We start from the raw sequence: 228,341 nt of genomic DNA on the forward strand, positions 1-228,341 counted from the left end.
GCAACAGAGCAAGGACTCTCAAAGATTGCAGAACTTGACCTAGGTGCTGTTGAAATTGTTGAGGTCTCCGAGCCTGTTCTTAAGGCGATGTCAGATACCGTCTCACCGCAAGGTCTCATCTCACTTTGTTACACCCCTGAGAACAGTATTTCCGAACTCGCACTTACAGGTAGCTCTACTGTTATCTACCTCCATGAGATCCAAGATCCTGGAAATGCGGGAACGATTCTTCGCACCGCAGATGCAATGGGAATCACTGCTGTAGTTACCTCTCCTGATTCTGTCGATATGTATTCGCCAAAGGTGGTTCGTTCAACCGCGGGTTCACTGTGGAATATCCCGGTCTATGAGGGCGTGAATTTTCAAGCGCTAGCTTCCATCTTCCCTGACACCCAGAAGATTCTCCTTTCATCTCATGCATCGACATCGATTCTCGATCTGAAGATTGCGGGGGATTGCATTGCAGTCTTCGGCAATGAAGCCAGGGGAGTAGATGCAGCAGCCCTTGGCGCGGCTGTGACGGAAGTGACTATTCCAATGGCTGGCAATGCCGAAAGCCTTAATTTATCTGCAGCGGCATCAATCGTTATGTTCACCCTTTCGGCAAAGGTCGCAGGATAGAATCACGCCCATGAATCCGGCAGATGTAGCATCGTGGATAAGCGATGCGCAGAGCGCCTTTACCGCCGCCACGGATTTAGAACAACTTAAATCAGCTCGCCTGGCACACGCTGGTGATAAATCTCCGATAGCACTTGCCAGCAGAGCACTCGGCACGCTCTCAGCCGATCAGAAAGCCTCCGTTGGAAAGCTTATTGGCGAAGCTAAGGCAGAAATTGCAAAAGCGTTAGCGCAGCAGACCGCAAAGCTTGAGCAAGAGCGTGACTCCAAAGTATTACTCGAAGAGATTGTCGATATCACCTTGCCGGTCCGTCGTGCGCACCGCGGGGGGCTACATCCCATCTCAATCATTAAGAATGAGATTTCAGATTTCTTCATTGAGCAAGGTTTCTCAGTTGAAGAAGGACCAGAACTTGAATCGGGTTGGCTTAACTTTGATGCACTTAATATTCCGGCCGATCATCCTGCGCGCACAATGCAAGACACTTTCTTTATCGAACCAATCGAGTCAGGGTTGGTTCTTCGCACCCACACTTCACCAGTACAGATTCGTACGATGTTGGCTCAAGAACCGCCTATCTATGTGATCTGCCCAGGCCGCACATTTCGTGCTGATGAACTCGATGCTACTCACAGCCCAGTTTTCCACCAGGTTGAAGGCCTCGTAGTTGATAAGGGAATCACGATGGCCCACCTGAAGGGAACCCTTGATAACTTCGCCCGACACATGTTTGGTCCCGATGTCACGACACGTTTGCGTCCGTCATTCTTCCCATTTACTGAGCCAAGTGCGGAAGTCGACATCTTCTTTAACAATCGATGGATCGAATGGGGCGGATGCGGAATGGTCAACCCTAAAGTTCTGGCAACGTGCGGCATCGATACAGATGTCTACACTGGATTCGCATTTGGAATGGGCCTCGAGCGCACGCTGATGGTTCGCCATGGAATTACTGACATGCACGACATTGTGGAAGGCGACTTGAGATTCACCCGCCAGTTTGGAGTCGGACTCTAAATGCGCGCACCACTATCTTGGATCAAGGAATTTGTTGAGATCCCTGCCTCCATTACCGCAGAACAAATCTCTGATGCCCTGATCCGCGTTGGTTTTGAAGTAGAAGAGATTATTCATCAGGGCGCAGACCTGACAGGCCCCTTGGTATTTGCCAAGGTATTAAGCATTGAAGAGATTACCGAGTTTAAGAAAGCCATTCGATATGTGGGTCTTGATTGTGGTGAGAAAGTAACCCGTTATGTCATTTGTGGGGCAACAAATTTTGCGGTTGGAGATTTGGTAGTCGCAGCTCTGCCCGGGGCGGTACTGCCGGGCGACTTCAAAATCGGTGCTCGTGAAACATACGGCAAGGTCTCAAACGGAATGATCTGTTCTGCTCGCGAGTTAGGTATAGGAGATGATCACGCCGGAATCATGACATTTACAGAGGGATCAGTTGCAATCGGAGCCGATGCAATTGAAGCACTCTTAATCAATGATGTCATCTTCGATGTTGCAGTCAATCCGGATCGTGGCTATGCCTTGAGTATTCGCGGTATTGCACGTGAGGTTGCGGGCGCGCTAGGTCTTTCATATACCGACCCAGTTGATGCACTTCGCACACTGAAATTTACTGACACAGGCAAAGGTGTGAGTGCAAAGATTGCCGACCCAGCAACTGCTTCCGTGTTTTACTTACGAACCCTTTCACACTTTGATCCCAAAGCCACAACACCAATCTGGATGCGCAGAAGGATTGAAAAGATGGGGATGCGCTCTATCTCATTGGTTGTAGATGTCACTAACTATGTGATGCTGGAATTGGGTCAGCCACTTCACGCCTTCGATAAATCAAAGATAAAGGGTGGCCTCACTATTAAACGTGCTGGTAAGGCGCAACCATTTACCACTCTCGATGGTCAGGTGCGCCAATTAGATCCTGATGACCTGATGGTCTGCGATGACGAGCAACCACTTGCACTAGCCGGAACAATGGGTGGAGCGTTCTCAGAAATTTCAGAGACAACGACCGAGATAGCACTGGAAGCTGTTCGATTTGATCCAACCTGCGTTGCTAAGAATTCACGGCGCCACAAGCTTTCTTCGGAGGCCTCCCGTCGTTTGGAACGAAGTGTGGATCCCTGCCTTGCTCAATATGCATCGGCTCGATTTGTTCAGTTATTGACTGAAAATAGTCCAGCTCAACATGTAGCAACTGTGATTGCTGGCGAACCTCAATTTAGCCCCATGGTCAAGGTGGATCCGGCATATATCTCACGCATTATGGGCGTTGATGTGGCCCCGACTGAGATTGTAAAGATTTTGCGCACCATTGGATGTGAAGTCAACGAGAAGACTTTCGAAGTGATTCCACCATCGTGGCGCGCTGATTTACTCGGCCAAGCAGATTTCACGGAAGAAGTTGCTCGCATGGTTGGCTTTGACAAGATTCCGTCGATTCTTCCGCCACGACCAAAGCATGCATCGCTCACTCATTCCCAGAAGCGTCGTCGCGCAGTTTCGATGATGCTAGCTAGTCGGGGCTTGGCTGAAGTTCAAACTTTTCCCTTCACCAACCAAGAAACAATTGAGGCGTTGGGCTTTCTGGGTGAGCGCGCATCCACATATCGCATTGCAAATCCGATGTCGGAAGAGTTTCCGTTGCTGCGAGTACACATGGTCCCAGGATTGTTAGAAGTCGCGCAGCGTAATATCAGCAGAGGTGCAAAGGACTTTGCAATCTTTGAGATGGGATCTATTTTCCGAGGGGTCCAAAAACTGGTGCCGATGATTTCACCAGTGCTAGGTCAAAAACCGAGTTCTGAAGAGATTGCATCTATTTACGCCAGTTTGCCACCACAGGCTTTCCACGTTGCGGGGCTACTGGTTGGAAAAGTGGAGAACGAGGACTGGCAAGGTAAGCCGCGTTCTTACACCTGGCAGGATGCAATCGCATTTGCGCAAGAAGTCCTGCAGCTGTGCAATCATTCTTGGACAATAAAGCGTTCGGATATCGCGCCATGGCATCCTGGCCGTTGCGCTGAATTACTCATTGACGGCAAACCTGTTGCCCATGCGGGCGAACTTCATCCAAGGATCGTAGAGATGTATGGTCTTCCAGAACGCTCCTCAGCTTTTGCAGTTGCACTCAATGCGTTGCCAGATTCACCTTTGGTCCGTCCCTCTACTGTTGGAACTATGCCGGCGGCGCTCCAAGATGTGGCGCTCATTATCGATGCATCGGTCTCAGCGCTAGAGGTCGAGCAGGCGCTGCGGGCAGGTGCGGGCGAGCTCCTAGAATCAATCTCGCTCTTTGACCGCTACGACAAAATAGGTGACGGCAAAATTTCTTTGGCCTTCTCCTTAGTTTTCCGAGCCGCAGACCGCACCCTCACGGGGGCCGAAGTCAGCGCGCTGCGTGATTCAGCGGTGAAATCAGCGGAGAAAGCAACTGGCGCAGTTCTGCGCACTGCATAAATATGCATATCAATGCATAAATATGCTATAGTGAGATTATGAAAACCGGGATTATCGGCGGCAGTGGATATGCAGGAGGAGAACTTCTGCGGCTGCTTGCTGGGCATCCACATTTTCAGGTAGCCGCTGTTGCGGCTCATTCCAATGCGGGGGAGTCGATCACTTCGATTCATCCACAACTTAGAAGTTATGAAAATCAGAAGTTCATCGCCTTCTCAGCCGAAGCATTTACCGATTGCCAGCTGATCTTTCTTGCACTGCCACATGGAGAATCTGCCAAGATAATTTCGCAACTTCCTAAGGGAGCAAAGATTGTTGATTTAGGTGCGGATTACAGATTGAGCGATGCCCAGCAGTGGGAGAAGTATTACGGTGGCACACACGCCGGGACCTGGAGTTATGGGCTAGCAGACATCGCGCAGTACAAGAGCGAAATTGCACAGGCGCAATATGTTGCAAACCCGGGATGTTATGCCACAGCAATCGCACTGGGAGCCGCGCCGGCTTCTAGTATCGCTGACCTCTCGGATTGTGTGATCATGGCTGCATCAGGAACAACCGGTGCAGGCAGAAATGCAAAAGTAAATCTACTTGCCAGCGAAGTTTCAGGATCTCTGAGTTCCTATAAATTCGGAGGAACACATCAACACACCCCTGAAATCGAAGAGACGTTGAGCAAGATTAGTGGGCAAGATGTGAAGATATCTTTTACTCCAGTCTTGGCTCCGATGCCGAGAGGAATCCTGGCAACAGTTACCGCCAAGCTGACCAAGAAGATTACTTCTGAAGAGGCACATCAGCTTTATAGTGACTATTTTGCAGATTCAGCATTTGTTTCAGTGCTTGAATTTGGAGTCATGCCAAAGACATCAGCTGTTTTGGGATCTAACAATGTGCAGATGCAGGTTGCAGTTGATGCTCACACCTCAAGACTTGTTGTTTCAGTAGCGATAGATAATTTGGGCAAGGGCGCCGCGGGGCAAGCTATTCAAAACGCCAACATCATGTGTGGTTTTGCTGAAACTGCCGGACTCGATTTTGATGGGATTGGCGCGTGATTGTCGTGAAGTTCGGTGGCCATGCGATGTCTGACTCGCATGGTGAATTTGCGCAAGCTATTGCAGATGCCATCTCTCAGGGGGTCGAGATCGTGATTGTTCATGGTGGTGGGCCACAAATTGGGTCGGCACTTGAATCAGCTGGGATTACAACAGAATTTATCGGCGGATTTCGCGTCACCACCCCTGAGGTTTTTGAGATCGTTGAGAGAGTGTTAGCAAAAGAGATTGGTCCTGCCGTTGCACAATCCCTATGCAGCCACGGAGTCAAAGCGGTTGCTATCTCTGGTCGAGATTCTAAAACGCTGGTTGCAGAGAAGTTGACCACCTTAGTAGACGGATCAAGAGCTGATTTAGGTCTAGTCGGAACTGTTATTGAAGTGAACCCCGAAAAGATTCAAACACTAGTGGCACAAGGAAGCGTGCCAGTAGTTTCACCGGTAGCAAAGGATGCACTTGGCACACATGGATTTAACGTCAATGCTGATATCGCAGCGGCGGCAATCGCAGGTGCGTTAGAAGCCCAATGGCTGATCATCATGACTGATGTCGAGGGAATCTATCGGAATTGGCCGGAAAAGGATTCATTAATCTCAGAGATTTCTGTGGAAGAGTTGCAAGGGATTAAATCTACATTTGCAGATGGGATGGCTCCCAAGGTGCAATCTTGCTTAGATGCCATTGGCGCAGGTGCTCATGCGGTGAGAATAATTGACGGCAGAAACCCCCAGGCCCTGAAGAGCGCCCTCCTTGGCGTTGGTGGAACTTTGGTCTTCGCATGAAACGTTGGATTAATTCACTTCAAGATAATTACGGAACTCCGTCCATCGAGTTGGTCTCTGGAAAAGATTCATATGTTAAAGATGCCCAAGGCAAGCTCTACCTAGATTTCTTGGCCGGTATCGCCACTAACGTATTGGGCCATGGCCATCCTGCAATTGTTAAAGCAGTAACAAAACAGGTATCTACATTGGGTCATGTGAGTAACTTCTATGCCCACCCTAATGTGTTGCAATTGGCAGAGAAACTACAGAAGCTCAGCGGTGATAAGTCAGCACGTGTCTTCTTCTGCAATTCTGGCGCGGAAGCAAATGAGGCGGCCCTGAAGTTAAGTCGTCGCACGGGTAGAACTGGCGTTGTTGCAACGAAGGAATCTTTCCACGGTAGAACCATGGGCGCGCTATCACTCACCGGTCAGCCATCAAAACGAGATCCCTTTAAGCCGTTACTTCGCGGTATTTCCCACGTCACCTTCGGTGATTCACGCGCGATGAAGCGGAAGATTAATAAGAGAACGGCCATGGTAATTATCGAACCAATCATGGGCGAAGCCGGGGTCATTGTCCCACCTCCCAATTACTTACAAGATGTTCGTAGATATTGCGATGAGAACGGAGCGCTACTTGTCTTTGACTGCGTGCAGACAGGGATGGGTCGCACCGGTGACTGGTTTGGCTATGAGTATTCAGGTGTTAAGCCCGATGTGATTACCTTGGCTAAAGGCTTAGGAGGAGGACTCCCGCTTGGTGCCATGATCGCACTTGGTCCTGCCTCTCATCTTTTTAAAGCCGGCGATCACGGTTCAACTTTTGGTGGAAATCCGATTGCAACGGCGGCAGCCCTTGCCGTAATTGGCGCAATCGAGAAAGAGAAGATTCTCATCCATGTTAATGAAGTGAGTTCCTATCTTTTTGCCGAACTCGCTCTTGTTCCTGGAGTTACTGAAGTCCGAGGAGCAGGGCTACTGATTGGACTTACCCTGGATCAGGGATGTGCGAAGGATCTTGTGAAGAAGTGCCAAGAACTGGGGCTACTGATTAATGCACCGAGTGAATCAATTGTTCGTATTGCACCAGCACTGAATATTTCATTACGTGATGCAAAGAAGTTTGTCACAATGTTTAGCGCAGCCCTAGCGCAGGTGCGTCATGGCTAGTGTGAGCGCACGGAGAGCAAAGGCGATTTCGCTGATTAAGGGCGGGCTCATTCATTCCCAATCTGATCTAGTGAAAGAGCTAAAAAAGGCTGGCTTTGCAGTTACCCAAGCCACCGCTAGCCGTGACCTGGAAGAGATCGGCGCTGTACGGGGCAGATCGGCCACGGGCGATTCGGTCTACACGATCTCGGCTTCAGGTGAGGCATCACTTTCACGTTCTATGCCGCTGCCTTCTGAACTAATTCTCTCTGTCGAATCGAGTGGAAATTTGGCTGTCATTCACACGCCACCCGGGGGCGCGCAGTTGCTTGCAAGTTCACTCGATCACTCTGGCATTTCTTCAATTATCGGAACTATCGCAGGTGACGACACGGTCTTAGTTGTCGCTAGAAAAGCAAGCGGTGGGGCGCAACTAGCGAAAGAATTACTCTCATACGGGCAAGTCAAGAAGGTTAGAGGGAGAAAATAATGGCGCTCTGGGGCGGAAGGTTTTCGCAGTCTCCGGCGGAGGCTGTCTTTGCGCTCTCACAAAGTGTGCAATTTGATTGGCGTTTGGCTCCTTATGATCTTCGTTCATCACTTGCCCATCTTTCGGTACTAGAAAGCAGTGGGCTTCTTGATAAGAAGGTGGTTGCAGCAATTCGAAAGGCTTTAGAAGAGCTCGTTTCGGAAGTGGCTTCCGGACAATTCACCTATCTTGAAACTGATGAAGATGTTCATAGCGCCTTAGAACGCGGTCTTACTGAAAAACTCGGTGAAATCGGTGGGGCGCTGCGCGCCGGTAGATCCCGCAATGATCAGGTAGCTACAGATCTGCGACTTTATGCCATGGATGCGATGATTTCGATTGCTTTATCAATAGTCGAACTGCAAGAAGCGCTGATAGCAAAAGCAACCGAATACTCGGATGCTCCGGCACCTGGATTTACGCACCTACAACATGCGCAACCCGTGCTCTTTGGACACGAGTTGGCAAAGCATGTGCACGCATTTGCGCGAGATCTAGATCGTATTCAAGATTGGCTCACTCGCACATCTGTCAGCCCGCTTGGCTCAGGTGCACTAGCTGGGTCATCTTTGCCGTTAGCACCGGAGGTCACTGCGAAAGCACTTGGTTTTACATCCAGTGCCGCTAATTCAATTGACGCCGTATCTGATCGTGATTTTGTTGCCGAAGCGCTATTCATTCTCTCCATGGTGGGAGTTCATCTCTCACGAATCGGTGAAGAATGGTGTATCTGGTCGACCACTGAATTTGGTTGGGCACGAGTATCAGATGCTTACTCCACTGGCTCTTCCATCATGCCGCAGAAGAAAAACCCGGATATGGCAGAACTTGCCCGAGGTAAGTCTGGTCGACTGATTGGAAATCTCACTGGCGTTCTTGCCATGCTTAAAGGCTTGCCCTTTGCATATAACCGCGATCTGCAAGAAGATAAAGAGCCACTCTTCGACTCCATCGATACCGTCTTGCTCGTTCTTCCAGCAGTGACCGGAATGGTGGCAACTACCGAATTCGATCACGAGAAGATGGCACTTGCCGCACCTCTTGGTTTTTCACTTGCAACTGAAATTGCTGATTACTTGGTCAGGGCACACATTCCATTTGCGCAGGCACATGAAGCTGCTGGCAAATGTGTTGCACTCTGCGAAGCATCTGGTCGCCAACTTCATCAGCTCACCGATGATGAGTTTGCAAAGATTCATCCGGCACTCAAATGCGATGTTCGAGATGTGCTCACTGTGCAGGGCGCACTGGCATCACGCACGACACGTGGTGGCACCGCACCCTCTGCGCTAGCGCAACAATTGAGCGAGGCAAAAAGCTCACTAGAAAAGATTCGCAGTGAATTCACCGCTGCAGCCAAAGACTTTTCGACCATGATGGGTGCGTGAGAGCCGTGACTTACGATTTACTAGATGACCTTAAATGGCGCGGATTGATTGCTCAGACAACAGATGAAGTAGAGCTACGTAAGGCGTTAGCCAAGCCAATCACGCTCTATGTGGGCTTTGATCCAACGGCGCCGAGCATCCATGTGGGAAACCTCGTTGTTCTCTTCGTGCTACGCCGCTTTCAATTAGCTGGCCACAACCCGCTTCCGCTGGTTGGGGGAGCCACTGGTTTAGTGGGCGATCCCAGCGGTAAAAATGAAGAGCGTACGCTGAATACAACTGTAGTTGTTGGGCAGTGGGTCGATCGTATAAAGGGGCAGCTTTCGAAGTTCATGGACTTTGAGTCCAGTAAGAATCCTGCGGTGATGGTCAATAACCTTGATTGGACTGCGCCCATGTCGGCCATTGAGTTCCTGCGCGACATTGGAAAGCACTTTAGCGTTAATCAAATGCTGAATAAGGATGCAGTTTCATCTCGACTTGAAAAAGATGGCATTTCTTACACTGAGTTTTCATATCAAGTTCTCCAGTCGATGGACTACTTAGAACTTTACAAACGCTATAACTGCACACTGCAAATAGGTGGCTCTGATCAATGGGGAAATATCACCGCTGGTCTAGATCTGATTCGTCGTGTTGAAAGTGCAAGTGCCCATGCACTGACCGTGCCACTACTGACAAAAGCTGATGGAACTAAATTTGGCAAGACAGCCGGCGGAAGTGTGTGGCTCGATCCAGAGATGACATCGCCATATGCCTTCTTCCAGTATTGGCTGAACTCTGATGATAAAGATGTCATCAATTTCCTTAAGGTGTTTTCATTTAAATCACGCACCGAGATAGAAGCACTCGAATCAGCACACAGTGCCAACCCTGGTGCACGTGAAGCTCACCGTGAACTAGCGAGAGAACTCACCTCACTTGTGCATAGCCCAGAGATTGCAGAACGTGTTGAAGAAGCTGCCCGCGCACTCTTTGGTCAAGGTGATCTTGAAACACTGGATGAAGCAACGCTTGCATCAGCACTTGCTGAATTGCCACGTACTCGCATTGCAAGTGGGGATGAAATTCCTACATGGGTGGATTTGTTGGTGGCCACCGGCGTGGTTGATTCAAAATCTGCTGCTCGTCGGATCGTTAAAGAAGGTGGCGCATATCTCAATAACGAGAAGGTGGTTGGCGAAGATTTCCGTCTTCAAAAAACTGACTTTTTATGCGGAAAATATGCAGTTTTGCGGAAAGGCAAGCGAGACCTGGCGGCGGTAGAGCTCGGATAGTCATTTGGGCGAATTCTCAAAAACGCCACTTTTTACGCATAAATACTGCAATTATTCACTTTTTTTAACTAAGCGATTATGTGTATTTTCGGCCAATTAGACGGATTTGACCCCTGGGGGAGCGCCCCCTATAGTTACGCTCCTTGCTGTGGAACGGACTCAAACGAGGTCGTACAGCATTTCCCCAAATCTAGGCCATTTTGCCCGTTTTGACGCGTGCGAAGCTATGGACTAGATTTGGCGGTCTGCCCTGAAAAGCCGGAGAAATCCAGCGATGCAGTGCGCATCCGTACCTTGAGAACTCAACAGCGTGCCATAAGTCAATGCCAGAGAATGGTGTATCTAGTCATGCAAATTTCTAGCGCCATTCTCTAAATAAATACTTCAATGAAGTATGTACCAGATGCTATTTATAGCCTCTGGAATACTCGTTGAATTCCTTTGGTAAAGACAAAATAAACGACAGTTTGTTTGTCTCGTAAGCCATGAAAAAAACTTTCTATGGAGAGTTTGATCCTGGCTCAGGACGAACGCTGGCGGCGTGCTTAACACATGCAAGTCGAGCGATGAAACACCTTCGGGTGTGAATTAGCGGCGAACGGGTGAGGAACACGTGAAGAATCTGCCTTCAACTCTGGGATAACTCCGGGAAACCGGGGCTAATACCGGATATGAGCCTTGATCGCATGATCGGGGCTGGAAAGTTTTTCGGTTGAAGATGACTTCGCGGCCTATCAGCTTGTTGGTGAGGTAATGGCTCACCAAGGCGACGACGGGTAGCCGGCCTGAGAGGGCGACCGGCCACACTGGGACTGAGACACGGCCCAGACTCCTACGGGAGGCAGCAGTGGGGAATATTGGGCAATGGAGGAAACTCTGACCCAGCGACGCCGCGTGAGGGATGAAGGCCTTCGGGTTGTAAACCTCTTTCAGTAGGGAAGAAGCGAAAGTGACGGTACCTACAGAAGAAGCACCGGCTAACTATGTGCCAGCAGCCGCGGTAATACATAGGGTGCAAGCGTTGTCCGGAATTATTGGGCGTAAAGAGCTCGTAGGTGGTTCGATACGTCGGATGTGAAAATCAGGGGCTCAACCCCTGACCTGCATCCGATACGGTCGAGCTGGAGTTTGGTAGGGGAGACTGGAATTCCTGGTGTAGCGGTGGAATGCGCAGATATCAGGAGGAACACCGATGGCGAAGGCAGGTCTCTGGGCCAATACTGACACTGAGGAGCGAAAGCGTGGGGAGCGAACAGGATTAGATACCCTGGTAGTCCACGCCGTAAACGGTGGGCGCTAGTTGTGCGAACCTTCCACGGTTTGTGCGACGCAGCTAACGCATTAAGCGCCCCGCCTGGGGAGTACGATCGCAAGATTAAAACTCAAAGGAATTGACGGGGCCCCGCACAAGCAGCGGAGCATGCGGCTTAATTCGACGCAACGCGAAGAACCTTACCAAGGCTTGACATATACAGGAATACGGCAGAGATGTCGTAGCCGCAAGGTCTGTATACAGGTGGTGCATGGTTGTCGTCAGCTCGTGTCGTGAGATGTTGGGTTAAGTCCCGCAACGAGCGCAACCCTCGTTCTGTGTTGCCAGCATTTAGTTGGGGACTCACAGGAGACTGCCGGGGTTAACTCGGAGGAAGGTGGGGATGACGTCAAATCATCATGCCCCTTATGTCTTGGGCTGCACGCATGCTACAATGGCTGGTACAAACGGCTGCGATACCGCAAGGTGGAGCGAATCCGATAAAGCCAGTCTCAGTTCGGATTGGGGTCTGCAACTCGACCCCATGAAGTCGGAGTTGCTAGTAATCGTAGATCAGCAACGCTACGGTGAATACGTTCCCGGGGCTTGTACACACCGCCCGTCACATCACGAAAGTCGGTAACACCCAAAGTCAGTGGCCCAACCGTAAGGAGGGAGCTGCCAAAGGTGGGATCGGTGATTGGGATGAAGTCGTAACAAGGTAGCCGTACCGGAAGGTGCGGCTGGATCACCTCCTTTCTAAGGAGCATCGAGTAGCGAAGTTAATAGTTAACTTCATTCAACTACTCGGCTCATTGTGGAGCATTGACTTAGGTTTATTTAAGATTTCGCAATTAGTACAGCCCCAAGTTTTCGAACTTAGGCGGAGTGGAAAATTAGCGTTAATCAAATTTCAACTAGGCACGTTGTTGGGTCCTGAGGGGACGGCTAGCGCCAAACCTCTGGACTTAATAAGAAGAGATACTGCTTAACACTTCTGTTTAATTACAGATGTTAAGGAAGTCTCAACTCTTATTGAGTACCGCCCGTATTTTGAGAACTACACAGTGGACGCGAGCATCTTTGTGGAAAAATTATTAAGCGCACATGGCGGATGCCTTGGCATCAGAAGCCGATGAAGGACGTAGTAGGCTGCGATAAGCCTCGGGGAGTTGTCAAACGAACTTTGATCCGAGGATTTCCGAATGGGGAAACCCAGCTGGAGTAATGTCCAGTTATTTCTATCTGAATATATAGGGTAGATAAAGGGAACGTGGGGAAGTGAAACATCTCAGTACCCACAGGAAGAGAAAACAACCGTGATTCCGTTAGTAGTGGCGAGCGAAAACGGAAGAGGCCAAACCAATACTGTGCCAAGCCGGCAGGCGTTGCAGTATCGGTGTTGTGGGACCAGTTAGATTGGACTGCCGTTCAATCAAAGAGTCAGAAATTAATTAAGTAGATGAATGGCGTGGGAAAGCCAGTCATAGAGGGTGAGAACCCCGTAGTCGAAACTTAGTTAACTCTTTATTGGTATCCCAAGTAATACCGAACTCGAGGAATTCGGTATGAATCTGGCGGGACCACCCGCTAAGCCTAAATACTCTCTGATGACCGATAGCGGACTAGTACCGTGAGGGAAAGGTGAAAAGAACCCCGTAAGGGGAGTGAAATAGAATCTGAAACCGTGTGCGTACAAGCCGTTGGAGCGACGTAAGTTGTGACAGCGTGCCTTTTGAAGAATGAGTCTACGAGTTAGTGTCGTGTTGCAAGGTTAACCCGTCGAGGGGAAGCCGTAGCGAAAGCGAGTCTGAATAGGGCGTTTGAGTAGCACGATCTAGACCCGAAGCGAGGTGATCTACGCATGGCCAGGTTGAAGCGCGGGTAAGACCGCGTGGAGGACCGAACCCACTAATGTTGAAAAATTAGGGGATGAGCTGTGTGTAGGGGTGAAAGGCCAATCAAACTTCGTGATAGCTGGTTCTCTCCGAAATGCATTTAGGTGCAGCGTTGCGTGTTTCTTACCGGAGGTAGAGCTACTGGATGGTCGAGGGGTCCTACAAGATTACCAACATCAGCCAAACTCCGAATGCCGGTAAGTGAGAGCGCAGCAGTGAGACTGTGGGGGATAAGCTTCATGGTCGAGAGGGAAACAACCCAGAATAGCAACTAAGGTCCCAAAGCCTGTGCTAAGTGGAAAAGGATGTGAAGTCGCATAGACAACCAGGAGGTTGGCTTAGAAGCAGCCACCCTTAAAAGAGTGCGTAATAGCTCACTGGTCAAGTGATTTCGCGCCGACAATGTAACGGGGCTCAAGCACAGCACCGAAGTTCTATCATTCAAGCACTATCCCGGTCGCAAGATCCAGGAGCTTGGATGGGTAGGAGAGCGTTGTGTGACTGGTGAAGCGGCAGAGGAATCTAGCCGTGGAAGTCACACAAGTGAGAATGTAGACATGAGTAGCGAGAGAGGGGTGAGAAACCCCTCCGCCGAAAGACCAAGGGTTCCTGGGCCAGGCTAATCCGCCCAGGGTAAGTCGGGACCTAAGGCGAGGCCGTCAGGCGTAGTCGATGGACAACTGGTTGATATTCCAGTACTCGCTTATTTTCGCCCAGGACGAGCCAACTAATGCTAAGGCCGTGAAGTTGATCTGGCTTTTGTCAGATTGATGGAACCGCTGACCCGGTGTTGTAGTAGTTCAGCAATGGTGTGACACAGGAAGGTAGTCCAGCCCGGGCGATGGTTGTCCCGGGGTAAGGTCGTAGGGCGTTACGTAGGCAAATCCGCGTAACACATGCCTGAGAGCTGATGCCGAGCCGTAAGGTGAAGTGGATGATCCTATGCTGTCAAGAAAAGCATCTAGCGAGAAGATAAGTGACCCGTACCCGAAACCGACACAGGTGGTCAGGTAGAGAATACCAAGGCGATCGAGATAATTATGGATAAGGAACTCGGCAAAATGCCCCCGTAACTTCGGGAGAAGGGGGGCCCTTTGACGTGTAGGAGTTTTCCTCCGAAGCGTTGGAAGGCCGCAGAGACCAGGCTCAAGCGACTGTTTACCAAAAACACAGGTCCGTGCGAAGTAGCAATACGATGTATACGGACTGACGCCTGCCCGGTGCTGGAAGGTTAAGGGGACTGGTTAGCCGCAAGGCGAAGCTGAGAACTTAAGCCCCAGTAAACGGCGGTGGTAACTATAACCATCCTAAGGTAGCGAAATTCCTTGTCGGGTAAGTTCCGACCTGCACGAATGGCGTAACGACTTGAGCGCTGTCTCATCCGTAAACTCGGCGAAATTGCATTACGAGTAAAGATGCTCGTTACGCGCAGAAAGACGGAAAGACCCCGGGACCTTTACTATATCTTGATATTGGTGTTCGGAACGGTTTGTGTAGCATAGGTGGGAGACTTTGAAGCGGGCACGCCAGTGTTTGTGGAGTCATCGTTGAAATACCACTCTGATCGTTTTGAACTTCTAACCTCGGTCCGTAATCCGGATCAGGGACAGTGTCTGGTGGGTAGTTTGACTGGGGCGGTCGCCTCCTAAAAAGTAACGGAGGCGCTCAAAGGTTCCCTCAACCTGGTTGGTAATCAGGTGTCGAGTGTAAGTGCACAAGGGAGCTTAACTGTGAGACAGACATGTCGAGCAGGTGCGAAAGCAGGAACTAGTGATCCGGCGGTGGCTTGTGGAAGCGCCGTCGCTCAACGGATAAAAGGTACCCCGGGGATAACAGGCTGATCTTGCCCAAGAGTCCATATCGACGGCAAGGTTTGGCACCTCGATGTCGGCTCGTCTCATCCTGGGGCTGGAGTAGGTCCCAAGGGTTGGGCTGTTCGCCCATTAAAGAGGCACGCGAGCTGGGTTCAGAACGTCGTGAGACAGTTCGGTCCCTATCTTCTGTGCGCGTAAGAAACTTGAGAAGGGCTGACCCTAGTACGAGAGGACCGGGTCGGACGAACCTCTGGTGTGTCGGTTGTTCCGCCAGGAGCACCGCCGATTAGCTACGTTCGGAAGGGATAACCGCTGAAAGCATCTAAGCGGGAAGCTCGCTTCAAGATTAGGTTTCTCATTGGTTTACCAAGTAAGGCCCCCAGGAGACTACTGGGTTGATAGGGTGGAAGTGGAAGAGTCGTAAGACTTGGAGCTGACCACTACTAATAGGCCGAGGATTTAACTACAAAGTTGCTACGCGTCCACTGTGTGGTTCTCGAGATACGGTCGAGAACCACAAATAAGGAGATCTTCTTCCATGAAGATCAGACTTCTTAGTTGTGAGTTCATGTCCAAAACTCAATAGCGTTTCGGCAACCATAGCGTGAGGGAAACACCCGGTCCCATTCCGAACCCGGAAGTTAAGCCTTACAGCGTCGATGGTACTGCACGGGTGACCTTGTGGGAGAGTAGAACGTTGCCGGACTTCTTTTATAAAAAGGGGCGCTTATTCGTAAGCGCCCCTTTTTTATTTCTCAAGAAGTTAGAATGATTCAGATAATTAAGGAGATATAGCTATGGAAGAGCGTCCACGTAATAACAGCGGTCGTCGGTCTTCCGGTCGTCCATCTTCTGACCGCCCAGCACGTGGTGGTCGCACAGAGCGTCCAGGGGCTCCCCGGAAGGTCTCTGAAGGTCGTGAAGTCAGCGATCCACGCGGGTTTCGGGCCCCTCCCCAAGAACGCGATCAATCGCGTATTCGTCCAAGAATTTTTGAACCAGATATTCCAGAAGATGTCACTGGTGAAGAGTTAGAAAAAAGTGTTCGCGCCGAGTTATTAAGTTTGTCAGCAGAAAATGCCAAGGTTGTTGCGCGCCATATGGTTTGTGTCAATCTTTATATGGATGTTGATCCGGAATTAGCACATAAGCACGCTGTTGCCGCGGCCCATCACGCTGGGCGATTAGCTGTTGTTCGTGAGACCGCTGGTTATGCCGCCTATCGCGCGGGCCATTATGAAATTGCACTCAAAGAATTACGCGCTGCCAACAGAATTTCTGGTGATGTTTCGATGTGGCCGGTGATGGCCGATTGCGAACGAGGCCTTGGTAACCCACTGAAAGCCTTGAGTTTGGCTGGTTCGCCAGAGGTGAAGCGACTTGATAAGGCGGAAGAGATTGAGATGCGCATTGTGGCATCCGGTGCTCGACGTGATTTGGGTGAAGTAGATGCCGCGGTTGTGACTTTGCAATGTAAGGAACTCAAGAATGAAAGTGATGAGTGGGCGGTGCGCTTGCGTTATGCCTATGCCGACGCGCTGGAAGCTGCCGGAAGGTTAGCGGAAGCTTCCGAGTGGTTTAGCAAGTGCGCAGCTATCGATCATGAGGAATCTACTGATGCACAAGAGCGGGAAGCGAAGTAATTATCCACATCAGCAAATAATCGGCAAGAAAGTGACATAGCCATCAATCATCATCGCGTCTAAACAATTCGCATGAAAGGCTCACGATGTCACCAGTTGCTAAAGCTGCCACCAAAAAGAAGTCACCTAAAAAAGTAGTTTCAGATGATGTTGAGATTGATTACTCGCTCAACGATCTCTTGCTTCGAGGTCGCGTATCGGCGCAAGCCACAAGTAAAGAATTGCCCAGTGGCGATAAAGTCGTTGAATTTAGGCTCATTATTACTCGATCTGAACGCGAGGGTGTCGATACTCTCGATATAGCCGCATGGAGTGCCAAGAGTCGCAAGATTGCCCTGACACTGCAAGGCGATGAGTGGATTGAAGTCTCGGGTTCGATTCACAGACGATTTTGGCAGAGTCCTACCGGCGTTGCTAGCCGTTGGCAGATTGAGGCCGATGAAATCCTGCGCCTTTAGCTTGAGCGCGCTGGACAGGTAAAATCGCTACGCTAAGGCTATGGCTAAGACCCAACCGTCGGAATTCTTTTCCACCTTAAAGAGTTACGCCCAGAAGCTTTCCGATGGAGAGCGCACGCCAGCCGAAGTAGCCGCAGCGCTCAATGACTGGGCCAAGGAGAGCGCCGATTCAGTCAAGGGGCGAATCCATGATGAGGTTGAGGCCGCGGTTTTGAAGATGGGCTTTGTTAAGCGCGAAGAGTTCGATGAACTTGCGAAAGAGGTAAAACGTTTGAAGAAGGCGCAATCAATGAAATCTGATGGCAAGAAATCGGCGACAAAGAAGAAGGACAGTAAAAAATGAGCGAAGAAGAGTTAGATTTAGTGCAAAAGGTTCGGGAGGAACTTGAAGAGATTGAAGTAAGTGATATCTCAGAACACTCTGCTCGTTTTGAAGCACTCCATGAAAAATTGCAAGAGTCACTTAAGTCAATCGATAATCTCTAGAGAGCTGCTATGAAAACCCGTTTGGATGCCGAACTCGTTCGTCGCGAACTAGCACGCTCGCGTGAGCATGCGGCAGATCTGATTGAGTCTCGTTCTGTTCTAGTCGGTGGAATTCCAGCAACAAAACCAGCTTCGCAAGTCGATGCCGAAACCTCAATAGTTCTACAAGGTGATCGAGATGATTTTGTCTCGCGCGGTGGCCACAAGTTAGCCGGTGCCCTAGATGTCTTTACCGGGGTAGAGATCGATGGGCGCACATGTCTTGATGCGGGGGCTTCAACTGGTGGATTCACAGATGTCTTATTGCGACGCGGGGCAAAACTCGTTGTTGCCGTTGATGTCGGATATGGCCAGCTGGCATGGGGGCTACGACAAGATCCGCGAGTGAAAATCCTTGATCGCACAAATATTCGCCACCTTACTGGTGATCAAATCGCTGAAGATATCGATCTCGTGGTTGCAGACCTTTCCTTCATTTCACTTTCTTTGGTCTTGCCAGCGCTGGCTGCAGTCTCAAAGCCCGATGCCGATTTTGTATTAATGGTGAAACCTCAGTTTGAGGTGGGTCGGGAAAAGTTGGGTGCCGGCGGTGTTGTGCGAGATCCTGCTTTGCGCAGAGCTGCAGTTCTAGATGTCGCAGAGTCTGCCTACGATGTTGGACTCGGCACACTCGGAATCGCTGCGAGTCCACTTCCAGGACCTGCTGGTAACGTCGAATACTTCTTATGGTTACGACGTGGTGCACCTGAAATTAATAAAACAGCACTTGATGAAGCGATTGCGGCAGGGCCGGAATAATGAGTATTCGTAGCGTCGCATTTCTTGTTAATCCATCTCGCCCAGAAGCGATTAGCGCTGCCGGTGAACTAGCTCCGCTTCTTTTCTCAGCTGGATTTTCACTCTACACAATTTCCGATATTGATATCGAAGGAATTAAGAAGGTTGCCGCGGTAGATCTACCCGAGATTGAATTAGCAGTAGTACTGGGTGGCGATGGAACAATTCTTCGCGCGGCTGAGGTAACCCTTACCCGCAAGATTCCGCTGCTTGGTATTAACTTGGGAAATGTTGGATTCCTGGCTGAAGTAGATCGGCCAACAATTAAAGCGATAGCACAGAGCATTATTGATAAGAGTTACGTGAGTGAGAACCGGATGGTTCTTCAATTCGAGATTGAACGTGGCGGCAAAGTTGTCTCAGATGGTTGGGCGCTTAATGAAGTAACTGTTGAGCGAGATGCCACCACAATGGTTGAACTCTTCGTTGAAATTGATCGGCGCCCCTTATCGCACTGGGGCTGCGATGGAGTCATTTGCTCAACCCCAACTGGTTCAACTGCCTACGCATTTAGCGCCGGTGGTCCAGTTTTATGGCCCGAGATTGAAGCTTTGGTGCTATTACCAATCTCAGCTCACGCACTCTTTGCCAGACCGATGGTTGTTTCTCCGAAGTCAGAGATCATCATCACCGTGGAATCATCAGCGGCCTTGTTATCGGCAGATGCTCTTCGTAAGACACCATTGCAGTTAGGTGATCGAGTAATTATCACGCGTGATGAGCGCACTATTAAGTTATCGCACGTGTCATCGACGCTCTTTACCGATCGTCTGGTTGCAAAGTTCAAGCTTCCCGTTGAAGGTTGGCGCGGTGAGTGAACGCTCCTTCCTAGAAGAGATATCAATTCGAAATCTCGGAGTTATCGAACAATCAGAGCTTGAATTAGGTCCAGGGCTGAATGTCCTCACCGGTGAAACTGGCGCCGGCAAGACAATGATTCTGACCGCACTGTCATTAGTCCTTGGTGGAAAAAGTGACAGCGCACTAGTAAGACACGGTGCGGATCGACTCAGTGCCTCAGCAACTTTTTCGATAGCGTCATCACAGGTTGCAGGATTAGAAGAGTTAGGCGCCCAACTCGATGACAACTCACTCATTATTTCTCGAACCGTAAATGCTGATGGGAAAAGCAAAGCAGTCTGTGGGGGAGTCACGGTTCCGGCTGGAACGTTGGCCACTATCTCCCAGAACCTCATTGAGATTCATGGCCAGTCAGCCAATGCCCAAATCACTAAGACTTCAACCCAGCGAGAGTTACTAGATCGCTTCGGGGGCGCAGCGATAGCATCCGTCCTAATTGCCTACCAACTGAGTTACGCGAACTATTTAGAGACAAAGGCCCGCTTAGCGGATTTGAAGAGTTCTTCCAGCAAACGAGATTCTGACATCGCACAACTTCGAGAATTCATCACCGCCTGGGCAACTCTGAAGGCTGTTCGTAATGAGTGCAGCGCAACTGAGGATGAAATCAATCGGCTATCCAGTGTTGAAGACCTTCGGATAGCAAGTCAAAGTGCCAAAGAGGCTTTGGAGACAGAAGAATCGGGTGCTCTCACACTTTTGCATTCAGCAAGACGAGCACTCGATTCCGTTAAAGCAAAGGATTCCCGGCTTGAATCTATCGCCGAGCGGGTGAGTGAAGCGGTATATATTTTAGATGATGCCGCAACAGACCTTGCTTCCTATGCCACCGGACTTGAGGCAGATCCAAGACGACTCGACGCTCTCAATGAACGCAAATCGCAATTAAATGCATTTATTAAGAAGTGGGGTGGGTCGGGCAGTGGTGATGAAGAACTTGTATTACTGGCTGCGAAAGCTAAGAGCGGTAAGGAAGTCATAGCCGACTTAGAGGGAGGAGATGATCGAATCGCCGAGCTTGAAGGCTCACTAACAGTTGCTAAGAAAGATCTCCTGAAGAATGCGAAGTTGTTGACAGAAGCCCGAGGCAAGCAAGCGGAGAAGCTCTCTGATTTGGTGACGACTGAAATACATGCACTTGCCATGCCGCATACCCAATTTTTTGTTGAGGTGTCATCACCTGATTATTCTGCCAACTTGAAAGAGTCTGATTTCACCCAGCTTGGTTGTGATGAAATTTCAATGCTAATTCGTGCTCACACTGATGGTCCGAAGGTAGCTCTGGGTAAAGGTGCCAGCGGTGGCGAAATGTCTCGCATCATGTTGGGGCTAGAGGTAGTTATTGCCCAAACGCATCCGGTGGGAACATATATTTTTGATGAGGTAGATGCCGGTGTGGGCGGCAAGGCCGCTATCGAAGTGGGAAAGCGGCTGCATCAACTTTCGAAGCAAGCCCAAGTAATTGTGGTTACACATTTGCCGCAGGTGGCTGCGTGGGCAGATACCCATTTTGTGGTGAAGAAGAGCAGCGATGGTTCTGTAGTCGCATCAGGTGTGGCCAAGGTTCAGGATGCTGATCGCGTGGAAGAGATAGCCAGAATGCTTGCTGGGCTTGAAGAATCGACTAGTGCGCGCGAACACGCGAGCGAACTTTTGGCGCTGCGCGGATAGGGCTCACTTTGATGATAGGTTGGTCTTCCATGAGCCAGCCGCATGTGACTAAACATATTTTCGTAACTGGCGGAGTCGTCTCAAGTCTTGGTAAAGGCCTCACAGCGTCATCTTTAGGTCGCCTTCTCGTTGCCCGTGGCATCCGTGTGACCATGCAAAAGCTCGATCCATACCTGAATGTTGATCCAGGGACCATGAATCCTTTCCAACACGGTGAAGTCTTTGTTACAGATGATGGCGCCGAGACAGATTTAGATATTGGTCATTATGAGCGTTTCCTCGATCGCAACCTCGAAGGTTCGGCAAATGTCACCACAGGTCAGATTTATTCGCGGGTAATTGCGCGCGAGCGACGTGGTGAGTATCTAGGTGAGACCGTACAAGTGATTCCACATATCACCAACGAGATTAAAGAACGTATGTTGGCTAATGATTCAAATGAAGTAGATGTTGTCATCACCGAAATCGGTGGAACTGTCGGAGATATTGAGTCTCAGCCATTTCTAGAAGCTGCGCGTCAGCTTCGCCAAGATGTGGGTCGCGACAATGTCTTTTACCTTCACATTTCACTGGTTCCATATATTGGTCCTGCAGGTGAACTCAAGACCAAACCAACACAGCACAGCATCGCGGCCCTTCGTAGTATCGGTATCGCACCTGACGCCGTTGTTCTGCGTTGTGATCGTCCGATTCCGGCAGGGATTAAGAAGAAGATTTCCTTGATGTGTGACGTTGATGTTGAGGCCGTTGTTGCCGCCGTGGATGCTCCCTCAATTTATGACATCCCAAAAGTACTCAATAGTGAAGGTCTTGATTCTTACATCGTTCGCAGATTGTCCTTAGGTGGTCATGAAGTTCAGTGGGGCGAGTGGGATGCGCTCTTACAGAAAGTCCATCATCCTGTGCACACGGTAAAGGTTGCCCTCGTTGGAAAATATATTGATTTGCCAGATGCGTATTTATCGGTTTCGGAAGCACTACGTGCCGGTGGATTTGCAAATAGCGCAAAAGTTGAACTTGTCTGGATTCCTAGTGATGATTGTGAGAGCGAAGCGGGTGCAAAGAAGGCACTTGGTGGAGTCGATGCAATCTGTGTTCCCGGTGGCTTCGGTATCCGTGGAATTGAAGGAAAGCTCGGCGCCCTAAAGTTTGCCCGGGAAAGCAAGATTCCAACACTGGGACTTTGTTTAGGTCTGCAGTGCATGGTCATTGAAGCGGCTAGAAATTTAGCTGGAATAGCCGATGCCAATTCAGCAGAGTTCACGCCAGAGAGTGGCACCCATGTGATTGCAACGATGGATGATCAAAAGAATATTGTTGCGGGCCAGGCCGATATGGGCGGCTCCATGAGGCTAGGTCTCTATCAGGCAGCGCTAGTACCAGGTTCCATCGTTGCTGGGGTTTATGGAAGTACTGAGATCTCTGAACGTCATCGCCACAGATATGAAGTCAATAATAAGTATCGCGATCAAATTGCAGCCGCTGGCTTGGTTTTCTCCGGGATGTTTAAAGAGCGTGATTTAGTGGAGTTCGTTGAACTCCCTCGCGAAGTTCATCCATACTATGTGGGAACGCAAGCTCATCCTGAATTACGATCACGACCAACAAGACCACATCCATTATTTGTCGGTCTCATTGCTGCAGCACTTGCGCAGAAGAAGTAGGTATAGCGCGGGGGATTGATGAACTTTCACACCGCCAGTACCAACTATCTCAACCATTTACGCATTGAGCGAGCATTAGCCACAAACACTATTGAGTCATATCAACGAGACTTAGGTAAGTTTGCACTTTTTCTCAACGCTGGCAACGAGGATTTTTCACATATATCACCAACACACATTGAAGCTTTTGAAGTTTTCCTGAAAGATACCAAAATGAGTACATCAAGCATCAACAGATGTGTTTCTGCACTCAAAGGTTTCTATCGGTACTGCGCCCTTGAGTATGAGATTTCAAATCCTATGACTGAATCAACGACGCTCAAGACCCCACGACGTTTGCCTAAAGCATTATCAATCAGCGAAATAACTTCGCTCATTGAATCAGCTAAGCGAGAGGGAGATCCAATCTCGCTCCGAGATAGTGCAATCTTGGAAATTTTATACTCCACCGGCGCCCGTGTAAGTGAAGTCATCGGAATTAACTTTGCCGATATTGCAACACAAGATTTGGAAGGCGAACGAATTTCAGTGGTGAAATTGCGAGGCAAAGGTTCCAAGGAGCGAATAGTCCCGCTGGGTAAATTCGCCTTCACCGCACTTGATGAGTATTTGGTTCGAACCAGACCACTTCTTGCGGCTAAGAATGCAAAGAGTGAGAGTGCGCTCTTTCTTAACTCCCGCGGGAAGAGACTCTCACGTCAGAGTGCTTGGCAGATAGTTCTAGATGCCGCTGTTGCTACCGGCCTTGAGGGCAAGGTGTCACCGCACGTATTTAGGCACTCATATGCAACACATTTACTCGATGGTGGGGCAGATATTCGAGTGGTGCAAGAACTACTTGGTCATTCATCGGTGACTACAACCCAGATTTACACCCTGATTACTATCGATAAAGTGCGTGAGAGCTATAGCTCTGCCCACCCAAGGGCTAAGTGATTACAGTCCGCGAAGACGTCGAGCAAGAATGCTTTGATCACCCTTAGCTTCTAGATCAGCAATTATGACAGCTATTGATTCGCGAACAATGCGACCCCGATCAACAGCTAAACCTAAGTCACCACGCAACATCAAGCGTGCTTGATCTAGATCGAAGAGCTCATCAGTTGATAAGTAGACGGTAATTTTCTCTTCATGAAGTTCGCGACCTGATGGAGATTTCTCGGCCGCGGTAACTCGTCTGCGAGAAATTGTGCGAACACCCTTCTTGGTCTTTGTTTGTGATGTGCCAACCGGTTGTGGGGAAGTGGGTGCAGCAGGTGCGGCTTCAACTACTTGTCGAACGGCGCTCAGTGCTGGGGTATTAGCACGGAATAATTCATCTGCTCCGGGCAAGCTTGCTCTGCGTGTCATCGGGCGCCTCCTCTGGCGATTAGTTCTCGGGCTAGGCGGCGATAAGACTGTGCGCCACCTGAAGATGATGCGTATGCGGTGATGGGTTCACCCGCAACGGTTGTTTCTGAGAATCGAATAGTTTTTGCGATGATTGTTTCAAAGACATCCTCTGGATATTTCTCAAGGATTGCAGTGAGAACTTCGCGATTATGAAGAGTTTTACGGTCATACATTGTTGCCAAGATTCCGATGAGTTTAAGATCAGGATTAAGGAAACTTCTCACCTTATCGATATTTCCTTTAAGCTCGATGAAACCGTGGAGCGCGAAATACTCACATTGCAACGGAACAATTACTTCGTCTGAAGCAACGAGTGCGTTAATAGTGAGCTGACCCATCGTTGGCTGGCAATCAATGAGAACGACATCGTATTCAGAACTCAGTCTTGCTAGCGCGCGCTTGAGATATTGCTGGCCACCGATTTCAGCGCCAAGTGTTGTTTCAGCGGTACCAAGATCGCGGTTTGCCGGCAAAAAATCTAAATTTGCAACTGATGACTTAAGTACGATCTCATCGATATTGGCATCAGGTGTCATCAGTGCGTAATAAACAGTGTTTTCAAGTGGAAGGCTATGAGCGTTGACACCGAGACCAAGGGAGAGACCACCTTGTGGGTCAAAGTCGACCAACAGAACTCGACGACCTAGTTCTGCAAGGGCAGCACCTAGGTTGATTGTGGAGGTAGTTTTACCCACACCGCCTTTTTGGTTGAAGATTGAAATGATTTTTGCATGCCCGTGCTCTGTTAAGGGTGCGGGGATCTTAAAATTCTTCGGTTCACGTCCAAGTAGGTTGGCTGTAGTTGCCACATCATCGTCAAATGTCGATTTAGCGTTCAAGCGAGAAACCTCTTTTCATTTGTCGCGACTCTACGCGTATTGCGCTGCTATATGCAAGTAACGAAGTACTGTTCGCACGTGGAAAATACCCTGATTCCGGTTCCATCACCGGAGGCAATCCCGGCAGAAACCGGTTTTAACGTCCACCTGTCCAACTTCGATGGCCCCTTTGATCTTCTGCTCCAGCTGATTTCTCGCCACAAGCTAGATATCACCGAGGTCTCCTTAAGCCTTGTCACCGATGAATTCATCTCATTTATTCGCAAATTGGAAGAATCGGGCGAGGGCTGGCGCCTTGACCAGGCGACCGAATTTCTAGTTATCGCTGCCACCCTTCTAGATCTCAAAGCGGCTCGGCTGCTTCCCAGCGGTGAGATTGAGGATGAGGAAGACCTTGCCATCCTTGAGGCCAGAGACATTCTCTTTGCCCGATTGCTTCAATACCGAGCCTTTAAGGAGATTGCCGCCTCCTTCCAGGAAGCGATTTTGGCTGCCGATAAGTCCTTCCCGCGCGTCGTAGCCCTCGATCCGGCCCTTGCATCATTACTTCCTGAAGTCCTGATTGGGGTGGGAGCCCAACGCTTTGCTGCGATAGCTGAGCGTGTACTCACGCCTAAGGCGCCACCAGTCGTGGCTGTGGAGCACCTCCACAGCGCCCTCGTGAGCGTGGCGGAGGAGTCTCGCTCAGTTGTCGAGGCGCTTCGAAAGTCGCGAACGCTATCCTTTAGAAATCTCATTCAAGGCGCGGATTCCACCCTCGTTGTCGTGGCCAGATTCCTTGCCCTGCTAGACCTCTACCGACAGGGGGCCTTACGTTTTGAGCAGGTAATGGCCCTGGGCGAGCTTCAGGTTACCTGGGTTGGCTCCGATGAAGGAGAAGTTCTAGCGACCAATGAGTTTGATATCCAGCCAGAGATGCAAAACGAGACAGAAGAGGGCGAAAATGTCTAATCCCGAGCTTCATAGTCCTGAGCTTGCCCGTTCCATCGAAGCGATTTTGATGGTCGTTGATGAGCCGGTCACTGAATTGACCCTAGCCACTGTCCTTGAAGTCCCGGTTGAGCAGATCATCTCAGCGTTAGAGGCCCTTGTGCCGAGCTACTCCGATCGCGGATTCGCCTTGAAGGCCATCAATGGTGGCTGGCGCTTCTATAGCCACCCGGACTTTAGCCCAGCGGTCGAAAAATTCGTTCTAGATGGCCAGCAGAACCGCCTTACCCAAGCCGCTCTGGAAACCCTGGCCGTGATTGCCTATCGACAGCCGGTTTCGCGCGCTCGAGTCTCTGCTATCCGTGGAGTCAACGTTGAGGCAGTGATGAAGACCCTGATTACTCGTGGTCTGGTGGAGGAGTACGGGGTCGAGAATGAAACAGGAGCTATTCTCTATAAGACTACGAGCTACTTCCTAGAGCGGCTGGGCCTTAATGCCTTGACTGACTTGCCTCCCCTTGCCCCTCATCTGCCAGATATCGATAGCCTGGATGAGATCCTCGATTCGCTTACTGACTAGCTAACGCTCTACACTTCTTACTTCCACCCCTTAGCCAAAGCCTCGATTATCGAGGGTTGAGCGGGGAGTTGACTGTCGAGAATGGATAGCCACATGGCCGAAATGCGCCTTAATAAGATTATTGCCGACGCTGGAATCGCTAGCCGACGCGGTGCCGATGAACTCATCATGGATGGTCGAGTAACCGTTGACGGTCACCAGATTAGAGAGCTCGGAGCTAAATTTGACCCCGAAAAGGTCAAAGTATCAGTCGATGGTGAGACAATTAACCGTTCTTTGTCTAAGACTTATTTAGCACTTCATAAACCTAGAGGTGTTTTGTCTACCATGTTTGACCCGGAAGGTCGCCCTTCACTATCTGACTTTATTAACCTTCGAACCGAGCGCCTTTTTCACGTGGGACGCCTGGACAAGGACTCTGAAGGGCTAATTCTGCTCACAAACGATGGAGATTTGACCTTTAGAGCGACCCATCCCTCCTTTGGCCTTGAGAAGACCTACATCATTGAATTCGATGGAAAACTCCCGGTCGGGGTCGAAAAGACCCTTTTGAAGGGGGTCGAGCTCGAAGATGGAATGGGACGAGTCCTGAGCTTTAACCACCTATCGCCACAGTGGATCGAAGTCGTCATTCACGAAGGTCGCTACCACATCATCCGTCGTCTGATGGAGGCGGTCGGAGTGGAGGTTCTTCGATTGATAAGAACCAAGTTCGGACCTATCTCTTTAGGGGAGACCCTCGAGGGACGATGGCGAGATCTCAATAGCGGTGAATTGGTAAGCCTACAAACAGCTTTAAATATAAAACCTTAAATCTATTCAGTATCGCTTAATAGGCAAATAAATAAATAGATAATTTTTGCCATGAAGGTACAAGTGTAGATATATCGATAATTTTGTGCTCCAATAGACCCTTCAAATATCGATAAATAGGTAGTTTCTGGGCTTATAGATCTTCTTGCTTGCAGGTGCCAAGAATTCGCTATCCTGCGTTGGCGTTTAGTCGATAAAAAGTTTAAAGTGCAAAACCATTTGCAATCAATCTCTTAGAAAATGAGTTACGGCTACACTTGCCTAATGTCAGTGCGTGCAATCAGGGGAGCAACCCAAGTAGAGGCCAATACGGCTGAAAGTATTTACGCAGGTGTAGTTGAGCTGCTCTCTGAAATTCTCAGCGCCAACGCGCTCACCCCTCAAGATGTGATTTCCGTGCTCTTCACTTCGAGCCCTGATCTAAATGCCGCTTTCCCGGCTGCTGGAGCGCGGGAGGTCGGTTTTGCATCAGTTCCGTTGATCTGCGCCGTAGAGATCGACGTTCCAGGGGCCCTTGAGCGCACGATTCGCGTGATGGCGCACGTAGAAACCGCTGCGAGCGCTGACTCAATCTCACATATCTATCTGCATGGGGCTAAATCCCTGCGCCGAGATATTGCCCAGTAGCTCATGAGCGCGAAACTGCCCTTTTCGAGCGTCTGCATTATCGGCTCTGGCCTGATCGGCACCTCTATAGGCCTAGCCCTCTCCAAAAAGGGCGTCTCGGTGACCATGCTCGATCAAGATTCGCGCACCCAGGGCATAGCCCAGGCACTTATGGGAAATCAGGGCGTGGAGATCTCCGGCGCCGAACTCGTTATCGCGGCCGTTCCTGTTTCAGCTTTCCCAATGGTCATTACTACTCTTGAAAGAGCAACCTTCAAGGGTGTATTGATAGATGTGACCTCTATCAAGATTAAACCTGTACTTGAAGTAACGAGATCGTCTTTGAATTGCGCGCAATTCCTGCCGACACATCCCATGGCAGGGCGTGAGTTCTCAGGAGTTGAGTCAGCTCGAGCAGATCTCTTCGAAGGTCGGCCTTGGATGATTGATTCCACAGGCGTTGAGCAAAAGGCAGTTCTCTGGGGCAAGACTCTTATTGAGTCACTAGGTGCTCAGGTTATTGATATGCCGGCGGCCGATCACGATCAAGCGGTTGCGCTGGTCTCGCATCTTCCGCAACTCATCGCTTCACTGCTGGCCAAGCAGTTGGCTGGAAAACCTGCCGGATGGCTAGAGCTATCTGGGGGAGGGTTGCGCGATACCACGCGCATAGCAGCCTCTGATCCTTCTCTGTGGAAGGAGATTATCGCTGCCAATAGTTCGGCTATAGCACCTCTTCTTAAATCCTTGGCCTCAGATGTCAACTCTCTGATATCTAACATTGAAAGTGAAAACTTCATTGCAGCTGTGATCAAAGATGGGCAAGCGGGTAGAGCGCTCATCCCTGGCAAACATGGTGGCAAAGCTCGTGAATACACCCATCTGCCGATAGTCATTGAAGATAAACCAGGTCAGTTGGCTGCGATATTTGATGAGTGCGCCAAGGTTTCGGTGAATATCGAAGATCTCTCTATCGAACACTCTCCAGGTCAAGAGACAGGTTTGATTACTTTGGCCGTTTCGCATTCAGATGCTATCACTTTGAAAGCGCATTTAGAGAGTGAAGGCTGGGACGTGCACGCTCCACGTTCGTAATTCACTGTATTAGGCACCTGCGCCTTAGAATGTAATCACTTATAGATGGGCTGTGAAGATGATTGTTGTTGCACTAGATGGCCCTAGCGGCTCTGGTAAATCCAGCACATCGAAGAACATTGCCATTCGAGCTGGGTGGAGTTATTTAGATACCGGTGCTTTATATCGCGCAATCACATTCATTGCTTTATCGATAAAGAGTGATAACGCGAATGACATTATCGCTGCCGTCATTGATACACCTATCACTTTCAATTCAAATCCTCGTGATCCACAAGTCTTTGTTGGATCAACGAATGTCAGTGAAGAGATTCGCAGTCAGGAAGTAACAGAGAAAGTTTCAATTATTAGCGCTCTGCCACAGGTACGCGCAGAGCTACTCACTTTGCAGAGATCCATCATTGCTAAAGCAGACCGTGGGATTGTGGTTGAAGGTCGGGACATAGGAACAGTCGTGTGTCCTGATGCTGCACTGAAGATTTATCTCACCGCTGAGATTTCAGCACGAGCAGCAAGACGAGATGCTGAACAAGACGGTGCGGCAGGGGGTGTTGACGCTGTTGCGCAATCACTTTCAACCCGCGATGAGATTGATACAAATCGCACGATATCACCGTTATCAATGGCAACGGATGCGGTACATATAGATTCAACTGAACTTACGCTCGATGAAACTGTGGAACGAATTTGGGAACTACTATCGCAACGTTCGCTCTTAGGACTTCCGATTGTTGCCATTCTTGGACGTCCGAACGTTGGAAAATCAACTCTGATCAACCGATTTATTGGTCGTCGAGAAGCAATCGTTGAGGACACTCCGGGTGTGACGCGCGATCGCGTGCAATACGAATGCGAATGGGGCGGTCGTCGATTCATCATTATGGATACTGGTGGCTGGGAATCTAAGCCAGATGGAATTTCAGTTCAGGTCAGTGCAAGTGCTGAACTAGCGATGGGCGAGGCAGATGTTCTCTGCTTTGTCGTCGATGCCCAAGTGGGCGCACTCGATGAAGATGATGTATTGGTTCAAGAGTTACGCAAGGCGAAGAAGCCAACAATTCTGGTTGCTAACAAAGTTGACGGTGATAACGATGAATCTGATGCGCATGCGCTGTGGAACATTGGTTTAGGTGAACCGCACTTTGTATCGGCTTTGCATGGTCGCGGTAGCGGAGATTTGCTGGATTCAATTACCAAGCTCCTGCCTGAAGTAGGTGCGGCACAAGTACAAGATGGCTATCGCCGGATAGCCCTCATTGGTCGTCCAAATGTGGGCAAATCAAGTTTGCTCAACGCTCTCGCTGGCGAGAATCGTTCTATCGTTGATGATGTTGCGGGCACAACTCGCGATCCAGTTGATGAGCTCATTGAATTCGGTGGAAGTATCTGGAGATTTGTAGATACCGCTGGGCTTAAAAAGCGGGCCAACCAAGCTAGCGGAACAGATTATTACGCGACCTTGCGAACGCAAACTGCTTTGGAACGCTGTGAATGTGCAGTAGTCATCCTTGATGCATCGGTTCCTATCTCCGAGCAAGACCTAAGGGTCATCACGATGGTCGAAGAGGCGGGCAAGGCGATGGTAATCGTCATGAATAAATGGGATTTGGTAGACGATGACCGCCGCACTCAGCTTGATAAAGAAATTGAACGACATCTAGATCAGGTCGAATGGGCGCAGATTGTGAACGTTGCAGCCAAGACCGGATGGCACCGTGATCGACTAGCGCCGGCACTTCGCACAGCAATAGATTCCTGGGAACGTCGTGTTCCAACTTCCAAACTCAACTCTTTCTTGGGCGCCCTCATTGGAGCGACGCCGCCGCCCGTGCGTGGTGGAAAGCAGCCAAAGGTGTACTACGCAACACAGGCCGGCATTGCACCACCTAAGTTCGTGGTCTTCTCATCTGGCTGGATTGAGGCTTCTTATCGTAGATTTATCGAACGCCGCTTACGCGAAGAGTTCAAATTCCCTGGGACGCCGGTTCAGGTGGCTATCCGCGTGAAGGAACGAGATAAGGAGGCGTAGCAATGTTGACGATTCCTAACGCGCTCACATTCCTGCGATTCCTAGGGATTCCGCTCTTCATCTGGCTCGCCCTAGATCAACGCGCAGATGGTTGGGCCATCCTGGTGTTGATGATCGGTGGCGCTACTGATTACTTTGATGGAAAGTTAGCTCGCGCACTTAATCAGGAATCACGTTTTGGAGAGATCGCAGATCCCACGATTGATCGACTCTATATTGCAGCCACCATCATCGTCTTATACATCAGAGATGCGATTCCACTCTGGGTCATACTTGTCTTGGTAGCCCGCGATGTTGCGATGGCGATACTGGCCCTGGTGATTCAGATGCGAGGACTTCCGACTCTGCAAGTGACATATCTGGGTAAAGCGGCAACATTTAATCTGCTCTATGCCTTCCCATTTCTCCTTCTGGCGCTTAACCCGAATTGGTATGGCACCGTTGCCTTCATTTTCGGCTGGGCCTTTACCGGCTGGGGAGTGGCTCTCTATGTAGCCACGGCCATCGGGTATTTCCGGACCGGGATAAATAGCATTAGAGTGCGCCCAGAAGTTATCTAGCGGATAGTAGAGGCGCACGATGTCGGTAATTCCAGCAGAGTTGCAGTACACAAAAGAACATGAGTGGGTAGCACCTACCGAAACTGCACTTCGCTATCGGATGGGCATTACTGACTTCGCCCAGGGCGCCCTCGGTGACATTGTCTATGTGCAAATACCGAAAATTGGTGAAAAGGTCATTGCTGATGCGGTGTGTGGCGAAGTTGAATCAACAAAGAGCGTTTCCGAAATCTTCGCACCCCTTACTGGAACCATTGTTGCAATTAATGAAACCCTTAGCGCCACACCAGAGCTGATCAACTCCGATCCCTACGGTTTGGGATGGTTGGTTGAAATTGAAGTAGGAGCAGAGCCAGCAGGACTGCTTTCGGCAGTGCAATATGGTGCAATTACGGCATAAATCTCCGCTTGATTTCTCTGCCGCAACTCTCTAGTGTCACCCTTAAGTTGACATCGAAGGGGGTGAGTTCATGGCAGAGGCAGATTCAAAGCCTGAGCTAACCAGCACTCTCCACCTGGGACTTCGCCCCGTGGTTGGTGACTCTTTTTCAGAGCTCATTAAGGATTATCTAGCAACATCGTCGGCGGAAGAGCGTTCTGTTCTTGAATCCACCTTGGCTGGTGATGGTAAATCTGCAATGGTTCTTATTCATCGCGGTCCCGGACGAGGTGCCAGATTTCTGGTGACAGACCAGGGAGCAACTATTGGCAGATCAGCGGAAAGTGCAATATTTCTTGATGATGTGACAGTCTCTAGAAAGCACGCAGCAATTGAAAAATCAGATTCCGGGTTCATCTTTAAAGATACTGGAAGTCTCAATGGCTCATATATCAATAATGAGCCAACCACCGAGAAGCAATTATCTGTGGGGGATGAGATTCAGGTCGGCAAGTTCCATCTTTTGTTTATTACAGCTCAAAAGTAAATAGTTTCACAAGACAATTCAAGATCTACTAGGGGAGAAGTCAGTTGAGCGTTCCAGCACGGGCCTACTTAAGTATCGGTGAAGTACTCACTAAGTTGCGCGGAGATTTTGCCGACATCACAATCTCAAAGATTCGTTTTTTAGAGTCGGAAGGTCTGATTGAGCCCCAGCGAACACCCTCTGGATACCGTAAATTCACGACAACTGACCTAGAGCGACTTCGCTACGTCCTGCTAGCCCAACGAGATCAGTACTTGCCACTTAAAGTTATTAAGGAAAATCTAGACGCACTAGACCGTGGTCTGCAGCCAGCACCAGCCGGAGGAATCCCCGCTCCGCGCCCCACACTTGGCCTTGCCACAGTCGATGGTGAATTCGCACCCGCAGCATTTGGCGAACAATCCGAGATGCGTTTATCTCGCGAGGAGCTGCTTGCAGCATCGGCGTTAGATGATGCCCAGTTGGTCGAACTCGAGTCTTATGGACTTATTCAAATTCGCGGTCGTCACTATGACGGAGATGCCCTCTCTGTTGCCCGCGCTGTTGCTGAGATGGCTGGCTTTGGAATTGAACCGCGCCACCTTCGCTCATTTAAATCAGCAGCTGATCGCGAGATCGGATTGATTGAACAAGTGATCACTCCCTTTACTAGACAAAAGAGCACGGAGGCGAAAGCTCGCGCCGAGGAGGTTCAGAAAGAGATTGCATCCTTATCTGTTCGACTCCATGCTGCCTTGGTACGTGGCGGCTTAAATCGTCCTCGTTAATCGCATAAGAATTTTCTTTGATGTTTATTCCGGTTGAAGTCGTGGGAGTGCGAATTGAGATGCCCTCGAATCAGCCCATCGTTTTGCTTAAAGAGATTGAAGGCTCAAGATTTCTTCCCATCTGGGTGGGCGCGGTGGAAGCAACTTCCATAGCCTTTGCCCAACAAGGGTTGGCAGCGCCTCGTCCGCTCACACATGATTTGATTCGAGATGTATTAGAGCGAGTAGACATCTCACTTAAATCTGTCCACATTACCGCCATCGTTGATGGGGTCTTCTACGCGGAGTTAAACCTGAGAAATGAGCAAGGCGCGCTGCCGGCGCTCTCTTCCCGACCATCAGATGCGATCGCAATTGCGCTGCGTACTAAGTCCAACATTTTAGTTGATAATGATTTGCTCGATCAGGTGGGTATAGATATTCCAGAGCAGGTGGCATCAGAGGTTTCGGCGGCGGGGGACCAGGAGCTTGAAGCATTCCGGGAATTCCTAGATCAGATCAATCCGGAGGACTTTGCTGGCTAGCTCAGAAGTCTCAACCTCAAGTAGAGGTTTGTTTCGTGTCGGTACTGACTTTCTAGGATTCTCAAGCGTACCCTTGAGGCAACCCCCTAGACGAAAGCGAGCCCCCTCTCGTGACTGAGCAAGAATTTGAAATTGGTTATCGCGGTGCGACAGCTTGTTCCGCTGCTGGAATTTCATATCGCCAATTAGATTATTGGGCGCGCACTGGTCTGGTTGAGCCTTCAATTCGCACAGCAACGGGTTCAGGTAGTGCGCGTCTCTACGGTTTCCGCGACATCTTGGTACTGAAAATTGTTAAGCGTTTACTTGATGCCGGTGTTTCACTACAGAATATTCGCACCGCAGTAACTCACTTGCGCGAACGCGGTGTGACAGATTTAGAGCGAATCACTCTGATGAGCGATGGAGCATCTATCTATGAGTGTGCCAGCCCTGATGAAATTATCGACTTACTCGCAGGTGGCCAGGGTGTTTTCGGAATCGCTGTGGGCAAGGTTTGGTCTGAGGTTGAGGGATCTCTAGCCACTCTTGCGGGTGAGGTAAACGGTGAGACTGTCGTTTCTCAAAATAGTGATGAACTCTCACTGCGTCGAAAGGCGAAAGGCGCCTAATACTCATATATTTCGCTCATCTAATTTAAGGCGATAGGGCCATAGCTGAGTTGAATGGGTGGTCACGTGGGCGGCAGTAAAGGTTTTCAAGATCGACATATCGGCCCCTCTGGTGCACAAGAAGAGGAGATGCTCTCTGTTCTTGGATACTCAAATCTCAAAGATTTTATCGCCGATGTAGTTCCAGAAAATATCGTCATTGAAAAGAAACTCGCGCAAGTCCTGGACAACGCAAAGAGTGAAGTTGAAGTCATTGATGAACTTCGCGCTTTAGCTTCAGAGAACGAAATCTTTACCTCACTTATTGGTACTGGTTATTACGGCACCATCACACCACCGGTTATCAAACGAAATGTTTTAGAAAATCCGGCTTGGTATACCGCATACACACCATATCAACCAGAGATTTCGCAAGGTCGCCTGGAAGCACTCTTCGCATTTCAAACCGTAATTACCGATATGACTGGTCTTGCAATCTCTAACGCTTCCATGCTTGATGAATCAACAGCGGCAGCTGAAGCAATGACCTTGGCAAGACGCACCTCTAAAGCCAGTGATAACGCGGTATTTCTGATTGATAACAATGTGCACCCTCAAACCAAAGCGGTAGTAATTACTCGAGCGAAGCCACTTGGAATCAAGGTGCTTGAGGTGGATGCTCTCGCTGTAGATCCTTCTCTAAATTTCTTTGGAGTTTTGGTTCAGTACCCGGATACAACTGGTGCGATTAATGATTTCAGTGAATTGGCAACGCAGGCACATTCCAAAGATGCGCTAGTAATCGCAGCTACAGATCTGCTTGCACTTACCTTGATTACAGCGCCAGGGGAGTGGGGGGCAGATATCGCAGTGGGTTCAGCCCAACGCTTCGGAGTTCCGATGGGATTCGGCGGACCACACGCAGGATTTATGGCGGTACGTGCTGGACTGGAGCGAGCTCTACCTGGTCGCCTGATTGGTCAAAGTGTTGATGCGCACGGCAATCCAGCATTTCGTTTAGCGCTACAAACGCGTGAGCAGCACATCAGGCGAGATAAGGCGACAAGTAATATCTGTACTGCTCAGGTATTACTTGCCAATATGAGTGCGTTCTATTCAATGTGGCACGGACCAAAAGGTTTGATTGAAATTGCCGAGCGTGTTCATGGATACACCGCAGCTCTGGCAACTGTCGTGGAGAGTATTAATAAAAGTTACTTTGACACTCTAACTATCAAGGTGGCTGATGCAGCCGCGATTCATAAAATGGCAGCTTCCTTACGAATCAATCTTGGGATAGTTGATGCAAAGCATGTTCGTATTTCTTTAGATGAAACTATCACTTCAAGTAAGTTTGCCGAGATTGTTAGTATCTTTGGCGCAAAGGTCGTCTCAGCTCAGGGCAGTGGCATCTCACCAGCGATTAAGAGAATCTCCACTTTCTTGCAACACCCAGTTTTCAATACCTACCATTCAGAAACGTCGATGATGCGTTACTTGCGCACACTTGCAGATCGCGATCTAGCACTCGATAGAACGATGATTCCGTTGGGTTCTTGCACCATGAAGCTCAACTCAGTAACTGAGATGGAAGCCGTCACCTGGCCGGAGTTTGCATCCCTGCATCCGTTTGCACCAGCAGATCAGAGCAAGGGATCGCGCAAACTGATCGCTCAACTTTCCAAGTGGCTCGTTGAAATCACCGGCTATGACGCAGTTTCGCTGCAGCCTAATGCTGGCAGCCAAGGGGAGTTCGCGGGCCTGCTCGCTATTCGAAATTATCACGATTCTCGCTCTGAACAAGAGCGCGATATTTGCCTGATTCCTTCCAGCGCTCATGGCACGAATGCAGCCAGTGCGGTGATGGCGGGAATGAAAGTTGTAGTAATTAGTTGTGATGAAGCGGGCAATGTGAGCCTTGATGACTTGAAGTTAAAAATCAGCGAACACGCAGGAAAGTTGGCGGCGCTTATGGTTACCTATCCATCAACTCATGGAGTATTTGAATCTGCCATCTCTGAAATCTGCGCATTGGTTCACGAGGCAGGCGGGCAGGTATATGTTGACGGCGCAAATCTCAATGCACTCGTTGGTTTAGCTCAACCTGGAAAATTTGGTGCCGATGTTTCGCATCTAAATTTACATAAGACTTTCTGTATTCCTCATGGTGGCGGGGGACCGGGTGTTGGTCCAGTAATTGCTCGTGCGCATTTAGCACCGTTTCTGCCTAACCATCCACTTGATGCAACTGCGGGCCCTACAACAGGTCCAGGGCCTATCTCTGGTGCACCATTTGGTTCGGCCAGTATCTTGCCGATTTCATGGGCCTATATCCGCCTTATGGGGGGAGCAGGACTTACTCACGCAACAGAAGTAGCAATTCTTAGCGCCAACTACATGGCAGCGCGTTTAAAGAGCTCCTATCCCATCTTGTATACCGGTGATAGAGGTTTGATCGCCCACGAATGTATTCTCGATGTCAGGGAGATAACCAAGGTCAGTGGTGTCACCGTCGATGACATCGCAAAGCGCCTGATGGACTTTGGTTTCCACGCACCGACAATGTCATTTCCGGTTCCAGGAACACTGATGATTGAACCAACTGAATCAGAAGATATCTTGGAGATGAATCGTTTTATTGATGCGATGATTGCTATCAAGTATGAAATCGATGAGATTATCGAAGGCAAAGTCGCGGTAGAGGATTCTGCTCTGCGCCATGCACCTCATACAGTGGGGGCAGTGGCATCAAATGACTGGGATCGCAGCTATAGCCGCGAACGCGGAGCTTTTCCAGCAACATTTACCGGACTTATTCCTGGTGAACTTATCGGCATGAAGGGCAAGTACTGGCCGACCACAGGGCGCATAGATGGGGCATACGGGGATAGGAACCTGGTCTGTTCCTGCCCGCCGATTGAGTCCTTCGCGTAGTCGAATCTTTCTTACTTTACATAATGTAACTTATCGGCGTTAGGTCTAAGCCTGCGAGATAGACCCCAGAGCGTGGTCTGCCAGAGTGCTTCCACAACAATCGCCTTACTCATCTTAGAAACCCCATTAATTCGCTCCACAAAGGTGATCGGAATTTCAATCTTGATTGCTCCAGCTAAGTCACTGGCCATCGCCATTTCGATCTGAAAACAATATCCAGTTGCTGTCATGTCGCTGAGATTTAAGGAACGAAGTAGCGATGTACTGTAAATGCGAAAACCACCGGTGAGATCGCGCAGCGGAATACGAAGTATTGCCTGTGCGTAGGCAGTACCTGCGCGAGAGAGTAATTGTCGACTCCGGGGCCAGTTCACAACTGAACCTCCGGGCATCCAACGCGTTCCAAGGACAATAGATTTAATCCCATTTGCAACTGATTCTGCAGCCGTAAACATTGCAGCTAGGTCCTGAACTCGATGTGAACCATCTGCATCCATAGTAACTACATGGGTGTATTTCTCGTCCTTTAGTACCGCCTGAAATCCTGCACGATAAGCAGCCCCAAGACCGGCTTTGCCGGGCCTACGGATAACACTCACCCATGAATATCCAAGATTCTGGGCAATATCTGCAGTTCTATCCGGAGAATTGTCATCTAAGACAACCACGTCAAATTGATAACGATTTTGAATAGTGGCAAGAGAATTGAGCAATTCGACTATTGAAATGGATTCATTGTAGGTGGGTATCAAAATTACAAAACGACTCATGAAAGAATCCGATTAATCAGAGTTCGATAATTATTGAGCATCAAAGAACCTGCCAAAGACTCCTGCGAATTCTCCCCTGTTTGGCTTAACACTCGCCCATTATTATCTATAAAGGCTGAGATTCCGACCGTGGAAACACTTAAAATAGCTCTGGAATGTTCAACTGCTCGTATGCGAGTGATGGCTAATTGTTGCGCACTTTCTGCAGTACCAGCAAAGGTGGCACTATTTGTCTGCACAATCAACGCCTTGGAATTTTTAGCCATATCCCGTACCAGATCATCGAGGATGATTTCATAACAAATGATTGGACCAAGTTCAACGCCCGCTACCGTATGAATTACTCGCTTATTTCCCGGTATGAAGTCATTGACTTTTTTGGCCAACGGACTGACTAGTTCAGCTAATCCTCGCAGCGGTAAATATTCTCCAAAAGGCGTCAGGCCTCGCTTGATATAGACACTTTCTCGAATTCCATCCTCGCCAAAGAGAATCGAGGCGTTCTGCGGACCATTAGCAGCTCGTTGAACAACTCCAGCGATAATAGGCGTACTTAAATCACCCGTGAGGGTAGCGATATCAGCTTGAACTTCCGGAAATAGCCGCGGATCTATGTCAATAGCATTTTCTGGCCAAATGATTGCATCATATTGGTCTGCAGTTACTCGTCTTGTTACATCTCGATGTAGATCAAAGACCGCCTTTGCTCTGGAGTTAAATCCAAGGCCTACTTCAGGTGTGTTTCCTTGGATAGCGATGAGGTTTACTTCACCACTCCCCTGTGGATTTGCAGGAAGTAGAAACGCAATAACGAATAAGGAGAGAATCGCTGCGAGATTTTTGCCGCGCAAGTGCACCAGAAGAAGAGCTATTGCAAGTGTGAATGCCGAAAGTGCAATGACTCCCCCGAGGGCGACTATGGGTAGCGCCGGTGAGTCAACCTGACTAAATGCGATCCGAGTCCAACCAAAGCCACCGAAGGGAAAGCGGGAACGAATTTCCTCCATTGCGATTAAGGCAAGGGCGCTCCACAGCAGGCGATGAGCGCGCCGATAGACCCAACCAACAGGGAGATAAAAAAGCGCCTGCAAAGCTGAGAGGAGTAACCATGGAATCGGGCCCACGTACTTTCCACTCCAGTAAAGAACTATTGCATTGAGAATGAAACCGAAAGCAAGACTATGAAGCATTGGTCTGGAACTACTTCGCAACTTTTGCAGATATAGCGTTAGGCCAATAACTGCTAGATACCAGATCCCGATTGGCTCGAAAGCGGCACTAACAAGAAATGCGGCGAAGGCTATCTTTACCATTGCAGTGCCGATATCAATCTATCGACGCTAGCCCCTAACCCGTACTCCTCTTTGATGGAATAGATTGCAGATAAGTCATCTGGCTTAGCGGGAGTATCTATTTTCATGGAAGGAATGGCCACATCTCGCGCACAGTTGACCAGCGTTGGTGCAATCTTCAAATAGTCTGCTCCATCAATAATTTTTTTGGCAAGTGACGCACTCAGTACTTCATGTCCAGCCTTAGCACCAGCCAGTGCATCTTCTACCGAAGCGAAATTGTTCGCAATCAGGGCTGCGCCTTTCTCACCTATCCCCTTTACTCCGGGAAGACCATCGGAAGGATCTCCTCTAAACATGGCAAAGAGGGCATACCTATCCCCTGGTATTCCATACTTGTTAGCAACCCAAGAGATATCAACTAAGTCATGTTGCGAGATTCCTTTAGCTAGATAAACAACTTTTACATCTCGTTTGTCATCAACAAGCTGAAAGAGATCCCTATCTCCCGTCACAATACGAATAGGACCCTTTTCTCTCACGGCAAAGGTGGCCATAACATCATCGGCCTCATAGTCATCAACGCCGACCATCGGAATGCAAAAAGCATCTAGTAGGTCAAGCAGAACCGGAATCTGCGGAGTGAGAGTCTCTGGCTCTTCTTCCACTTCACTTTCATCCTCAAGTCGATTGGCTTTATATGCTGGAAATAGATCGACTCTCCAGGATGGGCGCCAGTCTCCCTCTATGCAGGCAACTATTCGGTTGGGTGAATAAATACCGATTAAGCGAGCGGTCATATCAAGATATCCGCGAATAGCATTGACCGGCATTCCGCTTGGAGACAAAAGCGTGTCCGGCATTCCATAGTAGGCGCGATACCAAAGTGAGGCGCTATCTAGAAGCATGAGAGTCATAGCTCACCCAACATATAGGAAACAACACCGCGATCTAAACGTTTGACACCCTCTTTACATACCGGACGAAGATTCTCTGCGGCGCCACCAATTTGAGTAAGTAAGTCAATTAATTGCTTGATGCATCGCACGAAATCACCAACTGTCATATCGGTGCCTTTGATAACACTGCTCAGTGAGTGGCCATTGGCCCAGCGATATGCGGCATAACAGAATCCAAAATCGGGCTCACGTTGGGTCTTCACATCAAACTCATTTTCAATATCCTCAAGTTCCACCCAAATCTTGGCAACAACGGCAAGGGCGTTGGCTACATTTTGGTGCGGCATCTTTGGTGCATAGTTTTCAACACTTCGACTCTCATAGATCATCGCGGAGGCAACCGATAAGAGTTCGACCGGAGTCAGATTTTCAAAGACTCCCCTACGAATTGACTCGGTAAGAAGTAAATCTGATTCGGCATAAATCTTTGCCAGAATCTTGCCTTGCGCTAGCGGCTTTTCACCCTCGATATAACCAAGATGGGTCAGCACATTACAGATTCGGTCGAATGTCTTTGCAATCACGTGAGTGCGATTTTCCACACGAGAACGCAAACCTTCAGATTCCCTGTTCAATCTATCGGCGCGTTCGGCAAATCGGGCGTGTGTTTCGCGATCATTACACGAGTGGCAGGGATGGGCACGAAGTGCACGCCGCATGGAATCAAGTTCGTTCTCCATCTTTACTCTCTGACGTTGATCAAAGGTGCGCCGACCATCTCGCTTGCTGAGCAGCCGTTCAAGCTCTTTAATGTCGATTCGAGTGCGGGCATACTCTGAAAAGTTCCCGAGATGGCATTTCGCCGACTCATCTTGTTCTGCTGCAGCGGAATCATTCTTTCGTATCTGTCTAACTAGGCCAATAACTGCTCGGTCTGCTTGGAACTGGGCAAAGGATGACTCGAGACTTCCTCGCGCACGTTCTCTTCCAAAACGGGCGATGAGATTTATTGACATGTTGTATGTGGGAGTAAAGGAAGAACGAAGTGGATATGTTCGAGTTGAAGCTAGCCCCGCTGCGGTAGCCGAATCTACAGTTGGAGACCACTGCACAACGGCGTTACCTTCAATATCAATTCCGCGACGACCTGCTCGACCAGTGAGCTGGGTGTACTCCCCGGGTGTAATCGAAACGTGTGCCTCACCATTCCACTTCGTGAGCTTTTCCAAGACAACTGTGCGCGCTGGCATATTAATTCCAAGTGCCAAGGTTTCAGTAGCAAAGACCGCCTTGACCAGACCACGCTTAAAAAGATCTTCTACCGCGCCCTTAAAGCTAGGCAACATACCTGCATGGTGGGCAGCGATTCCACGTTCGAGTGCGGTGAGCCAATCGCGATAACCTAAAACTTCTAAATCCTCTTCGGCTAGGTTCTGCGTGTAACGCTGGGCGGTTGCAACAATTTCTATCCGCTCTTCAGTAGTTGTTAGCTTCACTCCCTCATTCAGGCACTGCTTGACGGCAGCATCACAGCCAACCCGCGAGAAGATGAAGGTAATTGCAGGCAATAAGTTCTCTCGCTGAAGCTTCTCGATAATTTCAGCACGTGATAATCGACTTTCACTATCGTTAAATCTATCGCGCCGTCCTCTGGGTGCTTTGGTCCGTCGTAGCGCTTCTCGCTCAAGACCTAAAATCTCAGGATTGATTCTTCCTGGTTCGTTGAAAAGATCAATCATCCGATCGCCAATAAGTACATGTTGATAGAGCGGGATGGGTCTGATTTCACTGACTATCACTTCGGTGGCGCCACGTATCTCACCGAGCCATTCACCGAATTCTTCAGCATTGGAGACAGTTGCTGAAAGTGAGATGACCTGCACGCTCTCCATGAGGTGAATGAGAACTTCTTCCCACACCGCTCCGCGAAACTTATCGGCTAAATAATGCACCTCATCCATCACTACCGATCCAAGATTGGTGAGCGTAGATGAGTTCGCATAGAGCATGTTTCGAAGGACTTCAGTGGTCATCACCAAGATGTCAGCTTCTGAGTTGATGTTTGTATCACCGGTAAGAAGACCCACGCGGTGTTCACCGAAACGTTCTTGAAACTCAGCAAACTTCTGGTTTGAAAGAGCTTTTATGGGTGTTGTATAAAAACATTTCTTACCGCGAGCCAGTGAACTAAAAGCTGCAAACTCTCCCACCACCGTCTTGCCAGCACCGGTTGGCGCCGCCACGAGTACACCCTTGCCATCTTCAACGGCCTGACAAGCGGTAATCTGAAATTCATCAAAACCGAAATCAAACTGCTCAATGAATTGGGTTGTGAGGGGGTGAGTTCCTCGCTTCTTGGCGGCTGCGTATTGCTCCGCCGGCGTGGTCATAGGGGCCATGTTAGTCCAGCACCTGCGATACATTGCGCCGAAACTGGAGCTGGACCTATTCGCTCACCATCGGCATATGCAATGGCATCAGCGTTGAGTTCGATCTTCTTTGTGCGAAATATCTCCACGGCTGGATGTGTGATATGAGAACCGGAAAACACTTTTGGGAAAACCTTAAGGAACTCCAACTTACTCACAGGTTTCAGAATCATCACATCAAAGTGGCCATCATCGAGTTTTGCATGCGGGCAAACAAGCATCCCTCCCCCATAGGATCGCCCATTGCCAATCGCAATCAACATCGCTTTGGTAGTGAAGGTGCGAGTGTCGGTAGTAATCTCATATTCGATTGGGGCAAATCTTGGGAGTTCAAGGGCTATCGCAACGTTATACCGCTGCGGCCCACGAGGCCAAGTCATTGCATTTGCTTTCTCATTAACTACAGAATCAAAACCAGTCGAAAGAATTGCAGCAAACCATTCAGAATCAACATTACCTAAGTCAATCGGCGTTGCTGGATTACTAGTGACATGATCAAGATATTTGGTGGAATCCTCTAGTGACCAACCCAAAGAACGAACGATGTCATTGCCAGTGCCGGCAGGAATCACTGCAAAGGCAATAGATCGAGGAACTACTAACTGCAAAACAAGATGCGCAAGTCCATCACCACCGATAGAAATCACACCTTCGCATGGGTGCATATCCAAGAAAAGTTCGAGCTCTTCCTTGATCTCCTTTGCTGAGCGCGATGAGAAGACTCGATAATCAAACTTCCGCTGGGCGAAGTAAGCCGTAACTTTCTCACCAGCTAACGCGCCCTTGCCATGTCCAGATGTTGGATTGATGGCTAACGCCCACATAGGACGACCCTATCGGCTATTCGGTAATTGGGGTTGGTGCAGCAATCTTGGTACTGCCAGTTTCTACGTCTGCAACTTTACTATCTCGCTTCTTATCTACAAGCAGTGCAATTCCAGCTGCCATAAAGTAGAAGAGAATTAAAGGAGCAGACAGTAGAGCCATACTCAATGGGTCCCCTGTTGGTGATAGGGCTGCAACCGCAAGACAGATAGAGAATATCCATGCGCGCCAGGGTTTGAGGATGGTGCGTCCTCTTAAGAATCCAATCAGGTTAAAGGTGAGTAAGAATACTGGTAGCTCAAAGGCGAGACCTACGAACAGAATTATTCGGAGAACGAAATCTAAGTAATCATCTAAGCGCACCAAGTTGCTCACCGCATCCGGAGTGAAGCCAAAAAGCGCTTGTATAGCTATGGGCAGAATCAAGTAACCAAGAGTCGCTCCCATGATAAAGAAAGGGGCGGCGGCTGTGACAAAAAGAACGCTATTGCGCTTCTCTTTTCTATGAAGTGCAGGGGCAATAAATGCCCAAAGTTGGTAGAGCCAGAATGGAGCGGAGACTATACCTGCAGTCATGAGAGCCACCTTGATCTGCAAATCTAGCGGACCCAAGACACCACTGATATATAAAGGCCCACAACTTGCTGCCTCTGAAGCTTGAGCTGCTCGCAAATCGCATACAGGTTTCGCTAAGGCAACGAGGATTGAATTGTAAAAATACCATCCCCCACCAAACGCTATGACAATTGCGATAGCTGAACTCAGAACTCGTTTCCTGAGTTCTCGTAGGTGATCGATGAGCGGCATCTGCCCTTGTGGTGTGGATGCCATCAGATTACTTCTCTTTTTTGCCGTCTTCTTCAATAACAGTATCGTCGGCCTTCATCTCTTTCATCTCACTCTTGAAGATTCGCATCGAACGGCCAAGAGAACGGGCAGAATCAGGAAGACGCTTTGCGCCGAAGAGGACCAGAACAACAATAAGGAGAATGACGATTTCTTTTGGACCTAAATTCATATTGTGAACTCCTTATCGTGAGATTTGAGCATAGATTACACCAGGTATCTTTGAATGGGTAGGCGAGGAAATCACCCCTCATAACGGTTGAGTATCACTTTGGCTCTTTTGGCGAGTTCACTCCGGATCTCTGCTGGAGCGAGAAGTTCGATAGCGCCGCCAGATGCCAACACAGACCTTGCAATCCAATGTTGTGAAAACGACGAACTTTCGAAGATGGTTCCAGCCTCCAGGTTAGATTCTTGAAAGCGTTCGGCAACATCTCTAGTTGGCCTCAGCACCTTTACCGAAAAACCAATTTTCTCGGGATTGACAGGTGGCGCTGTCGAAGGTTTTTTTACCTCCGCTGAATTAGCTGATTGAATTCTATCCATCCGAAAATGTCTGAAATCAAGTGCTGTAAAGCAGTACGCATGCAGGTACAAATACCCCTGACTCTCAAGTATCTCTAGCGGAAGTACGACCCTCGAGGAGACTTCATCCTTATAGAGCGAGTGATATGAGATCTGCAGTCCACTGCGATGAGCTATCGCTTCCTTTACTGAAGTTGTTACTTCAGTGCTGATATCACTTGATGCGGAGAGCGCTAATGGGAGATTAACAAGGCGGGCGATACGTTGTGAAAGTGAGCTAATTGCTTCAATAAGATCTGTTCTTTCGGTCGAAATTGCAGATCGCAGGACATCTAAACCAAGAACGAGCGCGACACCCTCTTCGTGTGTGATGGATCGAGGCTTTGCAAGGGTTGGTGCATTTCTTATCGTGACATAACCAGATTCAAAATCTAAATCCATCAGTTCTAGTGGCGTGTAGCCGGGAAGACCGCACATCCAAAGTGTCGTCAGATCGCTGATCATTTGGTTAGCGGACACCTCGAATACTTTGGCCAAATCAACAAGAGAAATACCCTGATGCGTATTGATATACGGAACAAGATTTAGCAATCGAGAAGTGCGCTCTAATGGGCTAACAACATTCTTTGGCGCGTTCTTAGCCATGTGCCTCCAATATATCTTTAAGACTTGAAATGATGATCTCGCGCAGCTCCGTTGGTGAATGAACATAGACATCATCTCCGTGCCAGAGGATCAAGGCAGCCAGAGTTTTCATATCTAGGATTGGAATCTGAATCTGATCCCACTCACCTATCGACTTCGTCGATGATGCGAGAGCGCGCAGTGAGGTGCCCTTGCCGCGACGGACATCAATTACTGCGTCGATGTTCTTCACTCTTTCGAAGAGACTTTGAGAATCAAAGTTTTTGGGAGTTTCGAACTTCTTAGGTCCTTTCTTCACGGTAAAGGTTCCGATTACTCGATCAAAACGGAAGGTCCGAACCTCCTCGATGCTCTGATCTACTCCAGCTAAATACCAGTGGCCTGAGCGGGTTGATAGAGCTATCGGAACAATGCGTCTATTTTCCACCGTCAAGTCAAAGTTTTGGTAAGTAAATTCAAGAATCTGGTGCTCTGCAATAGCGCGCGTGATCTTCGGAAGATCTAACCCATCATCAGAGAAGAATGGAATAGAGTCCGGCAAATTTGCTTCATCAACTGCTATTCCAAGTGAATTCAACTTAACCAGTGCCCGCTGCGCAGCATCATCTAGTGAAGCCCCTTGCCATGCCTGAGCGGCTAACGACAAAAGAGAAATTTCCAGGGCAGTTACATCACCAAGATCCAATTGGTATCTCTCCTGCTTGATGCGATAACCGGCCTCATCATTAAAGAGCGGGTCGAAGGAACCGACTTCTATCTCTATGCCAAGAGAGCGTAGATCATCTTTATCTCGCTCGAACATTCTCTCTTTAGACTCAGAACTTCCTTCATAGCCCTCAATAGTCCTAAAGATTTCAGATTTGGTAATGAATCTCTTCGTTGCCAAGAGCGCAATCGTGAGATTAATGAGTCGTTCACTCTTCCGTGACACCGTAAGCACCTTTTGCCGGACGTCTGCGGCGAGCCAGTACTTCAACACCTGGTGCCATTCGCCTGCTTTGGATAAGGAAACCTGTGTGACCAATCATTCTTTGTTGTGGGCGAACGGCAAGGCCTTCATGATGCCAACCTCGAACAATTGTTTCCGAACTCTCTGGTTCAGTGAAGTGTCCATCTGCTTTGAGTGCTTCAGCCGTTGCCGAAAGCTGGGTGGTAGTTGCCACGTAGGCTAGAAATACTCCCCCTGGACGTAATACCTCGGCCGCCATCGAAACGCATTCCCAAGGAGCGAGCATGTCTAGGATCACGCGATCATATTTCTGGGTAAAGCCTTGTTCCTGAACCGAGCCAACATCTAGCTTCCAATTTTTAGGTGGCGCTCCAAAGTAATTTTCAATATTTGCTTGCGCGTTATCGGCAAAATCTTGACGGCGCTCAACTGAATGAACAGAACCATTCTCACCTACGGCGCGTAGAAGCGAGAGAGTCAGTGCCCCGCTACCTACACCTGCCTCAAGAACTCGCGCCCCAGGGTAAACATCTGCAACTCCGACAATCATTGCTGCATCTTTTGGATACACAATTGTTGCCCCGCGCGGCATAGATAACACATAATCTGCAAGCAATGGAATGAATGCTGTGAACTTAAGTCCAGCGGTAGTGCTGACAACTGAGCCTTCGGGTAATCCGATGAGATCATCGTGAGTAATCCAGCCCTTATGTGTGTGCCACTCTTTACCAGGGGTTATCGTGAAGCTATATAACTTTCCCTTGGGATCGGTAAGTTGAATACGATCGCCGGCTTTGAAGAACCCATGTTCAGACACAGAGGCATCTTAGGCGAGGAATGACTCCCCGCGCTGGCGCGGGCGGTATCGTCGGCGCCCATGGAGCAGTTACGTCTTTCCCCCAGCAGAATGAATGATTTCACCAACTGCCCACAACTCTATAAATACCGAGCTATCGACCTCTTGCCTGAACCGCCCAGTATTGATGCAGAACGCGGGAAGTTAATTCACTCAGTGCTAGAAGACATCTTTGAACTTCCTGCTTCGGATCGAACTTTTGAGAGCGCGGTTGATTTACTGCCCGCATCGTGGAGTGCGCAATTGGAGAGAACCCCAGAACTTGGTGCGCTAGTTCTGGATGAGAAAGAGTGGATGGACCGTGCACAGGCGCTATTGACTAACTACTTCTCCCTCGAAAACCCAACAACATTTGAATCAACCTATCGGGAACTGCATTTAGAGCGAAACATTTCGGATGAGGTTTACCTCCACGGTTATGTTGATCGACTTGATATCGCACCCACTGGTGAAGTGCGGATTGTCGATTACAAGACAGGCAAATCTCCCAAGCCAGGATGGGAGGAGAAAGCGCTATTCCAACTACGGGTATACGCACTTCTCTACTGGCAGAACCACGGAGTTCTCCCCCGCATGCTTAGATTAATTTACTTAGGTGATGTGAAAACTATTGAAAGTCAACCGACCGAAGCGCAGCTGACTTCTACTGAAAAGAAATTGAACAATATTGGCTCCGAGATTCTCACCGCTATTGAAACTGGACACTTCCCCACACGGAAGTCGAGATTATGCGACTGGTGTTTCTTTAAAGCAATCTGCCCAGCACACGTGAAGTAGACAAGCTCACTCAATTAGCGTTGAAGTATTTCGCCTCTGGGTGATGAACAATAATTGCCGAGGTACTCTGTTCGGGATGGAGCTGGAATTCCTCCGAGAGTTCAACTCCAATACGACCTGGTTCAAGTAATTCGCAGAGTTGAGTCTGCTGTTCAATATCAGGGCAAGCTGGATAACCAAATGAGTATCGCGATCCTCGGTAACCCTGATCCAAGATGCCCTGTAGATCTGGTGAGTCAAGATTTCGCATAGCCATCTCTTCGCGAATACGTGCGTGCCAATGTTCGGCAAGTGCTTCAGTGAGTTGGACCGAGAGACCGTGTAACTCAAGGTATTCACGATACTTATCGGCTGCAAATAACTCATTTGCGGCCTTACTTACTGTGTTTCCCATCGTCACAACGTGGAAGGCAACAACATCGGTTTTCCCTGAATCTTTACTTGCAAAGAAGTCCGCTAAACAAAGTCTGCGATCGCGTGATTGACGCGGGAATGAGAATCTCGTTCTCTCCTGACCGGCCAGAGGACCTTCATGATGCAAAATAATAAGGTCATTTCCATCTGAGACGCATGGGAAATATCCGTATACAACTGCAGCTTCTAGCCAACCATTTGACTGGACTTCGTTAAGCAACTGACGTAGCCGTGGCCGACCTTCAGATTCAGCCATTACATCAAATTCACCACGTGCACCCTTAAGCCCCCACTGCCCAACAAATAGTGCGCGTTCATCGAGCATGCCAACATAGTCAGCGAGTGCAATACCTTTAACGATACGTGAACCAAAGAATGGCGCCTTTGGTATATCAATATCTATCGCAACATCACTTCGTTGCGTGTCAATAACTTTCGGTTCACTCGACTTAGCTACGGCCTTAACTTTTCGCTCGCGAAGTGCCGGCAGCGCCGCTCCTTCATCGCCCCGCTTAACGGCCATGATTGCATCCATCAAGCGCAAACCTTCGAAAGCATCTCGCGCATATCTGACCTCTCCAGGGAAAATTGCGGCTAGGTCTTGTTCGACATAGGCACGCGTGAGAGCAGCACCCCCCAGAACAATCGGCCATTTCTGATCGAGCCCGCGACTGGTAATCTCTTCCAGATTCTCACGCATGATGACAGTGGATTTCACCAAGAGACCAGACATACCTACAGCGTCGACATTATGTTCAATTGCCGCGTCGATGATCTGATTGGCAGTCTGCTTAATTCCAATGTTGACAACTTGATATCCGTTATTCGAAAGAATGATATCTACCAGGTTCTTTCCAATATCGTGCACATCACCCTTTACGGTTGCGAGTAACATGCGCCCACGCCCACCATCACTGGTCTTCTCCATATGAGGTTCTAGGTATGCCACGGCAGACTTCATAACTTCCGCACTTTGCAGTACGAATGGAAGCTGCATCTCACCCTTACCAAAGAGCTCCCCAACTACCTTCATGCCTTCTAGAAGATGATCATTAATGATTGCAAGTGGGGCAACTCCCTCACTCATAGCAGCATCTAGATCGTCAGTGAGCCCAACTTTTTCACCATCAATAATGCGGCGCTCTAAGCGTTGGCGAAGTGGAAGTGCGGCTAATTCTGAAGCTCTGATGTTACGAGAGGCAGCTAACTCCACGCCTTCAAAAAGTTGGAGGAACTCTTGCAGTGGGTCATATGTGCAATTCTCACCATCAAAAACTCGGCGGTCATAAATAAGATCGAGTGCCACTTCCTTTTGGCGCGGTTCGATTCTGGCCATCGGCATGATCTTGGAAGGGTGGACGATGGCCGAATCAAGGCCTGCTTCGACGCACTCAGAGAGAAAGACGGAGTTGAGTACTACTCGGGCAGCGGGATTGAGGCCGAAGGAAACATTGCTCACACCTAAAGTTGTTTGTACATCTGGATATTCACTCTTTAAGGTGCGAATCGCACTAATTGTTTCAAGTCCATCACGTCTGGTCTCTTCTTGACCTGTCGCGATAGGAAAGGTGAGTGTGTCAATCAAAATATCGCCGACATTCATCGACCAGTTCTCGGTTAAGTCAGCTATCAAGCGACGTGAAACACGCATCTTCCACTCAGCAGTACGCGCCTGGCCTTCCTCATCAATAGTAAGTGCTACTACCGAGGCACCATGTTCTTTCACAAGTGGCATAATTTTTGCAAAGCGTGAAGTGGGACCGTCGCCATCTTCATAGTTAACCGAGTTAATTACGCTACGTCCGCCGAGTGATTCCAGGCCAGCTTTGAGTACTGCCGGCTCTGTTGAATCAAGAACAATCGGAAGAGTGGAAGATGTGGCAAATCGAGAAGCAAGCTCCTTCATATCTCTAGCACCATCGCGACCAACATAATCAACGGAGAGATCAAGCATATGGGCGCCATCTCGAATCTGATCTCGGGCTATCTCAACACAGGTCGCCCAATCCTCAGCAACCAAGGCATCTCTAAAAGCTCGTGAACCATTGGCGTTGGTACGCTCGCCTATCGCTAGGTATGTTTTCTCTTGTCTAAAAGGCACGTATTGATAGATAGAAGAAGCACCTGGTTCAATAGTGATTTTCCGTGCATCAACTTTCTTGGCAGACAATTTCTTCACAACGGCCTGCATGTGGGCCGGAGTTGTGCCACAGCAACCACCAATCAAAGTGATTCCATAGTCATTGACGAAGGTTTCAAGCGCAACCGCTAGCTCTTCTGGCCCTAGCGGATACTCAGCACCTTTCTTGCCCAGAATCGGTAGACCGGCATTTGGCATCACTGAGATTGCCACCCGCGAATTCTTCGAGAGATACCGCAAGTGCTCTGACATCTCGGTTGGTCCGGTTGCACAATTTAATCCGATGAGATCAATATCGAGTGGCTCAAGTGCGTTTAACGCTGCTCCGATTTCAGAACCCAAGAGCATCGTCCCTGTTGTCTCAACCGTGACCTGCGCAATCAGCATGATATCCCGCTTAGCTTCTGTGATTGCTTGCCTGGCGCCATTGACCGCTGCTTTAGCCTGCAATAAATCCTGTGTGGTTTCAATCAGCAACGCATCAGAACCGGAATCAACTAAACCTTTAGAGGCGGTGTAATAAGCCTCTTTCAACTTTTCATATGTTGTATGACCAAGGCTAGGTAGTTTGGTACCGGGACCGAGTGAACCAAGAACAAAGCGCGGTTTATCAGAAGTTGAGTAAGCATCAGCGGCTTGTCGAGCAATGACACCGCCGGCATAGGCCAGTTCATAGATTCGGTCTTCAATTCCATACTCGGCCAAGTTCGCCCAGTTTGCGCCAAAGGTATTGGTCTCAATGGCATCAACGCCGACCTCTAGATAGGCATCGTGCACAGAGCGAACGAGATCTGAGCGTGTCACGTTCAGAATTTCATTGCAACCTTCATGGCCCTGGAAATCTTCTAATGAAGGATCTGCAGCTTGGAGCATCGTTCCCATCGCGCCGTCGGCGATGACGGTGCCGTGAGCGAGGGCGCGCCGCATGAGGCCATCCATCAGTTTTTGAGGGTTTTTCTCGCTCGTCACATGGCAGAGATTACCTTAAGGTGTCGCTGTGGAGATTCATCAAATTCCTTCTTTGCGTTCACCAGTGATGGTTATCGCTTTTTCTGGTTGGAATGATGCTGCCGAAGCTGCAACCGGCGCTCTATCTCACCTATTAGGTTCGTGGACTGATCCTTCATTTGATGTGGTTCCTGAGTTAATCGCAGATGTTGACCCAGAAGAGTTCTATGACTTTCAAGTAAATAGGCCAATGATCTATGTAGATGAATCAAGTGTTCGTAATCTGACCTGGCCAGGAACGCAGATCTACGCACTTCGCACTCCCACACTTGATCATGATTTTATTGTCGTGCGCGGCGTGGAACCATCTATGAAATGGAAGACCTTTACCTCTGACCTGCTAGATCTGGCAGAAGATCTTGAGATTGATTTAGTCATCACTCTTGGTTCGATGCTCGCCGATACTCCTCACACACGTCCAATTACTGTCAGTGGAAGTGGCGCACATCCAGATATTGCACAGCGTCTAGGTGTTGAGATAAGTAAATATGAAGGCCCAACTGGAATCCTAGGTGTCATTCAGGTCGCGTGTGTGCAGCGCGACATTGACGCAGTCTCCTTATGGGCTGCCGTTCCCCACTACGCCTCAAACTCGCCATCGCCAAAAGCATCACTTGCACTTGTGAATGCCCTCGAAGATTTTCTGCGAATCTCAATCCCGCAAGGCGCACTTCCCGAAGAATCAACTGCCTGGGAGGTTGAGGTAACAGAGATGGCGAAAGAGGACTCCGATGTTGCTGAGTATGTGAAAGCTTTGGAAGAGAGCAAGGATGCCTCGGAACTCCCTGATGTCACCGGTGAATCAATTGCGCGCGAATTGGAAAGATTTCTACGTCGGCAAAGCGGAAATTAGAGCGCTAGTCCAAGCAAGGTATCTAACGCTCGCGAAAGTTCCCCTGCATGCCCGCCGCTCTTTCCATCACTTGTATCTCGCATCCAACTGCGAATAATCGTTTGAACTTTCACAGTATCGAGATTATCGCCCAGTGCTGAAATTATCGATGCGATAACCTCATCCGTTGCCGCAACATCTACTCGACTCAATTGCAGTCGAAGATCATCAATTTCAGTCGCTGCTTGAACCAAAATTTCCCTATTCCACATCAGGTCCTGTGAGAATTGATGACCCATCAGCGCCCATCTAATCGCCATCGGTTCGACACCTTCTGCAATGAGTTGCGAGACAAAGAGCAAATTTCCCTTTGACTTACTCATCTTCTCGCCATCAAGACCAATCATTCCTGCATGTACATAAGTGCGAGCAAATCGTTGGCGCCCAATGATTCGACTTTGAGCCGCGGACATTTCATGATGAGGAAAAATTAGATCACTACCCCCACCTTGAATATCTATTGCAAAGTCATCATGCGTATCAGGCTGCAGATAATGAAGTGCGATGGCACAACATTCGATATGCCAGCCAGGCCGGCCCATACCAAACGGACTGGCCCAGCCAGGTTCACCTTCACGTTGGGCTAACCAGAGAAGTGCATCAAAAGGATTCTCTTTGCCAGCACGTTGTGGGTCTCCCCCGCGTTCGGCGAAGATGGAGAGCATTTGCTCATCTGTGTAATGAGAACGGGTGCCGAATTCCTCATCAGAATGAGTTCTAAAGTAGAGGTCATTTTCGAGGCTATAGGTCGTCCCTGACTCCTGCAATTTCATTATTGAGTCCACTACCAATGGCATTGCCTCGACAACTCCGACATAGTGTTGTGGAGGCAGAACGTGAAGGTCGGCCATATCACCACGAAAGAGATCTATTTGAGAGTTAGCCAGATCCTGCCAATCGATACCGTCGCGTGCGGCGCGCTCTAACAGTGGATCATCGATATCAGTAATGTTCTGAACAAAACGAACCTCAGCACCGGTTGCTTTGAGATAGCGATGAATTAAATCGAAAGTGAGATAGGTGGCTGCGTGTCCTAGATGCGTTGCATCGTATGGAGTAATGCCGCATACATACATCCGGTAGACAGGCTTCTGCGGAATGGTTTCAACCTGTTGAGTAGCGGTGTTCAGTAGTGAAAGAGGCTCGAGTGAGAATCTACTGGAGAGCTTGGGAATGTAAATCTCTGGCCAGGCACGCATATCGCAACTTTACTTTAAAAAGGGGGCCATGGCACAGCAGGCCAATCTTCACTTGGAGATGGAAATTTCCCAGATTCCATGAGGCCTTCGATTCTTGCAATCAGGGCGCTAAATTCAATCTCAGTGATTAATCCACGCAAAACCTCGGATTCAGTGTGCAACCGAGTGACTAACTCATCGAGGGCGTGTATCTCTTCGGCGGTGAGTTCGCGCTCAGCAAACTGCCAAATAACGGTTCGCAGTTTGTTCTCTTCGTGAAATGTGACGCCATGATCACAACCAAGAAGACTGCCATCAACGACAGGCAACAAGTGACCTATTTTTCGATCGGTGTTGTTAATGACGGCATCAAATAGAGCCATCCGACGAAGGTTCTCGTTATCCTCCCGGTAGTACAAGGCCAAATCAATTGACTCATCGATATCAATCCACTGCTGCACCATTCCTAAACCGAATGGTCCTTCTCGTAATACGGTGGGTGGAACAACTTTCCAACCGGAATATTCACTAATTAAGTAGGAGGCGTATTCGCGGTGAGCTAAATTTCCGTCCGGAAAATCCCAGAGCGGTCGCTCTCCTGCGATGGGTTTATATATGACAGCCATCTTCTCATCGCTAAAAGTGCATTCGCCATAGAGAGTGGCATTAGATGCATCAACTAATCGACCGGTTACCTCAAGAGTTCCGGAAAGCAGGTGTTCAATGACCTTACTCATCTGCGATAGCCATTTGAGCGCGGACATAGATGACCTTTGACATCTATCGGTCCACCACAAAATGGACACGGCTGGCGTCCTGCGCCCACCACGATGAAGGCTCGCTTGGAGAATCGATCAGCTTCACTTGGAGTAATGAGAACACGCAAAATATCCTGGTCACCTGTTAGATCATCGACATCTATGAACTCTGGATCCTGATCGCTACCTTCATTAATAGCCTGGAAATCTACTTGAATCAAACCTTGCTCTGCATCGAAAGCTAAGCCGATAACGCCGACGCGAAACTCTTCTTCAATGGGAGTACTCAGCGGTGCATCATCTTTCACAAGACGGGAAAAGCTAACGTTTGGATTGTTCTGCTTGATATCTCGGATTGTGTAGAGCAAGCGATCTGCCAGAGCTTGGACCTGCGTCTTTTCGAGCGAAACTGAGATTAAACGTGAACCACTTTGAGCTTGAATAAAGAAGGTTCGTTCCCCTGGCTGACCTACCGTGCCAACTGTAAATCTCTCCGGTTGTTCAAAGAGAATTATCTGCGAACTCATTTCTTGTTTCGCCTGACAGCTCCGGCTCCACCACCCAAGAGCATTTTCTTGGGACGCGCACCCGAGAGCGAGCCTTCTAGGTGCGTAAGATTGTCATTGAAAAGTATTAGGCGTGCACTTTCGCCATCATATTCAAGCATCGTAATCGAGGCGGGATCGATTACTAAAGACTGGAAATTATCAAGTTTTATCTTCAATAGACTCGCAACCATTGCCTTAATGACATCACCGTGACTCACAAACAAGTGAGTCCCTTTAGATTTCTCTAGCACTGCCTCTTCAATGGAAGCCACAGCACGCTTTTGCATAGCGGTCATGCGTTCACCTTGCGGAAATTCAACCTTGCTCGGAGTTTTCTGAATAATCTTCCAGAGGGGTTGCTTAGCTAGTGAGTTGAGTTTCTTGCCACTCCAACTGCCATAATTCATTTCAATCAGTTTCTCATCTAAAATGAATTTCTTTAGTCCATTGGAGTTCGAGGATTCCAGCCACGGCGCGAGCGTCTCCTGACAACGTTGCATCGGACTCATGCGGATCGAATCAAATGAGACTTTTCCAATGCGATCTACCAAGTCAATAGCCTGTTGGCTCCCCTTTTTACTCAAAGAGATGCCAGGCAATTGCCCTGCCAAAATTCCAGATTCATTGGCGATTGAATGTGCATGTCTTAGAAGGATTATTCGCGCCACAACACGAAGGTTATCGCTAAATTTCTAATCACCACTTTTTCGCTATCCCCTTGCTAGGGTCTGCGTCATGGAGATGAGACGGGCTGGAAATAGTGGCCTCACACTCTCTCGGCTGGGTCTGGGAACAATGACATGGGGTCGAGATACCGATACGCACGAGGCCGCAGATCAATGCCGTGCCTATATCGAAGCTGGTGGCAACTTCCTGGATACCTCTCCTACCTTTGGCGATGGAGATAGCGAGCGAGTTATTGGTGGACTGATTGGAACGCTCTTTAATCGCGCCGATGTAGTGATTGCTACGAAGGCAGGTGTCTCACATCCAGGCGGTGTTCGCACCGTAAATAACTCTCGCACCGCACTCATTGCAGAATTGGATAAGTCACTATCGCGACTCGAAACTGATTATGTCGATATCTGGCAGATTCAGATGTGGGATGAACATACCCCGCTAGAAGACACTCTTTCAGCACTTGATTACGCATACACATCGGGGAAAGCTCGCCATGTTGGAGTTTCTAATTTCTCTGGCTGGCAAAGTGCGCGAGCAATCACCATTCAAGAGAGTAATTCCGCAAAAGCACCGATAGTCTCAAATCAGATTGAGTACTCGCTGCTCAATCGAAGCGCGGAAGAAGAAATACTTCCCTGTGCTCGTGCAACTGGAATTGGGGCTTTAGCCTGGGCGCCCTTGGGTCGTGGAGTCTTAACAGGAAAATATCGAACTGGGATTCCCAGTGATTCGCGCGCTGCAGCCCCGCACTTTGTGAAACATGTTGAGCCTTATTTGAATGAGAAGTCGACCCGAATAGTTGAAGCAGTATCTGTAGCAGCTAGCGGTCTTGGTTACTCCCCATTGGAAGTTGCACTTGCGTGGGTGCGAGACACCCCTGGAGTAACGAGTGCGATAGTGGGAGCTAGAACTGGTGGCCAACTTCGTGGAATTTTGAAATCCGAAGAAATATCCTTGCCAGATATCGTGCGCAGCGTGCTCGATGAAATCTCTGCTTAAGCCTGCTCTAGAAATTCCTTCAGTACCTGAACCCCAAAGTGAAGGCCAGAGATTGGCACGCGCTCATCTACCCCGTGGAATAAAGACATGAAATCCAAATCTTGCGGAAGGCGCAGTGGGCTAAATCCATAACCAATGATCCCAAGTTCTGATAGCGCTTTGTTATCAGTTCCACCGCTCATGACATATGGAACGGGAATACCTTCAGGATCATGGACCAAGATTGCAGCACACATCGCCTCCACCAGGTCTCCTTCAAAATCAACCTCGAGTGCAATATCGCGAGTAATAGTTTCTATTTCAATATCTGGACCAATGATTGATTTAATTGTTGAATCAAGTTCATCTTCATATCCAGGTAAGAATCTTCCGTCAATGACAGCCGAAGCAGATGCCGGAATTACGTTCTCCTTATATCCAGCTTCCAACATCGTTGGGTTAGCTGTGTTCTGCAACGTTGCTCCCACCATTCGAGCCGTCGGACCAATCTCTGCCAATAAAGGTGTGAGATCTACCGGGTTGAATGGTTTGCCCGTAGCTTGCGCAATTTTTTCAAAGAGAATCTTGACTGTCTTCGTATATCTCTGAGGCCATTGGTATCGACCAATCTTGGCTACCGCCTCCGTTATCAAAGTTATAGCATTCTCATCATTTAACATCGAACCGTGACCAGCGCGACCATGTGCGGTGATCTTCATCCAGTGGATGCCTTTTTGCGCAGCCTCGATAAAGTACAAACGTTTTCCGCCAGTAACGGTGACTGAAAAACCGCCTACCTCAGATATGGCCTCGGTGCACCCAGCAAAAACTTCCGGGTGCTTGGCAGTCATAAACCTGGAACCGTAAGAACTTCCCGCCTCTTCGTCGGCAAAAAAAGCTAAGACAATATCTCGCTGTGGTTGAAATCCGGTGCGCGACCACTCGCGAACGACGGTCAAAATCATCGCGTCCATATTCTTCATATCCACTGCCCCGCGACCCCAGATCATGCCGTCGCGAATTTCGGCAGCGAAGGGATCTACTGACCACTCACTAGCGTTCGCCGGAACAACATCGAGATGCCCATGGACTACTAAACCGCCGAGTGAACTATCTTTTCCAGGTATACGCGCGATCACATTGCAGCGATTGGGAGCAGACTCGTATATATCTGCTTTGATTCCAACTTCAGCGAGTGAGGCAACGACATATTCTGCACATGCCTTTTCATCTCCCTTGCCTTCTCCATAATTTATTGAAGGGATTCGAATAAGGTCTTGGCAGATAGCGACAACTTCATTCTCAATGGTGTTCGACTTCTCTGCGCTACTCATGGTCGTATTCTGCCCTTTCATAGCTCTCTTTTGCGCCCATGGCGCCAGGTTGATATCGTTACCCAGTTATTTCGACTCGAGCGCATAAGATTTATCTTCTAGCGAGCGGGTACTCGTCCGGGTGGCGGAATTGGCAGACGCGCTAGCTTGAGGTGCTAGTTCTCGCAAGGGATTCGGGGTTCAAGTCCCCGTTCGGACACAGTTACGGTGGTGCAACTATGGATATCAGTCAAGCACTTGCATTGATTAGACCTATCCCGGATTTCCCTAAACCGGGGATTCTCTTTCAGGACATCTCCCCCTTATTGGCCAATCCAGAGGCATTTGCCACCGTCATTTCAGCCCTCGCCGCTATTGGCGATGAAATTGACTATGTGGCCGCACTGGATGCGCGTGGGTTCATCTTGGGTAGCGCGATCGCCTTGGAAAAGAAAGTCGGATTCATCCCAATTCGTAAATCTGGAAAATTGCCTTACACAACTTTTTCGCGCAGTTACAGCTTGGAGTATGGCCAGGACGAATTAGAGATTCATACTGATGCGATGGAGCCTGGTTCGCGAGTACTCCTGATTGATGATGTTCTAGCAACTGGTGGAACTCTTAAGGCAGCAATACTGTTAATTCAAGATCTCGGTGCATCTGTTGTCCAAGCAGTAGTTCTTTTGGAGATTCCAGAATTGGCAGGACGCGCCAAGATCGCGAGCTTAGATTCTGCTCCCCCCGTTTTCTCACTATCACAGGCATAAATGCGTCTACCTCAGATTCAAGGACTCAGGGCGCTTGCGGTAGTCCTGGTTCTGCTTTATCACGCCAAGTTTTTACCCGGTGGATATATCGGCGTCGATATCTTCTACGTCATCTCTGGTTATCTCATCACATCTCTCCTTCTTCGGGAATGTGAAAAAGCCGATGGTACTTCCTTTGCTAGGTTCTATCTCCGCCGAATAAAGCGATTACTTCCGGCTAGCTCTCTCGTTCTGATAATTACAGCGCTAGTTTCATGGTGGGTATATCCATCAATTCTTCGAGCTGACTTAGGCCGAGATATTGCAGCGGCTTCGCTCTATATCTCCAACTATTTCTTTGCCCTCTGGCAAATGGATTATCAGAATTTAGATGCGCTTCCTCCAGTGGTAATTCATTATTGGTCATTAGCCGTGGAAGAGCAGTTCTATCTTCTGTGGCCACTGATTATCTACATGCTCTATAGGTTCGGTAACCGGCGAACTGTAGGCATTGGTATCGCAGTAATCACCCTGATCTCATTTCTGTTAAGTCTCTATCTGACATCTGCATCTCCCTTGTGGGCTTTCTATTCCTTACCCACGAGAGCTTGGGAGTTAGGTATTGGAGCGCTCGTCCTTTTCTTTCCGGCAAAGTGGAGAGATTTCCAAGGCTTTGCCTGGCTTGCAGTCATTGCCATCGGTTATTCCGCCGCTCGCTTTACCGATGCAACGGCATTTCCTGGAACTGCAGCGCTTTTTCCCGTACTAGCAACTGCACTCACACTTGCTTCAGTGAAAAACTGGCCGAAAGTCATCGATACTTCTTCACGGTTACCTGTCATCCAATGGTTAGGAAATATCTCCTATCCCCTCTATTTGTGGCACTGGCCAGTATTGGTAATTCCTAACCTCTACCTCGGGCGTGAGCTTTCCATCATCGAGCGCCTGATAGCGATAGTTCTGACTCTGATTCTTTCTGACCTTACTCATCGCTTCGTTGAACAGCCACTTCGTGTACGGGAGTTTTCTCAAACAAGAATCTTGGCCGGCGCCACACTGATAACAATTCTCACTCTAATACTCTCCATAATTATCATCAATTCACATAATAATCAGGTCACCCTTAAATCTGGAGAGCAATTCTCGCTTGAATCGGTACTTGCCCAGCCGAAGATCTATCAGGATGGATGTCACCTTGAAAACGGCCAAACCATTCCAGCGCAATGTACATACGGTGAATCGGATGCAAAGAGAAGGATTGTCCTATTCGGAGATTCTCATGCTGCGCAGTGGTTTCCCGCGCTGGAGAAAATGGCCTATGAAAATGGTTTTGCCCTTACTTCATTTACAAAATCCGCGTGTCCAGGACCTGCAATACGCAAGGTAGACAGAGGTGGGTACAGAAACTCTGAATGTTCTAAATGGAGAGATAACGTATACAAGAGAATCGCAGAGTTGAAACCAGATGCAGTACTGGTATCCGGAATGCAATACTTTCAAAGACCCGAGGGTTATCAATCTCGCGCCCAGTGGTGGCAAGAGGGACAGCAAAAGACTCTCATGGCACTCCGGGGATTAACACCGAAGATTATTTATATCGCGGATACTCCACACCCGAAGCAAGACATTCCTAGTTGTCTCTCTCTCAAGAAGGCCAGGGATTGCGATAACACGGAAAAGACCCCTTCAATAACAGTTGATGGGTACCTACTTGTAGATCCTACGCCGTGGTTATGTGCAAGAACATGTCCCGCAGTTCTGGATGGAATCGTCACCTACCGAGACGCATCTCATATCAGTGTGGAAATGAGCACCTCGCTATCGGTACAGATGGCGAGAGCGCTACGCGCACTTGGTCTGGATTTGGGATAGAGAATATTGCGGCGATTCATGGCAGGATTCCCACGTGGCTGAGCTGATTTATTACTGCGGAACTATGGATTCGGGTAAGTCAACCCTTGCGCTGCAAACCGCGCACAACCATAAGTCACGTGGACGCACCGGACTCATCTTTACCAGTAAGGATCGTGCTGGAGCAGGTCTTATTAGTTCGCGTTTAGGCTTGCAATCTGAAGCAATTGAAGTTGAAACCTCATTGGATATTCATAAATTTGTGGTTGATCACCTATCTGCTGGTGACCGTATCGATTACATCATCTGTGACGAAGCTCAGTTCTATCAGCCTGAACAGATAGATGGTTTGGCAAAGATTGTTGACGGACTAGGAATTGATGTCTATGCATTTGGAATTCTTGCTGATTTTAGAACCAAACTCTTCCCAGGTTCTGCCCGTCTTGTGGAACTTGCCGATCGTGTGAACACTCTGCAAGTAGAAGCTCTCTGCTGGTGCGGTTCACGTGCGACACATAACGCTCGCACGATTAATGGCGTTATGGTGACCGAGGGCGAACAAGTGGTGGTCGGAGATGTTGGCAAAAGCGATGAGGTCGCCTATGAGGTTCTATGCCGTAGACACCACATGCGCCAAGTCACAGCTCGCGCATCACGAGCCGGTCATATAAGTTCTGACCCATTGCCATTTACTGAAATCTAAATCGGAGAAAATAGAGACAAGATGACTACATATGTGATTGCAACATCCGCGCTTTAGATCGAATGTAGGACTGTTGCCAGTACTGGCGCAATAACCAGAGCTGGCAACAGATTTGCAACTGATATTTTCTTGATATTGAGCAGTCGCAGTCCGATGCCAACCAGCATCAGCCCTCCGGAGATAGTCATCGCATCAATTTGATACTGCTCGAGAACAGATCCAGCAAAGAAACCGATAATCGTCCAGAAGCCCTGGTAGATGCCAACTGGAATAATCGATGCCATCACTCCTATTCCCAGGGTCGATGCGAATGCCATGGCGGCAAAGAAGTCGAGGGAAGACTTGAGAATTAATTGATCTAAGCCTTGAGACATGCCGTCGCTGACGCTGCCAAGGATTGCAAGTGGACCGATCACAAACAACAGTGATGCACTGACGAAGCCTTCGACGAAAGGACTGTCACTAGATGCCTTAAACTTCTTTCTTAGATTTTCGCCAAAGTTCTCAACTCGTTTCTCAATCTTGAGAGCGGTTCCGAGTAGACCTCCGATGAGCATGGATGCTAGAACCAAGAGAAGCGGTGATCCATCTGGAAGTGAATCCTTGAATTCATTTGACCATAGCGGCAAAAGTGCCGAAGTCGCACCCAATAGGGTGATGAGCCCCAGAACATCAGTAATCATCTTCTGCGATCTCTTAGGCAGTCGACCACCTAAGGCGATTCCGATAGCCGCACCTACGATGATGGTGAGTAAATTGATTACTGTTCCGAGGCCTACAAACATTCATCCACTATAGACTCAGCAAGTGAATTTCGCATCCATCATCCAAAGTCTGCGCCCCCATAAGACTGTCCCCATAACGCCATGGACCGCGCAAGGAGTTTGGGACCTTACTCCCCTTCGAACTGCGATTCTTTTCTTTGGTTTAGCTATTTTCGGTCTCGGTGATTCATTACTTATCCAGGCTGGAATTGGAAATGCGCCGTGGACAGTATTTGCCGAAGGTCTCACACTAAAAACTGGATTGAGTATCGGATGGGCAACTTTCATTATTAGCGTCTCCGTGATGCTGCTCTGGATTCCACTTAATGAACGAGTTGGTTTTGGAACAATCTCGAATATCGTCATCATTGCAGCGTTTATTCAAATCGGAACGATTATCTTCCCCAAGCAGAACAACTTTGCTATCGGCGTGATCTTTGATTTCATAGGAATCGCACTGGTCGGATTAGGGTCCGCCCTCTACATCACCTGTGGCCTAGGACGTGGTCCCCGAGATGGGGCCATGACCGGGATCCACTACAAAACTGGGGTTCGTGTGGGACGCGTACGAATGGGCATTGAGGTCACGGTCTTAATTATCGGCTGGTTCCTTGGAGGCACTGTTGGGCTCGGAACCGCCCTATTTGCCCTGTTTATCGGGCAATCTGTCGCCATTTTTCTTGGTCTTGTTGCGCGTTTAACCCACAAGTACGTCTAAGTACCTACTAGCGTTTAGTCATCCCCCTCGGTCTGTGAGCCGTCATTTCACACGAGGTCGCAAACACCCTCGATAAAAAAATTAGAAAGGTCCATTTATGTTGGATTCCTATTTCAAGATTAAAGAGCGAGGGTCATCGATAGCCCAAGAGGTTAGAGGTGGGCTAGTTACCTTCTTTACAATGGCATATATCGTTGCGCTCAACCCGCTGATCCTTGCCACAACTGATGGCGCTGGAGAATTCATCGGTGGCGGAGATAGAACCAACGCAATCATTATCGTTGCTGCTGGAACTGCACTTATCGCCGGAATTTTAACCATCCTCATGGGAGCTGTCGCGAATTTTCCATTGGCACTTGCTACCGGCCTGGGCTTAAACACCTTTGTCGCTGTTTCAATCGCAAAGAACGCTACCTGGGCGCAAGCCATGGGCTTAGTTCTTATTGAAGGTATTCTCATTCTTATTCTGGTTCTGACCGGATTTAGAATCGCGGTCTTCAAGGCAATTCCAACGGCGCTTAAGGTTGCTATCTCGGTGGGTATCGGATTGTTTATCGCCCTCATTGGCCTAGTCGATGCCGGATTCGTGCGACGTACTCCAAATGTGGTGTGGGGAAGCACGAACTCGAAACCTTCAGCGGTCCCATTAGAACTTGGTGACGGCGGAACACTTGTGGGTTGGCCGATTGTCGTCTTTGCTTTTGGTCTCTTCCTGACCATCATCTTGATGATCAAAAAGATCAAGGGTTCCATTCTCATCGGAATCATCTCTTCAACGGTCCTAGCAATCATCGTAGAATCCCAATTTAAGGTTGGAAATAGCTTCATCAGTCCTACTGAGTCAAACTCACGAGGATGGGGTTTGAATACTCCGACGCTACCGAAGGACGCATCAGGATCTTTAAACCTTACAGATGCTCCACGTTTTGATTCTCTAGGTTTGGGATTCGATGACATCTTTGGAGCGTTCACCAATCCAAAGACCGGTGCTTTGGCAGCATGCCTGCTCGTCTTCACGCTATTGCTCGCAGACTTCTTCGACACAATGGGAACCATGACTGCTATTGGAAACCAAGCAGGATTAGTCGATAAGAGCGGCAACGTTGAAGGTGCTAATCGCATCCTTGTTGTTGACTCAATAGCTGCCGCCGCTGGTGGAGCTGCTGGTATTTCATCGAACACCAGTTACATTGAATCCGCATCTGGTGTGGGTGAGGGTGCCAGAACTGGCCTTTCTTCGATCGTGACTGGAATTGCGTTCTTGTTGACGACATTCCTAGCGCCTCTTGTAGCAATCATTCCTTACGAGGCTGCAACACCTGCGCTAATCATTGTTGGATTCCTCATGATGGGACAAGTAAAGAACATCGAGTGGGATGACTTGGGAATTGGCATTCCAGCCTTTCTGACCATCATCTTGATGCCATTTAGCTATAACATCTCGGTCGGTATCGGAGCTGGTTTCGTTACCCACGTTGTTATTCGCATAGTTCAGGGACGTCGTAAGGAAGTTCATCCTTTGCTTCTCCTTGTCTCTGGTCTCTTCATGATCTACTTCTTATCATCTCCAATTAACGCCTGGATTTAATAAGTAGATTTCCTTAATAGGGCTCGCATCTAAGGATGCGGGCCCTATTTCTTTACAGGGACCAATTGATGGGAGAAACTCCCCGAAGTTCTAGTTCTCTATTTACTTGCGAAAAAGGCTTACTACCAAAGAATCCGCGATACGCACTGAGCGGACTTGGATGAACACTTTTGATGCTGTGAGTGAAAAGATGTGAAAACTCCTGTGCGCTCTTCCCCCAGAGAACTCCAATGGCACCTTGTGCTGCTGCAGCTTGAGCAATCTGAGTGGTTATTTCTTGCCAGCCAATATTTGCGTGTGCGTTACTTTCGCCTACCTTTGTTGTCAGAACCCGATTGAGAAGTAGAACACCTTGGTCACGCCATCGAGAAAGATCTCCATTCTTCGGACGCCCGATCTCAAGATCACTGACTAATTCGGTGAAGATATTTCTGAGCGATGCTGGCAGCGGCTGCACATCAGGGTTTACCGAAAAAGCCAACCCATGGGCATTACCCCTGGTGGGATAAGGATCTTGTCCGACAATCACACATTTGACCGAACTCAAATCCATTTCTAAGGCAGCAAATATTCGATCGTTTCGTGGTGCGATGTCATCGCTGGAGATCATCTGAAGAATCTTCTCAATCTGAGGAGTTAATGGGTCGAGAAGGCCATTCCAACTACAGTGCACGGGCAAAAAAACGCGACCCATCGTGACTTACTTCCATCGGCAAATCAAAGACATGAGACATATGTTCAGATGTAATCACTTCGTGAATTGGACCTGAGACGGCCGCTAATCCATCTTTGAGAATGAGAGCATGTGTGGTGCCGGCTGGAATCTCTTCTATGTGATGAGTGACAAGAATTGAAGCTGGAGCTAATGGGTCGGATGCGAAGACAGAGAACCTCTTTAAGAGATCCTCGCGCCCGCCAAGATCTAACCCAGAGGCTGGCTCATCTAGCAGTAGTAACTCTGGGTCAGCCATGAGAGCTCGAGAGATTTGAACGCGCTTGCGTTCACCCTCACTCAAAGTTCCATATTCTCTATCTGCTAATTCCCGCACCCCAAATGTTGTGAGAAGAGCTACGGCTCTGGATTCATCCCATAGGTCATAGGCCTCATTCCAACGACCAAGAATTGCGTACGCTGCAGTGAGTACTACATCGCGTACTTTCTCATCGGACGGAATATCTTCTGAGATAAGCGCTCCACAAATGCCGATTCGGGTACGAAGTTCCCAGACATCGACCTTGCCGAGCTGCTTATCAAGTAAGAAGACGGTTCCTGATGTAGGAAACATCCTTGTTGCCAATATTTGCAAAAGAGTGGATTTTCCGGCGCCGTTTGGTCCAAGGACCACCCATCGCTCGCCCGGGGCTATCGCAAAATTCAGCGGGCCCAGAATGTTCTTCTGGCCTCTTCGGACAGAGACATCACGTAGCTCTAGAACGCGATTATTACTCATAGGTGACAAAAGATATATCGTCAATCAATGAATCACTCGCAAATTGCGAACGAAGTGAACGTGATTCGCGATAACCTCACCCATATGAGCGCCGAGAAGAGTCACTACACAGGTCTTATTCTCGTATCCGGCGTCGACTCCCCCGGAATCACTCGAGCTCTCTTTGAGACCCTGGCACCCTTTGCCGTCACCATTTTGGATATCGAGCAGGTAGTAATCCGTGAGCGACTTATTCTCACCGCTCTGATCTCACTTAATCCCGATCATGCGCAAGCGATTGAGGCAGACCTCAATGAATGTGCCGAGAAATTATCCGTTGACATAGCAACCTCTTTTGGCGCCCAAGAAGGGGCAACAATTGCTGCTAAGACAGGGCTCGTTCACGTTGTGCTTCTCACAACTGAACTACATCCTCGTTCCATTGCCGCGGTAGCAGAAGCAATAACTGCACAAAGTGGAAATATCGAGCGTATTCACCGCACCGCTAGTTATCCGATTACTGCAATCGAACTAACGGTATCTGGTGCCAACCCAGCCAAACTTCGTCAATCACTAGCTGCGGTATCAAATGAGTACGCAATTGATATCGCAGTCTCACCAGGCGGCTTGATGCGCTGGGCCAAGAAGTTAGTTGTTTTAGATGTGGACTCAACTCTTATTCAGCAAGAAGTGATTGAACTACTCGCAGCCCATGCTGGCGTCGAGCCACAAGTGCGAGAGATAACCGAACGCGCCATGCGCGGGGAACTTGATTTTAGGCAGAGCCTGGAAGCCAGAGTTGCACTGCTTGCGGGACTTCCGGAGAAGGTAATTTCTGATGTGCGCGAGCAGATAGTTCTTACCCCTGGAGCACGCACTCTGATCGATACCTTACATAAGCTTGGACATAACGTAGCCGTTGTCTCAGGTGGCTTTACTGCGGTCATTGAACCAATACTTAAAGATTTGGGTATCTCCCATTACCGAGCGAATACGCTAGAAGTTATCGATGGAAAGCTCACAGGTAAAATCATCGGAGATGTCATCGATCGCGCCGCAAAAGCCGTTGCGCTTCGTGATTTTGCCAAGATTGTTGGAGTTGAACTCGAGCAAACGATTGCAATCGGTGATGGCGCCAATGACCTAGATATGATTGCAATCGCAGGCATGGGTATCGCATTTAATGCAAAGCCAGCTGTCAAAGCCGCCGCAGATAGCTCTGTCAGCGCACCATACCTAGATTCAGTTCTCTATCTTCTAGGAATTTCACGAGAAGATATCGAAGAGGCGGGCGCGAGCCGGAAGTAATTACAGTCTGCAGGCGTGAATATCAGTAACCAGAATTCCGCGTGCACCCAGTGCCCAAAGTTCATCCATTAAGCGATTGGTATCTTTACGTAGCACCATAGCGCGCACTGCAACCCAATCAGGTTTTTGAAGCGGTGAAATCGTCGGCGACTCCAGACCAGGTGTGATGGCGCAAGCCTGATCCACGCTTTTCTTAGGGATGTCATAATCAAGAAGCACGTATTGTCTTGCGGTCACAACGCCTTGCAAACGACGAATCAGAATCTCTAATTCGGCAGCTGCGGCTGACGCTTTGCCTTTAATCAAGATGGCTTCGGAAACCAAGATTGGATCACCGAAGATAGCTAACCCAGCCTGGCGGAGAGTATTTCCAGTACTGACAACATCGGCTATCAGATCGGCAACTCCTAATCTGATGCTGCTTTCTACCGCACCATCCAGGCGAACGACATCTGCCTCAATCTTCAAATCTGCAAGATGTTTCTGCACCAGTCCTGGATAGGCCGTTGCTACGCGCTTGCCGCTGATAGAGGATAGCGAAAGCTTCTCATGTGCCGGTCCAGCGAATCTGAATGTTGATCCCCCGAAATCAAGCGGGAGAATTTCTTGCGCATCTGCACCAGAGTCAATGAGCAAATCGCGTCCCGTGATTCCTGCTTCTAACTCACCAGAGCCAACATAGATCGCAATGTCACGTGGGCGAAGATAATAAAACTCAACGCCATTAGCAGGGTCTATCAGAACCAGATCGCGAGAGTCGGTACGTTGTCGATATCCAGCCTCTTTTAGGATCTCAATCGAGGCATCAGCAAGTGAACCCTTGTTTGGGACAGCTATTCGTAACATGAGACTCCTTGTTTTCCCTTAGAGGTACTTATAAATATCAGTAGGTGTGAGACCGCGGGCGAGCATCATTGTTTGTAGATGGTAAATCAATTGGCTAATTTCCTCGGCTAAAGCCTCATCTGACTCATGTTCAGCTGCTAACCAGACTTCACCAGCCTCTTCCAGGATCTTTTTTCCGATCGTGTGAACTCCGGCATCTACGGCAGCGACAGTTGCCGAACCCTCGGCACGCTCAGCCAGCTTTTGCGCTAACTCAGTCCAGAGTGAGTCAAATGATTTCATAGCGCTAGTTTACTAGAGAGATTACGCACAAGAGGCCGTATTAGTGAAGTGCGGCTTGTGTGCGCAATTGCTCAACCATCATCGCCGGATCTTGCGCGTTAAAGACTGCGCTGCCGGCTACAAATGTGTCCGCTCCCGCTTCTCGAGCAATCTCGATGGTGGAAAGTGAAATTCCGCCATCAACTTGCAGCCAGATAGGTCTGCTACCTATCAATTTTCTCGCTTCTTTGACCTTGCTCATCATATTTTCCATGAATTTTTGTCCACCGAAGCCGGGTTCGACAGTCATGATAAGAACCATATCGATCAGATCGAAGTACTCTGAATAATCGTTAATGGAGGTATTGGGTTTGAGAGCGATAGAGGCCCGAGCTCCGTGGCTCTTAATCTCCTTCAAAGTATTGCGAATGGCAGAAGTGGCCTCGACATGAATAGTAACGCTGGCAGATCCAGCTTCGGCATACTGAACTGCTATCAAATCCACATCTGCAACCATTAAATGCGAATCAACTGGAATTGGGCAGTTCCCAATGATCTCGGTTGCGGCCTGAAAATCAAAGGTCATATTTGGAACAAAAACGTTGTCCATGATATCCAGGTGAATCAAATCACTTGCCTGCGCAATCTTGGCAATCTCTGCATCAAGATGTGCGAAATCCGCATTGAGAATACTTGGGGTGATTCGAACTTCATTCGACATGGAAGAAGTTTATCTCCTCTTGCGAAAGAGCGCTAAGAACATCGCATCCGTGCCGTGCTTGCTGGTCCACAGCGAAAGTGACTTATCACGCGTTGCACCATCAAGGTTAGAAGGAATAAATGGTGCGATATCCATTTGCTCTAACTCCGGATGATCTTTAAGTATCCGAAGGACCTCACCTGAGGTCTCAGAAAAATGTGGACTACATGTTGCATAGCCAAATACTCCCCCAGGATTAAGAACTGAGATTGCCGCATCAGATAACTCTCTTTGTAGGACCAGTAAACCTCGCAGGTCTTGCACGGTTCTTCGCCAGCGAACCTCTGGTCTGCGTCGTAAGGCGCCAAGGCCCGTGCAAGGAACATCCGCCAGAATCGCATCGTATGTATGTCCGAGTGATGCAATCTCTCTGCCATCACCAACCAGCACTAGAAACTTGCCAATCACGTTTTTTACTAACTTTGCACGCGCCTCAGAAATTTCGTTGGCGGTAAATTCCTGGCCATTCGCACTTGCTAGATGAGCAAGAAGGGCCGCCTTTCCCCCCGGGCCGGCACATAAATCTAGAAGCGAGGCAGAATCCTTAGTTGCAAGTGAAAAGATGTGTGCAACTAACTGCGATCCTTCATCTTGCACTCCTGCCTTGCGATGTCTAATGACCTCTAGCGTCCCGGGTGCGCCATCGAATCGGGCACCGTAAGGTGAATACTCTGTTGCAACCCCACCTAAATCAACTAATTCTGCTTGAGTCGAATCCCCCGGCCAGGCGACCAGTGTGGGCATCGCTGGAATATTATTTACTGCAAGTTCTTCTTCGACCCGATCTAGATCTTTGAGTAGATCAAAGTAGGCCGAAACAATCCATTCCGGGTGCGAATACCGAATAGCAAGACGCGCAATCGGGTCCGCAATAAATGAAGTGGGTTCAAGCCATTGTTCTAAGGTTTGTGAGCTGACTTTGCGCAGTATTGCATTGACAAAGGAAGCCTTCGATTCACCAATAACTTTTCGGGCGAGTTCAACAGTTGCCGAAACGGCAGCATGGGTTGCTACGCGCATCTCAAATAACTGATGAACTCCCATCCGGCAGATATCTACGATGCCAGTGTCCACCTCTGATAATGGACGATCCGATACCTGCTGCAAGATGTAGTCATGTCGTCCTTGCATTCGCAGAGTCCCGTAGAGAAGTTCGGTGACGAAACCCTTGTCTCGCATCTCGAAATTCGAGGCTGACAGGGCTTGTGGCAAGAGCAGATTCGAGTATCCCCCATTGCGATTAACTTCTGTCAGTAAATCAAAGACCAACACTCTGGGAGCATCGGGTTTGGGTGATTTAAAGGTATCTCTGCGTGGCTTAACCAAAGAGATCACCGGGGATTAAACGTGCCCCATTTGCCCATTGCGAGGAAGGCATTCTGGATTTACCAGACGGTGTGATGTGACCAATTTCTAAAGCAGCAGAGGCGGTTCCCACATATAACTTCTTGTTCTCAAGAAGAAGAGCACCGGGTTCTAATGTAATCTCACTCGCAACGGGAGTATCGATTTTCAACGTCGTATCTCGAAAATTAGTCCAAGCGCCAGGTTGGGAAGTGAAGGCGCGGATTTTATTGGATATGGCAGTTGCCGGTTGAGTCCAATCTATGCGTCCTTCTTCCTTGCTCAACTTAAGAGCTCGGGTAGCGCTGTGATTCTCTTGTGGCGTGGGCTTAACTCCAGACTTCATAAGTTCTAACGTGTGAAGAAGTGCCTCCGCTCCTAATTCTGCCAATTCAACGAAGAGTTCATCACTGGTGATATCGGCATCTAGCGCGAATCGATTCTGGGTATAGATCGGTCCGGTATCCATACCATCATCTAATTTAAAGACGGTAACTCCCGAGACTTTATCTCCGGCTTCAATCGCTCGTTGCACAGGTGCTGCCCCACGCCATCTAGGCAAGAGTGAGAAATGCAGATTAAGTGAACCGTAACGAGGTAGATCAAATACTCGTTTTGGCAATATGACACCGTATCCGATTGTGATCAGGACATCAGTATTCGCTAGATAGGAATCAAAGCTGGCATCTCGCTCTGGTTTGTAAACTTCGATGCCATTCTCGTTACCCCATCCTGAGACAGCTGATTCATTGAGGCTCTGACCTCGACCGGATGGTCGGTCAGGTGGCGTGATGACACAGAGCAATTCATGATCAGAGGCCAAAAGTGCATCCAGAGACGGAATCGCTACTTCAGGCGTTGCTGCTACCGCGATCCGCAACTAAAGACTCAATCCGGGCTTGTCTTGCCTAAAAAGACTATGCGGAGATACCTTGATTGTCGGCGATGCTCCCGATTGCCCAGCAAGTCCGAACCAATCGGATTCTCGAATCTCCTTCATCGCTATTTTTCGATCTTCATCTGAGAGTCGATCAATGAAGAGAATTCCATTCAAATGATCTGTTTCATGCTGGAGCGCTCGAGCTAGAAGTTCTGTGCCTTCGATAGTGACAGGATCACCATGCATCGTAAATCCTCTTGCTACCGCTCTAAATGCACGAGGGGTTGGATAGATCAGTTCCGGAAAACTTAAGCATCCCTCATCTCCCTCCTGCATCTCCTCACTCAAATCAAGAGTTGGATTGATTAGATGCCCAATAGTTTCATCGACATCCCAGACAAAGACTCGAAGTGGGACACCAATCTGTGGCGCGGCTAGCCCTGCACCAGGTGCATCGAGCATTGTTTCGGTGAGGTCCTTCACAAGCGTTCGCAGCTCTTTATCAAAGTCGATAACTTCCGAAGCCGGTGTGACAAGAACCGGGTCTCCGAAGTGACGAATTTGCTTGATAGACATGGCTCAATCTTACCTATCGCGAGAGCGAATATGGATCAATCCGTAGCGTTGCCAACTTCTTCCTTGTTGAACTTCGTCTTCGTTGGAACTCATGCATCAGTAGAACTAGCGCCTCACCGTCCTCAAGTGGAGCAAGTAAGAGAATCCGATGTGTAGAGGTGTTCAGAGTTGATGGTCCAAGAATCCTTGTTGACCTCGGAAGTCTTCCTTCATCGCGAGACTTATTCAGAGCCCTCACCAGTGTGGCTGACTCAGTACTATCAATATCAAGTGAGATAGACCTGACGAACGGAGGCAATGAGGCTTCGACGCGCTCTTGCAACTCTCGCCGGGAAATTAGAGATGGTTTCCAGGAAGCAAGGGCGCCCACTATGGGATTTGAGTGATTGATAACTAGCAATGCAGATCCCGAAGAGTTCAATAGCGCAGCGTGGGTAAAGAATATTTCTCGGGCACGCTCCTTGGCTCTGAGATCTGATTGATTAAGCAATTTCTCACCGTCGAGAATCACAACAGCGGCATACCCATCGGCCGACATTGGAGCTGCGCCGGGAGTGGCAATGACAATTCCAGAATTAAGTTGAAAATCATCAACCATCTTCTCGGCCTCACACAGTGTGATTGGAATACCTGGTAGGCCTACTCCGATTTCTTGGGCGAATCGCTCACTCCCACGATTGAGAAGAAACGGCTTGAGCCCGGCGCAATACTGACAGACCCACTCGGAATAGACATTTGCACACAGCGAACAAGAGATAGCCGTCGTGGCACTCTTCTTCTCTAGCCGACCACCACATGAACACGTAGAGATATTTCGACAACTACTACAACTAATTGATTGCGAATATCCCCTTCTGGGTGCGATGAAGAGAATCGGTCCCTGTTTGACCAAGCGGCGGAGCTCGCCAATGATCTTGCCCGGAAGTAGCTCGGAAAATTCCTGCTGAAAAGTATCAACTCGAATCTTTTGCTTAGCGCCTTTGAATTCAAACCAGCCGATATCGATAAGCCGAGCGACTTCGGCACTGGGGCTATAACCCACACAGTAGATAGCAACATTTTCATTTCGCGCGCGAAGAATTGCTATATCTCTCGCGTTCCATCCCGGGGATCGAACTTCGAAGAATTGCTCCGATGATTCATTAAAGACGACGATTGATGCTAGATCTGGACTATCGACAAAAATGGCGCTTCTGGTTCCGATAATGATCTGAGCCGGAGTTGTTCTGGCACGCAGAAAATTCTCATATCTCTCACTTCGCGGCAGATCTGAATCCAGAATGAGCGCCTCTGGAAAATGGTTGCTCAATCGAAGCACTGATTTATTATCTGGAACTATTACCAGGATTGAACCACTGCTTCGGACGCTTGTGACGTGCCTGGCTAGGGTCTGGAAAGGATCTTGGTATGCGGGTAGTTGAAGGTACTGACGTACCGATGATTGACCCGGTCTATCAGTAGTCTTATCAATCCAGTGCATCTTCTCGACACTTGCGACACGAGGAGGGATTGCAGAACGAATTACGTCATAAGGATGACATGCCCATCTGTGCGCAACGAGTGCAATCAAATCTAAGGAGCGTTTTGAAGCAACCGGAACGCGGGAAATCACCTTGGTTATACTTTTAAGCCTTCGACCCGAAGATATGGCTATGCGTTCTAGAACGAGTGCTTCACACTCTCTGCCATTGAATGGAACCTGAACCCGAACACCCACAGCAACCTGCTCGGAAAGATTATCGGGAACTAGATAGTCATAGCTTTGATCTAGATGAAAAACCCCGCTGTCTACCCATAAACGCGCAACAGGGTTATCAGTTGTGCTGATCTCTGGCGCACGGCGAATTACTTCGCGCTTTAGACGTAGTGGCCTCGTAAGTGCCACGGTGTGCAGGTAACCTATTTAACAGCTGCCTGCAGTTCGGATACACGATTAGTTACTTCCCATGTGAAATTAGGAAGCTCGCGACCGAAGTGACCGTAAGCAGCAGTCTGAGAATAGATTGGACGCTTGAGATTTAAATCGCGAATGATTGCAGCGGGACGTAAATCAAAAACAGTTGTCACAGCAGCTTGAATCTTCTGAACAGGAACGGTTTCAGTCCCAAATGTCTCCACGAAAACTCCGACCGGCTGAGCTTTTCCGATTGCATAGGCAACTTGAACTTCACAACGGCGAGCTAAACCAGCTGCCACTACGTTCTTAGCGACCCAGCGCATCGCATAGGCGGCAGACCGATCCACCTTTGACGGATCTTTTCCTGAAAATGCGCCACCACCATGGCGAGCCATTCCGCCATAGGTATCGACAATGATTTTGCGACCTGTGAGACCCGCATCGCCCATCGGTCCACCAATAACGAAGCGACCCGTTGGGTTTATCAGGATTCTCATATCCTTACGAGGAAGATCAATCTTTGCCAAAACTGGATCAATTACTTGGGCTATTACCTCGGATGTGAGTTGCCCGGCAACATCAACTTCTTCTGCGTGCTGGCTTGAGATGACAACGGTATCGAGTGCCACAGCCTTATCTCCATCATATTCAATGGTGACCTGTGTTTTCCCGTCAGGGCGCAAGTATGGAAGCACGCCGGACTTTCTCACCTTTGAAAGCTGCTGTGCTAACTCATGAGCGAGCCAGATTGGCAGCGGCATAAGTTCTTTGGTGTCATCACATGCGTAACCAAACATGAGACCCTGATCGCCGGCACCCTGAAGGTCAAGTGGGTCGAGCGCAGATGCAACACGATGTTCAAATGCGTCGTCCACACCTTGGGCAATATCTGGTGATTGCTGACCAATGGAGATCGAAACGCCACAGCTATTTCCATCAAAGCCTTTTACGGAGGAGTCATAGCCGATACCGATCACAGTATCGCGAACAATTCCCATGACATCGGCATAACCGTTAGTCGTTACTTCACCAGCAACATGAACTTGGCCAGTTGTGATCAACGTTTCAACAGCTACCCGGCTTGATGGATCCTGCGCTATCAGCGAATCAAGAATGGCATCAGAGATCTGATCTGCAATCTTATCTGGATGGCCTTCGGTCACTGATTCTGAGGTAAATAGGCGTTTAGACATTGGATTAACCTAACTGATGGAGGGCATGGTCGAGTAGTTCTTGGGCAAGCGTGTCTTTGGTGGTCTTGGCCACTTTATAACTGGCACCAGCGCTGGTAAAAATCTCGCCAAAAGTTGTCTCGCTATTGAAGATATCTCCCCCAGAAACATCATTGAGATAGAGGATATCCGCACCCTTAGCCAACATCTTGCTTTGGGCTGCAGTTGCGTCATGGGAAGTCTCTGCCGCAAAAGCCACGACTACTTGCTTGACCTTAACGTCATGAAGACTCTTGAGAATATCCACATTTTCCGTCAGATTGATCGTAGCAAGTGAAGCTTTCTTAATCTTTGAATCCTGCATCTGTTCAGGACGCGCATCCGCAACTGCTGCCGCCATCACCAGAACATCACACTGCGAAAATTCTCGATGTAAAGCATCGTGCATCTCAGATGCCGTTTTCACATGAATAGTTTGAACACCTTCAATATCTGGCAGTGAAGCATTTGCTGATACGAGTACAACATCTGCCCCTCGTCGAAGTGCCTGCAAGGCAACGGCGTAACCTTGTTTCCCAGAAGATTGGTTTCCGATAAAGCGAATGGGATCTATTGGTTCCCGAGTACCGCCTGCGCTCACCAGGACTCTCCTGCCTAAGTAATCTGATTTCACCTGAGTTACTTCCGAGAAAGCTTGCAGAATTTTGGCCGTCTCTGGAAATCTTCCTTGGCCCACATCACCGCTGGTGAGTGCTCCGACGTCGGGATCTAAGACGTGAAACCCACGCTCTCGCAATACTCGAACATTTGCAGTGGTCGCTTGATCACTCCACATATTTGGATGCATTGCCGGAACTATCAAAACTGGAACGTTAGCTGCCAGGATGACATTAGTCAGAAGATCATCGGCTCGACCTGCCGCAATTCTTGCAATCAAGTCGGCAGTTGCCGGAGCGATGATGATGAAATCAGCCTTCTTTGCTAACGAGACATGGCGAACTTCTTCTACGCTCTCAAAAACTTCGGTAGTGACAGCGCGCCCGGAAAGAGCTTCCCATGTTGCCGCGCCCACGAAATTCAAACTCGAAGGTGTGGGCACGACTGTTACGAGGAAACCAATATCTTGCAGGCGACGCAGTAAATCGCAAGATTTATAGGCAGCTATACCGCCGCCAACACCGAGAATTACTTCGCGGCCATGTCCTTGCATAACTATTGTGGAGCTAATTAAGCAGTTGGCTCAAGATTTTCGATTGTCAGCAAACCTTCGTTAATCTCACGAAGTGCAATCGATAGTGGCTTCTCGTGAACGTGTGTGTCCACAAGTGGTCCCACGTACTCAAGAAGGCCTTCACCTAATTGTGAATAGTAAGCATTAATCTGACGTGCACGCTTTGCAGCATAGAGAACCAGTGAATACTTTGATCCAGCCTTATCGAGAAGCTCATCGATAGGTGGGTTAGTGATTCCGTCCATGTGTGCACTCATGCATGTACTCCTAAAAAGTAGTATTCGCCGAACTAGGCAGATGCCAATTCTATCAGGCTGGCAACCACCTTCTCGACCTCGTCATTTACCAGGACTTTATCGAAGAAAGAGGCTGCAGCGAGCTCTTCCTGCGCCAAGGCCAGACGTGAGGCCCTGCGTTCTGCGCTATCTGTGCCGCGGCCTTCTAAGCGCGAAACCAACTCCTCCCAACTAGGTGGTTCGAGAAAGACCAGTACTGACTCCGGAATCTTTTCCTTCACCTGTTTGGCTCCCTCGATCTCGATCTCCAGAAGAACACTTTGTCCAGCACTCAGAGCGATTTCCACTGGTAGTCGTGGTGTTCCATAACGAGCTCCGGCAAATTCGGCCCATTCTAGAAACTCATTGTTCTTAACTGCAGCATCAAATTCCGTTGCAGTTAAATAGTGGTAGTCAACACCCGCAACTTCATTAAATCTTGCCGGACGAGTTGTCGCAGAGACAATGACTACAAAATCAGAGGCTTCCCGTAACTTCTTGGCAACAGTGCTCTTGCCTACTCCCCCGGGACCAGAGAGAACAATCAGCTTTCCTCTGCGCAGTGATGTCGGCAATTCAAATTCCTTTAGTAGCGCTGCTCGTTGGTAGCGTCCTAGCCCTTGAATCCGCCTCGTGCTGGAGATCTCAAGCTTTTCAAGTAACGCTTTACCGCGAATTTTACCCACACCACTCTTTGATTCCACCATCTCAAGAACTCGCATCTTGGCAATAACTTCATTGCTCTGAGCTAAAGCGATAACCTCAGCAATACTCAATTCACCACTTTTAATTCGAGACTTAACTTCTGAGCGCTCCTGTCTGGCAGCTTTCGCTTTCGCCAGGGCGCTAGCACGCTCGGCGGGGGTCAGTTGCGGCGGGGTACCCATGTTTTTAACTTACTGCAGAATATCTTCAGCGATTGTGCGCGCAGCGGTAGTCATAGCATTCGCGCCTTGCGCCCACGCCTGCGTGATTGGACGTCCGATAACTACGTAGCTTGCGCCGGCGGCAATCGCTGCTCGAGGAGTCATTGTTCGCTTCTGATCATCTGCTCCAGAACTGCCTTCGGGGCGAACTCCAGGTGTGATGATGTGTGGTTCATCTCCAACAGCAGATCGGATTGCTGCAATCTCTAGCGGTGAACAAACGATGGCGCGAGCACCAGCTGCGACAGACATCTTGGCAAGTGCAACCGCGCTCTCAAGTGCGTTATTTGCGAACCCGATTTCAAAGAGATCCTCTTCCGAGAGTGAGGTAAGAATCGTTACTGCCGTGACATCGGTAGTCGGAAGCGCTTGTACTGCAGCTGAAATCATCGCTCGTCCACCAGATGCATGAACGGTGAGGAACCTTGGTTTCAATGACTCAACCGCGGTTGCAGCAGCTCCCACTGTGTGTGGGATGTCATGCAGCTTCAAATCCAGAAAAATATCAGAATCGGTCAAACCTTTAATTCGCCTAACCCCTTCATGGCCGAAGGTAAGGAAAAATTCAAGACCCAACTTATAGACACTGACATGATCCTGGGTTGCCTCTATCCAACGTTGCGCTATTCCTAAATCCTGTGTATCAACCGCAAGAACTATCGGCGCTTTCATTGCGTCTCTTCTCTATGCGCATATCCAACGGCTTGTTGCATAGTTGCAAAACCACGTGCTACCAACAGTTCGCGTAGCTCGTTCTGAATAGTTATTAGCGCGGTCGGGTTACCGAAACTGGCAGTTCCTACCGAGATCGCTGATGCTCCGGCAAGAATAAGTTCGAGTGCATCGCGACCAGAGGAGACACCACCCATTCCTAATATTGGAACGTGAGGCAGCGCAGCATGTACCTGATAGATCGCTCGTACTGCAATCGGCTTAATCGCAGGTCCAGATAATCCGCCAGTTTTCCCACCTAAATGCGGTTTCATTGTCTCCAGATTTATTACCATGCCAAGCACGGTGTTTATCAGAGCCAGTGCATCAGCGCCAGCATCAACTACACCTTTGGCAATCTCTGGCAGATTAGTTACATCAGGCGAAAGCTTTGCAATGATGGGAAGCTCCCCCCCTATAGTCTTTCGCACTCCATCAATCACGCGCCTGGAAGCATCGGGGTCGCAGGCAAAGACCAAACCTCGGTTTTCCACATTCGGACAAGAAATATTGACTTCTAGCGCACTAATTCCAGACGCCGATCTAATTTTACGAGCTAACGTTGAATACTCCTCAATCGTCTCCCCTGCAATCGAAACTACCACTCGAGCTTTTTGTTCAAGCAGCCACGGTAAATCGTTTGCAAGGAAGGCATCTATGCCTGGACCTTGCAGCCCGATGGAGTTAAGCATTCCCGATGGTGTTTCCGCCATACGAGGGGTCGGGCGACCATGACGCGGCTTTGTCATCACTGATTTAGTAACGATTGCTCCCACATCTTTGAGTGCAAAGAATTGTGATAACTCCTTGCCACTGCTGGCACAACCACTTGCGGTAAAAATTGGGGTGGGAAACCAAGCATTTGCCAGCGTTGTGGACATATCTACCGGAAGGGTCACTGGTGAGCCTCCGGAATACGGCCTACAAGATCCCATTGCACGTGAGAGCCATCCATCACCGGACCATCAATACAAGAGCGCAGCATCGAAGTTGAACCGTCTTCATTTCGAACCGGTAGAACACAGGTCATACAAATTCCGATACCACACGCCATCGATTCTTCAACAGCACATTGGTGAATCACTTCAGTATTTGCAACTAACTCAGTTATCGCTCGAAGCATTCCCATCGGGCCGCATGAGTAAATCACATCAATACTTCGATTGGAGATGATTTCCAGGAGTGATTCTGTCACTCGCCCTTTCTCTCCCATTGAACCGTCTTCGGTGTAAATCTTCAGCGAATTAACAGAACGCTTACCCTCCATGGGTGCATAAATCTTGGTACCGATACTGGCACCTAGCAACATATCAACCTTGCATCCGCGATTCTTCAGAACATCTGCGAGTCCAAATAGCGGCGCCGAACCATAGCCACCACCAACAAGCAGGGCATTGATTGGCTCTGTTGGTATTCCAAATGACGTTCCCAGCGGGGCAACGATGTCGAGCTCTGAACCTTCAGGTTGCGCACATAACCACTTTGAGCCTGCGCCATGAGGGGCAACGATCAGTTCCATCGTTCCGCCATACTGACTGCTATCGGATACTCGAGAGATTGCAAAGGCACGACGCAAAATCATTCGTGAGCTATCGCCACCAACGCTGATCGCAACAAAGTTTCCCGGTCGACAACTCTTAACCATCTCTCCCACGTTGATCAGAATCTGGTGATAGGCACCGACTCGTTTATTGGAGTGAATAGTCGCAATTTGTTGAACCGCGCTCTTATTGATCGTGTTCACTACTTGCCCAGCCACTCTTGAATAGGCTTCACCGGCATAGCCCCAGCTTGAATCGCTTTAATACCTTCTACTGCGGCACTAAAGCCAGCTGTCGTGGTGATAATCGGTATCGATCGTTGCACTGATGCGGTTCTAATTGCCCATCCATCTGCGCGCGTTCCTCGACCCACTGGAGTATTGATTACCAAATCGATATCACCAGCGTTGAGCATCTCAACGATTGTCTTCTCACCCATCGGTCCAGTTCCCTCAGAGTTCTTGCGCACACGCACCACACTCACGCCAGATTGTTCCAATAACTTCGCAGTTCCATCTGTTGCCAGCAACCTAAAGCCTAGTCCGGAGAGTTTACGTGCTGGTTCAACACCAGAGCTCTTGTCTTTATCAGCCAATGAGATAAAGACGGTTCCAGATTTAGGCAGTGGACCAAATGAACTTATCTGCGATTTTGCATAGGCTTCACCGAAGTTATCTGCAATACCCATGACTTCTCCGGTAGAACGCATCTCTGGTCCAAGAACTGCATCCACTCCTCGTCCATCGACTCTCCTGAATCGATTCCAAGGCAAGACCGCCTCTTTCACGCTAATGCCCTTTGCGATTGCATCACCCTCGGCTGGCAACATGGATTCAAGACGCAACTCGGCAATCGTTGATCCAAGTGAAATCCGGGCCGCAGCCTTTGCCAGCGGCACACCCGTTGCTTTGCTCACGAATGGAACCGTGCGTGAAGCGCGTGGATTCGCCTCAAGAACATATAAAACCTTTTCGGCCATAGCGAATTGAATATTAATTAACCCTCGAACGCCAACACCCTGGGCAATCTTAAGAGTCGCCTCCCGGATAGCTTTGCGCTGATCTTCACTAATAGTCATTGCCGGAAGAACACAGGCGCTATCTCCTGAATGTATTCCCGCCTCTTCGATGTGTTCCATGATTCCACCCAAGAAGAGTTCCTGACCATCGTAGAGTGCGTCAACATCCAATTCGATGGCAGAATCCAAGAATCGATCCACTAGAACCGGATGATCCGGAGTGATATCGGTAGCCCGGGCGATGAAGGATGAGAGAGATTCATCATCATAGACAATTTCCATACCTCGTCCGCCGAGAACAAAGCTCGGGCGAACGAGAACTGGGTAACCAATACGTTGGGCGATCGAGAGCGCTTCTAATTGTGTTGCCGCCATTCCAAACTCTGGCGCAGTAAGTCCCTGATCTGCCAAGACTTGGCCAAATGCACCGCGTTCTTCCGCCAAATTAATTGCTTCTGGACTAGTTCCGAGAATCGTAACTCCGGCTGCTTTCAGACCTGCTGCAAGTCCAAGTGGGGTTTGTCCACCTAACTGGGTGATGACTCCCAACACTGGACCGGCGAGCGACTCCGCATGCACAACTTCAAGTACATCCTCTAAGGTCAATGGTTCAAAATAAAGACGATCACTGGTGTCGTAGTCGGTAGAAACAGTCTCCGGATTACAGTTGATCATAATCGTTTCAAAATCGGCTTCCCTCAAGGTGAATGAGGCATGGACACAGGAGTAATCAAATTCAATGCCTTGACCAATTCGGTTCGGTCCGCTGCCTAAAATAATCACAGCCGGCCTTGTGCGCGGACGCACCTCTGTCTCTTCTTCATAACTTGAATAATGATATGGAGTGAACGCTTCAAACTCTGCTGCGCATGTATCTACTGTTTTATAGACGGGACGAATATTGGAGTGATGACGCGCTTTACGGACATCTTCCTCTGTTGCTTCCCGCAAGCGAGAAATTTGTATGTCGGAAAACCCCATACTTTTAGCTGCGCGCAAAACATCTGCAGTTAACTCCCCTGGTTCAGCAATTCGCGCTGCTTCTTGATTAATCAATTCAATTTGGCGCAAGTACCAGCGATCAATCTTCGTCGATGCATAAACTTCTTCGACGGTCGCACCACACCACATAGCTAGCTGAACCTGCTGAATTCGATACTCGGTGGGAATCTTCATAGATTCTAGAAGTGATCCTTTTTGGGAGTCCGGGAAGTTCTTGGGGAATGTGAAGGTTGCCTCTTTACGCTCTAATGAACGAAGCGCTTTCATCAACGCTTCTGGGAAAGAACGTCCAATGGCCATTGCTTCTCCCACGCTCTTCATTGTGGTGGTCAAACGAGGATCCGCATCTTGGAACTTTTCAAAAGCGAATCTAGGAGCTTTCACAACAATGTAATCCAGGGTTGGTTCGAAGGAAGCTGGAGTGACCTGTGTGATATCGTTCTTGATCTCATCCAGGGTGTAGCCGATTGCTAGTTTTGTTGCAATCTTTGCAATTGGAAAACCAGTTGCTTTGGAGGCCAGGGCGCTAGAGCGTGATACTCGTGGATTCATCTCAATTACGATGATGCGCCCGGTATCAGGATTTACCGCAAACTGAATATTACATCCGCCCGTATCAACGCCAACTTCGCGAATAATATCGATGGAGAGATTGCGAAGTTTTTGGAATTCAACATCAGTCAAAGTAAGCGCTGGTGCCACGGTAATAGAGTCACCCGTATGAACACCCATTGGGTCAATATTTTCAATGCTGCAGACAATAACCACGTTATCCGCTCTATCGCGCATAACCTCTAATTCATACTCTTTCCAACCAATAATCGACTCTTCGATCAGAACCTCTGACGTTGGGCTATGTCTTAATCCAGCCCCTGCGATCTGTCGAAGTGTTGTCTCATCAAAGGCGATTCCGGAACCTAGCCCACCCATAGTAAAAGATGGTCGAATCACTACTGGGTAATTTAGTACGGCCACGGCGCCCATAACATCTTCAATGGTGTGACAGATTATTGATTTGGCTGACTCGCCACCAATCTTCTCAACAATAGTTCTAAAGATTTCGCGGTTCTCGCCACGTTCAATCGCCGCGACATCTGCGCCAATGAGCTTCACATTGTATTTAGCAAGTGTTCCTGCCTGGAATAATCCAATTGCTGCATTGAGCGCAGTCTGTCCTCCAAGGGTCGCAAGGACAGCATCTGGTCGCTCTTTTGCGATGATCCGCTCAATAAACTCCGGCGTAATGGGCTCTATATAAGTTGCATCCGCAAATTCAGGGTCAGTCATAATTGTTGCGGGATTCGAGTTCACTAAGATGACTCGAATACCCTCAGCCCGCAGGACTCGGCAAGCTTGCGTTCCGGAATAATCAAATTCACAAGCCTGACCGATAACAATCGGGCCGGAACCAATGACTAAAACACTCTTGATTGACTCATCACGTGCCATTACTCGGAAGCCGCCAATCTTGGATATTTAGCCATCATCTCTACAAACTGATCAAAGAGATAAGCAGCATCGTGAGGCCCAGCTGCTGCTTCCGGGTGGTACTGAACACTAAAGGCCCCACGTTCAAGTAGTTCGATACCTTCCACAACACCATCATTAAGACAGATGTGGGTCACTTGACCGAGGCCGTATACAGTGGAGAAACCTGAATCGGTAGGTGCTTTTAGTGCAAAGCCATGGTTGTGCGCTGTGATTTCAACCTTACCGCTTCGCTTATCAAGCACCGGTTGGTTAATCCCTCGATGGCCGAACTGTAGTTTGTAGGTTTCGAAACCGAGTGCGCGACCAAGAATTTGATGTCCGAAGCAAATTCCGAAGATAGGAATCTCCTCCAAAAGTAGACTACGAACCAACTCAATAGTTTGCGTCATAGTTGCTGGATCTCCAGGACCGTTGGAGAGAAATACTCCGTCTGGATTGATAGCCAAGATCTCATCGAGGGTGACGTTATAGGGCATGACATGTACTTCAATCCCGCGTTGTGCCATCGCTCGTGGCGTTGCTCCCTTTATCCCTAGATCAATTGCGGCAACGGTGTACTTCTTCACACCTTGTGCTGGAACAACATAGGTCTTTGGAGTTGAGACATCGGCGCACAGATAGGAACCAGCCATATCGGCTTGTTTGCGAACTTCCACAACCATCTCTTCACGAGTGAGGTCAAGACCAGAGAATATGCCGACCTTCATTGCTCCTCGATCACGTAGGTGACGAGTGATGGCGCGTGTATCCACCCCTTGAATACCCACAATTCCCTGGCTAATCAATTCCGATTCAAGGTCTTTTTCACTTCGCCAATTACTGGTAACAGTCGATGGATTTCGGACCACAAAACCTGCCACCCAGTATTTGCTTGACTCGTTATCAAAAGTATTAACACCAGTATTGCCAATGTGAGGTGCTGTCATCACGACAACCTGCTTGTGATACGACGGATCTGTCAACGTTTCTTGATAGCCAGTCATACCGGTCTGAAAAACTGCTTCTCCAAATGTCTTACCGGTGGCAGCCCACGACTGACCCTGGAAGATTCGGCCGTCATCGAGAACGAAGAATGCTTGCGACACTATTTACTCCCTTCGTATGTCAATTTCCCACCAAAGACTGTAGCCATGATTACGCCCGGCAGCTCTAAGCCATGGAAGGGAGTATTGCGACTTCTCGATAAAACCAGATCTCGATCCACCCGGTGAGTTGCCGTCGGGTTAATCACAGTGATGTGTGCCTTAGCTCCAACGGCAATCTCCTGACCATGATTCTCATAGCGAGCAATCTGGGCCGGAGCAGAACTCATGCGCGCAGCAACCTTTTCCCAACTCATCAGACCCGTCTGCACCATTGTCTGATTGACTATCGGGAGAGCGGTTTCAAGACCGAGCATTCCAAATGCTGCTTCCTGCCACTCGCATTCCTTGCTCTCGGTCGCGTGCGGTGCGTGATCGGTTGCCACAATATCGATGATGCCTTGCGCCAATCCCTCGCGCAGTGCCATCACGTCTTTTTCAGTTCTTAGCGGCGGGTTCACTTTATATACCGCGTCATAACTTCTAGCTAGCTCGTCGGTGAGCAGTAAGTGATGAGGTGTCACTTCCGCAGTCACTGCAATACCGCGCGCTTTCGCCCAACGAATTATCTCAACTCCACCAGCTGTAGTGACATGACAGATATGTAAGCGTGCCTGCAGGAAATCAGCCAAGAGAATATCGCGCGCGATGATTGCCTCTTCTGCAATAGCTGGCCAACCCTTTAAGCCAAGTTGCGATGAAACTATTCCTTCATTCATCTGCGCGCCTTGGGTCAGGCGCGGCTCTTGCGCATGCTGGGCGATGACACCATCAAAGCCTTTGACATATTCAAGTGCATGTCGCATCACAAGTGCATCCGAGACGCAATTGCCATCATCACTAAAGACTCGCACTCGCGCCTCTGAATTCGCCATCGCACCAATATCTGCCAAGTTTTCACCAGCGAGACCTTGCGTCACAGCGCCAACCGGAAAAACATCAACGAGTCCCGCTTTTTGTCCTAAGCGATAGACATGTTCAACAACGCTAGCGTTATCTGCAACCGGTGTTGTGTTGGCCATCGCACTGACCGCGACATAACCACCTTTGGCAGCAGCTTTAGATCCAGAGAGAACTGTTTCCGCGCTCTCCTTACCAGGTTCACGCAGATGAGTATGTAAATCAACAAGACCGGGAAGAATGATGCAATCTTTGGCTTCGATTACATGTGCGCCATCTGGCGCGCTCGGCAAAGTAGCTATTGAGGTAATAACACCATCTGTGATGCTGATATCAGCTTTGGTTCCGTTCGCGAGGGTTCCGCCTTTAATGAATAGTTTCTGGCTCATAGTCAGATCTCCAATTCCGCAGTTCCAGCAAGTAACAAGTACAAGATTGCCATTCGGACGCTGACACCATTTTTTACTTGCTCCACAATCACTGATCGGGCGCTGTCGGCGCTCTCAGCCGAAATCTCCACGCCACGATTCATTGGACCTGGGTGCATGACGATAGCGTTCGTTTTCATTTTCGAGAGTCGATCTTTATCGAGTCCGAAGAAGCGCGAGTACTCACGTGCGTTGGGCAGATACATCTCCGTCATTCGCTCGATCTGGATGCGCAGCATGATTACCGCATCAACCTCACCGATGACAGAGTCGAAGTCGTAAGAAACTTCTGCCGGCCAAGACGAAACGCCAATAGGAAGCAGCGTTGGAGGCGCGACTAGAACTACTTTCGCTCCCAACATCGTAAGGAGCGCGACATTGGAGCGAGCAACACGTGAGTGCAAGATGTCCCCCACGATTGCGATCCGAAGGCCAGTTAAATCTTCATTTCCCCGTGCGCAATGCTTGCGAATAGTAAAAGCATCCAGCAGTGCCTGACTTGGGTGCTCATGAGTTCCATCCCCTGCGTTAATCACAGAACCAGACATCCACTCACCCTTAGCTAAAGTGTGGGCAGCACCAGAGGCTTTGTGTCTGATAATGACCGCATCAGCTCCCATCGCTTGCAAGGTTTGAGCGGTATCTTTCAAGGACTCCCCTTTACTCAAACTCGAACCCTTGGCAGAAAAGTTGATGACATCTGCTGATAATCGTTTCGCCGCTGCTTCAAAGGAGATGCGCGTTCTGGTGGAATCCTCAGCGAAGAGATTGACAATCGTTCTCCCGCGCAAGGTCGGCAGCTTCTTCATCGGGCCATCAGATGCTCGAGCCAGCGTCTCTGCTGTATTTAAGATTGAGAGGGCATCTGTTTTTGTCAGATCGTTAATTGATAGTAAGTGGCGCATCATCCAGCCGCCTCTTCCAGTAGTACCTCATCTGCGCCATCAGTTTCAACTAGATGCACTCTAATTATCTGTTGCGCTGATGTCGGAAGATTCTTTCCCACATAATCGGCCCTTATGGGTAGCTGACGGTGGCCCCGATCAACTAAGACGGCAAGTTGCACGGTTTTTGGTCGCCCGACCTCGCCCAGGGCATCCAGGGCGGCGCGGATAGTGCGTCCTGAGAAGAGAACATCATCAATAAGAACTACATTTCGGTTTTCAATCCCCGATGGTGGAATCCGCGTTGGAGCTAGAGCTCGCGGAGCACGCAGACGCAGGTCATCGCGATGCATGGTGATATCCAGAGTTCCGCACTCAACCGGGACTCCTGCGATTGATTCAATTGCGGCAGCGATCCGAAGTGCCAAATGTGCACCGCGAGTTGGAATTCCTAAGAGAGTTACTGTAGCAGAACCTAAGTTTCGTTCGAGAATTTCATGGGCAATGCGAGTTACAGCGCGCGTTATATCTGGCGCAGGCAGGGCAACACTCATCTAAATCTCCTTCCCCGCCTCGCAGGACGGGTCGTTAAAGGATGCGGCGCAATGATACCAGCACCAGCAGAGCTCTGTGGATAGCCGGCGCTGCCGTGTCCGCCCAACCCATACCCTCGCTGGATGTATCAACAACCCACAGTGAACGAGATTAATTCCACACTTCGCGCAATCAGACATTCCAAGTCACTCTCCCTTTCAGATGTGGAAACCCTTAGTCAGGGCCGGATCAAGGCCGTTGTTCTAGGTTCATACGAAAGAGGTGCACGTTCTTTGAGTGTCAAGCGCGCACTGCAGATAGCCGCGCTCTACCAGGTACCGATTTCGGAGATATTCGGCAACTCTGAAAATAGAGAGAGACGTTACGGGTCGAAAATCATTCTAGATCTACGCCTTATCAATAATCGAGTACAGCAAGAAGGTAGAAACGAGATGGAGAAATACGCCAATCTCTCCAGGCTGCTGCAGAAAATAGTGCGTACGAGGCAAGATTGGAATGGTGAAGTTATTTCCTTGCGCATAACTGACATTGCAACGCTGGCCATACTCTTCGACGAGAGCGAAGAGGATGTGACGAAATGGCTTGAGCGGGAAACGCTCCTACTGAGAATTCGTTAATTAACGGGCAATGCTGGCTTTGATTGTCGAAATTCTTCCCAAAACACCATGAATATATCCGGCTGACTCATCGGTGGAAAGATCCCTTGCCAGATTTAGTGCCTCATCGATAGCGACCGCATCTTCCACATCATCTGACCAGATGATCTCGTAGATAGCAAGACGAAGAATGTTGCGATCAACAGCTGGAAGACGATCCATGTCCCAGCCTTGGGCATAGGTTGCAATCAGCTCATCGATTTTTCGCCGGTTTTCGGTGATGCCACCAATGAGCGCTTTTGTGAAATCTCTTATCGGCCTTGAACCTGGCCCCTCATCTGGAATATCACGAAGAATTAATAAATGAGCGGCCGATGAACCACGGATATCTGACTCGTAAAGCAGATCTAACGTCTGTTTACGAGCTTTACTGCGAGCCGACACTAGTTGGCGCGACCCAGATAAGAACCATCGCGTGTGTCAACAAGAACAATTTCATCCTGCTTAATAAACAATGGAACCTGAATCTGGATTCCAGTCTCAACTGTTGCTGGCTTTGTTCCACCGGAAGAGCGATCACCCTGGAGTCCTGGTTCAGTGTAAGTAATTTTCAGTGGGACGGATGCGGCCAATTCCAGGTAGAGCGGGTTTCCTTCGTGAATCGCGACTATCGCTTCGGTGTTTTCTAGCATGTAATTTGAAGCTTCACCAACGGTAGCTGCCGAGATAGTCATCTGATCAAAATTTACGTTATCCATAAATACGAAATCATCGCCTTCCTTATATAGGAAGTTCATCTCACGCTTTTCGAGGATCGCAATCTCAATCTTGACACCTGCGTTAAATGTCTTATCGACAACTTTGCCTGTCATTACTTGCTTAAGCTTTGTGCGAACGAATGCTGGGCCTTTGCCGGGCTTAACGTGCTGAAATTCAACCACAGTCCATAGCTGACCATCGATATCAAGTGTCATGCCATTTTTTAGATCATTTGTAGTTGCCACGATAACCCCAGTTCATGCCTTCGCCCATCGAAGTGCAATAGAGAGCGAACTTTACCTCATCAAATTATGTAAGAAGTGCCTTCAAGGCGATGAGCGCTAGTACATATGAATTTGGCCCAAATCCACCGATAGTTCCATTTGCCACACCTGAAATAACTGAGGTATGACGGAATTCTTCACGAGCAAGCGGGTTCGATAGATGCACTTCGATGAGAGGTGCCTTAACCAGATCTGCGGCATCACGAATTGCATACGAGTAGTGAGTAAAGGCAGCTGGGTTGATAATGACTGGAGTCTTAGTATCGGCAGCTTCATGTAACCAGCCGATAATCTCGGACTCATCATTGCTCTGGCGAACATCGGCCTCAAAGCCATGAGTCTTTGCAGCGTTTTCAATATGACTCACCAATGCCGGATACGTCATATCCCCGTAGATGGAAGAGTCTCGAATGTCGAGCCGCCCGAGATTTGGACCATTAAGTACTAATACCTTCATTGGCTAACCTTCTCATATGCGGCTAGGAGTTGGTCGTCAGTTACCGATTCGACTCTCTCGGTTTTGGCTATCTCGGAGATCACCACAAAACGAATCTGCTTTCCGCGTGATTTCTTATCTACTCTCATCGTAGCTAGGAGGTTTAGCCAATCCCCTTCCATATAGCGAACAGGTAGGCCCAACTGACTGAGTACCTTGACGTGTTGATTGACTAACTCTTGGTTCATCAGACCCAGTGAGTGAGCTAGGTGGGCCACATAGACCATTCCAATTGCCACGCACTCTCCATGACGAAGTGAGTACTTACTCTCTAACTCCACTGCATGACCAAAAGTGTGTCCGTAATTGAGAATCTCGCGCTCAAAACTCTCCTTGAAGTCAGCAGAGACTACATCCGCCTTAACGCTGATCGCTCTATGGATCAGATCCACTGTAAGTTCACGCGATTCACGGATATCCGTGATGCTCTTATCCCCAATCAAAGAAAGAATCTGTGGGTCACGAATAAATCCGCACTTAACAACCTCTGCTAGACCTGCTGCAAAATCACGATCACTGAGCGTCGACAACCATTGTGGGTCGATAATCACTTCTATCGGAGAATGAAAAGCCCCAATCAGGTTCTTTCCAAAATCGCTATTAATGCCGGTCTTACCACCAACTGCTGCATCAACCATTCCTGCCACAGTGGTGGGAACTGCTATCCAATCTAATCCGCGCAACCACGACGCGGCAGCAAAACCAGCAAAATCCGTCACTGCTCCCCCACCGATTGCGACAATCAAATCAGAGCGTGTGAACCCGGCTGATCCCAACCAATCCCAAACCCTCAGAAGAGTCTCTGAGCTCTTACCTTTTTCCGAATCAGGAATTCCGAAGTAGAAAACTTCTGATTCTTGCGCATCAATCTGAGGGATTGAAGCTTTCATCGATTCTGAGAAAATAACAGCAATTCGCTCGCGCCCTTTGAAATGGGGTGCCAGCGCCTGCAAATAAGGCGTGTCGACTAATACCGAGTAGTTATGTTCTGCCCGAACTTCAATGCTTTTCATCCAAGAACCTCAAGTATCTGCGCCACGATTTCACTCTGAGAGCGCTTATTCACGTCAACGACTGTATCGGCTATAGCCTCGTAAATAGGCCGGCGCGCTTCCATCAGCGTCTGCCATTGTCCTCGGGGATTATTGAGAAGCAAAGGACGATCACGATTGAAACCGATACGAGGCGCAACGTTGGCTAAAGAGATATCAAGATATACAACGTGGGATGAAGTCGCTGTTAGTGCAGATTGTGCCTCAGTAGAAATCGGAGCTCCGCCACCAAGTGCTAACACCGTGTCACTCGCTTGAAGTTCTTGCTGCAAAATCTCTCGCTCTATGGCACGAAAGGCAGCTTCTCCATCCTCGATGAAGATTTGTGAGACTGACTTGTTCTCTCGTTGTTCAATGACAGAATCCGTATCGCGAAATTCCAACGAGAGTTTATTCGCAAGTGATTTTCCAATTGTGGACTTTCCTGAACCCATAGGACCAATGAGAATTATTCGCGGGGCCATGGCTTGGCCTACTTGAAACGCAGATTCTTCATATATGACTCGAAATTTCGACGCACTTCCTGAACCGAGTCGCCACCGAACTTTTCAAGAACAGCTTCAGCGAGAACTAGCGCTGCCATCGCCTCTGCTACAACACCTGACGCAGGAACAGCGCAGACATCAGATCGCTGATTAATAGCCTTAGCAGCTTCCCCGGTCTTCACATCAATGGTGTCTAGAGCTTTAGGTACAGTTGAAATTGGTTTCATTGCAATAGAGACTCGTAAAATCTCACCGTTAGACATTCCGCCTTCCGTGCCGCCGGCACGATCAGTACGTCGTGCGATGTGGCCATCCTTCGCACGTTCAATTTCATCGTGCGCAACTGATCCTCGACGAGTAGCGGTTCTAAAACCATCGCCAATCTCAACACCCTTAATCGCTTGAATTCCCATCATCGCAGCGGCTAGGCGGGCATCTAGCCTACGATCCCAATGAACATGTGAACCTAAACCTGGAGGTAGATTGTAAGCAAGTACTTCACAGACGCCACCTAAGGTATCTCCATCAGCGTGTGCTGCTTCAATCTCAGTAATCATCTTGGCACTCGTTGCTGGGTCGGTACAGCGCACGGGATCTTCATCAATTCGAGCCATATCGTTCTCACCTGGCAGTTCATAACCATCAGGAATACGAACGCTTCCAATAGAAACTACGTGGCTAAGAATAGTTATCCCGACTGACTGTTCTAAGAATTTTCTAGCAATAGCACCAAGTGCCACACGCGAAGCTGTTTCACGCGCGCTAGCTCTCTCCAAAATAGGTCTTGCGTCATCGAAGTCGTATTTTTGCATTCCTACTAAATCAGCGTGTCCTGGTCGAGGTCTGGTCAGCGGTGCATTGCGCGCTAAATTCTCAATTTCATCAAGTGGAACGGGATCTGCTGACATAACTTTTTCCCACTTGGGCCACTCACTGTTTCCCACCTGTATTGCAATCGGACCGCCTTGGGTTAATCCCAATCGAATTCCACCAAGAATGGTTACCTTATCAGCTTCAAAATTCTGTCGAGCTCCGCGACCCACACCAAGTCTGCGACGGGCTAAATGAAAATCAATATCGGAAGTGGTCACCTGCACATGAGCTGGGACACCTTCAACAATTGCTGAAAGGGCCTGACCATGAGATTCTCCTGCTGTGATCCAACGCATGCGCCTATTCTTGCAGAAAGTCCTGCAAACTCGCTCATTATTAACTCACTGCGTAAACAAAAAGACGAGATAAGACGCACATATAGCAGGCGCTAGCGCAATATTGCCCCGTAAACTCATTCGGGCCGCAACAGTGAGTGCCGTTAGGATTGAAATCGCCACTACGAGAAAAGTTATATAGGTGGTGATTGAACCAACAGGTATGGCCAGGAGACCTACCGCCATAAGAAGTTTCACATCCCCTCCACCTAAACCCCCGAAGATGCCGAGTAGTAACAGCGGCACTGTGAAAAGAATCCCTGTGAGAAGGTAGATGTGAAAGTCGCCCTCAACAAAGAGTAAGACCGAGATAAGAAGAACGGAGAGGTTTGTGATTCTGTGATGACGAAGGTCAAAGAGGCTGATATATATCGAGAAGAGAAGAATCAGCGCCATAGAACGAGCCTAGGTAGAACACTGTCATCACATAAACTACCTGTGGATGAACTAGGTGCGGAGCGCTGTGCGCAAATGTGTCGCTAGCTTCTCCCGGTCTAGGCTTTCACCCAGCACCAATTCCAATTGATCGATGCCTTGGTAGAGCAAGAGTTCAAGACCACCGATTACCTTGCCGCCAGAATCCCTCCATGCCGCAGCAAGTACTGTCGGCCAAGGCTTATAGATCACATCAAATAGGAGACCACTTGCTCCAACGCGGACAGAATCAGCCAGGAGGTCAGCCGCTCCGGCTGGAGTTGTATTTACAACGAGGTCATAAGAACTTAAATCCGCACCTGAATTCCAAGCAATGTATTCAAAATCAGAAGTAGTTACCGATGACTTGAGTGCAGGAGCTCGCACTGAACTACGACCAAGAACGTGAATCTCTTTCGAGATGCCATCCATCGCACCAGCTAGCGCACGAGCTGTTCCACCCGCTCCCAGAATCAGTACTCGATTGAAAGTTTGTAGGCCAGCATGGGCTAGCGCTGCAACAAATCCAGATCCATCAGTAGAAGTCAGTGACCATCCGTCCTTCTTTTTCCATAAAGTATTTGCAGATTGAATCTTGGTTGTTAATGAATCGCACTCAATGGGGAGTAGCAGTACTTCTTCCTTCAAAGGCATTGTGAGAGAGAAGTAATCGAACTCAGCGCCGCGCCCTTCAATAAATGATGCCAGCGAACCCGCCGGGACTTCGATCGGCTCATAGCTTCCCTCTATTCCTAAATAGGAGAAGGCAGCGCGGTGCAAGCGCGGTGAAAGTGAATGATTTATTGGGGAACCCAGTACAGCTCCTCTAATCACTTTTGACTCCTAAACTTTCCAGCCCGTAAATTCTTTTTGTACTCATACTTCCATGCATTGAACTGGGCGATATCAGCGGTAAATCGGGTATCACCTGGCGCCACTGTGATGAAATATAGCCAGTCACCCTCTTGTGGAGTGACCGCCGCGCGCATTGCTGATGCCCCAGGATTATTAATAGGCCCTGGTGGGAGTCCATATTTTCTATAGGTGTTATAGCTCGATGACAACATGGTCGACCTAGTGCTCAAGAAGATATTGCCTCGAGACTGCATCACATAATGCACGGTCGAATCAAACTGAAGTGGCATCCCTTTCTTCAATCTGTTGCGCACGACTTGCGAAACCTTCGTGAAATCCTTCTCGCCGCCCTCTGCCTGAATCAAAGAGGCAATAACGAGCAACTGCGCTGGGGTATATCCAGCTTTGGAACTATAGAAACCAGCGTTACGCATTTCTTTCTCTGCACGAGAAACCATTGAAGCAAGAGCAACATCTGCTGACGTCGTTGATGCAAAACTGTATTTCGCCGGGAAAAGCAAACCTTCTAGCTGATCAAAGCCCTTGGGTTTAGTAAGAGCTGTTAACGCAGACTTAACTTCTTGGACCTTAAAGCCTGAGCGATACAGCTGAGGCAAAACCTCATTGACCCACATCCCTTCAGAGATGTTGATTAGTCCCACGATTCTCTTTGAGTCAAGCAACTGCTCAAGTGAATCCGCTGCACAAAGGTTCTTCTGTAACCTATGGGTACCTGGTGCAACTTTTGCGGCTCTTGCATCGGCTACCGCTAAACGAAAGTAGGCCTCTGAAGATTTGATTACCCCAGCACTTGCCAAGGATGCACCGATAGAAGAGCCAGCTTCTCCAGATTCAATTCTTATGAGCACTTCCTGCGCTGACGCAGCTCCGCAACTGAAATCAGGTGCAGATGAATCTAGGTTTCGCAGCGAATCCAGGCCGAAGGTGACAACGAATACAGCCACACCTGCAAGTCCCACTCGAACGACCGGAATTCTAAGAAAGTTTTTCAATCGCCAACCCTTGTTCTAGGATGGCTACGGCAGCCATTGCATCGATTACCTTCTTCGAATCGCGAGTATTTACTCCCGCGTCTTTAAGCTTCTTCTGAGCCGACACTGATGAAAGTCTCTCGTCAATATATGTCACGTTTATCGCGAAGGTCTCTGTAATCAATTCCCCGAAAGCTTTAGCTTTAACAACACTATCTCCGCTCGCGCCAGACATATGTTTTGGCTCCCCAATAAAGACAGAAACCGGTTCATACTCCGTAAAGATCGCAGTGAGTTCGGATATTAGGTTCGGACTCTGAGTCTGCAGCACAGTCAGTGGTGTAGCTAGGATGCTATCTGGATCACTGATCGCAACACCAATACGCGCATCACCGTAATCGAAGGCAATTCTTCGACCTCTCATCGATTAATTCCCAGCGATTGATTCTTCGATTGCAGCAAGGGCCATTGCTGATTTTGATGCGTCAACTCCGCCACCTTGAGCAACGTCATCTTTGCCGCCACCCCCACCACCCAAAATAGTGGAGCCAATCTTTACCAGAGCGCCGGCTTTTAGACCCTGCTCGCGCGCCTTCTCACTTACCGCAACGATCAATACTGGTTTTGAATCTACCGAGCTGATAAGTGCAACTGCAGACTGCGCAGTGCGATTACGTAAATCAAGGGCTATCTTTCTTAAATCATCTGCCACGATGGAATCAGGCAAAAGCGCGGTAATAACAGTTGTGCCACCAATTACCTTTGCCCCCTTGAGCAATGAATCGACCTGACCCAGCGCTTGCGCAGATCGGACAACTGCCAATTCTTTCTCAATCTCTTTCATCTTCCCGAGTAGCTCAGAGATTCGTTCAGGTAACTCCTCAGCTCGCGAGCCCTTCATGAGCTCAGTCAAAGAGTTCAATAAAACATGTTCACGAGCCAGGAACTTATAGGCATCGATGCCAACCAGAGCTTCAACTCGGCGCACACCTGCACCAATGGAAGATTCACTCAAGAGTTTAACCACACCTAATTGGCCAGAGCGCTCCACATGTGTTCCACCGCAGAGCTCTCGCGCCCAGTCACCAATGCTGACAACACGTACCTCATCACCATACTTCTCACCAAAGAGGGCCATCGCCCCGCTCTTCTTCGCAGCATCCTGCGACATCACTTCTGCAGTGACGGCAAGATTATCCAATAACAGTGTGTTGACTCGAGACTCAACATCATCTAAAACAGATGTTGGAACAGCCCCAGTTGAAGGGAAATCAAACCGGAATCGACCTGGTGAATTCTCAGAACCAGCTTGCGTTGCAGTTTCACCCAGTAACTCACGGAAGGCCTTATGCACCATGTGAGTTGCTGTGTGAGCACGCGAGATCGCATTACGGCGTTCCACATCAATAACAGCCTGAGCGGCGGAATTAACGTTCGCCTCCCCCGAGAGAATTCGGCCTCTATGTACTGATAGTCCATTGACCGGACTTTGCACATCGTCAATTTCAATAATTGCACCCGTTGAAAGAGTAATGACTCCACCGTCGGCTAACTGGCCTCCACCTTCAGCATAAAACGGTGTGCGATCGAGAATTACTTCAATCTCCTGGCCTGCATGAGCTGATGCCACACTGACGCCATCTACCAGCAGACCAGTGATCTTCGATTCCGTGCTGGTGTGGGTGTAGCCAATAAACTTCGTCGCACCTGATGCATCTGCAATCTTTTTATACTCAGAGACATCTGTGTGTCCGCTTTTCTTCGCCTTCGCATCAGCTTTTGCTCGATCGCGCTGCTCATTCATCAGTCTGCGGAAGCCATCTTCATCAACTTCAAGGCCTTCCTCGCGGGCCATTTCTAAGGTGAGATCAAATGGAAATCCATAGGTATCGTGGAGTTTGAAAACTTCATCCCCAGGAAGAACCCTCTTCATGCTCGCCTTGAGCTGGGTTGATGCTAAATCAAAGATCTGCGTGCCACTTTTGAGCGTTTGCAAAAATGACTCTTCTTCAGATTCTGAGACCGAAAGAATTCGCTTCTGATCTGAAACCAGTTCTGGATACTGCGCACCCATTGCTCCAATTGCTGCAACAGTAAGTTCAGACATGATGGGATCGTTCACACCCAACAGCCGCATATTACGAATTGTTCGGCGCATCATTCGGCGCAGAACATAGCCGCGTCCTTCATTCCCCGGTGTGACACCATCGCCAATAAGCATTGCCGATGTGCGGGCATGGTCTGCCACAACGCGTAACGCCACATCTGATTTTTGAGATGAACCGTATTTAACCCCTGATAACTCAGATGCGCGGGTAAGAATCTTCATCGTCGTATCAATCTCATAGATATTTTCCACACCTTGCAAAAGTGCAGCTGTTCGCTCTAAACCTAAACCAGTATCAATACTTTTTGCTGGTAGTTCGCCAAGGATTGGATATCCATCTTTACCGCCGCCAGCACCTCGTTCATTTTGCATGAAGACAAGATTCCAAATCTCAAGATAGCGATTTTCATCAGCGATAGGACCACCGTCAACACCGTAGGCGGGCCCGCGATCGTAATAGATTTCAGAACAGGGACCGCATGGACCTGGAACACCCATCGACCAGAAATTATCTGCCATATCCCTACGTTGAATGCGTTCACGCGGAACGCCAATCTTCTTGTGCCAAATATCTGCAGCTTCGTCATCATCTAAATAAACAGTTACCCACAACTTATCTTCCGGAAAACCATAACCGCCATCGTTGATTGGTCGTGTGAGAAGTTCCCAAGCGAGAGCAATGGCACCTTCTTTGAAGTAATCACCGAATGAGAAGTTGCCACACATCTGAAAGAAGGAAGCGTGACGAGTGGTCTTTCCTACTTCATCAATATCTAGCGTTCGAACGCATTTCTGAACTGAGGTAGCGCGCTTATAAGGAGGTGTTACTTCGCCGAGGAAGAACGGCTTAAAGGGCACCATTCCAGCGTTAACCAAGAGCAGGTTGGGATCATCTGCGATTAAGGATGCAGAAGGAACTACGGTGTGGGTTAAGCCTTGGCGATTTTCAGATTCAAAGAATCGTAGCCAACGCGAGCGTATCTCGGAAGATTCCACTAGTTACATTCACCCACTCTGACTATTGAGATTTCTGACTAGTCAGATTTCTTCTTCGATTTACGACCCTTACTCATCTGCGCGGCACTAATAAGAGCGCCTGCAACTTTGACAGCTGGGCCGTTCTTATCCATGAAGCCCGTTGTTGCATCAGTTACCTTGGTAGTAACTTCTTCAACATTCTTGGTGATCTTGGCAAAGCTTGCCAGCGGACTATTGATGAGCTCCAGTGTGCGAGTCGACTCAGTTAAAAGCGGTGTTGTGTCCTCAGTAAAAGCCTTCAATGAAACCTTGGCCTCGTCAATGAATCTGCCCACACGGATAACGGCATAGGCAACTGCTACGGCAATCACGAAAAGTGATGCGGCCGCAATTATTGTTGCGATTCCACCTGGACCCATATCTCTAGCCTACCGGAATTACTCCTTCGGAGGTGTCCAATCGATTGCTGCCTCTTTACGTTGCGCAGCGGTAATGGGAGTTGGCGCACCAGTAAGTGGGTCTCCCCCGCTGGCTGTCTTTGGAAAGGCGATGACCTCACGAATTGAATCTGAGTTTGTTAGCAATGCACATACTCGATCCAAACCAAGTGCAATTCCGCCATGTGGAGGTGGTCCATAATTAAAAGCTTCTAACAGAAAGCCAAACTTGCTCTGCGCTTCCTCATCACTGAGTCCAATAACCGAGAACACATCCTTTTGCATCTCTCGATCATGAATACGAATCGAACCGCCACCTAGTTCAGTTCCATTAAGCACTATGTCATAGGCATATGCCAAAGCTGACGCTGGATCGCTTTTGAAACTCTTCGCAAACTCGGGCTTTGGACCGGTAAATGGGTGGTGAACTGCAGTCCAGCCTCCACCATCGGTTGGTTCAAACATTGGAGCATCAACTACCCAGACAAACTCCCAAGAACCTTGCTTAATTAGATCACAGCGTTTACCAATTTCGAGTCGTGCTGCACCCAATAGTTGTTGTGAGGATGACTTATCTCCGGCTGCGAAGAAAATCGCATCTCCGGCCTTAGCTCCTACAGCTGCAACAATGCCCGCTTGTTCTGACTCAGAAATATTCTTTGAAACGGGTCCGCCAAGGGTGCCATCGGCATTGACCAAAATGTATGCAATGCCTTTTGCACCACGTGCCTTTGCCCAGTCTTGCCACGCATCTAACTCACGACGAGGTGAATCAGCGCCGCCTGGCATGATGACTGCTCCAACATAAGGAGCCTGAAATACTCTAAAAGGTGTCTGACTAAAGAACTCAGTGACTTCAACTAATTGCTGTCCAAAACGAAGATCTGGTTTATCAGAACCATACTTGTCCATGGCATCGGCATATGTCATTTGCGGGATTGGAGTGGGAATATCGTAATTAACGGCCTGCTTCCACACCTTCACCAGAATCTTTTCCGCAATAGCCAAAATATCTGCTTGATCAATAAATGACATTTCAATATCCAGCTGAGTAAATTCAGGTTGACGATCTGCACGGAAATCTTCATCACGGAAACAACGGGCTATTTGGTAGTAGCGCTCCATGCCGGCGACCATCAGTAGTTGCTTAAACAACTGCGGTGATTGTGGCAGGGCGTACCAGCTACCTGGCTGCAAGCGAACCGGAACGAGGAAATCGCGTGCACCTTCCGGAGTTGATCGGGTGAGATAGGGAGTTTCAATTTCATAAAAATCTAGATCCTCCATCACACCGCGAATTGCTGATGTGACTCGGGAACGTAGTCGTAGATTCGCCGCCGGTCCTTCGCGACGTAAATCTAAGTACCTATAACGAAGCCTGACTTCCTCAGAGATATCTACTTCACTACCTGAATCAACTGGGAAAGGAAGCGGGGCCGATTCGCTCAGCACCACGATGTCATCGCCCATTACTTCGATTGCACCTGTTGGAATATTTGCATTCTCATTTCCGGAAGGACGCAAGGCAACTTCCCCGGTAATTTGCAGACACCACTCAGCACGTAGTTGACCGGCAAGTTTTTCATCACGAATAACCACCTGCACTGAACCCGTACCATCACGCAAATCAATAAAAGCAACACCGCCATGATCTCTGCGACGAGCAACCCAACCAGCCAAAGTCACGACCTGGCCGACATGCGTAGCCCGTAAAGCGCCAGCATCATGATTTCTCAACATTAGAAAGCCACCTTTAAGAAATGAGTGCGTTAGAGCGAAAGTGCCTGACGTAACTGATCCCGCAATTGCGTAATCTTAACCGAAGTTAGAACTCCATCACTCATGCGCTTAAGGTCAACGTTCCCGCTTGAAATCTCGGAATCCCCCAGCACCACTACATATCGGGCTCCAGATTTATCAGCAGCTTTCATAGCACCTTTGAGCGCACGATCTCCAAAGGCAATTTCAGTTCGAATTCCAGCCGCACGTAACTCTTGTGCTGTTGTAAGGGCCATCTCCATCGCGCTCTCACCTAATGGAATAAGGAACAAATCCGAGGTGAAATCTTCGGCTGGTAGTGAATTCTCAGCAATCGCTGCAAGCAGTGCCCGATCCACACCAAGTCCAAATCCAATTCCTGATAGCGATTGTCCACCCAAAATCTCCATGAGTCCGTCATAGCGACCACCACCACCGATGCCCGATTGCGCACCTAGGTCGGAATGAACAAATTCAAAGGTAGTTCCGGTGTAGTAATCCAATCCGCGAACCATGCGCGGGTTGATGACAAAGTCGATTTTCATCGCACGCAGATAACCTTGTACTAATTCAAAGCTCATGCGGGAAGAATCAGAGAGATAGTCAAGTAATAGCGGCGCCTTCGCCATCAACGTTTGCACCTCTGGCCGCTTATCATCAAAGAGCCGAAGCGGGTTGATCTCAGCGCGCTTTGCCGTTGCCTCATCTAGATCAAGTTTCTTGATAAAGGCCATCAAATCTATGCGATGAGCCGCACGTGATTGCGCATCTCCTAACGAGGTAATTTCCAAACGATAGTTTCGAAGCCCTAAGTTCTTAAAACCCCGATATGCAATTGCAATGACTTCGGCGTCAATAGCTGGATCATCAAGGCCAATCGCTTCGATTCCCACTTGGTAGAACTGTCGATAGCGTCCTGCTTGTGGCCGCTCTGCTCTAAAGAATTGGCCGGAATACCAGACCTTCACAGGGAGTTGACCCCGATCTAAATTTTGTTCAATCACAGCTCGCATCACGCCAGCCGTGCCTTCCGGACGCAGCGTAATTGATCGTCCACCACGATCTTCAAAGGTATACATCTCCTTCGAAACCACATCAGTTGATTCACCCACACCACGAGTAAAAAGATTTGTATCTTCAAATACCGGAAGTTCCATTAATTGATATCCGGCTGCCTTGGCAGGTGCGATTAACTGCTCACGTACCCATTCGAAGGCGGCAGATTCGGGCGGCAAGTATTCACGAACACCTTTAGGTCCTTGAATCTTCTCGTATTTCATGAGGTCAATTCTTTCAGATAAGGGTTACTTTTTCTCTCGAATTTGATTGTGGTCTCCGGGCCATGTCCTGGTAGCACCCGCAAATCATCGTTTAGCGGTAAAACCTTCTTAATGAGCGTCTCTCTCATCTGCGCTGCACTGCCAGTCGGTAAATCTGTTCGCCCAATGGAGCCAGCAAAGAGAACATCTCCGCTAATGAGTATCTCCTCATTGAGGGTGAACATGGTTGAACCACGAGTATGGCCTGGAGCGTGGATTGCGGTGAGCTTGAGATCCAAAATATTTATCACTTCACCATTCTTCAATTCTCGAAGATCTTTCGGTTCCGTAAATGTCATCTCTCCTAGTTGCGCCATCAGATCTGGCCCGTGTATTCCCGACGGATTAGAAACGAAGCGACGATCTTCGCTATGTATATATGTTGGAATCGCATATCCATTGGCAAGCGGAACAATGGAAAATGTATGATCTAAATGTCCATGGGTAAGCAGCGCTGCCACTGGTTTCAATTTGTACTCTTCAACCAGCATGGTTACTTCAGATGAAATATCAGGCATTCCAGGATCGATGATGATGCACTCTTGGCCCACACCCGCAGAAATCACCCAGCAATTGGTGGCAAACATGGGCGCTGGATATGACAGAACAAGCATGGTGGACCCCAAAATCTCGCATGGATTTACTGTTGTACGGGGGTCAGGGTAGCCTTCTCCCCTTACACAATCGCACTAAACAACGAAGGCAACCGCCGACGCGCTGAGGGGGAAATCATGACCGATATCAATCCAGGAACGCTAGCTCACACACAAGTAGCACCTAGTGCAGCATCTGCACTCATTGGAGATCCCTCTCAATTCGGTCGTGTCGGAGAAGATGGAACGGTATTCGTTCGCACCTCTGAAGGCGAAAAGCCAGTTGGTTCCTACCCAGGCAAGAGCGCCGAAGAAGCACTTGCATACTTTGTAAGAAAATTTGAAGCCCTCGCATCCGAAGTTGCCCTAACTGCTGCTCGCATCACAAGTGGCGCCATGGTTCCGCAGGATGCACACGAATCTGTGAAGAAACTGCGCCAGCAAGTTCGCGAACTCAATGGCGTCGGCGATCTCGATTCCCTTGCCCTATCGGTGGAGCAGATTGAGCCACTCATTGAAGGAAACCGCGAGGCTTATGAGGCTAAGAAAGCGGCAGAGAGTGCGGTCAAGGCTGCTCGCCGGGAACAGATTTTGGTCGAGAAAGAGAAGATTGTTGCTGAAGCTGAATCACTTGCTCTGTCAGAGAACTGGAAAGTTACTGGAGATCGACTGAAGACTCTGCTCGATGAGTGGAAAGCGGCGCCTCGTCTAGATAAGAAGGCTGATGGAGATTTCTGGAAGCGCTTCTCAGCATCCCGTAATAAGTTTGATAAGCGACGTCGCACTCACTTTGCTCAACTTGAGGCAACCTCAGCTGTAGTTTCCGCAGCAAAGATGGAGATTATCATCGAGGCTGAAAAGCTTGCGACCTCCACCGATTGGGTGGCAACTGCTCGTCGATTTAAGACACTCATGGATTCATGGAAAACAGCTGGTCGCGGAAAACCAAGTGATGAAGCTAAGTTGTGGGCGCGATTTAAGGCGGCTCAAGATCAATTCTTCACTGCAAAGAGTGCAGACCTGGAAAAGCGCGAAGTTTCGATGACGGCAAATCTTGCTAAGCGCGAAGAACTCATTGTTCAAATCGAAGCTTTGGTGCCATTTACAGATGCCAAGGCAGCGAAGAACTCATTCCGCGACTTGATGCGCACCTGGGAGAAGATCGGCATTACCCATCGCGATAAGCGAGCCGCTTTCGATGCCCGGGTAGCCAAGGTGGAAGAAGTGATTAAAGAGGCTGAGGCTGAGATTTGGCGTAAGACAGATCCTGCCGCAAAGGCACGCGCTGCTGAGGTTGTAAAGCAGCTCAGTGAATCTATTGAAAATTATCGAAAAGTTGCCGCGAAATCACAGGCTGCCGGTAATGACAGGAAGGCGAAAGAAGCACTTGAATCAGCTGAAGCTCGTACGGTGTGGCTAGCAGAGGCTGAAAAGCATCTCGCTGAATTTAACTAAATAAGACTAGTTAAGTTCGATAGACGTCATAGACGCCTTCAATATTTCGCACTGCAGCCAACACGGAATCAAGATGCTTGGCATCAGCCATTTCAAAGGTAAAGCGAGAGATGGCAACGCGATCTTTAGATGTGCTCACCGCTGCGCTTAGAATATTGACGTGTTGCTCCGAAAGAGTTCTGGTGACATCAGCTAACAGGCGCGCACGATCTAAAGCTTCAACCTGAATATTTACCAGGAACAAGCTTGCCGCACCCAATAACCACTTAACTCCCACTACTCGCTCACCTTGATTCTCACGAAGATCAGTAGCGTTGATGCAATCCTCCCGGTGAACCGAAATTCCGGAGCCTTTGGTGATGAAGCCCATAATTGCGTCCCCTGGAACTGGCGTGCAGCAACGAGCGAGTTTTACCAATACGTCATCAACGCCTTCAACCTCCACGGCGCTCGATGTCCGCTTGGTAACTTGCATACCGGTTGGAATATTCTCGATAGTAACTTCTGGATGAGAATCTTCACCTGACATCGAAGCAGTAAGCTTTTCCACGATTGAAGCAGCTGAAACATGTCCATCACCAACTGCGTTATAGAGCGCATCAATATCGGCATAATGCATATCGTGAGCTAGTTCCAGCAGCGCGTGACCAGCGAAAATCTTCTGTAGCGGAAGTCCTGCTTTGCGCATTTGGCGGGCAATAGATTCGCGCCCAGCATCAATAGCTTCCTCTCTCCGCTCCTTGCTAAACCAAGCTTTAATCTTTGAACGAGCACGTGGACTCTTCACAAAATTGAGCCAATCGCGACTCGGCCCCGCATGTTCACCCTTATTGGTAACAATCTCAATCACATCACCATTGACCAGCTTTGATTCAAGTGGAACTAGGCGCCCATTAACCTTAGCTCCCGCACAGCGCAAACCCACATCAGTGTGAACTGAAAAGGCAAAGTCAACCGGTGTTGAGCCACCCGGAAGTGCAACAACTGAGCCTTTGGGAGTAAAGACAAATACTTCTGGACTTCCCAAATCAAAACGCAACGCCTCTAGAAATTCAGATGGATCTTCGGTCTCCTTCTGCCATTCATGTAATTGGCGCAGCCACATCATCTCTGGGGTATTAGTCTCTGGCTCACCGCTTTGCTTGTATTTCCAGTGTGCTGCGATACCAAACTCAGCTCGAGAGTGCATCTCATAGGTGCGAATCTGAATTTCGATCGCTTTACCGTTTGGCCCAATAACAGTGGTGTGAAGTGATTGATAGAGATTAAATTTAGGCATCGCTATGTAATCTTTAAACCGGCCCGGTACCGGACTCCAGCGAGCGTGAATCGAACCTAGCACTGCGTAACAATCCTTCACATCATTTACAAGAACTCTAATTCCCACCAAATCATAGATTTCATTAAACTCACGGCCTCTGACAACCATCTTTTGATAGACGCTAAAGAAATGCTTCTTACGACCTGTCACTGTTGCTGTGATCAAATCTCGCTGCAAGTCTTTTTCAACTGCGTCAACAACTTCTGCTGTGAGTGCGTCGCGTGATGGCGATCTCTCTGCCACAAGTCTTGAAATCTCTTCAAATTTCTTTGGCTCTAACACGGCGAACGAAAGATCTTCTAGCTCCCACTTGATGGCATTCATTCCGAGCCTGTGGGCTAGTGGGGCATAGATATCTAGGGTCTCTTGCGCCTTGCGTTGTGCTGATTCGGCCGAGACAAAACCCCAGGTGCGAGCGTTATGAAGGCGATCAGCTAATTTGATAACCAATACGCGAATGTCGCGAGACATTGCAATGACCATCTTGCGAACGGTCTCCGCCTCGGCAGTTGGACCATAGGTCAATTTATCGAGCTTAGTTACACCATCAACAAGGTTGGCAATCTCATCGCCAAAGTCAGTACGAAGTTGTTGGAGCGAATATGGGGTATCTTCGACAGTATCGTGCAATAAGGAAGCGACAATGGTTATTTCGTTCAAACCTAATTCAGCCAAGATAAGTGAGACAGCTACTGGATGAGTGATGTAATCCTCGCCAGATTTTCTTAGCTGTCCTTCATGTGCCGTGCGGGCAATCTTGAAGGCTCGGGTGATTTCAGTGCCATCACTCTGAGGGTGGTGCTCCTTAAGCGCACCTATAAGAGGTGCGATTAAGGTTTCTGTATCCATATGCGAAAGGGTTATTTGCGACCTTTACGCTTTGGTTGGTTACGTGGACCACGCGCAACTGTTGAATCTGTTGGCTTGCTCTCTGTAGGCACCGGTGCTCCACCTCGCGTCGCAACTCTCTTTGCAAGAGCCTGCATCGCAGGTTCCTTCTCACGAAGGGAGGCCAGGAATGGAGGTGCGATAAATACAGATGAATAGGTTCCTACTGCTAGCCCGATAAAGAGCGCGAGTGAGAGATCCTTCAGTGTGCCAGCGCCCAGTAATCCAGCGCCTACAAAGAGAATTGAACCAACAGGTAGGAGTGCGATGATGGACGTGTTAGCAGAACGCACCAGAGTCTGATTGACAGCCAAGTTTGCAGCCTGTGAATATGTCTGCTTGCTATTGGCTGTGACAGATTTCGTATTCTCTCTCACCTTATCAAAGACCACGACAGTGTCATAGAGCGAATATCCAAGAATTGTAAGGAATCCGATCACCGTTGCTGGGGTGACATCGAAACCTACGACTGCGTAAATTCCGACAGTGATAAGCACGTCGTGCACCACTGCAACAATGGCTGCAAGTGCCATCTTGGGTTCAAATGCCATTGCAAGAAAGAGCATGACCGCCAATAAGAATGCGATGAGACCGTAGATAGCCTTCTTAGTAATTTCCTTACCCCACGACGGTCCAACAATTTGCGTATCGATTGACTCAGCTGGAACATCGAAGGTGAAGGTCAGAACATTTTCTGCCGCGGTTGCTTGTGCCGGAGTGAGCGCACCGGTTTGAATACGAATCTTGTCATCACCGATCTTTTGAACGATCGCCTCGCCCGGAATATCAAATTTTGAAGCCGCTTCTCGACCTTGTTCAAGTGTGATTCCCGGCTTACTCACTGTGTAGGAAGCTCCACCTTTGAACTCAAGACCTAAATGCAAACCTTGAATGGTAAGAGCAGCGATAGAAATGAGAAGAAAGAGCGCTGAAATCGAATACCAACGCTTGCGATTTCCAACGATGTTAAATGAAGTCTCACCAGAGTAGAGACGCCCACCAAGACCTGAAATTTTAGCCATTGTCTTATGCCTCCACAGTAGTAGTTGAAGTATTTGCTCTCGGACCCTTTAGTCCAACGCTCTTAGGAGAGAATCCCGAGAGCGGATGACCGGAGGCAAAGAAATTGATACGCGCAATGAGTGTGACAAGCGGCTTGGTGAAGATGAAGACCACTATCAAGTCAACGAGTGTGGTGAGCCCTAATGTGAATGCAAAACCACGCACACCACCGACGGCAAAGAAATAGAGCAGGACTGCGGCGAGTATTGAAACCATGTCAGCCACGATGATCGTGTGACGGGCGCGAAGCCAACCGCTCTCCACAGCTGATCTCAGAGATCTTCCTTCTCTCGCTTCATCTCGAACACGTTCGAAGAAGACAATAAATGAGTCAGCAGTAATTCCGATTGCAACAATGGCGCCAGCGATACCTGCCAGAGTTAATGTGAATCCGATTGCCTCACCCAGAACCAAGAAGAGTAAATAGACGAGCGCTGATGCAACGGCGAGTGAGCCAACAGTTACTAACCCAAGTGCCCGGTAATACAGAACTGAGAATATGACCACAAGAATCAGACCAAGTGCTCCAGCTAACAGACCAGCATCTAACTGATCAGAACCGAGCGTTGGAGAAACTTGCTGAACTTCACCGCGATCAAAGGCCAGCGGTAGCGCACCATATTTAAGGACGTTGGCAAGATCTTCTGCCTCTGTTTGCGTAAATGATCCAGTGATCTGCGCATTACCGGAAGGAATCGCTTCATTAATCGATGGTGCTGAAACTACTAATCCATCTAGAACAATGGCAACCTGATTTAAAGGTGAGGCAAGTGATGTAACACGACCTGTGAGAGCACCAAATGCGGAAGTTCCTTCACCATTAAAGGAAAGTGCTACAAACCAACCAGCTGAACCTTGCTGATCAATGCCAGCGGATGCCTTAGAAACCTGTTGTCCTAAGACTTCAGCCGGAGCAAGAATGTACTTACTTGCCCCTGTTCTTGAACACGCAACAATTGTTTCAGCAGGGGAATCCGCGCCAGTTCCCTGTTGATTTTCCAACTTGGAACAATCAAGTGCGGCAAACTTTGCATTTAGTTCCGGTGTGACTCCTGCTGTGGGAGTTGCTGTGTCTAATCCACTTCCTGCTAAGCCGGAGGATTCTGCGAGAACTTGTCTAAAACGAAGCTCTGCAGTTTGTCCAACCAAATCAACAACACGACGACCAGAATCTCCAGGAACGGAGATAACAATCTGGCGGTTAGTTCCGCTTCCCTGCGCTGTTACTTCAGATTCGGCAACACCAAGTGAGTTCACACGTTGGCGGATAATCGTGACTGCCTGATCAATTGCCGCCGATGTAATTTTATTTGAATCATTCGATGCGCGAGGTTGCAGCGTGACACTTGTGCCACCGCGCAGATCAAGGCCGAGCTTGACCGAGGATGCGCCCTGAATCAGGGCTGTTCCTACTAGTCCGAGCAGAATGATTGCCAGCAGCGCTAAGGCTCGAGCAGGCCGGCCTGAGGTCTTCACAGTTTTAGTAGGTGTGGACATAAGAGGAGAGTCTAGGCGTCAGGCGCTGGTGTGTCGAAAAGAGAAATCGTCCCAGCAGGGGGCGTGCGCCCCACATGCTGCCAACCCAGAGCCGTTGCAATTCGACCTCGCGGAGTCCTTGCCATGAAGCCGTTTCTGACGAGGAACGGTTCGGCAACAGATTCCACAGTCTCAGTCTCTTCCCCCACAGCAATCGCAAGTGTGGAAAGTCCAACCGGACCACCAGCGAATCTCTCAATGAGTGCAAGGAGAACAGATCGATCTAGTCGATCGAGCCCCTTCTCATCAACTTCATACATTTGCAGTGCGGCAGTTGCATCTGAGTAAATGATTTTTGCAGAACCGCGCACCTGGGCATAATCACGCACTCTTCGCAGCAATCTATTTGCGATTCTCGGCGTGCCTCTAGATCTTCCTGCAATCTCTGAAACTGCCTTCACATCTATCTCTAAACCAAGCAGCGATGCACTTCGCGAAATAACTTGGGCCAACTCAGATTCTTCATAGAAATCTAGGTGGGCGGTGAAGCCGAAACGATCCCGCAATGGTGAAGTCAACAGACCTGCTCTAGTAGTGGCACCGACCAATGTGAAATGAGGGAGTTGCAACGGAATAGCCGTAGCTCCTGGACCTTTACCCACGACGATATCGACTCGGAAATCTTCCATCGCAAGATAGAGCAGCTCTTCAGCCGGGCGCGGAAGACGATGAATCTCATCAAGGAAAAGGATTTCTCCTTCAACCAAAGAAGAAAGAATTGCCGCTAAATCCCCCGCATGAGTAATTGCCGGACCAGAGGTGATTCGAATAGGGGTCTGCATCTCACTCGCCAGAATCATGGCAAGAGTTGTCTTACCAAGTCCAGGCGGACCCGAAAGCAGAATGTGATCCGCCGCAGATCCTCGCTTGCGGGCCGCACTAAGCAAAACATCAATTTGTTCGCGCACTCGGTGCTGACCGATGAAATCCTTAAGCGTCTTCGGACGTAGTGCGTGTTCGATTCCCGAGTCATCAATTGTGAGGTCTGGGTTCACAATCCGCTCACCGCTATTTCCTGGCTCGATACTCATTTAGGACCGTCGCCCTTGCGCCAAAGTAGCCTTCAATAACTCAGATAAATCAAGGGAAGAAGCATCAACACCAGATTCGGCATACGTTGCCAAGACTTCGTTAATTGCCGAATCCGAATCTTTAGCACTAAATCCAAGTGAGACCAGTGCCGAAGTAAGTTGCTCGCGCCAAATAGGTTGATGGCTCTGCACGCGCTCCGCTCCGCCCAAATCAGAAATCTTCCCTTTGAGTTCCAGAATAAGTCGCTGTGCACCTTTGCGCCCAATTCCCGGAACCTTCTCTATCGCCTTGATATCTTCCTGCGCAATTGCGCGAGACAGAGAATCAGGGCTATGTGATCCCATGATTGCTAACGCAACCTTCGGTCCAATCCCAGAGACTGTTTGCACGAGTTCAAAGGTATTTCTACTTTCCTCATCAAGAAAACCAAAGAGAGTAAGTGAATCCTCCCGAACAACTAGGGAAGTAAATAGTTGAGTTGCCGAACCAAGATGAAGCTGGGCGCTAGTCGGCCCAGTGATGGAGACAGCTAGCCCAACACCTCCTACTTCAATCACAGCCCGATCTGAATTAATTGACCGAACGATTCCGTTTACTAGTGAAATCATTTCTTCACCAACTTAGCGAGCCGGGATTTCTCAATCGCTACCGCTTCTGCAATTTTGGTATTTGCCCCACCTCGCCAGATATGACAGATCGCAAGGGCTAAGGCATCGGTGCTATCGACCGGCTTCGGGATTGACTCGAGATTAAGTAGGCGCTTAACCATCTCGGCGACCTGCGCCTTGTTGGCTCGTCCGGATCCGGTAACGGCAGCTTTCACTTCAGATGGTGTATGCATCATCACTGGAATGTTTCTGCGCGCTGCTACTAAGAGCGCGATTCCGGCAGCTTGCGCGGTTCCCATCACGGTACGAACATTGTGTTGTGAAAAGACTCGCTCCACAGCAATCACGGTGGGTTTATGAAGAACGATCCACTCCTCCAATTCACTTTCCAATTGAAGTAGCCGCATCTCAAGGGCCGCATCTGGTGGTGTAAGAATGACGCCGACACCAATTAATGTAAGTGGTGACCCAATTGCGCCTTCGACAACGCCCACGCCACAACGAGTCAGCCCAGGGTCCACCCCGAGTACTCGTTTATGTATCTGGCTCATAACTTCTAAGCCTAGGTCAGCCCTACGACGACTTAAGAAAGGCTCGCCAGGACTTCATCTGAGACATCAAAATTGGAGTAGACATTCTGCACATCATCTAACTCCTCAATCGCATCAATAAGTTCAAAGACCTTGGTAGCACCTTCGGCATCGAGTGGAATCTGCATCGAAGGCAGGAAGGAAGAATCTGCTGATTCATAATCAATTCCGGCACTTTGCAGCGCAGTTCTAGCTGCTACGAGATCACTGGCTTCACAGACAACTTCAAACGATTCACCTAAATCATTCACATCTTCAACCCCGGCATCCAGTGCTGCTTCCAGGATTGAATCCTCGGTGACCCCACCAGCCTTATTCACGATAATGACGCCTTTGCGATTAAAAAGATATGCCACAGATCCCGGATCAGCCATGCTGCCGCCATTGCGAGTGACCGCAACGCGCACTTCAGATGCTGCGCGATTTCGATTATCAGATAAACATTCGATCATGAGCGCAACACCATTAGGCCCATAGCCCTCATACATAATCGTCTGCCAATCAGCACCGCCAGATTCAAGGCCGGCTCCGCGCTTGACCGCACGCTCGATGTTATCTGCCGGCATTGAGTTCTTCTTAGCCTTAGCAATGGCATCAAACAGAGTTGGGTTGCCTTCAACTTCCGGACCACCATTACGGGAAGCCACTTCAATAGCCTTAATTAGCTTGGCAAAATTCTTCGCCCGGCGGCTATCGATGATCGCCTTCTTATGCTTGGTCGTAGCCCATTTGGAATGGCCTGACATTGTCAACACCTCAATCGTTTTTTAAGAGGCGATTACCTACGCCACTAAGGGCAACTTTATCGCGCTTTACACATCTCATCAAAGAAGTAACGATGTATTTCCAGATTACTCGTTAATTCTGGGTGGAAACTTGTCGCAAGAACTTTGCCTTCGCGCACCGCAACCGCGTGCCCGGCTGCTTCTGCCAGAACCTGAACCCCAGCACCAGACTGCTCCACCCACGGTGCTCTGATAAAGACAGCGTTCATCTTCTTGCCATTGAACTCAAGCTCTGATTCAAAGGAATCAACCTGCCTGCCAAAAGCATTTCGGCGCACCGTAATATCTAGACCGCCAAATGTCTCTTGCCCTTTGGCGCCATCAAGAATGCGCTCGGCTAAGAGAATCATTCCGGCACACGATCCATACACTGGAAGTCCATCACCAATGCGCTTTCGGATGGGATTAAACAGCTCGAAAGTCTTGGCCAGATGAACAATGGTGGTGGATTCTCCCCCAGGCAAAATCAGCGCGTCAACGCTTTCTAATTCAGCTAAACGCCTTACTTCAAATGCTTCATGACCGCACTGCGTTGTGGCACGAATGTGCTCGCGGAAATCTCCTTGTAGAGCTAGCACGCCAACTTTCATAAACTTGCGTTAACTACCAACCACGATCTGCTAAACGATGTGGCACCGGAATATCTGCAACATTGATTCCGACCATTGCCTCGCCCAGGCCGCGGGAAACTTCGGCCAAAACCTTTGCATCCTGATAGAAAGTCGTTGCCTTCACACATGCTGCTGCGCGTTGAGCGGGGTTTCCTGATTTAAAGATTCCAGAACCTACGAAGACGCCATCGGCGCCCATCTGCATCATGAGCGCAGCATCGGCCGGTGTTGCAATTCCACCAGCAGTGAAGAGCACAACTGGAAGTTTTCCAGTCTCAGCAACTTCCTTAACTAACGCATATGGTGCTTGCAACTCCTTAGCTGCAACATAGAGTTCATCTTCGCGTAGCGAAGAGAGGCGTCTAATCTCTGCACCAATTGTGCGCATATGCATCATGGCATTGGATACATCACCCGTTCCGGCTTCACCCTTGGAACGAATCATCGCCGCTCCTTCGTTAATACGACGAAGGGCCTCACCTAAGTTTGTGGCGCCACATACGAATGGAATCTTGAAGTTCCACTTATCAATGTGGTTGGTGTAGTCAGCCGGGGTGAGAACTTCAGATTCATCGATGTAATCAACACCGAGGCTTTCAATAATTTGAGCTTCCACGAAATGTCCGATGCGAACCTTGGCCATGACTGGAATAGAGACCGCTGCCTGAATCGCTTCAATCATGTCCGGATCTGACATGCGAGCTACGCCACCTTGGGCGCGAATATCTGCTGGTACGCGTTCTAACGCCATCACTGCACAAGCACCAGCATCTTCGGCAATTCTGGCTTGCTCAACATTGACGACATCCATGATGACGCCACCCTTAAGCATTTCAGCCATGCCGCGCTTGACGCGTGCGGTGCCAGTTGTTTCAGACATTTATCAAAGCTCCTAGTTCAGTGCAGTATGTGCAGGAGAAGAGTCTACTTTGGAGTTAGCGATGCTGCATCCGCGTTTGTGAGAGTGAAAACAGGTTCCCTATCTGTCAGGGCCACCCATATCTGCCCCTTTTCAAAGGTGATCTCTTCCCCACTCATGCTGAGCCAGCGAGTTCCCTCTTCGGCAGTGGGTCTGCTCCAGGTGGCCTTAATGGATTTACCGTTTCGCAGGATGTAACCGCTGCCACTCCCGACAGTCGTTGAAAGTGGAGTCACTTCACCATTCTTGTCCTTATAGATTGAATCCGTAATTGAAACTAGTTGAATGACAAATGTAGAAGCACCAAGACGAGTCCCCGATTCTGTGATGTTCGGCTCTTTTCGAAAATCTAAAAGCCAACGATTCTCTTTCTTAGACCAATGCACATAATAGGAACTAGCTGGCCAAGAAATCTGTGCAGTTGTAATTGCTACTCCTTCATCTGATACTTTTCCAAAATTCCAGCCCATGTTCTTTGATTGCGCAAACTCCAAACCTCTGCTCTTTGCCAGTTCCAGCAATAGGTCTGCGCGCAGCACCATCGCATATGGCTGGGTGCGATTCGGATCTGTTGTGAAAATTGTCGGCGAGTTTCGTTGTGCCCCTAGGTCATGAAGATTTGCCGCCGCGATAATCGGAAGCATTTTGCTTTGCGCCCCACTATAAGCAAATCCCACCCGACCAAACTGAGCAAGCAGTTCAATATCTGAAATGCGCGCCGAGCGAACTGGTCCAATTCGTGTGGGAATCTTTGAAGAGAAGACCGCGGCAAGGCGGGTAGAGCCACCTTCAACTTGTTCGATGTAAACCAGGTCCGCATCCTCTAACCCAATCTGTGGATGAGCCATGGATGTGTCATCAATCTTCACAACAAGTACCGGACCATCAGTGCCCACACGTCCACTAATTGAATTCTCGGCCGGAGCTTCGGAAAATGGGCTTTTGACCTTAAATAGTGAGTCAGGTGAAATGACGGAAGTGAGCACAACCGCACACGATGCGATCACGAATATAACCGCAACTAAGCGCTTAAAAAACATCGCCTTCAAATTCATAAGTAACCGGCTCTGGCGCCGAACCTGCTAGACGAAAGAGCCGGATAAAGAGCTTCTTACGCACCATCTGTGTTCTGGTCACAGATTCAACGTGAATGGCGATAGCAACTTTGATTTTTGCTGTCAGGTCTTTTAGTTCAAGTAAGAGCTCTTGTTCCAAAGGATTTTGAGTATCGGCAGAATTCTCAATCAGAATTCCTAGTGCGCCAGTCAGGCCAGTCTCTGCCTGAGAGCGATCTCGGACCGTTGCCTCGCGTGCTTGGTGTGCGGCGAATGTCAGAAGAAGCGATGCTGCTGGATCAGAGATTTCAGAGCGGGCAATTTCAATGGCAACCGCAGCTCGGCGTTGCAGCAATCCATCAAGGTTGGCCCAACTGGTCTCAACCCGGTGATGTAAGCGATTAAGTCTTGTTGCCAGAAATGATAAGTACCAAGCGAAAATAGAGAGAAAGAAGAAGGCCAGGAGAAAGTTATTCATTGCTGCGACCTAGCAATCTATTCCAGGCACGATTATCGGAAGCAAGCGTTACTCCCCTTCCACCCACCATCGCCATTTCATACACATCATAAATTCTCTCAGCAACCACGTCCCAGTCAAAACTCTGGGCGTAGTCATGGCCTCTCTTTGCTATCGCACTTCGATGCGCCGAATCTTGCAGTAAAGCTATCGCCTTATCGGCCAAGTCGTGTGCGTTTTCGGATTCAAAGAGAGTTCCATACTCCCCGCCGCCCAGCAGGGAATCAAATGCCGGAATATCACTTGCTAGAACAGCGGCGCCTGCCGCAAGTGCTTCGGCCAAGATGATGCCAAAGGATTCTCCGCCAGTATTGGGTGCAACATAAATTCCCACAGATGCCATGAAGTTCGCTTTATCTGACTCGGAAATTGTTCCTAAGAATGTAAACCGGTTTCGCAGATGAGGTTCCAGCTTTTCTAGAAAACTCACTGGATCTCCTGGTCCTGCAATCAGAATTCGAATATCTGGAATTTGAGTCAAAATCTGTGGCAACGCCTCAATCAGAACAGAGAGGCCCTTTCGATACTCTTCAAAGCGTCCAATAAAACCAATGGTATTTCCCGACCATCGCGCATCTACTGTTGCATCTGCAAAGCGAGCGGCATAGATGCCATTGGGAACAACCATGGCATCGGTATCAAGATGTATCCGTAACGTTTCACGTGCAGCCTCACTCACCGCAATACGTGCATTGAGTTTTTCAATCACCGGCTCCACAAAGGGCGTGATTGCAAAGGCAATCTTCTTTCGAGCGGATGCGGCATGAAATGTTCCCACCATCGGTCCTTCTGCTGCCCAACAAGCAAGAAGTGAAATCGATGGAATCGCAGGTTCATGAAGGTGTAAGACATCGAAGTTTCCATCTGCAATCCAGCTCTTCACCCGACTAAATGCAACAGGGCCAAAGAGCAGACGTGCCACTGCTCCGTTATAGGCAATCGAAATGGGACGACCGGCACTTGTGACATAGTTTGGAAGATTCTCATCACTAGATGACGGGGCTAACACCGAAACCGTATGGCCTTGCGCGATGAGATATTCGGCGAGGTCACCGATATGACTCTTGACTCCCCCGGGTGTATCCCACCCATAGGGACAGACGATGCCAATGCGCTTCTTACTTAACGACATTAGCTATTCTCCTTAAAATCTCCATCAGTCCAGATCCGTTGCAGCATATGCCAATCTTGTGGGTGCGCAGCAATTCCTTTTTCAAAGAGGCTCGCCATCCGTTGGGTCATCTGCGCCACACGTTCGGACTCACTTCCATCTTCGGACACATCTACCGATGTAAATTCAATATGGATTCCGTTTTGCATATATGAAACGTGGGCAACCACAAGCGGTATTGCCGTCTTGATTGCAAGAAGTGCCGGACCTGCTGGCATCCGTGCCGGAAAGCCAAAGAAGTTCACGTCAATACCAGAGGCCGAGAGATCTCTATCTGCAACAAGTGCGATCAAGCGCTTCTCACGGGCGCGTTTGATTAAAGTCGCAAAAGAACGCGAATCAATCGAGAGCACTTCGAATCCCATAGCTTGGCGATAGCGCAGAAATCTTTGAAAGAGCGCTTCTGGCTTCAGTCTTTCGGCAACTGTGACAAGCGGAATTCCAAGTGAGCAGAAATAGGCACCAGCATGATCCCAATTACCGGAGTGAGGCAGCGCAATAACAACTCCCCGACCCTCACGCATGGGATCAAGCAGTAACTCACCTCGTGTGAGTGTGACCGACTCTTGTATTTGGGACGCTGACCAATCTTGAATTCGGAATGTGTCACACCAATAGCGCAGATAGGAGCTCATTGCTTGCCCAAGCAACACTTCTAGTTCTGCGTCGCTCAGATGCGGTTTGATGCGGCGCAGATTGCTGCGCAACCGCTGAACGCCCTTGCCATCTTTACCCACTAAATATGTGGCAAGTCTTTCAAATAAGCCATAAGCCCACTTATGAGGAAGAACTCGAGCAATTCTCCAGCCAGCAAAATATGCCAGCGCTGCTAACTTATCTATCACGAATCTGCGAGACCTTTACGGACCACCTGTAGGCGTTGAAACACCGTGACCAATCCCAATACCGCCAGGGCCCAGATTCCGATTGCCAGAATGTATGGAACACCTAACCCATGAAAACCAGCAGCGACCAGAATAATGACGAGTCGTTCGGTGCGCTCTGTGATTCCAACGCTGCAGGCAATGTTAAAACTCTCTGCCTTTGCCCGGATGTAGGGAATAAGGACTCCAGTTACCAAGGCAACAACTGCCGGGTATGCAAGAAGGTCTTCATCACGAATCAGTGGCAGTGCAAGACTGATCACTATTGCGCTATCGGTCACACGATCAATTGTTGAATCTAGGAATCCACCCCAAGATGTTGCACCCTTATCTGAAATTCGAGCCATCGCGCCATCAAAGAGATCACTTAAGGCAAAGACTGTAATCACAAGGGTGCCAACGAAATACTGCTCAGTGCTATAGAAATATGCCGCAGAAATAATGAGACCTAGCGCACCTAAAATTGTTACAGAATTCGGTGTTAGGCCAACACGCAGGGCGGCTCGGGCCAACGGATTGATTAATCTGGTGACCGCAGGTTTCAGTGCGCTACTTATCATCAGGACCATCGTAGGCTTTCCCTCATGCCTTCACCTAGTTCCGAAGCAAGCAAGCGAATCCACGTATACGGCCACGTGTCGGGGGCCCCGCAGGCAATCGCCTCAGAATTTGGCGGCACCGTTTCTTCGGCACCAGAGCACGAATCTGACCTTGCCATATTCGTTGTTAACCCAGCAGCCGGTATCGACGCCCCAACTATTGCGCTGTGGGCAGCCCTAGATGAGATACAGATTCCACGACTTGTTCTTGTCAACGGGTTAGATGGGCAGGAGTTAGATTTTGAAGATGCCGTCATGGTGGCCAACCGAGTCTTTGATCAATTGGTTAACCCTTACCTGGTTCTTCATCACGATGATGGATCACCGGCGGCGCTCATACGCCTGCATGACTTAAGCATCATTGATTACTCAACTACACCAGCGTCAGTGCGCCCTTGTGATCCCGAACATGAGGAGTTAGTAAAAGAATTTAGAGAAGAGTTCTTAGAACAGATGCAAGAGATGGATGATGGCGCATTCGCTGCTGGCATTTTATTTCCAGCCATTCCTATCAATCTCACAAACGGAATCGGCATCGATATCGCGCACGACTACATTAAGTCATTACCAAGCAGCAGCTAACTCATCTCGCGTAATAGTAAGTAGCTGAGGCATTACCTTCGTCTTTCCAATAATTGGCATGAAATTAGCATCCCCCGACCAGCGAGGAACGATGTGTTGATGGATATGCGCTGCCACGCCAGCTCCTGATATCGCACCTTGATTCATTCCTAGGTTAAATCCATCGGCCTTAGAAACTTTGCGCAAGGTATTCATAGCATGAGCGCTGATGTCGGTAATCTCATGGCGCTCTTCTGTAGTGAGTTCAGTGAGATCTGCGACGTGGCGATTGGCGCAGACCAAGAGATGTCCTGGGTTATAGGGATAAAGATTCATCACAACATAGGCACTCACACCTCGATGAACAATGAGACCTTCTTCATCACTTAACGTAGGGATCCTGCAAAATGGGCACTGCACATCATTTCCATCCAGCGGGCGGTTTTCACCACGCAGGTATTCCAGACGATGTGGGGCCCATAAGCGTTGCCAGCCATCGGGCATACCAGCGCCATCAATATGACTCACGGCTATACCTGACGACGTTCGGCAATCGTGGCCAGAATCTCGGCAATTGCATCGGCAATCGGAACGCCGTTTTTCTGATCGCCATTGCGATATCTAAATGAGACCGCATTTGAATTCACATCTTCTTCGCCAGCGATTAGCATGTATGGAATCTTCTGCATCTGCGCATTGCGCACCTTCTTCTGCATGCGATCATCAGAGAGATCAATATCTGCGCGAATTCCGGCACCCTTCATCTCTTTCACAACTTTAACCAAGTGATCATTAAACGCATCGGCAACCGGAATTCCCATCACTTGCACGGGTGCCAACCATGGTGGGAAAGCACCTGAATAGTGTTCGGTGAGAACTCCGAAGAATCTTTCAATGGAGCCAAAGAGGGCACGGTGAATCATCACTGGGCGTTGTTTGCTGCCATCGGCTGCGGCGAATTCAAGATCAAATCTCTGTGGCAATTGGAAATCAACTTGAATAGTGGACATCTGCCAGGTGCGACCTATCGCATCCTTTGCTTGCACCGAAATCTTTGGACCATAGAAGGCCGCACCGCCTTCATCAAGAACTAGCTCAAGTCCCTGCTTCATCGCAGCTTCCCGCAACGCCTCGGTTGCCTCTTTCCAATCGACATCTTCTCCTACTGATTTCTCAGGGTTACGAGTTGAAAGTTCGAGATAGAAATCCGCGAGTCCGTAATCGCGTAGCAGGTTGAGGACGAAGGTCAGAAGTGAATCAAGCTCACCAGCCATCTGCTCTTTAGTGCAGTAGATATGTGCATCGTCTTGGGTGAAACCGCGGGCGCGAGTAATGCCGTGTAATACGCCAGATTTTTCATAGCGATAGACCGTTCCGAACTCAAAGAGTCGAAGCGGTAGTTCGCGATAAGAACGCTGACGAGACTGGAAGATCAGATTGTGGAAAGGGCAGTTCATCGGCTTCATGTAGTACTGCTGCCCAGCACGTTTAATAGTTCCATCGGCATGGAGTTCTTCATCCATGATCATGGGTGGATACATGCCTTCGGAATACCAATCGAGGTGGCCAGATTTTTCAAAGAGCGCTGCCTTAGTTAAGTGCGGTGAGTAAACAAACTCATACTCTTCTTCTTCATGGCGCTTACGAGAGTAATCTTCCATCGCTCGGCGAATGATTCCGCCCTTAGGGTGAAAGACTGCCAGTCCAGAACCAATCTCTTCTGGAAATGAGAAGAGATCTAACTCTTGTCCGAGCCTGCGGTGATCACGTTTTTCCGCCTCTGCAAGTAACTCGAGATAAGCGTTGAGTTCATCTTGGGAAGGCCACGCTGTTCCATAAATGCGTTGCAGCATTGGGTTCTTCTCCGAACCTCGCCAGTAGGCAGCTGCGCTGCGCATTAACTTAAAGGCTGGAATATGTTTGGTTGATGGCAGGTGCGGGCCGCGGCAGAGATCGGACCACACTGGCTGGCCATCACGACCTAAGTTGTCATAAATCGTTAGCTCGGTTCCGCCTACCTCCACACTTGTCTCATCAGTGCCGCCACCTTTGATGCCGATGAGTTCACACTTAAATGGCTCATGAGAAAGTTCTTTCAGGGCATCTGATTCAGTAGTCACTCTGCGCTTAAATCTTTGACCTTCTTTAACAATCTTGCGCATAGCCGTTTCAATCTTTTCCAGGTCATCTGGATTAAACGGGTTCTGCGGGTCAAAGTCATAATAGAAACCATCAGTAATAGGCGGGCCAATCCCTAACTTGGTATCTGCAAAGACCTGCTGCACAGCTTGCGCCATCACGTGCGCGGTGGAATGTCGAAGAACGGCGAGTCCTTCTGGTGAGGAGATTGAGACCGATGTGACTACATCGCCATCGCTTAAATCTGTCCAGAGATCCTTAAGAACCCCGTTAATCGTGCAGACAACAATTTCCTTATTCTCAGCAAATATCTGAGTGGGGCGCTGGTCACTTTCAATCGACCGCGATTGGCCATCGACGGTGACGTTGATCTGTGACATGGGCGCTAGCCTACCGAAACTGGTTGCAAGTGAGCGCGAATGAGGGCCTCGAGTTCACGTGATGATTGACCTATCTCTAATTTCATATCACCGATGTAGGCGATGGGTTGAGCGATACGAAGACTTGAAACCAGGAATCCTGATTGAATCTCGGGCACTTCCGAGATATGAATCGGGCGCACACTCACCCCACACTCTTCAATAGCTACTGCTCGCACAATGCCCGGCAATACCCCCGAGGTAATGGGCGGTGTGACCCACGCACCATCGATACAAAATACCAAGTTAGAGACAGCGGTTTCAGTAATCTCATTCTTAGCGTTGAAAAGGATGGAGTCATCGAATCCCTCATCCCGTGCTGATTTAAGAATGGCAAAGCGGTGATCGTATGGAAACTTCTTGTGGATGAAGCCAGTAACTGTCTCGCTACAAAAATTGAGATTACTCGGTGATGCCAGCTCTTCATATTCATCATGGCTTATGTGAAAGAGGCCATCGGCAAAGCACAACCGCAAGCGGCCTGTTTCAAACTTCTTTGCACTTAACACCTCAGAGAGTTGCACCCGAATGCTCTCTTCATCGGGAAGTGTGATCCCAAGCTCGAGAGCCGAATTAATGGCACGGCGCATATGTCGTGCTAGAGCAATCGGTTTGCCATCAATTGTTTTGATTGTTTCAAAGATGCCAGATGTGCGCGGGAAACCATAGGAATCAAGTTCAATTGTCATTGAATCCTCCCCCTGCGATACTCAATAATCGATCTGCTTTCAACCGAGTTTCATCCCACTCGGCACTTGCATCACTTGACCAGGTAATCCCGGCACCCGTTCCAAAATGCAGCACATCCTTATTCGTTCTCCAGAAAGTTCTGATTCCGACCGCAATCTCTGCCTTATCCCCCTGCACCCATCCGATGGCCCCGCAATATGGGCCACGCATTACCTTCTCATGCGTGGTGATAATCCGTAGCGCCGAACTCTTTGGTGCGCCACTAATTGAGCCAGCAGGTGCTAGCGCCGCAAAGATCTCAGCCCATGTGATGCGGGTATTTACAGTTCCTGTCACATCTGAAACTAAATGACTGAGCCCCGGATGTTTTTCAATGCGAAAGAGTTCACTGACAGTAACACTTCCTGATTCACAGATCTTGCCAAAGTCATTACGCATTAAATCCACAATCATCAAATTTTCTGCCTTGTCTTTATCACCGAAGGACTCTTGCTCCGCCCGAATTGTTCCCTTAATGGGTGAGGTTGTGATCTGTGCTCCCACGCGAGAGACAAGTCTTTCCGGAGATGCGGAGGCGATTTCAACATCAGGTAAGCGCAGGTACTGTGCATAGGGCGCTGGATTCTTGGCAATCAATTCCGAGAAAAGCCCTGCTAAAGATTCAATCGGCTCCGCTAACTGATTGGTAAATTCATAACAAGCATTGACCTGATAGACACCGCCGGCGGCGATCTCTTCTCTAATCTGATTGACATAAGTGATGTATTCATCTCGGTCAACAGATGACCGCCATGGGCTAGGTAGCTCACTCCATTGCGGCTCTGGGAAGTTGGAATCTTGCACCTGCCCAAAGCGCGCAAAGGTCATCTCACCTTCGAATGTAACAAGAACCGCCCAGAAGTTTCCATCTTGAAGTACTGATGGATCGTTGCTGATTTCTTCTAATTGGGTCGCAAGTCGTCCACCCATCCAGAATTGATTTTCAAGGCCATACACCTGGCTAAGGCTACGCACTTAGCGCGTATAAACAGTGCGAAATAATTGACGCTTTGGCACTTACCCCTGCTCTGCGCTAGATTTGCCCCTGCACAAAATGCGGACGTAGCGCAGCTGGTAGCGCGGAACCTTGCCAAGGTTCAGGTCGCGGGTTCGAACCCCGTCGTCCGCTCGGATTAACCGCCGCTTAGAATTAATTTTCAGGTGGCGGTTTCTCTATCGCAGCAACAGTTTGGTCGGATGGCCGAGAGGCGAGGCAAGGGACTGCAAATCCCTCTACACGGGTTCAAATCCCGTTCCGACCTCAAGTAAGAATAGAAACAGCACTACAACGGAGTAGATATGTCAGATTACGATTCAAGGCGACCTTGGGGTCGCTATGAGATCTTGCAGGACACTCCCACCTACAAGGTGAAATCAATCTGGGTAGAACCAGGCCATCGCCTCTCATTACAACGCCATCAAAAGCGACAAGAGCATTGGTTTATCGTTGCTGGAGTAGCAGATGTAGTTCTAGGTGAAGAAAGCTTTAAGAAATACCCCGGCGAGACGGTAGATGTGCAGGTTGGCCAGCTCCACCGCATTGGTAACTCAGGCACAGAAGTGATGATCTTCATTGAAGTTCAGACCGGCACCTACTTCGGTGAAGATGATATTGAGCGCATTCAGGATGATTACGCCCGATAATTCACTCGGCTATACTTTCGCAAACAATTAAATACATACCGAAGATGTAAGACCCGGACGATTGGCTCAGCGGTAGAGCACCACATTGACATTGTGGGGGTCACTGGTTCGATCCCAGTATCGTCCACTGTTTTGAGCGTGAAATTCCAAGAGAGGAATTTTTTCTTCTTGGTTTTTCCATTTTTGCTTACTTTTTGCTAATCTCACGATATGACAATTAGACCAGCCTATTGGCTTGAATGTGGACATGCATGGAACGCGGATTTAACTAAGCCAAATGAAAATTGGATTGGTAAGACAGCGCTCTGCCCAGTTTGTGCGGTAGTGAGCCCGGTAAAGGAAAAGGTTGTTAACTCCCGTTAAAAACGGCTTTCTTAGTCTGCTCTATTCACACGCGTAAGCGAAGGTTTACGTTACGGGGCACACTGGTTTGATTCCAGTCTCGTCTTCCTATCGCGCGTTGTGAACTTCTAGCCAGGTCGCACGAACCTTGCCCATATCTCCTTCGCCCTTAATCAGCTGCAGGAACTCATTGAAACTTTCGCCGCCGTCTTCTAAGTGAACGGTGAGGTGGGTTCGTCCCTGTAGAAAAAACTCGATATTCGATTGCACTGTTTCTACATAGAAAGCAGCGAGATCTCGCTCTTGATCTGCTCGCCAATCCCCCGGCTTCATCAAGATTCCATGGGCGAAGGCATTCATAATTGAGGCGCGATAAGAGCTGTTCTGCAGGCGGTGATGAAAACTATCAACTGTGGCATCGAAATCTCGAATGAGATTGACGTAGAGAACGTCGTCTGGAAAGCGCTTAGCTAACTCTCCTGTAAACCAAATCAGTCGATTATCAGCTTCAATATGGTGTGCTGGATAGTCGAATCGTTTATCACCTAGATGAGCACTCAAAGATTCATGGGCTGCGGAGTAGTTAGTCAGATGCGATGAGGCCTCAATAAAAGTCTTCGAGCCCGATCTTCCCGGACTTAAGACGAAGATATTCTTAAAGCGCATGTGCAATCCTAAAACTAATGGTGTTGGAAAGGATGAGGACTCGCCTAAAGATTTTTGATACCCCTTCTTTCTTCCAAGATACCATCACTCAAAGTAGTGTCTGCTGGTGATTGCATTTCTCCCAGGCTTACTTACTGGCCTCTCTCTCATCATCGCCATCGGTGCCCAGAATGCTTTCGTCATCCGGCAAGGTTTAGCTAAATCCAATGTCCTGCTCGTGGTCGTTATTTGCGCCGCATCTGATGCGCTGCTTATCTTCCTTGGCACGGGCGGACTCGGAGCCGTTATCCAATCGCAACCGCGCGCACTTGAGATCATTCGCTGGTTCGGCGTTGCCTACCTCACCTTCTTTGGACTCAACACACTGCGCAGGGTTTTCCGCCCCGGTGCTTTGAGTATTGAGGGCGAGACTTCAATTTCGCGCAAAGCTGCAATCGCTTCGGTGCTCGGTTTTACTTTTCTCAATCCACATGTGTATCTGGATACCGTTATCTTGCTTGGAAGTATTTCAAACCAATTCCATAGCGATCGCTGGTATTTCGCACTCGGTGCCTCACTCGGCAGCATCCTCTGGTTCTCAGCACTCGGTTTTGGAGCCCGAGCCGCCTCCCGGTTTATGACAAGGCCTATTTTTTGGAAGGTGCTTGATTACATCATTGCCAACGTAATGTTTGCGGTGGCGATCTTTCTGATCTTCTATGACTTTATGGCTTAGCGCGCGAGATATAGAGAATTCCCACAGCAACAATTGCTATACCGATATAACTTTGCGTAACTAGGCTCTCGCCAATAACAACTGCGGCCAAGATGGTGGCAGTTGCTGGCTCTGCTAAGACCACGGTTGCGGCCGTACTTGAATCAATTTTCTTCAGCCCTGATGTGAAAAGAAAATAACCAATAGCTGTGGGCACAAGTCCTAACCAGAGAACTGATAGACCGCCCTTAGTTGTAAGAATCCATTCTGGATTTTGGGCAAAAAGAAAAGGCAGCGTGATGAGTGCTGCCACACCAAATGAGGTGGCAGTCAACCAAATATCTTGCGCCCCTGCCGCTAGAGATTTTCGGCTAACGACATTAAAGACGGCAAAGCCAAAACCAGCGATGGCGGCCAAAAGAATCCCGAGTGGCTTAAATTCGGCTATTCCGTTTGCGGTTCCAACAAGAATGATTCCAAGGATTGTCACTGATGTGCCCAGATACCAACTCTTGGAAGGTTTTTCTCCCATCACTAAATAGGCGACGATGGCAGAGAATGTGGGAACGCTTCCGAGTGCAGTAACGGTGGAGATTGCAATGCCAGTGATGTGAACTGCGCTAAAGAAGGTGAGTTGATAGCCCGCCACGCCAAAGCCGCAGATCAATAAGTCTCGCCTAGACATACGAATGCTTCCGCGCTGTGAGCGCTGGATGTAAGCAAAGGCGAAGAGACAGAGTGAGCCGCAGAGAAGTCTGGCGGCGCCCACTGCCAGGGGTGAAATATCTGGAACGCCTAACTGCTGAGTAGTACCTGTGGTTCCAAAACAGAGTGCGGATCCTAGGACTGCAAGGATTCCCATCCGCCTGGTTGAGGTGTTCACCTAGAAAGAATACTCGACAGTCTCTTGGTTCTAGGCAGAGTGCTTCTTATTGCAATAGGTGCAATACCTCATCGAGTTCTTGATCAGTTGCCGGTGCGATATCCCAAGGTTTATGAAGGTCGTCGTTCTCCCATCGTGGAATAACATGCATATGTAGATGAAAGACAGTTTGCCAGCCGGCTTCCCGATTCATTTGAAAGATGGTCATTCCTTCTGAACCCAACTTCTTCTGCAGTAAATCGGCAACCTCTTTAGTAGCAGCAGCTACTGCGCCATAGCTCTGCGCGTCAATCTCGTGAATATCTGTGAAATGCTTTTTAGGAATCACCAACGTGTGACCTTTGGCTGCAGGGAAGATATCGAGGAAGGCAAAGCAATTATCGTTTTCAAAGACTTTTCGCGATGGCACTACACCTTCAACAATCTTGCAGAAGAGACAATCGCTCATGCAGCTAACTCTATTCTTTTGATTCGCTCACGAGCAATCCTTTGTGAAGGAGATTCATGGCCAAGCATGTAGGAGAGAAAATCAAGTAAAACCCGGCTTACCTTCAACCAGCTCTTGGGTTTTGGCTTCAGCCCCAAGACGGTGAGAAATGGTTCATCGATTGTGGCAATGGCTGCATTGCGCAAGATCGCATAGAAGAAGAGCCCTCCCTTGCTAAATGGAGGCGCGAGAATAAATCGCACGATAGGTGGCGTCATCGCGATAGCTGCAACTTCATCCTTAACAAACCTTGCAATCTCAGCATCTAATTCACGCATGGACTGTGGGGCAGAGTTAAGCCCTAACGGTTTGGCGCTCTGTGACCACTCGCGGATGTATTGATCACCTACGCCATCTGTGTCATAGCCGAGTTCTTGGTAAGTGCGCAAGAAGGAATCAGTGAAAGCACAGTGCACCCACAGTAAATATCTAGGATCACTTGCCGCATAAGGGCGAACTTCGTTATTGCCATCCGGGTAATTGCCCACTACCCGCTTATGAATTTCATTCACTCTCCCGGCTTCGCGTTCTATAGCTTCGGTAGAACCAAAGGAGGTAATAGTGAGCCAACGAGTAGTGCGCTCAAGGCGTCCTAATGGATCAGAGTCATACTGAGAATGTTCTGCCACGCCAGTAAGAGCTGCTGGATGTGCCGCCTGCATCAGTAACGCTCTGATTCCGCCCACAATTGTTGAGATACAGCCGTGTACTTGCCACACCGCACTGCCAGGCCCGAAGTAACCGATGTCATCACCAATTGCCATCTGCGCAGACCACACAGGTGCACCGCTGGCATCTCCGGAAACTGTCTTTCTAAAGGAGTCTGCCGCGCGCTTTCCACCGAGAAGGGCGACAATTTTATGCACGATGAAAGTTTAACAAAGATGAGAATTAATGCGATTCGATAAATATCCGAGAGTTTTCAAAGATGATCTCGGCGTCATAATCAAGCGGGGCAACGTGATAGCTATTAACCAACTCAATTCTGCTCTTCTCACGTGAGGCTATACCTTTAAGAATAATCTCGGTGTTAGATACCGGCAGGGTGTGGTCTTCGGTGCTGTGAAAGAGCTGAACTGGCAAGGTGACATCGGCTAATTGCTTGCGAGTCACGCTACACATCTTCAGTAGTTCATAGACGCCCACAATGGCATTGGCGTCATAGCCGGCTTCGGTAACTCCTGGGCGCTTGAGGTCATCACCGATAGCCGAGCGAAACTTTTGAAAACGACTGAGTAACCAAGCCAATTGCGCGGGCACAAACCTGATGTGGATCATGGGATTAACCAAAATCAAACCCGCAAGTTCCTGTGAGTAGCGAGCGGCGATATTAAGTGTTGTCGTTCCGCCCATAGAAAAACCGATGAGAAAAACTTTCTCACAACTAGCCAGCAATGACTGCAATTCACTTTCAGCTTTAGCTGGCCATTCCTGCCACTTCACCAGGTTCAGATCTTCAACTTTTGTGCCATGACCAGGAAGAAGAGGAACGTTGACGGTGTATCCGTGGGCATTGAGATATTCAGCCCATGGACGCATCGAGGCTGGAGAGCCAGTAAAACCATGAACCAGAAGAACGCCGATCTTTGCATTGGCCCCGTGTCCTACCGCCTGCCAATCACGCAATAACTCAACCGGAACGCCCTCGATACTCATATCGAAAATGGTATGGCGTAAGCAATGTCAGAGCAATCACATACAGTTCGTTGCGTGAACGACAATTCCTGGCAATCAACGTTGCAAGATCTTGGTCGTCCCTTGCTGGAAACAACTTTCGTTGTTGTTGATTTAGAGACCACTGGTGCTGGCCCGCATATCGGCGCTGCTATTACCGAAATAGGTGCGGTCAAAGTTAAGGCAGGTAAAACTCTTGGTGAATTTGAAACTTTCATAAATCCTGGGCATCCCATCCCTGACTACATCCAAGAACTCACTGGCATCAACGACTCCATGGTTCATCAGGCTCCTTCAATATCTACTGTCCTGCCCTCACTCTTTGAGTTTCTCGGTTCGCATCAAGAGACGGTACTCGTAGCGCAGAATGCCCCCTTTGATCTCGCCTTTCTCAAGCACTACTCAAAAGTGCACGGCTACCAGTGGCCAGCATTTGCAGTCCTTGATACTGCGATCATCGCGCGCAAGGTATTAACTCGGGATGAAGTGCCGAACTGTAAGTTGGGAACTCTTGCTGCCTTCTTCGGAACCCAGACCACTCCTAACCATCGCGCACTTGATGATGCCCGGGCGACAGTTGATGTATTACATGGATTAATTGAGCGCCTTGGCTCCTTCGATATCTTTACCCTGGAAGAACTTCAGAACTTTGGTAAGAAAGTTAAGAAGCCGAAATCTGGGAAGTAAGCGTTGCCCATTTCTTGAGTAACGCACTAGCTGCGCCAGAATCAACAGCTTCAGTAGCACGCGAAAGCCCAGCAGTGAGTCGCTGCTTAACATCCGAATCTAAGTCACCTTCAAAGGCAGCAATGGCTGCGGCAGCATTCAGTAGAACCGCATCACGGGGTGCACCCAGTTCACCTGCAAGAATGGCAAGGCTGATGCGGGCATTCTCAGCTGGATCTCCCCCAACAATGGCTGATAGCGGTGCATTGGAGAGACCAAAATCTTTTGCATCAATTCGATCACTTGTGATGACATCTTTTCCGATAGCGAGAATGGTCGTCGTTGTTGCTAACGTAATTTCATCAAGACCATCATCGCCCCGAAAGACAAAACCATCGCAGCCTTTATCAGCCAATACTTGCGCCATCACTAAATGCATCCGTTCATTGGCAACGCCGACAGCAGCTGCCTTTGGCTTGGCCGGGTTGGCTAGCGGTCCCAAAATATTAAAGACAGTTGAAACGCCAAGTTCTTTTCGCGCCGGTGCTGCGAACTTCATCGCTGGGTGAAAAATCGGAGCGAAGCAGAAACCAATGCCTAGCTCTCGCACGGTTCGCTCCACACCTTTGCCATCAAGGCCCGGAACTACACCCAGAGCCTCCAGGAAATCAGAGGCACCAGATTTGGATGAGACAGCGCGATTGCCATGTTTAACTACTCGAGCACCAGCTGCGGCTGCAATGATTGCCGCGGTTGTTGAAATGTTGATCGTGTGTGCGCCATCTCCACCAGTTCCCACGGTGTCAACTGCTCGTTCTGCAATATTGATGGGCGCTGCGTGTGCATACATCTCGGCAACGAGTGCTCCTACTTCATCAGCGGTTTCACCCTTGGCTTTAAGTGCGAGCAGAAAGCTCTTAATAGATTCCACATCAGCGTTTCCACTCAATATTTCACGCATCACAAACCGAATTTGCTCCGGTTCCAAATCTCTTCCCGCGTTGAGAATTTCTATATTCGCAGCAAAACTTCCATCAGCAAGTGATGAGCTCATGGCGAATTCTTTCCCCGTCTTGTCTAAAGCGTGGAAAGTGCAGTTGTGCGAGTACGAAGTAGATCCGCGACCGTGGCCGAAAGTGTGAATGGATCAATCGGGTGAAGCACATTTGCCTCTGCCCGAGACCACGCTGCCAGCCAGGCATCAGCTTTGCGGCCGGTGATGACCAATACTGGTGGGCAATTAAAAACCTCATCTTTAAGTTGGCGCGCCATTCCAAGGCCGCCTTCCGGAACAGATTCTGCGTCGAGAATGAATAAATCAATTGGCTTATCGGTTCCTGGCTTCTTGCCATCGACAAAGAGTCGAAGTGCTGCCCCAGTGGCGAATTCGTGAATCACGTGCTCGGCCATCTCTGGCGCTACTCGGTTTCCCAAGGCGCCAATAATCGCTTGCCTCACAGTTGAATCATCTGAATACAAAACAATGGAGTATTTACGCTCTTTACTACCGTGGGACTCGGACATGAGCGAAGTCTATTCTGGATAATCCGGATGTCGACTCTCATTTTTTGGTGACCCTTTTCACCTATTTCCAAGGGCAAATCGGGCCTCCGGGCGGGGGCTTAAATAGGTCAGTTCGCACCTTTTCGGGAATAATGGCGCCCATGACTAGCACTAGCGTGAGCTCGCACCACAAGATAACCCGCCCTAACTTGGTGGCGGTCGGAACGATTGTGTGGCTGTCCAGTGAGCTGATGTTTTTTGCCGCACTCTTTGCAATGTATTTCACAACGCGCGCTGTGCAAGGTCCAACTATCTGGCTTGAATCTACTGAAGTTCTCAATATTCCATTCGCTGCATTTAACACCACGGTACTTGTTCTCTCTTCTGTCACCTGTCAGTTCGGTGTCTTCGCCGCAGAGCGCTACCAAGCAAGACGCACCGGATCACTTTTCAAATTCACCGAATGGGGAATGCGCGAATGGTTCTCACTCACATTTCTTATGGGTGGCTTCTTCGTCGCTGGGCAGATTTATGAGTACGCACATCTTGTTCTCGAAGGACTCACTCTTTCATCCAATGCCTACGGTTCAGTTTTCTATCTCGCAACTGGGTTCCACGGCCTGCACGTAACAGGTGGTCTCATCGCATTCCTGATCGTCATGGTTCGCGTTGCTAAAGCTCGACGATTTACCCAAGGTCAAGCAACAACTGCGATTGTAGTTTCCTACTACTGGCACTTCGTAGACGTTGTTTGGATTGCTCTCTTCTCTGCTATCTACCTCATCAAATGATTAAGAACGAATTGAAAGGAACACTGTGAAGCGTCTTTCTCGGCTACGTAGACATCGAGCGACAGGTCCAATCCTGCTGATCTTTGCTCTCTTCACCATCGGCACCACCTTCCAAGTTGCCAGCGCCGTCGATGCCGAACAAACGACAACAATCGCAGCCCGCTCTGCTGCTATCGATGAAGGTCGTGAGATTTTCCTTAAGGGCTGTTCTTCTTGCCACGGACTTAACGCAGAAGGCGGCGAGATCGCTCCTTCGCTGATTGGAGTTGGCGCAGCATCAGTGGATTTCCAGGTAGCGACAGGGCGCATGCCGATGGGAGATATGAGCGTGCAAGCGATGCGAAAGGCTCCGGTATATAACGCCGAAGAGGTCTATGCACTCGCCATGTATGTCGCATCCCTTGCCCCCGGACCAGAAATTCCAACCGAGGAGATGTTGAACTACGAACGCGATGGTTCTACTGCTGAAGGTGGCGAACTATTTAGAACTAACTGCGCGATGTGTCACAACTTCGCAGCCCAAGGTGGCGCACTTACCCAAGGTAAATATGCACCCACTGTCATGGGAGTAGAACCTGTTCATATCTATGAAGCAATGATCACCGGTCCGCAATCAATGCCAGTATTTAGCGATAAGACAATTACACCTGAAGAAAAACTCTCCATGATTAAGTGGATCAAGGCCGCCGAAGCTGAACCTCAGTTGGGTGGAGCCGCCCTCGGTCGTGTTGGTCCAGTTACTGAAGGTTTGCTTGTGTGGACACTCGGAATCGGACTGCTTATTGGTGTTGCTGTCTGGTTAGCAGCGAAGGCGAGATAGATAGATGTCTAACGAGATAGAACTCATCAAAGATCCAGGTCTGCCAGCACATGTTCATCGCCGCGCAGATACTGACCCAAAGGCTGCAGCTCGTGCCGAGCGTCAGGTAGCAACGCTCTTTATTCTCTCCGCTCTCGGAACTGTCCTCCTGGTTTACTCATATCTCTTCGTCGATGAAGACATTTTCTTCTTCATTCCAGTTCTAGGAAATACCAATGCTCACCAGCTTGGCCTGGGAATGGGAATGGCTATCGCGCTCTTCTGTATTGGTGCAGGTTTGATTCACTGGGCCAAAACACTGATGCCTGATGAAGAAGTCATTGCCCAGCGTCATGAGTTTAAATCTGAAGATGAAGACCGGGAAGATTTTGTTAAGACTGTTAAAGCTGGCGCCGCCGCTGCCGGTCTTGGTCGCAGACCACTGATTAAGCGCACGCTAGGCGCAGCCCTTGGTCTCTCTGCTATCTCACCGGTGCTTCTACTAGGTGACCTCGGTCCACTACCTGGAAACAAACTTAAGACAACATCGTGGAAGAAGGGCACTCGCCTGGTCACTGATCCAGGTGATCGCCCGCTACGTCCGGAAGATCTGGAAGTAGGCGCAGTAGCTCAGACACTCCCAGCGATAGCACCTGGCGAGCACCGATCTTTAAATGACATTGGAAAAGATGCCGTACTACTTATCCGTCTTCGCCCGGAAGAATTTAATCTCGATGCCGAGCGACTTTCCTGGACCTATGAAGGAATTATTGCCTTTTCAAAGATCTGTTCTCATATGGGATGCGCGGTTGCCCTCTATGAGCAGCAGACAAAGCATCTGCTCTGCCCATGTCATCAATCAACATTCGATGTGACCCGCGCAGCAAAGGTAATATTCGGCCCAGCTGCTCGCCCACTTCCACAGTTGCCAATTACAATTGATGCTGAGGGTTACCTCGTGGCACAAGCACCATTTAATGAACCCGTCGGACCTAGTTTCTGGGAGCGCTCAAGATGACAGCACGCGAAAGAATCGCCGGTAACGTCGCAGGATATGTCGATGATCGCACAGGTGCGGCCAAGTGGATGAAGAAGAATCTCACCAAGGTCTTCCCCGACCACTGGTCATTCTTGCTCGGTGAAATCTGTCTCTACTCTTTCGTCATTCTGCTTCTCTCCGGAACCTTCCTTACATTTTGGTTTGATCCATCAATGCGCGAAGTCGTCTATGAGGGTTCCTACGAACCGTTGCAAGGCTTAGAGATGTCAGCGGCCTACGCATCTACTCTTGATATTTCATTTGAAGTTCGTGGCGGATTACTCATGCGCCAGATTCACCACTGGGCCGCACTCATATTTATGGTGGGAATTGTCGTGCACTTGATGCGCGTCTACTTCACCGGCGCATTCCGTAAGCCTCGTGAATTTAACTGGATTATCGGAGTTGGACTTCTCACTCTTGGAATCGTGGAAGGCTTCTTGGGTTACTCACTTCCCGATGATCTTCTCTCCGGTACTGGTATCCGCATCGCGGAGGCAATTATTCAAGCCCTTCCTGTAGTTGGCTCATACCTTGCCTTCTTCGCCTTCGGCGGCGAATTTCCGGGTGTCGCTTTCATCCCACGTATCTATACCGTGCACGTGCTCTTGCTTCCAGGAATCTTCCTGGCACTCATCACTGTTCACTTAATGCTTGTTTGGTACCAGAAGCACACCCAGTTCCCAGGCCCGGGTCGCACTGAGAAGAACGTTGTTGGTTATCCACTGATGCCGGTCTATATGGCTAAAGCTGGCGGATTCTTCTTCATTGTCTTTGGCGTTACCGCTTTTCTTGGTGCGGTCGCATCGATTAACCCCATCTGGTTATACGGCCCCTACACGCCAGGACAAGTCTCGGCCGGCTCCCAACCCGATTGGTATATGGGTTGGCTAGATGGACTTGTGCGTATGGCTCCCCCAATCGAGACAGTCACCTTCGGATACACAATCTCATGGAATATTTTGATTCCAGGTCTTATCTTGCCGGGCATCATGTTCACCGCCCTTGCGCTCTATCCATTTATTGAGAGCTGGGCAACCGGAGATAAGCGCGAGCATCATCTGCTTGATCGCCCGCGTAATGCACCTACTCGCACCGCTATTGGCGCGATGGCTCTGACCTTCACTCTTGTATGTCTTCTTAACGGTGGTAACGACATCATTGCCACAACATTTGATCTCACCATTAACCAGATGATGTGGTTCTCTCGTATTGGTGTAATTGTTTTGCCACCACTGGCTTACGTCATTACCAAGCGCCTATGTCTTTCACTACAACGCGCTGATCGCGATCTCGTTCTGCACGGACGCGAAACCGGACGCCTGGTCCGCATGCCAAATGGTGAGTTCACTGAAATTCATGAGCCAATATCGGCTGAAAAGGCCTGGCTGCTTACTTCCCACGAGCAACTAGCACCACTTGAACTTCCGGAGCTAGACGGCGGCGGAGTTCGCAGGCCAGGGGCAATCAAGAACAAGATTCGTAATCGGATCTCACGCTCGATGGCAACTGCGGTGCCAAAGGCAACTGAGTCAGAGCGTAAGGAACTTGAAGGTCATCACTAACAAATAAGAAGCTAGTTCTGTAGTACTAAGGCAACGCCCAGCGTGGTCATCGCGATTCCGATGAACCCCAGGGCGTTGATCTTTTCCCCAAAGAGAATATAGGTCTCTAGCACTGCAATCGGTGGCACGAGATAAAACAAGGATGAAACCTTGGCAGCCGAACCGCGATTGAGCAGCCAGAAGAGCAAGAGCACTGCCGCAATTGATGTGACAAGCACCGCCCAAAGCATTGCAAATAAGCCGGTCTGCGTGAGGTGGAATTCAGTCTTACCTAGCGCAACAGAGAGAATCAGCAGAACTACGCCAGAGACTGCGAACTGATAGGTGGTACCAATTAAAAGCGGAATTGCGTGACCAATTTTCTTCTGCATCAAGGTCGCAACCGTGCTTCCCAAGAGTGCTAGGACCAGTAGCCCGAGTGATGTTGTCGTAAAGTGCGATGTGCCAGAGAGCTTTGGTAAGACGACAAGAAAGACTCCGATGAATCCCAGTACTAAACCAATTACCTGCTTTCTAGTTAAGGGTTCACTCAATAATCGAATGGCGATCAGGGAGACCAGCACCGGCTGCATACTTGTAATCACTGAAGATAGGCCTGCTGGTGCTCCCAAGCTGATGGAATACCAAACTCCCGCTAAATACATACCGTGAAGAGTGATTCCAATTGCTAGTGATGCCAGAAAATCACTCCGTGAAAGTTTTAATGGGGCTCGAAAAATAAACGCCAGCAGCAGCAGAATGAGTGCGGCTAGAAGTAATCTGATTGCCAGAAAATAGAGCGGATCCCCTGATGAAAATGCATACTTTGAAACTGGAAAGCCTGAGCTCCAGATCAGGACGAAGATCCAGGGCGCGAGTGCTACCAGCTTTCGCACTTTATCCTGGCAGCAGCTTCGCTAGTGATTCTTAGTGATTGCTACTGGTCAGTGGCTTTTCGTACTCAGTGACCATACCGATGATGCTGATAATGAGCGCACCTAGCGCAATCAGGGTGAGCCACCATCCGATAATCAGACCAAGACTCATAGCTGTTGCACTTAAGGCAACCGGAAGTGGCCACCATGAGTGCGGGCTATAGAAACCAAGTTCACCGGCATCATCTGCTATTTCAGCATCGACATTATCTGAAGGAATATCAAAGCCAATTCGCTTCTGCGTAAACCAGATATAAAAGCCAACCATGCCCGCTAAACATGCTGCCAGGATCATGCCGGTAATACCAACGGCTTCGCCACCGACGTAGTAATAAACCACCGACATAATCACATAGAAAATAGAGAGTCCGGTAAAGAGCTGCCAATTAGCCTTCATGCTTAGTGACCTTCTGTCTTAATGTGAGGGTGGTGTAAATCAAATGCTGGTCGTTCAGAGCGAATACGTGGCATTGAAGTGAAGTTATGGCGTGGTGGTGGACACGATGTTGCCCACTCAAGGGAGGAGCCATAGCCCCAAGGATCATCGACTTCAACCTTTGGTGAATTACGAGTAATCCAAACATTGACGAAGAACGGAATCATGGAAAGAGCCAGCAAGAATGAACCAACCGTTGAAATCATATTCATCTCGGTAAAGCCATCGGTTGCTAAGAAGTCGGCATAGCGACGAGGGAAGCCCTTAATACCTAACCAGTGCTGAATCAGGAAGGTGAGGTGAAAGCCAAAGAAGAGAGTCCAGAAGTGAATCTTGCCTAGTCGTTCATTGAGCATGCGTCCGGTCATCTTTGGCCACCAGAAGTAGAAGCCAGCGAACATGGCAAAGACCACAGTTCCGAATAACACATAGTGGAAGTGCGCAACCACGAAGTAAGAAGCAGAGACAGCGAAATCAAGTGGTGGTGAAGCCAGGATGATTCCGGTGATTCCGCCGAAGAGGAATGTGACGAGGAATCCCATGACCCAGAGCATCGGTGTTTCAAAGGTGACATGGCCGCGCCACATGGTTCCGATCCAGTTAAAGAACTTCACACCGGTGGGGACACCGATAAGGAATGTCATAAATGAGAAGAATGGCAAGAGCACTTTTCCACTAGCAAACATGTGGTGTGCCCACACTGCAACCGAGAGCGCTGAAATAGCGATAGTTGCAGCAATCAAACCTTTATAACCAAAGATTGGTTTACGACTAAAGACCGGCAAGATTTCAGTTGCGATTCCAAAGAATGGCAGCGCCAAGATATAGACCTCAGGATGACCAAAGAACCAGAACAAGTGCTGCCATAACATGGCTCCGCCGTTTGCCGGATCAAAGATATGTGTTCCGTAAAGTCGATCTGATTCAAGTCCAAAGAGTGCTGCGGCCAATGGTGGGAAGGCAAGCAGAACGAGAATTGAAGTTAAGAGAACGTTCCAGGAGAAGATGGACATGCGGAACATCGTCATTCCAGGTGCGCGCATCGTAAAGATTGTTGTAATGAAGTTAACGCCGCCGAGGATTGTGCCAAGGCCTGAGATAGCAAGACCCATTACCCAGAGGTCGCCACCAATTCCAGGAGAGTAGGTTGAGTTAGCAAGAGGTGCGTAGGCAGTCCAACCAAATGATGCCGCTCCCCCGGGAGTTAAGAAACCGGCAACGGCTTGAATTGAACCAAAGAGAAAGAGCCAATAAGAAAGCATATTAAGACGAGGGAAGGCAACATCTGCCGCTCCGATTTGTAGCGGCATGATGACGTTTGCAAAACCAACAAAGAGCGGTGTGGCAAACATCAGCAACATGATCGTTCCGTGCATGGTGAAGATCTGGTTGTACTGCTCCACACTAATGAACTGCATTCCTGGGCGGGCAAGCTCGATGCGGATGAGAAGAGCTAGAACTCCGGCAAAGAGGAACCAGAAGAATGAGGTTGCTAGGTAGAGATAACCAATGCGTTTGTGATCTGTTGACGTGATTGTCTTTACGAACTGAGAGCCTAAGGATGTCTTTTGGACTCCCTGGCGCGGAGCTGCAATCGTTGGACGTTCTGCATACGTGGTCATGCTGCGCTCGCCTTCAGTGAGTCTAGATACTTCTGATAATTCTCTGGTGAAACTACCTTCACCTTAAAGAGCATTTGTGAATGGTTTCGCCCGCACAAGATGTTGCATCGACCCGGGAACTCACCAATCTTGTTGGCAGTAAATTGCAAGTGGTTCGTCTCTCCCGGCAAGTTCTGCATCTGAATCATGAAAGCCGGAATCCAGAAACCGTGCACTACATCGTTGGCATTTAAAGTAAAGCGCACGCTCTCACCCTTTGGAAGATAGAGAGTCGGTGGTTGTGCCGGTGTGCCGGTAACTACTGCATCCTCTCCTGCTTCTGGATATGAGAACTGCCAAGACCATTGGAAGCCATCAACTGAAATTTCATGCTTGACCGGTGTTGTTTTATCAACAATCTTATTCTCTTTTATTACGGTGAAGTAGAAGAGCACTGCCACGATAATGAAGGGAATAACGGTGTATAGAATTTCAACTGGAACGTTGTACTGAGTCTGCTTCGGAAATTCACCTTTACTAGCGTTAGCTCTATGAAAAACAGCTGGCCAGAGAATTAAAATCAGAGTGAAGACTCCAACTACTCCGGCCGCAATCCATGAGCCCTGCCAGAGCGAGAGTGAAATGTCATTGACGCTAGAGACTCCCTTAGGAAAGCCCATTCCAGAAACATTGTTCAGATCAAATGAGCAACCGCTGAGGAGAAATAGCGCCGGGAGTATCGCCGCCGATACTCGGAGTGGGCGCCAGTTGCGTGGTGCGTCTAAAGACATGGGTTAAGGATAGTGGCGAGAAGTGCATGCGCCCATTCGAGGCAGTAGCGTTCATCCGGTGGTACGTGTCACAGGAAACTTCACATCAGAGTCGCCTCTAGCCGAGGTAGTTCGTAGCGCCCTGCTGGCCGCCTTTGACCAAGGATGGGCTGATCCGAAGAAACTTTCGCAGTCATCGGCCCGAGCGGCAATTCTGGGAAATCAAGCCCTGGAAAATATCGCTGCGAAATTGAAGGTGCCGGCGGACTCATTGGAAGTCCTTGGCGAACCCGCTCTTGGCCACTACTTGGCTATCGCAGGCCTGCTTCGAGATGACCTTGCCTTTGCATATTCGGCTACCGATAAAGGAAAAATCAGAGCGATAGCACGATCTCATCGTGAAGCCATTACGGAATTACAGGTCGATGATCAGGGATCGATTAACTCTGCTCAAATTCCACAGAATTCAGTGCTCTCATTGCAATTAGCCAATGGTGAAACTGGCATTGTGCAGGACTCACAGAGACTTGCCGGGCTATCGAATTTCGTAGCCGTCGATGCAACATCTTCTGGCCCCAGAATTGCCCTACCTGATCATTGGGATACCGCACTCTTTGATGCCCGTTCTTGGTATGGCCCTGGCGGGTTAGCAATTCTTGCGATCAAGAACAAAACCCAATTCGCATATCCGCTGCCTCATATTGCTCCAATCAAATCACCGGGAACATTTTCGCTGCCCTTGCTGATAGCCGCATCTGTTGCACTGGAGAACTTCACTTCCGAAGAGGCCACACTTCGTGAGTTCGCACTCACAGCATTAGCTGCAATTCCTGGTGTGCGCGTGGTCGCCCCACAAGCACCTGCTACTACTAACGTTTTCTCCATCATCGTCTCTGGCTTTAATGGAGAGCATTTGGTGCGCGAGCTAGCCGCGCGCTCACTTGATGTGGATTCAGGTTCTGCCTGCTCCCCCGCAGATCTACAGCCCAGCCATGTACTGGCCGCAATGGGTTATCCGACCGATGGACATCTGCTCATCACCTTAAAATCTGGGATGACCCACGCAGATATTCAAGCTTTAGTAAGCGCGATTTCTGAGATTACTTCTTAAGCGGGAAGGTGGCTGGCAATTTCCCTAGCCGCTCTATCTCCATAAGCCTCGGTGAAGCGAGTAAGAAATTCAGCGCTGGTAAATCGATATTCCTGAGTACCAGTAGTTTCAATCACATAGGTAGCAATCATTGAACCAAGTTGGGCGCACCGCTCATGCGATAGTCCCCACGCAAGTCCGGCAACGAAGCCAGATCTAAAGGAATCACCGACACCTGTTGGATCTACTTTTGCCTTCTCTTTGGCGCATCCGACTTTAATGAAAGTTCCATCAATACTTTCAACCCGGGCGCCATCTGAACCCAATGTGACAATCCGATATTTCACTCGCTGCAGAATTTCGTGATCACTCCACCCAGTCTTTTGAATTGCAAGTGCCAACTCATATTCATTCATAAATAGGTAGGTAGCGCCATCGATAAGTTTCTTGATTTCTTCACCGTTCATGCGCGCCATTTGCTGGGAGGGATCAGCGGCCACCGCGATGCCCATCGCAATTGCCACCTCGGTATGGCGCAGCATCGCCTCCGGATCATCTGGGGAAACAACCAGGATGTCGAGTTTTCCTACCTTGTCGATGATTGGCTTTAGCTCAATGTTGCGAGCCTCTGACATGGCACCGGGAAAGAAGGATGCAATCTGGTTTAACTCGGTATCAGTTGTGACTGTGAAGTGAGCAGTATGTTGCTCGGTAGAAACTAGTGCGTGTGATGTGTCCACGCCATGGCGTGTGAGCCAGGCATCGTAATCAGCAAAATCTTTACCTACTGCAGCAATCAAGATTGGGTTAAGTCCCAGAACTCCAAGGCCGAAAGCGATATTGGCGGCGCATCCACCGCGGCGGACATCGAGACCATCAACAAGGAATGAGAGCGAGACTTTTTCAAGTGAACCGGCGACCAGTGAATCTGTGAACTTGCCCGGAAAGGTCATCAGGTGATCTAGACCAACAGAACCTGCAACGCCAATTTTCATGGGCGCAATCTATCGAGAGATTCGCGTTAAAAGGTGGGGTTAGTTAAATGAATCGCCGCATGCGCATGAACCTTGCGCATTTGGATTATCAATGGTGAAGCCCTGCTTTTCGATTGTGTCTACAAAATCAATTGAGGCGCCCATCAAATATGGATCACTCATCTTGTCTACGACAACTTTGACGCTACCGAATTCACGAGCGATATCGCCATCTTGTGCGCGATCATCGAAGTAGAGCTGGTACTTAAGACCAGAGCAACCACCTGGTTGCACCGCCACACGAAGATAGAGGTCATCGCGACCTTCTTGAGCCAAAAGGGCTGAAACCTTTGCGGCCGCGACATCGGTAAGTGTGATGCCAGTTGTTAACTCGACAGGAGTTGAAGTCATTTCAGTAGTCATGTGGCTAAGAATACTCGCGCCGGGTTGCCGTGGCGAACCGAAAGAGATGACAATACTCCCGTGTCTTTCTCACTCTCAGATCTGCTCGTCTTAGGCCAAGGTACAGACCTGGCCTCCGAACGGGGTGTCTCCTGCTCGGGTGAGTTACCGGCAGCAAGTGACCCCACCTTAGTTGAGCGAGCGATAGCTGCCCGAGCCACACTAGGTGATCGAGCCCTCATTCTTGGTCATCACTACCAACGCGATGAAGTGATTCGCTTTGCCGATATCACTGGTGATTCATTTAAGCTCGCGCAAGCCGCCGCCGAACAAAGTTCGGCAGAGTTCATATTTTTCTGTGGTGTGCATTTCATGGCCGAAAGTGCCGACATTCTCACTACCGAAAAGCAGAGAGTCATTCTTCCAGACCTAGCTGCTGGTTGCTCGATGGCAGATATGGCCACCGCTAATCAAGTGGATCAATGTTGGAAAGATCTTGAGAAGTTAGGTGTTGCCTCCCGCACGACGCCGGTGACATATATGAATTCATCGGCTGCCATCAAGAGTTTCACCGGCGAACATGGCGGAACTATTTGCACCTCATCAAATGCGCAGAAATCACTTGAATGGGCTTTTGCTAAATCTGAGAAAGTCTTGTTTATGCCGGACCAACATTTAGGGCGCAACACTGCGGTGTTATCACTTGGCTTATCGTTAGAGGATTGCGTGCTCTGGAATCCATGGAAACCCATGGGTGGCCTTACTGAAGATCAAATTCATGGGGCGAAGATGATTCTTTGGCGTGGACACTGTTCAGTTCATGGCCGCTTTTCACTCGATTCAATTCATGAGGTGCGTGCGCGGATTCCTGGCGTGCAAGTAATCGTGCATCCCGAATGCCAATATGAGGTTGTCTCGGCGGCGGATGTTGTAGGAAGTACTGAAAAAATTATTCAGATTGTTTCGCAATCAGCTCCTGGCAGTAAATGGGCGGTCGGTACCGAGTTGAACTTAGTCTCTAGGCTGGCTGCCAATAATCCAGATAAGGAAGTCGTCTTTCTGGATAAGACGGTCTGCTACTGCTCAACCATGAATCGAATCGACCTGCCGCACCTGGTCTGGTCGATGGAGTCCATCATTGCCGGCCACATCGTTAATAAGATTAAGGTCGATCCACGCGTAGCAAAGTATGCAAAGTTGGCTCTAGAACAGATGCTCGCTCTATAGTTGCGCTCATGACTGAATCAACTGACGATAAAAAAGGTCGCCCTACTCCTAAGCGCAAAGAGGCCGAAGCTGCACGCAAAGTTTCTTCACTCGCCCCCGCATCTACTAAGGCAGAGAAGGCTCGCGCTAAAGAAGCATCACGCGCCGCACGTGTAGCGCAGCGCGCTGCATATCTTCGCGGAGATGAGAGCGCACTTCCTGCGCGCGATAAGGGGCCGGTTAAGAAATTTGTTCGTAACTATGTTGATGCCCGTCGCTCAGTGGGCGAATATTTCTTGCCGATTATCTTCGTCGTTCTAGTTCTGACCCTGATTCCATCTAGGATCTTTCAGCTCGGCAGTATCTTCATTATGTACGCGGTACTTCTCACCTCAGTAGTTGATGGATTCTTCTTAAGCCGCACTTTGAAGAAGGTAGTCACCGAGAAGTTCCCAGGCGCTGAGCTCAAAGGAATTGGAATGTATGGCTGGCTTCGATCCACTCAGATGCGCAGAATGCGCACGCCAAAGCCAGCAATCAAACGCGGAGATTCTTTCTAAACTTCTTTACCTAAGCGCGAGGTCTTGGAGTTTTATCTTGATCGGCTCTGCGTTCCGGTAAATCCCCTAGGATTTTATCGATAGTTGCCATGACATCGAGTGAGAGCTTTACTCCAGCTGCTTTAACATTCTCTTTCACCTGACCCGGTTTAGTAGCACCCATGATTGCAGAAGAGACATTCACGTTCTGCAATACCCAGGCCAGCGCAAGCTGAGAAGTAGTTAAGTCATGATCTGCCGCTATCGGTTTCAGATTTTGCACAGCAACCAGAATTTCATCTTTCATAAAGGCTGAGATAAAACCTGCCCCGCTCTTCTTATCTGTTGCCCTGGAGCCAGCCGGGGGTTTCACACCCGGCAGATACTTGCCAGTGAGAACTCCTTGCGCCATCGGTGACCAAACAATCTGACCAATCCCCTCTTTCTTTGAAAGCGGAACAACTTCGGCTTCAATCACTCGCCAGAGCGCAGAATATTGCGGTTGGCTGGAGACAAATCGGTTATATCCACGTGCATCTTGAATCGCAAGTGCCTGGGCTATCTGTGGCGCGGTCCATTCCGAGAAGCCGATGTAGTGAACTTTCCCCTGGCGAATCAGATCATCAAAGGCGCTTAAGGTTTCCTCTAGCGGTGTTTCCACATCAAATCGATGTGCCTGATAAAGATCGATGTAATCAGTTTTTAGACGTTTGAGTGAAGCGTTGCAAGATTCCATAATGTGTTTACGAGAGAGTCCACGGTCATTTTTTCCAGGTCCAGTTGGCCAGTAAACCTTGGTAAGTAATTCGTATGATTCACGCCGAACGCCCTTGAGCGCTTTACCTAGAATAACTTCTGCCTTTGTTCCAGCGTAGACATCGGCGGTATCAAATGTTGTGATGCCGCAATCGAGAGCCGCCTTCACACATTTTGCAGCTGCTTCAGATTCAACTTGGGATCCATGGGTAACCCAGTTTCCATATGAAATCTCTGAGACATACATTCCTGAACTTCCGAGGCGTCTATATTCCATATGGCGCACCTTATGTCCTTGCGTGGCTAGTTGCCAAGGGTCACCTCATGTGGTTTTCTTCGACCACAACTAAATAGATATCTCCGTGGGGGAAGTTCGGTGCAAATCCGACGCTGACCCGCAACCGTAAGAGCAGAAGCCTTAACTTCTAATCAAGTCGGATTACCCACCTAGATATTTGCATTAGACCAACACCCGCCGAGGTTTGCGGGGTGTAGTCCAACAGTTACTAGGCGATATTTGCCTACTGCTTGCGAGCTACCCCTGTGAGACTCTCTAACACAGGAGACTCCAGTACATGAAGCACAGTAAAACAGCATCACTCATCGCGATCATCTTGATCGCTTCCCAAGTGATTTCCATGGCACCATCCAATGCAGCTACTAAGGGCTACCGCTATTGGGGTTACTTCCAAGCAGCACCAGGTGCCACCACGTGGACTGCGGCAATGACCGGACCCACTGTTGATATCAAAGATGGCGCAGTTGAAGGATGGTCGTTCGTATTTAGTAACGATGACATTCCATCGGTAGCACCTTCTGTGAAGCCTAATTTCACAGCTATCTGTGGAAATACAAAGGCTGTTTCTGGCAAGAAGCGCATTGGACTCGTTATTGACTTTGGAAACAAGGCATACGCGCCTGCAGGTGAAATGGTGCAAAAGACGATCACCCGCTGTGTCACCACTGCGATGAGCTCACAAGGTATCGATGTCCTAGGCCAAGTAGTCAAAGTCCGCGCAGCTAAATCAGGACTCATCTGCGGGTTTAACGGATATCCAAAGAAGGAATGTGGCGTGGAGATCAAAACTCCAGCCGCACTTCTCAAGAAGTAGTTAGCAACATTTATGACTAAACCGCTACACCCACTGACTATGTGGGTCTGGTCGCTGATTCTCGCAATTGGAATCGTGGCTTTAGATAACGCCTGGGTGGCACTTGCCACTGTGGGTGTAGCGGCATTAGTTGTCTACCTACGAAGAGATGGTTCGCCTTGGAATGCCACGTTCTGGTGGTCTCTTCGAATCGGAGCTTTCATCATCGCAATCCGCGCACTCATAGGAGTACTCATTGGAGTTCCGATTCCAGGAACCGAACTCTTTCGCATTCCAATCCTAGATTTACCATCCTGGATGCCCGGAATCCGAATTGGTGGCGCAGTAACACTGGAACGACTTTCATCATCGGTTCACGAAGGTGTCATCATCGCCACCATGATTGCTCTCTTCGGAGCAGCATCTGCTCTGACTAGTCCACATAAATTGCTCCGAGTTTTGCCGGTATTCATCTATGAAATTGGAATCACCCTTGTGATTGCCACCTCTGTCTTTCCACAACTTGCACAGAGTGTGAAACGAATAAGAAGGGCGCAACAGATGAGAGGCATCGATAAAGTGTCGCTGCGCTCTATCGCCCTGCCATTACTGGAGGAAACCCTCACTCGCTCTTTGCAGCTGGCGCAATCGATGGATTCACGCGGTTATGGTGTGAGTAGAAAGAGATCTCGCTATCGCCCGGCACCGTGGCTTGCTCGTGATTTTTACTTTGTGATAACAGCTGTGGCCGCGGCAACTGTGATGGTCGCATCATGATTACCTTTTCCAATGTCTCACTGATCTATCCGCACTCGACCAAGACAATCCTGGAAGATCTCACTTGCCAGATCGCTGAAGGTGAAATGGTCTTAGTCATGGGCCAGACCGGATCTGGAAAATCTTCACTCTTGCGTCTTATCAATGGACTTGTCCCTCATCACACAGGTGGAATCCTGGCCGGAGACATTACAGTCGATGGAATTTCCACTCGAGAGGTAAAGCCAGGTTCCCTCGCTCACTTGGTTGGAATTGTTGGACAGAACCCCATCAATGGATTTGTAACAGATATCGTCGAAGAAGAGATTGCCTTTGGCATGGAAGCTCTCAATTTCGCACCTGATGTGATGCGAAAGCGGGTCGAGGAAGTCCTTGATTTACTCAGCCTAAACTCGGTTCGCAATCGAGCAATCAGTTCGCTCAGCGGTGGTGAACAGCAGCGCGTGGCTATTGCTTCAGCGCTGGTAATGCATCCGAAGGTACTGGTTCTTGATGAACCGACTAGTGCCCTAGACCCGATAGCAGCTGAGGAGGTGCTCTCAGTCCTGCATCGCCTCGTGCACGATCTCAGCGTCACTGTCATTATTGCTGAGCATCGTTTGGAACGAGTGATTCAATTTGTTGATCGCATCATCTATATCGAAAGTGACGGCGAGACATCCATTGGTAGCGCCGAAGAGATACTTGAAAAATCAACTCTTGTTCCACCGATTATCCGACTTGCCCGCGCGCTGAACTTAAGTGAATTTGGAACGAGCGTGCGAGAAGTGCGCCGGCTTACAACTGAAGTCAGAAATATCGATACCCAGACGGTGGCGCAGCCACGACCGTCAACTTCACCAGTAATCGAAGTGGACTCACTTCAGATTCAATATGGCAGCGATGTTGCACTGCATAAAATTTCTACCGTTATCGGCCAAGGCGAGATTGTTGCTCTGATGGGGCGCAATGGGGCCGGTAAGAGTTCGCTTCTTGAAGCCATTGTGGGAGTACTAAAACCCAATGCTGGTTCGGTGCGGGTTTACGGTGGCGATCCGGCTGAGCTGGCAGGAAGTAAACGACGAGAAACGATTGGTTATGTTCCACAAGAGCCGGCCGATTTACTCTATGGCCAAAGCGTGCAAGGCGAGTGTGCACAAGCCGATACCCAAGCTGGCCTTAACCCAGGCACCACACTCACATTCTTAAACAGACTTGTTCCAGCAATATCTGAACATGCACATCCCCACGATCTATCCGAAGGACAGCGGTTAGCACTTGTTCTGAGCATTGTGCTCTCTGGAAATCCGAAACTTCTCATTCTTGATGAGCCCACTCGAGGTTTGGATTATCAAGCCAAAGCACTCTTCACACTTGCACTCAAAGAGTATGCCAAAACACTTAATAACCCTGTTCTACTTGCCACACACGATGTTGAACTTGTTGCCGAGTTAGCTGACCGAGTTATTTTCTTAGCAGAAGGTGAAATAGTTGCCGACGGTTCTACCCTCGACGTCTTACTTAGTTCGCCCGCTTTTGCCCCGCAAGTTGCCAAGATCATGTCCCCGCAACCATGGCTCACAGTTGATCATGTGGTCGCAGCGTTAGCAGCAAGCTCATGAAAACTAGGAACATTCTCATCTTCTCGAAGCTACAGTTCTTGGTGCTAGCTGCAACGAGTACGGTGGGACTACTTGGATTCTGCTGGCCATTTCTAATCTCCACTCAGGTTTCGCATCCGCAATGGATATTTCTCTGTGCTACTCCACTTGCACTAGCGCTCTTTCTGATCAGTGTCAGTAATGGTTCACTCGATGCGAAATCAGTTGCCCTCCTTGCTCTGCTTTCCGCGTTAGTTGCCGCCCTGCGTCCACTAGGAACGGGTGCGGTGGGCCTTGAACCTATGTGGTTTCTCTTGATCTTAAGTGCTCGAGTTTTTGGCCCATCATTTGGCTTTCTTCTCGGAGCACTTTCCATGTTGCTATCAGCGCTCATCACTGGCGGCACCGGACCGTGGCTGGCATATCAATGTTTTGCCGCTGCCTGGATTGGACTTGGTGTCGGGTTACTCCCCCGCAAGGTGCGCGGGAAGAAAGAGATTGCACTTCTTGTGCTCTATGGAATTCTTGCCGCCGAATTCTTCGGAATCGCCATGGATCTGCAATTTTGGCCGTGGTATTTGGGAGTCGATTCCCAACTTTCATTTACTGCCGGTGCACCGATATCTGCAAACCTGAACAATTTTTTAAGTTACCACTTCTTATCTGCCATGGCCTGGGATATTCCCCGTGCGATATTCACTTCAGTTCTGATTATTCTGACGGGGGCACCTGTACTTGGAGCGCTGCGACGTGCTCATACGCGCGCTGCATTTCTCTCACCAATTGAATTTAGAAATTTAACGACTAGCGAACGTGCGATGGGGAAAATGGCAACGAAGCTACAGTTGCCGAAGATGTGCGACCTCGCACATCTATCACTACTTCATCACCTTCGCTAAACCCTGAATCAATCAGTGCCAGTGCAATCCCAGCCTTCAGTGATGGCGAGAAAGTTCCGCTTGTAACAACTCCTACCTCCGCACCTTGCATATCCTTCACAACCATTCCCGCGCGCGGAATCCCGCGGTCATTTGATCTCAGGGCGCGCAGTTTGCGAACAGTGCCTTCTTCGCGCTCGGCACGTAGCGCTGTGGCGCCACGAAAATCTGCTTTCTTCCATCCGATTGCCCATCCCGCACTGGCCTGAACTGGTGTGATCTCTAGTGTGAGTTCATGACCGTGTAATGGATAACCCATCTCCGTGCGCAAGGTATCTCGGGCTCCTAGTCCGCATACCTCGCCATCGAATGCTTTCATCGCTTGCACTAGGACATCCCACACAACTTCGGCATCATCCCAACGTGGAACGATTTCATATCCATGTTCACCGGTGTAACCAGTTCGGCAGAGAATTACATCGCAACCACCAATCATGACATGAGCAAAAGCCATGTAATCCATCGTCGGATTAACTCCCAAGCTTTCAATCACTGCCTGTGCATCAGGACCTTGCAGCGCTAACACCCCAAACTCTTCATGAAGATTGGTGACCGAAATTCCCTGTGGCACTTGGGATTGCAGAACGCGAACAACATCGGCTGTATTTGATGCATTTGGGATCAAAAAGAAATCCTCATCACTATTCTTATAGGCAATTAGGTCATCAACAACTCCACCATCATCGTTGCAAAGCAGCGTGTATTGGGCCTTGCCTTGCGTGATCCGACTCAGATCATTGGTAAACATCAGATTAAGAAATTCCAGCGACCCTGGTCCGCTCACACTGGCTTTACCAAGATGGGAAACGTCAAATAACCCAACCCGCTCGCGCACCGCCTTATGCTCAGCAAGAACACCAGCTCCGGGGTATTCAATCGGCATCAACCAACCACCAAAGTCGGCCATCTTGGCTTGGCGCTGGATATGTTTCTGATGCAATGGTGAGTTTTTCACGATGACAACTTACACTTACCCGACATCTGAACTCTGTATCGCCATCACGAAAACTGGGCGAGAGAATCGAAGGAGCAATTAATGACAACCATCCGCCTCACCGACGGAATCGTAAAAGACGATGTGCTGGTTGTTGGTCTCGCGTCAAAAGTTGGAAAGAGTGCCAAGGCTTCATTTCAGATTGAATCTGGTGACCTGCCCTTTGACACCAAACCTCTACTTCAGGCCCTCAGTGATTTAGGTGCAACAGGAAAGGCCGATGAAGTAATCAAAGTTGCCGGCATCACAACTCGCTTGATTATCTTTACTGGACTCGGAAAAGTTTCATCATCTTATGACTCTGAAGTACTGCGCCGCGCAGCTGGCGCCGCCGCTCGCTCGCTAGCCGGACATGCCAGTGCCACTTTCGCACTGCCTGCCAAGGATCTGCGCAGCCTGAGTGCTATTGCAGAAGGTGCTGGACTTGGAAGCTACCTCTTTGATTCATTTAGAGGCTCTACTAAGGATGCTCAAAAGTCGCCCCTAAAAAACATCACACTTTTTTCACTTCTAGCCCCAACACCTGCGGCAAAGGATGCTGCTCACTCGGCGGAAGTGATTGCTACTTATACGCATCTGGTGCGCGATTTAATCAATACTCCTCCAAGTCATCTCACACCGGAAAGTTTCTGCGCCGCAATCAACGATGCGGTCAAGGTTGCTGGTGGCACATCTGTGGGGCTAAAAGTCTCGGTGATGAACGAATCGCAATTGAAATCTAAAGGCTTCGGTGGAATTACCGCTGTCGGTCAGGGATCAGTTAATCCACCGCGGCTACTGAACATCACCTACGCCCCGAAGGGTGCAACACCGCAAAAGAAATATGCCTTCGTCGGAAAAGGAATTACCTTCGACACCGGTGGACTCGCGCTCAAGCCTGCCCTCGGCATGGAGGCGATGAAGTCAGATATGAGTGGAGCTGCGGCGGTGTGCGCAGCAACAATTGCTATCGCTTTACTTAAGTTACCGGTAGCTATCGAAACCTGGGCGCCCCTTGCTGAAAATATGGTCAGTGAGAATGCGACCAGACCCAGTGATGTCATCACTATCTATGGCGGTAAAACTGTGGAAGTTCTCAACCCTGATGCAGAGGGTCGTTTAGTACTGGCGGATGCACTTGTAAAAGCACAGGAAACAAGTGACCTAGATGGAATCATCGATGTTGCAACTCTTACTGGCGCCCAAGTTGTTGCACTCGGTACTCGCACCAGTGCGGTCATGACTAACAGCGAAGATTTCTCAGCTACCTTTTTGAGAGCAACAGAGATCGCTGGTGAATCTTTCTGGCCGATGCCACTTCCGGTTGAGTTACGTGCATCACTTGACTCCCCTGTCGCCGATATGGCCAATATCGGAGATCGCATGGGCGGCATGCTTGTTGCCGGTCTATTTCTTAAGGAGTTTGTCAGCGAAGATCTTCCATGGCTACATCTAGATATTGCAGGCCCAGCATTTAACGAAGGTGCACCCCATGGCTACACCCCCGTGGGAGGCACAGGTATCGCCCTACGCTCTTTGGTCGAGTTGGCGCGAAGCCAGTAGTCACTTTCTCGCGATTTAGCCTTAGGCGGCTAAGGCTGGCAAGATAACCCCTGTTAGAAGCTAGAGTTGAGCAGCCCTAAAGGAGTCAATCTGTGTCGAATTTTGATCTTGTAGTTCTTGGTGGAGGCAGCGGCGGTTATGCAGCAGCCCTTCGAGGTGCCCAACTCGGTTTAACCGTGGCACTGATCGAGAAGGACAAGGTTGGCGGTACTTGTTTACACCGCGGATGTATTCCAACCAAGGCGCTACTTCACGCAGGTGAGGTTGCAGATAGCGCTCGTGAGTCATCTCAATTTGGAGTCAATGCAACATTTAACTCCATCGATATGGGCGGAGTGAACTCCTATAAGGATGGCGTCATTGCCGGTCTCTATAAAGGGCTACAAGGTCTCGTCAAATCTCGCGGGATCACCTACGTTGAAGGAACTGGACGTCTAGTTTCAAATAACACAGTTGATGTGAATGGAACTCAGTACGTCGGAAAAAATATTGTTCTAGCTACCGGATCCTATGCGCGCACGCTGCCTGGCTTAGATATCGATGGCAAGCAGGTCATCACATCCGATCATGGCACCGCAATGGATTATGTTCCTAAGAGCGTCATCGTTCTTGGTGGTGGCGTTATCGGTTGCGAGTTTGCATCGGTCTGGAAATCATTCGGTTCTGAGGTCACAATCATTGAAGGTCTACCGCATTTAGTTGCGCTAGAAGATGAGTCCTCCAGCAAGTTACTTGAGCGCGCTTTTCGCAAACGTGGAATCAACTTTGAACTTGGAACGCGATTTAAATCCCATCGCGTTGATTCCAAGGGAGTAACGGTCACTTTAGAAGATGGTCGTGAATTCACTGCTGATGTTCTTCTCGTCTCAGTTGGCCGTGGGCCTGTCACCGATGGGATTGGCTACCAAGAAGTCGGTATCGCAATGGATCGCGGATACATCACAGTTGATGACCACTGCCGCACAAATATTCCAGGCATCTTCGCAGTAGGAGACATCATTCCTACCTTGCAGTTAGCACATGTTGGATTCCAAGAGGGAATTCTTGTTGCCGAAACAATTGCTGGACTGAATCCTCGACCAATTAATTACGATGGCGTTCCACGAGTTACTTATTCCGAGCCAGAAGTTGCCTCCGTTGGTCTCTCAACCAAGGTTGCCAAGGAACGCGGACACGATGTGGTGGAACTCGACTACAACTTAGCCGGTAATGGCAAGGCACAGATTCTTAAGACTGCCGGATCCATCAAACTTGTGGCACAAAAGAATGGGCCAATTTTAGGAATTCACATGGTGGGAGCTCGCGTCGGTGAACTTCTTGCAGAAGCACAATTAATCTTTAACTGGGAAGCAACTGCAGATGATGTTGCTCCTCTTCTACATGCACACCCAACAATGTCAGAGGCGATGGGCGAAGCTCATATGGCTCTGGCAGGCAAACCACTTCACTCGCACGGTTAAGTAAGAGGAGAAAATAACTATGTCATTCTCAGTCACAATGCCAGCTCTCGGAGAGAGCGTCACTGAAGGCACCGTCACTCGTTGGCTTAAGAATGAAGGCGACGTCGTTGCAGTTGATGAGCCACTCCTTGAAGTTTCGACGGACAAGGTTGATACCGAGATTCCATCACCTGCTGCAGGCGTTCTATCAAAGATTGTTGTTGGCGTAGATCAGACCGTTGCAGTTGGAGCTGAGTTAGCGGTCATTGCACAAGCTGGCGCAAGCACACCGGCACCTGTTGCCGCAGCACCTGTTGCCGCAGCACCTGTTGCCGCAGCACCTGTTGCAGCACCAACTGTTGCAGCACCAACTCCTCCTCCGGTTGCAGCACCTGTTGCTGCCAGTGGTAGCGGAACAGTGATTTCCATGCCAGCACTCGGTGAATCGGTGAGTGAAGGAACTGTCACACGTTGGCTTAAGAACATTGGTGATGCGGTTGCAGTTGATGAAGCACTCCTTGAAGTTTCGACAGATAAAGTCGATACCGAGATTCCATCTCCTGTCGCAGGAGTTTTGTTAGCAATCGATGTAGCGGTGGATACAACTGTTGCAGTCGGTGCACGTCTAGGACTCATTGGTGTTCAAGGTGGCGCACCAGCACCAGTTGCGACTCCAGCACCTGTTGCACCTGCCCCAGTTGCTGCGGCCCCGGCACCAGTTGCTGCACCTGTTGCAGCACCTTTTCCGCCAACACCTGTTGCACCTGCTCCTGTCTCACAACCAACAGATGCCTATGTCACTCCTATTGTTCGCAAACTCGCTAACGATCTCGGGGTAAACCTGGCATCGGTTAAGGGAACCGGTATCGGCGGAAGAATTCGTAAGGAAGATATTGAAGCCCTTGCTCCGAAGAACGCTCCTGCTGCGCCAGCTTCAGTAGCACCTGCTGCTTCGGCGCCAGTGAAAGCAGCAGCGCCAGTTGCCGCATCGCCTCTTCGCGGAACAACCGTGACTATGTCTCGCCTGCGTAAAGTTATTGCAGCTCGCATGGTTGAATCACTACAAGTATCAGCACAATTGACCACTGTGGTTGAAGTGGATGTCACCAAGATTGCCCGCTTGCGTGATAAATCAAAGGCAACATTTGAAGCACGTGAAGGCGTCAAGCTCTCATTCCTTCCGTTCTTTGCGGTGGCAGTATGTGAAGCCCTGAAGCAACATCCGGTATTGAACTCATCTGTCGAAGGTGACCAGATTATTTATCATGGTGCAGAGCATCTAGCTATTGCCGTTGATACCGATCGCGGTCTTTTGGTTCCAGTTATCCATAATGCGGGTGATCTCAATATGGGTGGCGTTGCCCGGAAGATTGCAGATCTTGCTGCGCGTACTCGCGATAACAAGGTCACTCCAAATGAACTAGGTGGCGGAACATTTACAATCACTAACACCGGTTCACGTGGCGCGCTCTTTGATACCCCGATCATTAACCAACCACAGGTTGCGATCCTTGGACTAGGCGCAGTTGTGAAACGTCCAATGGTGGTTAAGGGTGAAGATGGTGGCGAAACTATTGCGATTCGCTCCATGGTCTATCTTGGACTTTCCTATGATCACCGAGTTGTTGACGGCGCAGATGCGGCTCGCTTCTTGGTAACACTCAAAGAGCGGCTAGAAGGTGGTTCCTTCGAAGCAGATCTAGGTCTCTAATTGATGTCAGTTCCGCAACGCATTGCAATCACTGGCGCTTCCGGTCTTATCGGAACCGCACTGGTTGGTCATCTTAAAAGTGAAGGCCACACTGTGCAGCGCCTTGTGCGCCGGGCCGTTGTTGCACCTGATGAAATTCAGTGGGATCCAAAGACTGGGTATGTAGATATCGAAGCCCTACGTGGTGTCGATGCGGTGATTCACTTGGCCGGAGTTGGCGTTGGCGATAAGCGTTGGAGCAAGAAGTATAAGTCGGAAATCCTTAACTCACGTCTGCTTGGAACGACTGCGATTGCAAATGCTGTAAGCGAAGTGAAACCACAAGTCTTCATATCAGCCAGTGCTATTGGTTGGTATGGCGAATCAGGAAACCGCGCGGTTGTTGAAAGTGATCGCGTGGGCGATGATTTCCTGGCTGCCGTCTGCCGCGAGTGGGAAGGTGCTGCAGATCTTGCAACGGGTGTGCGCACCGTAAAGATTCGCACCGGTCTCGTTCTTGATCCAACTGGCGGCGCACTAGGAAAGATGTTGCCACTGTTTCGTCTAGGTCTGGGTGGAAAACTTGGTTCAGGTAAACAATGGTGGTCTTGGATTACCTTGCACGATCTCATCAACGCAATCACTTTTATTCTAGAAAAACCAATATCTGGTCCGGTCAACCTCACCTCACCGAATCCTGTGACCAATCAAGAATTCACATCAGCACTTGCTCGCGCAATGCACCGCCCAGCACTCTTTCCAGCACCTGCCTTTGCGCTAAAGATCGCACTCGGTGGTTTCTCAAGTGAAGTCCTCGGAAGCAAGAAGGTAACTCCGCAGGCTTTAACCGAAGCTGGCTTTACCTGGGATTACCCACACATCACAACTGCACTAACGGCCCTGATCGAGGAGTAACTCCTGCGCCGCAAGGCGACCTGACAAAAGCGCACCATTTTGTGAAGGTGCCGTCCTGTAATCCCCCGCCACATAGATGTTCTGCGAAAATTGTGATGATGCTGCGCTTTGATTACCAATTGCGAAAATTGGTAGCGACTTTGGAATGTCATATTTAGCGATCAGGGACCATCCGCCTGTGTGTGCTCCCCACATCAGAGCCAGATGTCTTCGTACCTCGGACTCTGAAGCGAAATCTAGCGTCGTACTAGCCAGCAGAGATTTTCCATCTGGTGCATATGTAGAAATCAAGTTGGATAGGACAATGGAGTTCACTACCGGGCCCCGGTGCTCACCATCAATAAGCAGGCGCGCAGATCCGGTGAATTCTTGGGGTACTTCGTAGTACCAAGTCGTACTACCGGCCAATTTGGGCACATTTGCAATATCAAGTAATTGCGCAGCCGTCGTGAGATCTGTTGCAACGATAACCTGCTGATTATCAAATTGCGATAACGAGTCGATTCGGTGGTTCAGCTCAATTTTATGAACACGAGTAGCAAGTGCAGCTGGAAGTGCCCCCACCCCCTTACGAGGAAGCCCGGGCTTTCCAGAAATGAACGATGTAATCAATCCTTTTCCAATTACTGCATTCACCGATGCCGGTGATGTCAAAAAGACGCCGGAGAGAAATGGTTTGAGCACTCGTGAATAAAGAATTCCTAGATGGCTTAGTTCTTCTTCGACAGATTTCGCTGCATCAGCTGTGCGCAAGAGATAGGCAACCAAGCCAAGCTTCTGAATTAAGGTTCCAGTTGCCGGATTCAAACTAGCGAACGGATTACTACGCGGGTCTCCGAGCGCGATCCTTTTCTCTCCCACGCACACATCGACAGTGCGTGGTGCGAAGATGAAATCCAATTCATCAACTACTCCGAGTCGAAGGAGCTCTGGGTATTTGGCATTGATGAGCTGAAAGCCGCGATCAAGTGTGAACCCGTCGATGTAATCTGTCGCTACCCGGCCCCCCACGCGATCACTACCGTCGTAGATAACAACCTCACGTCCAGCCTCTTGCAAGGTAAGTGCAGCGCTGAGCCCGGCAAGGCCAGCCCCGATTACGGCAACAGGTTTATCGGACACGAAGTGATTATGGCTTACTTATTTTGCAGTTTTGAAGGCCACCAGATTTTTGGTCCAATTTCATGAACTAGCGCCGGCACCAATATTGATCGAACGATAATGGTGTCAAGCAGTACTCCAAATGCGACGGCAAAGCCGAGTTGCGCAAGTGGAACCAGTGGCAGCAAGCCAAGGACTGCAAAAGTAGCAGCGAGCACAATTCCAGCAGATGTAATCACGGCGCCTGTGACGGTCACACCTTTAATAACTCCGGCACGAGTTCCAATCTTTGTCGACTCTTCCCGCACACGCGTCATGAGGAAGATGTTGTAGTCAATGCCAAGAGCTACCAGGAAGATGAAGGCGAAGAGTGGGAATGAATTATCTCCGCCGGCGAAACCAAATACATGGTTAAAGACAAGTGCGCATACCCCCAAGGTTGCAAAGTATGAGAGAACTACAGTTCCAAGAAGAACTACTGCACTAAGAATAGATCGCAGGAGAAGTCCCAAGATGATGGTGATAACAATCAAGATGATTGGAATAATTGTCTTGTTATCACGATCATTTGCCTGACGTACGTCGTAATACACCGCACTGGTTCCACCCACTAAAGCGGTGGGATCTGCCGCCTTAGCGAGTCGGCGAATCTCAGGAACATCATTACCCGCTTCAACGCTATCCGGTGCCTTATTCAGGGTCAGATTCAATATCGCCCTATTGTTCACAATCTTTACCGCCGGCAGTGGTTGACCTGGAACCGGGAAGCCATCTAATTGTGGAGAGACATCTGTTACACCAGGGGCGTTCCTGACCGCATCCGTTACCGCTTGAATTTTATCGGCACTGACGACAACCTGTGTGGGGTCACCTTGACCGCCCGGGAAGTGCTTCTCCAATAGTTTTTGACCAACTACTGATTCAGGATTTCCGGTAAATGAATCTACCGTTCCTAATCCATCGGTTTTCAGAGTTGTCGAAGCAAATGCAAAGAGCAGGAGAATCGCTCCAGTGACTACCCATGATCTGCGTGGATTGCGCCCGATGGAGTTTCCCACCTTGGACCACATGCCCTCCAGCACATGATCATCACCATCATTATGTGGAACTCGTGGCCAGAATAACCAGCGACCAAAGATCAGCATAAGAGCTGGTAGCAACGTCAAAATCGTGAACATCGAAACAACAATTCCAATTGCTCCGATAGGACCAAGGCTTGCTGTATTGGTTAACTGGCTAAAGAGAAGAACCATCAGCGAGATTGCAACGGTGGAACCGGAAGCCAAGATTGGTTCCCACACGCCTTTATAGGCAGCACGCATTGCATCAAAGCGATTTTCATGATGATGCAACTCTTCTCGGTAACGAGCAATCAAGAGCAGCGCGTAATCCGTTGCCGCACCAATCACTAGAACAGAGAGAATTCCCTGCGACTGTCCATCAACATCGATAATGTCATTTTTTGCTAACAGATAGATGATTCCACCCGCGGTGGAAAGTGCGAAGAGCGATGAAAGTAAAGGAATGATCCAAAGGATTGGTGATCGATAGACGAAGATCAGAATTACAGCTACCACGCCAAGTGTTGCCAAGAGTAGGACTGAATCGATTGCGCCAAAGGCTTTAAAGAGATCACCAAGTAACCCAGCTGGTCCTGTTACGTAATGAGTGACACCGTTGGCCTCTGCAAATTCCTTGACGTCCTCTCGAAGGGCCTCAACAATTGCTGGCAAAACAGGCTCGTCATTGGGAAGAACTTGGCCGATAGCATTTCCATCTAGTGGAACATTTGCCAAAATAGCTTCACCATCTTCAGCTGGGAAAACAGTGATGACCTGATCTGGAGCTAGGTAATCCGAGATTTTCTTATCTGTTTCACCCAGAGTGAGACCACCGACGCCAAGCATGTGCTCATTAATCTTTGCGATACTTTCTTGAGTTGTCTTGCCTTCAAAGAGAACCAGAGCTGGCAAATTGAAAGAGTCTTCCCCTGAAAAAGTTTGAATAACTTCAGATGCCTGTGTGGCTTCTGCACCCTTTGGCAAGAACGAAGAGTTGTTATTCTCTTGGACTGAGGTCAGTTTGCCGAAGAGCGGTCCGAAGACGCCCGCGATGACGAACCAGATAATGACGACGAGCATTGCAAGAGCAAAAGGCTTGCGAGATTTGCGGGCAGCGTTGATAGACATAGAGATGGGCAGACCTTTCGGGCTTACGCGGATGTGTGATTCGCTAGAGGCCAAGCCTACCTTTAGGCTGTACCCGTGCCAGTAGTTAGCCCCGACCTCGAGTCGCAAATATCCGCAGAACCCATCGCTATCCAGCGACTAGGTACGCGTGATTATCTGGAAGCTCTGGCAGTGCAACGCAAAATTCATCTGGATGTAACCAAAGGGCTCGCTAGAAACACGTTACTCATTGTCGAACATCCATCGGTCTACACCGCTGGCAGAAGGACTCTCGATTCAGAGAAGCCAACAGATGGCACGCCCGTCATTGATGTTGATCGTGGTGGAAAAATTACTTGGCACGGAATTGGACAGCTAGTTGGATATCCCATTGTTAAACTCGCAAACCCACGCGAATTAGTTGGTTTCGTACGCGAAATTGAAGCAGCGCTGATTGAAGTCTGCAATCACTTCGGTATTGAAAGTAAACGCATCATCGGAAGATCTGGGGTCTGGGTGGAAGATTCACGCGGTGCGCGCAAGATTGCAGCCATTGGAATCCGCGTGGCATCGGGTGTGAGCATGCACGGATTTGCCATCAATGTAAATCCTGATTTATCGGCCTTTACCAAGATTGTTCCCTGTGGGATTAACGATGCCGAAGTAACATCAATGGCAAAGGAACTAGGTAGAGCGATTACTATTAATGAAGTGCAACCTGTTGTCGAAGAGATTCTCTGCCAACACTTAGCGAAGGTGAGCGCATGACAATCGCACCCGAAGGTCGCAAGCTGCTACGTATTGAAGCTCGAAATACCGAGACCCCTATTGAACGCAAGCCGGAGTGGATTAAAACTCGGGCGAATATGGGCCCGGAATACACCAGACTTCGCTCCCTTGTTCAATCCGAAGGCCTGCATACCGTCTGCCAAGAAGCAGCATGTCCGAATATCTTTGAATGTTGGGAAGACAAAGAGGCGACTTTTCTCATTGGTGGCGAAAAATGCACTCGTCGTTGCGATTTTTGTAATATCGATACTGGCAAGCCTGACCCACTAGACCGAGATGAACCACGACGAGTTGCAGAGTCTGTGCAATCAATGGGTCTTAAATACGCCACCATCACAGGAGTTACTCGTGATGATTTAGAAGATGAAGGTGCCTGGCTCTATGCCGAGACAATTCGCAAGGTGCACGAACTCAACCCTGGTACTGGTGTGGAAATGCTTGCTCCTGATTTCAGTGGAAATCCCATCCTTCTCAACGAAGTATTTGAAACCCGTCCGGAAGTTTTCGCCCACAATCTTGAAACAGTTCCACGTATCTTCAAAAGGATTCGTCCGGCATTTACCTATGAACGCTCGCTCAATGTCATTACCCAGGCGCGAGAATTTGGTCTAATCACTAAATCAAACCTCATCCTTGGCCTCGGTGAAACTCGGGAAGAGATTTCACAGGCACTGATAGATCTCCATGCTGCCGGATGTGACCTCATCACTATCACGCAATATTTGCGTCCGACAAGTAAGCATCACCCAGTTGAGCGATGGGTTAAGCCTCATGAATTCGTTGAGTTGGCACAAGAAGCGGAAGACATTGGCTTCAGTGGCGTGATGAGTGGCCCACTGGTGCGTAGCTCATATCGCGCTGGTCGCTTATATAAGCAAGCACAAGAAAAGCGCTCACTACGTGGCTGATCTTGTCTATCCACCAGTTGTCGTAGCTATTAAACTTTTTTGGAAATACCTAGGACTTCGATTTGATTTTCAGGGCGTTCACCATATTCCACGCGATGGTGGAGCAATTCTCTCCATCAATCACGTGGGCTATTTAGATTTCGCACTCACTGGAACTGCGGCTCTTCCCACTGGTCGCTACGTACGCTTTATGGCTAAGAAAGAAGTTTTCGACAATAAATTAGCTGGCCCGCTTATGCGTGGAATGCACCATATCTGCGTTGATAGAAATAGTGGCTCGGCCTCTTTCGTAGCAGCACTTCGCGCCCTTCGCGCAGGTGAAATAGTCGGCATCTTTCCGGAAGGAACCATCTCGGTCAGCTTTGAGATAAAGGAATTAAAATCTGGCGCCGTGCGCCTTGCCATGGCCGCTGGTGTTCCCGTTATTCCCACCATCGTCTGGGGTTCGCAGCGAATTTGGACTAAAAAGGTGAAGCGCAATCTGCGACGCGAGAAGATACCCATCATCGTTGAATTCGGTGAACCGCTCTACTTTGATAAACAGAGCGATGTTGAAGCCAGTGAGACTTTGCTACGCGAAACTATGATTGCGATGCTTCATCAGGTGCAGCAGAAGTATCCCGATTCACACCAGGGTCAACGCTGGGCCCCGCTTCGCCTTGGTGGTAGCGCCCCTGCTCCCCTAAACTAACGCCTATGTTTAAGCGAAAAAAGAGTAAAGAACCCAAGATCAAGACTCCTCGTTTTAAAACGATTCGTGATGCATATGCCGTCACCAAATCAGTAAAGCCGTGGATCGGTGTTGTCCTCATTGTTACGTTCCTCATTGTTCTTGCAATTGGAATCACTCTTGGATTTATCTTTGATCACCCTGTCTATGGAGGCTTTGTCACAATTCCGGTGGCTGTGCTCGCTGCAATGTTTCTCTTTACTCGTGTTGCGGGATCTGCTGCCTATGCAAATATTGAAGGGCAAATGGGCGCAGGTGCCAGTGTTCTCATGGCAATTCGTAAAGGATGGACAACAACTCCTGCCGTTGCAGTTAATCGCCAACAAGATATGGTCCATCGCAGCGTTGGTCGCGCCGGAATTGTTCTTACCGGCGAAGGTGGCTTTGCAGTGCGTCAGATGATTCAAGATGAAAAGAAGAAGGCTGAACGCTTTGCTCCAGGTGTGCCCATTACTGAAATTATCGTGGGCGATGGCGATGGCCAGATTTCAATTCGCAAGTTACAAAAGCACGTCACCAAACTTCCTAAGAAGCTATCTGCTCATCAAATGCGTGAAGTTCGTGCGCGTCTGAAAGCAGTTGGTGGTCTGTCTATGCCGATTCCAAAGGGTCCAATGCCAAAAGGTATAAAGATTCGTTAAGCCCTAGCGGGAGTCAAGAAGTAGAAGAACTCCAGCAATAATCAGAGCTGCAGCTGCAATAATTGAGCCAACGCTACCTAGTCTTTGTGGCAGGCCACGAATTCCGCTTTGCTGATCTTTCTTCATATCCTTTAACACATTAATGAAATGTGCTGCGACGCCAAAGATCGCTCCCCCAAGCCACATCCACAGTGGCGGCGTAATCTCCTTCGATATCGCAATGCATGAAGGAAGCGCCGCAAATGCAACTGCGTAAGGAAGCGGAGAAAGGGCTGTGAACTTAAAGTAGAAGTTGTATCCAACTCCGCATGCGATTCCCAACATGTACACCAGGCCGCCTTTTATGCCCAGTGGGCCAAAAAGATTTGCAAAGAAAGCAGATGGAATCATCCAGAAGGTCCACTTGCGAAGTGCGTTATAAGAAATAGCCTGGGCAACGAGTGGCTTCTTTATTCGCTGATGTGAGAGATCATCCTGATAGTCATATAGGTCATTGCTCCAGCCAACAATGAGCTGACCTAAGAAAACTCCAAAGGCTATGAGATAAGCCGGACCCTCCCACCAGTAATACTGGGCGAAGAAGAAGGCAATCGTTGTGACAAGTACGGTGGGACCAAAGTGTGATGCTTTCAGAAGCGCAGCTATTTTCGACATTGCAATCAGCTATCTACTACGCACCAAAACAGTATTAGAAAATCTCTCATTAATCCCTCGACCGTTTTCATCGAAAGTGATCGCGGTAACCAGTGGCAAAAGAAGCGCCGTTCTAATGAGAGCTTGTATGGGCGTTACTGGTCCAGCATCCGAATAGCGAACGACCTTAAGCCCCACTAAACGATGGCCAAAGGATGCTCCGGTGAGTGCGATCAAGAGTGAGTACTCAGCGAAGAGCAGAATCAGGAGCGGAATTCGAGCGTTAGGAACTCGATCGGCCAAAGTGCCTGACCCGGCAAAGAAGCCAAGGGCTATGGCATAGCAGGCAAGCCAATCGATGGTGATGCCCATAAGGCGACGGCCTTGGCTCACACGCGGATAATCCTTCTGAGTCATGGGCGCAAGCCTAGTGTGATGTAACACGGCTGTAACACAGGGAATATGACATTTTTACGCAACGGAACTAACCTTCACTCCATCAGGCGCACTCAGAGTTGAGCTCGCAAAGACGATTTCGCTGGGCAATCACTAGCCTTAAATGGGAGTAACTATGTTTAAGAATTCAACCGAAATTTTTGCATACATCAAGAAGGAAGATGTGAAACTTGTTGATGTTCGCTTCACCGACCTTCCTGGTATCCAGCATCACTTCAACGTTCCAGTTGAATCATTTGATGAAGCTGTCTTTACCGAAGGACTGATGTTCGATGGTTCATCGATTCGCGGATTCCAATCAATCCATGAGTCAGATATGAAGTTGCTCCCTGTCCCAGAATCAGCATTTATCGATCCATTCCGTCTTGAGAAGACTCTCGTCATTATCTTCTCTGTTCACAACCCTTCTGATAACACTCCATACTCACGCGACCCACGTGGTGTAGTGAAGAAGGCTGTTGATTACTTGAAGTCAACTGGTATTGCAGATCAGGCATTCTTTGCACCAGAGGCTGAGTTCTACGTCTTTGATGCAGTGCGTTTTAAGACTGGCATTAACGAGGCTTACCACCACATCGATTCATATGAAGGTTCTTGGAATACCGGCATCATTGCCGATCCAGATGGAACACCTAACCGTGGCTATCGCACACGCGTTAAGGGCGGTTACTTCCCAGTCTCACCAACAGATCAATTTGCAGACCTTCGAGATGAAATGGTGATGGAACTTGGTCGCGCAGGTCTTCAGGTCGAGCGTTCACACCACGAAGTGGGAACTGCCGGACAGATGGAGATTAACTATCGCTTCACCGACATTCTCTCTGCTGGCGATGAGCTGATGAAGTTCAAATACATTATTCGCAACGTTGCTTGGGAAGGTGGTAAGACCGCCACCTTCATGCCAAAGCCACTCTTTGGAGATAACGGTTCTGGTATGCACGTTCATCAATCACTCTGGAAAGATGGAAAGCCACTGTTCTTTGAAGCTGGCACATATGGCGATCTTTCAGACATGGCGCGTTGGTATATCGGCGGACTTCTCAAGCACGCCCCATCACTACTTGCCTTCACCAACCCAACTGTGAACTCATATCGTCGCCTGGTTCCAGGTTATGAAGCGCCTGTAAATCTTGTTTACTCAGCTCGTAACCGTTCTGCCTGTATCCGTATTCCGATTACCGGGTCATCACCAAAGGCTAAGCGCGTTGAGTTCCGTTGCCCAGATCCATCATCTAATCCATATCTCGCATTTGCTGCGATGCTCATGGCTGGTATCGATGGAATCGTGAACAAAATTGAACCACCTGCTCCAGTTGATAAGGATCTCTATGAACTAGAGGGCGAAGAAGCTGCCTCTATTCCTCAAGTTCCAGGTTCACTTGATGCTGTTCTTAACAGCCTGGAAAAGGATCACGAGTTCCTCACCAAGGGTGGCGTCTTCACCGAAGACCTCATCTCAACCTGGATTGAGTGGAAGCGTAAGAATGAAGTTGATTATGTTCGCTTGCGTCCACATCCAGCTGAGTTCGAGCTCTACTACGACATCTAAGAGATTGTAATAGGAAAACCCCGCCAAAGATGGCGGGGTTTTCTATTTCCAACATCACATCATTTCCAGTGGCACCAAGTGTCCGCTCATAGAAGAATTGCGACATGTCTCCAAAGATTCAAGCTCGGACGATTCTAGAGCAACGCAAGATGCGCCAGAGTCAGATTATTGACTCTGCTCTTTCAATCGCGCTTAAAGACGGAGCATCGTCTATAACAGTAGCCGCAGTAGCTAAGAAGGCGGGCATTGCTCGATCTTCGGTCTATGAATATTTCTCATCCTCAGCGGATTTAGTTGCGGACTTAGTCATGGAAGAGCTCTCCATCTATCAAGAACGTCTAATGACAGCGGTGAAAGATGTCCAGGACCCTTATCGATACATCGAACTGTGGATTGCAGAATCACTTGAATATGTCATTGATGGTCGACACTTACTTGTTAAGAGTTTGAACAGCGCTGCTATACCCGAATTTCGTCGAGGAGAAATTGCTCAAGGCCATAGAAATCTCATGGCATCTATCGCTGCCCCACTTGAACAGATGGGTCTTGATGATATTCGAGGTGCAATGAGTTATCTGCAGAACACCATTGATGTCGCCGCAACTAGAATCGAATCTGGGCATGAATCAGCGCTCGAAATCCGTAACGCACAGAAATATTCGTTAGCTGGACTCCGAGCGCTAGCTCAAGATGCTAGAAGGGAAGAAGGCCGTCAAATTTAATTTTGAGAGCTTGGTCTTCACTGCGATCATCTGATGCGTTGTGATCGCTTGTAACAAAGAGGACACATGTTGTGTGAATGCAATCACCCTTATCGAAATACTTATCCAGCTTCATCGTCAATTTTGATTTTCCGGACTTCGCTCCCATTTTCTGATCAGCGGCGACACTTGAGATCCAGAGCTTGGAAGCAGTCGAAGGATTACATGCCGTTGGCAAATCTCCAGCCTTTTTAGGAGCCATGCATTGGGAGATATAGATTCCGTGATCTAGTGGAAGTCCAGCGACCTTAATCGTGACTATCGGGTTCTTCTTATTGATTTTAAACTGCGGGGTTACCTTTACCTGTGTTAGAGCTGATGCGCTACTACTACTTACTACGAGCAAACCGAGGATTAAAACGGAGAGAAACTTCTTCACAAAAAACTCCTATCAAATGGGTGTATGCGTTAGACCTTATGCCTATCTCCATCTACTTTTATTCGACAGGTTCCTGATTAACGTCGGCAAATACATTAGAATCTAAGCATGCTCTCGCACATCCTGACTTTCATCTTCTTTCTATTAATTGGACTTGAAATCCGACATGGGCTTGAAAAACCTAAGGATGTAATTCTTCCCGCGATCTGTGCTTTTGGCGGAATGTTGGCGCCCGCGATTATTTTCATCTCCCTCAATCCAGACTCGCCCGCTTGGGCAGTTTCTATGCCTACAGACGTAGCACTGGCTTTAGGTGCTCTCTCACTCCTTGGAAAACGGATTAAACCTGAGGTGCGGTTCTTCCTTCTGACTCTCGCGATTGCTGATGACTTCTTCTCGCTGGTGGTAATCGGAATGTTCTTTAAATCTGAGCTGCGCCTAGAAAGTTTTATCTACACCTTAGGCGCGGCCGCAATTGGTTACCTACTTCCTTATCCCACCCAACTCATCAAAGTTCTCTCCCCTGTCGTAACCTTCTTCATCATTCCTGTCTATATCATCATCAATTTATTAGCCCAGTTGGATTTCTCCCAGGCAACATCTGCAGTCTCACTTTCAATTATCGCCGCCAGAGTTGTTGGAAAAGTTCTCGGCATATCTTTGACCGCCTGGTTACTTGTGAATATAACATCTCTTAAATATCCGAGAAATGTCCAACTCACGGACATCATCGGAATTGGCTTCCTATCTGGCATGGGCCTCACCGTGTCTATGGTGATCGCCGAAATTACAGTGAAATCTGATGTGGAACTTAGCCAGGTTCGAATGGGACTCTTTATCGCAGCTCTTATCTCTGGCCTTCTCGGACTCCTCTGGCTTAAACGCTCTCCTGTCGCACGATAGTTTTTCGAGCGATTAATGCATATCCAAAAAAGCCAATAACGAGGGCAAAGAAGACTCCCAGATTTGCATATGCCCACTGCCCCTCTTTGCCACCAAGTGCACCCAAGAAATAGCCCTGCCAAGTAAGCCAACTAGCAAAACCATTTGTGACAAATCCCCAGCCAACGATGGTCGCAATAACCAATATGCCAATTGATGTGAAATTCCAGGCACCATATCGACCTTCTATTCGATAGAGATCATTCTGGTCATAGCGCTTTCGCAGCAATACATCGGTGACAAATATTGCAGACCATGCCGCAATAGGAACACCTAGCGTGATGAGAAATCCCTGAAACGGATAGAAGAAATCATCTGCGACCCAGACAAAATAGATAGCCCCAGCAAGCATGATGATGGCATCAAGTGAAGCTGCAACATGTCGTTTCACAGGTAGACCAAGTGAAATAAGAGTTAATCCAGATGAGTAGAGATTAAGAATCGCTCCCCCAACCAAGCCAAGGATTGCTACCAGCGCAAAGACAATCAAATACCAGGTTGGCAAAATAGTTGTCAGTGCGCCGATGGGATCACTGGCAATCGCACCCGCCAGATCTTCACTACTAGCAGAGAGGGCGGCACCAAAAATAACCAGGATAATTGGGACCACTGATGCGCCAAAGACGGTCCAGCCGATAACGCTTCTGCTGGAGACGGTCCTGGGCAGGTAGCGTGAATAGTCAGCGGCAGAGTTCACCCAACCCAAACCTATTCCGGTGGCACCGAAAATCAGTGCTCCAATAAAGCCCTGCACGCTTCCGGCTTTCATAGATGTCACAAGACTCCAATCAACTTTGTTGATTGTCAGCGCGATGTATACGCAGGTCATGGCAATCGTTATGATCGTTAGATAGCGCTGAAGTTTCATGATCACACCAAAGCCGAGCACCCCGGCTGAGACAGTAAGTGCGACTGCTATTGCAAAACCAAGAATCATCGCAGTGTCGCGATCGAGATGGCCAACTCGCACGAACACTGTGCCGGTAGCTAACGTTGCAAGAGAGACAAGAACTGTCTCCCAACCAACAAAGATTAAGTAGGAGAGCAGGCCCGGTAGCAGGTTGCCCTTCACTCCAAAGGCAGCTCTAGAGAGCACCATCGTTGGTGCATTTGATTTCTTGCCAGCAAGTGAACTTACACCGACAAGCAGGAATGAAAGAACTGTTCCTAGAACCGCTGCAACCGTTGCCTGCCAGAAAGAGATGCCAAAGCCTAAGAAGAAGGAGCCGTAAGAAAGAGCAAGCAAAGAAACGTTCGCCCCACACCAAGGCCAGAAGAGTGAGGACGCTTTACCGCCACGCTCACTCTCATCGATAACGTTGGTGCCGTTGAGTTCCAGGTTCATGTAGGCGAGTTTAGATTACCTAACCAATATTTGCTCAGTCTAAGAAGAAATCGAGTAAGAAGTCTTTCGTTCCAGGAACGACTGAATACTTCTCAAGATCTGTAATTCCTTCAGCTGCCAGAACTTCATCATCGACGAAGAAGTTGCCAGTACATTCCTTTGAATTGCGATTCAGAATTATGTAGGCAGTATCAGAAAGTATTTGTGGGGTGCGACAAGCTGCGGTATCTACTCCAGGAATCATTTGCAGGGCGGCGGTATCGATTGCGGTGCGCGGCCAGAGCGCGTTAACGGCAATTCCGTCTCGCTTAAACTCTTCGGCCATACCAAGAACACACATACTCATTCCATATTTAGCCATCGTGTATGCAACATGGTTCTTAAACCACTTAGCTTTCATAGAAAGTGGAGGCGACAAGGTGAGAATGTGTGGATTACGCCCAGCTTCAGCTGATTCACGAAGGTGCGGTAGCGCGGCTTGGGATGTAAGGAAGGTGCCTCTCACATTGACGTCAAACATAAGATCAAATCGCTTTGCTGGAGTATCTTCGGTGCGAGTCAGATTAATCGCACTGGCATTGTTGATCAGAATATCTATGCCACCAAATTCCTTGGCAGCTTGGGCAACTGCATCTGCAATCTGATTCTCATCACGTAGGTCGCACTGGATAGGTAGGGCTGTGCCGCCAGCGGCCCGAATCTCCTCGGCTGCCGAATGAATCGTTCCAGGCAACTTCGGATTTGGATCGGATGTCTTTGCTGCAATTGCTACAAGAGCACCGTCTGCAGCAGCTCGCAGCGCGATAGCTAGGCCAATACCGCGCGAGCCGCCAGTAACAAATATACGTTTTCCCTGAAGTGACATTACAGACTCCCCTATTTACTCTTCTTGGACATGAACTTCATAAAGGCATCTGCCGCCTCTTCAGATTGCAACGCAAGTGCGAAAATCTGAAACTCTGCCTTCATTACCGCCGCCACCGCATCATGCTTACCGGCCTTCATCAAGGCTTTGGTATTGATGATTGCTTGTGGTGGTTGTTGTCCTATCTGCTCTGCAATCTCCATTGCGACTTTTTCTGGATCTGAAGTAATGGTTTCAACAAGTCCCATCTCTTTAGCTTCATCTGCAGTAAATGGATCACCTGTCATAAAGATTCGAGCAGCTCGTTGATATCCCACGAGTTCAGGAAATAACTTTGTGGAGCCTGCTTCCGGGACTAAACCAAGTGAGGTAAATGGCATGGAAAAGCTAGTATTTGGTGACGCAATGACGATGTCGCAATGTAAGAGCATCGTCGTTCCTACTCCAACGGCATTACCTTTCACCGCAGCGATCAGTGGCTTTGGGAATTCAAGGAGAGATGCTAAGAATCGTGCGACATCCGATGATTCCTCCGTTGGCGGGTTAGCCATGAAGTCTTTAATGTCATTTCCCGCGGTGAAATGATCGCCTTCGCTGGTGATGACAACTGTGCGAACGCCGAAATCTCCGGCAGCGTCATTGAGTGCAGATGTTAACCCGGCATACATATCGCGAGTGATTGCATTCATCTTCTCGGGGCGATTGAAGCGAATTACCTGGGTCTGGCCTATGCGGGTGCTGGTGATTTCACTCATTGAGGCATCTTAAAGCGAGAAGGGCAAGAAAGAAAACCCCAGGCTCTGATTACTCAGAACCCGGGGTTTTTTATGTAGATTTATTTTTTAACAAGTACCGCCGAAATGAATTCTTCGACCGCTGTGTGAGCTTGTTCATCTGTGTATTGAATTGGTGGAGTCTTCATGAAATATGAAGATGGAGCAAGGAGAGCTCCCCCAATCTTGCGATCAAGACCAAGCTTGGCGCAGCGCAGCGCATCAATAATCACGCCTGCTGAGTTGGGAGAGTCCCATACTTCAAGTTTGTATTCTAGGTTCAAAGGAACATCGCCAAAGGCGCGACCTTCAAGACGGACATAGGCCCACTTGCGGTCATCAAGCCATGGAATGTAATCAGATGGACCGATGTGTACATTCTTTGCACCCATGTCGTGATCTAGCTGAGAAGTAACTGAGTTGGTCTTTGAGATCTTCTTTGATTCAAGACGATCGCGTTCCAGCATATTTTTAAAGTCCATATTTCCACCCACGTTAAGCTGGTAGGTGCGATCAAGGTGAACTCCACGATCTTGAAATAGCTTGGCCATAATTCGGTGGGTGATTGTGGCACCGACCTGGCTCTTGATGTCATCGCCCACGATAGGAATGCCGGCATCTTCAAACTTCTTAGCCCATACTGGATCGGATGCAATAAAGACCGGTAGCGCATTCACAAATGCACAACCCGCATCGATGGCACATTGAGCATAGAACTTTGCAGCCTCTTCTGAGCCCACGGGAAGGTAACAAATGAGAACATCGACAGCTTCCTCTTTAAGAGTAGCCACGACATCAACTGCAGCAGCAGTGGATTCGGCGATAGTCTCTTTGTAATACTTTCCGAGTCCATCGAGAGTGACTCCACGTTGTACTGTGACGCCAGTCTTGGCGACATCAGAGAATTTAATGGTGTTGTTTTCACTTGCCCAGATAGCGTCAGCGAGATCAAGACCTACTTTTTTGGCATCAACGTCGAAGGCTGCGACGAATTTAACATTGTTGATGTGGTAGTTGCCGATTACTGCATGCATAAGGCCAGGAATTTCCTGATCTATCGCTGCATCCTTGTAATAGGTAACACCTTGCACGAGCGAGTTGGCACAGTTTCCAACTCCAACAATCGCAACGCGAATGTCTCCAGTTCCGGTCTTTATATTCACTTTACTTTCCCTTCACTCTTAATCATTGTTTCTAACCATGAAATCTCGCGCTCGAGTGACTCGAGTGAAAAGCGTCGCCACTCTTCGAGATACTTATCTATCCCCAGAGGTTGCGCCTGAAGATCAATACGCAGCGCCTCTGCCTTATCTTGAAGGCGACGCAAGCGCCCCTCCAAAATTCTTACCCGGTTATTCATTGTGGTCGGGCTAAAGAATGCAAAGCGCACTCCAAAGCCTTCATCTTCCCAAGCTTCTGCAGTCACAGAACCATTGAGTTCAGCAAAACGCTTAAGACCTTTTTCAGTAATTGTGTAGACGATGCGGGTGCGACGTGATGTCACACCTACCTCTTTCGCTTCAATGCTTTGGGCAATCACCATGCGTTTGAGTTGCGGGTAGAGAACTGAGAACGAGAGCGCCCGAAAGGGGCCAAAGATCGTCATCAGGCGCTTACGCAGCTCATAACCATGTAACGCAGAATCTGAGAGCAGCCCAAGCAGGGCAAACTCCAGTGAATCTGCGCGTGATCGCATTTCCTGCCTCCGAATGGTTATAACCGATGTATATATCGTAACGATATATCTAGACGGTATTTAACTGGAGTCAGGCGCCAATCGCAAATCGACACACCGCCCCTGGCGCTACCCTGGGCCGGTGATTCCAACGCGCCTGCCTGAATACATCGTGGCCGCCATCATCATCATCCTGGCACCAGGGCCCAGCGTCCTATTTGTCATAGCTCGCGCCATCTCCTGGGGGCGCAAGGTGGCCGTCTTAACTGTGGCCGGAAATGTCTCGGGCTCATTTGTCTTATCGACACTTGTCGCCTTGGGACTAGGTCCAATCCTTGCTCGCTCCGATCTTGCCTATCTGGCAGTGCAATGGGGTGGCGGGCTCTATCTAATCTATCTGGGCATCGATGCCATTAGAAAACGTTCTGAGCACGCAGCTGATATGACCAACCAAGGACCGCGTGTGCCAAGTGTGGGGCAATCGATTCGTGATGGATTCTGGGTCGGTGTTCTCAATCCAAAGGCAATCGTCTTCTTCGCCGCTGTCCTTCCCCAATTTGTTGATATCGATGGTGGCAATGTGACGGCGCAACTTCTCTTCATGGGCTTGGTCTTCTGCGTGCTGGCATTTATCTCTGATAGCACTTGGGGATTACTTGCCGGAACTGCCAGGCAGTGGTTGGCAACTGATGCCCGGCGCCTTGAGGGCTTACGTGCAACCGGTGGGCTCGTCATGATTGTGCTTGGAATACTCGTGCTGATCAGCGCAGTTGTCAGTTCCTAGCGAGAGAATGTCGCTATGAATAAACCAGAGGTTCCTGCCCGCGACACGATTGCTCCATCTGATCTCACCTTCGGATTATCAACGTGCAAACGATGTCTCTGGCTTAAGTACTGGTTTAAATTCGATTTGAAGAAAGAATTTCCACTTGTAAAGCCTTTGGCAGATTCGCAGGAAGAGCATTTCCGGCGCGCATCAATGCCAGATATTTCTCCCACGTTAAAGCCCGGTGTAGTAAAGCAATGGGGGCAGTGGGTAAAGAGTGCTCCTATAAAAATCAATGGCTTTGAAACACGTTGGAAGATATTGGGAATTTATGACCTCTTGGGTCATTACGAAGATGGCACTGTTGGAATTATTGATTGCAAGGTCTCTGATTCAGATCGCGATAATGGGCCGTTTTATGCCCCGCAACTTGAAGCATATGCACATGCGCTAGAGAACCCAGATAAGGGAAAGCCATTTCCTGTCACCTCCATGGGGCTGCTGATTTGGAAGCTAGCTGGAGTAACAGAGACATCTGCAAGTGAACTTGCCTCGAATTCTCACGGCTTCGGAGTTAACCAACACTATGTTCCAGTCGAACGTGACACGGCAACATTTACCGCACTTCTGGAAGAGCTCATTTCAACAATCGAAGGTGGGATGCCCGATTCCGGTGCGGAGTGCAATGTTTGTAACTACTTACATAAGCGTTCAGAGCTGCAGATCGATTAATCGCTCTCTTCGCTATTTTCGTCCTTGACTTTAGACTTCTTCACTTTCACTGCATAGGTGTCAGCATATTCTTGCCCAGAGAGCTGTTGAATTCGCTTCATGATTTGATCTGTGACTTCGCGTAAATATTGAAGGTCAGTTGAATCGCCTTCAAAATACATCGGCTCGCCAAACGTAATTCCTACCCGCATCACCTTGGGAACAACTTTTCCCGTCGGTTGGATCTTGTCGGTATTAAACATTGCGATTGGAATCACTGGTGCGCCAGATTCAATTGCCAAGCGGGCAATTCCGGTGCGGCCCTTATATAAGCGACCATCAGGAGACCTAGTTCCTTCTGGATAAATTCCCAGTGAGTTGCCGGCCGAAAGCACTTGCAGTCCAGTAATCAGGGCAGCCTCACTGCGCCGTCCACCCGAGCGATCTACTGGTACTTGCCCAAGTGCGATAAAGGTCAGCTTCTTAATGAATCCTTTAGGACCAGGGGATGTGAAGTATTCACTCTTAGCAAGGAAAGTTACTTTACGTGGAACAACTAAGGGCATGAAGATGGAATCGCTAAAGGAGAGATGGTTAGAGGCAAGAATTAGGGGTCCGGAAACTGGAACGTTACGTAGACCCTTTACCTTTGGTCTGAACAACAACATCAAGAAGGGAGTCAGGAACGCACGGAGCGTTCCGTAAGGAAGGTTGTTCACCGCAGTAATTTACCGCGAATCTCTTCTATTGTGTAAAACGTCCAGCCGGGCGCTCTAGCTGCGCGCAAGGTTGGCAACTCCGACTAATCCAGCCTCATTACCCAACTGTGCAGCAACTACTTGCGGATGCGGATGTTTACCTGCAAAAGGCATGTACTTCTCCATCCCGGTGCGAATCGGATTGAGCAGAATATCTCCCGCATCAATTACTCCCCCGCCAATAACTACCGCTTCTGGATCAAGAATGACAGCAAGGGATGCGATACCCGCTCCTAAATAATCTCCCGTTGTCTGAAAAATCGAGAGTGCAAGTTCATCGCCATCGCGCGCAGCTTCAGTGATTGCACTGCCATTCACTCCTTCAATCGAACCATCACCACGTTTAAGAATATTGCTGGCGCGATCAGGATGTGCCTGTATTGCGTCGCGTCCATGGCGAAGAAGTGCGGTCCCTGAACCATATTGCTCAAAGCATCCATGTGCACCGCAGCCACAGAGCAGGCCGTTTGGCACAATTCGCAAATGACCAATCTCTGCCGCAATTCCAAATGATCCACGATGGAGATTGCTATTTACTACGATTCCACCACCGATTCCGGTTCCAACGGTGAGCATTAAAATATTTTCTTTACCGCGACCCGCACCAAACTTAAATTCACCCCAGGCTGCGGAGTTGGCATCATTTTCAATGACTACCGGCAAACCAATACGCGAGGTGAGTTCGTAATCAAGATTGACCCCATTCCAATCTTTAATATTTGGCGTGGCCAGAATTGTCTTGCGATCTGCCGAGATAAAGCCGGCAACAGAGACTCCGACGGATTCAATCTCTGAATCTTTCATGAGCTCTAGTGCGACATCTGCAATGGCTTGCGTGAGAGCTTTGCCACCTTCGGCAGGTGTATCTCTGCGTGCCCGTCTGATGATTGCACCTGTCTCATCAACAACTCCACCAAGAACTTTCGTTCCGCCGATGTCGATTCCTACCGTGTAACCCATCTAGGAAACTCGCGCGGCTAACTCTTTAAGGGCTGCATCAATCGTCTGTTGTTGCGCTTTGGTAATCATCATTGCTGGCACAGGAAGCGAGACTGCGACAGTGAGTTCGTAGGTTACCTGCGTTGAATCCTCATCTAAGGCCTTAATGAAATAAGTGCCATCCATTTGCGTGAGGAGATCGGCTTCATCCATGGTGAACGAGAGACTGGCAGGCGCCGCGCTCCAGTCATAATCGAGAGTGACCCGATCTTTCATCATGCCCGCATCGATGGAGAGCTTGGCTTTGAGCGCCCTGCCCTGGTCATCGCTTTCCACAACATCAGATTTCTTAATAGAGGTAAGCCACTCTGGATAGGTGGCAATATCAAAGAGGGCCGCCTGTACGTCGGCAAGTGGAGCCTCAATGACTATCGTGGAAGAGCTTTTCTCAGGCATGGCCGAAGGCTATCAATTATTTGAATTGAATCTTTCCAATCTATGCCTGACCCAGATAGCGTTAGAGCCATGAATTTAGTCGCCACGCCCGCCATTATTCCCGCTGCAACCAGTGGAAACCTCACTGATCTCATCGCCGACCGTGCAAGAACCGAACCAGAGCGAATCACAATCTCGCGCCCGCTTGGCGATGGTTGGCAACCAATGACTGCGCTAGAGCTGGAAGCGGAGATTCGCTCAACTGCAAAAGGTTTAGTTGCTGCCGGAATAGCCGTTGGAGATCGCGTGGCAATCATGGCACGTACGCGTTATGAATGGACCGTCTTAGATTTTGCAATTTGGTATGCCGGTGGCTCGGTAGTTCCTATCTATGAAACATCCTCTGCCGAACAAGTGCAATGGATTCTAGAAGACTCTGGAGCTGTTGGTCTCATCGTTGAAACTCCACTCTTGAAAGAGTTTGTGACGCCCGTTCTTCCGGCTCACACAAAACATATCTGGGTGATGACAGAAGATGTCCTTTCGGGTCTGCGTAATTCAGGTGCGCATATTACTGATGAAGAAATCCAACGACGTAGAAGTTCGTTAGAACCAACCACACTTGCAACCCTAATTTATACATCTGGAACAACTGGGCGTCCAAAAGGTGTGCAAATTACTCACTCAAACTTTCTAGCCGAATGTGGAAATGTCGTAGAAGCGGCAAGTGATCTCTTTAAGAAGCCAGGTGGCTCCACTCTGCTCTTCTTGCCGGTCGCACACGTCTTTGGTCGAATGGTTCAAATTGGTTCCATCCATGCCGGACTTCACCTGGCACATTGCAGTGATCCGGTAGGCCGGCTGCCGCAAGATTTAGCATCCTTTAAGCCAACCTTCGTACTTGCTGTGCCTCGCATCTTTGAAAAGATTTACAACGGCGCCGAAGCCCGGGCAGAGGCTGCAGGCAAGGGAAAGATATTTAGAAAAGCTGCCGATGTTGCAATCGCATATAGCCAAGCACAAGATAAAGGTGGGTTTAATCCGCTACTTACTCTTAAGCACGCTCTCTTCGACAAGCTTGTATTTTCAAAGATTCGTGCTGGTATGGGTGGCGCAGTTGAAGCCGCTATCTCAGGTGGTGCACCACTCGGTGAACGACTCGGGCACTTCTATCGGGGAGCAGGGATTACAGTTCTAGAGGGTTACGGACTCACTGAAACAACTGCTGGAGCTACGTTAAATCTCACTCACTCTCTTCGCGTGGGTTCTGTCGGTAAACCAATTCCTGGAACTTCGATCAAGATTGCAGATGATGGTGAAGTTCTAATCAGCGGACCAATCGTGATGCGCGGATACTGGCAGAACGATGAGGCAAATGGTGAAGTCTTTGATGGTGCTTGGTTTAGATCTGGCGACCTTGGTCGCCTAGATGAGGATGGCTATCTCTATATCACCGGGCGCAAGAAAGAAATCATTGTGACTGCCGGCGGTAAGAATGTCGCACCGGCTGTGCTTGAAGATCGCCTGCGCGCTCATCCACTGGTCAGTCAGTGCATGGTTGTCGGTGATAACCAACCATTCATCGCATCTCTGATAACTATTGATCAAGATATGCTCAAAGGCTGGATTGCAGCCAATGCTAAAGCTGGCGCAACTATTGAAACGCTACGAAATGATCCCGATTTAATTGCTGTCATTCAAACCGCAGTTGATGAAGCAAATAAGGCTGTCTCCAAGGCTGAATCCATTCGTAAGTTTACAATTCTGCCGGTTGATTTCACTATTGCAGGTGGGCAGCTCACAGCAAAGCTTTCGCTTAAGCGTCATATCATCGCCCAGCAATTTGCTGCGGAAATTTCAGCGCTCTTTACGAAGTAATTTGTGAACGCCCATACTTCTGAGCAGTTACGAGTTGCTCGGGAGTTACATGATGGCATCGCCCAGGATTTAGTGGGATTGGGCTATCAGCTCGATCTCATCCTGTCAGACTCGCAGTTAAGTGAACTCTCACGAAATCAGGTTCGAGCCTCACGTTTACATATTGATTCTCTCATCATCAAAGTTCGCAATGAGATTCTTGAGCTGCGAAAAGACTCTGCAGAACCTTTCCACCTTCAGCTGCAGAAATGTGCACAAGAGATTTGTAGTGGAATTGAAATTTCATTTGACGTTCAAGCTGTTGCCGTTGATTCCTCAGCGCAGGGTGAGCTATTGGCAGTGGCGGCAGAGATCCTTCGAAATATCGTTGTCCACTCTGGGGCTACCCTCATTCTCATTAATCTCTACTGGGTCAATAATCACACATGTCTAGAGATAAGTGACAACGGAAATGGTGGCGCTGTGATGAAAGAAAACCGCTGGGGGCTACAAGGAATCACAGAACGAATTCGTGCTCTCAACGGAAGCTGGATCATTGAAGATAGAGGCGGCACTCATATTTCAATCTCGGTATGAGCACATCAACACGAGTTCTGGTCATTGATGACCACGCCATCGTTCGAGCAGGTATCTGTGCCGCGTTAGAAAGACGAGAAGATTTCACCATATTTCAAGCGGCATCAAAGTCAGAGGCGTTTGCACAAATGGCTAAAGTTAATCCCGATGTGATTGTTGTTGATATCAACTTACCCGATGGAAGTGGTTTAGAGATTGTTTCTTGGGCACGTTCGATTTCACAGACGATTGCAATCATAGTTTTGACACTCAATGAACACGATGACTTTCTTCTCGCTGCCATGAAGGCTGGCGCCTCGTCATATCTGAATAAATCTGCGCCACTTCTTGAAATTCTGGCTGCAATAGATCACTCTTTAGTTGCACCGCTTACCTTCTCAGCTCGTGAGACTGTGAAAACAGTAGAGCGAAAGCGGGATAAATTTGATTTATCGCAGCGCGAACTACAAATTCTTACGCAACTTCATAAGGCTGCCCCTGTTGCAGAGCTTGCCTCTTCGCTATTCATCACAGAGGCAACGCTAAAGACGCATCTTTCCAGCATCTATCGCAAATTAGATGTGCATAGTCGCCTGCAAGCGATTGAAAAAGCACGTGTAGCCGGGCTCACTTAAGTAATTGATTAAACCGCTCTGACCACATCTGCCATTGCCACTGTTCAATAATCCATTGCCGTCCGCGTATTCCTAGTTTCTGCGCTAGTTCATTATCTGTAAGTACTTTCACGAGCACCTCGGCAACCTCATGTGCTGATGTTCCATCGACAGAGAAGCCCGTTTCGTCTTGCAAAATAGCATCAGGTGCTCCCCCGGAAATTCCACCAATGACAGGCAAGCCACACGCACTTGCTTCAAGGTAAACAATTCCAAGTCCTTCAACCTCAAGCCCAGCAAGGCGAGAACGAGATGGCATAGCAAAGACATCACCCACGCAGATGTATCTCGGTAGCTCCGAGTGCTGAACGCGACCCACGAAAGTAACTCGATTCTCTAAACCCAAATTCTTTATCCGTTTTTCAAGTTCCTTTTTGTATGGTCCCTCGCCAATGAAGAGCAGGTGCACATCAGCAATAGATGTGATGATCTCTGGCATCGCCGCAATCAAGACATCTTGTCCTTTTCGGTGCACCAGGCGCCCCACGCTGACAATTACTCTCTTATTACCAAGCCCTAAACTTTCCCGAAGTTCTCGGGCATCACTACGCGGTGTGAAATGATCTGTGTCGATTCCTGGTGCAATACGAACTAGCTTTGCGACATCGCCAGGAGCTAACGCCTTGGCGATTTCTCCTCGCGTGAAATCTCCTAGATAAGTTAGTGAGTCAACTTCGCGCCCAATGCGGGCAATCGCCCTTGAAAATGGCCAGAGTCTGGACCACCAAACTTCATGTCCGTGGGTGAGTGCAACAATTTTCTTCACCCCAACTCTACGAAGTCCCGGGGCAAGAAGTGCCAAGGGGGCGGCTGCGCCAAAGAAAACAGATTTGATATCGCGCACACGAACTAACTTTCTTATCTTCCTTCCCACCCGAAACGATGGAAGTAATACCTTAGAAGGATCTCGAATCACTTCAACGCCATAATCACGTAGCCACATCGCATCAAAGGGCGCAGAACCCGCCTGGGATGCGGTGTAGACAATGACTGAGTTCTTAGGCAAGCGCTGAACTAATCCAATGATAAAAGTTTCGATACCTCCGGCACGAGGTCCAAAGTCATTAGTGATACAGAGTATTTGTGGATGTTCTAATTTATCTTCAAGCATTAGAACCGGCGTATTGCGACCAGCCGCTTACGTCCCATATCGGTCGTTGCAACTTTCACACGCGATCCGGAACGAGGTGCATGCACCATCTTGCCGCCACCTAGATAAATTCCAACGTGCGAGACTGGCCTGCCGAAGAACATTAAATCTCCTGGCTTCTTTTGACTAAAAGGAATTGATTTACCCATACGAGATTGCGCCGCTGAAGAATGTGGAAGTGAAACTCCGGCCGTTTGGTATGCGCGCATCGTTAATCCTGAGCAATCCCAGTAGGTCAACCCGTCGGCACCGAATACGTACTTGTCGCCAATTTGTTTAAAAGCGAATTTAATTGCAAGCCCAGCACGGCCTGATACCCCGGCCGCACTCCTTGCCGCTTTCAACGAAGAAGCTTGGTCGGCATCCTCACGCTCTTGCGCCAACCTCGCTAGTCGCTCGCGATCCTCCTTCTTTAGTTTTGCCAATATTGATTCTGCCTTAGCTAATTTGGCTGTTGCTAGCGCGCTCTTCTCGGCCAACTTTTTCTGCAACGCCTTTACCTGAGCTAGGCGATCACTGACTGTGAGCGAGGTGGCATTGAGTTGCTGTTCCGCTGATTGAAACTTTCGTAGCTGAATTCCTTTTTGTCGCGTGATTGCTTCTAGCGAGCCCGCAGATGAGAGATAGAGCGAAGGATCCGATGAGAAGAGCAGTTCAAGGCTCTGACTAATCGTTCCAGATTTGTACTGATCGATAGCAATCGCACCCAAAGTCTTTGAAATCGCATCCACCGTCTTTGCTTGGATTTGCGCTTGTGCCTGAATGCCGGCAAGGCTTCGGGTGAGTGAATTTAATTTAACCTTCGCTTCTTGCGCACCTTCTGCCGCAGAGGTCGCTTCCTCTTCATATCTAATGACCTGCGCCTGAACTTGCGCCAGCGTTTGGGCTGCCTGCGAGGTGGGCGCCTGAATGATGGAGAGAAGAATGGCTACAGAGGTGCCCCATGTGGCAGCGCTCATCGGTTTGTTCATGTTTCAAAGGCTAATGCCCCTCATCGCTGATTTTCAATTTTAAGCGTGGAATATCCATGATAATCGTGTGAGAAAAAGAATATTCTCCGCTCATGGCTGTGATCGCAACGCTGGTAGTAGGCGCAGATGGCTCGACCACAAAAGGTGGAACTTCGCAGGGGGTCACCAGTGGCGCCGATCGCGCGCAATTTCTTGAACATCGCAGATTAGCTGATTGCATCTTCATCGGTGGCAACACTGCGCGCACTGAGCCATACCTTCGCACTCCAGTTCCGGTAGTGGTGATTTCACATCAACTAGATAATCCATTAGCGAGTAATCCACTGGCTCACCTATGGAACCTTTCACCGGTAGCCGGGCTAGTGAAAGCAATAGAGACTTTTGGGCCTCGTATTCATGTTGAAGCCGGGGCAACAATGATCAGTGAACTTATTGCCGCCGGCCAAATTGACCAACTGGAACTGAGTATTACCAGCGTCACCGGCGGAGAAATGAGAGTCGATATTGATGCGCTATTGGAAGTCTTCACAACACGGGAAGAGAAAGTAATTGATGGGACGAGATTCATCTCAGCATCGAAGTAATTAAAAGACGGAGATAATACAAACTCCTAGGACTGCAAAAATTATTCCGAAATACTGAACCTTGTGCAATCTCTCATGAAGAAATAAGAAGGCCAGTAACGAGGTCGCTATCGGATAGAGCGCACCAAGCACCATTGCAATAGAGACTAACCCCTTGGTTGTCGCAACCCCCAACAGCAAATTCGCCACAAAATCTGCGACTCCGATAAAGATGAGCACTGGTAGTTCAGGCTTGCCTAATCCACCAACGTGGCGATAACGAAGAAAGAGTGTGATCCCAACAAGCAGGGTCGTAGTGCGCATCGTTGTCATGGTCATCAGCGCACTGCTCTCGGAACCAATTGCCATACAGACCAGTGCACTACCAAAGAAGATGGCCGCACTTACGGCTAAGAGGACTGGCTTTAAAGGAAGGCCTTGCGAAACTTCCGGACCACTTGCCAGGAATCCACCGAGCATGGCAATGAATACCCCAATACTGACAATCGTAGATAGCTGATCACCTTTAACGAAGAGCGCGTAGCCAAGTGGAATCAATGCGCTCAGGGAGCTAATGGGTGAAACAACTCCCATTCGGCCAGTTGCAAGTCCGGCATACAAACAAATGAGTCCGAGATAACCAAAAATGCCGGCACACATTCCAGGTAGTAAATATCCCCCGCTTCCAAATGGCTCTGCATCCCAACTGCGACTGACAAGAACGAGTACAACTCCAGTAATAAAGCCAATTGCCTGAGTAACGGCTAGAACTGCGATCGTTGGAAATTTCTTACTTAATCTGCCAGCGTGATAATCGGCACTTCCCCATAAAACGCTCGAGAAGAGAGCGAGGATGCTGGCCATGAGGGCAGACTCTACCGGGCTATCGGCTTAGCCTCCCCGGTAAACCGCAGGTCAAACTTTAGAATTGAGCAGTGAAGTCGCCAATCGCCTTTAATGAAATGATTGAACTTCTTCGTACCTTCACTCCTCGAGCAGAGATTATTCTGGAGGAAGTTCCGGCGCCACAAAAGTTGGCCACATACTCATTTGCATTCACAGCAGATATTTCAAATGGCCTTACGGGTGATGCTGAGAATGAAATTGCATCAGGACGCTTTGTGGTCTTACACGAACCAGGTGGACAAGAAACCTGGGAAGGTGACTTTCGCTGCGTGACTTTTATGCGAGCCGACGTTGATAGCGAAATGCAAGAAGACCCGCTGCTGCCTGAAGTTGGCTGGAACTGGTTACTTGATTGCTTAGGTGCAACGGGCGCGCAATTCAACGCACCGAGTGGAACCGTCACTCGAGTTTCCAGCGCCTCCTTTGGAAAGTTATCTCCTCGCAATAGCGATTCCGAAATTGAGATCAGAGCTTCGTGGACTCCACTTCTTTCTCAGATTGAAGAAATCTTTCCGCACGTGCAGGCCTGGTGCAATCTCATGACGGAAGTCGCCGGATTGCCACCGCTTCCAGAAGGTGTTGCCACAATTGGTTCAGCAAGACGTCGTGCCTGAAGAAGAACAGACGCCGGCCGCTATCGCCTTACTGCATCCCGCAGAAGGAGTTCCAGCAATCATCGAAACCGAGGAAGCATTTGATGCGGCGCTAGCCGCACTTGCGACAGGGGTCGGACCATATGCATTCGATGCCGAACGTGCCTCTGGTTTTAAATACAGTGCGCGCGCATATTTGATTCAGATAAAACGCACAGGGGGCGGCTTACATCTGATCGACCCTATTCCATTTGGTCCTGGTCATCGTTGTTTTGCCGAACTTAATAATTTGATTGCCAGTGAAGAAGTTATTTTGCATGCAAGCACGCAAGATCTGCCTTGCCTGCGTGAATTAGGCATAGAGCCACAAATTCTCTTTGATACCGAACTTGGCGGACGTATTGCTGGCCTTGCTCGCGTTGGTCTAGGGCCACTTTTGGAATCATTGATGGGAGTATCGCTAGCCAAAGAACATTCAGCAGCTGATTGGTCTAAGCGCCCATTGCCCGAAGAATGGCTTAACTACGCAGCACTTGATGTGGAACTTCTCGTGGAGCTGCGCAATAAAGTCCACGCACTCCTAGTTGATGCAAAAAAATGGGAATGGGCCGAGGAAGATTTTGCCGCAATCATTTCTGCTCCTGCGCCGGCCCCTCGTATCGATCCATGGCGTCGCACTTCTGGAATGCATAAAATTAAGAAGCGACTGCAGATGGCGATAGTGCGCGAGTTATGGCAGGCCCGTGATGAGATTGCGCGGGGCGCAGATGTCTCACCTAGTCGATTGTTATCTGATGCCGCGATAACCGAGTTGGCGCAGAATGCCGAGAAGTCACCTATTACAAATCGTAAACATTTGGAGAAGATCCTGCGCCCCTTAGGTCTGCGAGCGCGCTGGTTAGAGAATGCAGCCACCTGGATTGCCTCAATCACCACTGCAATGGAGTTGCCAGAAGATCAGTGGCCAGAAGCACGTTCTAAAAGCGACACCTTGCCGCCGATTAAACTCTGGCGCGAACGTTTTCCTGAAAAATTCATCCCGCTCTCCCATGCTCGCTTTAACCTTGCTGCCAAGGCCGAAGAGCTTTCGATCCCCCTTGAGAATCTGATTAGCCCGGAACTCGTGCGCCGCATCTGTTGGTCGCCTCCCCTAGACAGCTCTGTGCTGGAGGCGTTGCAGGCACTCGGCGCCCGTCGCTGGCAGGCCGAGATAGCTGCTCCCGTCCTTGAGGCAGCCCTTTTGGAGACCGTCGCCCTGGAGCTGCCCGAGGCTGAACCCACCTCGGAGTCGGCTGAAGAGTGATGAATTACGCAACACATAAGTTGCGTAAATATCGGGAGTCAATTATTCTCAATTCATGCTCAGTACATTCATAATCGCCCTTCGCGAAGGGCTGGAAGCTTCACTCATAGTCGGAATTTTGGTTGCCTACCTAGTTAAGACTGGGCGCCAGCGCCATTTGCGCGCACTCTGGAGTGGTGTGGCAGTTGCGATTGTTGCCAGTCTCGCCTTTGGCGCATTCCTGTCCTATACCTCAACTGAACTTTCATCACGCGGGGAAGAGCTTTTTGCAGGAACAACCTCTTTCATAGCTGTTGGCTTTGTTACCTGGATGATCTTCTGGATGAAGCGTGCTGCCCGTGGACTACGTAATGAACTGCAAAACAAGGCCGAATCAGCGATTGGTGCGGGTTCTCTCGCACTCGCACTTGCAGCGTTCTTCGCTGTTGCTAGAGAAGGTCTGGAAACATCGCTCTTTTTATACACTAACTTTAAAACCGCAGGAGCAGTATCGACTGCAACTCTTGGCTTAGTGCTCGGATTAGCCCTCGCTGTAGGACTTGGAATAGGGATCTATAAGAGTTCTATCAAACTCAATCTCGGAAAGTTCTTCACTTACTCTGGTGTGGCTCTCGTAGTTGTTGCAGCTGGAGTTCTTTCCTACGGAATTCATGAGTTCCAAGAGTTTGGAATTCTGCCGGCCCCCGATGCATTCGTCTGGGATGTCACTTCATGGATGCCAAAGGAGTCACTCGTTGCCGGGCTCTTGGCCGGAACTATCGGCTTTGACACCACAACATCATGGCTACAACTAGCCGGATGGCTCACCTACATTGGCTTGACGCTGAGGTTCTACCTCGCCCCTGCCAAGAAGGTAAACACTCCCGCCAACGCGTAGCGCTTTTTTCTACTGGCGAGTAACCTAGCTTCATACTCACCAGGTAAAGGAAGTTCTATGACATCCCAGCTCCATAGCGTTGTCCTCGTTGATGCAGTGCGCACTCCATTTGGAAAAGCGGGCAGCATGTATTCAGGAACTCGCGCAGATGACTTAATGGTGCGAGCGATGCGCGGGCTACTCGAGCGCAATCCCCAACTCTCCCCCGAACTCATTGACGATGTTGCCATCGCGGCGGCAACCCAGACTGGTGATCAAGGAATGAATATTGGTCGCAGCGCCTCCCTCCTTGCTGGCCTTCCGAAAACTGTTCCTGGCTACTCGATCGACCGCTGGTGCGCCGGTGCACTGACTGCAACAACCACCATTGCCGGCGCTATTGCGATGGGCGCAATAGATATTGCAATCGCTGGCGGTGTTGAACATATGGGAAATCATCCAATGGGTGAACTCATGGATCCTAATCCGCGTTACCTAGCTGAGAAGCTGGTGGAACAAGATGCACTTGCCATGGGAGCAACGGCAGAACGCTTGCATGATCGCTTCCCACATTTAACAAAAGAGCGGGCAGATACCTATGCCTTTAATTCTCAGATGAAAACAGCGAAGGCATATGCAGATGGAAAGATTCAGCGGGATCTCATACCAACGGCAGCCCGTCATCCTGAGACTGGTTGGGGTATCGCAACTGTTGATGAATCACCTCGCCCCACAACAACTATTGAAGGTCTAGCTGGACTGAAAACTCCTTTCCGCCCAGCAGGTCGGGTCACTGCCGGAAACTCATCTGGTCTCAACGATGGCGCCACTGCAGCGTTGCTCGCAAGTGAAGCTAAAGCAAAAGAACTTGGACTTTCCATTAAGGCCCGGCTAGTCACTTTCGCCTTCGCCGGCGTTGAGCCAGAAGTGATGGGATATGGACCGGTTCCAGCAACGATCAAAGCACTTAATAAAGCTGGACTTAAGATTGAAGATATTGGAGCCTTTGAAGTCAATGAAGCATTTGCCGTGCAAGTACTGGCATTTCTAGATCACTTTGGAATTGCAGATGATGATCCGCGTGTGAATCCTTACGGGGGCGCCATCGCTGTTGGCCATCCACTTGCCTCATCAGGTGTGCGCTTGATGCTTAATTTAGCTCGCACATTTGAAGAGAAAACAGATGTCCGTTACGGCATTACAACGATGTGTATCGGATTAGGAATGGGTGGAACTGTTATTTGGGAAAATCCACATTACACAGGAGGGACTAAGTAATGGCTACCGCAATTACCCTTCCGGAAGGTGCGCCGGAAGAAGTCATTACCCAATCACTAGTGCGCGATGTGGATCTCACACCATTTGGCTTTAAGGGTGCACTTGCCTTAATCACACTTGATAACGGACTCGATCACACTCGCCCCAACACCCTCGGACCACAATCACTGTTGGCCTTAGATGCTGCAATCACTGATGCCGCCGCTCGTACACCTGCTGCGATTGCAATCATTGGAAAGCCATTTATCTTTGCCGCTGGCGCTGACCTTTCAGGCCTGGCATTTCTTAATACCCGCGAGCAAGCAGTGGCCATTGGCAAGCTGGGCCACGATGTTTTTCGGCGTTTGGATGAAATCGGTATTCCCACCTTCGCTTTTGTTAATGGACTAGCCCTCGGTGGCGGACTAGAAATAGCGCTGCACTGTAATTACCGCACGCTTGCCACCACCGCATTTACCGCGCTACCAGAAGTATTCCTCGGACTCGTTCCAGGGTGGGGCGGTGCGACCATTCTCCCTAAGCTCATTGGACCAGAACGTGCGGTGCAGGTAATTATTGGTAATTCACTCAATAACAACACCATGATGAAAGCAAAAGATGCGCTGGCACTCGGTGTTGTTGATGCCGTCTATGAACCGGCAGATTTCTTAGAAAAATCGGTCTCCTTCGCAGCTCGCGTATTAAATGGAGCGCAAAATATTGAGCGAAAAGATTATTCAGCAGACCCAGCTTGGGATGCTGCACTCTCTGCTGGTCGCGCAACTGCGTTAAAGAAATATGGTGGAGCAGAAATGGCATCACCTACAAAGGCGCTAGAGCTCATCAAAGCTGCCAAAACCAATTCTCGTGGTGCTGGTTTTGATGCCGAAGATCAAGCGCTGGCAGATCTGACGATGTCAGATCCATTACGTGCCTCTCTCTATGCCTTTAATGTCATTCAAAAGAAGCGCAAGAAGGTGGAAGGAGCACCAAAACCAGCGCTAGCACGAAAGGTTGCTCGAGTAGGAGTTGTCGGTGCTGGCCTGATGGCTTCCCAACTAGCGCTGCTTCTTCTTCGCAACCTTAAATGTCCCGTTGTCATGACCGATATTGACCAAGCGCGCGCTGATAAAGGTGTGGCGTGGGTAAAGGCTGAATTAACTAAGTTGGTCGAGAAGAAGCGCATGAGCGCAGAATCTGCCGCGCGTCTTGCCTTGCTGATTAGCGGTTCTGCAGACCAAAGCGTCTTTGCTGGTTCTGACTTTGTCATCGAAGCAATTTTTGAAGAGCTAAGACTTAAGCAAGAACTCTTCAAAAAATTGGAGAAGATTGTTGGACCAGAATGTGTGCTGGCCACAAATACCTCATCGCTATCAGTTCAAGCCATGAGCGAAGGGTTAGAACATCCAGAGCGAGTAGTTGGTTTCCACTTCTTTAATCCAGTTGCGGTGATGCCTCTTCTTGAAATCGCTCGCACAACCCATACCGATGATGCAACTACTGCAACTGCCGTCAGTATTGGCAAAGAGTTGAAAAAGACGATGATTATTTGCAAAGATGCTCCGGGCTTTGTCGTTAACCGTCTACTCACACGCTTCATGGGAGAAATCACCGACGCAGTTGATGAGGGAACTGATCCGCAGGTAGCTGATAACGCGATGCGCAGCATCGGCTTTCCTATGTCACCCTTTGAATTGTTAGGTCTTGTTGGTCCGGGAGTTGCTGTGCACGTTGCCGAAACCCTGCATGCAAATCTAGGACCGCGATATCGCATCTCCCCCACAATGCAGGCGATGGTCAAAGAAGGCGTAAAGACTTTCTATCTCAAAAATGACGATGGCACATTTAGCGCCAACCCGGCTGCTCTTGCCCTGGTTCACAAAGGTGATGCGCCATCAACAGCTGAACAAGTACGACTTCGTGCACTCAAAGCGTTAGCGGAAGAAGCGCGGATGATGCTTGATGAAGGTGTGGTTTCTAGCCCGGCAGAGATTGATCTCTGCATGTTGATGGGAGCCGGTTGGCCGATGCACTTAGGTGGAATTTTGCCGTACTTAGATCGCGAGGGAATTAGCGATTCTGTGTGCGGTCAACGTTTTCATGCTCCGGGAATTGCATCTCTTCCACAGTAGAGTTCCATGCGACGATGTCGCGTGAAATCCGCTGGGCGTTAATTCCAAGGTCATCAAGTATCTCTGATCGCTTTGAGTGCTCAATAAACTCAAGCGGAATGCCAATGCTGTGAATAGCAACGTTCAGGCCTGCCTCGCGAAATTCTTCCGAGATTGAACTTGCAATTCCGGCGCGCTTGATGCCATCTTCTAGAACAACAACGCTCTTATAGCGACGTGCCATAGTAATGAGTGACTCTGGGATTGGCTTCACCCAGCGCGGATCAATCACTGTCACACCCACACCTTCACGGTATGCCTGTGAGGCGGCTTCAACTGCAATTGCTGCCATGGCACCGATACTGACAAGAAGCACGTCAGCGCTTTCTCCTCGGTAGAGCACATCCACACCATCGCGACGTTCGAAGGCCGGAATATCTCTGGTGACTGCACCTTTCGGAAAACGAATTGCAGTAGGTGCATCACTGACTTCGAGTGCTTCGCGCAAAGTTTCACGTAGTCGCGCGGCATCACGCGGGGCGGCTACCCGCATTGTTGGAATTATTCCGGTGAGTGCTAGATCCCAGATTCCGTGATGAGAAGGTCCATCATCGCCGGTAACTCCAGAACGATCGAGTACAAAAGTGACACCGGCCTTATGGAGTGCAACATCGAGTAAGAGTTGATCAAAGGCGCGATTGAGAAATGTTGAATACACAGCAATGACAGGGTGAAGACCAGTAAATGCCAGCCCCGCAGCACTCGTGACAGCATGTTGCTCAGCTATTCCCACATCGATAGTGCGCATCGGAAACTTCTCTTGGAACTTATCTAGGCCAGTAGGCCCAAGCATTGCCGCTGTGAGGGCAACAATATCTTCGCGCTCTTCACCGATTGCGAGCATTTCCTCAGAAAAAACATTGGTCCAGCTGGTTGTTGACTTGCCAAGCGGAGTTCCGGTCTCGGGATCAACAACGCCCACGGCGTGGAACTTCTCAGCCTGATCTTCAATTGCAGGTTGATGACCCTTACCTTTTTCAGTAATCACATGAACTAATACTGGTTGACCAAATTCTTTTGCCTGGGTCAGTGCCCGCTCCATCGCAACTAAATCATGTCCGTCAATAGGGCCAACATATTTAAGACCAAGATCTTCAAACATTCCTTGTGGCGCAATGATGTCTTTGATCCCCTTCTTCATTCCGTGAAGAGTTTCATAAATTGGATTTCCAACAACCGGGGTCTTTGTTAGTACCTCTTTGCCCCAATCAAGGAACTTCTCATAGCCACGAGTCACCCGAAGAGTTGCCAGATATGTGGCTAGGCCGCCAATAGTTGGTGAGTAAGAACGTTCGTTGTCATTGACAATAACGACAAGATTTCGATCATTTGACGCTGCAATGTTATTAAGGGCTTCCCATGACATTCCGCCAGTAAGTGCACCGTCACCTACAACTACTACCACGCTACGATCGATTTGATTGGTGATGGCAAATCCACGAGAAATTCCATCGCCCCATGAGAGTGCGGTAGAGGCATGTGAATTTTCAATCACATCGTGTTCACTCTCGGCGCGGCTGGGATATCCGGCTATTCCGCCACGTTGGCGCAGGCCATCGAATTGATCAGCGCGCCCGGTAAGAATTTTGTGAACATATGATTGATGACCGGTATCAAATAGAACTACATCTTTTGGAGAATCAAATATCCGGTGGATTGCAATCGTGAGTTCAACAACGCCAAGATTGGGTCCAAGGTGGCCACCAGTCTTTGAAACTTTGGTGATAAGAAATTGGCGAATCTCGGCGCTGAGTTCATTCAGCTGCTCATAGGAGAGCCCTTGAAGATCGGCCGGGCTCTTTATCGTTTCAAGCATCGGCCCAGTCTAGATTAGCCGCGCAGTTGGCGCAGCACATACTGCATGATGCCGCCGTGGCGATAATAATCTGCCTCACCAGGTGTATCGATTCTCACCTTTGCCGTGAAGGTGATATCCCCCGCTGTGACGGTGACTTCCTTTGGAACCTGGCCGTTGTTAAGTGCTACCACTCCTGTGACGGCAAAGACCTCATCACCTTTGATACCAAGTGATAGCGCGCTCTGTCCGTTAATAAATTGAAGCGGAAGAACTCCCATGCCAATTAAGTTAGAGCGGTGAATTCTTTCGAAGCTTTCCGCAATCACAGCTCGTACACCAAGCAGCGCTGTTCCCTTTGCAGCCCAATCACGGGAAGAACCTGATCCATACTCTTTGCCAGCAAGAATTACTAGAGGAACTCCAGCTGCTTGATAGGCAACAGATGCATCATAAATAGTTGATTGCGCCCCATCTGCTAAGAAGTTGCGAGTAAATCCACCTTCGACTCCATCTAGAAGTGTGTTCTTTAGACGGATATTGGCAAAGGTTCCACGAATCATTACTTCGTGATTTCCACGTCTGGAGCCGTAAGAGTTGAAATCTTTACGCTCCACACCATTGTCTTCCAAATACTTACCGGCAGGTGAATCAGCCTTGATATTTCCAGCAGGTGAAATGTGATCAGTTGTCACAGAGTCGCCCAGAATTGCTAGGACTCGTGCTCCTGCTATATCTGTTACCGGTTTTGGCTGCGCTGGCATGCCATCGAAATATGGCGGCTTACGGACGTAAGTTGATTTCGGATCCCAATCAAATGTCTTTCCAGTTGGAGTATCAAGTGACTTCCAACGATGATCGCCTTCAAAGACAGATGCATAATCCTTGGTAAACATCTCAGAGGAAATTGAAGAGTCAATGACTGATTGAATCTCTGCTTCAGTTGGCCAGATATCTTTAAGAAGAACTGGCTTCCCCTCTTTATCCATACCTAAGGAATCTTTCTCAAAATCATGGTTCATGGTTCCAGCTAGTGCGTAGGCAACTACCAAAGGTGGTGAGGCTAGGTAATTCATCTTCACATCTGGGCTAATGCGCCCTTCAAAGTTTCTATTTCCGGAAAGCACCGCAGAGACTGCAAGATCGTTCTCATTGACCGCCTTGCTAATTTCAATAGGCAGCGGTCCGGAGTTTCCAATACAGGTCACGCATCCGTAGCCCACAAGGTTAAATCCAAGTGCTTCCATGTATTTGGTAAGTCCAGAGCGATCGTAGTAATCAGTCACTACTTTTGAACCAGGAGCCAAGGTGGTTTTCACCCATTGCTTAGATGTCAGCCCCTTCTCTACTGCTTTCTTGGCAAGAAGAGCCGCGCCAATCATGACCGAAGGATTAGATGTATTTGTGCACGATGTAATCGATGCAATAACCACATCTCCGTTTTTAATTGTTGTGTCGTTAGCTCCCACATGCACTGGATACGCTTCTTTTCCAGTCTTGTCAGTGAAATAGGTTGGAAGAATCTTAGAAAATGCACTCTTTGAGTCGGTAAGTGAGATGCGATCTTGCGGGCGCTTTGGTCCAGCAATTGATGAAACAACAGTTGCAAGATCTAGTTCAATATTTTCTGAAAAGCGCGGAGAGACCGATGGGTCATGCCACATGCCCTGTGCCTTTGCATACTGTTCCACGAGAGCCACTTGCTCATCGCTACGTCCGGTAAGTCGCAAGTAGCGAAGGGTCTCTTCATCGATAGGGAAAATCGCACATGTTGATCCGTACTCGGGCGACATATTTCCAATTGTGGTGCGGTTGGCCATCGGGACAGAGACCACGCCAGGTCCGTAGAACTCAACAAATTTTCCAACTACTCCATGTTTGCGAAGCATCTCAGTAATGGTTAACGCCATATCTGTAGCAGTTGTGCCCACAGGAAGCTGGCCTGATAGTTTGAAACCGACAACGCGTGGAATCAACATTGAAACTGGCTGACCAAGAAGCGCTGCCTCTGCTTCGATGCCGCCAACGCCCCAACCGAGAACTCCAAGTCCATTGACCATTGTGGTGTGTGAATCGGTACCAACAACGGTGTCTGGATATGCACGGAGCACGCCATTGATAGTCCGGGTCATGACAACGCGAGCTAGGTACTCGATATTTACTTGGTGCACAATTCCTGTTCCTGGTGGAACTACCTTAAATTCATCAAAAGCGCCCTGGCCCCAACGCAAGAATCGGTAGCGCTCACGATTGCGTTCGTATTCAATATCTGTGTTCTTCTCAAAAGAATCTTTTGTTCCAAAGACATCTGCAATTACAGAGTGATCGATCACCAATTCAGCCGGAGCGAGTGGGTTTACCTTGCTTGGGTCTCCACCAAGATCGACAATCGCCTCGCGCATAGTGGCAAGGTCGACTACACAAGGAACGCCCGTGAAGTCCTGCATCACAACTCGTGCTGGGGTAAATTGAATTTCCGTATCTGGCTCGACTGATGGGTCCCACTTTGCCAGCGCCTTGATGTGATCAATGGTGATATTTGCACCATCTTCAGTGCGTAGTAAATTCTCTAAAAGTATCTTGAGCGAGAAAGGTAAACTCGCGGCGCCTTCAACCGTTGAAATATCAAAGATTTCAAAATCTTTACCGCCGACAGTGAGATTTTTCTTGGTTCCCAATGAATTCTTACTCATCACGCAACTTCCTTCAATGAATTTATCTTGATATCAAGATACCTTATCGGCAACAAATCTGGCAACACATTCGATGTGATGTGTCATAGGAAAGAGGTCGAAGGCGCGTATTTTTTCTAGCGTGTATCCGAACTCACGCAAATATCCGGTGTCCCGGGCCAGCGCCGCTGGGTCGCACGCCACATAGATGATCACCCGCGGTGCAATCCGTGCACAATTTTGCAGTACCTCTTTTCCGGCTCCCTCCCGCGGTGGATCGAGAACAATGACATCTGCCTGTGTAAATCGAGTGATGGCTTTTGCTACATCGGCGGTAATCACGGTGACGTTGCTGTTGTCTGCGAAATTACTACTGGCATCGGCAGTGGCAGCTTTACTTCCCTCGACGATATCAACAGCGCCTGCTTCTCCAATGATTGGCAAAATAGCTGCTGCAAATAGCCCGACTCCTCCATAGAGATCTAGCACGTGATCACCGGCTTGGAATTTTCCGAGTTCAACAACCACATCACTTAGTACACGGGGGGCATCTTTATGACTTTGCCAAAAAGATTTCTGACTTACATTAAAGACTTTCTCTCCCACCTGATAGTGGGCAATTTCGGGACCATCAGAGAGTCGCATCGGTGATTCATCACGAGAGTTTGCGGTGGCGATTGTGCGTTCGCCAGTGTTGGAAATGGAGATCTCTAGCCGTTGATCACCTTTGACTCCACGTTGGGCAAGCTCTGCAAATTTCATCTCCGGAACGAGAATCCGGCAGTCATCGACTGGGGTTACTTTATGGCTACGTGCTTGATAGAAACCTAGGGCGCCGCTCTTGGTTGAGTGCGCCGAACATCGAGTTCGCCATCCAAGGGGTGCACTTACCTCTTCTACCTCAACTGCAATTTCCATTTTTGCAATTCTAGAAAACTGTTCCGAGATTACTTCGCTCTTGAGTTCACGCTGGCGCGCTGGTGTTATATGTTGGAAATCGCAGCCACCGCAGCCAAGCCTGTGTGCATATCTACACGGTGATGTTACGCGGTCAGCCGAAGGTGTAATTACTTCAACCACGTCTGCTCGGTTAAAACTTGCACCCACGCTCGTTACTTCAATCTCAACGGATTCACCCGGAATTGCATGTCGAACAAAGATCACGGCGCCCTCATGGCGTGCGATGAAGTGGCCGCCATGGGCGACTTTTTCAATCTCGACCCTGATTCGCGCCCCCACCTCGATGGACGCTTTCTTGGGTGATGACATAGGCCTTAGCGTAGTCGAGATAAATATGCGCAAGAGTAGTAAGTTAGTCCTGTGCACGTAGTCATCATGGGTTGCGGACGAGTCGGTTCATCTTTGGCGACCGCTCTGGAAGCAGCTGGACACTCAGTAGCTATCATTGATCAATCAAAAGACGCCTTCCGTCGTCTCGGTGCTGATTTCAAGGGGCGCACAATTGTTGGTGTTGGCTTTGATCGCGACACTTTGCTGGAAGCGGGAATTGATGGCGCTGATGCATTTGCTGCAGTCAGTAATGGTGATAACTCAAATATTTTAGCTGCACGCGTTGCCCGCGAGAATTATGGAGTAACTAATGTTGTTGCTCGCATTTATGACCCAGGGCGAGCTGAAATTTATCAGCGCTTAGGTATTCCAACAGTTGCAACTGTTATTTGGGCAAGTGATCAAATCCTTCGTCGAATTTTGCCAGGTGGTGCTCGTTCAGAATGGCGCGATGCCACAGGCACTGTTCAATTACTTGAGGTGCACCCACATCTAAATTGGTACGGTCGTCCGATCTCTGAACTTGAAACAGCAACCGAGTCACGCGTGGCTTTCCTGACCCGTTTAGGTGAAGCACTCATCCCCGATGAGCACACGGTCTTACAAGATGGAGACTTAGTCCACATGACTATTCTCGATGCACAATTGGCTATTGCTGAAGCAGTGTTATCGAAAGGCCCAGGTGCCTAAGAAATGAGAATTGCTATTGCAGGTGCCGGAAATGTGGGACGAGCAATTGCTCGCGAACTTCTTGATAATGGCCACCAGGTTCTTCTGATAGACCGCGATCCGAAAGCGTTAAAGATTGATTCCGTGCCTGACGCTGAGTGGTTGATGGCAGATGCTTGTGAGATTGCATCACTTGATAATGCTCAATTGAATAACTGTCAGGTATTAGTTGCCGCTACCGGCGATGACAAAGTCAATCTTGTCGCATCACTTCTTGGCAAGACTGAATACGGCGTTCCCCGAGTTGTCGCTCGAATCAATCACCCAAAGAATGAATGGCTCTTTGATCAGTCTTGGGGCGTTGATGTTGCGGTATCTACCCCGCGAATTATTTCCGCACTTGTTGAAGAGGCCGTCAGCGTTGGCGATGTTGTTCGTCTGTTCTCATTTAGAAAGGGTCAGGCAAACCTAGTTGAAATTACCCTGCCAGATACTTCTATCTGTATTGGAAAAACAATTGAAGAAGTAGAGCTTCCGGAAGACGCATCACTCGCTGCCATTGTGCGAGATGGACGAGTAATCTCGCCTACGCCAAGTGATCTCTTTATCGCTGGCGATGAATTGCTTTTTGTTGCTTCAGCTCAAGCTGAAGATAAAATCAGAGATTGTTTTATCGCTCGTTCTTAAGGCTTTACTGTGGGAACGCGGCGAATAATGAGCCAAGAACCATATGCGGTAGCGATAAAGAACGGATATCCCATCGCTAGATTTACAGTTCCTAGCAAATTGACATTACCGCTTCTATAAATTGGATACTGCACTGCAATTCGCGTAAAGAACATCGCTACCCAGAGCCAGCTCGCCTGCACATAAGCTCGCTTACGTTCTGGATGATTACGCCATGAGAGGTTTTCGCCCAAAATTGGCCCGAGCATCAGGCCTAGAACCGGCCAACCAACGAGGTTTGCAATCAGATACACGCTTCCATATCCAAGATTGGTCAACAACTTAGGAACATAGAGATCACTTGCATTGCCAGTTCTATTTGCAAACCAGGCGCAGATGAGAACTCCGATGAAGCCGCTTAAAGCGTGCTGAAGAGTATCTCGCCTGGCTAAACGAATAACCGTCAGAAGCGCCGAGATGGCAATTGAAGCTATGAGTGCGCTCTGCAAATCCTTGGTGACATTGAAAATAACCAAGAATATTACTGCCGGAATACCTGAATCAATTAGTCCCTTCTTGCCACCAAAGGCGGAAATGACCTTATCTCTATCTTCAGCTGAGTTCATTTGATTATCGCTACTCATCATGATCCAGTTGATCCAAATCCATCTTTACCGCGACCTGAGCCTGGCAATACATCAACTTCAATGAATTCAGCATGTTCTACTTTTTGAAAGACCAATTGCGCAATGCGATCGCCTCGCTTAAAACTAACACTTTCTTGAGGGTCATGATTAATCAGGATGCATTGAAGTTCTCCGCGAAATCCAGCGTCGACGGTGCCCGGCGCATTGACCATCGTGACTCCATGTTTAATTGCTAAGCCAGAGCGTGGGTGGACCAGTGCAACATAACCATCAGGAAGTGCGATGGAAATTCCGGTAGGCACCAATGCTCGCTCCCCCGGCTGCAAGGTGATGTCAATCCGGGAGACGATATCGGCTCCCGCATCTCCACCTTTAGAGTAATTTGGAAGAGGCAGATCAGGATCTAGCCTTTTAATCAGCACTTGGAAATTACTCATGGATTGATATCAAACTCAGGATCTACAAAGGCGAAGAGTTGTGGGTTTTTGCGAAGTGCTGCCAAATATTCTGCCGGTGCACTCTCTAAGAAATGTTTCATCGGAACGATGACAAAGAGTGCGGCTGCACGTACTGCGATCTCGCCATCACTTCCCCCTAGTCGGCCTACCGCCTCGGAATACACTTTTCTATTTACTTGGCCCGTAATCCGAGCAGAAATATGCAGAACGGTTCCAATCGGCACAGGCTTTAGAAAATCTGTTTCCAGGCGAGCAGTAACGGCCGGGGCGCGAAGGAGCCACATCAATTTTCCTAGCGCTTCATCGAAGGCAAGTGATAAGAGTCCGCCATGTGCCAGGCCCGGAGCCCCTTGATGATTTTCCGAGACAGTGAATTCGGCAGTGATATCTGCACCTTTACCGACATGAGCAACAAGATGTAGTCCGGTGGGATGAAGTTCACCGCAGCCGAAGCAATGTGCAAAGTGCGAAGGAATCTGGGCACCTGTTGAAGGTGAGAGCGGATGACGCTCTGGAATCACCGAGCCCTCAGGCGGCGTAGTGGATGCAACGCGACTCATGGCGCAAGGTTACTTGATGAAGTAAGAGATAGCCTAGGGCTCATGCTCTTCAAAGAAGTGATACGTCCCCCACTTTGGCTCTTAGCCTTCATCTACTTCATGTTTCTATCTTTAGTTATCGCAGTCTGGGCCGCGCTGGGCAATTTCAGCGCGCTGATCACCTTAATCGCTCTGACCATTGCACTTCTTGCCATAGCCGTGACGGCAAAGAGTGAAGTCAGAGTTACCCAGGATGAGTTGGTAATCGGGAAAGCTCATATAGGAGTCAAATATCTAGCAGGCGTTGAAATTCTAGATAAGAACGCTATGAGACTGCTGCGCACACGCGATGCTGATCCTGCCGCCTTCTTGGCGATTAAGTTCTGGATGTCAACAGGTGTGAAGATTACGCTCAACGATCCGCGTGATCCCACACCTTATTGGCTTGTTAGTTGCAAAAAAGGGAAAGAGCTTAAGAGCACTCTTTACAAATAGCTTTCGCGCCTTCACCTTTTGCTAATTGAGTAATGTGATGAATAAGGAAACATTTAGAACATGTGAATTCATCTGTCTGTACTGGCACCACTCGCACGGCGAGTTTTTCACCTGAGAGGTCTGCTCCAGGAAGTTCAAGAGTCTCTGCAGCTTCTGCTTCATCAACATCAATCTGTCCGGATTGTGCATCTACTCGCTTTGCTTTGAGTTCTTCTAACGATTCCTCGTGAAGCTCCTCGTCGGTTTTTCTGGGTGTGTCGTAATCTGTTGCCACTGATCTCACCTCGCTTCCATCATCTATGTGCGAACGATTGGTCCGCTACCTGCGCGAATAGTCGCGCATTACCCGCTATCTAGCCGATACAACCCCCGGCGTGTCGGATTTATTCCTGAACAGAGGCAGCAATTTCTTCCGCCTTGGCAATAGCCATCGCTAGCCCGGCATCAACGTAGGCATGAATCGATGTTCCCTCAGGTAGATGTTCTTCACTCAGAATTTCGCCCTGTTCATGGACGGCAGAAACTAGATCGCCTCGGCTATATGGAATTACCGCTGTTATCTCGACACTTGGATGAGGAAGAGATTTTTCGATTGCACGAATAAGTCCCTCCATTCCAAATCCGGAACGGACGGAGAAGGCATAGCTATTGGGTTCTTTTCGCAATATTTCAAGGACAACAGCAGGATCCGCAATATCAACTTTGTTTATAGCGATAATTTCCGGGATGTGTCCCCCGCCAATTTCAGTAATAACTTCACGAACAGCGCGAATCTGTTCAAAGGGGTCTGTGTGAGATCCATCTACTACATGCACAATCAGATCAGAACCGGAGACTTCTTCTAGTGTCGATTTAAAGGCATCGATGAGCTGATGGGGCAAATGGCGAACAAAACCGACGGTGTCTGAGAGTGTGTAGATGCGACCTTCCGCGGTTTCGCACTTGCGAACCGTGGGATCAAGAGTTGCAAAGAGTGCGTTTTCTACCAACACTCCCGCACCGGTAAGCGCATTAAGAAGTGAAGATTTTCCAGCATTTGTATAACCAGCGATAGCAACCGATGGGATGTTGTTTCGCTTGCGCTCTTGTCGCTTTGTGTCGCGAGAAGTTTTCATCTCGGCTATTTCACGTCGCAGCTTGGCCATCTTGTCGCGAATACGTCTGCGATCAGTCTCAATCTTGGTTTCACCAGGACCTCTACCGCCGATACCGGCGCCACCTGCTGCGCGTCCGCCGACCTGTCGAGAGAGGGAATCTCCCCATCCACGAAGTCGCGGAAGAAGATAGGCAATCTGGGCTAGCTCAACCTGCGCCTTGCCTTCTTTACTCTTTGCATGTTGGGCAAAAATATCAAGGATTAGCGCAACTCGATCAACAACCTTCACCTTAAGTTTCTCTTCCAAGGTGCGAAGCTGCGAAGGCGAAAGTTCGCCGTCGCATACGACGGTGTCGGCCCCTGTGGCGATAACAATTTGTCGTAGCTCAATTAACTTTCCGGAACCGATATAGGTAGATGGATCAGGTTTATCGCGACGTTGAATAAGTCCTTCCATCACTTCCGAACCAGCAGTCTCTGCAAGTGCTTTGAGTTCAGCTAAGGAATTATCTGCCATCTCAGCAGTGCCTTCGGTCCACACGCCAACGAGTACTACCCGTTCAAGTTGTAATTGACGGTATTCGGCATCAGAAATATCTTGGAGTTCTGTGGAGAAGCTTTTGACCCGTCGAAGTGCATTTCGATCTGAGAGTTCCTGCTGTTCATTTTCCTCATACTCGGTCTCATCAGAATCAAAGTCAGCCGCAGCCCGCGCACTTTCGCGCAGTAGATCTTCGAAAAGTTTGTCGTAACCGTCCTCGGAGGTAGTCATGAATTAAGGTAGGAAGAAATGTCGTGTTCACTGATGAGCTCTGCCGGGCCGATCAGAGTCGCATTTGAATGGTTATCAATATCGACAACGAGGCGACCTCCTGGTGGGAAAATTGTCCAACGCGATGGCAGCGAGATACCTGTCTTCATAGATGCTGCTAAGGCCACCGCGCAGGTACCAGTTCCACATGATCGTGTCTCGCCACTACCGCGTTCATGCACGCGCATCTTTGCTTCTTTATCTGGAAGTAACTGAACAAATTCAACATTGACACCTTCAGGATAAGCCGATGCCGGTGTGACCAGCGGTGCTACTTCTAGTGAGCCAACTTGCTCGAGATCATCGACGAATACCACTGCATGTGGATTTCCCACATTGATGTTGTATCCAGTCCAGGTGTGCCCATTGTGAGTAACTGAAATTTCTTCCATCTCATCTGTCACATGACCCATATTGACCGAGATATCGCCATCACGTGGAACGCGAAGGTGCTTGATTCCAGCCCGGGTATCAATGGCAAAGATTCCTTCAGGCTGATGCTCGTGTGTGACCAGGTACTTAGCCATCACCCGAATTCCATTGCCACACATCTCGGCAAGTGAGCCATCGGCGTTGTGATAATCCATGAACCACTGTTTGCCATTTTTTAGAATTCGAATAAATCCATCGGCTCCAATGCCAGTTTCTCGGTTACAGATTGCAGCTATTTGGTGAGACGAGAGCTCGTGTTTATCATCTGGATCAAAGAGAATGACAAAATCATTCTCAGTTCCGTGTCCATATGTGGCAATGATTGATTTCGACATAACGCTATGAGTTTATCTTCTGCATGATGGTTTCCAGGCGAGGTTGATGAGGTGCTATCCATTGAATCCGGGCATCGCGTGAGAACCAGGTCTCTTGTCGGCGTGCATATTGGCGAGTGGAGCGTTTTGTCTCTTCCTTAGCTTCCGCTTCCGTCATCTGTCCGGCGCGCATTGCAATCAGGGCTGAATATCCCAAGGCTCGTTGAGCAGTTGAACCTTCAAGAATTCCTTCTGCAATTAGTGCATCAACTTCTGCGAGGAAACCTTGCTCCCACATTTTCTCCACCCGAAGATCAATCCGCTCTCCAAGATGCTCGCGCTCCATGACTAGGCCAAATTGCAGCGCATCTGGAAATCTCGAGCTATCTTCGCGCGGAAGATTTGCGGTGAATGGCCTTCCAGTAATTTCGATGACTTCAAGGGCACGAATAATCCGACGAGTATTTGCCCGATCAATAGCCAGCGCTGCTGCCGGATCTAACTCTTGCAAACGCGTGAAAAGTGAATCTGAACCGAACTCTTCTGACTCAGACTCCAGTCGTGCTCGCACCTCAGGATTGGTATCTGGAAAGTTGAGGTCATCTAGAACGGCCTTGATATAGAGCCCGGTTCCGCCAACTATCACCACATGTTGATTGCGTGAATGAATTTCACTGATTCGATCACGCGCCAGCTGTTGATACCAGGCAACAGTTGAATCCTGCTTCACACTCAGAACATCAAGTAGGTGATGAGGAATACCACGGCGCTCTACAACGCTCAGTTTTGCCGTACCAATATCCATACCCGTGTATAACTGCATCGAATCGGCGTTTATAATTTCGGCACCTATCTGCTCTGCAACATCTAGTGCCATTTCACTTTTACCCGTTGCAGTGGCACCACAAATGACAATTACTTTCACGTAGTACGAACCTTTGGAATTCCTAGCGCTGTTGAAGCTGGAGCCGACTTTGCCGCATGGGCATCTCCTCCACGTGTGCGCATTACTGACACTGCGCTCCCGATGAGATAGTGCGCCGATGCTTCGGTAATGTGAATATCAACAAAATCACCGGGGCGGGCATCAGTATCGGCATCGAAGTGCACAAGCCTGAAATCTTCCGATTTTCCAGTCATACGAGAGCGAGATTCATCTCTTCGACCCTCAACTTCAGAGACCATCACACGATGTGTTGAGCCAATAGATTCTTCATTGACTGAGAGCGAGATTTTCTGTTGGTGCTCATGTAAGCGGGTATATCTCTCTCCCACAATCTCCTGCGGCACTTGGTCTGGCATGATTCCGGCAGGTGTACCAGGACGAATTGAATACTTATATGTATATGCCGCGGCAAATCGCGCCTGCGTTGTGATGTCCAAGGTTCCCTGAAAATCTTCTTCACTTTCACCCGGAAAGCCAACAATGATGTCGGTTGTAATCATTGCTTGCGGAATAGCTGCCCGTACCCGTTCAAGAATTCCGAGATACTTATCGGTGCGATATGACCGGCGCATAGATTGCAAGATTGAATCTGAGCCTGATTGCAACGGCATGTGCAGATGTGGCATGACATTCTCAGTCTGGGCCATCGCCTCAATGACATCATCGGTGAAATCACGAGGATGAGGGGACATGAAACGAACTCGTTCTAGCCCCTGGATCTTGCCAGCATCACGTAAGAGTTTGGCAAAGGCGCCGCAATCACCGAATTCGACACCATAGGCATTCACATTCTGCCCAAGTAGAGTAATTTCAATAACGCCCTGATCAACGAGCATCTGCATCTCTTTCAACACATCTGAGGCAGCTCGATCTTTCTCTACTCCGCGAAGTGCGGGAACGATACAGAAGGTGCAGGTGTTATTGCATCCAACGGAGATTGAGACCCACGAAGTGAAGGCCGAGAATCTGCGAGCAGGTAGCGTAGAAGGAAAATGCTCGAGTGATTCCAGTATTTCAATCTGAGACTCTTCTTCGATGCGAGCACGCTCAAGAAGGAGCGGCAAGGAGCCCACATTATGCGTTCCAAAAACTACATCCACATATGGCGCTTTTTTAAGGATAATCGATTGATCCTTCTGCGCCAAACATCCGCCAACGGCAATCTGCAGCGCAGGATTCTTCTTCTTAATCGGCGCTAGGAAGCTTAGATTTCCATAGAGCTTATTATCAGCATTCTCGCGAACCGCACAGGTATTAAAGACCACGATGTCAGCTTGTTCACCGGGAATAACAGGAATATGTCCTGCTTCATCTAGCAGACCAGCGATGCGTTCTGAGTCGTGCACATTCATCTGACACCCGTAGGTCTCAACCAAATATGTGCGCGACATGGCGCCTATCTTATTTCAGAGTCAGTTAGTGATGCGAATCGGTGCAATACCGCGCGCGATTTGACGCTCGAAGTGAACTTCGCGCTTATCGTTAAATACGGAAGCCGCTTTATATGTCTCATCCATGAAGGCCTGAAGTTCATCACGAGCCTTAATTCCATCACCGGAAAGATCCGTTCTTTCAAATATATTCCAAGCCCGCAGAACGGGAGCAATCACATCATCGAGGTGTTGCTGCAGATCATAGATTCCAGCCAGCGCAATCTGCACAGCTTTTCGTCCAAAGCCCGGCATGTTTGCCCCTGGCATATCAAAGTTTGTTACTACATCTGTAATGGCGCGCATTGCAGCGTTAGGTTCCATATCAAGTGCTGCAGAAAGAGTATTGCGATAGAAAAGCATATGAAGATTCTCATCCAGCGCTATTCGCTGCATCATTCCTTCAGCAATCGAATCCTCTGAAATTTTTCCGGTGTTGCGGTGTGAAATACGTGTTGCTAACTCTTGGAAGGAGACGTAAGCAATCGTGTGCAGCATGTCGTTCTCATAAGGAGTCTGATATCCGAGTGACATATGAGCCATCCGAAGATCTTCGAGTTCGTATGGGTCAACGCCACGAGTAGCCATCAGGTAGTCACGAATAACAATCGCATGGCGAGCTTCTTCTGCCGTCCAACGTTCGATCCAATTACCCCATGCGCCATCACGGCCCATCGAGATTGATATCTCGGTGTGATAACTCGGCAAGTTATCTTCTGTCAGTAAATTGAGTACGAGTGAATCTTGCGCCACCGGAGTCAGGCGAGAATCTTTCGCTTCCCAGGCATCTCCATTAAGTGGACCCGCATAATCGCGTCCTTCAGACCATGGGACATATTCATGTGGGTACCAATTCTTCTGAACTGATATATGTCGCTCGAGTTCAACTGCAACAATAGGCTCTAGGTCGCGAATTAAGCGAGACTGGATCTTTGCTGACTCTTCACTCATGGGCTAAGAGTAAGGCAGAAGTGCCATTACTTTCGAGTTAGAGATTATCTTTTGCACGTTTTTCTGCCTGTTGGCTTCGCCACTTTGCAATTTCTGCGTGATTTCCGCTGAGTAATATCTCTGGTACCGAGATACCTCGCCATTCTTGTGGCTTGGTAAAGTTTGGATATTCGAGGTAGCCCTCAAATTTATGTGATTCTTCCGACAAAGACTCTGGGTTACCGAGCACTCCTGGTATGAGTCGTGTAATTGCCTCAATCATGACCATCGACGCAACTTCTCCCCCACCTAGAACATAGTCACCAATGGAGATTTCATGAACGCGAATATTGCGGTTCTGGAATTCTTGCGTTGAATAATACTGACGCACACGATCATCAATTCCCTCATAGCGCCCGCATGCGAATATCAGGTGGGTTGCAGTTGAGAATTCTTCCGCTGTTTTCTGAGTAAAGCGACGACCTGCTGGGGTGAGGATGATGAGATCTGTATTCTCACTCATCAATGGATCAAGGGTCTTTCCCCACACTTCCGGCAACATCACCATGCCGGCGCCTCCACCATAAGGAGTGTCATCGACAGTGTTGTGATTATCGGTACTCAGAGCGCGCAGATCATGAACTTCAATCTCAAGTAGACCTGAGCTTTGAGCTTTGCCGAGTAGGGATAGTTTCAGCGGTGATAGATACTCAGGAAATATGGAAATGACATCTATTTTCATCGCACACTTCCATCGATATCAGGTGGAATTACCGTCATTCGCTTAGCTTTAATATCGACAACCGGAACCAATTGACGGACAAATGGAATCAGTATTTCGCCATCGGCGCTTTTGATTGCTAAGACATCTTGACCCGGCAAGTTCAATACATCGGTGACAACTCCGAACTCATCTCCGTCAACGAGATAGGCGGTGCAGCCAACAAGTTGTAAGACGTGATAATCATCTTCATCAATTCCAGGCGCTTGGATATCAACTTCGGCATAGAGAAGTTCATTGCGCAGCGCTTCAATCGAATTGCGGTCCTCAATTCCTTGGAAACCAAGGAGAAGAATTCCATTGTGAACGCGGGCAGAAACCACAGTTAATTCACCGTGGCTATCTGTCTCTAAGACTGCACCGATGGCAAAGCGATTTTCAGCTTCGTCAGTGCGAACTTCGATTGTCGCCTCACCTAAAATTCCGTGAGCTTTACCAATGCGGCCCACGTTTAATTTCATGGGTGTAAAAGTTAGCGAACCTCGTCGGTATCGATGAGATCAACACGAACAGTGCGTCCTGCTAGCGCGCTTACGACTGTGCGTAGCGCCTTAGCTGTACGACCATTACGGCCAATCACCTTGCCGATATCTTCAGGATTAACACGTACTTCGAGAGTTGTTCCTCGACGATGAGTCTTTTCCTTCACATTGACATCGTCAGGGTTATCAACGATTCCCTTTACGAGATGTTCGAGTGCTTCGTCAATCATATTTATTCAGCAGGAGTTTCTGCTACAGCCGCATCTTCTACAACCGCTTCTGGCGCAGGAGTCTCTTCGGCTACAACTTCAACCGGAGTTTCTACTACTGCTTCAGCTGGAGCTTCCGCAACAACTTCTGCCACTGGCTCGGCCACAACAGGATTTGCCTTTGCAGCTAACTTGTCCTGTGCCTTCTTCTTCAAAGTTGTTGCACCTTCTGCAGGCTCTGCAGCGGCAGCCTTCACAGCTGCTTCATAGGCAACGCTCTTGTGTGGCTTTGGAGCTGCAACACGAAGTGTTCCTTCCGCTCCTGGAAGACCCTTGTGCTTCTGCCAATCTCCGGTCACCTTCAGAAGCGCCTCTACTGCCTCTGATGGTTGTGCGCCAACACCAAGCCAGTACAGAGCACGCTCTGAATTAACTTCGATCAGTGATGGTTCTTGACCTGGAACGTAGCGACCAATTTCTTCAATTGAAAGACCGTTACGTGCCTTACGTGAATCTGTAACTACGATGCGGAAATAAGGTGTGCGAATTTTTCCCATGCGCATTAAGCGAATTTTTGTAGACAAAGAACTTGTGCTCCTAAAAAGTGTGCCGAACCAAATTGCTACAGCGGGGTGCGTAACTAAGTGGTCCAACTGTGGATTGGATTGTTACCGGGGTAGAGGGCCCTGTAACAGGTGGCTAATCTTGCCAGGTACGCTCAAAATTAAGAAATCGTCCCATTTTCCAGCGCACGCTTAGCGGGATTTCCGGATTTCGACTTCTTCTTAGCCGGTGGCACAGTCTTAGACGGCGCTGGAGGAAGACCTGGCATTCCAGCAGGCATCCCCGGCATTGATCCACCGTTTCTCATCTGCTTCATCATCTTCTGCGCAGCGGTGAACTTATCCACCAGTGCATTGACATCAGAGACTTTTCGTCCAGCACCCAAAGCGATTCGAGCGCGACGTGAACCATTAAGAACTTTCAAATCTCGACGTTCCTTGGGAGTCATCGATTGCACTATTGATTTTGTGCGCGTGATCTCAGATTCATCGAAATTCTCAATCTGTTTCTTCATAGCACCCGCACCGGGAAGCATTCCAAGTAGCTTGCCCATCGAGCCCATTTTTGACATGGCCTCTAGTTGTTCTAGGAAATCATCGAGGGTGAAATCTTCTCCCGATAAGAATTTATCCTCTAACTTCTTGGCAGAGTCACCATCGAAAGCTTTCTTCGCTTGTTCGGCCAGCGTGGCAACATCTCCCATACCCAGGATGCGAGAAGCCATACGTTCTGGATAGAAGATATCGAAATCACTGATTTTTTCACCAGTGGATGCAAACATAATCGGGCGACCAGTAAGGGCGGCGATGGACAGTGCTGCTCCACCACGTGCATCACCATCGAGCTTGGTGAGCACCACTCCATCAAAGCCAACGCCATCTTGAAAAGCTTGTGCTGTGCGCACGGCATCTTGGCCAATCATGGCATCGACAACAAAGAGGATTTCATCGGGCGAGACCGCATCACGAATAGCAATCGCTTCATTCATTAACTCTTGATCCACACCTAGGCGTCCAGCGGTATCAACAATGACCATGCTGTGGAGTTTTGATGTAGCAAATGCAATGGCATCTCGTGCAACGGTTACGGGATTACCCACACCATTTCCAGGTTCAGGTGCAAATACTGGAACTCCAACAGATTTGCCAACTACCTGCAATTGATTTACCGCATTCGGGCGTTGTAAATCTGAGGCGACAAGAATTGGGGTCTCACCTTGGTCTTTATAAAACTTTGCTAGCTTTGCAGCCAGAGTCGTTTTACCGGCACCTTGTAACCCAGCCAACATGATGACCGTCGGAGGTTTCTTTGCAAAGCGGATCCGACGTGCTCCCCCACCAAGAATTTCCGTGAGTTCCTGGTTTACGACATCAAAGATTGCCTGTGCTTGATTTGTGCCCGCTTGCAGAGTTGAAAGTAACTCCAGTGATTTGCTCTGTACCTGTGCTGTGAAACTCTCCACAACTTCTAGTGCCACATCAGCTTCAAGAAGAGCCTGGCGAATCTCTAGGGTGGTGAGTTCGATATCTTTTTCAGATATTTTACCTCTTGCACGAAGTGCACCAAATGCACCAGCAAATTTCGATGAGAGCGAATCAAACATAGTGGGGGAACTCTACTTCAGGGCTGCTCGAATTCGAATCGCCACTTCATTGGCACGTTCGGCGCTCAGTGGGCCTCCCCCAATTTCACTCACATAAAGGGTGTCAATGGCTTCGGCACCCAGTGTTGTGACAATGGCAGAGCGAATATCAATATTGCTTCGGGTAATTGCATCACCGATACGAAATAGCAGCGCTGGTTGGTCGTGGCTTCTCACCTCAATAATGGTTGCATCAGTTGCCGCATCCATAAAGGTCTCAACAACAGGTGCGGGAACGGGAATAGTAGGCAGCTGGGCATATGTGTCGATACGTTCTTGGATTCGTGATGCAAGCGAACTCTTATTCTCCAGAGCCCTGGCTAGCTCTTGATGCAACTTCTCTTGCGTTAATGCAGGCGCATGAGGGTCCGGGATAACAATCCATTCCATAACGGCTGCTTGTGCAACAGATTTAGTTCGAGCGGATCTGACATCAAGGCGCATGACGTTGAGAACGCCGGCAACAACGGAGAGCAGCCCTGTGCTATCTGGCACAACTATCTCGATGGCATAGACATCACCGCGATCTTCGATGCTGACAGAGAGGACACCCGATTCGGCGCGCTCTCGCTGAGCAACTGTGAGTTCGGGCTGTTGAGCCACTGTGTTATCCGTAATTGCTTTCTCAACCCGATTTACGAGCTCTGCGACAAGAGATGCTTTCCAATCACTCCACGCAGCCCGCCCGGTTGCCTCACCATCGGCAATGCTGAGAGCATGTAAGAGTTCTAGGGATTGTAAATCTGGAATTACTTCTGCAACTGAGGTGATAGTTGCAGGGTCATCTAAATCTCGACGCGTAGCTGTTGCTGAAAGCAGTAGGTGATGCTTGACCAATAGCTTTATCGTTGCAATGTCATCGATGGAAAAACCAATTCGCAGGGCAAGTGGCTCAATGAGTCTTTCCCCTCTTTCGGAATGGTCTTCTTCCGTTCCCTTTCCAATGTCGTGAAAGAGCGCGCTAAAGAGAAGCAGGTCTGGTCTGTGAACTTTTCGAGTCAGAGTTGCCGCATGAACAGCTGTCTCAACCATATGTCTATCAACGGTATGGCGGTGCAATACATTTCGCTGCGGTAGTGAACGAACAGCTTTCCACTCTGGAATCCAGGCAAAGAGAACTTCTTCCTGATCAAGGGCTTCAAAGACTTGCACCATGGCGGCACCTGCACCGATAAGTGAAATCAGATTCTCACGAGCATCGCGTGGCCAAGGATTGGGAAGGTGACCCAGACCATTTCCAAGTGATTCTGATAAACGCTCAAGTGAATCCATTGACAATGGAAGTCCTAATTGAGCAGCCGATGCTGCAGCACGTAACCCAATCACTGGATCACCTGCAAAATCTGCGCTGGGATCAATAACTACTTCTTTATTTGAAACGCTGATATCGCGTGAAATGGTTGTGGTGCGAACGCGACGCAAGAATCGTCCAGCACCATCTTTGCCTTTATATGCATATCGATACCACGTTGAATCTAGAAGGTAGTCAACCGAACGAGCAGCCTGGGCAACTTCACTCATGAGAGCATCAGCATCTGCATATCCCAATAGCGCTGCCACTTTATCTTGCTCTTGAAAAAACAACTTGTCCTTATCGCGCCCACTGACGGTATGAAGGGCCTCTCTCACGTTTGCGAGAATTGATTCAGCAACACTTATCTTCTCTATCGGAATTAAAATCGTTCCACTTTTATGGATTGCGCGCAGCGCAGTGATATCACGTAATCCACCGCGAGCCTCTTTCAGGTCAGGCTCTAGCAGATATGCCAACTCACCAAAACGTTGATGGCGTTCAGTCAGAGAACGCTCTAGTTCAGGGAGTCTGCCCTTTGAGTTCTTACGCCATTCATCTAACGCATCGATTTGTACGCTGGCAACTAGATCAGCACTTCCACAGACAAGCCTGATATCTAATAGACCAAGAATTACCTTGAGATCATCACTGGCCGCAGCTCGAACCTCCGCGCGGGTACGGACGGAGTAGTCAACCTTTATCTTTTTATCCCAGATTGGATAAAGTATCTTATTTACTAACTCTCCCAACTGAGCTTCAGGTAGGGATCCGTTATGAAGAATGACAATATCTAAATCCGAACCTGGAGATAGTTCGCCGCGGCCGAAACCTCCGACCGCGGCGATAGCTACCTCTTCAACATTGGCGCCACTTTCTTGGAACAGCGATGTGAGAAGAAGATCTCCCTCGTTAGATCTATTTCTTCGCTCTCGTGTTCCCATGGTCCAATCTTAGTTTCCAGTTACTTGGTTTGGGCCTCCCTAGATAGCCTCAGGTCCACGCTCTCCTGTTCGAACGCGCACGACCTGTTCTACTGGAGTTGTCCAAACCTTGCCATCACCGATAGATCCAGTTGATGCAGCTTTGACGATGACATCCACGGTTGATGCCGCATCCTTGTCATCTACAAGAACTTCGAGACGGACTTTTGGAACGAGGTCAACGGTGTATTCAGCACCGCGATAGACCTCGGTATGGCCACGCTGACGTCCGAAGCCACTGGCTTCAGAGACAGTCATGCCGTTGATGCCTGCTGCTTGCAGCGCATCTTTTACTTCATCTAACTTGAACGGTTTGAGAATTGCGGTAATCAACTTCATAGTGATGCACCTCCACGTGATGAGCTAGCTAGTTCATAAGCAGATTCAGCATGTTCCTTGAGGTCGATGCCTTCGATTTCAACTTCACGTGTGACACGGAAGCCGATAGTTTTTTCGATTGCATATCCGATAATCAGAGTTGCAATGAATGAGTACGCAAGTACTAGACCAACACCTAGTGCTTGCTTGCTTAGCAGCGCAGTTCCACCACCATAGAAGATTCCATCTAGTCCGATGCTATTGACAGCGCTAGCTCCGAATAGACCGATTGCTAGTGAACCCCAGATGCCACCAACAAGGTGAACGCCTACGACATCGAGTGAATCATCGAAGCCGAACTTGTACTTCAGGCTCACTGCAAGTGAGCAGAGGATTCCGGCGATGAAACCGATCACCACTGCAGCCCAAGGAGCAACGAATGCACACGCTGGTGTGATGGCTACAAGACCTGAAACCGCACCTGACGCCGCACCCAATGATGTTGCATGTCCATTGCGAATCTTTTCAACTAAGAGCCAACCGATTACTGCACCCGCAGTTGCGACCTGAGTATTCATAAAGGCAAGTCCTGCGATTCCATTTGCAGCAAGGGAAGATCCAGCATTAAAGCCAAACCAACCAAACCACAGTAAACCTGAGCCAAGCATTACCAAAGGCAATGAGTGTGGACGCATTGATTCTTTACGCCACCCGATGCGCTTTCCAAGAACGATTGCAAGTGCCAAACCTGCAGCGCCGGCATTGATGTGAACGGCAGTTCCACCAGCAAAGTCTTGGACTCCCTTACCGGCGAGATATCCGGTGCTAGTGATTGTGTCGCCAATCTTGTTTCCAAATGCGAAGACCCAGTGAGCCACTGGGAAGTAGACAACTGTTGACCAGATCGCGACAAAGATTGCCCACGAAGTGAATTTTGCACGATCAGCAATAGCACCAGAGATAAGTGCTGGAGTGATGATTGCAAACATTAATTGGAAGGCCGCAAAGACGAGAACTGGAATTGGGTACACGCCGCCATTATTGGCGAGCTCATTTACCTGCCCACCAAGATTGCTTAGTCCGATTCCACCATACCAAGGTGAATCTGATTTATATCCAAAAGCTAATTCGAAACCATAGATAACCCATAGAACGCTCACGATTCCGATTGTCACCATAGACATCATCATCATGTTAAGAACACTTTTCGTGCGAACCATTCCGCCATAGAAAAATGCCAAGCCTGGAGTCATCAAAAGTACAAGGGCTGTACTTGCCAGCATCCATGCGGTGTCACCGCTATTAAGAACTACTTCTTCCATATCGAGTCCATTTCCGAATTCCTTCTATCAGAATCCATTGCATACGATTGAGATACTCGTCGTTGAGATGGCGCAAAGATGCCTACGGCGCATTACAGGAGATGGATTTGCAGGTTAAGGGTGTGTCACAAATGCACCCCAATTGTTACAAGTGGGTTACGCGAGCAAGCCCTCTAGGTACTTCTCGGCATCAAAGGGGGTGAAATCCGTGGCGGCTTCCCCAGTTCCGATGAACTTAATGGGTATATCCAGAGCGCTCTCAATGGCCAGGGCTACCCCACCGCGCGCACTTCCATCGAGCTTGGTCAGAATCAGTCCGGTGACATCAACAGCTTCGCTAAATACTTTTGCCTGCGTAAGACCGTTCTGCCCGGTGGTCGCATCAATGACCAGGAGAACTTCAGAGATCGGTGCGACCTTTTCTACAACTCGCTTTACCTTGCCAAGTTCATCCATGAGCGCACTCTTATTATGAAGTCGTCCAGCAGTATCTACTAGAAGGAAATTAGCACCCACTTCTAAAGCGCGTTTAGCGCTATCAAATGCGACCGAGGCCGGCTCGGCTCCTTCTTTTCCTGAAATAGTTTCAATACCGATGCGTTCACCCCATGTTGTTAGTTGCTCAACAGCTGCGGCGCGAAAAGTATCGGCTGCCCCAAGGAGTACGGACTTTCCTTGCGAATGTAGATGTGTTGCTAGCTTTGCAACCGAGGTGGTTTTGCCCGTGCCATTAACGCCGACAATAACAACTATCTGAAGGCCATCTCCAGTGGCTAGTGCGCGAGACTTGCCGGAAAATTTACTTCGCAGAATCTCTTTAATCGCACCTTCTGCATCATCTCCGCGCATCTTCTTCGCAGCTAACAACAGCTCTGTGACAAGTGATGGGCCTAAATCTGATGAGAGTAACTCGGTCTCGATCTCAGACCAATCGAGTGCTGATGCGGTGGAAGTTCCACGAACTTTGGCTACTAAACGATTAAAAAGACCCATCGTTAACCGACTAGCAGATTACGCGGTTTCAGATTCACGTAAACGCTGTGAAATCACTTCAGTCACGCCATCTCCACGCATTGTCACGCCATAGAGGGCATCAGCTATCTCCATGGTGCGCTTCTGGTGGGTGATGATGATCAACTGTGAACTTTGGCGTAGCTCTTCCAGGATTGTTAACAGGCGACCTAAGTTCACATCATCGAGTGCGGCCTCTACTTCATCGAGCACATAGAACGGACTTGGGCGCGCTTTAAAGATAGCGATCAACATGGCGATTGCAGTAAGTGACTTCTCGCCTCCTGATAAGAGTGAGAGACGCTTGACCCGCTTACCTGGCGGACGCGCTTCCACATCAACTCCAGTATTGAGTAAATCATCTGGGTTAGTAAGGAAGAGTCGACCATCGCCACCTGGAAATAGGCGAGCAAAAATATCTTTAAAGTGTTCTGCCACTTCTTCATAAGCCTGCATGAATATGTCTTGCACGCGATCATCGACTTCCTTGATGATATCCAGTAAATCTTTCTTAGTGTTTTTTAAATCTTCTAGTTGCTCAGCTAGGAATTTAAGTCGTTCTTCCAGGGCGTTATATTCTTCGAGAGCTAGCGGATTTATCTTGCCCAGCAGTGTGAGTGAACGTTCGGTTGCAGCGAGCCGCTTCTCCTGCTGATCGCGGCGGTATGGAATCAGTTCTGTTGCAACAATCTCACCTGATTCGGTTTCGATAAATGTCGGTACATCCTTATCAGGACCATATTCATTAATCAGAGTTGGGATATCGATTCCAAGTTCCTCAACTGCCTTAATCTCAAGTGCTTCCACTCGCATACGTTGTTCTGCGCGCGCAATCTCATCGCGATGAACACTCGAAGTAAGTTGGTCGAGTTCGGATGTCAGTTCGCGATTTCGCGCGCGTACTGTCAGCGTCTCACCTTCTCGATCTGAACGGTTTGTCTCCAGCCGCGAACGTTCGGTCTGAGCTTTAGCAATAGAACGTTCAATTTTAATGAGAACTTCATAGGCCGCTTCCGCAATCGCTTGCGAAATAATGGCACCTCGTGCTCGAGCTCCGCGACGCGATACTGCCCGTTCAGATGCATCTCGCTCTGCTTGCGCTGATTCTTCTAGTGCTAACGCGCGCGCTGAGATTGAGGTAACTCGCTCTTCGGCTGTGCGCACTGCAAGACGTGCCTCAACTTCAGCTGTTCGTGCTTGTGAGACAGAGTTGCGAATCTCCTCCGCGCTTGAGTGATCCGGCTCGGTTATCTCACCATGTTGCTGCATTTGTGTGCGAGCAATAATCAATTCATTTTCATCACGAGACTTAGCAGAAGTCGCTTCATTGATTGCAACTGTGAGGCGATCTACTTCAGCCCCGGCCGATTTAATGTTCTGGCCTGAAACCGCTAATTGCTCGGTAAGCGCAGCAATACGAGCATCTGATTCATTGAGCTTAGCAAGGGCTGAATCAAAAGTAGATTGCTTATTTTCTACCTCAGTCACCGCACTAGAAATCTCAAATTTCAAGCGATCACTCTTATGGTTGATATCTTCAAGCTTCGCACCCAGGTCGGCAACTAGTGCAGAGATTTCAATGAGTGAACGAGAAGAGGCGGAGCCTCCTCGTGCACGGTGTGATGCAAATACATCGCCATCTCGAGTGACCACAGTGACTGTCTTGTGCTGGCGCAATATGCCTTCAGCTTCAGCGGCGTTATCGGCCACCACCGTGGTTGATAGCAGTGATGTGAGAAGTTCCGATATTTGGTTTGAGCGAACATGGCTGAGCAGAGAATTCAGACCACTAGGGGTAGAAGTCGCAGATTGTGGGCCAGATTCATAGACCAGCACATCTGCTTGCCCAAGATTCTCGCGGCGAAGTGTGGTCAGAGCGCTCACTGCAGAAGAGAGATCTTTTACAACTACCGCATCTGCCAGTCCCCCGAGTGCAGCAGCCGTTGCAGCTTCCCATCCTTTATCAATTTCAATTAGAGAAGCGATACTTCCCAGAATCTGTACGCCACGTGAATCGCGTACCAACTCTGCAGCGCCATCGCGTGATTGCGAAGTAATACGAATCGCCTCCAGCTTTGATTCGAGGGCATTTCGCTCACGATCAGCTGCTCGCTCGGCATCAATGAGTTCTTCGTGAGATTTCTTCGCCGCATCAAGTGCGCTCTTTGCACCCTGAAATTCAGAATCGAGGCTTTGTTCTCCGGCATCGGCGTTACCGATTTCCATTTCAAATCTTGCGTAATCAACCTTCGCTATATCTAACCGAGATTGTGCTTCTGTGCGTGCAGCTTGCACACGTGAGATTTCTTCTGTGATTGCATCCAGTCGTGCCGCCAGAGATTTGATATGTCCTTCTTGACGCGCCGTACCTTCGCGTTGATCAGCAATGGCGCGCATCGCCGCAGCAATGGTGTCTTCCTCGGACTTGAGCGCTGCCTCGGCAGTACCCAAGAGAGTTGTTGCTTGTGTGAGTGCACTCTGTGCCTGAACAACTTCTGCGCGGAGTCGAGATTCTTCAACGCGCAGCGCTGCAGCTTCTTGGTCAAGAGCTTGCGGATCGCGACCAGCGTTGCGAGCTTCCTCTGCTTCTTCAGCTAAGAATCGTGAACGTTCTTGCGCAAGTGATTGCGTGCCTCTAAATTTTTCACGCAGCGCACTTAATGAATAGAAATTCTCTTGTGCACTAATTAATAGCGGGCTCTCAAAAGCTGAGGTGGCATCAAGTTCTTCTTCTCGGCGACGAACTCTGTCGAGTTCAGTCTCAACTAGAGCACGACGCTCACGTAGGGCATTCTCATCTGCAACTTCGGCATCGAGAGTCTTAGACATTGCAATGTAATCATCTGCCAGCAATCGCAACTTAGCATCGCGCAGATCTGCCTGGATGGTTGCCGCCTTCTTGGCAACCTCTGCCTGTTTGCCAAGCGGACGCAGCTGACGCCTGAGTTCAACGGTGAGGTCATTGACACGCGCCAGATTTGCTTGCATGGAGTCAAGCTTGCGAATCGCCTTCTCTTTACGTTTACGATGTTTAAGAACACCGGCAGCTTCTTCAATAAATCCTCGTCGCTCTTCCGGTGTTGCCAACAAAATTGCATCCAGTTGGCCTTGCCCAACGATGACGTGCATTTCACGGCCAATACCGGAATCGCTAAGGAGCTCCTGAATATCTAGAAGTCGTGATGCTTCGCCGTTGATCTGGTATTCACTCTGTCCATTACGAAAGAGGATGCGCGAAATAGTTACTTCGGTATATTCAATCGGCAGTGCGCCATCGGTGTTATCGATCGTGACTGCAACTTCAGCGCGACCAAGCGGCGCTCGGCCAGAAGTACCGGCGAAGATAACGTCTTCCATCTTTCCACCGCGCAGAGATTTTGCGCCCTGCTCGCCCATCACCCATGTGAGTGCATCAACAACATTTGATTTTCCAGAGCCGTTAGGTCCGACCACGCAGGTGATTCCGGGTTCGAGTCGAAGAGTGGTGGCAGAGGCAAAGGATTTAAACCCTTTAAGTGTCAGACTCTTCAAATACACGCGGTAAACCTACCGGTGTGTGCGCCTTTGGTATAAAAGCGACTCGGGTCAAGTTGAACTTGAGGGTTTAAGGCTCGAGTAGTGAAAGTATTTCCAAAGCAGTGCGGGCTGCTGATTGTTCTGCCTCGCGCTTACTTTTTCCACTTCCTTCTGCAATCGGAGCACCAGCAACTAGTGCAACTGCAGTAAAACTCTTATCGTGATCTGGTCCTGTTTCACTGACTTGATATTCAGGAGATCCCTTGCCTTGCGCGGCTAATAACTCTTGCAGCGCGGTCTTTCCATCAAGTCCGGCGCCTTTCGACATTGCACTATCGAGCGTCTCTTTAATCAATTGGCGAACCACGGTAGTTGATTTTTCAAATCCGCATTCAAGATAGATAGCGCCAATTAAGGCTTCTAGTGCATCAGCAAGAAGAGATTTTTTATCTCTGCCATTTGTGACTTCTTCGCCTTTGCCCAAACGGATGTATTTTCCGAGTTCGAGAGTTCGCGCGATATCTGCAAGTGCGCGCATATTGACTATGCCTGAACGCAGTGGAGATAAACGACTTTCATCAAGATCTGGGTATTTAAGGTAGAGCTCTTCGGTGACGATCAGGCCTAAAACAGAGTCACCTAAGAATTCCAGGCGCTCATTGGTCGTTGATATTCCAGTTTCATATGCAAAGGAACGGTGGGTAAAAGCTAACTCAAGCAGTTCTGGAGAAAGTTCTACCCCTAATTGCTTAAGAAGGTTTGAGTACAGATCAGACCTCTAGAACCTGACGGCGGTTATATGTGCCGCATGTTGGGCAAGCAACGTGGTTGAGCTTTGGTTGCTGGCACTGTGGGCAAGTTGAAAGAGCCGCTGCAGTTGTCTTCCACATGCTTCGACGGGAACGTGTCTTTGAACGAGACATTTTTCGCTTTGGTACTGGCACGGTAATCTTCCTTAATCTTGATGGCTACTTGATTGCTGCAAATCTAGATCTGCTAGCTGGTGTTGCGATGGGGCTAAGTATCGCCCATATCTGCTTAATTGCCAAAATCCAGGCTTCCAAGACCCGACCAGCGAGCATCGATGACTTCATGGGCATGGTCCTCTGGAAGGGATTCCCACTTTTCCCCGCAATCGGGACATAAGCCCAGGCACTCTTCGGAGCAGAGTGGGTTCACCGGCAGAGTGAGAATAATTGCATCGATGATGGGAATCTCAAGGTTCATCAGGTCCCCCTCCATCTGCAACTCTTCAACATCTTCTAAATCAATATCTTCTTCTACGCGCTTTTTCTTGCGACCTTTTTCATTTGTAGGCTCGTATCGATACAGCTCTTGAATTTTTCGGTCGATGACAACCTCAACTGGGTCTAAGCAGCGAATACATTCTCCTTGAGCTACCGCATAAATATCAGCGCTGAGAAGAACTCCTTCAGTCACTGACTCAAGCCGGGCGTCAACTTCAATGACATCGCCTTCTGGAACTGCAATCAGCGGCACTCCAATACGCGCATTGGCCGCAATATCAAGTTGATATTCCTTCATCTCTCCGGCACGACGAGCAAGCTCGTAAGTATTGAGCAGGAAAGGTTCGGTATTTCTTTTCATCTAAATCAGTCCTCTTGATTGCTAGCGATCAGAATTTAGCTGAGATAAAACGTCGTTATCGCCCGCACCTTCAAGTCGTTCGCGTCCGCGAGCCACTGCATCGAGAGTCTTATTAAGAATGACTTCTAGGGTGGCAAGGCGAGCGTCAATATATGCCTCGACCTCACGTCGCTCATCTTCGGCTATTGCGCGAGCGTCAACCAAGATTTTCTGCGCTTCATCACGCGCTGCCTGCACGATTGAAGTCTGCTCAATCATTCGTGAGACATCTTCACGTGTCGTTGCAATCATCGCTTCAGCGCTATTTCGTCCCTCATCAATAATTCGATCACGATCTTGCAAGATGGCTTCGGCACTTAAGAAATCAACTGGGAGAAAGTCACGGGCACTCTGCAAAATCTCCAACATCTCCCCACGATGGACAACACAGGAGGCAGAAAGTGGCACACCGCGTGCCTCTTCAATCATCGCAATCGCGGTATTAAGTTTCTCTATTGAATCCATTGTCATTCTGATGCTCCTACTCTTGCTTTCAGTGCTTGATGAACATTTTCCGGAACCATGGTTGAAACATCTCCGCCAAAGTGAGCAAGCTCTTTAACAATTGATGATGATAAGAATGAATGTGTCGGTGAAGTTGCCATAAACATGGTCTCCACACCTGATGCTTGGGTGTGCACTTGAGCCATCTGTAACTCATAATCAAAATCTGTGACCGCGCGCAAGCCCTTAACGATTGCCTGCACCTTATTTGCCTTGCAGTATTCAACGAGGAGTCCGTCCCCAGAGTCAACACGGACATTCTTAAACTTTGCAACATTTTGCTGAATCATCTGCATCCGCTCTTCAATAGTGAAGAGCGCTGCTTTTTTACGGTTCACAAAGACGGTCACGATTACTTCATCAAATTGATGGCTGGCGCGCTCGATAATATCTAAATGCCCAAAGGTGATGGGATCAAATGACCCGGGACAAACGGCGCGTCTCATAGTGCAAACGCTAGCAATGATTCGAGTTGTTATCCATTTTGCGCATCTACAGGCGTGGGAGAACCATAGAAAATAGTTGCTTGGCCGTAATTCTTTTCACGTACTTGCTCGAGTCCATCGGGCCAGGAAATCTCACGCACTCTGCTATTTCGCTCTACTGCAATCAGTGCCTGTGGATGTAAGAAACCACCAGAGACAAGCTGGATCAGGGTTTCAATCACATCGAGGTCATCAAGGTCATAGGGAGGATCTACATATACGAAGTGATATTGCAACTGTGCCTTATCTTGCAAGAATCGATTTACGCCCATGGTGTATAGATGAAACATTCCTGGGCATTGTGCACTCTTGATATTCTCATAATTCTTCTCAATCGCTTGAGCTGCGGGCTCATCTTTTTCCACCGCATGAACAACTGAGGCACCACGAGAGAGCGCCTCTAGTGCAATCGCACCGGTACCAGCGTATAAATCGAGAACATGCAATCCGTCAAAATCTCCAAATTCAGATGCCAGCGTTGAGAAGAGCGCTTCGCGCGCACGATCAGATGTAGGGCGGGTTGCAGATGCAACGGCATCAATATTTCTCCCTTTTGCGCGGCCGGCAATGATTCTCATAGTTAAGCCTTATCTATAAATTCAGCAGCGGCATCTGCTTGTATCTGGGCAAGTTCAGCTTCAAGAAGTGGATACTCCTTGATATCTCCATCAAGAATTCTAGATGCATCTTCACGGGCCTGCTCAATCATTGATTCATCCCGCAAAACGCGCAGTAATCGCAGATGTGATCGTGAGCCAGATTGACTGGCACCTAATACATCTCCTTCACGTCTTTGCTCTAAGTCAATGCGCGAAAGTTCAAACCCATCAGTAGTCCCCGCTACCGCTTCTAACCGCTCACGTGCCGGAGTTTGAGCAAGTGCTGATGTCACAAGCAGACATAGTCCAGGTGATGTGCCTCGACCCACGCGACCACGCAATTGGTGAAGTTGTGACACTCCGAATCGATCGGCATCCATGATGACCATCACCGTGGCATTGGGAATATCCACACCTACTTCTATAACAGTCGTTGAAATCAGAACATCAATTTCTTTATTGCTAAATGCTTTCATGGTCGCATCTTTAAGTTCGGAAGCCTGCTTTCCATGCAAGGGCGCAACACGCAGTCCCTGCAGCGCCCCTCCGGAAAGAAGTGGGCCGAGGTCTTCTACTGATGCCAATGTGGATGAACTTTCTCCCATCAGAAAATCAATATCCGCATCTTCTGATGTGCCGGCTGCGATGCGAGGTGCGACAACATAGGCCTGATGCCCTTGTGATACCTCTTCGCGAATTCGCTCCCACGCACGTTCCAGGAAGCCAGGTTTTTCTAAGACTGGCACAACATGCGTTGTAATTGGCTGTCGTCCAAGTGGAAGTTCGCGCAGAGTTGATACATCGAGATCTCCGAATACCGTCATGGCAACTGTGCGTGGGATTGGTGTTGCAGTCATGACCAATAAATGTGGCGGCGTAACTGCTTTGCCTTTAAGCGCATCGCGTTGTTCAACACCAAAACGATGCTGTTCATCGACGACAATCAAACCCAGATCTTTAAATTCAACGCTTTCACCAAGTAGTGCGTGAGTGCCAATCACAATTCCGGCCGCACCTGATGCTGCCTGCGCTAGCGCCTCTTTGCGAGCTGCCGCGTTCTGTGAACCGGTGATGAGAGTGAGATGAGTTGCTTTCTCTGACCCACCTAACATTCCGCCATGGGCTAGAGGACCAAGTAGGCTCTGAATGGTTCGCAGATGTTGCGCAGCTAAGACTTCAGTGGGTGCAAGCAGCGCCGCCTGTCCCCCGTTATCAATCACAGTCAGCATTGTGCGCAGCGCAACAATTGTCTTTCCTGAACCTACTTCACCTTGCAGCAGCCGGTTCATCGGATGTGGCTGCGCTAAATCATTTTCAATCTCTGCCGAAACCGCGCGCTGTCCCGCAGTAAGTTCGAAGGGTAGAGATGCATCAAATTCTTTTAGGAGTCCATCTGCTGTGACTGCTCGGGCTACCGCATCAAGACCTTTAAGTTCTTTCCGTCGTGTAAGTAGTAACAATTGAAGTAAGAACGCTTCATCGTAGGTGAGTCGCTCTCGTGCCTTCTCTGCGCTATCGAGATCTGCCGGATTGTGTAGTTGCACCAGAGCTTGATGCAGTGTGGGGTATCCATACTTTTCACGTATTAATTCGGGCAGGAAATCAGGAACTTCATCAAGTGCGCCTATTGCTAGTTCAATACATTGAGCAATTTTCCACGATGGCATCTTTGAACTTGCTGGATACATAGGCAGGTACTTGCCCGCAAAACCTTCCACCGCTGCATCGACATCATGGCCATCGGCAATGAGCTCATAATCTGGATGAGCAAGTTGACGTTTGCCATTAAAGACTCCTACCTTGCCGGCAAAGAGTCCTTGCTTACCAATCTTTAAATCTTTCTCACGCCATGCTTGGTTAAAGAAGGTGAGCGATAACTTCGCACTTCCATCAGTAACGATGACTTCAAGAATGTTGCCTTTTCTTCCCTGCAGCCGCCGGCTACTAGCGCTAAATACTTCAGCCAGAATTGTTACCTCATCGCCTTCATTAAGCTCTGAAATATCTGAAAGTTCCCCCCGCACTAAATAGCGACGCGGATAGTGATGGAGTAAATCTGCGACCGTGAGATAGCCGTATAAATCTCGCAATACCTTTGTTGTGCGATCACCCAATACTCCAACTAGTTTCGAGTCCAGGGTTGCCATGGCGACATTCTCTCGCCTCGGTTGCAATCCGCCTTGATTTAAGAGCGTGTGCTTTGAGCATAAATTTCACCGGATTCGCCCAAAGCCGCCCCTCTTGCTACCCTTACGCCCTGTTCGATTACGAGCGTTTAATCTAGAAGGAGAACCACCCATGGCATCTTCATGCGACATCTGTGGCAAGGGACCAAGCTTTGGCAATAACGTTTCACACTCACAGGTGAAGACACGTCGCCGTTGGAATCCAAATATTCAGCGCGTTAAGACTTTAGTAGGCGGATCATCAAAGCGTCAGAACGTTTGCACTTCGTGCCTTAAGGCCGGCAAAGTCACCCGCTAAATTCTTTTAATTGAAATGGCTCCAGGAAACTGGGGCCTTTTTCATTTCTATCCCCGAAATGCCAGAACCTGACGTAGCTCTTCCTATGCGCACTCCGGGTAAGTCTTTACCCGTAGCAAGAAATACATGATCTTCTCCCCCGCCTAAGACCCAATCCCACACATCACAGCCGCTATCAATTGCTAGTTTTTGTAGCTCTGCAAACTCTTCTACCTCTTGAATTAACTCAGTCTCAAAGTGCAGGCACACACCTGATGCTGCAGCCAATTGCTGGGCCTGAATCAGAAGTGAATCACTGATGTCACAAAGCGCGCTTGCCTGAGAAAAGTCCAATTCATAATCAAGTGTGGGAGCAGAAAATTCTGAAATCGCTTTTGTGGCAATTGCTCCTGCAGGTGGCTTCTCTTTCGAGAGCAGTGCCAACCCTGCAGCAGACCACCCAGTGAGTGAGGAAATAAATATGTCATCGCCAGCGCGGGCGCCACTGCGAAGAATCGGAGCATCAGAGCGACCCACTGCTGTCATAGCAATCGTTATCACCGATGAGCGAGCAATATCTCCACCAACAATCAATGCTCCCGCACGATCTGCCTCAGCTTTCATGCCACGAGCGAGTTGCTCAATCCATGTTAAATCTTCGGCGCCCGTCAGGGTCACTGCAGCAACTAAGTAATCACAGGTAGCACCCATAGCCAGAGCGTCGGCAACATTAGCTGCGGTAATTTTGCGCCCGATATCAAAGGGTGATGACCAGTCGGTTCGAAAATGCACCCCGGCAACAGCAACGTCGGTTGTGATTACTTGACGCTCTGCGCCCTGAACGACAGCAGCATCATCGCCAATTCCGACAAGCAGACAGGGGTCAGTGGTTGCAAAAACTTCCTTAAGTACGGAGATCACATCCGCTTCACTAAACCCCATAGCCATAAGCCTATGACATGAGATAACGTTAGGGCGAAGCGAAAGGAACTCATATGTCTATACAGGCTTATATCTTGATTCAAACTGAGGTAGGCAAGGCCTCATCCGTTGCCAATGCCATCAAGTTAATTCCGGGAGTTTCACTCGCTGAAGGTGTTACTGGTCCATACGATGTCATCATGCGCGCAGAGTCGCCATCGATGGAGGATTTCGGGCGCGCAATACTCTCTAAGGTGCAAGCGGTTCCAGGTATTACTCGCACACTTACCTGTCCAGTAACTAATTAATCCAGAACTAATTAATTGCCCAGCACCCCATTGGTGCGCTTTTGTGCGCCCTCTAGTAAATGAGTAATAACTTCGGAATATCCGATTCTCGTTGCAGCCCACATCTTTGGAAATACCGAAGTCGCCGTAAATCCAGGCATCGTATTGAGCTCATTAATAATCACTTCACCTTTTTCGCTCAGGAAGAAATCAACTCTGGCTAGACCTGAACAGCCGAGTGCTAAAAATGCCTTGATTGCAGAGTTCCGGATCTTTTCTGCAATTGCGCTATCGATTGGTGCTGGAAGTTCTATCGAGGTTGCACCATCTAAGTACTTTGCTTCAAAGTCATAGAACTCAAATCTAGAATCGATATGAATCATTCCCGCAATTGAAGCTTGTGGAACCCCATCAATTTCTAGGACAGCGCATTCAATCTCAGAGCCAACTATCGCCTTTTCCACCATTGCCTTTGGGTCAAAGCGATGCGCCTCTGCAATTGCAGCCGGTAATTGCTCAGCACTCTTCACCTTCGTTGTCCCGCGGGAAGATCCACCACGTGCCGGTTTCACAAATACCGGATAACCCAGAACTGCAATCTTTTTCGTAATGGCAGCCGCACTAGATTTCCAGACACCTTCATTAACGACTATTCCCGGAACAGTTGCAATGTCGTGGGAAGCAAATATTGGCTTGGCAAATGATTTATCCATCGCCACCGCAGAGGCAAGAACTCCAGAACCAACATACGGCATATCTGCCATCTCAAGCAGTCCTTGAATAGTTCCATCCTCACCATATGGACCGTGTAGCAACGGGAAAACGATATCTATCTTCAAATCTTTTCCACCACTAGAAAATCCGGCAATATCGACAACAACTGCGGGAGCGTTCTGTGGAACAGATGGAAGAACACCATTAACGATTGCCATGGTGTGATCTTCTGGAATCAAAACCCATGAGCCTTCTTTGGTAATTCCAATCAGAATGGGTTCATAGGCTGTGCGATCGATGGCGGCAAGGACTCCCCCGGCGGAGATACACGAGATTTCATGCTCGCTACTACGTCCACCACAAATGATTGCTACGCGCTGTGTCATCGGATGAAGTTTTCAGCCTTGGTGGTTATCTCCATCAATCTTTGTAACGCTGCTTCTGGAGTGAGTTTTTCACTCACAATGTCAGCTACTGCTTCAATTACGGGAACTTCGATACCCACGCGATGGGCAATTTCAAGTACGGCACTCGATGATGCAACGCCTTCGACAGTTTTAACCATCTGTGTGCGGGCAGCGCTCATAGAACCTGTGCGACCAATGACTTCACCAAAGGTTCTATTGCGCGAAAGTGGCGAGCCGCAACTGGCAACAAGATCTCCCATGCCTGCTAAGCCGGCGGCAGATAACGGATCAGAGCCGTGGGCTGCACATAATCGTGCGACTTCATTTAGCCCGCGGGTAATTAACATCGCTTGGGTATTTTCGCCAAAGCCCATGCCAATCGATAGCCCAACCGCTAGTGCTATAACACTCTTAATGGCGCCAGCAAGTTCGCAGCCCATGACATCAGTTGATGTATAGACGCGATAATAGGGAGTGCGAAATAACTCTCTAATCTGATCAGCTAGCACTTGCGACGTTGCCGCAGCAACAGCGCCGGCGGGCTGACGAAGCACAAGTTCATCGGCCAAGTTAGGTCCGGTAATGATTGCAATCTTATGTGCACCAAGAACGTCTTCAATAACCTCTGTCATGCGCATTTGAGTGGCTATTTCAATTCCTTTGAGGGTACTCACAATGGTGCAGTCCGATGGAAAGCGAGCCTTCCAATCTTCCAGCGTTGCCCGGATCTCTTGCGCAGGGATTGCAATTACATACATCTGCGAGAACGCGAATGCATCATCCAGACTGGTAGTCGCAATGATGTCATCGGGCAGTATGTGGCTACCTAAATACTTCACATTGGTATGAGCGGTGGAGATTTCTGTGATGACAGATTCACTGCGACCCCAAAGGAGTACTTCATTTCCCGCATCACTTAAGACCTGCGCCATGGTTGAACCCCAGGCGCCGGCACCGAAAACAGTTACTTTGCTCATGCTCTCTTCTTCTTAAAGTTACCTATCCGTGGAAGATCTGATGTGTGCGGGTCAAAGATTACTTCAGGTCGCTTCTCACCACGAATATCCTCGAGCAGGACGGTAATTTCTCGCATGATTTTAGCTGTTGCTTCAATCAGCGCCTGGGGGTCCTCGTGCTTTCCTTTCCAAGGCGAGAGATCGACCGGCTTGCCAGCTCTAATGACGATTGTCTTGCGCGGAAAGAGTTTTACTCGCTTGGTGTAATTCGGAACGACAAGTTGAGAACCCCACTGCGCAATCGGGATGACGGGCGTATCTGTTTCTAGCGCAAGGCGCGCGCACCCCGTCTTGGCAATCATGGGCCACATCTGCCCATCTCGGGTAAGAGTTCCTTCTGGATAAACACCGAGCATATGTCCGGACTCCAGCAGAATCTTTGCATGATCGACTGCATTCTTAGCATCGATACTTTCTCGTTCGACCGGAATCTGACCAGATGCTAAAAGAATTTTGCCGATCACAGGAACTCGAAAAACCCCAACCTTGCCAAGATATCGAGGGGCTCTGCCATTTCGAAAAAGAAAGTGCGTGAAGACCAGGACATCGAGATAGGACATGTGATTGCTTGCGACGATGACTCTGCCACTGGCCGGAATATTCTCGGCACCCTTCCAATCACTGCTCATGAAGAGATTGAAAATTGGAATCAAAATAGCTGCAAAGACTTTATAGGTGAGATTTGTGCCAAGGGGATAACCGCGTGGCGGTTCATAAGAAAGCTTGAACTCTGCCATGTTCGCTATGGTAACGGGGAAAGCAAGAAGGAGCCTTGCTTTCGCAAGACTCCTTCTTGTGAAAAGTGTTAAGAATTAACGTCTCTTAACTGCCTTCTTTGCTGGCTTGCGCTTTGCAGGAGCCTTCTTAGCAACCTTCTTCTTAGCTGCTGGCTTCTTCTTCGCAGGAGACTTCTTAGCAACCTTCTTCTTCGCTGCAGCTTTTTTCGCTGCTGCCTTAGGTGCTGCCTTAACTTCTGGCTTAGGAGCTGGACCAAGTTTGCGATCTCCAGCAATAATTTCCTTGAGTGCCTTTGCAGGAAGGAAACGTGCCTTCTTTGAAGCCTTGATCTTGATTGTCTCGCCAGTGAATGGGTTACGACCCATACGTGCCTTGCGATCAACCTTCTTGAACTTACCGAAATCGTTGATCATGACGTCGTTTCCGGCTGACATGTTACGAACGATTGTGTCAAAAACTACATCTACAGCGTGTGCTGCATCTTTCTTGCTGCCGTTGAAGTGTGGGGCCAACGCAGCGATGAACTGGGCCTTATTCATTCAGTTTCCCCTTAATGAGAAGTTTTACGCTTAAATAATTAAGCTTTTGCCTAACTGCGTAAAACATAAACCTATTCATGGGGTGAGAGCGTTATTAACGCGCGCGTGTCGCAACGAATTATTTCCCTAAAAATTGCTTATTTGTGCGTAAAAAACTCTCATTCACTAATTGAGGGTTTTACACATCCCACTCACCCCTTGAAAAAAAGCATTACTACACGCTCATTTTCACACCTTAAGTGGGTTTAAATCCGTATGGGTAGCGTCTTTGGCTTATATGCCGGGCGCTTTGCTTCAAAAGCGTCGATGGAATCAGTGTGCTTCAACGTTAATCCGATGTCATCTAGCCCCTCCATCAGGCGCCAGCGGGTGTAATCATCGAGTTCAAAGCTCACTGTGATGGCGTTATAGGAAACCGTGCGCGCCTCAAGGTCGACGGTAATTGCAGTGGTTGGCTCGCTCTCGATGGCATCCCAGAGAGCGTCAACGACCGCCTGTGGAACTATTACGGTCAATAATCCGCCTTTGAGGGAGTTGTTTCGGAAGATATCTGCAAAGCGGCTAGAGATCACTACCTTGAAACCGTAGTTTTGTAGTGCCCAGACTGCATGCTCGCGCGATGATCCGGTTCCAAACTCTGGCCCGGCCACGAGCACGGTGCCGCTCTTGAACTCTGCTTTGTTGAGTACAAATTCAGGATCTGAGCGCCAAGCTGAGAAGAGACCATCTTCGAAGCCACTACGTGTCACACGCTTTAAATAGACAGCCGGGATGATCTGATCGGTATCAACATTGCTGCGACGTAGCGGAACGCCGGTTCCAGTGTGTTTAATAAACTTATCCATTTTCTTAGCCTCTCTTACAAATCTGCCGGTGATGAAAGTGTGCCGCGAATGGCTGTTGCTGCAGCAACTAATGGGCTGACCAGGTGAGTACGTCCACCTTTTCCTTGTCGTCCTTCAAAGTTTCGATTAGATGTAGATGCCGAACGTTCTCCAACGGCAAGTTGATCTGGGTTCATACCAAGGCACATGGAACATCCAGCATTACGCCATTCAGCGCCGGCATCGGTGAAGACTTTATCTAGCCCCTCCGTCATTGCTTGCTGACGTACTCGTTCAGAGCCAGGAACTACCAGCATGCGTAGCGTGGTTGCAATCTTCTTGCCTTCCAAAATTGAAGCAGCAGCGCGTAGATCTTCGATCCTGCCATTGGTGCAAGAGCCCAAGAAAACAGTGTCAATAGCTATTTTCTTCAGTGGTGTTCCAGCCACAAGTCCCATGTATTGCAGAGCACGTTCGGCGGCTCCACGCTCTTCGGCATCTTTAATTTCTGCCGGGTTTGGTACTGATGCGTTCAGCGGTAGCCCTTGTCCTGGGTTAGTACCCCATGTGACAAATGGTTCTAGCTCATCTGCATTGATTGTGATTTCAACATCGAATGTTGCATCAGCATCAGTAAACAGGCTCTGCCAATACTTCTGAGCGCCTTCGAAATCCTCCGGTGCATGTGGCTTTCCCTTGATGTAGTCAAATGTCTTCTGATCTGGTGCGATTAGCCCCGCACGCGCTCCGGCTTCAATGGACATGTTGCAGACCGTCATGCGGCCTTCCATAGACAGTGCTCGAATTGCAGAACCGCGGTATTCAATGATGTATCCCTGGCCACCGCCGGTACCAATCTGGGCAATAATTGCAAGAATAATATCTTTCGCACTCACGCCAGTTTTGAGTGTTCCTTCGACATTGATAGCCATTGTCTTTGGTCGACGTGATGGCAGCGTCTGTGTTGCAAGAACGTGTTCTACCTCTGAGGTACCAATTCCAAATGCGATTGCGCCAAATGCACCATGGGTGGAAGTATGTGAATCTCCACAAACAATAGTCATGCCTGGCTGGGTAATTCCAAGCTGCGGGCCAACAACGTGAACTACGCCTTGGTCGGCATCTCCCAGTGAGTGAAGACGGATACCAAATTCTTTCGCATTGCTACGCAAAGTATCAATCTGCAACTTTGAAACCGGATCAGCAATTGGCTTGAGAATATCTAGCGTTGGCGTGTTGTGATCCTCTGTTGCAATTGTCAGATCGGCGCGACGCACTGGCCGACCTGCAAGACGCAGTCCATCGAAAGCTTGTGGACTTGTTACTTCATGAACCAGATGCAGATCGATATAGAGCAGATCAGGTTCACCTTCTGCGCTACGAACGATATGGTCATCCCAAATCTTCTCCGCGAGTGTTTTACCCATAATCTCTGGTGCTCCTAATCTTTGTGTTAACTAAATTGCGTCTCACAGAATGGGATGCTAATATCATTCTGTGGATAAGAAGAATAGCGGAGTCGGCGTCTTAGATAAAGCCGTATACATCCTGGCCACGCTGGAATCAGGGCCCCACTCCTTGGCTGAACTCGTAGCCGCCACTGGAATTGCCCGTCCCACAGCTCATAGGCTCGCCGTTGCCCTGGAATTTCATCATCTTGTATCTCGCGATCTCAATGGTCGCTTCATTATCGGGCCTCGTTCAGGTGAATTAGCAGCTGCAGCCGGTGAAGATCGCTTGATTGCAGTGGCAACTCCGGCACTTGCCGCCCTGCGCGATGCCACCGGAGAATCTGCCCAACTTTATCGTCGCCAAGGAGATATTCGAATCTGTGTTGCAGTAGCAGAGCGTTTATCCGGTCTTCGTGACTCTGTACCAATCGGTGCATCACTGACGATGCAGGCAGGATCTGCGGCGCAAATTTTGATGGCCTGGGAAGATTCAGAGAAAATTCATCGCGGGCTTAAAAATGCCAGATACACAGCAGCACATCTAGCTGCAGATCGCAGACGCGGTTGGGCGCAATCTGTTGGCGAACGTGAAGCCGGCGTTGCATCTGTCTCTGCCCCCGTGCGCGGACCAAACGGCAAAGTTATCGCAGCTGTCTCCATTAGCGGCCCCATTGAAAGACTGGGCCGCCAGCCTGGCCGAGTACATGCCGCTGCAGTTGTGGCAACGGCGGAACGACTGAGCGAACATCTGAAATCAGGTAAGTAGTTAGTTATTAAGTAAATCGAGTTCTTTAAGAACTCGAGAAATAATGGTGAAGTTAAAGCCTTTACGGGCTAAGAGCGATTGAATGCGGCGAACCTGCACATCAGGTGCTAGCCGAGACATGGTGTTGTATTTCTTAAAGCCAAGTTCAAAAGCTGATCGATATTCAGATTCGTCATCGATGCCATAAAGTGCTTCATCAATCTGCTCTTGGGTAACACCTTTTTGACGAAGCTCCCCCGCAATGATGCGCTTTGAAATCTTCTTATGCTCATGTCGCGAGGTGGCCCAGGCAAGGGCGAATTCGCGATCATTAACCAGGCCACTTTCTTGCAGACGAAAAATGACAGCATGCGCCACATCATCTTCTACGCCACGGGTTTTAAGATGAGCGAGGAGCTCGCCCTTACTTTTTGCTCGAGTCACAAGTGCGTTAAGCGCAATTGCGTGAGCTACTTCGTAAGGGTCAGAGCCCTCGCCTCTTTCAACTTTTGCAAATTGCAGTGAAATTAGAAATCAACCTCTGCTGCAGCTTCATCGATTTCAGCAATGAGCGCTGCATCGACTTCTACGGGCACGAAGCTGGTACGAATCTTTGACTCTATCTCGTTTGCTAGATCTGGGTTATTGATAAGGAATGCACGTGAATTCTCTTTACCTTGACCTAGTTGATCTGCCTCGTATGTGTACCAAGCACCGGACTTCTTCACGATTCCGAGCTCTACGCCCATGTCAATGATTGATCCTTCGCGTGAGATTCCCACACCGTAGATGATGTCAAACTCTGCTTGCTTAAATGGTGGCGCCATCTTGTTCTTCACCACTTTAACGCGAGTACGGTTACCGACTGATTCTGTTCCCTCTTTAAGTGTTTCAATACGGCGGATATCAAGGCGAACTGAGGCGTAGAACTTAAGCGCCTTTCCACCTGTTGTTGTCTCAGGTGAACCGAAGAAGACGCCAATCTTTTCGCGAAGCTGATTGATAAAGATTGCGGTCGTCTTTGATTGATGCAGTGCGCCAGTAATCTTTCGCAGCGCTTGTGACATCAGGCGTGCCTGCAAGCCCATATGGGAATCGCCCATCTCGCCTTCAATTTCAGCGCGTGGTACCAAGGCTGCAACCGAGTCAACAACTACGAGATCAAGTGCTCCGGAACGAATGAGCATGTCCATGATTTCAAGTGCTTGCTCGCCAGTATCTGGCTGTGAGACAAGGAGTGCGTCGATATCAACGCCAAGCTTCTTTGCATACTCAGCATCGAATGCGTGCTCGGCATCGATAAATGCGCAGATGCCGCCAGCTTTCTGGGCATTTGCGATTGCGTGCAAGGTAAGAGTTGTCTTACCGGAAGATTCTGGTCCATAAATTTCAACGATACGACCGCGTGGTAGTCCACCAATTCCGAGTGCGATATCCAGTGCGATCGAACCAGTTGGAATCACTTCGATTACCTGTGCTTGTCGATCTGACATCTTCATTACTGAGCCTTTACCAAATTGACGTTCGATTTGGGCAAGTGCGGTATCTAACGCCTTTTGACGGTCAGATGATTTGTTATCTTCAGGCTTTGATTTTTCAGCAGCCACTGTCTTCTCCTTATATCTCGAACGTTGGCGAGCGCCACCGTTGGTAGTTGGCCCAGAAGGTACGGAATTCTCTGCTACGGCCCATGGCGTTATAGAGACGCTGTGGGCGAAGGCTGAGCACCGCTCTGGTTGTGCAGGGAAACTATATCCGAACATCTGTTCGAACTGTATTACCAGCCACTGACAAGTAGGGTGTGTCGCATGTTGATCCTGCTTTCCCCGTCCGAAAAGAAGCTTGCGACCACTAAACCCACCACTGCGATCTCGGTCTATACCGGGGTCCTCTATCAGGCGCTGGATTGGCCCACGCTCTCACCCGCTGCCAAGAAGCGCGGTGAATCGGTAATCGCCATTATCTCCGCCAAATACGGGGCTATTGGGCCAAGTGATCGCATTGAAAGCTACAAGCTCAAGATTGATAACAAGGCGATGCGGCCCAGTGTTGCCACCGCCCTTGATTCCCGCGAGCGCCAGCTGATTATCGACTGCCGCTCTTCGACCTATAAGAGCGTGTGGACAGCACCACCTGAAATCACGGTGGAGGTAAAGGTTTCAACGGTGGTTAACGGCGTGCGCACGGTGGTAACTCATATGTCGAAAAAGACCCGCGGTGAAATCACGCGCTGGCTGCTGCAATCTCGCGCTACGCCGCAGACTCCGGAAGATCTCTATGCCATCGTCTCTGAGAAATACCCGTGCGCCTTAACACCGGCTGCGGGTCAGCAGCCCTGGGTCTTAGAAGTCATCGCCGTTTAGGGCTTAATACCGGTACTTCTGGGTTTCATTCGGACATTGCTTACACACTGCCCGCCAAATTTCATCGGCTTCCCGTCCGGCTGCAAGTGCCTCATTGACTGTCATAGATGCAAGCTCGCTAATGGCAATATCGTGTGCGAAAGATGGCGCCCAGGATTCACCGAATGAGAGCGTTAAGCGTTCCCGCAGATCTGAAATGCGCATAGCTAAATCTCTTAAAACAATGTGCGATCGACGAGTAACTCTGCCTGCTCACGTGATTGCTTAGGAGTTATTGGCTGCATTACTTGGCCAAGGAGCCAGCGCATGGCAACTCCGGTGCCAGCTTCAGATTTGATTGCGCCATAGATGCATTGTGCAAGGGTGAGATAGAGCGGATTTTCTGAATGAGACATGATTGCTATTAGCATCTGCCCATCGTGAGTTCTCATGGAAGCAAGTGCGGTATCGGCTGAGACTTCACG

At 49.1% G+C, this 228,341-nt stretch carries 230 protein-coding genes, 4 tRNA genes, 3 rRNA genes, 1 pseudogene and 1 riboswitch (2 of these 239 cut by a window edge); of the genes and pseudogenes, 94 read left to right on the forward strand and 144 right to left on the reverse strand.

Annotation, left to right across the window (positions count from 1 at the left end; genetic code table 11):
- The 21 genes from A1sIIB142_RS02880 to A1sIIB142_RS02975 form a co-directional block, all read left to right on the forward strand.
- Positions 1-621, forward strand: the 3' portion of a protein-coding gene (locus A1sIIB142_RS02880; protein WP_095693596.1) for a TrmH family RNA methyltransferase. It extends 165 nt beyond the left edge of the window; the window shows 621 of its 786 coding nt (coding positions 166-786); its start codon lies off the left edge, out of view; it ends in the stop codon at positions 619-621.
- Positions 622-631: 10 nt separating this feature from the next.
- Positions 632-1,639 carry a phenylalanine--tRNA ligase subunit alpha gene (pheS, locus tag A1sIIB142_RS02885; protein ID WP_095693597.1) on the forward strand — a complete coding sequence of 336 codons (1,008 nt, stop codon included), beginning with the start codon at positions 632-634 and terminating at the stop codon, positions 1,637-1,639.
- Entirely contained in the window at positions 1,640-4,096 is a 2,457-nt protein-coding gene (gene pheT / locus A1sIIB142_RS02890) for a phenylalanine--tRNA ligase subunit beta (protein ID WP_095693598.1), read from the forward strand.
- 38 nt (positions 4,097-4,134) lie between these two features.
- On the forward strand, positions 4,135-5,154 hold the full coding sequence (gene argC, locus A1sIIB142_RS02895; protein WP_095693599.1) for an N-acetyl-gamma-glutamyl-phosphate reductase: 1,020 nt from the start codon (positions 4,135-4,137) through the stop codon (positions 5,152-5,154).
- Positions 5,151-5,936 (forward strand): acetylglutamate kinase, encoded by a 786-nt coding sequence (gene argB / locus A1sIIB142_RS02900; protein WP_095693600.1) that lies wholly within the window; start codon positions 5,151-5,153, stop codon positions 5,934-5,936. The genes argC and argB overlap by 4 nt, the downstream gene beginning before the upstream one ends.
- The gene (locus A1sIIB142_RS02905) at positions 5,933-7,090 is read left to right on the forward strand and encodes an acetylornithine transaminase (protein ID WP_095693601.1); all 1,158 of its coding nucleotides are present in this window, start codon (positions 5,933-5,935) and stop codon (positions 7,088-7,090) included. Before argB ends, A1sIIB142_RS02905 begins: the two co-directional genes overlap by 4 nt.
- Positions 7,083-7,559, forward strand: a complete 477-nt coding sequence (gene argR, locus A1sIIB142_RS02910) for an arginine repressor (protein WP_095684670.1) — start codon at positions 7,083-7,085, stop codon at positions 7,557-7,559. Before A1sIIB142_RS02905 ends, argR begins: the two co-directional genes overlap by 8 nt.
- Positions 7,559-8,986 carry an argininosuccinate lyase gene (gene argH, locus A1sIIB142_RS02915; protein WP_095693602.1) on the forward strand — a complete coding sequence of 476 codons (1,428 nt, stop codon included), beginning with the start codon at positions 7,559-7,561 and terminating at the stop codon, positions 8,984-8,986. Before argR ends, argH begins: the two co-directional genes overlap by 1 nt.
- Before the next feature lie 5 nt (positions 8,987-8,991).
- Positions 8,992-10,263, forward strand: coding sequence for a tyrosine--tRNA ligase (tyrS, locus tag A1sIIB142_RS02920; protein WP_095693603.1), 1,272 nt, complete (start codon positions 8,992-8,994; stop codon positions 10,261-10,263).
- 498 nt (positions 10,264-10,761) lie between these two features.
- A 16S ribosomal RNA gene (locus A1sIIB142_RS02925) occupies positions 10,762-12,274 on the forward strand.
- A gap of 328 nt (positions 12,275-12,602) precedes the next feature.
- Positions 12,603-15,694 (forward strand): 23S ribosomal RNA (locus A1sIIB142_RS02930).
- 122 nt (positions 15,695-15,816) lie between these two features.
- A 5S ribosomal RNA gene (gene rrf / locus A1sIIB142_RS02935) occupies positions 15,817-15,933 on the forward strand.
- Together the 16S, 23S and 5S rRNA genes form the textbook arrangement of a ribosomal RNA operon.
- A 91-nt stretch (positions 15,934-16,024) precedes the next feature.
- On the forward strand, positions 16,025-16,870 hold the full coding sequence (locus A1sIIB142_RS02940; RefSeq protein WP_095693604.1) for a hypothetical protein: 846 nt from the start codon (positions 16,025-16,027) through the stop codon (positions 16,868-16,870).
- An 86-nt stretch (positions 16,871-16,956) separates the two neighbouring features.
- The gene (locus tag A1sIIB142_RS02945) at positions 16,957-17,328 is read left to right on the forward strand and encodes a single-stranded DNA-binding protein (protein WP_095693605.1); all 372 of its coding nucleotides are present in this window, start codon (positions 16,957-16,959) and stop codon (positions 17,326-17,328) included.
- A gap of 40 nt (positions 17,329-17,368) precedes the next feature.
- Entirely contained in the window at positions 17,369-17,671 is a 303-nt protein-coding gene (locus A1sIIB142_RS02950; RefSeq protein ID WP_095693606.1) for a hypothetical protein, read from the forward strand.
- Positions 17,668-17,814, forward strand: a complete 147-nt coding sequence (locus A1sIIB142_RS06580) for a hypothetical protein (protein ID WP_190277083.1) — start codon at positions 17,668-17,670, stop codon at positions 17,812-17,814. The genes A1sIIB142_RS02950 and A1sIIB142_RS06580 overlap by 4 nt, the downstream gene beginning before the upstream one ends.
- Positions 17,815-17,823: 9 nt before the next feature.
- Positions 17,824-18,612, forward strand: a complete 789-nt coding sequence (locus tag A1sIIB142_RS02955; protein WP_095693607.1) for a TlyA family RNA methyltransferase — start codon at positions 17,824-17,826, stop codon at positions 18,610-18,612.
- Positions 18,612-19,469, forward strand: coding sequence for an NAD kinase (locus A1sIIB142_RS02960; RefSeq protein ID WP_095693608.1), 858 nt, complete (start codon positions 18,612-18,614; stop codon positions 19,467-19,469). Before A1sIIB142_RS02955 ends, A1sIIB142_RS02960 begins: the two co-directional genes overlap by 1 nt.
- Entirely contained in the window at positions 19,462-21,183 is a 1,722-nt protein-coding gene (gene recN / locus A1sIIB142_RS02965; RefSeq protein ID WP_095693609.1) for a DNA repair protein RecN, read from the forward strand. The genes A1sIIB142_RS02960 and recN overlap by 8 nt, the downstream gene beginning before the upstream one ends.
- Positions 21,184-21,212: 29 nt before the next feature.
- Positions 21,213-22,847: a CTP synthase gene (locus A1sIIB142_RS02970; protein WP_095693610.1), complete on the forward strand. Its 1,635-nt coding sequence runs from the start codon at positions 21,213-21,215 to the stop codon at positions 22,845-22,847.
- Between the two features lie 18 nt (positions 22,848-22,865).
- Complete coding sequence (locus tag A1sIIB142_RS02975) at positions 22,866-23,783, forward strand: site-specific tyrosine recombinase (protein ID WP_095693611.1); 918 nt, start codon at positions 22,866-22,868, stop codon at positions 23,781-23,783.
- Here A1sIIB142_RS02975 and A1sIIB142_RS02980 read toward each other — a convergent pair whose 3' ends face one another.
- Together A1sIIB142_RS02980 and A1sIIB142_RS02985 are read right to left on the reverse strand one after the other, a co-directional pair.
- Positions 23,784-24,197 (reverse strand): hypothetical protein, encoded by a 414-nt coding sequence (locus A1sIIB142_RS02980; protein ID WP_095674776.1) that lies wholly within the window; start codon positions 24,195-24,197, stop codon positions 23,784-23,786. It lies immediately after the preceding gene.
- Positions 24,194-25,078 (reverse strand): ParA family protein, encoded by an 885-nt coding sequence (locus tag A1sIIB142_RS02985; RefSeq protein WP_095693612.1) that lies wholly within the window; start codon positions 25,076-25,078, stop codon positions 24,194-24,196. The genes A1sIIB142_RS02980 and A1sIIB142_RS02985 overlap by 4 nt, the downstream gene beginning before the upstream one ends.
- Positions 25,079-25,156: 78 nt before the next feature.
- On the opposite strand from A1sIIB142_RS02985, the gene A1sIIB142_RS02990 reads away from it, so the two are divergent.
- The 13 genes from A1sIIB142_RS02990 (at position 25,157) to gcvP (ending at position 37,432) form a co-directional block, all read left to right on the forward strand.
- The gene (locus tag A1sIIB142_RS02990) at positions 25,157-26,029 is read left to right on the forward strand and encodes a segregation and condensation protein A (protein WP_223299218.1); all 873 of its coding nucleotides are present in this window, start codon (positions 25,157-25,159) and stop codon (positions 26,027-26,029) included.
- The gene (scpB, locus tag A1sIIB142_RS02995) at positions 26,022-26,588 is read left to right on the forward strand and encodes an SMC-Scp complex subunit ScpB (RefSeq protein ID WP_095674778.1); all 567 of its coding nucleotides are present in this window, start codon (positions 26,022-26,024) and stop codon (positions 26,586-26,588) included. The genes A1sIIB142_RS02990 and scpB overlap by 8 nt, the downstream gene beginning before the upstream one ends.
- A 93-nt stretch (positions 26,589-26,681) precedes the next feature.
- Positions 26,682-27,401: a pseudouridine synthase gene (locus tag A1sIIB142_RS03000; RefSeq protein ID WP_095694135.1), complete on the forward strand. Its 720-nt coding sequence runs from the start codon at positions 26,682-26,684 to the stop codon at positions 27,399-27,401.
- Between the two features lie 264 nt (positions 27,402-27,665).
- Positions 27,666-28,028 carry a chorismate mutase gene (gene aroH, locus A1sIIB142_RS03005; RefSeq protein WP_095674780.1) on the forward strand — a complete coding sequence of 121 codons (363 nt, stop codon included), beginning with the start codon at positions 27,666-27,668 and terminating at the stop codon, positions 28,026-28,028.
- A gap of 3 nt (positions 28,029-28,031) precedes the next feature.
- The gene (locus A1sIIB142_RS03010) at positions 28,032-29,102 is read left to right on the forward strand and encodes a prephenate dehydrogenase (protein ID WP_190283289.1); all 1,071 of its coding nucleotides are present in this window, start codon (positions 28,032-28,034) and stop codon (positions 29,100-29,102) included.
- Positions 29,103-29,160: 58 nt separating this feature from the next.
- A complete protein-coding gene (gene der / locus A1sIIB142_RS03015) occupies positions 29,161-31,131 on the forward strand; it encodes a ribosome biogenesis GTPase Der (protein WP_095685201.1) in 1,971 nt (656 codons plus the stop codon).
- 2 nt (positions 31,132-31,133) lie between these two features.
- The gene (locus tag A1sIIB142_RS03020; RefSeq protein ID WP_095693614.1) at positions 31,134-31,691 is read left to right on the forward strand and encodes a CDP-alcohol phosphatidyltransferase family protein; all 558 of its coding nucleotides are present in this window, start codon (positions 31,134-31,136) and stop codon (positions 31,689-31,691) included.
- A gap of 19 nt (positions 31,692-31,710) precedes the next feature.
- Positions 31,711-32,091: a glycine cleavage system protein GcvH gene (gene gcvH, locus A1sIIB142_RS03025; RefSeq protein ID WP_095693615.1), complete on the forward strand. Its 381-nt coding sequence runs from the start codon at positions 31,711-31,713 to the stop codon at positions 32,089-32,091.
- Positions 32,092-32,161: 70 nt separating this feature from the next.
- Positions 32,162-32,617: an FHA domain-containing protein gene (locus A1sIIB142_RS03030; RefSeq protein WP_095693616.1), complete on the forward strand. Its 456-nt coding sequence runs from the start codon at positions 32,162-32,164 to the stop codon at positions 32,615-32,617.
- Positions 32,618-32,661: 44 nt separating this feature from the next.
- On the forward strand, positions 32,662-33,384 hold the full coding sequence (gene ftsR, locus A1sIIB142_RS03035) for a transcriptional regulator FtsR (protein ID WP_095674786.1): 723 nt from the start codon (positions 32,662-32,664) through the stop codon (positions 33,382-33,384).
- Between the two features lie 20 nt (positions 33,385-33,404).
- Positions 33,405-33,908 carry a bifunctional nuclease family protein gene (locus A1sIIB142_RS03040; RefSeq protein WP_095693617.1) on the forward strand — a complete coding sequence of 168 codons (504 nt, stop codon included), beginning with the start codon at positions 33,405-33,407 and terminating at the stop codon, positions 33,906-33,908.
- A 110-nt stretch (positions 33,909-34,018) separates the two neighbouring features.
- Positions 34,019-34,519: a MerR family transcriptional regulator gene (locus A1sIIB142_RS03045; protein ID WP_095674788.1), complete on the forward strand. Its 501-nt coding sequence runs from the start codon at positions 34,019-34,021 to the stop codon at positions 34,517-34,519.
- A gap of 66 nt (positions 34,520-34,585) precedes the next feature.
- A complete protein-coding gene (gene gcvP / locus A1sIIB142_RS03050) occupies positions 34,586-37,432 on the forward strand; it encodes an aminomethyl-transferring glycine dehydrogenase (RefSeq protein ID WP_223299219.1) in 2,847 nt (948 codons plus the stop codon).
- An 11-nt stretch (positions 37,433-37,443) separates the two neighbouring features.
- Here the strand turns inward: gcvP and A1sIIB142_RS03055 are convergent, their stop codons facing one another.
- The 10 genes and pseudogenes from A1sIIB142_RS03055 to A1sIIB142_RS03100 form a co-directional block, all read right to left on the reverse strand.
- A complete protein-coding gene (locus A1sIIB142_RS03055; RefSeq protein ID WP_095693619.1) occupies positions 37,444-38,202 on the reverse strand; it encodes a polyprenol monophosphomannose synthase in 759 nt (252 codons plus the stop codon).
- Complete coding sequence (gene lnt, locus A1sIIB142_RS03060) at positions 38,199-39,515, reverse strand: apolipoprotein N-acyltransferase (RefSeq protein WP_095693620.1); 1,317 nt, start codon at positions 39,513-39,515, stop codon at positions 38,199-38,201. Before lnt ends, A1sIIB142_RS03055 begins: the two co-directional genes overlap by 4 nt.
- A complete protein-coding gene (locus tag A1sIIB142_RS03065) occupies positions 39,509-40,411 on the reverse strand; it encodes a 5'-3' exonuclease (protein WP_095693621.1) in 903 nt (300 codons plus the stop codon). The genes lnt and A1sIIB142_RS03065 overlap by 7 nt, the downstream gene beginning before the upstream one ends.
- Complete coding sequence (locus A1sIIB142_RS03070) at positions 40,408-42,783, reverse strand: DEAD/DEAH box helicase (RefSeq protein WP_095693622.1); 2,376 nt, start codon at positions 42,781-42,783, stop codon at positions 40,408-40,410. The genes A1sIIB142_RS03065 and A1sIIB142_RS03070 overlap by 4 nt, the downstream gene beginning before the upstream one ends.
- On the reverse strand, positions 42,780-43,646 hold the full coding sequence (locus A1sIIB142_RS03075) for a diacylglycerol/lipid kinase family protein (RefSeq protein ID WP_095693623.1): 867 nt from the start codon (positions 43,644-43,646) through the stop codon (positions 42,780-42,782). The genes A1sIIB142_RS03070 and A1sIIB142_RS03075 overlap by 4 nt, the downstream gene beginning before the upstream one ends.
- Positions 43,647-43,662: 16 nt before the next feature.
- The gene (tatC, locus tag A1sIIB142_RS03080) at positions 43,663-44,478 is read right to left on the reverse strand and encodes a twin-arginine translocase subunit TatC (protein WP_223299220.1); all 816 of its coding nucleotides are present in this window, start codon (positions 44,476-44,478) and stop codon (positions 43,663-43,665) included.
- A 34-nt stretch (positions 44,479-44,512) separates the two neighbouring features.
- A pseudogene (gene tatA / locus A1sIIB142_RS03085) lies at positions 44,513-44,665 on the reverse strand (Sec-independent protein translocase subunit TatA); the annotation flags it as partial.
- Between the two features lie 71 nt (positions 44,666-44,736).
- Entirely contained in the window at positions 44,737-45,663 is a 927-nt protein-coding gene (locus tag A1sIIB142_RS03090; protein ID WP_190283291.1) for a helix-turn-helix transcriptional regulator, read from the reverse strand.
- Positions 45,656-46,594, reverse strand: a complete 939-nt coding sequence (locus tag A1sIIB142_RS03095; RefSeq protein WP_095693626.1) for a helix-turn-helix transcriptional regulator — start codon at positions 46,592-46,594, stop codon at positions 45,656-45,658. The genes A1sIIB142_RS03090 and A1sIIB142_RS03095 overlap by 8 nt, the downstream gene beginning before the upstream one ends.
- Entirely contained in the window at positions 46,578-47,429 is an 852-nt protein-coding gene (locus tag A1sIIB142_RS03100) for a tRNA (adenine-N1)-methyltransferase (RefSeq protein ID WP_095693627.1), read from the reverse strand. The genes A1sIIB142_RS03095 and A1sIIB142_RS03100 overlap by 17 nt, the downstream gene beginning before the upstream one ends.
- A gap of 60 nt (positions 47,430-47,489) precedes the next feature.
- Here A1sIIB142_RS03100 and A1sIIB142_RS03105 point away from each other — a divergent pair, with 60 nt between their 5' ends.
- Positions 47,490-48,245 (forward strand): RecB family exonuclease, encoded by a 756-nt coding sequence (locus A1sIIB142_RS03105; RefSeq protein ID WP_095693628.1) that lies wholly within the window; start codon positions 47,490-47,492, stop codon positions 48,243-48,245.
- Between the two features lie 10 nt (positions 48,246-48,255).
- Here A1sIIB142_RS03105 and metH read toward each other — a convergent pair whose 3' ends face one another.
- A complete protein-coding gene (gene metH / locus A1sIIB142_RS03110) occupies positions 48,256-51,726 on the reverse strand; it encodes a methionine synthase (RefSeq protein WP_223299221.1) in 3,471 nt (1,156 codons plus the stop codon).
- A 70-nt stretch (positions 51,727-51,796) separates the two neighbouring features.
- Between metH and A1sIIB142_RS03115 the strand changes: the two genes are divergently transcribed.
- Positions 51,797-52,660 carry a PAC2 family protein gene (locus tag A1sIIB142_RS03115; protein ID WP_095684699.1) on the forward strand — a complete coding sequence of 288 codons (864 nt, stop codon included), beginning with the start codon at positions 51,797-51,799 and terminating at the stop codon, positions 52,658-52,660.
- Here the strand turns inward: A1sIIB142_RS03115 and mshC are convergent.
- The 4 genes from mshC to A1sIIB142_RS03135 are packed head-to-tail and all read right to left on the reverse strand — an operon-like array spanning position 52,657 to position 55,851.
- Positions 52,657-53,898, reverse strand: a complete 1,242-nt coding sequence (gene mshC / locus A1sIIB142_RS03120; RefSeq protein ID WP_095693630.1) for a cysteine--1-D-myo-inosityl 2-amino-2-deoxy-alpha-D-glucopyranoside ligase — start codon at positions 53,896-53,898, stop codon at positions 52,657-52,659. The two genes, A1sIIB142_RS03115 and mshC, sit on opposite strands and share 4 nt — an antisense overlap.
- Positions 53,899-53,912: 14 nt before the next feature.
- The gene (locus A1sIIB142_RS03125) at positions 53,913-54,641 is read right to left on the reverse strand and encodes an SCO1664 family protein (protein ID WP_223299222.1); all 729 of its coding nucleotides are present in this window, start codon (positions 54,639-54,641) and stop codon (positions 53,913-53,915) included.
- A complete protein-coding gene (locus tag A1sIIB142_RS03130; protein ID WP_095693632.1) occupies positions 54,611-55,162 on the reverse strand; it encodes a DUF3090 family protein in 552 nt (183 codons plus the stop codon). The genes A1sIIB142_RS03125 and A1sIIB142_RS03130 overlap by 31 nt, the downstream gene beginning before the upstream one ends.
- Entirely contained in the window at positions 55,159-55,851 is a 693-nt protein-coding gene (locus A1sIIB142_RS03135; RefSeq protein WP_095693633.1) for a histidine phosphatase family protein, read from the reverse strand. Before A1sIIB142_RS03135 ends, A1sIIB142_RS03130 begins: the two co-directional genes overlap by 4 nt.
- 67 nt (positions 55,852-55,918) lie before the next feature.
- Between A1sIIB142_RS03135 and A1sIIB142_RS03140 the strand changes: the two genes are divergently transcribed.
- Positions 55,919-56,863 (forward strand): aldo/keto reductase, encoded by a 945-nt coding sequence (locus A1sIIB142_RS03140; RefSeq protein ID WP_095693634.1) that lies wholly within the window; start codon positions 55,919-55,921, stop codon positions 56,861-56,863.
- Here A1sIIB142_RS03140 and A1sIIB142_RS03145 read toward each other — a convergent pair.
- Positions 56,860-58,176: a M20/M25/M40 family metallo-hydrolase gene (locus A1sIIB142_RS03145; RefSeq protein ID WP_095693635.1), complete on the reverse strand. Its 1,317-nt coding sequence runs from the start codon at positions 58,174-58,176 to the stop codon at positions 56,860-56,862. The genes A1sIIB142_RS03140 and A1sIIB142_RS03145 overlap by 4 nt on opposite strands.
- 115 nt (positions 58,177-58,291) lie before the next feature.
- On the opposite strand from A1sIIB142_RS03145, the gene A1sIIB142_RS03150 reads away from it, so the two are divergent.
- The 4 genes from A1sIIB142_RS03150 to A1sIIB142_RS03165 all read left to right on the forward strand — a co-directional run bounded on the left by A1sIIB142_RS03150 (position 58,292) and on the right by A1sIIB142_RS03165 (position 61,455).
- Positions 58,292-58,375 (forward strand) — tRNA-Leu (locus A1sIIB142_RS03150).
- Positions 58,376-58,394: 19 nt separating this feature from the next.
- Positions 58,395-58,922, forward strand: a complete 528-nt coding sequence (locus A1sIIB142_RS03155) for an adenine phosphoribosyltransferase (protein WP_095693636.1) — start codon at positions 58,395-58,397, stop codon at positions 58,920-58,922.
- Positions 58,923-60,773 (forward strand): acyltransferase family protein, encoded by a 1,851-nt coding sequence (locus A1sIIB142_RS03160; RefSeq protein ID WP_095693637.1) that lies wholly within the window; start codon positions 58,923-58,925, stop codon positions 60,771-60,773. It abuts the gene before it with no gap.
- A gap of 34 nt (positions 60,774-60,807) precedes the next feature.
- Positions 60,808-61,455: a thymidine kinase gene (locus A1sIIB142_RS03165; RefSeq protein WP_095693638.1), complete on the forward strand. Its 648-nt coding sequence runs from the start codon at positions 60,808-60,810 to the stop codon at positions 61,453-61,455.
- A gap of 53 nt (positions 61,456-61,508) precedes the next feature.
- Here the strand turns inward: A1sIIB142_RS03165 and A1sIIB142_RS03170 are convergent, their stop codons facing one another.
- Entirely contained in the window at positions 61,509-62,240 is a 732-nt protein-coding gene (locus tag A1sIIB142_RS03170) for a DUF554 domain-containing protein (RefSeq protein WP_095693639.1), read from the reverse strand.
- A 22-nt stretch (positions 62,241-62,262) separates the two neighbouring features.
- Here A1sIIB142_RS03170 and yczE point away from each other — a divergent pair, with 22 nt between their 5' ends.
- Both yczE and A1sIIB142_RS03180 read left to right on the forward strand, forming a co-directional pair.
- Entirely contained in the window at positions 62,263-62,937 is a 675-nt protein-coding gene (yczE, locus tag A1sIIB142_RS03175; RefSeq protein ID WP_095693640.1) for a membrane protein YczE, read from the forward strand.
- Between the two features lie 97 nt (positions 62,938-63,034).
- Positions 63,035-64,525, forward strand: a complete 1,491-nt coding sequence (locus tag A1sIIB142_RS03180) for an NCS2 family permease (protein WP_095693641.1) — start codon at positions 63,035-63,037, stop codon at positions 64,523-64,525.
- Positions 64,526-64,577: 52 nt separating this feature from the next.
- Here A1sIIB142_RS03180 and A1sIIB142_RS03185 read toward each other — a convergent pair whose 3' ends face one another.
- Together A1sIIB142_RS03185 and A1sIIB142_RS03190 are read right to left on the reverse strand one after the other, a co-directional pair.
- A complete protein-coding gene (locus tag A1sIIB142_RS03185) occupies positions 64,578-65,219 on the reverse strand; it encodes a uracil-DNA glycosylase (protein WP_095693642.1) in 642 nt (213 codons plus the stop codon).
- A complete protein-coding gene (locus A1sIIB142_RS03190) occupies positions 65,188-65,976 on the reverse strand; it encodes an ABC transporter ATP-binding protein (protein WP_095693643.1) in 789 nt (262 codons plus the stop codon). The genes A1sIIB142_RS03185 and A1sIIB142_RS03190 overlap by 32 nt, the downstream gene beginning before the upstream one ends.
- A gap of 27 nt (positions 65,977-66,003) precedes the next feature.
- Between A1sIIB142_RS03190 and serB the strand changes: the two genes are divergently transcribed.
- On the forward strand, positions 66,004-67,263 hold the full coding sequence (serB, locus tag A1sIIB142_RS03195) for a phosphoserine phosphatase SerB (RefSeq protein WP_223299153.1): 1,260 nt from the start codon (positions 66,004-66,006) through the stop codon (positions 67,261-67,263).
- Here serB and hisG read toward each other — a convergent pair whose 3' ends face one another.
- Genes hisG through pyrR form a run of 19 tightly spaced genes read right to left on the reverse strand, consistent with a single transcriptional unit; the run spans position 67,264 to position 87,042 of the window.
- Positions 67,264-68,109 (reverse strand): ATP phosphoribosyltransferase, encoded by an 846-nt coding sequence (gene hisG, locus A1sIIB142_RS03200; RefSeq protein ID WP_095693644.1) that lies wholly within the window; start codon positions 68,107-68,109, stop codon positions 67,264-67,266.
- 18 nt (positions 68,110-68,127) lie between these two features.
- Entirely contained in the window at positions 68,128-68,391 is a 264-nt protein-coding gene (locus A1sIIB142_RS03205; protein ID WP_095684710.1) for a phosphoribosyl-ATP diphosphatase, read from the reverse strand.
- A 40-nt stretch (positions 68,392-68,431) separates the two neighbouring features.
- Positions 68,432-69,091 carry a ribulose-phosphate 3-epimerase gene (gene rpe, locus A1sIIB142_RS03210; RefSeq protein WP_095693645.1) on the reverse strand — a complete coding sequence of 220 codons (660 nt, stop codon included), beginning with the start codon at positions 69,089-69,091 and terminating at the stop codon, positions 68,432-68,434.
- A 9-nt stretch (positions 69,092-69,100) separates the two neighbouring features.
- The gene (locus tag A1sIIB142_RS03215) at positions 69,101-70,465 is read right to left on the reverse strand and encodes a transcription antitermination factor NusB (protein ID WP_223299154.1); all 1,365 of its coding nucleotides are present in this window, start codon (positions 70,463-70,465) and stop codon (positions 69,101-69,103) included.
- Complete coding sequence (gene fmt / locus A1sIIB142_RS03220) at positions 70,449-71,354, reverse strand: methionyl-tRNA formyltransferase (RefSeq protein WP_095693646.1); 906 nt, start codon at positions 71,352-71,354, stop codon at positions 70,449-70,451. Before fmt ends, A1sIIB142_RS03215 begins: the two co-directional genes overlap by 17 nt.
- Positions 71,355-71,930 (reverse strand): peptide deformylase, encoded by a 576-nt coding sequence (gene def / locus A1sIIB142_RS03225; protein ID WP_095693647.1) that lies wholly within the window; start codon positions 71,928-71,930, stop codon positions 71,355-71,357. It lies immediately after the preceding gene.
- A gap of 13 nt (positions 71,931-71,943) precedes the next feature.
- Positions 71,944-73,815 (reverse strand): primosomal protein N' family DNA-binding protein, encoded by a 1,872-nt coding sequence (locus A1sIIB142_RS03230; protein ID WP_095693648.1) that lies wholly within the window; start codon positions 73,813-73,815, stop codon positions 71,944-71,946.
- A gap of 14 nt (positions 73,816-73,829) precedes the next feature.
- Positions 73,830-75,020, reverse strand: coding sequence for a methionine adenosyltransferase (gene metK / locus A1sIIB142_RS03235; protein ID WP_095693649.1), 1,191 nt, complete (start codon positions 75,018-75,020; stop codon positions 73,830-73,832).
- 4 nt (positions 75,021-75,024) lie between these two features.
- Entirely contained in the window at positions 75,025-76,209 is a 1,185-nt protein-coding gene (coaBC, locus tag A1sIIB142_RS03240) for a bifunctional phosphopantothenoylcysteine decarboxylase/phosphopantothenate--cysteine ligase CoaBC (RefSeq protein ID WP_095693650.1), read from the reverse strand.
- 17 nt (positions 76,210-76,226) lie between these two features.
- The gene (gene rpoZ, locus A1sIIB142_RS03245; protein WP_017955438.1) at positions 76,227-76,487 is read right to left on the reverse strand and encodes a DNA-directed RNA polymerase subunit omega; all 261 of its coding nucleotides are present in this window, start codon (positions 76,485-76,487) and stop codon (positions 76,227-76,229) included.
- A gap of 32 nt (positions 76,488-76,519) precedes the next feature.
- Positions 76,520-77,392 (reverse strand): guanylate kinase, encoded by an 873-nt coding sequence (gene gmk, locus A1sIIB142_RS03250; RefSeq protein WP_095693651.1) that lies wholly within the window; start codon positions 77,390-77,392, stop codon positions 76,520-76,522.
- 9 nt (positions 77,393-77,401) lie between these two features.
- Positions 77,402-78,103 (reverse strand): orotidine-5'-phosphate decarboxylase, encoded by a 702-nt coding sequence (pyrF, locus tag A1sIIB142_RS03255; RefSeq protein WP_095693652.1) that lies wholly within the window; start codon positions 78,101-78,103, stop codon positions 77,402-77,404.
- Entirely contained in the window at positions 78,100-79,023 is a 924-nt protein-coding gene (locus tag A1sIIB142_RS03260) for a dihydroorotate dehydrogenase (RefSeq protein WP_095694140.1), read from the reverse strand. Before A1sIIB142_RS03260 ends, pyrF begins: the two co-directional genes overlap by 4 nt.
- A 14-nt stretch (positions 79,024-79,037) precedes the next feature.
- On the reverse strand, positions 79,038-79,886 hold the full coding sequence (locus A1sIIB142_RS03265; RefSeq protein WP_095693653.1) for a dihydroorotate dehydrogenase electron transfer subunit: 849 nt from the start codon (positions 79,884-79,886) through the stop codon (positions 79,038-79,040).
- On the reverse strand, positions 79,886-83,152 hold the full coding sequence (gene carB, locus A1sIIB142_RS03270) for a carbamoyl-phosphate synthase large subunit (protein ID WP_095693654.1): 3,267 nt from the start codon (positions 83,150-83,152) through the stop codon (positions 79,886-79,888). The genes A1sIIB142_RS03265 and carB overlap by 1 nt, the downstream gene beginning before the upstream one ends.
- A complete protein-coding gene (gene carA, locus A1sIIB142_RS03275; protein WP_095693655.1) occupies positions 83,152-84,279 on the reverse strand; it encodes a glutamine-hydrolyzing carbamoyl-phosphate synthase small subunit in 1,128 nt (375 codons plus the stop codon). The genes carB and carA overlap by 1 nt, the downstream gene beginning before the upstream one ends.
- Complete coding sequence (locus A1sIIB142_RS03280) at positions 84,279-85,565, reverse strand: dihydroorotase (protein ID WP_095693656.1); 1,287 nt, start codon at positions 85,563-85,565, stop codon at positions 84,279-84,281. Before A1sIIB142_RS03280 ends, carA begins: the two co-directional genes overlap by 1 nt.
- A 2-nt stretch (positions 85,566-85,567) precedes the next feature.
- Complete coding sequence (locus A1sIIB142_RS03285) at positions 85,568-86,509, reverse strand: aspartate carbamoyltransferase catalytic subunit (protein ID WP_095694141.1); 942 nt, start codon at positions 86,507-86,509, stop codon at positions 85,568-85,570.
- Complete coding sequence (gene pyrR, locus A1sIIB142_RS03290) at positions 86,509-87,042, reverse strand: bifunctional pyr operon transcriptional regulator/uracil phosphoribosyltransferase PyrR (RefSeq protein ID WP_095693657.1); 534 nt, start codon at positions 87,040-87,042, stop codon at positions 86,509-86,511. The genes A1sIIB142_RS03285 and pyrR overlap by 1 nt, the downstream gene beginning before the upstream one ends.
- A 123-nt stretch (positions 87,043-87,165) precedes the next feature.
- Here pyrR and A1sIIB142_RS03295 point away from each other — a divergent pair, with 123 nt between their 5' ends.
- Positions 87,166-87,660, forward strand: a complete 495-nt coding sequence (locus tag A1sIIB142_RS03295) for a hypothetical protein (RefSeq protein ID WP_095693658.1) — start codon at positions 87,166-87,168, stop codon at positions 87,658-87,660.
- Here the strand turns inward: A1sIIB142_RS03295 and nusB are convergent, their stop codons facing one another.
- The 15 genes from nusB to A1sIIB142_RS03370 form a co-directional block, all read right to left on the reverse strand.
- Positions 87,661-88,083: a transcription antitermination factor NusB gene (gene nusB, locus A1sIIB142_RS03300; protein WP_095693659.1), complete on the reverse strand. Its 423-nt coding sequence runs from the start codon at positions 88,081-88,083 to the stop codon at positions 87,661-87,663.
- Complete coding sequence (gene efp / locus A1sIIB142_RS03305) at positions 88,083-88,643, reverse strand: elongation factor P (RefSeq protein WP_095674833.1); 561 nt, start codon at positions 88,641-88,643, stop codon at positions 88,083-88,085. Before efp ends, nusB begins: the two co-directional genes overlap by 1 nt.
- A gap of 64 nt (positions 88,644-88,707) precedes the next feature.
- Positions 88,708-89,139, reverse strand: a complete 432-nt coding sequence (gene aroQ, locus A1sIIB142_RS03310; RefSeq protein ID WP_095693660.1) for a type II 3-dehydroquinate dehydratase — start codon at positions 89,137-89,139, stop codon at positions 88,708-88,710.
- Positions 89,136-90,191, reverse strand: a complete 1,056-nt coding sequence (gene aroB / locus A1sIIB142_RS03315; protein ID WP_095693661.1) for a 3-dehydroquinate synthase — start codon at positions 90,189-90,191, stop codon at positions 89,136-89,138. Before aroB ends, aroQ begins: the two co-directional genes overlap by 4 nt.
- The gene (locus A1sIIB142_RS03320; RefSeq protein WP_095693662.1) at positions 90,188-90,694 is read right to left on the reverse strand and encodes a shikimate kinase; all 507 of its coding nucleotides are present in this window, start codon (positions 90,692-90,694) and stop codon (positions 90,188-90,190) included. The genes aroB and A1sIIB142_RS03320 overlap by 4 nt, the downstream gene beginning before the upstream one ends.
- Before the next feature lie 8 nt (positions 90,695-90,702).
- Entirely contained in the window at positions 90,703-91,884 is a 1,182-nt protein-coding gene (gene aroC / locus A1sIIB142_RS03325; protein ID WP_095693663.1) for a chorismate synthase, read from the reverse strand.
- Positions 91,885-91,929: 45 nt separating this feature from the next.
- On the reverse strand, positions 91,930-92,319 hold the full coding sequence (locus A1sIIB142_RS03330) for a prepilin peptidase (protein WP_095693664.1): 390 nt from the start codon (positions 92,317-92,319) through the stop codon (positions 91,930-91,932).
- A gap of 51 nt (positions 92,320-92,370) precedes the next feature.
- The gene (locus tag A1sIIB142_RS03335; protein WP_095693665.1) at positions 92,371-93,171 is read right to left on the reverse strand and encodes a shikimate dehydrogenase; all 801 of its coding nucleotides are present in this window, start codon (positions 93,169-93,171) and stop codon (positions 92,371-92,373) included.
- Complete coding sequence (mltG, locus tag A1sIIB142_RS03340) at positions 93,168-94,205, reverse strand: endolytic transglycosylase MltG (RefSeq protein WP_095693666.1); 1,038 nt, start codon at positions 94,203-94,205, stop codon at positions 93,168-93,170. The genes A1sIIB142_RS03335 and mltG overlap by 4 nt, the downstream gene beginning before the upstream one ends.
- Complete coding sequence (gene ruvX, locus A1sIIB142_RS03345; protein ID WP_095693667.1) at positions 94,189-94,608, reverse strand: Holliday junction resolvase RuvX; 420 nt, start codon at positions 94,606-94,608, stop codon at positions 94,189-94,191. Before ruvX ends, mltG begins: the two co-directional genes overlap by 17 nt.
- A gap of 3 nt (positions 94,609-94,611) precedes the next feature.
- Positions 94,612-97,287: an alanine--tRNA ligase gene (alaS, locus tag A1sIIB142_RS03350; protein ID WP_095693668.1), complete on the reverse strand. Its 2,676-nt coding sequence runs from the start codon at positions 97,285-97,287 to the stop codon at positions 94,612-94,614.
- Positions 97,288-97,325: 38 nt separating this feature from the next.
- The gene (locus A1sIIB142_RS03355) at positions 97,326-97,688 is read right to left on the reverse strand and encodes a DUF948 domain-containing protein (RefSeq protein ID WP_095674843.1); all 363 of its coding nucleotides are present in this window, start codon (positions 97,686-97,688) and stop codon (positions 97,326-97,328) included.
- An 18-nt stretch (positions 97,689-97,706) separates the two neighbouring features.
- Positions 97,707-99,446 (reverse strand): aspartate--tRNA ligase, encoded by a 1,740-nt coding sequence (gene aspS, locus A1sIIB142_RS03360; RefSeq protein WP_095693669.1) that lies wholly within the window; start codon positions 99,444-99,446, stop codon positions 97,707-97,709.
- A gap of 29 nt (positions 99,447-99,475) precedes the next feature.
- Positions 99,476-100,744: a histidine--tRNA ligase gene (hisS, locus tag A1sIIB142_RS03365; RefSeq protein WP_095693670.1), complete on the reverse strand. Its 1,269-nt coding sequence runs from the start codon at positions 100,742-100,744 to the stop codon at positions 99,476-99,478.
- Positions 100,741-101,397: an MBL fold metallo-hydrolase gene (locus A1sIIB142_RS03370; protein WP_095693671.1), complete on the reverse strand. Its 657-nt coding sequence runs from the start codon at positions 101,395-101,397 to the stop codon at positions 100,741-100,743. Before A1sIIB142_RS03370 ends, hisS begins: the two co-directional genes overlap by 4 nt.
- A gap of 117 nt (positions 101,398-101,514) precedes the next feature.
- Here A1sIIB142_RS03370 and A1sIIB142_RS03375 point away from each other — a divergent pair, with 117 nt between their 5' ends.
- Positions 101,515-102,831 carry a DUF349 domain-containing protein gene (locus A1sIIB142_RS03375; protein ID WP_095693672.1) on the forward strand — a complete coding sequence of 439 codons (1,317 nt, stop codon included), beginning with the start codon at positions 101,515-101,517 and terminating at the stop codon, positions 102,829-102,831.
- 10 nt (positions 102,832-102,841) lie between these two features.
- Here the strand turns inward: A1sIIB142_RS03375 and A1sIIB142_RS03380 are convergent, their stop codons facing one another.
- Genes A1sIIB142_RS03380 through pgsA form a run of 14 tightly spaced genes read right to left on the reverse strand, consistent with a single transcriptional unit; the run spans position 102,842 to position 116,370 of the window.
- Positions 102,842-105,001: a RelA/SpoT family protein gene (locus tag A1sIIB142_RS03380; protein WP_095693673.1), complete on the reverse strand. Its 2,160-nt coding sequence runs from the start codon at positions 104,999-105,001 to the stop codon at positions 102,842-102,844.
- An 11-nt stretch (positions 105,002-105,012) separates the two neighbouring features.
- On the reverse strand, positions 105,013-106,062 hold the full coding sequence (gene secF, locus A1sIIB142_RS03385) for a protein translocase subunit SecF (RefSeq protein ID WP_095693674.1): 1,050 nt from the start codon (positions 106,060-106,062) through the stop codon (positions 105,013-105,015).
- A gap of 4 nt (positions 106,063-106,066) precedes the next feature.
- Positions 106,067-107,599 (reverse strand): protein translocase subunit SecD, encoded by a 1,533-nt coding sequence (gene secD, locus A1sIIB142_RS03390; RefSeq protein WP_095693675.1) that lies wholly within the window; start codon positions 107,597-107,599, stop codon positions 106,067-106,069.
- Between the two features lie 11 nt (positions 107,600-107,610).
- Positions 107,611-108,669, reverse strand: a complete 1,059-nt coding sequence (gene ruvB / locus A1sIIB142_RS03395) for a Holliday junction branch migration DNA helicase RuvB (RefSeq protein WP_095693676.1) — start codon at positions 108,667-108,669, stop codon at positions 107,611-107,613.
- The gene (ruvA, locus tag A1sIIB142_RS03400; protein WP_095693677.1) at positions 108,670-109,278 is read right to left on the reverse strand and encodes a Holliday junction branch migration protein RuvA; all 609 of its coding nucleotides are present in this window, start codon (positions 109,276-109,278) and stop codon (positions 108,670-108,672) included.
- On the reverse strand, positions 109,275-109,829 hold the full coding sequence (gene ruvC / locus A1sIIB142_RS03405; RefSeq protein WP_095693678.1) for a crossover junction endodeoxyribonuclease RuvC: 555 nt from the start codon (positions 109,827-109,829) through the stop codon (positions 109,275-109,277). Before ruvC ends, ruvA begins: the two co-directional genes overlap by 4 nt.
- A 32-nt stretch (positions 109,830-109,861) precedes the next feature.
- Positions 109,862-110,614 (reverse strand): YebC/PmpR family DNA-binding transcriptional regulator, encoded by a 753-nt coding sequence (locus A1sIIB142_RS03410; protein WP_095693679.1) that lies wholly within the window; start codon positions 110,612-110,614, stop codon positions 109,862-109,864.
- Positions 110,615-110,670: 56 nt separating this feature from the next.
- Entirely contained in the window at positions 110,671-111,243 is a 573-nt protein-coding gene (pdxT, locus tag A1sIIB142_RS03415) for a pyridoxal 5'-phosphate synthase glutaminase subunit PdxT (protein ID WP_095693680.1), read from the reverse strand.
- 13 nt (positions 111,244-111,256) lie between these two features.
- Complete coding sequence (pdxS, locus tag A1sIIB142_RS03420; RefSeq protein ID WP_095684748.1) at positions 111,257-112,144, reverse strand: pyridoxal 5'-phosphate synthase lyase subunit PdxS; 888 nt, start codon at positions 112,142-112,144, stop codon at positions 111,257-111,259.
- 44 nt (positions 112,145-112,188) lie between these two features.
- Positions 112,189-113,169: a DUF3048 domain-containing protein gene (locus tag A1sIIB142_RS03425; protein WP_223299156.1), complete on the reverse strand. Its 981-nt coding sequence runs from the start codon at positions 113,167-113,169 to the stop codon at positions 112,189-112,191.
- A 43-nt stretch (positions 113,170-113,212) separates the two neighbouring features.
- Positions 113,213-113,716 carry a LemA family protein gene (locus tag A1sIIB142_RS03430; RefSeq protein ID WP_095693682.1) on the reverse strand — a complete coding sequence of 168 codons (504 nt, stop codon included), beginning with the start codon at positions 113,714-113,716 and terminating at the stop codon, positions 113,213-113,215.
- Positions 113,709-114,887 carry a glycosyltransferase family 4 protein gene (locus A1sIIB142_RS03435; RefSeq protein WP_095693683.1) on the reverse strand — a complete coding sequence of 393 codons (1,179 nt, stop codon included), beginning with the start codon at positions 114,885-114,887 and terminating at the stop codon, positions 113,709-113,711. Before A1sIIB142_RS03435 ends, A1sIIB142_RS03430 begins: the two co-directional genes overlap by 8 nt.
- Positions 114,887-115,771 carry a phosphatidylinositol mannoside acyltransferase gene (locus A1sIIB142_RS03440; protein WP_095693684.1) on the reverse strand — a complete coding sequence of 295 codons (885 nt, stop codon included), beginning with the start codon at positions 115,769-115,771 and terminating at the stop codon, positions 114,887-114,889. The genes A1sIIB142_RS03435 and A1sIIB142_RS03440 overlap by 1 nt, the downstream gene beginning before the upstream one ends.
- Positions 115,768-116,370, reverse strand: coding sequence for a phosphatidylinositol phosphate synthase (gene pgsA / locus A1sIIB142_RS03445; RefSeq protein WP_095693685.1), 603 nt, complete (start codon positions 116,368-116,370; stop codon positions 115,768-115,770). Before pgsA ends, A1sIIB142_RS03440 begins: the two co-directional genes overlap by 4 nt.
- A 24-nt stretch (positions 116,371-116,394) precedes the next feature.
- Here pgsA and A1sIIB142_RS03450 point away from each other — a divergent pair, with 24 nt between their 5' ends.
- Entirely contained in the window at positions 116,395-116,991 is a 597-nt protein-coding gene (locus tag A1sIIB142_RS03450; protein ID WP_095693686.1) for a P-loop NTPase family protein, read from the forward strand.
- On the opposite strand, the gene A1sIIB142_RS03455 is transcribed toward A1sIIB142_RS03450, so the two are convergent.
- Genes A1sIIB142_RS03455 through A1sIIB142_RS03470 form a run of 4 tightly spaced genes read right to left on the reverse strand, consistent with a single transcriptional unit; the run spans position 116,974 to position 121,232 of the window.
- Positions 116,974-117,474, reverse strand: a complete 501-nt coding sequence (locus tag A1sIIB142_RS03455; RefSeq protein WP_095694142.1) for an HIT family protein — start codon at positions 117,472-117,474, stop codon at positions 116,974-116,976. The two genes, A1sIIB142_RS03450 and A1sIIB142_RS03455, sit on opposite strands and share 18 nt — an antisense overlap.
- Before the next feature lie 26 nt (positions 117,475-117,500).
- Entirely contained in the window at positions 117,501-119,489 is a 1,989-nt protein-coding gene (gene thrS / locus A1sIIB142_RS03460) for a threonine--tRNA ligase (RefSeq protein ID WP_095693687.1), read from the reverse strand.
- Positions 119,490-119,494: 5 nt separating this feature from the next.
- A complete protein-coding gene (locus A1sIIB142_RS03465) occupies positions 119,495-120,217 on the reverse strand; it encodes an aminotransferase class IV (RefSeq protein ID WP_095693688.1) in 723 nt (240 codons plus the stop codon).
- Positions 120,207-121,232 carry a chorismate-binding protein gene (locus A1sIIB142_RS03470; protein WP_223299158.1) on the reverse strand — a complete coding sequence of 342 codons (1,026 nt, stop codon included), beginning with the start codon at positions 121,230-121,232 and terminating at the stop codon, positions 120,207-120,209. Before A1sIIB142_RS03470 ends, A1sIIB142_RS03465 begins: the two co-directional genes overlap by 11 nt.
- 81 nt (positions 121,233-121,313) lie before the next feature.
- On the opposite strand from A1sIIB142_RS03470, the gene A1sIIB142_RS03475 reads away from it, so the two are divergent.
- From A1sIIB142_RS03475 to A1sIIB142_RS06585, 5 genes are all read left to right on the forward strand, one after another.
- Positions 121,314-121,386 (forward strand) — tRNA-Gly (locus A1sIIB142_RS03475).
- A 62-nt stretch (positions 121,387-121,448) separates the two neighbouring features.
- A tRNA-Cys gene (locus tag A1sIIB142_RS03480) sits at positions 121,449-121,519 on the forward strand.
- A 37-nt stretch (positions 121,520-121,556) separates the two neighbouring features.
- A complete protein-coding gene (locus tag A1sIIB142_RS03485) occupies positions 121,557-121,901 on the forward strand; it encodes a phosphomannose isomerase type II C-terminal cupin domain (protein WP_095693690.1) in 345 nt (114 codons plus the stop codon).
- A 55-nt stretch (positions 121,902-121,956) separates the two neighbouring features.
- Positions 121,957-122,028: transfer RNA gene (locus A1sIIB142_RS03490), tRNA-Val, on the forward strand.
- A gap of 83 nt (positions 122,029-122,111) precedes the next feature.
- The gene (locus A1sIIB142_RS06585) at positions 122,112-122,264 is read left to right on the forward strand and encodes a hypothetical protein (RefSeq protein WP_190283246.1); all 153 of its coding nucleotides are present in this window, start codon (positions 122,112-122,114) and stop codon (positions 122,262-122,264) included.
- 87 nt (positions 122,265-122,351) lie between these two features.
- Here the strand turns inward: A1sIIB142_RS06585 and A1sIIB142_RS03495 are convergent, their stop codons facing one another.
- On the reverse strand, positions 122,352-122,909 hold the full coding sequence (locus A1sIIB142_RS03495) for a hypothetical protein (RefSeq protein ID WP_095693691.1): 558 nt from the start codon (positions 122,907-122,909) through the stop codon (positions 122,352-122,354).
- 106 nt (positions 122,910-123,015) lie between these two features.
- Here A1sIIB142_RS03495 and A1sIIB142_RS03500 point away from each other — a divergent pair, with 106 nt between their 5' ends.
- Positions 123,016-123,624 carry a LysE/ArgO family amino acid transporter gene (locus A1sIIB142_RS03500; protein ID WP_223299160.1) on the forward strand — a complete coding sequence of 203 codons (609 nt, stop codon included), beginning with the start codon at positions 123,016-123,018 and terminating at the stop codon, positions 123,622-123,624.
- Here the strand turns inward: A1sIIB142_RS03500 and A1sIIB142_RS03505 are convergent.
- The 4 genes from A1sIIB142_RS03505 to A1sIIB142_RS03520 are packed head-to-tail and all read right to left on the reverse strand — an operon-like array spanning position 123,614 to position 126,629.
- The gene (locus A1sIIB142_RS03505; RefSeq protein WP_125898849.1) at positions 123,614-124,486 is read right to left on the reverse strand and encodes a DMT family transporter; all 873 of its coding nucleotides are present in this window, start codon (positions 124,484-124,486) and stop codon (positions 123,614-123,616) included. The genes A1sIIB142_RS03500 and A1sIIB142_RS03505 overlap by 11 nt on opposite strands.
- Before the next feature lie 46 nt (positions 124,487-124,532).
- The gene (locus tag A1sIIB142_RS03510) at positions 124,533-124,934 is read right to left on the reverse strand and encodes an HIT family protein (RefSeq protein ID WP_095693694.1); all 402 of its coding nucleotides are present in this window, start codon (positions 124,932-124,934) and stop codon (positions 124,533-124,535) included.
- Positions 124,931-125,839 (reverse strand): oxygenase MpaB family protein, encoded by a 909-nt coding sequence (locus A1sIIB142_RS03515; protein ID WP_095693695.1) that lies wholly within the window; start codon positions 125,837-125,839, stop codon positions 124,931-124,933. Before A1sIIB142_RS03515 ends, A1sIIB142_RS03510 begins: the two co-directional genes overlap by 4 nt.
- A gap of 25 nt (positions 125,840-125,864) precedes the next feature.
- A complete protein-coding gene (locus A1sIIB142_RS03520) occupies positions 125,865-126,629 on the reverse strand; it encodes an alpha/beta hydrolase (RefSeq protein WP_095693696.1) in 765 nt (254 codons plus the stop codon).
- A 24-nt stretch (positions 126,630-126,653) separates the two neighbouring features.
- Between A1sIIB142_RS03520 and A1sIIB142_RS03525 the strand changes: the two genes are divergently transcribed.
- Positions 126,654-127,334 (forward strand): exonuclease domain-containing protein, encoded by a 681-nt coding sequence (locus tag A1sIIB142_RS03525; RefSeq protein WP_095693697.1) that lies wholly within the window; start codon positions 126,654-126,656, stop codon positions 127,332-127,334.
- On the opposite strand, the gene trpD is transcribed toward A1sIIB142_RS03525, so the two are convergent.
- Together trpD and A1sIIB142_RS03535 are read right to left on the reverse strand one after the other, a co-directional pair.
- Positions 127,309-128,367 (reverse strand): anthranilate phosphoribosyltransferase, encoded by a 1,059-nt coding sequence (trpD, locus tag A1sIIB142_RS03530; protein ID WP_095693698.1) that lies wholly within the window; start codon positions 128,365-128,367, stop codon positions 127,309-127,311. The genes A1sIIB142_RS03525 and trpD overlap by 26 nt on opposite strands.
- 23 nt (positions 128,368-128,390) lie before the next feature.
- Positions 128,391-128,837, reverse strand: coding sequence for a hypothetical protein (locus A1sIIB142_RS03535; RefSeq protein ID WP_095693699.1), 447 nt, complete (start codon positions 128,835-128,837; stop codon positions 128,391-128,393).
- 140 nt (positions 128,838-128,977) lie between these two features.
- Between A1sIIB142_RS03535 and ctaE the strand changes: the two genes are divergently transcribed.
- Genes ctaE through qcrB form a run of 4 tightly spaced genes read left to right on the forward strand, consistent with a single transcriptional unit; the run spans position 128,978 to position 133,010 of the window.
- Positions 128,978-129,607 carry an aa3-type cytochrome oxidase subunit III gene (gene ctaE / locus A1sIIB142_RS03540; protein WP_095674880.1) on the forward strand — a complete coding sequence of 210 codons (630 nt, stop codon included), beginning with the start codon at positions 128,978-128,980 and terminating at the stop codon, positions 129,605-129,607.
- Between the two features lie 25 nt (positions 129,608-129,632).
- On the forward strand, positions 129,633-130,427 hold the full coding sequence (qcrC, locus tag A1sIIB142_RS03545; RefSeq protein WP_095693700.1) for a cytochrome bc1 complex diheme cytochrome c subunit: 795 nt from the start codon (positions 129,633-129,635) through the stop codon (positions 130,425-130,427).
- A gap of 4 nt (positions 130,428-130,431) precedes the next feature.
- Positions 130,432-131,424: a cytochrome bc1 complex Rieske iron-sulfur subunit gene (gene qcrA, locus A1sIIB142_RS03550; protein ID WP_095693701.1), complete on the forward strand. Its 993-nt coding sequence runs from the start codon at positions 130,432-130,434 to the stop codon at positions 131,422-131,424.
- Entirely contained in the window at positions 131,421-133,010 is a 1,590-nt protein-coding gene (qcrB, locus tag A1sIIB142_RS03555) for a cytochrome bc1 complex cytochrome b subunit (RefSeq protein WP_095693702.1), read from the forward strand. The genes qcrA and qcrB overlap by 4 nt, the downstream gene beginning before the upstream one ends.
- Positions 133,011-133,021: 11 nt before the next feature.
- Here qcrB and A1sIIB142_RS03560 read toward each other — a convergent pair whose 3' ends face one another.
- Genes A1sIIB142_RS03560 through ctaC form a run of 4 tightly spaced genes read right to left on the reverse strand, consistent with a single transcriptional unit; the run spans position 133,022 to position 136,752 of the window.
- The gene (locus A1sIIB142_RS03560) at positions 133,022-133,885 is read right to left on the reverse strand and encodes a DMT family transporter (protein ID WP_095693703.1); all 864 of its coding nucleotides are present in this window, start codon (positions 133,883-133,885) and stop codon (positions 133,022-133,024) included.
- 31 nt (positions 133,886-133,916) lie between these two features.
- Positions 133,917-134,321 (reverse strand): cytochrome c oxidase subunit 4, encoded by a 405-nt coding sequence (locus tag A1sIIB142_RS03565; RefSeq protein ID WP_095693704.1) that lies wholly within the window; start codon positions 134,319-134,321, stop codon positions 133,917-133,919.
- A 2-nt stretch (positions 134,322-134,323) separates the two neighbouring features.
- Positions 134,324-135,982: an aa3-type cytochrome oxidase subunit I gene (gene ctaD / locus A1sIIB142_RS03570; RefSeq protein ID WP_095693705.1), complete on the reverse strand. Its 1,659-nt coding sequence runs from the start codon at positions 135,980-135,982 to the stop codon at positions 134,324-134,326.
- Positions 135,979-136,752 carry an aa3-type cytochrome oxidase subunit II gene (gene ctaC / locus A1sIIB142_RS03575; protein WP_095693706.1) on the reverse strand — a complete coding sequence of 258 codons (774 nt, stop codon included), beginning with the start codon at positions 136,750-136,752 and terminating at the stop codon, positions 135,979-135,981. Before ctaC ends, ctaD begins: the two co-directional genes overlap by 4 nt.
- 58 nt (positions 136,753-136,810) lie before the next feature.
- Here ctaC and A1sIIB142_RS03580 point away from each other — a divergent pair, with 58 nt between their 5' ends.
- Positions 136,811-137,842: an aminotransferase class V-fold PLP-dependent enzyme gene (locus A1sIIB142_RS03580; RefSeq protein ID WP_190283247.1), complete on the forward strand. Its 1,032-nt coding sequence runs from the start codon at positions 136,811-136,813 to the stop codon at positions 137,840-137,842.
- Here A1sIIB142_RS03580 and A1sIIB142_RS03585 read toward each other — a convergent pair.
- Both A1sIIB142_RS03585 and erpA read right to left on the reverse strand, forming a co-directional pair.
- Positions 137,839-138,816 (reverse strand): carbohydrate kinase family protein, encoded by a 978-nt coding sequence (locus tag A1sIIB142_RS03585; protein ID WP_095693708.1) that lies wholly within the window; start codon positions 138,814-138,816, stop codon positions 137,839-137,841. The genes A1sIIB142_RS03580 and A1sIIB142_RS03585 overlap by 4 nt on opposite strands.
- A gap of 39 nt (positions 138,817-138,855) precedes the next feature.
- Positions 138,856-139,218 carry an iron-sulfur cluster insertion protein ErpA gene (gene erpA / locus A1sIIB142_RS03590; protein WP_095674890.1) on the reverse strand — a complete coding sequence of 121 codons (363 nt, stop codon included), beginning with the start codon at positions 139,216-139,218 and terminating at the stop codon, positions 138,856-138,858.
- A gap of 60 nt (positions 139,219-139,278) precedes the next feature.
- Between erpA and nadA the strand changes: the two genes are divergently transcribed.
- Together nadA and A1sIIB142_RS03600 are read left to right on the forward strand one after the other, a co-directional pair.
- Positions 139,279-140,424, forward strand: coding sequence for a quinolinate synthase NadA (gene nadA, locus A1sIIB142_RS03595; RefSeq protein ID WP_095694143.1), 1,146 nt, complete (start codon positions 139,279-139,281; stop codon positions 140,422-140,424).
- 8 nt (positions 140,425-140,432) lie between these two features.
- Positions 140,433-140,963 (forward strand): DUF3043 domain-containing protein, encoded by a 531-nt coding sequence (locus tag A1sIIB142_RS03600; protein WP_095693709.1) that lies wholly within the window; start codon positions 140,433-140,435, stop codon positions 140,961-140,963.
- Positions 140,964-140,973: 10 nt separating this feature from the next.
- Here the strand turns inward: A1sIIB142_RS03600 and A1sIIB142_RS03605 are convergent, their stop codons facing one another.
- Complete coding sequence (locus tag A1sIIB142_RS03605) at positions 140,974-141,975, reverse strand: aldo/keto reductase family protein (RefSeq protein WP_095693710.1); 1,002 nt, start codon at positions 141,973-141,975, stop codon at positions 140,974-140,976.
- 63 nt (positions 141,976-142,038) lie between these two features.
- Positions 142,039-142,199: riboswitch (adenosylcobalamin (AdoCbl) riboswitch) on the forward strand.
- Between the two features lie 74 nt (positions 142,200-142,273).
- On the opposite strand from A1sIIB142_RS03605, the gene A1sIIB142_RS03610 reads away from it, so the two are divergent.
- Genes A1sIIB142_RS03610 through A1sIIB142_RS03625 form a run of 4 tightly spaced genes read left to right on the forward strand, consistent with a single transcriptional unit; the run spans position 142,274 to position 146,045 of the window.
- A complete protein-coding gene (locus A1sIIB142_RS03610; protein ID WP_095693711.1) occupies positions 142,274-142,810 on the forward strand; it encodes an SCO2322 family protein in 537 nt (178 codons plus the stop codon).
- A gap of 12 nt (positions 142,811-142,822) precedes the next feature.
- On the forward strand, positions 142,823-143,566 hold the full coding sequence (locus tag A1sIIB142_RS03615; protein WP_095693712.1) for an energy-coupling factor transporter transmembrane component T family protein: 744 nt from the start codon (positions 142,823-142,825) through the stop codon (positions 143,564-143,566).
- Complete coding sequence (locus tag A1sIIB142_RS03620; protein WP_095693713.1) at positions 143,563-145,167, forward strand: ABC transporter ATP-binding protein; 1,605 nt, start codon at positions 143,563-143,565, stop codon at positions 145,165-145,167. Before A1sIIB142_RS03615 ends, A1sIIB142_RS03620 begins: the two co-directional genes overlap by 4 nt.
- A complete protein-coding gene (locus A1sIIB142_RS03625) occupies positions 145,164-146,045 on the forward strand; it encodes an ECF transporter S component (protein WP_095693714.1) in 882 nt (293 codons plus the stop codon). Before A1sIIB142_RS03620 ends, A1sIIB142_RS03625 begins: the two co-directional genes overlap by 4 nt.
- Here A1sIIB142_RS03625 and gcvT read toward each other — a convergent pair.
- Complete coding sequence (gcvT, locus tag A1sIIB142_RS03630) at positions 145,951-147,039, reverse strand: glycine cleavage system aminomethyltransferase GcvT (RefSeq protein WP_095693715.1); 1,089 nt, start codon at positions 147,037-147,039, stop codon at positions 145,951-145,953. The two genes, A1sIIB142_RS03625 and gcvT, sit on opposite strands and share 95 nt — an antisense overlap.
- 81 nt (positions 147,040-147,120) lie before the next feature.
- Between gcvT and A1sIIB142_RS03635 the strand changes: the two genes are divergently transcribed.
- The 4 genes from A1sIIB142_RS03635 to A1sIIB142_RS03650 all read left to right on the forward strand — a co-directional run bounded on the left by A1sIIB142_RS03635 (position 147,121) and on the right by A1sIIB142_RS03650 (position 152,664).
- Positions 147,121-148,620 carry a leucyl aminopeptidase gene (locus A1sIIB142_RS03635; RefSeq protein WP_095693716.1) on the forward strand — a complete coding sequence of 500 codons (1,500 nt, stop codon included), beginning with the start codon at positions 147,121-147,123 and terminating at the stop codon, positions 148,618-148,620.
- A 92-nt stretch (positions 148,621-148,712) separates the two neighbouring features.
- Complete coding sequence (gene lpdA, locus A1sIIB142_RS03640) at positions 148,713-150,080, forward strand: dihydrolipoyl dehydrogenase (protein WP_095693717.1); 1,368 nt, start codon at positions 148,713-148,715, stop codon at positions 150,078-150,080.
- A 19-nt stretch (positions 150,081-150,099) separates the two neighbouring features.
- On the forward strand, positions 150,100-151,770 hold the full coding sequence (gene sucB / locus A1sIIB142_RS03645) for a 2-oxoglutarate dehydrogenase, E2 component, dihydrolipoamide succinyltransferase (RefSeq protein ID WP_095693718.1): 1,671 nt from the start codon (positions 150,100-150,102) through the stop codon (positions 151,768-151,770).
- A gap of 3 nt (positions 151,771-151,773) precedes the next feature.
- Positions 151,774-152,664: a TIGR01777 family oxidoreductase gene (locus A1sIIB142_RS03650; RefSeq protein ID WP_095693719.1), complete on the forward strand. Its 891-nt coding sequence runs from the start codon at positions 151,774-151,776 to the stop codon at positions 152,662-152,664.
- Here A1sIIB142_RS03650 and A1sIIB142_RS03655 read toward each other — a convergent pair.
- The gene (locus tag A1sIIB142_RS03655; protein WP_095693720.1) at positions 152,641-153,786 is read right to left on the reverse strand and encodes an NAD(P)/FAD-dependent oxidoreductase; all 1,146 of its coding nucleotides are present in this window, start codon (positions 153,784-153,786) and stop codon (positions 152,641-152,643) included. The genes A1sIIB142_RS03650 and A1sIIB142_RS03655 overlap by 24 nt on opposite strands.
- Positions 153,787-153,800: 14 nt before the next feature.
- Positions 153,801-155,954, reverse strand: coding sequence for an MMPL family transporter (locus A1sIIB142_RS03660; RefSeq protein ID WP_095693721.1), 2,154 nt, complete (start codon positions 155,952-155,954; stop codon positions 153,801-153,803).
- Between the two features lie 75 nt (positions 155,955-156,029).
- Here A1sIIB142_RS03660 and lipB point away from each other — a divergent pair, with 75 nt between their 5' ends.
- The 4 genes from lipB to A1sIIB142_RS03680 are packed head-to-tail and all read left to right on the forward strand — an operon-like array spanning position 156,030 to position 159,001.
- On the forward strand, positions 156,030-156,701 hold the full coding sequence (gene lipB, locus A1sIIB142_RS03665; protein WP_223299162.1) for a lipoyl(octanoyl) transferase LipB: 672 nt from the start codon (positions 156,030-156,032) through the stop codon (positions 156,699-156,701).
- The gene (gene lipA, locus A1sIIB142_RS03670; protein ID WP_095693722.1) at positions 156,698-157,630 is read left to right on the forward strand and encodes a lipoyl synthase; all 933 of its coding nucleotides are present in this window, start codon (positions 156,698-156,700) and stop codon (positions 157,628-157,630) included. The genes lipB and lipA overlap by 4 nt, the downstream gene beginning before the upstream one ends.
- Positions 157,623-158,321, forward strand: coding sequence for a lysophospholipid acyltransferase family protein (locus A1sIIB142_RS03675; RefSeq protein WP_095693723.1), 699 nt, complete (start codon positions 157,623-157,625; stop codon positions 158,319-158,321). Before lipA ends, A1sIIB142_RS03675 begins: the two co-directional genes overlap by 8 nt.
- A gap of 5 nt (positions 158,322-158,326) precedes the next feature.
- On the forward strand, positions 158,327-159,001 hold the full coding sequence (locus A1sIIB142_RS03680) for a DUF4191 domain-containing protein (protein ID WP_095693724.1): 675 nt from the start codon (positions 158,327-158,329) through the stop codon (positions 158,999-159,001).
- 3 nt (positions 159,002-159,004) lie between these two features.
- On the opposite strand, the gene A1sIIB142_RS03685 is transcribed toward A1sIIB142_RS03680, so the two are convergent.
- Both A1sIIB142_RS03685 and A1sIIB142_RS03690 read right to left on the reverse strand, forming a co-directional pair.
- Positions 159,005-159,655 carry a UbiA family prenyltransferase gene (locus tag A1sIIB142_RS03685; protein WP_095693725.1) on the reverse strand — a complete coding sequence of 217 codons (651 nt, stop codon included), beginning with the start codon at positions 159,653-159,655 and terminating at the stop codon, positions 159,005-159,007.
- Between the two features lie 9 nt (positions 159,656-159,664).
- On the reverse strand, positions 159,665-160,051 hold the full coding sequence (locus A1sIIB142_RS03690) for an RDD family protein (RefSeq protein ID WP_095693726.1): 387 nt from the start codon (positions 160,049-160,051) through the stop codon (positions 159,665-159,667).
- Positions 160,052-160,205: 154 nt separating this feature from the next.
- On the opposite strand from A1sIIB142_RS03690, the gene glnA reads away from it, so the two are divergent.
- Positions 160,206-161,639 carry a type I glutamate--ammonia ligase gene (gene glnA, locus A1sIIB142_RS03695; protein ID WP_095693727.1) on the forward strand — a complete coding sequence of 478 codons (1,434 nt, stop codon included), beginning with the start codon at positions 160,206-160,208 and terminating at the stop codon, positions 161,637-161,639.
- A gap of 104 nt (positions 161,640-161,743) precedes the next feature.
- Positions 161,744-162,361: a TetR/AcrR family transcriptional regulator gene (locus A1sIIB142_RS03700; RefSeq protein WP_095693728.1), complete on the forward strand. Its 618-nt coding sequence runs from the start codon at positions 161,744-161,746 to the stop codon at positions 162,359-162,361.
- On the opposite strand, the gene A1sIIB142_RS03705 is transcribed toward A1sIIB142_RS03700, so the two are convergent.
- A complete protein-coding gene (locus tag A1sIIB142_RS03705) occupies positions 162,333-162,779 on the reverse strand; it encodes a hypothetical protein (protein WP_095693729.1) in 447 nt (148 codons plus the stop codon). The genes A1sIIB142_RS03700 and A1sIIB142_RS03705 overlap by 29 nt on opposite strands.
- Before the next feature lie 108 nt (positions 162,780-162,887).
- Here A1sIIB142_RS03705 and A1sIIB142_RS03710 point away from each other — a divergent pair, with 108 nt between their 5' ends.
- Complete coding sequence (locus tag A1sIIB142_RS03710) at positions 162,888-163,682, forward strand: Na+/H+ antiporter NhaA (RefSeq protein WP_095693730.1); 795 nt, start codon at positions 162,888-162,890, stop codon at positions 163,680-163,682.
- Here the strand turns inward: A1sIIB142_RS03710 and A1sIIB142_RS03715 are convergent.
- The 5 genes from A1sIIB142_RS03715 to A1sIIB142_RS03735 form a co-directional block, all read right to left on the reverse strand.
- Positions 163,657-165,066: a purine-cytosine permease family protein gene (locus A1sIIB142_RS03715; RefSeq protein WP_095693731.1), complete on the reverse strand. Its 1,410-nt coding sequence runs from the start codon at positions 165,064-165,066 to the stop codon at positions 163,657-163,659. The genes A1sIIB142_RS03710 and A1sIIB142_RS03715 overlap by 26 nt on opposite strands.
- 34 nt (positions 165,067-165,100) lie before the next feature.
- Positions 165,101-165,931 carry an SDR family oxidoreductase gene (locus A1sIIB142_RS03720; RefSeq protein ID WP_095693732.1) on the reverse strand — a complete coding sequence of 277 codons (831 nt, stop codon included), beginning with the start codon at positions 165,929-165,931 and terminating at the stop codon, positions 165,101-165,103.
- Between the two features lie 11 nt (positions 165,932-165,942).
- Complete coding sequence (locus A1sIIB142_RS03725; RefSeq protein WP_095693733.1) at positions 165,943-166,686, reverse strand: enoyl-CoA hydratase; 744 nt, start codon at positions 166,684-166,686, stop codon at positions 165,943-165,945.
- 80 nt (positions 166,687-166,766) lie between these two features.
- Positions 166,767-167,867 carry an inositol-3-phosphate synthase gene (locus tag A1sIIB142_RS03730; RefSeq protein ID WP_095693734.1) on the reverse strand — a complete coding sequence of 367 codons (1,101 nt, stop codon included), beginning with the start codon at positions 167,865-167,867 and terminating at the stop codon, positions 166,767-166,769.
- Positions 167,864-168,400 carry a PadR family transcriptional regulator gene (locus A1sIIB142_RS03735; RefSeq protein ID WP_095693735.1) on the reverse strand — a complete coding sequence of 179 codons (537 nt, stop codon included), beginning with the start codon at positions 168,398-168,400 and terminating at the stop codon, positions 167,864-167,866. Before A1sIIB142_RS03735 ends, A1sIIB142_RS03730 begins: the two co-directional genes overlap by 4 nt.
- 121 nt (positions 168,401-168,521) lie before the next feature.
- Here A1sIIB142_RS03735 and A1sIIB142_RS03740 point away from each other — a divergent pair, with 121 nt between their 5' ends.
- Entirely contained in the window at positions 168,522-169,163 is a 642-nt protein-coding gene (locus A1sIIB142_RS03740) for a LysE family translocator (RefSeq protein ID WP_095684793.1), read from the forward strand.
- Positions 169,164-169,178: 15 nt separating this feature from the next.
- Complete coding sequence (locus tag A1sIIB142_RS03745; RefSeq protein WP_095693736.1) at positions 169,179-169,877, forward strand: PD-(D/E)XK nuclease family protein; 699 nt, start codon at positions 169,179-169,181, stop codon at positions 169,875-169,877.
- Here A1sIIB142_RS03745 and A1sIIB142_RS03750 read toward each other — a convergent pair.
- The 3 genes from A1sIIB142_RS03750 to A1sIIB142_RS03760 are packed head-to-tail and all read right to left on the reverse strand — an operon-like array spanning position 169,874 to position 172,009.
- The gene (locus tag A1sIIB142_RS03750) at positions 169,874-170,575 is read right to left on the reverse strand and encodes a lysophospholipid acyltransferase family protein (RefSeq protein ID WP_223298318.1); all 702 of its coding nucleotides are present in this window, start codon (positions 170,573-170,575) and stop codon (positions 169,874-169,876) included. The genes A1sIIB142_RS03745 and A1sIIB142_RS03750 overlap by 4 nt on opposite strands.
- Before the next feature lie 54 nt (positions 170,576-170,629).
- Positions 170,630-171,574, reverse strand: coding sequence for an ROK family glucokinase (locus tag A1sIIB142_RS03755; protein ID WP_095693737.1), 945 nt, complete (start codon positions 171,572-171,574; stop codon positions 170,630-170,632).
- On the reverse strand, positions 171,575-172,009 hold the full coding sequence (locus A1sIIB142_RS03760; protein ID WP_095693738.1) for an SRPBCC family protein: 435 nt from the start codon (positions 172,007-172,009) through the stop codon (positions 171,575-171,577).
- Between the two features lie 69 nt (positions 172,010-172,078).
- On the opposite strand from A1sIIB142_RS03760, the gene A1sIIB142_RS03765 reads away from it, so the two are divergent.
- Genes A1sIIB142_RS03765 through A1sIIB142_RS03775 form a run of 3 tightly spaced genes read left to right on the forward strand, consistent with a single transcriptional unit; the run spans position 172,079 to position 175,056 of the window.
- Positions 172,079-173,866 (forward strand): AMP-dependent synthetase/ligase, encoded by a 1,788-nt coding sequence (locus tag A1sIIB142_RS03765; protein ID WP_095694145.1) that lies wholly within the window; start codon positions 172,079-172,081, stop codon positions 173,864-173,866.
- Between the two features lie 3 nt (positions 173,867-173,869).
- Complete coding sequence (locus tag A1sIIB142_RS03770; RefSeq protein ID WP_095693739.1) at positions 173,870-174,442, forward strand: sensor histidine kinase; 573 nt, start codon at positions 173,870-173,872, stop codon at positions 174,440-174,442.
- The gene (locus tag A1sIIB142_RS03775) at positions 174,439-175,056 is read left to right on the forward strand and encodes a response regulator transcription factor (protein ID WP_095693740.1); all 618 of its coding nucleotides are present in this window, start codon (positions 174,439-174,441) and stop codon (positions 175,054-175,056) included. Before A1sIIB142_RS03770 ends, A1sIIB142_RS03775 begins: the two co-directional genes overlap by 4 nt.
- Here the strand turns inward: A1sIIB142_RS03775 and A1sIIB142_RS03780 are convergent.
- Together A1sIIB142_RS03780 and A1sIIB142_RS03785 are read right to left on the reverse strand one after the other, a co-directional pair.
- Positions 175,049-176,206 (reverse strand): glycosyltransferase family 4 protein, encoded by a 1,158-nt coding sequence (locus tag A1sIIB142_RS03780; RefSeq protein ID WP_095693741.1) that lies wholly within the window; start codon positions 176,204-176,206, stop codon positions 175,049-175,051. The genes A1sIIB142_RS03775 and A1sIIB142_RS03780 overlap by 8 nt on opposite strands.
- The gene (locus tag A1sIIB142_RS03785; RefSeq protein WP_223299163.1) at positions 176,206-177,216 is read right to left on the reverse strand and encodes a C40 family peptidase; all 1,011 of its coding nucleotides are present in this window, start codon (positions 177,214-177,216) and stop codon (positions 176,206-176,208) included. The genes A1sIIB142_RS03780 and A1sIIB142_RS03785 overlap by 1 nt, the downstream gene beginning before the upstream one ends.
- A 92-nt stretch (positions 177,217-177,308) precedes the next feature.
- Between A1sIIB142_RS03785 and A1sIIB142_RS03790 the strand changes: the two genes are divergently transcribed.
- Positions 177,309-177,800, forward strand: coding sequence for a dihydrofolate reductase family protein (locus tag A1sIIB142_RS03790; RefSeq protein ID WP_095693743.1), 492 nt, complete (start codon positions 177,309-177,311; stop codon positions 177,798-177,800).
- On the opposite strand, the gene A1sIIB142_RS03795 is transcribed toward A1sIIB142_RS03790, so the two are convergent.
- Positions 177,801-178,643 carry a DMT family transporter gene (locus A1sIIB142_RS03795; RefSeq protein WP_095693744.1) on the reverse strand — a complete coding sequence of 281 codons (843 nt, stop codon included), beginning with the start codon at positions 178,641-178,643 and terminating at the stop codon, positions 177,801-177,803.
- Between the two features lie 71 nt (positions 178,644-178,714).
- Here A1sIIB142_RS03795 and A1sIIB142_RS03800 point away from each other — a divergent pair, with 71 nt between their 5' ends.
- From A1sIIB142_RS03800 to A1sIIB142_RS03820, 5 genes are read left to right on the forward strand one after another with little or no spacing between them, the layout of a single operon-like run.
- Positions 178,715-179,299 carry a DUF3000 domain-containing protein gene (locus tag A1sIIB142_RS03800; protein WP_223298119.1) on the forward strand — a complete coding sequence of 195 codons (585 nt, stop codon included), beginning with the start codon at positions 178,715-178,717 and terminating at the stop codon, positions 179,297-179,299.
- On the forward strand, positions 179,274-180,581 hold the full coding sequence (locus A1sIIB142_RS03805) for an HRDC domain-containing protein (protein WP_223299164.1): 1,308 nt from the start codon (positions 179,274-179,276) through the stop codon (positions 180,579-180,581). The genes A1sIIB142_RS03800 and A1sIIB142_RS03805 overlap by 26 nt, the downstream gene beginning before the upstream one ends.
- 55 nt (positions 180,582-180,636) lie before the next feature.
- Complete coding sequence (gene efeU, locus A1sIIB142_RS03810) at positions 180,637-181,458, forward strand: iron uptake transporter permease EfeU (RefSeq protein ID WP_095684803.1); 822 nt, start codon at positions 180,637-180,639, stop codon at positions 181,456-181,458.
- A gap of 57 nt (positions 181,459-181,515) precedes the next feature.
- Positions 181,516-182,715 carry a thiolase family protein gene (locus A1sIIB142_RS03815; protein WP_095674930.1) on the forward strand — a complete coding sequence of 400 codons (1,200 nt, stop codon included), beginning with the start codon at positions 181,516-181,518 and terminating at the stop codon, positions 182,713-182,715.
- Positions 182,715-184,826 (forward strand): 3-hydroxyacyl-CoA dehydrogenase NAD-binding domain-containing protein, encoded by a 2,112-nt coding sequence (locus A1sIIB142_RS03820; protein WP_095693745.1) that lies wholly within the window; start codon positions 182,715-182,717, stop codon positions 184,824-184,826. Before A1sIIB142_RS03815 ends, A1sIIB142_RS03820 begins: the two co-directional genes overlap by 1 nt.
- Here the strand turns inward: A1sIIB142_RS03820 and dxs are convergent.
- Genes dxs through A1sIIB142_RS03835 form a run of 3 tightly spaced genes read right to left on the reverse strand, consistent with a single transcriptional unit; the run spans position 184,765 to position 190,601 of the window.
- Positions 184,765-186,681, reverse strand: a complete 1,917-nt coding sequence (gene dxs / locus A1sIIB142_RS03825) for a 1-deoxy-D-xylulose-5-phosphate synthase (RefSeq protein WP_095693746.1) — start codon at positions 186,679-186,681, stop codon at positions 184,765-184,767. The genes A1sIIB142_RS03820 and dxs overlap by 62 nt on opposite strands.
- A gap of 14 nt (positions 186,682-186,695) precedes the next feature.
- Complete coding sequence (acnA, locus tag A1sIIB142_RS03830) at positions 186,696-189,353, reverse strand: aconitate hydratase AcnA (protein WP_095693747.1); 2,658 nt, start codon at positions 189,351-189,353, stop codon at positions 186,696-186,698.
- Between the two features lie 33 nt (positions 189,354-189,386).
- A complete protein-coding gene (locus A1sIIB142_RS03835) occupies positions 189,387-190,601 on the reverse strand; it encodes a class I SAM-dependent RNA methyltransferase (RefSeq protein WP_095693748.1) in 1,215 nt (404 codons plus the stop codon).
- A gap of 51 nt (positions 190,602-190,652) precedes the next feature.
- Here A1sIIB142_RS03835 and A1sIIB142_RS03840 point away from each other — a divergent pair, with 51 nt between their 5' ends.
- Entirely contained in the window at positions 190,653-191,312 is a 660-nt protein-coding gene (locus tag A1sIIB142_RS03840; RefSeq protein WP_095693749.1) for a potassium channel family protein, read from the forward strand.
- Between the two features lie 3 nt (positions 191,313-191,315).
- On the forward strand, positions 191,316-191,978 hold the full coding sequence (locus A1sIIB142_RS03845; RefSeq protein ID WP_095693750.1) for a potassium channel family protein: 663 nt from the start codon (positions 191,316-191,318) through the stop codon (positions 191,976-191,978).
- Here the strand turns inward: A1sIIB142_RS03845 and A1sIIB142_RS03850 are convergent.
- From A1sIIB142_RS03850 to A1sIIB142_RS03860, 3 genes are read right to left on the reverse strand one after another with little or no spacing between them, the layout of a single operon-like run.
- A complete protein-coding gene (locus A1sIIB142_RS03850) occupies positions 191,975-192,601 on the reverse strand; it encodes a DUF3159 domain-containing protein (RefSeq protein ID WP_223299165.1) in 627 nt (208 codons plus the stop codon). The two genes, A1sIIB142_RS03845 and A1sIIB142_RS03850, sit on opposite strands and share 4 nt — an antisense overlap.
- Entirely contained in the window at positions 192,601-193,041 is a 441-nt protein-coding gene (gene dut / locus A1sIIB142_RS03855) for a dUTP diphosphatase (RefSeq protein WP_095693751.1), read from the reverse strand. The genes A1sIIB142_RS03850 and dut overlap by 1 nt, the downstream gene beginning before the upstream one ends.
- The gene (locus A1sIIB142_RS03860) at positions 193,038-193,622 is read right to left on the reverse strand and encodes a PaaI family thioesterase (RefSeq protein ID WP_095693752.1); all 585 of its coding nucleotides are present in this window, start codon (positions 193,620-193,622) and stop codon (positions 193,038-193,040) included. Before A1sIIB142_RS03860 ends, dut begins: the two co-directional genes overlap by 4 nt.
- A 42-nt stretch (positions 193,623-193,664) precedes the next feature.
- On the opposite strand from A1sIIB142_RS03860, the gene A1sIIB142_RS03865 reads away from it, so the two are divergent.
- On the forward strand, positions 193,665-194,096 hold the full coding sequence (locus A1sIIB142_RS03865) for a DUF3093 domain-containing protein (protein WP_095693753.1): 432 nt from the start codon (positions 193,665-193,667) through the stop codon (positions 194,094-194,096).
- Here A1sIIB142_RS03865 and A1sIIB142_RS03870 read toward each other — a convergent pair.
- The 23 genes from A1sIIB142_RS03870 to recG form a co-directional block, all read right to left on the reverse strand.
- Positions 194,074-194,370, reverse strand: coding sequence for a DUF4193 domain-containing protein (locus A1sIIB142_RS03870; RefSeq protein ID WP_095674940.1), 297 nt, complete (start codon positions 194,368-194,370; stop codon positions 194,074-194,076). The genes A1sIIB142_RS03865 and A1sIIB142_RS03870 overlap by 23 nt on opposite strands.
- 109 nt (positions 194,371-194,479) lie before the next feature.
- Positions 194,480-195,964, reverse strand: coding sequence for a GTPase HflX (gene hflX / locus A1sIIB142_RS03875; RefSeq protein WP_095693754.1), 1,485 nt, complete (start codon positions 195,962-195,964; stop codon positions 194,480-194,482).
- Complete coding sequence (gene dapF, locus A1sIIB142_RS03880; RefSeq protein WP_095693755.1) at positions 195,961-196,770, reverse strand: diaminopimelate epimerase; 810 nt, start codon at positions 196,768-196,770, stop codon at positions 195,961-195,963. Before dapF ends, hflX begins: the two co-directional genes overlap by 4 nt.
- A gap of 4 nt (positions 196,771-196,774) precedes the next feature.
- On the reverse strand, positions 196,775-197,674 hold the full coding sequence (miaA, locus tag A1sIIB142_RS03885; RefSeq protein WP_095693756.1) for a tRNA (adenosine(37)-N6)-dimethylallyltransferase MiaA: 900 nt from the start codon (positions 197,672-197,674) through the stop codon (positions 196,775-196,777).
- Complete coding sequence (gene miaB / locus A1sIIB142_RS03890; RefSeq protein ID WP_095693757.1) at positions 197,671-199,086, reverse strand: tRNA (N6-isopentenyl adenosine(37)-C2)-methylthiotransferase MiaB; 1,416 nt, start codon at positions 199,084-199,086, stop codon at positions 197,671-197,673. Before miaB ends, miaA begins: the two co-directional genes overlap by 4 nt.
- Positions 199,087-199,107: 21 nt before the next feature.
- Entirely contained in the window at positions 199,108-200,076 is a 969-nt protein-coding gene (locus A1sIIB142_RS03895) for an acyl-ACP desaturase (protein WP_095693758.1), read from the reverse strand.
- Positions 200,077-200,113: 37 nt separating this feature from the next.
- On the reverse strand, positions 200,114-200,797 hold the full coding sequence (gene trmD, locus A1sIIB142_RS03900; protein ID WP_095693759.1) for a tRNA (guanosine(37)-N1)-methyltransferase TrmD: 684 nt from the start codon (positions 200,795-200,797) through the stop codon (positions 200,114-200,116).
- Positions 200,794-201,297: a ribosome maturation factor RimM gene (gene rimM / locus A1sIIB142_RS03905; RefSeq protein ID WP_095693760.1), complete on the reverse strand. Its 504-nt coding sequence runs from the start codon at positions 201,295-201,297 to the stop codon at positions 200,794-200,796. The genes trmD and rimM overlap by 4 nt, the downstream gene beginning before the upstream one ends.
- An 11-nt stretch (positions 201,298-201,308) precedes the next feature.
- Positions 201,309-201,548, reverse strand: coding sequence for an RNA-binding protein (locus A1sIIB142_RS03910; protein ID WP_095674948.1), 240 nt, complete (start codon positions 201,546-201,548; stop codon positions 201,309-201,311).
- 2 nt (positions 201,549-201,550) lie between these two features.
- A complete protein-coding gene (gene rpsP, locus A1sIIB142_RS03915) occupies positions 201,551-202,111 on the reverse strand; it encodes a 30S ribosomal protein S16 (RefSeq protein ID WP_095693761.1) in 561 nt (186 codons plus the stop codon).
- Positions 202,112-202,251: 140 nt separating this feature from the next.
- Positions 202,252-203,694, reverse strand: coding sequence for a signal recognition particle protein (gene ffh / locus A1sIIB142_RS03920; RefSeq protein ID WP_095693762.1), 1,443 nt, complete (start codon positions 203,692-203,694; stop codon positions 202,252-202,254).
- A gap of 12 nt (positions 203,695-203,706) precedes the next feature.
- The gene (locus A1sIIB142_RS03925) at positions 203,707-205,968 is read right to left on the reverse strand and encodes a [protein-PII] uridylyltransferase (RefSeq protein WP_095693763.1); all 2,262 of its coding nucleotides are present in this window, start codon (positions 205,966-205,968) and stop codon (positions 203,707-203,709) included.
- 39 nt (positions 205,969-206,007) lie between these two features.
- The gene (locus A1sIIB142_RS03930; RefSeq protein ID WP_095674952.1) at positions 206,008-206,346 is read right to left on the reverse strand and encodes a P-II family nitrogen regulator; all 339 of its coding nucleotides are present in this window, start codon (positions 206,344-206,346) and stop codon (positions 206,008-206,010) included.
- A complete protein-coding gene (locus tag A1sIIB142_RS03935) occupies positions 206,343-207,647 on the reverse strand; it encodes an ammonium transporter (protein ID WP_095693764.1) in 1,305 nt (434 codons plus the stop codon). The genes A1sIIB142_RS03930 and A1sIIB142_RS03935 overlap by 4 nt, the downstream gene beginning before the upstream one ends.
- Positions 207,648-207,803: 156 nt before the next feature.
- The gene (gene ftsY / locus A1sIIB142_RS03940; protein ID WP_095693765.1) at positions 207,804-208,640 is read right to left on the reverse strand and encodes a signal recognition particle-docking protein FtsY; all 837 of its coding nucleotides are present in this window, start codon (positions 208,638-208,640) and stop codon (positions 207,804-207,806) included.
- Positions 208,641-208,658: 18 nt separating this feature from the next.
- Positions 208,659-212,195 carry a chromosome segregation protein SMC gene (gene smc / locus A1sIIB142_RS03945; RefSeq protein WP_223299166.1) on the reverse strand — a complete coding sequence of 1,179 codons (3,537 nt, stop codon included), beginning with the start codon at positions 212,193-212,195 and terminating at the stop codon, positions 208,659-208,661.
- 67 nt (positions 212,196-212,262) lie between these two features.
- Positions 212,263-212,895, reverse strand: a complete 633-nt coding sequence (rnc, locus tag A1sIIB142_RS03950) for a ribonuclease III (protein ID WP_236849876.1) — start codon at positions 212,893-212,895, stop codon at positions 212,263-212,265.
- 49 nt (positions 212,896-212,944) lie between these two features.
- Positions 212,945-213,118, reverse strand: a complete 174-nt coding sequence (gene rpmF, locus A1sIIB142_RS03955; protein ID WP_095674956.1) for a 50S ribosomal protein L32 — start codon at positions 213,116-213,118, stop codon at positions 212,945-212,947.
- Between the two features lie 94 nt (positions 213,119-213,212).
- Positions 213,213-213,782, reverse strand: coding sequence for a YceD family protein (locus A1sIIB142_RS03960; RefSeq protein ID WP_095693767.1), 570 nt, complete (start codon positions 213,780-213,782; stop codon positions 213,213-213,215).
- A 21-nt stretch (positions 213,783-213,803) separates the two neighbouring features.
- Positions 213,804-214,292: an ATP synthase subunit B family protein gene (locus A1sIIB142_RS03965; RefSeq protein WP_223299167.1), complete on the reverse strand. Its 489-nt coding sequence runs from the start codon at positions 214,290-214,292 to the stop codon at positions 213,804-213,806.
- Positions 214,289-214,771: a pantetheine-phosphate adenylyltransferase gene (gene coaD / locus A1sIIB142_RS03970; RefSeq protein ID WP_095674958.1), complete on the reverse strand. Its 483-nt coding sequence runs from the start codon at positions 214,769-214,771 to the stop codon at positions 214,289-214,291. The genes A1sIIB142_RS03965 and coaD overlap by 4 nt, the downstream gene beginning before the upstream one ends.
- A 29-nt stretch (positions 214,772-214,800) precedes the next feature.
- A complete protein-coding gene (rsmD, locus tag A1sIIB142_RS03975; RefSeq protein ID WP_095693768.1) occupies positions 214,801-215,388 on the reverse strand; it encodes a 16S rRNA (guanine(966)-N(2))-methyltransferase RsmD in 588 nt (195 codons plus the stop codon).
- 2 nt (positions 215,389-215,390) lie between these two features.
- A complete protein-coding gene (recG, locus tag A1sIIB142_RS03980; RefSeq protein WP_095693769.1) occupies positions 215,391-217,556 on the reverse strand; it encodes an ATP-dependent DNA helicase RecG in 2,166 nt (721 codons plus the stop codon).
- A 151-nt stretch (positions 217,557-217,707) separates the two neighbouring features.
- Between recG and rpmB the strand changes: the two genes are divergently transcribed.
- Complete coding sequence (gene rpmB / locus A1sIIB142_RS03985) at positions 217,708-217,893, forward strand: 50S ribosomal protein L28 (RefSeq protein ID WP_095674961.1); 186 nt, start codon at positions 217,708-217,710, stop codon at positions 217,891-217,893.
- Between the two features lie 6 nt (positions 217,894-217,899).
- Here rpmB and thiL read toward each other — a convergent pair whose 3' ends face one another.
- Positions 217,900-218,820: a thiamine-phosphate kinase gene (gene thiL, locus A1sIIB142_RS03990; RefSeq protein WP_223299168.1), complete on the reverse strand. Its 921-nt coding sequence runs from the start codon at positions 218,818-218,820 to the stop codon at positions 217,900-217,902.
- A gap of 47 nt (positions 218,821-218,867) precedes the next feature.
- Here thiL and A1sIIB142_RS03995 point away from each other — a divergent pair, with 47 nt between their 5' ends.
- Positions 218,868-219,101 (forward strand): Lrp/AsnC family transcriptional regulator, encoded by a 234-nt coding sequence (locus tag A1sIIB142_RS03995; protein ID WP_095674963.1) that lies wholly within the window; start codon positions 218,868-218,870, stop codon positions 219,099-219,101.
- Positions 219,102-219,112: 11 nt separating this feature from the next.
- Here A1sIIB142_RS03995 and A1sIIB142_RS04000 read toward each other — a convergent pair whose 3' ends face one another.
- The 6 genes from A1sIIB142_RS04000 to leuC form a co-directional block, all read right to left on the reverse strand.
- On the reverse strand, positions 219,113-220,180 hold the full coding sequence (locus A1sIIB142_RS04000; protein WP_095693771.1) for a D-alanine--D-alanine ligase family protein: 1,068 nt from the start codon (positions 220,178-220,180) through the stop codon (positions 219,113-219,115).
- Positions 220,177-221,178 (reverse strand): NAD(P)H-dependent glycerol-3-phosphate dehydrogenase, encoded by a 1,002-nt coding sequence (locus A1sIIB142_RS04005; RefSeq protein WP_095693772.1) that lies wholly within the window; start codon positions 221,176-221,178, stop codon positions 220,177-220,179. The genes A1sIIB142_RS04000 and A1sIIB142_RS04005 overlap by 4 nt, the downstream gene beginning before the upstream one ends.
- Complete coding sequence (locus A1sIIB142_RS04010; protein ID WP_095693773.1) at positions 221,175-221,954, reverse strand: lysophospholipid acyltransferase family protein; 780 nt, start codon at positions 221,952-221,954, stop codon at positions 221,175-221,177. Before A1sIIB142_RS04010 ends, A1sIIB142_RS04005 begins: the two co-directional genes overlap by 4 nt.
- 75 nt (positions 221,955-222,029) lie before the next feature.
- A complete protein-coding gene (locus A1sIIB142_RS06620) occupies positions 222,030-222,494 on the reverse strand; it encodes an HU family DNA-binding protein (RefSeq protein WP_095693774.1) in 465 nt (154 codons plus the stop codon).
- A gap of 245 nt (positions 222,495-222,739) precedes the next feature.
- Entirely contained in the window at positions 222,740-223,339 is a 600-nt protein-coding gene (gene leuD / locus A1sIIB142_RS04020) for a 3-isopropylmalate dehydratase small subunit (protein WP_095693775.1), read from the reverse strand.
- Positions 223,340-223,353: 14 nt separating this feature from the next.
- On the reverse strand, positions 223,354-224,745 hold the full coding sequence (gene leuC, locus A1sIIB142_RS04025; RefSeq protein WP_095693776.1) for a 3-isopropylmalate dehydratase large subunit: 1,392 nt from the start codon (positions 224,743-224,745) through the stop codon (positions 223,354-223,356).
- Between the two features lie 70 nt (positions 224,746-224,815).
- Between leuC and A1sIIB142_RS04030 the strand changes: the two genes are divergently transcribed.
- On the forward strand, positions 224,816-225,535 hold the full coding sequence (locus tag A1sIIB142_RS04030; RefSeq protein WP_095674970.1) for an IclR family transcriptional regulator: 720 nt from the start codon (positions 224,816-224,818) through the stop codon (positions 225,533-225,535).
- Here A1sIIB142_RS04030 and A1sIIB142_RS04035 read toward each other — a convergent pair whose 3' ends face one another.
- Positions 225,536-226,042, reverse strand: coding sequence for a regulatory protein RecX (locus tag A1sIIB142_RS04035; protein ID WP_420021875.1), 507 nt, complete (start codon positions 226,040-226,042; stop codon positions 225,536-225,538). It abuts the gene before it with no gap.
- Positions 226,042-227,121 carry a recombinase RecA gene (gene recA, locus A1sIIB142_RS04040; protein WP_095693778.1) on the reverse strand — a complete coding sequence of 360 codons (1,080 nt, stop codon included), beginning with the start codon at positions 227,119-227,121 and terminating at the stop codon, positions 226,042-226,044. Before recA ends, A1sIIB142_RS04035 begins: the two co-directional genes overlap by 1 nt.
- 201 nt (positions 227,122-227,322) lie before the next feature.
- On the opposite strand from recA, the gene yaaA reads away from it, so the two are divergent.
- Positions 227,323-227,877 (forward strand): peroxide stress protein YaaA, encoded by a 555-nt coding sequence (gene yaaA, locus A1sIIB142_RS04045; protein WP_095693779.1) that lies wholly within the window; start codon positions 227,323-227,325, stop codon positions 227,875-227,877.
- Positions 227,878-227,880: 3 nt separating this feature from the next.
- On the opposite strand, the gene A1sIIB142_RS04050 is transcribed toward yaaA, so the two are convergent.
- Together A1sIIB142_RS04050 and A1sIIB142_RS04055 are read right to left on the reverse strand one after the other, a co-directional pair.
- Positions 227,881-228,081 (reverse strand): DUF3046 domain-containing protein, encoded by a 201-nt coding sequence (locus tag A1sIIB142_RS04050; protein ID WP_095674974.1) that lies wholly within the window; start codon positions 228,079-228,081, stop codon positions 227,881-227,883.
- Positions 228,082-228,092: 11 nt separating this feature from the next.
- Positions 228,093-228,341 carry the end of a TetR/AcrR family transcriptional regulator gene (locus A1sIIB142_RS04055; protein ID WP_223299169.1) on the reverse strand. 279 nt of this gene lie beyond the right edge of the window, so the window shows 249 of its 528 coding nt (coding positions 280-528); the start codon falls outside the window, past its right edge; it ends in the stop codon at positions 228,093-228,095.

The sequence above is a fragment of the Candidatus Planktophila versatilis genome, assembly GCF_002288345.1.
Taxonomy (GTDB): Bacteria; Actinomycetota; Actinomycetes; order Nanopelagicales; family Nanopelagicaceae; genus Planktophila; species Planktophila versatilis_A.

Excerpts from the sequence above, each read along its gene's own strand:
- A1sIIB142_RS03010 (WP_190283289.1), top strand. The coding sequence starts at position 28,032 with ATGAGCGCGAAACTGCCCTTTTCGAGCGTCTGCATTATCGGCTCTGGC.
- argC (WP_095693599.1), top strand. The coding sequence starts at position 4,135 with ATGAAAACCGGGATTATCGGCGGCAGTGGATATGCAGGAGGAGAACTT.
- A1sIIB142_RS03295 (WP_095693658.1), top strand. The coding sequence starts at position 87,166 with ATGTATCAACAACCCACAGTGAACGAGATTAATTCCACACTTCGCGCA.
- A1sIIB142_RS03760 (WP_095693738.1), bottom strand. The coding sequence starts at position 172,009 with ATGCCTGAGAAAAGCTCTTCCACGATAGTCATTGAGGCTCCACTTGCC.
- A1sIIB142_RS03895 (WP_095693758.1), bottom strand. The coding sequence starts at position 200,076 with ATGAGTGAAGAGTCAGCAAAGATCCAGTCTCGCTTAATTCGCGACCTA.
- A1sIIB142_RS03140 (WP_095693634.1), top strand. The coding sequence starts at position 55,919 with ATGGAGATGAGACGGGCTGGAAATAGTGGCCTCACACTCTCTCGGCTG.
- pdxT (WP_095693680.1), bottom strand. The coding sequence starts at position 111,243 with ATGAAAGTTGGCGTGCTAGCTCTACAAGGAGATTTCCGCGAGCACATT.
- A1sIIB142_RS03765 (WP_095694145.1), top strand. The coding sequence starts at position 172,079 with ATGAATTTAGTCGCCACGCCCGCCATTATTCCCGCTGCAACCAGTGGA.
- rpe (WP_095693645.1), bottom strand. The coding sequence starts at position 69,091 with ATGTCGAATGAAGTTCGAATCACCCCAAGTATTCTCAATGCGGATTTC.
- A1sIIB142_RS03775 (WP_095693740.1), top strand. The coding sequence starts at position 174,439 with ATGAGCACATCAACACGAGTTCTGGTCATTGATGACCACGCCATCGTT.
- A1sIIB142_RS03520 (WP_095693696.1), bottom strand. The coding sequence starts at position 126,629 with ATGAGTATCGAGGGCGTTCCGGTTGAGTTATTGCGTGATTGGCAGGCG.
- hisG (WP_095693644.1), bottom strand. The coding sequence starts at position 68,109 with ATGTTACGAATAGCTGTCCCAAACAAGGGTTCACTTGCTGATGCCTCG.
- A1sIIB142_RS02960 (WP_095693608.1), top strand. The coding sequence starts at position 18,612 with ATGAGTATTCGTAGCGTCGCATTTCTTGTTAATCCATCTCGCCCAGAA.
- rsmD (WP_095693768.1), bottom strand. The coding sequence starts at position 215,388 with ATGAGAATCATTGCCGGCCGCGCAAAAGGGAGAAATATTGATGCCGTT.
- A1sIIB142_RS03375 (WP_095693672.1), top strand. The coding sequence starts at position 101,515 with ATGACCGATATCAATCCAGGAACGCTAGCTCACACACAAGTAGCACCT.
- A1sIIB142_RS03370 (WP_095693671.1), bottom strand. The coding sequence starts at position 101,397 with ATGCTTGTTCTGTCATATCCAGCGCCCATGTTTGCCACCAATTGCTGG.
- A1sIIB142_RS03180 (WP_095693641.1), top strand. The coding sequence starts at position 63,035 with ATGTTGGATTCCTATTTCAAGATTAAAGAGCGAGGGTCATCGATAGCC.
- A1sIIB142_RS03320 (WP_095693662.1), bottom strand. The coding sequence starts at position 90,694 with ATGGCCCCGCGAATAATTCTCATTGGTCCTATGGGTTCAGGAAAGTCC.
- rimM (WP_095693760.1), bottom strand. The coding sequence starts at position 201,297 with ATGAAATTAAACGTGGGCCGCATTGGTAAAGCTCACGGAATTTTAGGT.
- acnA (WP_095693747.1), bottom strand. The coding sequence starts at position 189,353 with ATGAGTAAGAATTCATTGGGAACCAAGAAAAATCTCACTGTCGGCGGT.
- A1sIIB142_RS03485 (WP_095693690.1), top strand. The coding sequence starts at position 121,557 with ATGTCAGATTACGATTCAAGGCGACCTTGGGGTCGCTATGAGATCTTG.
- A1sIIB142_RS03960 (WP_095693767.1), bottom strand. The coding sequence starts at position 213,782 with ATGAAAAGAAATACCGAACCTTTCCTGCTCAATACTTACGAGCTTGCT.
- aroQ (WP_095693660.1), bottom strand. The coding sequence starts at position 89,139 with ATGAAGGTATTAGTACTTAATGGTCCAAATCTCGGGCGGCTCGACATT.
- miaB (WP_095693757.1), bottom strand. The coding sequence starts at position 199,086 with ATGTCGCGCACATATTTGGTTGAGACCTACGGGTGTCAGATGAATGTG.
- A1sIIB142_RS03865 (WP_095693753.1), top strand. The coding sequence starts at position 193,665 with ATGCTCTTCAAAGAAGTGATACGTCCCCCACTTTGGCTCTTAGCCTTC.
- A1sIIB142_RS03260 (WP_095694140.1), bottom strand. The coding sequence starts at position 79,023 with ATGTCCACAACGCTGGCAAATGCTTGGTTTCCCACCCCAATTTTTACC.
- secD (WP_095693675.1), bottom strand. The coding sequence starts at position 107,599 with ATGTCCACACCTACTAAAACTGTGAAGACCTCAGGCCGGCCTGCTCGA.
- A1sIIB142_RS03040 (WP_095693617.1), top strand. The coding sequence starts at position 33,405 with ATGTTTATTCCGGTTGAAGTCGTGGGAGTGCGAATTGAGATGCCCTCG.
- metK (WP_095693649.1), bottom strand. The coding sequence starts at position 75,020 with ATGTCTAAACGCCTATTTACCTCAGAATCAGTGACCGAAGGCCATCCA.
- A1sIIB142_RS03125 (WP_223299222.1), bottom strand. The coding sequence starts at position 54,641 with ATGTCCGCGCTCAAATGGCTATCGCAGATGAGTAAGGTCATTGAACAC.
- A1sIIB142_RS04050 (WP_095674974.1), bottom strand. The coding sequence starts at position 228,081 with ATGCGCATTTCAGATCTGCGGGAACGCTTAACGCTCTCATTCGGTGAA.
- A1sIIB142_RS03030 (WP_095693616.1), top strand. The coding sequence starts at position 32,162 with ATGGCAGAGGCAGATTCAAAGCCTGAGCTAACCAGCACTCTCCACCTG.
- A1sIIB142_RS03635 (WP_095693716.1), top strand. The coding sequence starts at position 147,121 with ATGACAACCATCCGCCTCACCGACGGAATCGTAAAAGACGATGTGCTG.
- A1sIIB142_RS03565 (WP_095693704.1), bottom strand. The coding sequence starts at position 134,321 with ATGAAGGCTAATTGGCAGCTCTTTACCGGACTCTCTATTTTCTATGTG.
- A1sIIB142_RS03790 (WP_095693743.1), top strand. The coding sequence starts at position 177,309 with ATGGCTGTGATCGCAACGCTGGTAGTAGGCGCAGATGGCTCGACCACA.
- A1sIIB142_RS03105 (WP_095693628.1), top strand. The coding sequence starts at position 47,490 with ATGGAGCAGTTACGTCTTTCCCCCAGCAGAATGAATGATTTCACCAAC.
- A1sIIB142_RS02950 (WP_095693606.1), top strand. The coding sequence starts at position 17,369 with ATGGCTAAGACCCAACCGTCGGAATTCTTTTCCACCTTAAAGAGTTAC.
- A1sIIB142_RS02970 (WP_095693610.1), top strand. The coding sequence starts at position 21,213 with ATGAGCCAGCCGCATGTGACTAAACATATTTTCGTAACTGGCGGAGTC.
- A1sIIB142_RS03850 (WP_223299165.1), bottom strand. The coding sequence starts at position 192,601 with ATGAGTAGCGATAATCAAATGAACTCAGCTGAAGATAGAGATAAGGTC.
- A1sIIB142_RS03755 (WP_095693737.1), bottom strand. The coding sequence starts at position 171,574 with ATGGGTTACACGGTAGGAATCGACATCGGCGGAACGAAAGTTCTTGGT.
- A1sIIB142_RS03435 (WP_095693683.1), bottom strand. The coding sequence starts at position 114,887 with ATGTCGTTAAGTAAGAAGCGCATTGGCATCGTCTGTCCCTATGGGTGG.
- A1sIIB142_RS02955 (WP_095693607.1), top strand. The coding sequence starts at position 17,824 with ATGAAAACCCGTTTGGATGCCGAACTCGTTCGTCGCGAACTAGCACGC.
- aroB (WP_095693661.1), bottom strand. The coding sequence starts at position 90,191 with ATGAAAAGCATTGAAGTTCGGGCAGAACATAACTACTCGGTATTAGTC.
- aroC (WP_095693663.1), bottom strand. The coding sequence starts at position 91,884 with ATGCGTTGGATCACAGCAGGAGAATCTCATGGTCAGGCCCTTTCAGCA.
- A1sIIB142_RS03280 (WP_095693656.1), bottom strand. The coding sequence starts at position 85,565 with ATGAGCCAGAAACTATTCATTAAAGGCGGAACCCTCGCGAACGGAACC.
- leuC (WP_095693776.1), bottom strand. The coding sequence starts at position 224,745 with ATGGGTAAAACACTCGCGGAGAAGATTTGGGATGACCATATCGTTCGT.
- A1sIIB142_RS03860 (WP_095693752.1), bottom strand. The coding sequence starts at position 193,622 with ATGAGTCGCGTTGCATCCACTACGCCGCCTGAGGGCTCGGTGATTCCA.
- A1sIIB142_RS03020 (WP_095693614.1), top strand. The coding sequence starts at position 31,134 with ATGTTGACGATTCCTAACGCGCTCACATTCCTGCGATTCCTAGGGATT.
- tatC (WP_223299220.1), bottom strand. The coding sequence starts at position 44,478 with ATGGCATCCACACCACAAGGGCAGATGCCGCTCATCGATCACCTACGA.
- pgsA (WP_095693685.1), bottom strand. The coding sequence starts at position 116,370 with ATGATAAGTAGCGCACTGAAACCTGCGGTCACCAGATTAATCAATCCG.
- A1sIIB142_RS03330 (WP_095693664.1), bottom strand. The coding sequence starts at position 92,319 with ATGGCGCTGATTCTTCTCTTCTCGATATATATCAGCCTCTTTGACCTT.
- A1sIIB142_RS03785 (WP_223299163.1), bottom strand. The coding sequence starts at position 177,216 with ATGAACAAACCGATGAGCGCTGCCACATGGGGCACCTCTGTAGCCATT.
- A1sIIB142_RS03700 (WP_095693728.1), top strand. The coding sequence starts at position 161,744 with ATGTCTCCAAAGATTCAAGCTCGGACGATTCTAGAGCAACGCAAGATG.
- A1sIIB142_RS02975 (WP_095693611.1), top strand. The coding sequence starts at position 22,866 with ATGAACTTTCACACCGCCAGTACCAACTATCTCAACCATTTACGCATT.
- A1sIIB142_RS03510 (WP_095693694.1), bottom strand. The coding sequence starts at position 124,934 with ATGAGCGATTGTCTCTTCTGCAAGATTGTTGAAGGTGTAGTGCCATCG.
- argR (WP_095684670.1), top strand. The coding sequence starts at position 7,083 with ATGGCTAGTGTGAGCGCACGGAGAGCAAAGGCGATTTCGCTGATTAAG.
- ruvX (WP_095693667.1), bottom strand. The coding sequence starts at position 94,608 with ATGAGAGGTCGAAGAATTGCCTTCGATTACGGTGATGCGCGTATTGGT.
- rpoZ (WP_017955438.1), bottom strand. The coding sequence starts at position 76,487 with ATGAGTGCACACATGGACGGAATCACTAACCCACCTATCGATGAGCTT.
- A1sIIB142_RS03735 (WP_095693735.1), bottom strand. The coding sequence starts at position 168,400 with ATGCGATCACGCGCAGATTCACTGGAGTTTGCCCTGCTTGGGCTGCTC.
- def (WP_095693647.1), bottom strand. The coding sequence starts at position 71,930 with ATGTCTATCAAGCAAATTCGTCACTTCGGAGACCCGGTTCTTGTCACA.
- A1sIIB142_RS03795 (WP_095693744.1), bottom strand. The coding sequence starts at position 178,643 with ATGGCCAGCATCCTCGCTCTCTTCTCGAGCGTTTTATGGGGAAGTGCC.
- ruvA (WP_095693677.1), bottom strand. The coding sequence starts at position 109,278 with ATGATTTCACTAGTAAACGGAATCGTTCGGTCAATTAATTCAGATCGG.
- aroH (WP_095674780.1), top strand. The coding sequence starts at position 27,666 with ATGTCAGTGCGTGCAATCAGGGGAGCAACCCAAGTAGAGGCCAATACG.
- A1sIIB142_RS03745 (WP_095693736.1), top strand. The coding sequence starts at position 169,179 with ATGAATAAACCAGAGGTTCCTGCCCGCGACACGATTGCTCCATCTGAT.
- lnt (WP_095693620.1), bottom strand. The coding sequence starts at position 39,515 with ATGGTAAAGATAGCCTTCGCCGCATTTCTTGTTAGTGCCGCTTTCGAG.
- A1sIIB142_RS03455 (WP_095694142.1), bottom strand. The coding sequence starts at position 117,474 with ATGCCCGATGGCTGGCAACGCTTATGGGCCCCACATCGTCTGGAATAC.
- A1sIIB142_RS03615 (WP_095693712.1), top strand. The coding sequence starts at position 142,823 with ATGACTAAACCGCTACACCCACTGACTATGTGGGTCTGGTCGCTGATT.
- A1sIIB142_RS04000 (WP_095693771.1), bottom strand. The coding sequence starts at position 220,180 with ATGACACAGCGCGTAGCAATCATTTGTGGTGGACGTAGTAGCGAGCAT.
- A1sIIB142_RS03450 (WP_095693686.1), top strand. The coding sequence starts at position 116,395 with ATGCCTTCACCTAGTTCCGAAGCAAGCAAGCGAATCCACGTATACGGC.
- A1sIIB142_RS03820 (WP_095693745.1), top strand. The coding sequence starts at position 182,715 with ATGGCTACCGCAATTACCCTTCCGGAAGGTGCGCCGGAAGAAGTCATT.
- ffh (WP_095693762.1), bottom strand. The coding sequence starts at position 203,694 with ATGTTTGATTCGCTCTCATCGAAATTTGCTGGTGCATTTGGTGCACTT.
- thrS (WP_095693687.1), bottom strand. The coding sequence starts at position 119,489 with ATGTCACAGATCAACGTCACCGTCGATGGCCAATCGCGGTCGATTGAA.
- A1sIIB142_RS03690 (WP_095693726.1), bottom strand. The coding sequence starts at position 160,051 with ATGACTCAGAAGGATTATCCGCGTGTGAGCCAAGGCCGTCGCCTTATG.
- A1sIIB142_RS03190 (WP_095693643.1), bottom strand. The coding sequence starts at position 65,976 with ATGAGTAATAATCGCGTTCTAGAGCTACGTGATGTCTCTGTCCGAAGA.
- A1sIIB142_RS03090 (WP_190283291.1), bottom strand. The coding sequence starts at position 45,663 with ATGGCTAAGAACGCGCCAAAGAATGTTGTTAGCCCATTAGAGCGCACT.
- A1sIIB142_RS03685 (WP_095693725.1), bottom strand. The coding sequence starts at position 159,655 with ATGTCGAAAATAGCTGCGCTTCTGAAAGCATCACACTTTGGTCCCACC.
- ruvC (WP_095693678.1), bottom strand. The coding sequence starts at position 109,829 with ATGAGCCAGATACATAAACGAGTACTCGGGGTGGACCCTGGGCTGACT.
- A1sIIB142_RS03620 (WP_095693713.1), top strand. The coding sequence starts at position 143,563 with ATGATTACCTTTTCCAATGTCTCACTGATCTATCCGCACTCGACCAAG.
- A1sIIB142_RS03355 (WP_095674843.1), bottom strand. The coding sequence starts at position 97,688 with ATGGGTCCAGGTGGAATCGCAACAATAATTGCGGCCGCATCACTTTTC.
- A1sIIB142_RS03660 (WP_095693721.1), bottom strand. The coding sequence starts at position 155,954 with ATGTCTATCAACGCTGCCCGCAAATCTCGCAAGCCTTTTGCTCTTGCA.
- A1sIIB142_RS03715 (WP_095693731.1), bottom strand. The coding sequence starts at position 165,066 with ATGAACCTGGAACTCAACGGCACCAACGTTATCGATGAGAGTGAGCGT.
- pheS (WP_095693597.1), top strand. The coding sequence starts at position 632 with ATGAATCCGGCAGATGTAGCATCGTGGATAAGCGATGCGCAGAGCGCC.
- A1sIIB142_RS03935 (WP_095693764.1), bottom strand. The coding sequence starts at position 207,647 with ATGGAAGAAGTAGTTCTTAATAGCGGTGACACCGCATGGATGCTGGCA.
- A1sIIB142_RS02945 (WP_095693605.1), top strand. The coding sequence starts at position 16,957 with ATGTCACCAGTTGCTAAAGCTGCCACCAAAAAGAAGTCACCTAAAAAA.
- ctaD (WP_095693705.1), bottom strand. The coding sequence starts at position 135,982 with ATGACCACGTATGCAGAACGTCCAACGATTGCAGCTCCGCGCCAGGGA.
- aspS (WP_095693669.1), bottom strand. The coding sequence starts at position 99,446 with ATGTTGAGAAATCATGATGCTGGCGCTTTACGGGCTACGCATGTCGGC.
- A1sIIB142_RS03610 (WP_095693711.1), top strand. The coding sequence starts at position 142,274 with ATGAAGCACAGTAAAACAGCATCACTCATCGCGATCATCTTGATCGCT.
- qcrA (WP_095693701.1), top strand. The coding sequence starts at position 130,432 with ATGTCTAACGAGATAGAACTCATCAAAGATCCAGGTCTGCCAGCACAT.
- A1sIIB142_RS03285 (WP_095694141.1), bottom strand. The coding sequence starts at position 86,509 with ATGCGCCACTTACTATCAATTAACGATCTGACAAAAACAGATGCCCTC.
- A1sIIB142_RS03780 (WP_095693741.1), bottom strand. The coding sequence starts at position 176,206 with ATGCTTGAAGATAAATTAGAACATCCACAAATACTCTGTATCACTAAT.
- A1sIIB142_RS03680 (WP_095693724.1), top strand. The coding sequence starts at position 158,327 with ATGTTTAAGCGAAAAAAGAGTAAAGAACCCAAGATCAAGACTCCTCGT.
- dut (WP_095693751.1), bottom strand. The coding sequence starts at position 193,041 with ATGAGTAATTTCCAAGTGCTGATTAAAAGGCTAGATCCTGATCTGCCT.
- A1sIIB142_RS03055 (WP_095693619.1), bottom strand. The coding sequence starts at position 38,202 with ATGAGTCGTTTTGTAATTTTGATACCCACCTACAATGAATCCATTTCA.
- A1sIIB142_RS03070 (WP_095693622.1), bottom strand. The coding sequence starts at position 42,783 with ATGACCACGCCGGCGGAGCAATACGCAGCCGCCAAGAAGCGAGGAACT.
- A1sIIB142_RS03625 (WP_095693714.1), top strand. The coding sequence starts at position 145,164 with ATGAAAACTAGGAACATTCTCATCTTCTCGAAGCTACAGTTCTTGGTG.
- glnA (WP_095693727.1), top strand. The coding sequence starts at position 160,206 with ATGTTTAAGAATTCAACCGAAATTTTTGCATACATCAAGAAGGAAGAT.
- pyrR (WP_095693657.1), bottom strand. The coding sequence starts at position 87,042 with ATGAGTGTTGCCCTGCCTGCGCCAGATATAACGCGCGCTGTAACTCGC.
- dxs (WP_095693746.1), bottom strand. The coding sequence starts at position 186,681 with ATGCTTGAAACGATAAAGAGCCCGGCCGATCTTCAAGGGCTCTCCTAT.
- A1sIIB142_RS03075 (WP_095693623.1), bottom strand. The coding sequence starts at position 43,646 with ATGTGGGCGTTAGCCATCAATCCAACATCTGGACATGGCAAGGGCGCG.
- hflX (WP_095693754.1), bottom strand. The coding sequence starts at position 195,964 with ATGACTACCTCCGAGGACGGTTACGACAAACTTTTCGAAGATCTACTG.
- ruvB (WP_095693676.1), bottom strand. The coding sequence starts at position 108,669 with ATGAGTATCGAGCCAGGAAATAGCGGTGAGCGGATTGTGAACCCAGAC.
- argH (WP_095693602.1), top strand. The coding sequence starts at position 7,559 with ATGGCGCTCTGGGGCGGAAGGTTTTCGCAGTCTCCGGCGGAGGCTGTC.
- metH (WP_223299221.1), bottom strand. The coding sequence starts at position 51,726 with ATGCGGCGCGCCCTCGCTCACGGCACCGTCATCGCCGACGGCGCGATG.
- A1sIIB142_RS03065 (WP_095693621.1), bottom strand. The coding sequence starts at position 40,411 with ATGACTCTCATGCTTCTAGATAGCGCCTCACTTTGGTATCGCGCCTAC.
- A1sIIB142_RS03410 (WP_095693679.1), bottom strand. The coding sequence starts at position 110,614 with ATGTCAGGCCATTCCAAATGGGCTACGACCAAGCATAAGAAGGCGATC.
- A1sIIB142_RS03815 (WP_095674930.1), top strand. The coding sequence starts at position 181,516 with ATGACATCCCAGCTCCATAGCGTTGTCCTCGTTGATGCAGTGCGCACT.
- A1sIIB142_RS02905 (WP_095693601.1), top strand. The coding sequence starts at position 5,933 with ATGAAACGTTGGATTAATTCACTTCAAGATAATTACGGAACTCCGTCC.
- recG (WP_095693769.1), bottom strand. The coding sequence starts at position 217,556 with ATGGCAACCCTGGACTCGAAACTAGTTGGAGTATTGGGTGATCGCACA.
- scpB (WP_095674778.1), top strand. The coding sequence starts at position 26,022 with ATGTCTAATCCCGAGCTTCATAGTCCTGAGCTTGCCCGTTCCATCGAA.
- A1sIIB142_RS03585 (WP_095693708.1), bottom strand. The coding sequence starts at position 138,816 with ATGAAAATTGGCGTTGCAGGTTCTGTTGGTCTAGATCACCTGATGACC.
- leuD (WP_095693775.1), bottom strand. The coding sequence starts at position 223,339 with ATGGATAAGTTTATTAAACACACTGGAACCGGCGTTCCGCTACGTCGC.
- A1sIIB142_RS06620 (WP_095693774.1), bottom strand. The coding sequence starts at position 222,494 with ATGAATAAGGCCCAGTTCATCGCTGCGTTGGCCCCACACTTCAACGGC.
- trpD (WP_095693698.1), bottom strand. The coding sequence starts at position 128,367 with ATGAGCTCATCACTTGCTGATGGAAGTTTTGCTGCGAATATAGAAATT.
- erpA (WP_095674890.1), bottom strand. The coding sequence starts at position 139,218 with ATGACTACTGAAATGACTTCAACTCCTGTCGAGTTAACAACTGGCATC.
- A1sIIB142_RS03430 (WP_095693682.1), bottom strand. The coding sequence starts at position 113,716 with ATGAATAACTTTCTCCTGGCCTTCTTCTTTCTCTCTATTTTCGCTTGG.
- efeU (WP_095684803.1), top strand. The coding sequence starts at position 180,637 with ATGCTCAGTACATTCATAATCGCCCTTCGCGAAGGGCTGGAAGCTTCA.
- A1sIIB142_RS03995 (WP_095674963.1), top strand. The coding sequence starts at position 218,868 with ATGTCTATACAGGCTTATATCTTGATTCAAACTGAGGTAGGCAAGGCC.
- A1sIIB142_RS03930 (WP_095674952.1), bottom strand. The coding sequence starts at position 206,346 with ATGAAGTTGATTACCGCAATTCTCAAACCGTTCAAGTTAGATGAAGTA.
- A1sIIB142_RS03650 (WP_095693719.1), top strand. The coding sequence starts at position 151,774 with ATGTCAGTTCCGCAACGCATTGCAATCACTGGCGCTTCCGGTCTTATC.
- ctaC (WP_095693706.1), bottom strand. The coding sequence starts at position 136,752 with ATGTCTTTAGACGCACCACGCAACTGGCGCCCACTCCGAGTATCGGCG.
- A1sIIB142_RS03495 (WP_095693691.1), bottom strand. The coding sequence starts at position 122,909 with ATGCGCTTTAAGAATATCTTCGTCTTAAGTCCGGGAAGATCGGGCTCG.
- secF (WP_095693674.1), bottom strand. The coding sequence starts at position 106,062 with ATGGCTAAAATTTCAGGTCTTGGTGGGCGTCTCTACTCTGGTGAGACT.
- A1sIIB142_RS03725 (WP_095693733.1), bottom strand. The coding sequence starts at position 166,686 with ATGAGTGAAATCACCAGCACCCGCATAGGCCAGACCCAGGTAATTCGC.
- lipA (WP_095693722.1), top strand. The coding sequence starts at position 156,698 with ATGACAATCGCACCCGAAGGTCGCAAGCTGCTACGTATTGAAGCTCGA.
- A1sIIB142_RS03000 (WP_095694135.1), top strand. The coding sequence starts at position 26,682 with ATGGCCGAAATGCGCCTTAATAAGATTATTGCCGACGCTGGAATCGCT.
- ctaE (WP_095674880.1), top strand. The coding sequence starts at position 128,978 with ATGACTAGCACTAGCGTGAGCTCGCACCACAAGATAACCCGCCCTAAC.
- dapF (WP_095693755.1), bottom strand. The coding sequence starts at position 196,770 with ATGTCGAAATCAATCATTGCCACATATGGACACGGAACTGAGAATGAT.
- rpmB (WP_095674961.1), top strand. The coding sequence starts at position 217,708 with ATGGCATCTTCATGCGACATCTGTGGCAAGGGACCAAGCTTTGGCAAT.
- gmk (WP_095693651.1), bottom strand. The coding sequence starts at position 77,392 with ATGGGTACCCCGCCGCAACTGACCCCCGCCGAGCGTGCTAGCGCCCTG.
- A1sIIB142_RS03525 (WP_095693697.1), top strand. The coding sequence starts at position 126,654 with ATGTCAGAGCAATCACATACAGTTCGTTGCGTGAACGACAATTCCTGG.
- coaD (WP_095674958.1), bottom strand. The coding sequence starts at position 214,771 with ATGAGACGCGCCGTTTGTCCCGGGTCATTTGATCCCATCACCTTTGGG.
- A1sIIB142_RS04010 (WP_095693773.1), bottom strand. The coding sequence starts at position 221,954 with ATGGCAGAGTTCAAGCTTTCTTATGAACCGCCACGCGGTTATCCCCTT.
- coaBC (WP_095693650.1), bottom strand. The coding sequence starts at position 76,209 with ATGCAAGGACATGGCCGCGAAGTAATTCTCGGTGTTGGCGGCGGTATA.
- A1sIIB142_RS03605 (WP_095693710.1), bottom strand. The coding sequence starts at position 141,975 with ATGGAATATAGACGCCTCGGAAGTTCAGGAATGTATGTCTCAGAGATT.
- serB (WP_223299153.1), top strand. The coding sequence starts at position 66,004 with ATGAATCACTCGCAAATTGCGAACGAAGTGAACGTGATTCGCGATAAC.
- A1sIIB142_RS03925 (WP_095693763.1), bottom strand. The coding sequence starts at position 205,968 with ATGGGAACACGAGAGCGAAGAAATAGATCTAACGAGGGAGATCTTCTT.
- A1sIIB142_RS02980 (WP_095674776.1), bottom strand. The coding sequence starts at position 24,197 with ATGACACGCAGAGCAAGCTTGCCCGGAGCAGATGAATTATTCCGTGCT.
- pyrF (WP_095693652.1), bottom strand. The coding sequence starts at position 78,103 with ATGAAAGCGCCGATAGTTCTTGCGGTTGATACACAGGATTTAGGAATA.
- A1sIIB142_RS03145 (WP_095693635.1), bottom strand. The coding sequence starts at position 58,176 with ATGAGTAGCGCAGAGAAGTCGAACACCATTGAGAATGAAGTTGTCGCT.
- A1sIIB142_RS03155 (WP_095693636.1), top strand. The coding sequence starts at position 58,395 with ATGGATATCAGTCAAGCACTTGCATTGATTAGACCTATCCCGGATTTC.
- sucB (WP_095693718.1), top strand. The coding sequence starts at position 150,100 with ATGTCATTCTCAGTCACAATGCCAGCTCTCGGAGAGAGCGTCACTGAA.
- A1sIIB142_RS03380 (WP_095693673.1), bottom strand. The coding sequence starts at position 105,001 with ATGGATACAGAAACCTTAATCGCACCTCTTATAGGTGCGCTTAAGGAG.
- A1sIIB142_RS03835 (WP_095693748.1), bottom strand. The coding sequence starts at position 190,601 with ATGTCATCACCCAAGAAAGCGTCCATCGAGGTGGGGGCGCGAATCAGG.
- thiL (WP_223299168.1), bottom strand. The coding sequence starts at position 218,820 with ATGGCTATGGGGTTTAGTGAAGCGGATGTGATCTCCGTACTTAAGGAA.
- A1sIIB142_RS03845 (WP_095693750.1), top strand. The coding sequence starts at position 191,316 with ATGAGAATTGCTATTGCAGGTGCCGGAAATGTGGGACGAGCAATTGCT.
- ftsY (WP_095693765.1), bottom strand. The coding sequence starts at position 208,640 with ATGGGTCTTTTTAATCGTTTAGTAGCCAAAGTTCGTGGAACTTCCACC.
- yaaA (WP_095693779.1), top strand. The coding sequence starts at position 227,323 with ATGTTGATCCTGCTTTCCCCGTCCGAAAAGAAGCTTGCGACCACTAAA.
- hisS (WP_095693670.1), bottom strand. The coding sequence starts at position 100,744 with ATGAAATACGAGAAGATTCAAGGACCTAAAGGTGTTCGTGAATACTTG.
- A1sIIB142_RS02940 (WP_095693604.1), top strand. The coding sequence starts at position 16,025 with ATGGAAGAGCGTCCACGTAATAACAGCGGTCGTCGGTCTTCCGGTCGT.
- A1sIIB142_RS03130 (WP_095693632.1), bottom strand. The coding sequence starts at position 55,162 with ATGAGTTCGCAGATAATTCTCTTTGAACAACCGGAGAGATTTACAGTT.
- A1sIIB142_RS03720 (WP_095693732.1), bottom strand. The coding sequence starts at position 165,931 with ATGTCACTTCAGGGAAAACGTATATTTGTTACTGGCGGCTCGCGCGGT.
- A1sIIB142_RS03600 (WP_095693709.1), top strand. The coding sequence starts at position 140,433 with ATGACTGAATCAACTGACGATAAAAAAGGTCGCCCTACTCCTAAGCGC.
- A1sIIB142_RS04005 (WP_095693772.1), bottom strand. The coding sequence starts at position 221,178 with ATGAGCAAAGTAACTGTTTTCGGTGCCGGCGCCTGGGGTTCAACCATG.
- qcrB (WP_095693702.1), top strand. The coding sequence starts at position 131,421 with ATGACAGCACGCGAAAGAATCGCCGGTAACGTCGCAGGATATGTCGAT.
- mshC (WP_095693630.1), bottom strand. The coding sequence starts at position 53,898 with ATGCGTGCCTGGCCAGAGATTTACATTCCCAAGCTCTCCAGTAGATTC.
- A1sIIB142_RS06580 (WP_190277083.1), top strand. The coding sequence starts at position 17,668 with ATGAGCGAAGAAGAGTTAGATTTAGTGCAAAAGGTTCGGGAGGAACTT.
- A1sIIB142_RS03910 (WP_095674948.1), bottom strand. The coding sequence starts at position 201,548 with ATGATTGACGAAGCACTCGAACATCTCGTAAAGGGAATCGTTGATAAC.
- A1sIIB142_RS03465 (WP_095693688.1), bottom strand. The coding sequence starts at position 120,217 with ATGACAATTGAACTTGATTCCTATGGTTTCCCGCGCACATCTGGCATC.
- A1sIIB142_RS03185 (WP_095693642.1), bottom strand. The coding sequence starts at position 65,219 with ATGGGTCGCGTTTTTTTGCCCGTGCACTGTAGTTGGAATGGCCTTCTC.
- der (WP_095685201.1), top strand. The coding sequence starts at position 29,161 with ATGATTGTTGTTGCACTAGATGGCCCTAGCGGCTCTGGTAAATCCAGC.
- A1sIIB142_RS06585 (WP_190283246.1), top strand. The coding sequence starts at position 122,112 with ATGACAATTAGACCAGCCTATTGGCTTGAATGTGGACATGCATGGAAC.
- A1sIIB142_RS03170 (WP_095693639.1), bottom strand. The coding sequence starts at position 62,240 with ATGTTTGTAGGCCTCGGAACAGTAATCAATTTACTCACCATCATCGTA.
- A1sIIB142_RS03535 (WP_095693699.1), bottom strand. The coding sequence starts at position 128,837 with ATGTCCGAGTCCCACGGTAGTAAAGAGCGTAAATACTCCATTGTTTTG.
- A1sIIB142_RS03205 (WP_095684710.1), bottom strand. The coding sequence starts at position 68,391 with ATGAAATCATTTGACTCACTCTGGACTGAGTTAGCGCAAAAGCTGGCT.
- A1sIIB142_RS03965 (WP_223299167.1), bottom strand. The coding sequence starts at position 214,292 with ATGACAATGGATTCAATAGAGAAACTTAATACCGCGATTGCGATGATT.
- A1sIIB142_RS03160 (WP_095693637.1), top strand. The coding sequence starts at position 58,923 with ATGCGTCTACCTCAGATTCAAGGACTCAGGGCGCTTGCGGTAGTCCTG.
- A1sIIB142_RS03710 (WP_095693730.1), top strand. The coding sequence starts at position 162,888 with ATGCTCTCGCACATCCTGACTTTCATCTTCTTTCTATTAATTGGACTT.
- pheT (WP_095693598.1), top strand. The coding sequence starts at position 1,640 with ATGCGCGCACCACTATCTTGGATCAAGGAATTTGTTGAGATCCCTGCC.
- trmD (WP_095693759.1), bottom strand. The coding sequence starts at position 200,797 with ATGAAAATAGATGTCATTTCCATATTTCCTGAGTATCTATCACCGCTG.
- gcvH (WP_095693615.1), top strand. The coding sequence starts at position 31,711 with ATGTCGGTAATTCCAGCAGAGTTGCAGTACACAAAAGAACATGAGTGG.
- pdxS (WP_095684748.1), bottom strand. The coding sequence starts at position 112,144 with ATGTCTGAAACAACTGGCACCGCACGCGTCAAGCGCGGCATGGCTGAA.
- carB (WP_095693654.1), bottom strand. The coding sequence starts at position 83,152 with ATGGCACGTGATGAGTCAATCAAGAGTGTTTTAGTCATTGGTTCCGGC.